At 59.0% G+C, this 230,686-nt stretch carries 185 protein-coding genes, 1 other RNA gene, 1 pseudogene and 2 riboswitches (2 of these 189 cut by a window edge); of the genes and pseudogenes, 66 read left to right on the top strand and 121 right to left on the bottom strand.

What is annotated here, in order from left to right:
* The 10 genes from L0U79_RS12635 to L0U79_RS12590 form a co-directional block, all read right to left on the bottom strand.
* Nucleotides 1-557: the 5' portion of a polysaccharide deacetylase family protein gene (locus tag L0U79_RS12635; RefSeq protein ID WP_233842629.1), read on the bottom strand. Its footprint begins 85 nt before the window's first position; 557 of the gene's 642 nt are visible here — the first part of the coding sequence; it begins with the start codon at nucleotides 555-557; its stop codon lies off the left edge, out of view.
* Nucleotides 554-1,729, bottom strand: a complete 1,176-nt coding sequence (locus L0U79_RS12630) for a glycosyltransferase (protein WP_233842628.1) — start codon at nucleotides 1,727-1,729, stop codon at nucleotides 554-556. The genes L0U79_RS12635 and L0U79_RS12630 overlap by 4 nt, the downstream gene beginning before the upstream one ends.
* An 8-nt stretch (nucleotides 1,730-1,737) precedes the next feature.
* A complete protein-coding gene (locus L0U79_RS12625) occupies nucleotides 1,738-2,847 on the bottom strand; it encodes a glycosyltransferase (RefSeq protein ID WP_233842627.1) in 1,110 nt (369 codons plus the stop codon).
* Nucleotides 2,844-4,202 carry a phenylacetate--CoA ligase family protein gene (locus L0U79_RS12620; protein ID WP_233842626.1) on the bottom strand — a complete coding sequence of 453 codons (1,359 nt, stop codon included), beginning with the start codon at nucleotides 4,200-4,202 and terminating at the stop codon, nucleotides 2,844-2,846. The genes L0U79_RS12625 and L0U79_RS12620 overlap by 4 nt, the downstream gene beginning before the upstream one ends.
* A 70-nt stretch (nucleotides 4,203-4,272) precedes the next feature.
* Nucleotides 4,273-5,538: an O-antigen ligase family protein gene (locus L0U79_RS12615; protein ID WP_233842625.1), complete on the bottom strand. Its 1,266-nt coding sequence runs from the start codon at nucleotides 5,536-5,538 to the stop codon at nucleotides 4,273-4,275.
* Complete coding sequence (locus tag L0U79_RS12610) at nucleotides 5,538-6,638, bottom strand: polysaccharide deacetylase family protein (protein WP_233842624.1); 1,101 nt, start codon at nucleotides 6,636-6,638, stop codon at nucleotides 5,538-5,540. The genes L0U79_RS12615 and L0U79_RS12610 overlap by 1 nt, the downstream gene beginning before the upstream one ends.
* 154 nt (nucleotides 6,639-6,792) lie before the next feature.
* Nucleotides 6,793-13,218: a non-ribosomal peptide synthetase gene (locus L0U79_RS12605; protein WP_233842623.1), complete on the bottom strand. Its 6,426-nt coding sequence runs from the start codon at nucleotides 13,216-13,218 to the stop codon at nucleotides 6,793-6,795.
* Between the two features lie 10 nt (nucleotides 13,219-13,228).
* A complete protein-coding gene (locus L0U79_RS12600) occupies nucleotides 13,229-20,557 on the bottom strand; it encodes a polyketide synthase (protein ID WP_233842622.1) in 7,329 nt (2,442 codons plus the stop codon).
* A 36-nt stretch (nucleotides 20,558-20,593) separates the two neighbouring features.
* Nucleotides 20,594-21,511: a cupin-like domain-containing protein gene (locus tag L0U79_RS12595; RefSeq protein ID WP_233842621.1), complete on the bottom strand. Its 918-nt coding sequence runs from the start codon at nucleotides 21,509-21,511 to the stop codon at nucleotides 20,594-20,596.
* Between the two features lie 229 nt (nucleotides 21,512-21,740).
* Nucleotides 21,741-22,451, bottom strand: coding sequence for a hypothetical protein (locus L0U79_RS12590; protein WP_233842620.1), 711 nt, complete (start codon nucleotides 22,449-22,451; stop codon nucleotides 21,741-21,743).
* Nucleotides 22,452-22,682: 231 nt separating this feature from the next.
* Here L0U79_RS12590 and L0U79_RS12585 point away from each other — a divergent pair, with 231 nt between their 5' ends.
* Entirely contained in the window at nucleotides 22,683-23,378 is a 696-nt protein-coding gene (locus L0U79_RS12585; RefSeq protein WP_233842619.1) for a J domain-containing protein, read from the top strand.
* Nucleotides 23,379-23,419: 41 nt separating this feature from the next.
* Here the strand turns inward: L0U79_RS12585 and L0U79_RS12580 are convergent, their stop codons facing one another.
* From L0U79_RS12580 to L0U79_RS12505, 16 genes are all read right to left on the bottom strand, one after another.
* Nucleotides 23,420-24,820, bottom strand: a complete 1,401-nt coding sequence (locus tag L0U79_RS12580; RefSeq protein ID WP_233842618.1) for a TIGR03013 family XrtA/PEP-CTERM system glycosyltransferase — start codon at nucleotides 24,818-24,820, stop codon at nucleotides 23,420-23,422.
* A gap of 241 nt (nucleotides 24,821-25,061) precedes the next feature.
* Nucleotides 25,062-26,741, bottom strand: a complete 1,680-nt coding sequence (locus L0U79_RS12575) for a GMC oxidoreductase (protein ID WP_233842617.1) — start codon at nucleotides 26,739-26,741, stop codon at nucleotides 25,062-25,064.
* A gap of 54 nt (nucleotides 26,742-26,795) precedes the next feature.
* Nucleotides 26,796-27,806 (bottom strand): NAD-dependent epimerase, encoded by a 1,011-nt coding sequence (locus L0U79_RS12570; RefSeq protein WP_233842616.1) that lies wholly within the window; start codon nucleotides 27,804-27,806, stop codon nucleotides 26,796-26,798.
* 21 nt (nucleotides 27,807-27,827) lie between these two features.
* Nucleotides 27,828-29,105, bottom strand: a complete 1,278-nt coding sequence (gene tviB / locus L0U79_RS12565; RefSeq protein WP_233842615.1) for a Vi polysaccharide biosynthesis UDP-N-acetylglucosamine C-6 dehydrogenase TviB — start codon at nucleotides 29,103-29,105, stop codon at nucleotides 27,828-27,830.
* A 357-nt stretch (nucleotides 29,106-29,462) separates the two neighbouring features.
* Nucleotides 29,463-30,959: a S41 family peptidase gene (locus tag L0U79_RS12560; RefSeq protein ID WP_233842614.1), complete on the bottom strand. Its 1,497-nt coding sequence runs from the start codon at nucleotides 30,957-30,959 to the stop codon at nucleotides 29,463-29,465.
* 73 nt (nucleotides 30,960-31,032) lie between these two features.
* A complete protein-coding gene (locus tag L0U79_RS12555) occupies nucleotides 31,033-31,599 on the bottom strand; it encodes a lipocalin family protein (RefSeq protein WP_233842613.1) in 567 nt (188 codons plus the stop codon).
* Between the two features lie 19 nt (nucleotides 31,600-31,618).
* Nucleotides 31,619-32,710, bottom strand: coding sequence for a cyclopropane-fatty-acyl-phospholipid synthase family protein (locus tag L0U79_RS12550; RefSeq protein ID WP_233842612.1), 1,092 nt, complete (start codon nucleotides 32,708-32,710; stop codon nucleotides 31,619-31,621).
* A 3-nt stretch (nucleotides 32,711-32,713) separates the two neighbouring features.
* Entirely contained in the window at nucleotides 32,714-33,454 is a 741-nt protein-coding gene (locus tag L0U79_RS12545; protein ID WP_233843900.1) for a DUF1295 domain-containing protein, read from the bottom strand.
* A 47-nt stretch (nucleotides 33,455-33,501) separates the two neighbouring features.
* Nucleotides 33,502-34,038, bottom strand: coding sequence for a DUF2878 domain-containing protein (locus tag L0U79_RS12540; RefSeq protein ID WP_233843899.1), 537 nt, complete (start codon nucleotides 34,036-34,038; stop codon nucleotides 33,502-33,504).
* Nucleotides 34,038-35,309, bottom strand: a complete 1,272-nt coding sequence (locus tag L0U79_RS12535) for a cyclopropane-fatty-acyl-phospholipid synthase family protein (RefSeq protein ID WP_233842611.1) — start codon at nucleotides 35,307-35,309, stop codon at nucleotides 34,038-34,040. The genes L0U79_RS12540 and L0U79_RS12535 overlap by 1 nt, the downstream gene beginning before the upstream one ends.
* Entirely contained in the window at nucleotides 35,293-36,099 is an 807-nt protein-coding gene (locus L0U79_RS12530) for a DUF1365 domain-containing protein (RefSeq protein ID WP_233842610.1), read from the bottom strand. The genes L0U79_RS12535 and L0U79_RS12530 overlap by 17 nt, the downstream gene beginning before the upstream one ends.
* Nucleotides 36,096-37,388 carry an FAD-dependent oxidoreductase gene (locus L0U79_RS12525; RefSeq protein WP_233842609.1) on the bottom strand — a complete coding sequence of 431 codons (1,293 nt, stop codon included), beginning with the start codon at nucleotides 37,386-37,388 and terminating at the stop codon, nucleotides 36,096-36,098. Before L0U79_RS12525 ends, L0U79_RS12530 begins: the two co-directional genes overlap by 4 nt.
* Before the next feature lie 3 nt (nucleotides 37,389-37,391).
* Complete coding sequence (locus L0U79_RS12520) at nucleotides 37,392-38,381, bottom strand: acyl-CoA desaturase (protein WP_233842608.1); 990 nt, start codon at nucleotides 38,379-38,381, stop codon at nucleotides 37,392-37,394.
* Nucleotides 38,382-38,544: 163 nt separating this feature from the next.
* On the bottom strand, nucleotides 38,545-39,207 hold the full coding sequence (locus tag L0U79_RS12515; RefSeq protein WP_233842607.1) for a ChrR family anti-sigma-E factor: 663 nt from the start codon (nucleotides 39,205-39,207) through the stop codon (nucleotides 38,545-38,547).
* Nucleotides 39,204-39,986 carry a sigma-70 family RNA polymerase sigma factor gene (locus L0U79_RS12510; RefSeq protein WP_233842606.1) on the bottom strand — a complete coding sequence of 261 codons (783 nt, stop codon included), beginning with the start codon at nucleotides 39,984-39,986 and terminating at the stop codon, nucleotides 39,204-39,206. Before L0U79_RS12510 ends, L0U79_RS12515 begins: the two co-directional genes overlap by 4 nt.
* 143 nt (nucleotides 39,987-40,129) lie before the next feature.
* On the bottom strand, nucleotides 40,130-40,702 hold the full coding sequence (locus L0U79_RS12505; protein ID WP_233842605.1) for a hypothetical protein: 573 nt from the start codon (nucleotides 40,700-40,702) through the stop codon (nucleotides 40,130-40,132).
* Between the two features lie 494 nt (nucleotides 40,703-41,196).
* Between L0U79_RS12505 and L0U79_RS12500 the strand changes: the two genes are divergently transcribed.
* From L0U79_RS12500 to L0U79_RS12485, 4 genes are all read left to right on the top strand, one after another.
* Nucleotides 41,197-41,625, top strand: coding sequence for a DUF1801 domain-containing protein (locus L0U79_RS12500; protein ID WP_233842604.1), 429 nt, complete (start codon nucleotides 41,197-41,199; stop codon nucleotides 41,623-41,625).
* 248 nt (nucleotides 41,626-41,873) lie between these two features.
* Complete coding sequence (locus L0U79_RS12495; protein WP_233842603.1) at nucleotides 41,874-42,236, top strand: metalloregulator ArsR/SmtB family transcription factor; 363 nt, start codon at nucleotides 41,874-41,876, stop codon at nucleotides 42,234-42,236.
* Nucleotides 42,214-42,714 (top strand): SRPBCC family protein, encoded by a 501-nt coding sequence (locus tag L0U79_RS12490; protein WP_233842602.1) that lies wholly within the window; start codon nucleotides 42,214-42,216, stop codon nucleotides 42,712-42,714. The genes L0U79_RS12495 and L0U79_RS12490 overlap by 23 nt, the downstream gene beginning before the upstream one ends.
* A gap of 30 nt (nucleotides 42,715-42,744) precedes the next feature.
* Nucleotides 42,745-43,689: an alpha/beta hydrolase gene (locus L0U79_RS12485; protein ID WP_233842601.1), complete on the top strand. Its 945-nt coding sequence runs from the start codon at nucleotides 42,745-42,747 to the stop codon at nucleotides 43,687-43,689.
* Between the two features lie 172 nt (nucleotides 43,690-43,861).
* On the opposite strand, the gene L0U79_RS12480 is transcribed toward L0U79_RS12485, so the two are convergent.
* Nucleotides 43,862-46,003, bottom strand: coding sequence for a prolyl oligopeptidase family serine peptidase (locus tag L0U79_RS12480; RefSeq protein ID WP_233842600.1), 2,142 nt, complete (start codon nucleotides 46,001-46,003; stop codon nucleotides 43,862-43,864).
* A 150-nt stretch (nucleotides 46,004-46,153) separates the two neighbouring features.
* Nucleotides 46,154-46,663, bottom strand: a complete 510-nt coding sequence (locus L0U79_RS12475; RefSeq protein ID WP_233842599.1) for a nuclear transport factor 2 family protein — start codon at nucleotides 46,661-46,663, stop codon at nucleotides 46,154-46,156.
* Between the two features lie 482 nt (nucleotides 46,664-47,145).
* On the opposite strand from L0U79_RS12475, the gene L0U79_RS12470 reads away from it, so the two are divergent.
* The 3 genes from L0U79_RS12470 (at nucleotide 47,146) to L0U79_RS12460 (ending at nucleotide 50,506) form a co-directional block, all read left to right on the top strand.
* The gene (locus L0U79_RS12470; protein ID WP_233842598.1) at nucleotides 47,146-48,219 is read left to right on the top strand and encodes an MBL fold metallo-hydrolase; all 1,074 of its coding nucleotides are present in this window, start codon (nucleotides 47,146-47,148) and stop codon (nucleotides 48,217-48,219) included.
* Nucleotides 48,220-48,427: 208 nt separating this feature from the next.
* Nucleotides 48,428-49,756 (top strand): glycoside hydrolase family 2, encoded by a 1,329-nt coding sequence (locus tag L0U79_RS12465; RefSeq protein WP_233842597.1) that lies wholly within the window; start codon nucleotides 48,428-48,430, stop codon nucleotides 49,754-49,756.
* Between the two features lie 153 nt (nucleotides 49,757-49,909).
* Nucleotides 49,910-50,506, top strand: coding sequence for a hypothetical protein (locus tag L0U79_RS12460; RefSeq protein ID WP_233842596.1), 597 nt, complete (start codon nucleotides 49,910-49,912; stop codon nucleotides 50,504-50,506).
* 140 nt (nucleotides 50,507-50,646) lie between these two features.
* Here L0U79_RS12460 and L0U79_RS12455 read toward each other — a convergent pair whose 3' ends face one another.
* Nucleotides 50,647-51,183 (bottom strand): DUF2726 domain-containing protein, encoded by a 537-nt coding sequence (locus L0U79_RS12455; protein ID WP_233842595.1) that lies wholly within the window; start codon nucleotides 51,181-51,183, stop codon nucleotides 50,647-50,649.
* A 381-nt stretch (nucleotides 51,184-51,564) separates the two neighbouring features.
* On the opposite strand from L0U79_RS12455, the gene L0U79_RS12450 reads away from it, so the two are divergent.
* The 3 genes from L0U79_RS12450 (at nucleotide 51,565) to L0U79_RS12440 (ending at nucleotide 54,572) form a co-directional block, all read left to right on the top strand.
* Nucleotides 51,565-51,774, top strand: coding sequence for a hypothetical protein (locus L0U79_RS12450; protein ID WP_233842594.1), 210 nt, complete (start codon nucleotides 51,565-51,567; stop codon nucleotides 51,772-51,774).
* 154 nt (nucleotides 51,775-51,928) lie between these two features.
* Nucleotides 51,929-53,887 carry a hypothetical protein gene (locus L0U79_RS12445; protein WP_233842593.1) on the top strand — a complete coding sequence of 653 codons (1,959 nt, stop codon included), beginning with the start codon at nucleotides 51,929-51,931 and terminating at the stop codon, nucleotides 53,885-53,887.
* 85 nt (nucleotides 53,888-53,972) lie between these two features.
* Nucleotides 53,973-54,572: a lipocalin-like domain-containing protein gene (locus tag L0U79_RS12440; protein ID WP_233842592.1), complete on the top strand. Its 600-nt coding sequence runs from the start codon at nucleotides 53,973-53,975 to the stop codon at nucleotides 54,570-54,572.
* Between the two features lie 17 nt (nucleotides 54,573-54,589).
* Here L0U79_RS12440 and L0U79_RS12435 read toward each other — a convergent pair whose 3' ends face one another.
* The 5 genes from L0U79_RS12435 to L0U79_RS12415 all read right to left on the bottom strand — a co-directional run bounded on the left by L0U79_RS12435 (nucleotide 54,590) and on the right by L0U79_RS12415 (nucleotide 59,044).
* Complete coding sequence (locus L0U79_RS12435; RefSeq protein ID WP_233842591.1) at nucleotides 54,590-55,345, bottom strand: response regulator; 756 nt, start codon at nucleotides 55,343-55,345, stop codon at nucleotides 54,590-54,592.
* Nucleotides 55,346-56,443 (bottom strand): histidine kinase, encoded by a 1,098-nt coding sequence (locus tag L0U79_RS12430; RefSeq protein WP_233842590.1) that lies wholly within the window; start codon nucleotides 56,441-56,443, stop codon nucleotides 55,346-55,348.
* Nucleotides 56,444-56,583: 140 nt separating this feature from the next.
* Nucleotides 56,584-57,600 carry a zinc-dependent alcohol dehydrogenase family protein gene (locus tag L0U79_RS12425; RefSeq protein WP_233842589.1) on the bottom strand — a complete coding sequence of 339 codons (1,017 nt, stop codon included), beginning with the start codon at nucleotides 57,598-57,600 and terminating at the stop codon, nucleotides 56,584-56,586.
* Between the two features lie 76 nt (nucleotides 57,601-57,676).
* Nucleotides 57,677-58,672, bottom strand: a complete 996-nt coding sequence (locus L0U79_RS12420) for an aldo/keto reductase (RefSeq protein ID WP_233842588.1) — start codon at nucleotides 58,670-58,672, stop codon at nucleotides 57,677-57,679.
* Nucleotides 58,673-58,720: 48 nt separating this feature from the next.
* Nucleotides 58,721-59,044 carry a carboxymuconolactone decarboxylase family protein gene (locus L0U79_RS12415; RefSeq protein ID WP_233842587.1) on the bottom strand — a complete coding sequence of 108 codons (324 nt, stop codon included), beginning with the start codon at nucleotides 59,042-59,044 and terminating at the stop codon, nucleotides 58,721-58,723.
* A 159-nt stretch (nucleotides 59,045-59,203) separates the two neighbouring features.
* Here L0U79_RS12415 and L0U79_RS12410 point away from each other — a divergent pair, with 159 nt between their 5' ends.
* Genes L0U79_RS12410 through L0U79_RS12400 form a run of 3 tightly spaced genes read left to right on the top strand, consistent with a single transcriptional unit; the run spans nucleotide 59,204 to nucleotide 62,761 of the window.
* Entirely contained in the window at nucleotides 59,204-60,106 is a 903-nt protein-coding gene (locus tag L0U79_RS12410) for a LysR family transcriptional regulator (RefSeq protein ID WP_233842586.1), read from the top strand.
* Between the two features lie 57 nt (nucleotides 60,107-60,163).
* Complete coding sequence (locus L0U79_RS12405; protein WP_233842585.1) at nucleotides 60,164-62,449, top strand: FdhF/YdeP family oxidoreductase; 2,286 nt, start codon at nucleotides 60,164-60,166, stop codon at nucleotides 62,447-62,449.
* Between the two features lie 36 nt (nucleotides 62,450-62,485).
* The gene (locus L0U79_RS12400) at nucleotides 62,486-62,761 is read left to right on the top strand and encodes a hypothetical protein (protein WP_233842584.1); all 276 of its coding nucleotides are present in this window, start codon (nucleotides 62,486-62,488) and stop codon (nucleotides 62,759-62,761) included.
* A 26-nt stretch (nucleotides 62,762-62,787) separates the two neighbouring features.
* Here L0U79_RS12400 and L0U79_RS12395 read toward each other — a convergent pair whose 3' ends face one another.
* From L0U79_RS12395 to L0U79_RS12325, 15 genes and pseudogenes are all read right to left on the bottom strand, one after another.
* Nucleotides 62,788-64,110: an NAD(P)/FAD-dependent oxidoreductase gene (locus L0U79_RS12395; RefSeq protein ID WP_233842583.1), complete on the bottom strand. Its 1,323-nt coding sequence runs from the start codon at nucleotides 64,108-64,110 to the stop codon at nucleotides 62,788-62,790.
* Between the two features lie 26 nt (nucleotides 64,111-64,136).
* A complete protein-coding gene (locus L0U79_RS12390) occupies nucleotides 64,137-65,063 on the bottom strand; it encodes a Dyp-type peroxidase (protein WP_233842582.1) in 927 nt (308 codons plus the stop codon).
* 138 nt (nucleotides 65,064-65,201) lie between these two features.
* The gene (locus L0U79_RS19270; RefSeq protein WP_304488654.1) at nucleotides 65,202-65,489 is read right to left on the bottom strand and encodes a LysR family transcriptional regulator; all 288 of its coding nucleotides are present in this window, start codon (nucleotides 65,487-65,489) and stop codon (nucleotides 65,202-65,204) included.
* Between the two features lie 15 nt (nucleotides 65,490-65,504).
* Nucleotides 65,505-65,786: pseudogene (locus L0U79_RS12380) on the bottom strand (EAL domain-containing protein); the annotation flags it as partial.
* A 196-nt stretch (nucleotides 65,787-65,982) separates the two neighbouring features.
* Entirely contained in the window at nucleotides 65,983-66,216 is a 234-nt protein-coding gene (locus L0U79_RS12375) for a hypothetical protein (RefSeq protein WP_233842580.1), read from the bottom strand.
* Nucleotides 66,217-66,339: 123 nt separating this feature from the next.
* Nucleotides 66,340-66,978, bottom strand: a complete 639-nt coding sequence (locus L0U79_RS12370; RefSeq protein ID WP_233842579.1) for a MarC family protein — start codon at nucleotides 66,976-66,978, stop codon at nucleotides 66,340-66,342.
* 165 nt (nucleotides 66,979-67,143) lie between these two features.
* A complete protein-coding gene (locus L0U79_RS12365; protein ID WP_233842578.1) occupies nucleotides 67,144-67,803 on the bottom strand; it encodes a dihydrofolate reductase family protein in 660 nt (219 codons plus the stop codon).
* A gap of 147 nt (nucleotides 67,804-67,950) precedes the next feature.
* Complete coding sequence (locus tag L0U79_RS12360) at nucleotides 67,951-69,447, bottom strand: efflux transporter outer membrane subunit (protein WP_233842577.1); 1,497 nt, start codon at nucleotides 69,445-69,447, stop codon at nucleotides 67,951-67,953.
* Nucleotides 69,448-69,458: 11 nt separating this feature from the next.
* On the bottom strand, nucleotides 69,459-71,036 hold the full coding sequence (locus tag L0U79_RS12355) for a DHA2 family efflux MFS transporter permease subunit (RefSeq protein WP_233842576.1): 1,578 nt from the start codon (nucleotides 71,034-71,036) through the stop codon (nucleotides 69,459-69,461).
* Nucleotides 71,033-72,139, bottom strand: a complete 1,107-nt coding sequence (locus L0U79_RS12350) for an HlyD family secretion protein (protein ID WP_233842575.1) — start codon at nucleotides 72,137-72,139, stop codon at nucleotides 71,033-71,035. Before L0U79_RS12350 ends, L0U79_RS12355 begins: the two co-directional genes overlap by 4 nt.
* Before the next feature lie 15 nt (nucleotides 72,140-72,154).
* Nucleotides 72,155-72,682 (bottom strand): helix-turn-helix domain-containing protein, encoded by a 528-nt coding sequence (locus tag L0U79_RS12345; RefSeq protein WP_233842574.1) that lies wholly within the window; start codon nucleotides 72,680-72,682, stop codon nucleotides 72,155-72,157.
* A 175-nt stretch (nucleotides 72,683-72,857) separates the two neighbouring features.
* Nucleotides 72,858-74,429 carry a beta-N-acetylhexosaminidase gene (locus L0U79_RS12340; protein ID WP_233842573.1) on the bottom strand — a complete coding sequence of 524 codons (1,572 nt, stop codon included), beginning with the start codon at nucleotides 74,427-74,429 and terminating at the stop codon, nucleotides 72,858-72,860.
* A 73-nt stretch (nucleotides 74,430-74,502) separates the two neighbouring features.
* Nucleotides 74,503-76,176, bottom strand: coding sequence for a peptide-N4-asparagine amidase (locus L0U79_RS12335; protein WP_233842572.1), 1,674 nt, complete (start codon nucleotides 76,174-76,176; stop codon nucleotides 74,503-74,505).
* Between the two features lie 435 nt (nucleotides 76,177-76,611).
* Nucleotides 76,612-78,030, bottom strand: a complete 1,419-nt coding sequence (locus tag L0U79_RS12330) for a DUF2867 domain-containing protein (RefSeq protein ID WP_233842571.1) — start codon at nucleotides 78,028-78,030, stop codon at nucleotides 76,612-76,614.
* Between the two features lie 27 nt (nucleotides 78,031-78,057).
* Entirely contained in the window at nucleotides 78,058-78,378 is a 321-nt protein-coding gene (locus L0U79_RS12325; protein ID WP_233842570.1) for a metalloregulator ArsR/SmtB family transcription factor, read from the bottom strand.
* 533 nt (nucleotides 78,379-78,911) lie between these two features.
* On the opposite strand from L0U79_RS12325, the gene L0U79_RS12320 reads away from it, so the two are divergent.
* The 7 genes from L0U79_RS12320 (at nucleotide 78,912) to L0U79_RS12290 (ending at nucleotide 94,570) form a co-directional block, all read left to right on the top strand.
* Nucleotides 78,912-84,029 (top strand): HAMP domain-containing protein, encoded by a 5,118-nt coding sequence (locus L0U79_RS12320; RefSeq protein WP_233842569.1) that lies wholly within the window; start codon nucleotides 78,912-78,914, stop codon nucleotides 84,027-84,029.
* Nucleotides 84,026-86,062, top strand: a complete 2,037-nt coding sequence (locus tag L0U79_RS12315; protein WP_233842568.1) for a response regulator — start codon at nucleotides 84,026-84,028, stop codon at nucleotides 86,060-86,062. Before L0U79_RS12320 ends, L0U79_RS12315 begins: the two co-directional genes overlap by 4 nt.
* A 195-nt stretch (nucleotides 86,063-86,257) precedes the next feature.
* Nucleotides 86,258-88,801: a beta-galactosidase GalA gene (gene galA / locus L0U79_RS12310; protein WP_233842567.1), complete on the top strand. Its 2,544-nt coding sequence runs from the start codon at nucleotides 86,258-86,260 to the stop codon at nucleotides 88,799-88,801.
* Nucleotides 88,802-88,890: 89 nt separating this feature from the next.
* Complete coding sequence (locus tag L0U79_RS12305; RefSeq protein ID WP_233842566.1) at nucleotides 88,891-90,366, top strand: hypothetical protein; 1,476 nt, start codon at nucleotides 88,891-88,893, stop codon at nucleotides 90,364-90,366.
* A gap of 13 nt (nucleotides 90,367-90,379) precedes the next feature.
* Entirely contained in the window at nucleotides 90,380-92,230 is a 1,851-nt protein-coding gene (locus L0U79_RS12300) for a right-handed parallel beta-helix repeat-containing protein (protein WP_233842565.1), read from the top strand.
* Between the two features lie 40 nt (nucleotides 92,231-92,270).
* On the top strand, nucleotides 92,271-92,480 hold the full coding sequence (locus L0U79_RS12295) for a DUF2945 domain-containing protein (protein ID WP_233842564.1): 210 nt from the start codon (nucleotides 92,271-92,273) through the stop codon (nucleotides 92,478-92,480).
* A gap of 197 nt (nucleotides 92,481-92,677) precedes the next feature.
* On the top strand, nucleotides 92,678-94,570 hold the full coding sequence (locus tag L0U79_RS12290; RefSeq protein ID WP_233842563.1) for a potassium transporter Kup: 1,893 nt from the start codon (nucleotides 92,678-92,680) through the stop codon (nucleotides 94,568-94,570).
* A 238-nt stretch (nucleotides 94,571-94,808) separates the two neighbouring features.
* On the opposite strand, the gene L0U79_RS12285 is transcribed toward L0U79_RS12290, so the two are convergent.
* Together L0U79_RS12285 and L0U79_RS12280 are read right to left on the bottom strand one after the other, a co-directional pair.
* On the bottom strand, nucleotides 94,809-95,015 hold the full coding sequence (locus L0U79_RS12285; protein ID WP_233842562.1) for a hypothetical protein: 207 nt from the start codon (nucleotides 95,013-95,015) through the stop codon (nucleotides 94,809-94,811).
* Nucleotides 95,016-95,038: 23 nt separating this feature from the next.
* The gene (locus L0U79_RS12280; protein WP_233842561.1) at nucleotides 95,039-95,593 is read right to left on the bottom strand and encodes a DUF4142 domain-containing protein; all 555 of its coding nucleotides are present in this window, start codon (nucleotides 95,591-95,593) and stop codon (nucleotides 95,039-95,041) included.
* Nucleotides 95,594-95,825: 232 nt separating this feature from the next.
* Between L0U79_RS12280 and L0U79_RS12275 the strand changes: the two genes are divergently transcribed.
* The 4 genes from L0U79_RS12275 (at nucleotide 95,826) to L0U79_RS12260 (ending at nucleotide 99,279) form a co-directional block, all read left to right on the top strand.
* Entirely contained in the window at nucleotides 95,826-96,455 is a 630-nt protein-coding gene (locus tag L0U79_RS12275) for a methyltransferase domain-containing protein (protein ID WP_233842560.1), read from the top strand.
* Nucleotides 96,456-96,483: 28 nt separating this feature from the next.
* A complete protein-coding gene (locus L0U79_RS12270) occupies nucleotides 96,484-97,380 on the top strand; it encodes a flavin reductase family protein (protein ID WP_233842559.1) in 897 nt (298 codons plus the stop codon).
* Between the two features lie 500 nt (nucleotides 97,381-97,880).
* On the top strand, nucleotides 97,881-98,186 hold the full coding sequence (locus L0U79_RS12265; RefSeq protein ID WP_233842558.1) for a hypothetical protein: 306 nt from the start codon (nucleotides 97,881-97,883) through the stop codon (nucleotides 98,184-98,186).
* A 169-nt stretch (nucleotides 98,187-98,355) separates the two neighbouring features.
* On the top strand, nucleotides 98,356-99,279 hold the full coding sequence (locus tag L0U79_RS12260; RefSeq protein ID WP_233842557.1) for a GNAT family N-acetyltransferase: 924 nt from the start codon (nucleotides 98,356-98,358) through the stop codon (nucleotides 99,277-99,279).
* A 6-nt stretch (nucleotides 99,280-99,285) separates the two neighbouring features.
* On the opposite strand, the gene L0U79_RS12255 is transcribed toward L0U79_RS12260, so the two are convergent.
* The gene (locus tag L0U79_RS12255) at nucleotides 99,286-99,885 is read right to left on the bottom strand and encodes a DNA-3-methyladenine glycosylase (protein ID WP_233842556.1); all 600 of its coding nucleotides are present in this window, start codon (nucleotides 99,883-99,885) and stop codon (nucleotides 99,286-99,288) included.
* 73 nt (nucleotides 99,886-99,958) lie between these two features.
* Nucleotides 99,959-100,077: riboswitch (TPP riboswitch) on the top strand.
* Between the two features lie 54 nt (nucleotides 100,078-100,131).
* On the opposite strand from L0U79_RS12255, the gene thiM reads away from it, so the two are divergent.
* A complete protein-coding gene (gene thiM, locus L0U79_RS12250) occupies nucleotides 100,132-100,941 on the top strand; it encodes a hydroxyethylthiazole kinase (RefSeq protein WP_233842555.1) in 810 nt (269 codons plus the stop codon).
* On the top strand, nucleotides 100,938-101,582 hold the full coding sequence (gene thiE / locus L0U79_RS12245; RefSeq protein WP_233842554.1) for a thiamine phosphate synthase: 645 nt from the start codon (nucleotides 100,938-100,940) through the stop codon (nucleotides 101,580-101,582). The genes thiM and thiE overlap by 4 nt, the downstream gene beginning before the upstream one ends.
* 185 nt (nucleotides 101,583-101,767) lie before the next feature.
* On the opposite strand, the gene L0U79_RS12240 is transcribed toward thiE, so the two are convergent.
* Complete coding sequence (locus tag L0U79_RS12240; protein WP_233842553.1) at nucleotides 101,768-102,628, bottom strand: alpha/beta hydrolase; 861 nt, start codon at nucleotides 102,626-102,628, stop codon at nucleotides 101,768-101,770.
* Nucleotides 102,629-102,701: 73 nt separating this feature from the next.
* Nucleotides 102,702-105,035, bottom strand: coding sequence for a mechanosensitive ion channel domain-containing protein (locus L0U79_RS12235; RefSeq protein WP_233842552.1), 2,334 nt, complete (start codon nucleotides 105,033-105,035; stop codon nucleotides 102,702-102,704).
* Nucleotides 105,036-105,600: 565 nt separating this feature from the next.
* Here L0U79_RS12235 and glgA point away from each other — a divergent pair.
* The 11 genes from glgA (at nucleotide 105,601) to L0U79_RS12180 (ending at nucleotide 121,337) form a co-directional block, all read left to right on the top strand.
* A complete protein-coding gene (gene glgA, locus L0U79_RS12230) occupies nucleotides 105,601-107,022 on the top strand; it encodes a glycogen synthase GlgA (protein ID WP_233842551.1) in 1,422 nt (473 codons plus the stop codon).
* 59 nt (nucleotides 107,023-107,081) lie between these two features.
* Nucleotides 107,082-109,247, top strand: a complete 2,166-nt coding sequence (gene glgB / locus L0U79_RS12225) for a 1,4-alpha-glucan branching protein GlgB (protein WP_233843898.1) — start codon at nucleotides 107,082-107,084, stop codon at nucleotides 109,245-109,247.
* Nucleotides 109,244-111,046: a malto-oligosyltrehalose trehalohydrolase gene (treZ, locus tag L0U79_RS12220; RefSeq protein WP_233842550.1), complete on the top strand. Its 1,803-nt coding sequence runs from the start codon at nucleotides 109,244-109,246 to the stop codon at nucleotides 111,044-111,046. Before glgB ends, treZ begins: the two co-directional genes overlap by 4 nt.
* Nucleotides 111,027-113,048, top strand: coding sequence for a 4-alpha-glucanotransferase (gene malQ, locus L0U79_RS12215; RefSeq protein ID WP_233842549.1), 2,022 nt, complete (start codon nucleotides 111,027-111,029; stop codon nucleotides 113,046-113,048). Before treZ ends, malQ begins: the two co-directional genes overlap by 20 nt.
* Entirely contained in the window at nucleotides 113,045-115,747 is a 2,703-nt protein-coding gene (gene treY, locus L0U79_RS12210; protein WP_233842548.1) for a malto-oligosyltrehalose synthase, read from the top strand. Before malQ ends, treY begins: the two co-directional genes overlap by 4 nt.
* Nucleotides 115,744-115,947 (top strand): DUF2934 domain-containing protein, encoded by a 204-nt coding sequence (locus L0U79_RS12205; protein WP_233842547.1) that lies wholly within the window; start codon nucleotides 115,744-115,746, stop codon nucleotides 115,945-115,947. Before treY ends, L0U79_RS12205 begins: the two co-directional genes overlap by 4 nt.
* Before the next feature lie 22 nt (nucleotides 115,948-115,969).
* On the top strand, nucleotides 115,970-118,153 hold the full coding sequence (gene glgX, locus L0U79_RS12200) for a glycogen debranching protein GlgX (protein WP_255682797.1): 2,184 nt from the start codon (nucleotides 115,970-115,972) through the stop codon (nucleotides 118,151-118,153).
* Between the two features lie 334 nt (nucleotides 118,154-118,487).
* Nucleotides 118,488-119,921 carry a sensor histidine kinase gene (locus tag L0U79_RS12195; RefSeq protein ID WP_233842546.1) on the top strand — a complete coding sequence of 478 codons (1,434 nt, stop codon included), beginning with the start codon at nucleotides 118,488-118,490 and terminating at the stop codon, nucleotides 119,919-119,921.
* Nucleotides 119,922-120,338: a response regulator gene (locus L0U79_RS12190; protein ID WP_233842545.1), complete on the top strand. Its 417-nt coding sequence runs from the start codon at nucleotides 119,922-119,924 to the stop codon at nucleotides 120,336-120,338.
* A gap of 181 nt (nucleotides 120,339-120,519) precedes the next feature.
* Nucleotides 120,520-120,783 carry a stress-induced protein gene (locus L0U79_RS12185; RefSeq protein WP_233842544.1) on the top strand — a complete coding sequence of 88 codons (264 nt, stop codon included), beginning with the start codon at nucleotides 120,520-120,522 and terminating at the stop codon, nucleotides 120,781-120,783.
* A complete protein-coding gene (locus L0U79_RS12180; protein ID WP_233842543.1) occupies nucleotides 120,774-121,337 on the top strand; it encodes a DUF4142 domain-containing protein in 564 nt (187 codons plus the stop codon). Before L0U79_RS12185 ends, L0U79_RS12180 begins: the two co-directional genes overlap by 10 nt.
* 267 nt (nucleotides 121,338-121,604) lie before the next feature.
* Here the strand turns inward: L0U79_RS12180 and L0U79_RS12175 are convergent, their stop codons facing one another.
* From L0U79_RS12175 to L0U79_RS12160, 4 genes are all read right to left on the bottom strand, one after another.
* Complete coding sequence (locus tag L0U79_RS12175) at nucleotides 121,605-122,252, bottom strand: UdgX family uracil-DNA binding protein (RefSeq protein WP_233842542.1); 648 nt, start codon at nucleotides 122,250-122,252, stop codon at nucleotides 121,605-121,607.
* Nucleotides 122,253-122,393: 141 nt separating this feature from the next.
* A complete protein-coding gene (locus L0U79_RS12170) occupies nucleotides 122,394-122,666 on the bottom strand; it encodes a KGG domain-containing protein (protein ID WP_233842541.1) in 273 nt (90 codons plus the stop codon).
* A 445-nt stretch (nucleotides 122,667-123,111) separates the two neighbouring features.
* Nucleotides 123,112-123,483 carry a YciI family protein gene (locus L0U79_RS12165; RefSeq protein WP_233842540.1) on the bottom strand — a complete coding sequence of 124 codons (372 nt, stop codon included), beginning with the start codon at nucleotides 123,481-123,483 and terminating at the stop codon, nucleotides 123,112-123,114.
* 95 nt (nucleotides 123,484-123,578) lie between these two features.
* A complete protein-coding gene (locus L0U79_RS12160; protein ID WP_233843897.1) occupies nucleotides 123,579-124,478 on the bottom strand; it encodes a LysR family transcriptional regulator in 900 nt (299 codons plus the stop codon).
* A gap of 114 nt (nucleotides 124,479-124,592) precedes the next feature.
* Between L0U79_RS12160 and L0U79_RS12155 the strand changes: the two genes are divergently transcribed.
* Nucleotides 124,593-125,492, top strand: a complete 900-nt coding sequence (locus tag L0U79_RS12155; RefSeq protein ID WP_233842539.1) for an aldo/keto reductase family oxidoreductase — start codon at nucleotides 124,593-124,595, stop codon at nucleotides 125,490-125,492.
* A gap of 104 nt (nucleotides 125,493-125,596) precedes the next feature.
* Here L0U79_RS12155 and L0U79_RS12150 read toward each other — a convergent pair whose 3' ends face one another.
* On the bottom strand, nucleotides 125,597-125,977 hold the full coding sequence (locus L0U79_RS12150; protein WP_233842538.1) for a VOC family protein: 381 nt from the start codon (nucleotides 125,975-125,977) through the stop codon (nucleotides 125,597-125,599).
* A 187-nt stretch (nucleotides 125,978-126,164) separates the two neighbouring features.
* Here L0U79_RS12150 and L0U79_RS12145 point away from each other — a divergent pair, with 187 nt between their 5' ends.
* Entirely contained in the window at nucleotides 126,165-126,608 is a 444-nt protein-coding gene (locus tag L0U79_RS12145; protein ID WP_233842537.1) for a DUF2501 domain-containing protein, read from the top strand.
* A 54-nt stretch (nucleotides 126,609-126,662) separates the two neighbouring features.
* On the opposite strand, the gene L0U79_RS12140 is transcribed toward L0U79_RS12145, so the two are convergent.
* The 10 genes from L0U79_RS12140 to L0U79_RS12095 all read right to left on the bottom strand — a co-directional run bounded on the left by L0U79_RS12140 (nucleotide 126,663) and on the right by L0U79_RS12095 (nucleotide 136,982).
* Nucleotides 126,663-127,109, bottom strand: a complete 447-nt coding sequence (locus tag L0U79_RS12140) for an SRPBCC family protein (protein WP_233842536.1) — start codon at nucleotides 127,107-127,109, stop codon at nucleotides 126,663-126,665.
* Nucleotides 127,110-127,257: 148 nt separating this feature from the next.
* The gene (locus L0U79_RS12135; protein ID WP_233842535.1) at nucleotides 127,258-127,494 is read right to left on the bottom strand and encodes a 4-oxalocrotonate tautomerase family protein; all 237 of its coding nucleotides are present in this window, start codon (nucleotides 127,492-127,494) and stop codon (nucleotides 127,258-127,260) included.
* A gap of 57 nt (nucleotides 127,495-127,551) precedes the next feature.
* Nucleotides 127,552-128,262, bottom strand: a complete 711-nt coding sequence (locus tag L0U79_RS12130; protein WP_233842534.1) for an SDR family oxidoreductase — start codon at nucleotides 128,260-128,262, stop codon at nucleotides 127,552-127,554.
* 141 nt (nucleotides 128,263-128,403) lie between these two features.
* A complete protein-coding gene (locus tag L0U79_RS12125; protein WP_233842533.1) occupies nucleotides 128,404-129,327 on the bottom strand; it encodes a LysR family transcriptional regulator in 924 nt (307 codons plus the stop codon).
* 270 nt (nucleotides 129,328-129,597) lie between these two features.
* Entirely contained in the window at nucleotides 129,598-130,683 is a 1,086-nt protein-coding gene (locus tag L0U79_RS12120) for a nitronate monooxygenase (protein ID WP_233842532.1), read from the bottom strand.
* Between the two features lie 125 nt (nucleotides 130,684-130,808).
* Nucleotides 130,809-130,997: a DUF1737 domain-containing protein gene (locus tag L0U79_RS12115; protein ID WP_233842531.1), complete on the bottom strand. Its 189-nt coding sequence runs from the start codon at nucleotides 130,995-130,997 to the stop codon at nucleotides 130,809-130,811.
* A 43-nt stretch (nucleotides 130,998-131,040) separates the two neighbouring features.
* Entirely contained in the window at nucleotides 131,041-133,248 is a 2,208-nt protein-coding gene (locus tag L0U79_RS12110) for a penicillin acylase family protein (RefSeq protein WP_233842530.1), read from the bottom strand.
* Between the two features lie 96 nt (nucleotides 133,249-133,344).
* Nucleotides 133,345-134,670, bottom strand: a complete 1,326-nt coding sequence (locus L0U79_RS12105) for a GGDEF domain-containing protein (RefSeq protein WP_233842529.1) — start codon at nucleotides 134,668-134,670, stop codon at nucleotides 133,345-133,347.
* A 359-nt stretch (nucleotides 134,671-135,029) separates the two neighbouring features.
* Nucleotides 135,030-135,860, bottom strand: coding sequence for an S-formylglutathione hydrolase (gene fghA, locus L0U79_RS12100; RefSeq protein ID WP_233842528.1), 831 nt, complete (start codon nucleotides 135,858-135,860; stop codon nucleotides 135,030-135,032).
* A gap of 12 nt (nucleotides 135,861-135,872) precedes the next feature.
* Nucleotides 135,873-136,982, bottom strand: coding sequence for an S-(hydroxymethyl)glutathione dehydrogenase/class III alcohol dehydrogenase (locus tag L0U79_RS12095; RefSeq protein WP_233842527.1), 1,110 nt, complete (start codon nucleotides 136,980-136,982; stop codon nucleotides 135,873-135,875).
* Between the two features lie 201 nt (nucleotides 136,983-137,183).
* Between L0U79_RS12095 and L0U79_RS12090 the strand changes: the two genes are divergently transcribed.
* The 7 genes from L0U79_RS12090 (at nucleotide 137,184) to L0U79_RS12060 (ending at nucleotide 145,750) form a co-directional block, all read left to right on the top strand.
* The gene (locus L0U79_RS12090) at nucleotides 137,184-138,551 is read left to right on the top strand and encodes a hypothetical protein (protein WP_233842526.1); all 1,368 of its coding nucleotides are present in this window, start codon (nucleotides 137,184-137,186) and stop codon (nucleotides 138,549-138,551) included.
* Between the two features lie 72 nt (nucleotides 138,552-138,623).
* A complete protein-coding gene (locus L0U79_RS12085) occupies nucleotides 138,624-139,997 on the top strand; it encodes an alkaline phosphatase family protein (protein WP_233842525.1) in 1,374 nt (457 codons plus the stop codon).
* A 202-nt stretch (nucleotides 139,998-140,199) separates the two neighbouring features.
* Nucleotides 140,200-141,213: a glycoside hydrolase family 16 protein gene (locus L0U79_RS12080; RefSeq protein ID WP_233842524.1), complete on the top strand. Its 1,014-nt coding sequence runs from the start codon at nucleotides 140,200-140,202 to the stop codon at nucleotides 141,211-141,213.
* 145 nt (nucleotides 141,214-141,358) lie between these two features.
* Nucleotides 141,359-142,450, top strand: a complete 1,092-nt coding sequence (locus tag L0U79_RS12075; protein WP_233842523.1) for an XdhC/CoxI family protein — start codon at nucleotides 141,359-141,361, stop codon at nucleotides 142,448-142,450.
* Nucleotides 142,450-143,073, top strand: a complete 624-nt coding sequence (locus L0U79_RS12070) for a nucleotidyltransferase family protein (RefSeq protein WP_233842522.1) — start codon at nucleotides 142,450-142,452, stop codon at nucleotides 143,071-143,073. The genes L0U79_RS12075 and L0U79_RS12070 overlap by 1 nt, the downstream gene beginning before the upstream one ends.
* 597 nt (nucleotides 143,074-143,670) lie before the next feature.
* Entirely contained in the window at nucleotides 143,671-144,249 is a 579-nt protein-coding gene (locus L0U79_RS12065) for an acetate uptake transporter (RefSeq protein ID WP_233842521.1), read from the top strand.
* A 55-nt stretch (nucleotides 144,250-144,304) separates the two neighbouring features.
* Nucleotides 144,305-145,750 (top strand): hypothetical protein, encoded by a 1,446-nt coding sequence (locus tag L0U79_RS12060; RefSeq protein ID WP_233842520.1) that lies wholly within the window; start codon nucleotides 144,305-144,307, stop codon nucleotides 145,748-145,750.
* Nucleotides 145,751-145,804: 54 nt separating this feature from the next.
* Here L0U79_RS12060 and L0U79_RS12055 read toward each other — a convergent pair whose 3' ends face one another.
* The 11 genes from L0U79_RS12055 to aqpZ all read right to left on the bottom strand — a co-directional run bounded on the left by L0U79_RS12055 (nucleotide 145,805) and on the right by aqpZ (nucleotide 159,434).
* Complete coding sequence (locus L0U79_RS12055; RefSeq protein ID WP_233842519.1) at nucleotides 145,805-147,268, bottom strand: efflux transporter outer membrane subunit; 1,464 nt, start codon at nucleotides 147,266-147,268, stop codon at nucleotides 145,805-145,807.
* A 7-nt stretch (nucleotides 147,269-147,275) separates the two neighbouring features.
* A complete protein-coding gene (locus L0U79_RS12050) occupies nucleotides 147,276-148,298 on the bottom strand; it encodes an HlyD family secretion protein (RefSeq protein ID WP_233842518.1) in 1,023 nt (340 codons plus the stop codon).
* Nucleotides 148,299-148,328: 30 nt separating this feature from the next.
* Nucleotides 148,329-148,526, bottom strand: coding sequence for a DUF1656 domain-containing protein (locus tag L0U79_RS12045; RefSeq protein ID WP_233842517.1), 198 nt, complete (start codon nucleotides 148,524-148,526; stop codon nucleotides 148,329-148,331).
* Entirely contained in the window at nucleotides 148,516-150,639 is a 2,124-nt protein-coding gene (locus L0U79_RS12040) for an FUSC family protein (RefSeq protein WP_233842516.1), read from the bottom strand. Before L0U79_RS12040 ends, L0U79_RS12045 begins: the two co-directional genes overlap by 11 nt.
* A 7-nt stretch (nucleotides 150,640-150,646) precedes the next feature.
* Nucleotides 150,647-151,138: a MarR family transcriptional regulator gene (locus L0U79_RS12035; protein WP_233842515.1), complete on the bottom strand. Its 492-nt coding sequence runs from the start codon at nucleotides 151,136-151,138 to the stop codon at nucleotides 150,647-150,649.
* A 117-nt stretch (nucleotides 151,139-151,255) separates the two neighbouring features.
* On the bottom strand, nucleotides 151,256-152,248 hold the full coding sequence (locus tag L0U79_RS12030; protein ID WP_233842514.1) for an LLM class flavin-dependent oxidoreductase: 993 nt from the start codon (nucleotides 152,246-152,248) through the stop codon (nucleotides 151,256-151,258).
* A 57-nt stretch (nucleotides 152,249-152,305) separates the two neighbouring features.
* Nucleotides 152,306-153,328, bottom strand: a complete 1,023-nt coding sequence (locus L0U79_RS12025) for a cupin-like domain-containing protein (RefSeq protein WP_233842513.1) — start codon at nucleotides 153,326-153,328, stop codon at nucleotides 152,306-152,308.
* A 242-nt stretch (nucleotides 153,329-153,570) separates the two neighbouring features.
* The gene (pgm, locus tag L0U79_RS12020) at nucleotides 153,571-155,220 is read right to left on the bottom strand and encodes a phosphoglucomutase (alpha-D-glucose-1,6-bisphosphate-dependent) (RefSeq protein ID WP_345778433.1); all 1,650 of its coding nucleotides are present in this window, start codon (nucleotides 155,218-155,220) and stop codon (nucleotides 153,571-153,573) included.
* Between the two features lie 164 nt (nucleotides 155,221-155,384).
* Nucleotides 155,385-157,469, bottom strand: coding sequence for a S46 family peptidase (locus L0U79_RS12015; protein WP_233842512.1), 2,085 nt, complete (start codon nucleotides 157,467-157,469; stop codon nucleotides 155,385-155,387).
* Between the two features lie 97 nt (nucleotides 157,470-157,566).
* On the bottom strand, nucleotides 157,567-158,559 hold the full coding sequence (locus tag L0U79_RS12010) for a DedA family protein/thiosulfate sulfurtransferase GlpE (protein ID WP_233842511.1): 993 nt from the start codon (nucleotides 158,557-158,559) through the stop codon (nucleotides 157,567-157,569).
* Nucleotides 158,560-158,690: 131 nt separating this feature from the next.
* Nucleotides 158,691-159,434, bottom strand: a complete 744-nt coding sequence (gene aqpZ / locus L0U79_RS12005; RefSeq protein ID WP_233842510.1) for an aquaporin Z — start codon at nucleotides 159,432-159,434, stop codon at nucleotides 158,691-158,693.
* A 190-nt stretch (nucleotides 159,435-159,624) separates the two neighbouring features.
* Between aqpZ and L0U79_RS12000 the strand changes: the two genes are divergently transcribed.
* Nucleotides 159,625-160,308 (top strand): methyltransferase domain-containing protein, encoded by a 684-nt coding sequence (locus tag L0U79_RS12000; RefSeq protein ID WP_233842509.1) that lies wholly within the window; start codon nucleotides 159,625-159,627, stop codon nucleotides 160,306-160,308.
* A 99-nt stretch (nucleotides 160,309-160,407) separates the two neighbouring features.
* Here L0U79_RS12000 and L0U79_RS11995 read toward each other — a convergent pair whose 3' ends face one another.
* Together L0U79_RS11995 and L0U79_RS11990 are read right to left on the bottom strand one after the other, a co-directional pair.
* Nucleotides 160,408-160,776, bottom strand: coding sequence for an HU family DNA-binding protein (locus L0U79_RS11995; RefSeq protein WP_233842508.1), 369 nt, complete (start codon nucleotides 160,774-160,776; stop codon nucleotides 160,408-160,410).
* A 139-nt stretch (nucleotides 160,777-160,915) separates the two neighbouring features.
* A complete protein-coding gene (locus L0U79_RS11990) occupies nucleotides 160,916-161,686 on the bottom strand; it encodes a sulfite exporter TauE/SafE family protein (protein WP_233842507.1) in 771 nt (256 codons plus the stop codon).
* 97 nt (nucleotides 161,687-161,783) lie between these two features.
* On the opposite strand from L0U79_RS11990, the gene L0U79_RS11985 reads away from it, so the two are divergent.
* Nucleotides 161,784-162,797 (top strand): MBL fold metallo-hydrolase, encoded by a 1,014-nt coding sequence (locus tag L0U79_RS11985; RefSeq protein WP_233842506.1) that lies wholly within the window; start codon nucleotides 161,784-161,786, stop codon nucleotides 162,795-162,797.
* An 8-nt stretch (nucleotides 162,798-162,805) separates the two neighbouring features.
* Here L0U79_RS11985 and L0U79_RS11980 read toward each other — a convergent pair whose 3' ends face one another.
* The 3 genes from L0U79_RS11980 to L0U79_RS11970 are packed head-to-tail and all read right to left on the bottom strand — an operon-like array spanning nucleotide 162,806 to nucleotide 165,930.
* On the bottom strand, nucleotides 162,806-163,378 hold the full coding sequence (locus L0U79_RS11980) for a cytochrome c (protein WP_345778432.1): 573 nt from the start codon (nucleotides 163,376-163,378) through the stop codon (nucleotides 162,806-162,808).
* 9 nt (nucleotides 163,379-163,387) lie between these two features.
* Nucleotides 163,388-164,185 (bottom strand): copper resistance protein B, encoded by a 798-nt coding sequence (locus L0U79_RS11975; protein WP_233842505.1) that lies wholly within the window; start codon nucleotides 164,183-164,185, stop codon nucleotides 163,388-163,390.
* Complete coding sequence (locus L0U79_RS11970) at nucleotides 164,182-165,930, bottom strand: copper resistance system multicopper oxidase (RefSeq protein ID WP_233842504.1); 1,749 nt, start codon at nucleotides 165,928-165,930, stop codon at nucleotides 164,182-164,184. The genes L0U79_RS11975 and L0U79_RS11970 overlap by 4 nt, the downstream gene beginning before the upstream one ends.
* 306 nt (nucleotides 165,931-166,236) lie before the next feature.
* On the opposite strand from L0U79_RS11970, the gene L0U79_RS11965 reads away from it, so the two are divergent.
* Entirely contained in the window at nucleotides 166,237-166,395 is a 159-nt protein-coding gene (locus tag L0U79_RS11965; RefSeq protein ID WP_233842503.1) for a hypothetical protein, read from the top strand.
* 58 nt (nucleotides 166,396-166,453) lie between these two features.
* Here L0U79_RS11965 and L0U79_RS11960 read toward each other — a convergent pair whose 3' ends face one another.
* From L0U79_RS11960 to L0U79_RS11950, 3 genes are all read right to left on the bottom strand, one after another.
* Nucleotides 166,454-166,783 carry a hypothetical protein gene (locus L0U79_RS11960; protein WP_233842502.1) on the bottom strand — a complete coding sequence of 110 codons (330 nt, stop codon included), beginning with the start codon at nucleotides 166,781-166,783 and terminating at the stop codon, nucleotides 166,454-166,456.
* Nucleotides 166,784-166,952: 169 nt separating this feature from the next.
* A complete protein-coding gene (locus L0U79_RS11955; protein WP_233842501.1) occupies nucleotides 166,953-167,939 on the bottom strand; it encodes a response regulator in 987 nt (328 codons plus the stop codon).
* 337 nt (nucleotides 167,940-168,276) lie between these two features.
* Nucleotides 168,277-170,382, bottom strand: coding sequence for a histidine kinase dimerization/phospho-acceptor domain-containing protein (locus L0U79_RS11950; protein ID WP_233842500.1), 2,106 nt, complete (start codon nucleotides 170,380-170,382; stop codon nucleotides 168,277-168,279).
* A 354-nt stretch (nucleotides 170,383-170,736) separates the two neighbouring features.
* Between L0U79_RS11950 and L0U79_RS11945 the strand changes: the two genes are divergently transcribed.
* Nucleotides 170,737-171,666 carry an MBL fold metallo-hydrolase gene (locus L0U79_RS11945; protein ID WP_233842499.1) on the top strand — a complete coding sequence of 310 codons (930 nt, stop codon included), beginning with the start codon at nucleotides 170,737-170,739 and terminating at the stop codon, nucleotides 171,664-171,666.
* 21 nt (nucleotides 171,667-171,687) lie between these two features.
* Here the strand turns inward: L0U79_RS11945 and L0U79_RS11940 are convergent, their stop codons facing one another.
* From L0U79_RS11940 to cmk, 12 genes are all read right to left on the bottom strand, one after another.
* The gene (locus L0U79_RS11940) at nucleotides 171,688-172,041 is read right to left on the bottom strand and encodes a tRNA-binding protein (RefSeq protein WP_233842498.1); all 354 of its coding nucleotides are present in this window, start codon (nucleotides 172,039-172,041) and stop codon (nucleotides 171,688-171,690) included.
* Nucleotides 172,038-173,327 carry an FAD-binding oxidoreductase gene (locus L0U79_RS11935; protein WP_233842497.1) on the bottom strand — a complete coding sequence of 430 codons (1,290 nt, stop codon included), beginning with the start codon at nucleotides 173,325-173,327 and terminating at the stop codon, nucleotides 172,038-172,040. Before L0U79_RS11935 ends, L0U79_RS11940 begins: the two co-directional genes overlap by 4 nt.
* A 59-nt stretch (nucleotides 173,328-173,386) precedes the next feature.
* A complete protein-coding gene (pbpC, locus tag L0U79_RS11930) occupies nucleotides 173,387-175,765 on the bottom strand; it encodes a penicillin-binding protein 1C (protein WP_233842496.1) in 2,379 nt (792 codons plus the stop codon).
* An 86-nt stretch (nucleotides 175,766-175,851) separates the two neighbouring features.
* Nucleotides 175,852-181,932 (bottom strand): alpha-2-macroglobulin, encoded by a 6,081-nt coding sequence (locus L0U79_RS11925; RefSeq protein ID WP_233842495.1) that lies wholly within the window; start codon nucleotides 181,930-181,932, stop codon nucleotides 175,852-175,854.
* A gap of 329 nt (nucleotides 181,933-182,261) precedes the next feature.
* Complete coding sequence (gene galU / locus L0U79_RS11920; protein ID WP_233842494.1) at nucleotides 182,262-183,134, bottom strand: UTP--glucose-1-phosphate uridylyltransferase GalU; 873 nt, start codon at nucleotides 183,132-183,134, stop codon at nucleotides 182,262-182,264.
* On the bottom strand, nucleotides 183,135-185,030 hold the full coding sequence (locus L0U79_RS11915) for a nucleoside-diphosphate sugar epimerase/dehydratase (protein ID WP_233842493.1): 1,896 nt from the start codon (nucleotides 185,028-185,030) through the stop codon (nucleotides 183,135-183,137). It lies immediately after the preceding gene.
* A complete protein-coding gene (locus L0U79_RS11910) occupies nucleotides 185,017-186,063 on the bottom strand; it encodes a glycosyltransferase family 4 protein (protein ID WP_233842492.1) in 1,047 nt (348 codons plus the stop codon). Before L0U79_RS11910 ends, L0U79_RS11915 begins: the two co-directional genes overlap by 14 nt.
* Nucleotides 186,056-187,231: a lipopolysaccharide assembly protein LapB gene (lapB, locus tag L0U79_RS11905; RefSeq protein WP_233842491.1), complete on the bottom strand. Its 1,176-nt coding sequence runs from the start codon at nucleotides 187,229-187,231 to the stop codon at nucleotides 186,056-186,058. The genes L0U79_RS11910 and lapB overlap by 8 nt, the downstream gene beginning before the upstream one ends.
* Nucleotides 187,228-187,488, bottom strand: coding sequence for a DUF1049 domain-containing protein (locus tag L0U79_RS11900; protein ID WP_233843895.1), 261 nt, complete (start codon nucleotides 187,486-187,488; stop codon nucleotides 187,228-187,230). Before L0U79_RS11900 ends, lapB begins: the two co-directional genes overlap by 4 nt.
* Nucleotides 187,489-187,639: 151 nt before the next feature.
* On the bottom strand, nucleotides 187,640-187,996 hold the full coding sequence (locus tag L0U79_RS11895; protein WP_345778451.1) for an integration host factor subunit beta: 357 nt from the start codon (nucleotides 187,994-187,996) through the stop codon (nucleotides 187,640-187,642).
* 12 nt (nucleotides 187,997-188,008) lie between these two features.
* Nucleotides 188,009-189,682 carry a 30S ribosomal protein S1 gene (gene rpsA / locus L0U79_RS11890; protein WP_233842489.1) on the bottom strand — a complete coding sequence of 558 codons (1,674 nt, stop codon included), beginning with the start codon at nucleotides 189,680-189,682 and terminating at the stop codon, nucleotides 188,009-188,011.
* 159 nt (nucleotides 189,683-189,841) lie between these two features.
* Nucleotides 189,842-190,522: a (d)CMP kinase gene (gene cmk / locus L0U79_RS11885; protein WP_233842488.1), complete on the bottom strand. Its 681-nt coding sequence runs from the start codon at nucleotides 190,520-190,522 to the stop codon at nucleotides 189,842-189,844.
* 108 nt (nucleotides 190,523-190,630) lie between these two features.
* Here cmk and L0U79_RS11880 point away from each other — a divergent pair, with 108 nt between their 5' ends.
* From L0U79_RS11880 to L0U79_RS11860, 5 genes are all read left to right on the top strand, one after another.
* Nucleotides 190,631-190,888, top strand: a complete 258-nt coding sequence (locus tag L0U79_RS11880) for an acyl-CoA-binding protein (RefSeq protein ID WP_233843894.1) — start codon at nucleotides 190,631-190,633, stop codon at nucleotides 190,886-190,888.
* A gap of 83 nt (nucleotides 190,889-190,971) precedes the next feature.
* Nucleotides 190,972-192,993: an NADPH-dependent 2,4-dienoyl-CoA reductase gene (locus tag L0U79_RS11875; RefSeq protein WP_233842487.1), complete on the top strand. Its 2,022-nt coding sequence runs from the start codon at nucleotides 190,972-190,974 to the stop codon at nucleotides 192,991-192,993.
* Between the two features lie 232 nt (nucleotides 192,994-193,225).
* A complete protein-coding gene (locus tag L0U79_RS11870; protein ID WP_233842486.1) occupies nucleotides 193,226-194,137 on the top strand; it encodes a LysR family transcriptional regulator in 912 nt (303 codons plus the stop codon).
* A 63-nt stretch (nucleotides 194,138-194,200) separates the two neighbouring features.
* Nucleotides 194,201-194,326, top strand: coding sequence for a type B 50S ribosomal protein L36 (gene ykgO / locus L0U79_RS11865; protein ID WP_008215056.1), 126 nt, complete (start codon nucleotides 194,201-194,203; stop codon nucleotides 194,324-194,326).
* A gap of 296 nt (nucleotides 194,327-194,622) precedes the next feature.
* Complete coding sequence (locus L0U79_RS11860; protein WP_233842485.1) at nucleotides 194,623-195,969, top strand: PAS domain-containing methyl-accepting chemotaxis protein; 1,347 nt, start codon at nucleotides 194,623-194,625, stop codon at nucleotides 195,967-195,969.
* Nucleotides 195,970-196,037: 68 nt separating this feature from the next.
* On the opposite strand, the gene greA is transcribed toward L0U79_RS11860, so the two are convergent.
* The 3 genes from greA to carA are packed head-to-tail and all read right to left on the bottom strand — an operon-like array spanning nucleotide 196,038 to nucleotide 200,867.
* On the bottom strand, nucleotides 196,038-196,514 hold the full coding sequence (gene greA, locus L0U79_RS11855; RefSeq protein ID WP_233842484.1) for a transcription elongation factor GreA: 477 nt from the start codon (nucleotides 196,512-196,514) through the stop codon (nucleotides 196,038-196,040).
* The gene (gene carB / locus L0U79_RS11850) at nucleotides 196,511-199,738 is read right to left on the bottom strand and encodes a carbamoyl-phosphate synthase large subunit (protein ID WP_233842483.1); all 3,228 of its coding nucleotides are present in this window, start codon (nucleotides 199,736-199,738) and stop codon (nucleotides 196,511-196,513) included. The genes greA and carB overlap by 4 nt, the downstream gene beginning before the upstream one ends.
* Nucleotide 199,739: 1 nt before the next feature.
* The gene (gene carA, locus L0U79_RS11845; protein WP_233842482.1) at nucleotides 199,740-200,867 is read right to left on the bottom strand and encodes a glutamine-hydrolyzing carbamoyl-phosphate synthase small subunit; all 1,128 of its coding nucleotides are present in this window, start codon (nucleotides 200,865-200,867) and stop codon (nucleotides 199,740-199,742) included.
* 220 nt (nucleotides 200,868-201,087) lie between these two features.
* Between carA and L0U79_RS11840 the strand changes: the two genes are divergently transcribed.
* Both L0U79_RS11840 and L0U79_RS11835 read left to right on the top strand, forming a co-directional pair.
* Nucleotides 201,088-201,783, top strand: coding sequence for a 2OG-Fe(II) oxygenase (locus tag L0U79_RS11840; protein ID WP_233842481.1), 696 nt, complete (start codon nucleotides 201,088-201,090; stop codon nucleotides 201,781-201,783).
* 65 nt (nucleotides 201,784-201,848) lie between these two features.
* Nucleotides 201,849-202,604 (top strand): tetratricopeptide repeat protein, encoded by a 756-nt coding sequence (locus L0U79_RS11835; protein ID WP_233842480.1) that lies wholly within the window; start codon nucleotides 201,849-201,851, stop codon nucleotides 202,602-202,604.
* 5 nt (nucleotides 202,605-202,609) lie between these two features.
* Here the strand turns inward: L0U79_RS11835 and L0U79_RS11830 are convergent, their stop codons facing one another.
* The 7 genes from L0U79_RS11830 to hrcA all read right to left on the bottom strand — a co-directional run bounded on the left by L0U79_RS11830 (nucleotide 202,610) and on the right by hrcA (nucleotide 210,243).
* Nucleotides 202,610-203,611, bottom strand: a complete 1,002-nt coding sequence (locus tag L0U79_RS11830) for a sodium:calcium antiporter (RefSeq protein ID WP_233842479.1) — start codon at nucleotides 203,609-203,611, stop codon at nucleotides 202,610-202,612.
* A 92-nt stretch (nucleotides 203,612-203,703) separates the two neighbouring features.
* Nucleotides 203,704-203,843: riboswitch (yybP-ykoY riboswitch) on the bottom strand.
* 45 nt (nucleotides 203,844-203,888) lie between these two features.
* On the bottom strand, nucleotides 203,889-204,689 hold the full coding sequence (dapB, locus tag L0U79_RS11825) for a 4-hydroxy-tetrahydrodipicolinate reductase (RefSeq protein WP_233842478.1): 801 nt from the start codon (nucleotides 204,687-204,689) through the stop codon (nucleotides 203,889-203,891).
* A 72-nt stretch (nucleotides 204,690-204,761) separates the two neighbouring features.
* The gene (gene dnaJ, locus L0U79_RS11820; protein ID WP_233842477.1) at nucleotides 204,762-205,877 is read right to left on the bottom strand and encodes a molecular chaperone DnaJ; all 1,116 of its coding nucleotides are present in this window, start codon (nucleotides 205,875-205,877) and stop codon (nucleotides 204,762-204,764) included.
* On the bottom strand, nucleotides 205,874-206,452 hold the full coding sequence (locus L0U79_RS11815; protein WP_233842476.1) for a TMEM175 family protein: 579 nt from the start codon (nucleotides 206,450-206,452) through the stop codon (nucleotides 205,874-205,876). The genes dnaJ and L0U79_RS11815 overlap by 4 nt, the downstream gene beginning before the upstream one ends.
* Before the next feature lie 65 nt (nucleotides 206,453-206,517).
* A complete protein-coding gene (dnaK, locus tag L0U79_RS11810; protein WP_233842475.1) occupies nucleotides 206,518-208,449 on the bottom strand; it encodes a molecular chaperone DnaK in 1,932 nt (643 codons plus the stop codon).
* 119 nt (nucleotides 208,450-208,568) lie between these two features.
* Complete coding sequence (gene grpE / locus L0U79_RS11805) at nucleotides 208,569-209,105, bottom strand: nucleotide exchange factor GrpE (protein WP_233842474.1); 537 nt, start codon at nucleotides 209,103-209,105, stop codon at nucleotides 208,569-208,571.
* 82 nt (nucleotides 209,106-209,187) lie between these two features.
* A complete protein-coding gene (gene hrcA / locus L0U79_RS11800; RefSeq protein WP_233842473.1) occupies nucleotides 209,188-210,243 on the bottom strand; it encodes a heat-inducible transcriptional repressor HrcA in 1,056 nt (351 codons plus the stop codon).
* Between the two features lie 163 nt (nucleotides 210,244-210,406).
* Here hrcA and recN point away from each other — a divergent pair, with 163 nt between their 5' ends.
* Nucleotides 210,407-212,077, top strand: a complete 1,671-nt coding sequence (recN, locus tag L0U79_RS11795) for a DNA repair protein RecN (RefSeq protein ID WP_233842472.1) — start codon at nucleotides 210,407-210,409, stop codon at nucleotides 212,075-212,077.
* A gap of 152 nt (nucleotides 212,078-212,229) precedes the next feature.
* Here the strand turns inward: recN and L0U79_RS11790 are convergent, their stop codons facing one another.
* Nucleotides 212,230-212,865, bottom strand: coding sequence for a response regulator transcription factor (locus L0U79_RS11790; RefSeq protein ID WP_233842471.1), 636 nt, complete (start codon nucleotides 212,863-212,865; stop codon nucleotides 212,230-212,232).
* A gap of 43 nt (nucleotides 212,866-212,908) precedes the next feature.
* Between L0U79_RS11790 and L0U79_RS11785 the strand changes: the two genes are divergently transcribed.
* Complete coding sequence (locus L0U79_RS11785) at nucleotides 212,909-214,519, top strand: MASE1 domain-containing protein (RefSeq protein ID WP_233842470.1); 1,611 nt, start codon at nucleotides 212,909-212,911, stop codon at nucleotides 214,517-214,519.
* 311 nt (nucleotides 214,520-214,830) lie between these two features.
* Here L0U79_RS11785 and fur read toward each other — a convergent pair whose 3' ends face one another.
* On the bottom strand, nucleotides 214,831-215,244 hold the full coding sequence (gene fur, locus L0U79_RS11780; protein WP_233842469.1) for a ferric iron uptake transcriptional regulator: 414 nt from the start codon (nucleotides 215,242-215,244) through the stop codon (nucleotides 214,831-214,833).
* Nucleotides 215,245-215,319: 75 nt separating this feature from the next.
* Between fur and bamE the strand changes: the two genes are divergently transcribed.
* Nucleotides 215,320-215,781: an outer membrane protein assembly factor BamE gene (gene bamE / locus L0U79_RS11775; RefSeq protein ID WP_233842468.1), complete on the top strand. Its 462-nt coding sequence runs from the start codon at nucleotides 215,320-215,322 to the stop codon at nucleotides 215,779-215,781.
* 15 nt (nucleotides 215,782-215,796) lie between these two features.
* On the opposite strand, the gene L0U79_RS11770 is transcribed toward bamE, so the two are convergent.
* Together L0U79_RS11770 and L0U79_RS11765 are read right to left on the bottom strand one after the other, a co-directional pair.
* Nucleotides 215,797-216,072, bottom strand: a complete 276-nt coding sequence (locus L0U79_RS11770; RefSeq protein WP_233842467.1) for an RnfH family protein — start codon at nucleotides 216,070-216,072, stop codon at nucleotides 215,797-215,799.
* Nucleotides 216,065-216,496, bottom strand: coding sequence for a type II toxin-antitoxin system RatA family toxin (locus L0U79_RS11765; protein WP_233842466.1), 432 nt, complete (start codon nucleotides 216,494-216,496; stop codon nucleotides 216,065-216,067). Before L0U79_RS11765 ends, L0U79_RS11770 begins: the two co-directional genes overlap by 8 nt.
* 81 nt (nucleotides 216,497-216,577) lie before the next feature.
* On the opposite strand from L0U79_RS11765, the gene smpB reads away from it, so the two are divergent.
* Nucleotides 216,578-217,072, top strand: coding sequence for an SsrA-binding protein SmpB (gene smpB / locus L0U79_RS11760; RefSeq protein ID WP_233842465.1), 495 nt, complete (start codon nucleotides 216,578-216,580; stop codon nucleotides 217,070-217,072).
* A 151-nt stretch (nucleotides 217,073-217,223) separates the two neighbouring features.
* Nucleotides 217,224-217,575, top strand: a transfer-messenger RNA (tmRNA) gene (gene ssrA, locus L0U79_RS11755).
* Between the two features lie 157 nt (nucleotides 217,576-217,732).
* Here the strand turns inward: ssrA and L0U79_RS11750 are convergent.
* Nucleotides 217,733-219,160: a PLP-dependent aminotransferase family protein gene (locus L0U79_RS11750; protein ID WP_233842464.1), complete on the bottom strand. Its 1,428-nt coding sequence runs from the start codon at nucleotides 219,158-219,160 to the stop codon at nucleotides 217,733-217,735.
* Nucleotides 219,161-219,573: 413 nt separating this feature from the next.
* On the opposite strand from L0U79_RS11750, the gene L0U79_RS11745 reads away from it, so the two are divergent.
* Both L0U79_RS11745 and L0U79_RS11740 read left to right on the top strand, forming a co-directional pair.
* Nucleotides 219,574-220,173 (top strand): helix-turn-helix domain-containing protein, encoded by a 600-nt coding sequence (locus tag L0U79_RS11745; protein ID WP_233842463.1) that lies wholly within the window; start codon nucleotides 219,574-219,576, stop codon nucleotides 220,171-220,173.
* Between the two features lie 196 nt (nucleotides 220,174-220,369).
* A complete protein-coding gene (locus tag L0U79_RS11740; protein ID WP_233842462.1) occupies nucleotides 220,370-223,459 on the top strand; it encodes a TonB-dependent receptor in 3,090 nt (1,029 codons plus the stop codon).
* A 110-nt stretch (nucleotides 223,460-223,569) separates the two neighbouring features.
* Here the strand turns inward: L0U79_RS11740 and L0U79_RS11735 are convergent, their stop codons facing one another.
* Both L0U79_RS11735 and L0U79_RS11730 read right to left on the bottom strand, forming a co-directional pair.
* On the bottom strand, nucleotides 223,570-223,962 hold the full coding sequence (locus L0U79_RS11735; RefSeq protein WP_233842461.1) for a hypothetical protein: 393 nt from the start codon (nucleotides 223,960-223,962) through the stop codon (nucleotides 223,570-223,572).
* Nucleotides 223,952-224,368: a hypothetical protein gene (locus L0U79_RS11730; RefSeq protein WP_233842460.1), complete on the bottom strand. Its 417-nt coding sequence runs from the start codon at nucleotides 224,366-224,368 to the stop codon at nucleotides 223,952-223,954. The genes L0U79_RS11735 and L0U79_RS11730 overlap by 11 nt, the downstream gene beginning before the upstream one ends.
* 640 nt (nucleotides 224,369-225,008) lie before the next feature.
* Here L0U79_RS11730 and L0U79_RS11725 point away from each other — a divergent pair.
* Nucleotides 225,009-226,886, top strand: coding sequence for a glycoside hydrolase family 76 protein (locus tag L0U79_RS11725; RefSeq protein ID WP_233842459.1), 1,878 nt, complete (start codon nucleotides 225,009-225,011; stop codon nucleotides 226,884-226,886).
* A 100-nt stretch (nucleotides 226,887-226,986) separates the two neighbouring features.
* Here L0U79_RS11725 and L0U79_RS11720 read toward each other — a convergent pair whose 3' ends face one another.
* The 4 genes from L0U79_RS11720 to L0U79_RS11705 form a co-directional block, all read right to left on the bottom strand.
* Entirely contained in the window at nucleotides 226,987-227,514 is a 528-nt protein-coding gene (locus L0U79_RS11720) for a hypothetical protein (protein WP_233842458.1), read from the bottom strand.
* Nucleotides 227,515-227,590: 76 nt separating this feature from the next.
* Nucleotides 227,591-227,929, bottom strand: a complete 339-nt coding sequence (locus L0U79_RS11715) for a DUF6572 domain-containing protein (protein WP_233842457.1) — start codon at nucleotides 227,927-227,929, stop codon at nucleotides 227,591-227,593.
* Between the two features lie 184 nt (nucleotides 227,930-228,113).
* Nucleotides 228,114-228,428 (bottom strand): hypothetical protein, encoded by a 315-nt coding sequence (locus tag L0U79_RS11710; protein ID WP_233842456.1) that lies wholly within the window; start codon nucleotides 228,426-228,428, stop codon nucleotides 228,114-228,116.
* Between the two features lie 88 nt (nucleotides 228,429-228,516).
* Nucleotides 228,517-230,686 carry the 3' portion of a DUF3857 domain-containing protein gene (locus L0U79_RS11705; protein ID WP_233842455.1) on the bottom strand. The gene runs 539 nt beyond the window's last position, so the window shows 2,170 of its 2,709 coding nt (coding positions 540-2,709); the start codon falls outside the window, past its right edge — the gene reads right to left on this strand; it ends in the stop codon at nucleotides 228,517-228,519.

Here is a 230,686-nt window from a genome sequence, read left to right as displayed (position 1 = left end):
CGGTCGCTGTCGTCGTGCATCAATACGATTTCACCGGGAAGCGGTGGATCGGCGCGTAGCCTGTCGACCAATTCACGCGTCGGCTCGATTTGATAATCGAGGGTGTCGTAAGACCAATAGACAAAGGTGCGCCGGCGCATCGCGAAATACGCCAAAATATCTGCGCCGACGTATCCGTGCGGCGGGCGCATACGATGATGAAGCCGTCCGTCGAAGGCGCTCAGCAATGCATCGGTGCGAAGAATTTCATTGAGTTTCTTGCGGGTCGTCATGCGTTTGAACGACCAGTGGCTATAGGAGTGGTTGCCCAGCATGTGGCCCTCGGCCAGGATGCGTTGCACCAGGTCCGGGTATTGCTCGACCTTTTGCCCCACCAGGAAGAAGCTCGCTTTGACGCCATGCTTCGCCAGAAGATCCAATAGCGGCGGCGTGTAAATGGGATCGGGGCCGTCATCGAACGTGAGATAACGAACCGTACCTTCGCGCGCGCCTTTGGTCTGCACCAACGCATCCGGGAACAGATTCAGCCAATGCTGTTTTTTCGGCCTCATGTTCATGCAGAGGCTCCTGCGCCGGCGCTCGCGTGCGATTCGACGGCGGCGTGCAAGATTGCGTCCAGCTCCGCGATATTGTCCTCCCAACGATAGCCGCGCGCGTGCGCGGCGATGTGCTTATGGCTCCAAGGGCGCATGCTGGCTTCGACCAATGCTTCAGATAACGCAGCGCGTTGATGAGGCGGCACCAGCATGCCGGCGTAAAGCGGCACGACTTCCGGTATGCCGCCTACGCGCGTGGCGACGATCGGCGTGCCGCAGGCCATCGCTTCGAGCACGACATTCGGCACGCCTTCGTTGTGGCTGGGCAGACATAGAAGATCGGCGGCGCGAAACCACTCGCCCAGATCCGTGTGCGCGACGGCGCCTGCAAATTCGACATGATCCAGACAGCCGAGCTCTTTGGCGCGCGCAAGCAGGATGTTGCGTGCGGCGCCTGTGCCGACGTAGATCAGGCGCGCATTGGGTTGCGCGGCGAGCAATGCCGGAAAGGCTTCGAGCAAATCGAGACAACCTTTCGAAGCCTTCAGATTGCCGACGAACAAGAGCAGCGGCGAATACGTGGAAAGGCCCAGTCGTGCTCGCGATTCGGCGCGCGATTCAGGAGAAAAAATCGATGAGTCCACGCCGTTGTAGATGACATGGACGTTCGCGGGTCGAGTCCCCAATTCGACCGCCTTGGTCGCGAGTGCGCGGCTGACCGCGACAACGCCTGCGGCGCCGGTCAGCGCCGAACGAATCTGTATACGGCGAAGCGCATGATTGGCCTGCACGTTGAGATCGCTGCCGTGCACTTTGACGACATAAGGAATGCCCAGCCAGCGCGCCAGCCAGCCGACCGCGACGGCGTCGGGATAGGCCCAACTGACCAGCATGCAGTCATAGTGCGCTTTGCGAATTTTCAGGCCGCGTTGCCATAACAACGACAAGAACCAACAGACGGCAAGCAGCGAGCGACCGATAAGAGGTAGGAACAAAAACACGAAATAGTCGGTGCGCACATGGGCGGATTTGACGTCGCCGCGGCGAGCGCCGAGCCGCTCCCGAAAATCGATGGCCGTGATGACGTCCACCTCATGGCGTTGTCCCAGGCGCTCGAACTGCTGGCGATTGAAGGCGCCGCGCAGCGGATCCCAAGGTGTCGGAAACAGGTTGGTCAGGATCAATACTTTCATTGCCTTTGTCAGTCCTTTGAGCCGTCGTAAAGTTGCGCGTAGCGCATCGCCATCGTTTCCAGCGATCCGTAGCGTTCTACCCATGCGCGAGCCGACTGACCCAGCGCTGCTGCGTGTTGCGGGTTTCGCAGGAGCGAAATCATCGCTTCCGCGAGGGCCGTGTGATCGTGCGCAGGCACCAGGCGACCGGTGATCCCATTGCGCACAATTTCGCCGTTGCCGCCCACGTCGGTGGCGACGATCGGAAGCGCGACGGCGCTTGCTTCCAAAAGCGCCATCGAGTAGCCCTCGCTCAGCGACGAAAGCACGAACATATCCAAGCCTTGCAGCAATTCGCGCACATCGCTGCGGTCGCCAAGAAAATGCACGCAATCGGCGATGCCTTCGTCGACCGCGGATTGCTGCAGTGACGCGCGGAGTTCGCCGTCCCCAATCAGCACGAGGGCGGTCCGGACGTCTTGTTCGTGCACAAGTTTGAATGCGCGGATGAGGCTGTGTTGATCCTTGGCCCAGTTCAAGCGCCCGACCGTGCCGATGATGCGGGTCTGTTCCGGCAGATTCAGCAGGCGCGCGACGCGGCCGCGCGCCGACGATGAAGCGGTGTCGAACGCATCGACGCGAATGCCATTTGGCACCACGCACGCCTTAGAGAGCGGAATGATGCCGCGCATAATCGCATCGCTGCGTGCCGCTTCGCAGACGGTGACCACGGTGTCGGTGCGCGCAAGTGCGCCGCGATACAGCCATTCCCTGCGGCGCGCACGACGATTGACGCCCATGCCGTGGCGCGTGTTGATCACCACGCGCACGGGGAGGCCGCAGGTCGCCAGCACGGCCTGGTAATGCGCGACTGCGTTATGGGTGTGCAGCACCTCGGTCTCGTGATTGCTGATCATGCGGCGCGCTTGAGCCAGTGCCGACAGATCCAGACCCTGGCGTTTTCCGCATACCTTTACCGCAATACCGAACTCGTCAAGCTCATGCGCCAATGAGCCAGATGTGTACAGGCAAACCACTTGGCACGAATGACCTTGCCGATGCTGATATTTCACCAACTCCAGCACCATGCGCTCGAGGCCGCCGCGATCCAGGCTTTCGACGAAATGCGTGATATTCACGGTGTCAGCTCCGAGACCGTGACGCGAAGCTTTCCGCTGCGCGTAAGCGGAATATCGTCGACGAAATGGCAATGCAGTTCCACGCTGTCGCCAAGCACTTTGTCGACCTCGCGGTAGATGTATTCCAGCGAGGCCTCGTCGAAGCCGGCGCCGCGCACGATGGAGAGATCGAGGCGGTCGAGGCGTCGTTGCACCAATTGAAAACGCTGCAAGCCTGGGACGTCCTTGAGCATATGCGGAAAGAATTCGCCAGGCAGAACGTGTCCGCTCGGCGTGCGAATCGCGTCGAGCGTGCGACCCTCGACGCGCGTCAGTAACGGCAGGCCGCGCCCGCACGGGCATTGTTCGGAAGACGCCGTGGCGAGATCGCCGTTGGCGTAGCGAATAAACGGCATGCCGTAATTGAAGAGATCGGTGATGACGACGTCGCCGGTCTGGCCGTCGCGCGCGGCGCCATGCGGCGTGCACAGCTCCACCACGAGATGATCGCTATTGATATGCAAACCGTGGCGCTGCTCGCATTCGGCGGCAATCAGCATAAATTCGCGGCAACCATAGGTGTTGAACGCGGGCGCCCCGAACGCTTGCTGGATCGCATTGCGCTGAAATTCGTGCATCGCTTCGGCGCCGCCGATAATGGCTTGCGGTTGCCAGATGGTGCGACCGCTGGCGATCAACCATTGCGCAAGCTGCACCAGCGGTCCAACGTAGGCGACGATGATGTCTGGACGATAGCGGTCGATCGCGTCGGCGTATTCGGCCATGTTCGCTTCGGTCATCTTGAAGCTGTTGAGAATGCGGCGCGAGAAAACGGTGTTGTAGATGCGATCTTTGAGCTGATGCGCACGTGTAGGATCGCCGACCGGTCCGCCCCACAGAAACAGCGTGCGACGCCCCATGCGCGAGCCGGCCCATTCATAGCCGCGCCACATCACCGCTGTGCGTCGGTCGTTGCTCTCGCGTGTAAAGCCGAAGCGCATCGGCTCGCCGGTCGATCCACCCGTCGCTTTGAATAACAGACGATCGCGCCAGGAGTCGGCTTTGAGTTCGTCGAAATGCTCGCGAATATCCGCTTTGGTCAAGGTGGGAAGCTTGGCGTAATCGTCGAGATTGCGAATGTCCTTGGGCGTGATGCCCAGCCCGCGCCACCGCGTGCGGTAATAGGGCACGTCGCGATAGCAATGCTCGAGCAAGCGTTGCAATCGTTCCCATTGCAGCGCTTCGATCTGCTCCCGGGCCAGCCATTGATCGCGCCGGTATGTGTCGAGATAAATCAACGTACGACGCCGCCGCAAGCCCGTCTCATAGGCTGGAAACAATACGCGTCGAAAGGCCGTTTCGTATAACCCACTCATACGATATGCCTCCTGAGCCGCCATCGATGCGAAGCGGCGACTAAACGGTGAGGAGCGGCGCGATAGTTGTTCATGCGGAGACATGCAGCAGAATGGCGACGAGAACGAAAAAGCCGGCGATGCTGCCCACTGATGCCGTAAACCAGCGTCCAAGGCTATCGGTGGCCGTAAACAGGCGCAGGCCAGGAAAGCGTTTCCGCGCGCTGACGTAATAGCCCACCACCATCGCGGCTATCAGATACATCACCACCGTATAGCTGCGGCTGAGGAAAAAGGCGGACGCGAATAAGCCGCATAGCGACAGCAGTAATGTCAGCGCCATGCGCTGCTCGCTCTGCCAGGCTTTGGCGCGTGCAGGGTCTTCGAGGCCCTCGGGTTTGAAGCGAATGACCGTCAGCATCATCCAGAAGCTGTAGCCGACAAACGCCAGCCACAGCATGTAACCGACAAAACCGGTCTCGGCCAGCACCAACACGAAGGAGTTATGCGCGGTGAGGTCGTTGTATTCGGTGAAGTTGCCGGCGCCGACGCCGAATACCGGGTGCGACAAAAACATATGCAAACCCGAATACCACGCATCCACGCGGCCGAATGCGGATTCTTCGTCTGGGTCCAGCTCCTGCATGCGCGACGACATCAGCTTCATGCAGGCGAGGCCGACGACGCCCAGCGTACCGGCGGTGACGAAACCGCGCTTGTACCAAACGTACACGCCCGCCACGACAAGCACGGCCAGCAGGGCGCCGCGCGAATTGGTGAGATACGTTCCGTAGAACAGCATCGCCGCGCATGCCAACCAAAACAGGCGCATTAGAAATCCGCGCGAACCGCTGAGATAGACCGCCATGGGAAGCGTACTGGCGAACAAAAGGCCCAGATCGTTCGGGTCGTTGAAGATGCCGACGTACTGGATGCGCCCGTCTTCGGAAATGGGCACGCCCGTCCAGCCCACGCCGTCTCTGGCCTGTTGAATGCCGTGCGCGACCAAGACCACCGAACACAACACGAAGACAGCCATCGTGATCACGACGCGTCGTTGCGTATTGCACGACGCGGCTAGCACGAAAAACGCGATCATGATCGGACCGAACTTCTCCAGCTGATCCAGCGCACCGCCGAACCAGCCGTTGACGACCACCGAGACCATTAAAATCAGCAGAAACACGGGGAGTATCACGAACTGCGGCGCCGCGAACGTTTTGGCGCTAGAGATCAGCCAGCACAGAAACGCCGAGATCAGGACCACCGGCAATATCGGAATGCCGGTAAACGCCGCCATGTATTCCTGCGGGCGGATGATGGTCAAAATCAAATAGAGAATGATCAGCGGAAACATCAGACGTGGGCCTGCTCGCGCGGAGATTCGTGATGTGCGGTCGGATAACTCACCAGGCTCGGCAAGGTCAGCATGGCGGCGAACCAGCCCGGACTCATCATGCGTTCGACCGGGAGACGTCGAAGGGCGTAACGATGGGACGCCGCCCGCGGATTGGTGCCGCAGATGTAGCAGACAGCCAAATCGAAGCCGGCGTCGCGCGTGGCGTTCATCACGGCATCGTCGAACGCGCGGTCGCCACCGACCGGGTACGACATCAAGGTGGCGGGTGCGTCGAGCTCGCGATCCAGCGTCGCTTTGGATTGCCGTATTTCGTCCACCATCAGATCGTGCTGTAACTTTGCCAGCATGCGGTGGTAGACGCCGTGCGAACCGATTTCAAATCCTGCTGCGTGCATTTCACGCACTTGGTTCCAGGTCATCGGACGGCAATCGTCAGGCCGAACGTTGCTCGGCATGTTCCATTCGTGCTCCAGTCGCCCGATCATTGCTTCCTGCGCCATGGCGTCGATGCTTTTCATGTTCTTCAGCACGGTGCCTGCAAGCGAACGCCGCAGTTCGCGGTCGCGCGGCATGGGCACGTCCATGTCTATTTCCGGCAGCACCAGGCGCGGCGCGTTGGTGAGCAGGATCATGTGTACAAGCCAGTCGTACCCGTATGGCTTGCCAGTGTCGATGTGGCCGGTCGAGACGAAAAACGTCGCAGGAATGTTCAGTTCGCGCAGGATGGGGTAGGCGATGCGGTAGTTGTCGTCGTAGCCATCGTCGAAAGTAATCGCCACGGCATCGGGCGGAAGTGCGGCGCCGGAGTTTATGGCGGCGGCAACGTCGCTCAGGCGGACCGGCACGAAGTGTTGCTTGACGTGCAGCATTTGCGCACGGAATCGTTCGGGCGTCGTGCTGATCAATTCCAGATCGAAGTCGAAACTGGCCGAATCGGGAAGCGGCATAATGCGGTGATACGCCAGAATGCGCAGATCTTTTTGCAGCCACGAGCGCACGCGCTGCAAGGGTTGCAACGCGCCAGTGGTGTAGCACAGCTCCGCCATGCGTCCGCGGATACCGGATGCTCTGCCTTGACCTTCTTCCTGAGTCAACATGGAAAGATCCTCAGTGATCCGCGCGGCGGACCGTTCCGCGCGCGACGACGATGAGAAAGACGTGCCGAGCGCAGCCGTTCGACGGCACGCTCGACGACTTACCGGCAATGGCCAGGTTTTTCATATCGGTTCCCCCCGGACCGACGCGTTCATGTCAGCGCCGCCCGAACAAATTGCGTAGACGCGAGCCGATATTCGCGCGCGGTGTCTCCGCGACCACGCTCTCGGACAATCCTGCCGCCAACGTGCCCAAGGTGCCGTTGGCGATATCCAGCAAGTTCAGCGACATGCCGGTCTGGCGTTGCACGCGTGCAGCCATATCCACCGCCATCAACGAATGACCGCCGATGTCGAAGAAATTGTCGCTGGTGCGAACACGCGCGACGCCAAGCAATTCCTTCCACAAGGCGGCCAGCATTTGTTCGTTGGCGGTTTTCGGCTGCGTCGCAATGTCTTCGACGCCATCGTCCAATGACTCGCCAGGCAGCGGCAACGCAGCGATATCCACGTCACCGTTGGCCGACAACGGCAAGGTATCGAGAAACATCAGGCGCTGCGGCACCTCGTGAGCAGGCAATGCGGCAGCCAATGCGGCGATCAGGTGATTGGCGTCGAGCGCATGTCCGGATGCGGCGACGGCATAGGCGTCGATGTATGCGCTGCCAGCTTGGTTCATCCGCGCTACCGCGACGGCGCGCATCACGCCCAATTGACTGAGCAGTTCGGCTTCGACGGTCGCCAGGTCGATCTCGCGACCGTGAATACGCTCGCGACGATCGGTGCGACCCATTTCCTGGATATGGCCGCTCACCAGCCACCGTCCGCGACGATGCGTGCGTTGCAGACGGTTATCGGTCGAAACGCCCGATGCCGTCGCGACGCTATGGTCTTGCGCCGTGGCGCGCACGCCGAACGGTTGGCTTAGCGATGCACCGCCGACATGAATTTCACCGATGGCGCCGATGGGGCAGGGATGCTGTTGACTATCGAGAATCCAGACGGCGGTATTGCCGAGCGGACGGCCGCTGTGAAGGCTTTCCACCGGCCGTTCGATGCGACCGCAAGACGCGGCGAGCGAGTTGTCGGCAGCGCCCGATACGCTCCAGACGCCGGCGCTGCATTCGGCCAATTTTTGCGCCAGCTCGGGCGTCGGCAGCCCGCCGACACAAACGGCTTTCATTTCCTCGCGCCCTGTCCATGACGCGGAGAACATGGATTGCCATGCATCGGGAGCCGCAAACATCGCGCTCGCATGATGGTTTTGCGTCAATTTGATCAGCGCTTCGCCTTCGCGCGACTCGCGTTGATTGGCGAGAATCAATTCGGCGCCCAGCGCTATCGGTAGCAGCGTTTCGATGATCGCGTCGCTCGTGGCCGGCGAGGCTGTCGCAAGGATGCGATCGTCGGCTGACAAGCCGATGGAGTCCTGGAGTCCCTGTAGCGCATTGGCGATCGCGTGATGCGTAAACCCTGCACCACTGGGGCGACCTTCGTGGTCGGGTACGTAGACGACCATTGCGATGTCGTCGCCGTTTATCTCCACCGTGTGGCGGTCGTTCCCGACGTCGATGATTTCGACCGTGTCCGCATCGAACCACAATGCTTGCGTACGCGGCCATTGAAGCGGATTTTCCAGTGCGCTGTCGCCTACCAGCAGGGTGATTCGCGCGTCGGCGATGATCTCCTTCAAGCGCGGCGCCGGATCGGTGGGGTCGAGCAACACGCATACGCTGCCCGTCTTGAGTATTCCCAGCATGCCGGCCAAACGATTGGCGCCCGGTGCCGCAGCGAGGCCGATGGGTGTGCCTATGCTTGCGCCGCGCGCACGCAAACAATGCGCGATTCGATTGGCCTGTTGCTCGATCTCGTTGTAACGCGTGCTCCAGCTGCCGAATGTCAGTGCGGTCTTTTCGGGCGCGCGGTCGGCTTGCTGCTCGAACATGGCGGTGACGTTGCTCGGCAACGTTATAGCCGTCGAGGTCGCGTTCCAGGTTTGCTCTTGCGTCAATTCGGCCTGGCTGATCGCGGTGAGCGTACCGACGCGTTGGTGCGGATCTTCGCTGACGCGCACCATCATGGCGAGGTAGCGGTCGCGCAGCAGGCGCGCTGTTTCGGCTTGCAAGATGTCGGCGTTATACGTGACGCCGCCAACCATGCCTTTGTTGCTCTCCAGGAACCAAAGTCCCAGGTCTTCCGTGGCGCCGCTCTGGAACAACAAAATCTGTTCGTGCGCCAGGCCACCCCAATCCACGATGCGTTGACGCGCATCCTGGAATGAAAAGAGCGCCTGATAAAGCACCGCGCCGCTGCCCGCACCCACACGCAACTCGCGTTGCAAATATTCGAGCGGCACGTCGGGATGGCCGAAGCTTTCGATAGCTGCACGTTTGACGTAACGAACGAATTCGACAAACGAAAGCGTAGTGTCGACGGTGATATGCAATGGCAGAAGATTATTGAAATAACCCATCACCGATTCGACTTCGGTCTGATTGCGCGCACGCACCGGCGTGCCGACCACCAGATCGCTTTCACTCGCCATGCCGCTGAGCAACACGTAATACAGCGCCAGCAGCGTCATATTGAGCGTGGCGTCGGCGGCGCGTGCGACGTCGTGCATCGCGTCGGTCGCTTCCTTGGTCACGCGGATCCACTCGGTGCGACCGATGCCGGACATGCCCGGACGCCTGGGCTGATCGGTGGGCAACGCGCGAATGTTCGCCATCGTCGCGAGGCGCTCGCGCCAAAACGCGAGCTGCGTCTGAAACTGCGGGCCTTCCAGCCATTGCGTATGCCACGCCGCGAAATCGCCGTACGTGACAGGCAGCGGCGCCAAGGGCGATGGCGCGCCATCGACGAAGGCGCGATAGAGCGACGACAGTTCGGCGTAAAGAATATCGAACGACCACCCATCCCAGATGATGTGATGGGGCATAAAGAAAAAGACGTGGTCGTCCTCGCCCATGCGGAACATGCGTGCGCTGAAAAGCGGCGCCTGGGTGAGATCGAACGGCGTATCGGTGAGTGTTTGAAGGCGCTGCATCAGCGCGGATTCGCGTTCGTTTTCCGGTAAGCCAGAAAGATCTTCGGCGGGGAACAGCGGCACCTCGATATACGGGGTGACGATCTGTTCGACCGTATTGCCTTCGCGGCGGAACGCCGTGCGCAAGATCGGTTGACGCTGGATCAACGCCTGCAACGCCAGATGGAACGCCGCCGCGTCGAGCGGCCCGCGCAACCGATGCGCGGAAGGTGCGTTGTACGTGACGCGGCCCGGTTGCAGTTCTTCCAGCGACCACAAGCGGCTCTGCATCAAGGACAGCGGTGCGCGACTTTGATCAGCCCGCTGCGCTATGGGTTGCGCTGCGGGCGCTGCGCCGCTGGCTTTCTGTGTCTGGATCGCGGCGGCAAGCGCTGCGATCGTGGGCGCATCGAACAAGGTGCGGAACGACAACGTGATGCCGAATTCGCGATTCAGGCGCGCGGTGAGTTGCGCGGCTAACAACGAGTGGCCGCCGAGTGCGAAGAAGTCGTCGCGTACGTCGAGGTCCGGCAACGATAATATGCCTTCCATGGCCGCCGCCACGCGACGCTCGTCGTCGTTGCGTGGCGCGATGCGTGCGGTGTCCGCCGCAACCGAATGGATTTGCGGGGCCGGCAGTTCCTTGCGATCGGTCTTGCCATTTGGCAGCAAAGGGATCGCACTGAGCTGAATAATGTGCTGCGGCACCATGTAGTCTGGTAGTCGCTGCTTGAGCTGATCGCGTAGTTTCGTTTCGTCGAAACCGGCGCCTTCGTGCATCACCACATAGGCAACGAGTCGGACATCGCCCGGGCGATCTTCACGCGCCATCACAACGGCGCGGTCGACGTCGGGCACGTCGACAAGCACGCATTCGATTTCGCCCAATTCGATGCGATAGCCGCGCACTTTCACCTGGAAATCCAGCCGCCCCAGATGCTCGATCATGCCGTTGGCCAGCCAACGGCCGCGATCGCCGGTGCGATACATGCGTGCATCGCTACGCGCCGAGAAAGGATCGGGCAGGAAGCGTTCGGTATCGAGCTCCGGCCGATTCAAATAGCCCAGCGTGACGCCTGCGCCGCCAATATAGATTTCGCCAGGCACGCCGAGCGGGCAGGGCGCACGCTGCTCGTCCAATATATGAATCTGCGTATTGGCGATCGGCCGACCGATAAAAATACCGGAGCGCGGATTCGCAACGCGCCAATAGGTCGAATAAACGGTGGTTTCGGTGGGGCCGTATCCGTTCCACACTTCGGAGCAGCGCTGCATAAGCGCTTCGGCGAGATCGACCGCCAACGGTTCGCCGCCGGATACCGCGCGAAAGCGTTCGCGACCATTCCAGCCCGCCTCGATCAGAATGCGCCAGCCCGAAGGCGTGGCCTGCATCATGGTGGCGTCGCTTTGCTCCACCAGCTTGCGCAAGGCGGCGCCGTCGCGAACATCGTCGCGATCGGCGATGACGATTTCGGCGCCGGCGCTTAGCGGCAACATCACTTCCATAAACGCGATATCGAACGAAAGCGTCGTCACGGCGACCAGCCGGTCGTCTTCGGCGATGCCTGGAACGCGTCGCATGCTGGTCAGAAAATTCGATGTAGTGCGATGAGGAACACGCACCCCCTTGGGGCGGCCCGTCGAGCCGGATGTGAATATCACGTAGGCCACGGATTCGGGCGTTGCCGCTGCATCGTCGCGCGCAAAACGCGCGGGTGACGCTGAGTCGATGGCGGCGGCATCGCCTTTCAACGACAGAACGCGCGATGCGGGAAAATCGAAAGCGGCCGGTACGGCGTCATCGACGATCAACGCGGCCAAGGCGGCATCATCGGCCATAAAGGCCAATCGGTCGGCTGGAAATTGCGGATCGAGCGGTACGTAGCCAGCGCCCGATTTGTGTACGGCTAGTACCGCAGCCACCATATCCGCGCTGCGCGACAGCGCGATGCCCACCAAGTTGCCGCGGCCGACGCCGCGTTCGCGCAGCACGTGAGCGAGCCGATTGGCGCGCGCCTCCAGTTCGGCGTAGCTCAGTCGCGTCGCGCCGCTTCGTACTGAGGCGTTGTTCGGAACGCGGTCGACTTGTTTTTCGAAATATTCGTGTGCGAGCTTTTGCTCCGGATACGGCGTACTTTCGGGTTGCAGCGATGCGATTTCGCGCTGTGCGGCGTTCGAAAGAAGTCCCAGTTCCTGTACCGCCATGTCGGGTGTCGCGACGGCGCTTCGTAACAAGGTTTCGTATGCGTCGAGCCAGCAGCGTACCGTTTCACCATGGAACAAATCGCTGTTGTATTGACACTCCAAGCGCAGGCCGCCGTCGACTTGCACGGCATTGACGAACAGCTCGAAATTCTCGAAGACGCGTGCATTGCCGGAGAATTCGAAGCGTAGGCCGGGAAAGGCGACCGTACGCTCGTCCAGCGCCTGATCGAGGTTGAAGAGTACGCTGACCAGCGGAAGCCGGCTTGGATCGCGCGGCATCGCCAAGCGCGCAAGCAGGCTGCCGAGCGTGTATTGCCGATGCTCGAATGCATCCAGCAAGTCGCTGCGCACATGGCCAAGCAACTTGGCAAACGATGCTTGCGCATCTATTTCCGTGCGCAATGGCAACACATTTACACAGTGACCGACAAGATTGGTTTGTCCATCGACCGCTTGTCCAGCGCTTGGAATGCCGACTACGACGTCGTCCTGGCCAGTCAATCGATGCAGCAGCGTGCTGAAGGCGGTCAAGAGCGTTGCATAGAAGCTCGCGCCGCGTTGTGCGCCAAGGCGCTTGATATCTGCGACGAGGGTCGCGTCCAGCGTGCGATCTTCGCGTTGCGAGGCGAATGTGCGATGACGACGGCGTGGGTTGTCGGTGGGAAGATCCAGCGACGGCAATGCGCCGCAGAATCGGTTCAACCAGTATTGTTCGTCGTCGTGACCGCTATCGGTTTGTGCGCGTGTCGTTTCGGCGATGGCGTAGTCCGTAAACGCATTCGCCGGCGCAGGGCCGTCGCCTTGACCCAGGCTCTGCGCGTACAGCGCGGCAAGATCGTTCACGATCACGCCGAAGGACCAGCCATCGCAAACGATGTGGTGCGCGGTAAAAATCAACAAATGATCTTGCGCCGATAACCTTAGCAAATGGGCGCGCACCAACGGGCCGTGTTCCAGATCGAACGGCGTGCCGACGGCCGACGCCAGCGCTGCGGAAATTTTCTCGCTACGATCGGTTTCATCCAGACTGGACAAATCGTGTACGACGTAGTCCAACTCCACATGGGTGGCGATGCAAAGCTCGTTGCCGTCCGCGCTGAGCGTGGCGCGCAGCGCTTCATGCCGATCGACGACGCTTTGCAATGCCGCTTGCAACGCGGCGACATCGAGCTCGCCGGTGAAGCGTATCGACACCGATTCGTTATAGGCGAGCGAAGCTTCCTGCTCCAGTTTCGCGGCCAGCCAAATCTCGCGTTGTGATGCCGTTGCGGGCACGACGCGCGCGAGTGCGGCGTCGGCGAACGGATCGTAGTCGACGGCCGTAGTGACCACGTTGACGTCATTGGCATTCATGGCTTGATCCTCAAGCGCTCAATTTCATGTACTTGCCCGGAACATCGGGATTGGGCACGAACCACGTCGGTTTGCCTTCCTCGTCCTTGCCCAGGCGTGCGCCGGCGACAGGCGGGTTGGCGGCATCGAGCGGACGCGCTTCGGTCTTGACGCGACGGGGCAAGAACTCGGCTTCCTGCAATTCGAGTACGGATTCCTTGAAAGCCTTGGCGATCGCCACAAAATCTTCTTCGCCATGCGCAGTGGTAAAGAAGCACGGGAAGTTGTCGAGAATATGAATGCCACGGCTGCGCATCATCGCGAACAACAAATCCTGCAGCGGATGATCTTCGAGGAAATTCGTCTTCCACACGGACGCAAAGTGCGTCACCTTGATCGGTGCGCCTACATCGCCGCAGAAGGTATTCAATTCTTTGGCTAGCGAGGTCGTGCGCGCATTGAGGCGCTCCTGCAGGGCGGCGCCCGACGTCTTGAGATGATCGAGCACCGCGTGCGCGGCGGCGAGCGCAAGCGGATGGCGCACAAACGTGCCGGCGAAATACGTAACGCCGACCGTCGGAATCGACGCGTCGCCGAATTGCCAGCCACCGCCGTCGAGCGCATCCATAAATTTGCGTTTGCCCGCGATCACACCAATCGGGAAACCGCCGCCGACGACCTTGCCGTACGAGGCCAGATCGGCATCGATGCCGAGCACCGCTTGCGCACCACGCGGATGCGAGCGGAAACCGGTGACCACTTCATCGAAGATCAATAACGCGCCCGCATCGGCGGTAATCGCGCGCAGTTCCTGTAGGAACTCGCGCGGCTGGAAATCGGGGCGACGGCTTTGCACGGGTTCGACCAGCACGGCGGCAATCGACGAGGCGCGCTCGCGGATGATGGCGAGCGATTCGGGTGTGCCGTAGTCGAGCACAAGCACATGCTCGGACGTGTTGCGCAAAATTCCCGGCGCAGCCGGCACCGAGCGCAATTTCTTCGTGCCGCGCACGATCACTTCATCGAAAATGCCGTGGTACGAGCCGGTAAAAATCACCAACGTGTCGCGACCGGTAACCGTACGCGCCACGCGAACTGTACCCATCACCGCTTCCGATCCGGTGTTGCATAGCGCGGCACGATCGAATCCGGTGATGTCGCAGATTTGTTTGGCGACGACGCCGGCCAGCGGATGTTGTGGTCCGATTTCGTAACCGGTATCGAGTTGTTTGCGTACAGCGTCGAGCACGAAATCGGGTTGCCAGCCGAACAAATTCATGCCGAAGCCGTTTAGCGCGTCGACGTATTCGTTGCCGTCCAGGTCCCATACCTTTGAGCCCTTGGAGCGTTCGACGACGATTTGATAGATGATTTCTTTCAGCAGCGGACGGAATCCGTTGACGACGCGCGGATCGGCCAGATGTGCCCGATTTTCTTCGGTATAGGCTTTCGATTTCCGCGTGCGCTCGATGTATCGGCGCATGAAAGCGTCGAGGCGAACGCGCTGCCGACCCGTCAGTTCGGTCGAGCCTGAGTGAATGCGTGCAATCGCGCCGAACGCTTTTTTGACGTCGTACGTCGTGTGCGCGAGCGCCGCTTCTTCATCGGGCGGTGTGTCGGTAGCCGGTTGCGCGGCGAGTGGCGGCATCGGCGCAGTCGCGACGGGTGTTGGTGCGGGTGGCGCGGCTACTGCTGGTGCAACGACAGCGGGCGCGGCTGCCGGCGCCGCGTTGCCCGCGCTCGCGAGCAACGCCAACTGCTGCTGCATGATCAGCATTTGCTGCTGGATCACGTCCTGTATCAATCCGCCATTGGCTGGTATGGACATAGCAGATACCTGATTTGTCGTAACGACAGGTGCCGCGGGTGCGGCGACGACGGTCGATTCGGCCGCTGCGACGACGGCTTCGGTTTCGGGCGGCAGTAGCCGGTCGATATGCTGGGCCAGGCTGCCGAACGAGGAATGCGATTCCATCAGTTCGCGGAACGTGATCTTCAGCGCGAAGGTCTTCTGCAGCTGCAGCGCTACTTGCGTCAGCGACAGCGAATCGAGACCGAGTTCGACGAAATGCGTGGCCGGGTCCACACCTTCGAATTCGGTGCCGGCGACGTCTTCGAAGAGCGCGCTGAGTTGAGCGATCAGGCGCGTGGCGCGCGAGGACGTAGAGGTCGGAGCAGGGGCCATGGTGGCCTCCGGAATAAGGTTGATAGGTGTGGCGGCCGCTACGGCAGGTTCGGTGCGCACGGGAAGCGTGACGACGTTCGATACGGTTGCCGTCGGCAATGCGTCGGAGGCCGGTGGTGCGTCGATCCAGTGGCGCTTGCGCTCGAACGGATACGTCGGCAGGCGCACGCGGAATTTGCGTTGACGGCGATCCAATCGATCAACCGCAACATCGACGCCCTGCGACCAACTCTGGCCAACCGCATCGAGCCATGTGGCGCGTTCGTTCGATGGGCTGTCGGCCAGCGAGGCGAGCACCACGCGGCCACGGCTTTGTGTGTGTTGGCGCGCCAACAGACTGAGCGTGGTGCGCGGGCCTACTTCGAGGAACGCGTGTTGCGGTTCGGCAAGCAGCGTTTGCAGCGCCATCGAAAAACGTACGGTGCCGCGCAGATGCCGTGTCCAATAAGCCGGCGATGTCGCTTCGTCGTTGCTAAGCATGTTACCCGTCAACGTAGAGGCGATCGGGATGCGCGGCGCCGACAATGCGATATGTTCTACTTCCTGACGGAACGACGGCAGCGCTGGGTCCATCATCGATGAGTGGAACGCGTGCGACGTGTGCAGCAGCCGGCACGCAACGCCGGCTTGTTCGAGTTCCGTCTGAAACGCCTGAACTAGCGGTGTTTCGCCCGAGACAACGCACGCGTTCGGCGCGTTTTCGGCGGCGAGCGACAAGGTGGCCGGCAGGCGACTCGCCAGTTGCGTCGCGTCCATGCGCACGGACAACATCGATCCGGCCGGCAGCGCCTGCATCAGGCGTCCGCGGCGGGCGATCAGGCGTGCGCCGTCGGCAAGATCCATCACACCGGCGATCACGGCCGCGACGAACTCGCCTACGCTGTGGCCGATCATGGCGACGGGCTTCACGCCGTAGCTCATCCACAAGCGCGCGAGCGAATATTCGATGGCAAAGATGGCTGGCTGCGTCAGCGCGGTTGCACGCAGCGCGTCGGCGTCGTCCGCAAACAATCGTTCGCGCAAGTCGAACCCGAGTTCCTCGCGAAGGATCTCTGTGCATTCGTCAAGCGCTTCGCCGAATGCGGGTTCCGATTCGTATAACGCGCGCCCCATGCCGGCGTATTGAGATCCCTGGCCGGGGAACATAAAGACCACGCCCGGTGCAGGATTGAGGGCGGTTTTTCCAGAGGCTGATACGGCCAGCTCCTGCAGTCGCTTCGCAGCGTCTTCGGTGCTTTCTGCGACGACGTAGACGCGATGCGCAAACACCTTGCGACCCTTGCACAGGGTCCAGGCAACATCGGCCAACTGAGCATCTGGTTGCGTTGAGAGGTGTGCGCCCAGTTGCTCTACCGCATGGCCGAGCGCCGCATCGGTACGCGCGGATAGCAACAACAGCTGCGGGCCTTCGGCGGCATCGGAAGGTTCGCGTTGCGGCGGTTCTTCGAGCACGACATGCGCGTTCGTGCCGCCCACGCCAAACGAACTTACGCCGGCGCGCAGCGGGCCGCCGTCGAAACGCCATGCACGCACCGAGTCGTTGACGAAGAACGGCGAGTTGGCGAGATCGAGCTTCGGGTTGTTGGCGCGGAAATGCAGCGACGGTGGCAGTCGGCGTTCGGCCAAGGACAGCGCCGTCTTGATCACGCCGGTTGCGCCGGCCGCCATCACGAGATGGCCGACATTGCTTTTCACCGAACCGATTGCGCAAACGCCGCGCTCGTTCGTGCTTTGACGAAAGACCTGCGCCAATCCTTCGATTTCGATGGGATCGCCCAGGGGTGTCGCGGTGCCGTGCGTTTCCACGTAGGAAATCGAATTGGCCTGCACGCCAGCGTTTTCCAGCGCCATGGTGATCACGGCGGCTTGCCCCGCGCTGCTGGGCGCGGTGAAGCTCGCCTTGGCGCCGCCATCGTTATTGACGGCGCCGCCACGAATCACGGCGTAGATCGGATCACCGTCGCGCAAGGCATCCGAGAGGCGTTTCAACAGCACGACTGCGGCGCCGTCGCTGAACACCGTGCCGCGCGCATCCGCATCGAAACTGCGGGTGTGCCCATCGGGCGACAGCATCGAGCCTTCTTGCGAGAGATAGCCGCTGCGCGGCGGACACGAAATCGACGAGCCGCCGGCAAGCGCCATATCGCAGTGACCGGCGCGCAACGCATCGAACGCTTGGCAAATCGCGACCAGCGACGTCGAGCATGCGGTATTCATGCTGATTGCCGGGCCGGTCAGATTGAGTTTGTGAGCGATGCGTGTGGCGAGGTAATCCTTTTCGTTGGCCAGCATCACCTGGAACGCACCAAACTTGTCGACCAAGTCGGGGCGCATGCTGATATGGCGCTGGAAATAGGTGGCGTTATGCATGCCGCCGAAGACGCCTACGGGCACTTTTTGCTCATCCGGCGTATAACCGCCGCGCTCTAGGCATTCCCAGCACAGCTCGAGGAAGATCCGTTGCTGCGGGTCCATCAGCTCCGCTTCGCGCGGTGAAATGCCGAAAAAAGCTGCATCGAAATTTTCCACGCCGTCGATCACGCCACGCGCCGCGACGTACGCCGGGTCTTTGCGTTGTTCGGTCGGGATGCTCGGGTCGAGTTGGTCCGCGCCGAAAAAGGTGATCGACTCGCGGCCGGCGCAGAGGTTGTCCCAGAACGTCTCGACATCGTTCGCGCCGGGGAAGCGTCCGGCCATCGCGATGATGGCGACGGGTTCGGCATCGGTCGGTGAGCGGTGATGGGAAAGGCGCGATGCGAGTGCGGCGCGCGCGTCGCCTTGATCGATCATCGCGGCGAGCGCGACGGGCGTCGGCGTGCCAAAGAACGCTGCGATCGTCGGTATTTTCGTTGCCAGCTCGGTATGAATGCGCGTTACCGTGCGCACGGCCAGCAGCGAGTTGCCGCCAAGCTCGAAGAAATGATCGTTGCGACCGACGCGATCCAGACCGAGCAAGTCGGCGAACACTTCGCAGAGGCGTTGTTCGGTTTTCCCCGCCGCCGGAACATAGACGCCGGCCAGCTCTGGACGATCGTTGTCCGGTGCGGGCAGGGCGCGACGGTCGAGTTTTCCGTTTGCCGTTACGGGTAGCGACTCCATCGCGATAAAGATGGCTGGCACCATGAATTCCGGTAAGGCATGCGTCAACTGATCGCGCAAGGCGCGCGCGTTGATCGATGCATCCTCGGCAACGTAATACGCTACCAGCTGCTTTTGCCCTGGCCGATCTTCGCGCGCCAGCACCGCGCATGCGCGCACGCCAGGCAAGCGTTGCAGAGCCGCTTCGATTTCACCGATTTCGATCCGGTAGCCGCGAATCTTGATCTGGCCATCGGCTCTGCCGACGAATTCGATTACACCCGTCGACAACCAGCGTACGAGATCGCCGGTGCGATATAGACGCTCACCAGCGGCGCCGAAGGGATGCGCTACGAATCGCTCGGCCGTCAATTCAACGCGCGCCAAATAACCGCGCGCCAGGCCGCCGCCGCCGATAAACAACTCGCCGATGACGCCGACCGGCACCGGTTCGCGGTAGCCGTTCAACACGTACAGCGTGGTGTCGGCAATCGGTGCGCCAATCGGCACCGACCGATCGTGCGCGTCGAGGTCGCGTGGAATGCGATACGTCGCAGCGAAGGTCGTGCACTCGGTCGGGCCGTAGCCGTTGATAATGGTGATATCGGGCAATGCGGCGTAGGCTTTGTGCACATGCGCGACCGATAAGGCTTCGCCCCCGATCAGAAGCTGCTTGAGACCGCGTAAGTTCTGCGCGTCTTCGTCGACGATGGCGTTGAACAGCGCCGCCGTCAGCCAGGCGATGCGGGCGCCGCGGCTCTCGATGGTGTTTTTCAGCCCGGCACCGGTAGGAATTTTTTCGTCGTGCACGATGCACGCGCCGCCGTTGAGCAAGGCTCCCCAAATTTCCAGCGTGGACGCATCGAAACCGAGCGGGGCGGCATGCAGTACGCAGGGCTCACCGCTCAGGTCCACATACGTGACATCGCGCACCAAGCGAATGATGGATCGATGCGTGATCTCAACGCCTTTGGGCGTGCCGGTCGAGCCGGACGTGTACATCACATAGGCGAGCGCGCTACCGTCGACGGTAGGAAGGCCGGTCGTCGTCGCATCGCCTTGCAATTGCTCAAGCTGCACAACGGGTAATTCGACACCGGGAATCGCCGGTGATTGCGCGCCGGCAATGATCAGTGCGGCACGCGCGTCGTTGATCACAAAGGCGAGACGCTCCGCCGGATAACTCGGATCGAGCGGCAGATAGGCGGCGCCGGCTTTGAGGATGCCAAGTACGGCGATCAGCGCTTCCGGTGAGCGTTCGAGCAATAGGGCGACCGGTGCGCCGACATTGACGCCGGCGGCGATCAAGCCTGCCGCCACGCGATTGGCGCGCGCATCGAGTTCGGCGTAGGACAGATGGAGCGTAGGCGATTCGATCGCCAACGAATGCGGATGCTGAAGAGCTTGCGCTGCAAAAAGGTCGTGGACCGAATCGGCCTCGCGGCGCGTTACGGCAGTGGCATTCCATTCGACCAACATGCGATGGCGTTCGTCGGGATCGCACACGTCGAAGGACGACAAGTCGCTATCGCTTGGCGCGCATAACCAGGCCAAGGCGCGCATCACGCCGGCATGGAGCAAGTCGATCGCAGCGGCATTGAGTGGCGCGCGGAAGGTTACTTCGATGCGCGCAGCGGTAGCTTGTATGTTCCAGGAGCTGCTGGCCGATGTGTCGCCCTCATGCTCGACATCGCGCGAATAAATGTCATTGCCAATGGCCCAGGCGGTGCGGCATGCGATGGGCGCTGCATGGTCTAGCGAGATGCAGAACACTTGCAGCCATGCGTCGCGGCTTCCATCACGCGATAGATCGATCGACAGCTGCTTCGATCCGTTCGCATCGACACAACTGACTACGACATTCTGCGCACCGGTGAGTCGCGATTCGGTGAGCGCCAACGCTGCGCAAAAGAGGGTGGATTCGTTACTTCCGCATCGCTGCGAGGTGTCGCGCAATGCTGCAATCATCGATCCTTCGAGCGCGTACTCACGGCGCGTCCAGCCGTTTGCGCTGATGTCGGTTTGGGATGGCAGTACGTCGAAAAGCGTGCTGCCTTCAGCCATTCCGTCCTGGGGCTTGGCGACACTGGCATTCATAATGCTTTCGCGATCTCCGTGCGTGTGGTGACAGCTTTAATCGGCCACCGCATAGGCGCTTGGATGCGCCAGCGATGGACAGGCGGGAGGTCGGCTGCCGACACCATGCGCCGCGACCATGACGGACGCGGTGGCATAGGTCAGCGTGTCGACGAGTTGATGCTTGCCCACCGGCGTCGGCCGGATGCCTTTGCGATAAAGCAGGTCGTTGACGACATGACGCATGGCATTCCGTCGCGTCGCCGCCGTGCTGTACGTGAAGCTGATGGTGATGGAAGGCTCGTCGCCCGTTTCGACCATATGCGGGCTGGTGATGGGCATATAGACGCCCATACCAGGGCCAACGGTGAATACGTGCGCGCGTTCGCGGAAGGCTTCGTTCCACTTCACCAGGCTGAGATCGTGACGGGCATGGAACACATCGCGCGCGTGCTCGCTGCATACCTCGATGTCTTCGGCGTCCCAGACGTACACTTTTTTGGTGCCGCGAATCTGCAGCAAGATGCCGTGATTACGGTCGATATGAAACGGCGTGGTGGTGTGCGGCGACGCCACGAAAATCCATCCCGCGCGGTAATGCATGCCGGGATCCTTGCGCTCGATCAACGGTTGGATCGGGCTCATCGCCATATCCACCAAGCTGCGGTAGGTGGGGTCGTCTTGCACATGACGCAGCAGCATCCACGCCTTGGCGTCGTTGATACCTTGCACCGTATCGGCCGCGGATTTGCGATTGGGATACAGACGACCGACGTCGTCGAAGTTCGCATCGGCGCCGGCTTCGTTGTTGAACGTAAATAGCCGCGTGCTGCCCTGGAAGCGCTTGCCCAGCGCTACAAGTTGATCGGGCTGCAACAACGGATGATCGGACAAACGGTGGCGCACGCCTTGGATGCGCGATGGATCGAAAGTGTCCCAGTCAAGGTCGATAAGTGTCGTCGCACGATTGTTCATGGTTCGAGCCCTCTCGTCGTACCAATGCGTTTGCGCAAGACATAAATGTTGATTGCGCCGACACTTTGAGTACGCCGTCCGTCACGTCGTCGTTACTGGTCGCAACGGTCGATTGATACGCATGCTGACGTGGATACGTCAGTCCTCAACGGATTCCCCGCTGTGATTCCCCTTGCCGTTCAACTTGCCGGTGCGCCGAGCATCGCAAGGCGCATCGCCCCAACACGATCTATTTCGACTGGAACGCCAACAACCACAAAATGGCGCCTTGCGCAGGAACGCCGCGCCAATTGACGTGATAAGTGCCTGCGGCGGCGACTTGCTTGAACGCCACCGCGCATTGCACGCCACTGTTATCGGGAAGCTTCAGGAAGCTATCGATAACCGAGAATCCGTTATCCGGTACGGCCGACATGCGTTTGACGCCGCCATCGCCCCACCACACGGCGATCAGTGTCGCCGGGCCGGTCGTTGTGACGTTGCCGCTGGTCATCACCAGCCCGGTCGGTGCGTAGTTCTGGCTGACGTCCTTGAGAACGCCCGCGTTTTTGATTTCGATAAACGGCACGGAGATTTCGCCTTCCGCGTTGCCGTTTTTAACGAAGCTCACGGTATGGTCGGCGCCGCCTTTGGCGTCGAGCGCCACATAGGCTTTGACGTTGAATCGGTCGCCGTAGCCGTTGCCGAACGGGACATCGTTGCCCAGTTGTTTCCAGCGGTTGCCGTAGCTATCGCCGGGACCGGACGCGTTGCTCAAGTAGCCGCCGTTGAAAACGATCAACGAACTGCCACGAGCCTGTGTTGTGATGGGATCGGTGACGACCGGGCTGGTTCCGAGACCTTCGGACTGGGTCTGCAGGGTATGGGCGCCCAGCGAGGAGGCCGGAACGGGGCCGCCTGGCGCTTCCTGGGCCAACACGGCGCCGGCGGCTGCGGCCAAAAGCACGGCAGCCGGGACACAGCGGCAACAAGCAGCTAAGTACTCGCGACGGCCCTGCATGGGAAATCCCCCCATCCATGTATGCCAGATTTTGAGAACTGGGTCACACCAAGTCAAGTGAAAAATGTGCTTGCGAAAGCCCTAAACCTGCGCGAGGCTAGTGACGTTCCACCGTGACCGCTACAGCGGTCAGGCGTACAGAATCGCCACCATGCAACAGGGGAAAACGGTATGGGTAACGAGGTCGATTTTCTCGACTTGTACCGACAGTTGAGGGTGGGTCCTGATTGCGATTTGAACGAATTCAAGCAGGCCTACCGCCGCTGCGTGTCCAGACTTCATCCCGACCGCAAACCGCCGGGCTATATCGGCTATTCCAGCCCGCGCGGCGCGCAGCGGCTGCAGCAGCTCAATGTCCAGTACGAGGCAGCGATGGCGTTCCAGCGGCTTCATGGGCGCCTGCCTGGCGCGTTGCCGGCCACGTCCACCGCGACGGTCGCGCCGCCGAGGGCCACGCCTTCGCCGCATCCGCCCGTTCGGGAAACCATCAGCGCGGCACGGCGCACTTCCAGCGCGCCACGGCGTACAAACGTCAAATGGTTGATTCCGATTGCGGTAGTCGCGATCGCATTTCTGTTTTGGGGTGCGTCCGCCGTGGCGCCTTCATCGGATGGCGCCAACGACAACCCGACGCACGACGGCGACACGAGCTCCGTCGAGGCGCCGGCGACGCCGACGCTTGCGTTGGGGATGTCGACCGAAAACGTGCGCGCCATCGAGGGCAATCCTGTTGTGATTCGTGATGATGTTTGGGAGTACGGACCATCGTGGGTACGGTTCGACCACGGTTCGGTCGTCGATTGGTACAGCTCGCCGCTGCATTCGTTGAAGGCGGCTCAAACACGGCCATCCGGCGCGCGCAACTGATCGATTTATCCCCTTGCACCAAATAGTCGCGAACGCGTACTTCAACGCGCTCCGCGACTGAACAAAACGACCTCCACGGTTTCGATGAGAATCAGCATGTCGAACAGCAAGTTGTGGTTTTTGACGTAAAAAAGGTCGTATTTGAGCTTTTCGGCGGCATCTTCTTCCGATGCGCCGTACGGATAACTCAATTGCGCCCATCCGGCGAGGCCGGGCTTCAAGCAATGACGCAAGCTATAGAACGGAATTTTCGTCGCCAAATCGGCCACGAATTGCGGGCGTTCCGGACGCGGACCGACAATGCTCATGTCGCTCTTGAGCACATTCCATAGCTGCGGCAGTTCGTCGAAGCGCAATTTGCGACAAATACGGCCGACGCGCGTAACGCGGTCGTCGTGCTTGCTAGCCCAACGTGCGATACCGTCGCGTTCGGCATCGGTGCGCATGCTGCGGAATTTGAGCAACCAAAACGTGTTGCCGTTTTCGCCGACGCGCTCTTGCCGATACAGAATCGGTTGATTGGGGCCGGATTCGAGCCGAATCGCCAGGGCGACAGCCAGCATCAACGGCCAGCACAGCAGCAACAGCACCGCTGCTGCCGCGATGTCGAAGCAACGCTTGGTCAGGCGATGAATCGGCGTAGCCTGAAAACCGCCGGAAAATACCAGCCAGGATGGCTCCAGCCACGACAACTGCACGCGACCGGATTCGCGTTCGAAAAAGGTCGTAAGGTCGGTAATCAGGACGCCGGCCTGCCGGCATTGCAGCAAGCCGTCCATCGGCAACCGGCCGCGGCGATCATCGACGCCGACGACGATTTCGTCGATTTGCTCGCGCTTGACCAGGGCGGGCAGCGGAACGTCGAACCGGATCAATTTATCTTCGGGAATGACGATGTCGTCGCCAGGGCAGGGCACGTATCCCACGACCGTAAAGCCGCGGCGATCCGCGCGGCGGCGCATACGGTTATGGATCTGCGCGGCGCGTTGACCGGTGCCGAGAATCAAGAGACGCGGCTTGAGCGACTCGATGTCGACCACACGCATAAAAAGCAGGCGAAACATCATCACGGCCAGAAAACTCAATGCCAGCGCCATGCTCAGCACGCCGCGGCCTACATACGCTTGCGGCACAACGTAGTAGCCGACGGCCAGTAACAAGCCGCCGATGACAAAGCCGACGGCCTGGCGCGCTACCGCGCCTTGCCAGGTCGTGCGCAAATGGGTGCGGTATTCGCCGAGTGCAGCCATGCCTAGCATGATGACCAACGCGAAGATAAGAGCGCGCAGCATCAAGTGATGCGAAACATCGATCAATTCATCGGCATTGCGCAAATAGCGAAGGTGCATCGCTATGTAAAGCGAAGACGAAAGGAGCAGCAATTCGGTCAAGCCGAATAGCAATAACCAGCGCACCGTCTGGCGTCGCAAAAAGCGAAGCATATGGATTCCCCCACCGCTATGCCCCGAAAGGGAATCTAAAATTACGCTCTTTTTTTATCGGTGTCGATGCCGACCAGATCACTTTTTTGAGGGAAGAATCGAATGCATCCAAGGTGTTACACGGCTGATACATTTGCCTCGTGACAAGCCTGATACAACGATGCGACGTCACCTAAAGACCGTACGGGCGAGCATCGTTTTCGAAATTCGAACGAGGGAAATCGACCCGGCGACCGTTGAACTAAACCGCCTCGGAGAACGCGGCAGTACGCACCATGCCGCGCAGTTGATCGGCAAGGCGTAAGGCGAGGGCGACGACGGTAAAGGTTGGAAACGCCCAGCCGCCGGTTGGAAAAACCGAGCTTCCGGCGACGTGCAGATTGTCGACGCCATGCACCTGGCAGCGTGGGTCGACGACGCCGCGTCGCGGGTCGTCCGACATGCGCGTCGTGCCCAGATGGTGCGCGGTGGTGTGGACTTCGGCGGTGGCTTCGTCGCCTTCGTTCAGCCATCTAGCCGGCTGATAGGTGCCGCCGCATGCCTGGGCAAGCTCGGTGCCGAACAGCGCCGCTGCGGTTCGGTAGGTATGACGGTCCAGCTCGGTAAGCCGCCAGTCGACGCAGACCTTGGGCAAACCCAGGATGTCGCGCTCGTTGGCGAGTGTGATGCGGCTATCCGGGTTGGGCGCCTGCTCGAAATAGCCGACCAATTCGACCCGGTTGCTGCGCACGGTAGGTTTATGCCGCAGCTTTTGCAGCATCGCTTTGACGATATCCCCGGAACCAAGGCCGACGCGCAACGCCAGCATGGCGAGGTTGGTGCTACGCACGCGCATATCGTCATCGTTGGAGGGCGAGTTTTTCAGGGCGGCGCAAAGACGTGCTTCCAGCAGCGTATTTTCGTCTTGCATGGACGGCCGCAACGCGGCGCGGAAATCGCGCAAGGATCGAATGCCTTGTGGCACAGCGCCTTCGACAGCAAATGGATGAACACGTCCATTCAAGATACGGCGCGCACCCTGAAACGCATGCGATAAGCCGATTTCCGGAAACGCCGGCGCGTGTCCTTTGCCAAGATTTCGATCGTAAGGTCGGGTAACGCGCTCCGGCGTATCGGTAATCACCGCACCGATGCTGCCGCAGGGGTGATCCATGAAATAGCGGCCGACGAGATCGTGCTCATTACCTAGGCCATTGGGTGACACGGATTTGGACAGCAGCAGCATGCGCGCATTTTCAATGCCGCCGCAGGCCAGTACGTAATGTTGCGCGCGCACCACGCCTTTGCGTCCTTGGACGGAACCGATATGCGCGTGGCGGACCGACGCGCCGCTCGCCGATGCATGAAGTTCGAGCAGGTTGGCGTGCAACACGACCGTGATGTTCGGTGCTCGTTCCAATTCGGTGCGATACGCCTTGCCGAAAAGTATCGGGCTGCGCGCAAAAACCTGGTTGATCAACTTGTCGGCGTCGAATGCGATGGGCTTATGAGTGACCGGCGCCAAAAACGATCCGTCGTCGAATTCGTGCGCCTCGATCTGGCAATACTCGCGCGCTCGCTCGTAATAAGGTTTCAAATCGTCGTAGGCGATCGGCCAGCCGCTGTGCGGCACCCAATCGCGCTCGGTTAGATCGCGACTGCCGAAAGGAATGCAGCCGCCGCCCCACAAATTGCAGCTGCCGCCAAAGACGCGCATGCGCGATGTGCCGGCATCAAAAGGTACGGTGCCGATGGACATGCCTTCGTACAGCGCTTGGCTCTGCTCTTCGCCGGTGGCGCCGCCGCCTTCGATCAGGCACACGGTGATCGAGGTGCCGATAAAGTGTCGTGCGATCGCAATACCCGCGGCGCCCGCGCCAATAATGCACAAATCGGCGTCAATGTCGGAAACGGCCGAACTATCGAGATAGTCGATGATCACTTCGCCCCCAGGTGCGCATCGTTAATGCGTGCATGCCACTGCGAGCGACACGAACTACTCGCCGTAGTACTCCCTATACCAGCTTACGAAGTTGGCGATGCCTGTGGCTACTGAAATTTTTGGCGCGTAACCAACAGACTGTATCAGTTCTGTTACATCTGCTTCGGTATCGGGTACGTCGCCTGCTTGCAACGGAAGCATTTCCATCTTCGCCTTGCGGCCCAGGCATTCTTCCAGCACCTCGATATAACGAAGCAATTCCACCGGTTGTTCGTTACCGATGTTGTACAGGCGGTAGGGTGCGACACCGCTGCTCGCCGGATCCGGTTCGTTGCTGTTCCATGCGGCATCTTTGCCGGGAACCTTGTCCAGTGTGCGAACGACGCCTTCGACAATATCGTCGATGTAAGTAAAGCTGCGCTTGTGCTTGCCGTGATTGAAAACGCGAATAGGCTCGCCGGCAAGAATCGCTTTGGTGAAGAGAAATAGCGCCATGTCGGGGCGACCCCACGGTCCGTAAACCGTAAAGAACCGCAGGCCAGTGCTTGGAATGCCATACAAATGCGCGTAGCTGTGCGCCATTTGCTCGTTGGCTTTCTTGGTGGCGGCGTAAAGCGTCAGCGGATGTTCGGCGGATTGATGCTCGGAGAAGGGCATGTCGGTGTTGGCGCCGTACACGGAGCTGGTCGAGGCGAACACCAGGTGTTCGACTTGGTGGTGACGGCACCCTTCGAGAATGTGCAAAAAACCGATGACGTTGCTGGTGGCGTAAACATGCGGATTTTCCGCGGCGTAACGCACGCCTGCCTGTGCTGCGAGATTGATGACGCGTTGCGGCTTGTGCAACGCGAACGCTTTTTCCACGGCATCGCGATCGGCAAGATCGCCTTGTATATGCGTGTAGCGCGGATGTTCGACAAGCCGCGCCAGGCGCGCTTTCTTCAAGCGAACATCGTAATAGTCGTTGAGGTTGTCGAAACCAATGACTTCGTCGCCGCGTTCAAGCAACTTGAGCGCGACGTGCGAACCGATAAAGCCGGCCGTGCCGGTAACGAGCACTTTCATGGCATGGCATCCCTAATTTGCTTAAAGGCGTCCGTCGACCGCTTCGCGCGGGAGTACGTATTTCACGTCGTAAATGACCGACGACGGCTTGCCAAAGGCGCGAATGCCTTCCGCGCCCAATGCGACAAATTCCCGATGTCCGACGGCGATGATCACCGCATCGTAGTCGCCATCTTTCGGCTTGCTCACGGGCGTAATCGCGTATTCGTGTTCGGCCTCGGCGACGCTGACCCAGGGATCGTGAACATCGACCTGCGCGTTGTAACCGCAAAGCGCTTTCAGAATGTCCACCACGCGCGTGTTACGCAAATCGGGGCAGTTTTCCTTGAACGCCAAGCCCAGCACCAGAATGCGTGCATTCACCGGGTTGATGCCTTTGCGCACCATCAAGCGGATTACCTCGCTGGCGACATAAGGCCCCATGCTGTCGTTGGTGCGTCGTCCGGCGAGAATGACATCGGGGTGATGCCCAACTTCTTGCGCTTTGTGGGTGAGATAGTAAGGATCGACGCTGATGCAATGGCCGCCGACAAGGCCGGGGCGAAAGGGCAGAAAGTTCCACTTTGTGCCAGCCGCTTGCAAAACTTCCAGCGTATCGATGCCCAGCTTGTTGAACAGGATCGCCAGATCGTTGACTAACGCGATATTGAGATCGCGCTGTGTGTTTTCGATCACCTTGGCCGCTTCGGCGACTTTCAGCGAGGTCACTTTGTGCGTGCCGGCGGTGATGACAGAGCTATACAAGCTATCGACAAAATCCGCCGTCTCCGGCGTCGAGCCGGACGTGACTTTAAGAATGCTGGTGACACGATGCTGTTTATCGCCCGGATTGATGCGCTCGGGACTGTAACCGGCAAAGAAATCGCGGTTGTAAACCAGGCCCGATACTTTTTCGAGTATCGGTATGCAGATTTCTTCGGTACAACCCGGATACACCGTCGATTCGTAAACCACCACATCGCCCGGCGACAACACCTTGCCCAAGGCTTCGCTCGCCTTGATCAACGGCGTGAGGTCGGGGCGCTTGGCGCTGTCGATGGGTGTTGGCACCGTCACGATGTACGTGTTGCGATCAGCCAGATCAGCCAATTCGGCGCTGAACCGCAATCGGGCGGCTTCCGCCAGTTCGGCGGCGCTGACTTCCAGCGTGCTGTCCTGGCCGACACGCAGCTCGTCGATGCGTCCTTTCTTGATGTCAAAGCCGATGGTGTCGTAGTGCTTGCCAAATTCCACGGCCAATGGAAGGCCTACATAGCCCAGTCCAATGATGGCGAGTTTGGTGTTCTCCAGCTTCCGCATACGAATCCCTTGATCCTTGCCAATTCCAATAGGACATGGAGCGACTTGCGTCGACCCGCGCAGTTGACACTAGCAGCGAATCGCCCGCAACTGTTTCAGATTGATACATCACCACGGCCTCGCGCTAGACATCATGGCGCGTGCGAACCGCGATCCTTATGCGCCATAAAATTAGAGCGGGAACGAGCGTGGTCACCGCGTGCCGGTGGAGAGAGTAAATGGGCTGGGCGCTTTATGACGCAGCAATTTTAGGCTTCGGGTGACGCGTCTTTACCATTCAGATAAAAATCAATGGGTTAAATTTGCCTTTTGGCGTGTGAAGCGGCCGTTGGACGCATTGGCATGCGTGCCGCTTCCTTAACGTGCAATGCGTTGGGCGTCGTCCAATACAGCGTCACGCGATTGTGCGATGTCGTCAGCGGTGACTGGAACACGAACATCAGGAGTTATTCCCGCATCGTTTTGCGGGGTCGTCGGAAACGTCCCTATGAGGGGCAAATCCACTTCAAGCCCCGAGCCAGGCAAGCGCAAGAAAAAGAACGCCCCGCCGTTGATGCCTCTCAGGTTGCCACCAGTTTCGCTACCCACCAAGGCGCCCAAGTGCAGCGTCCGGACTTCCTGCGCAAATTGAAAGGTAGCGGAGCTGTTGGTAGGGCCGATCAACACGATCAACCGGCCTTTAAAGACCGGCGCCTCGCTCTTTACCACATGCCCGCGCGCATCGTCGTCATAGCGCGTCAATCGGTAGTAGCGATCATCGTAAGGTACGGCGTTTGCGCCCCAATCGTCGAATGACTTGTCCCACGTGTCGAGATAGGGAAGCAAATCGTCCGGCACTCTCCGGTATCTGACCAATCGAAGATAGCCCGGTAGCACGAGATCGCGGTCGATGAGGTGGCTGAGAATGGCGTCGCCTACATCATCGCCACCTTCATTCGCGCGCAAATCGATAATCAGCGACTCACTATGTTTGTCGCTTATTGTCTCGAACGCCTTTCGAATATAGGCATGCCAATCCACCTTTCGGTTGTACATCACCCAAGTAGGCATGTTGAGCAGCGCGACGTTTTTGTTCGGAAAGCTTAGCGTCCAAGGCAATGTTTCTTTGCCCCCATCTTCAGGGCGCTCAGATAGACGCTCCTGATAACTGACGGCGCGGACGGTGCGCGACCATTGCGAGCCGTCCGGCGAGCGTAGTCGTAAGCGCTGCTCTGTCCTGATCTTGGGGTAGAACAGCGGCAAGAAGATATCGAATGCTTCGTAGGTATCCTGGCCTTGAACCTCGAGATAGGCGACGCGCTTTGCGTCATTGGAGCCATCGGCGCGTGCGATCGTCATGAGCCGCCGCAAGATATCGGAAGTCGGAATGTCGTCGATCGACAGAATCTCCGTGCCTGGTACGATGCGTGTGTCGTCGGAGAAGTTGCGAGTCACAATCATTTTTCCGTCGATCCAGCGAAAGTAGAACGGAACACGATTGGCATTCTTAAACAGGCTGTTTTGGACCGACTGTGTTTGATTGTAGAAATTGGCGTAGGTATGCCCGCACTTTACGGTGGCGGTGAATTGCGAGAGCGCGAGGAATGCCGAAGCGCGCGTCTGATCGTGCGCAAAGGTCCGGCGCAAGTCGTTCAGCGCATCGTCGATTTGCGAAGGCGTGTTGTAACGGTACAGCCCTGGATGAAGATCGCCATAGGCTTTCGCCAATATCGTCACGTCGTTTTGTAACGCTACCGCAGGGATGATGTCGTGTATCGACGAAGGCGCTGATCGATCCGGCTTGGTCGCGATGCACGACGTAAGCACAGCAAGTCCCGCAACAGACAGGCATCGCACGATGCTGGCGACGGTCATATGCCGCTCCCGTTGAATGGAACCAAGTCGACCTGTGTCAGTAAAAAAGTCGGCGTCATGGATGCCGACTCGGTTAATGGTTACATGCAATCCCGCATCCGGACGCTACCGGCCATACTTGTGGCACCTTTCGAATCTCCGAGACGTCGTATCCCAGCGATTTAACGCGAGCGAGCAAGGCGGAGTAATCCGAAGGAGAGACTGTCGGCGTGCGCGCCATCACCCATGTGTAATCGCGTGCATCGCGCGCCACGATGGTTTCGGTGTAGTCGGGGCTCAGGTAGGCCACGATGTATTGCGCCTTGAGCGGCCAAAATACTTGCACGCCCCAAACGGCGTTGCCACTGTTTGGCTGTACGAAGCCCGTGGAATGAATACGCTTCAGGGGCCCATTTTGCGATTCGTTGTTGAAACGGAATGCCGTGTAGACGGTGCCGTCCGGCTTCAGCGTATACGTTTCCACTGCGTTCCACGCATTTCGTTCGTAGCGCGTAGGAATGGTGGCGATCACATACCAATTGCCCATAAACCTCGGCAAGTCCACATGATCCACGGGTTTTATCGGGGGGAGGCTGCCGGCCGATGCGGTAGCCGATGCAAGCCCGAGCGATGCAAAAGCGATTAGATGTTTGATCTTCATCGTACGTCGTCCTCGCAAATCAGCTCGCCTCGGGGCGATTGACGAATCGATAGTGCGCAACCAGCCACTCCCGACCTTGGTCGTAGCCGAATAATTCCGCGCAAGCCATCCAGAACATGCGCCACCGCTGGCACCACAGTTGCGCCGCGGCGCCGTAAACGCTTTGCAATTCGCGCATGACCTCGGCATGGTTCGCGTCTTGCTTTTGAAGCCAGTGATTAGCGGTGCGCTGATAATGTGTGCCATCGACGAGCCAGCGTTGCTCGATGGACAAGTGGTCCTGAAACCACAGCAAGGTGTCGGCGGACGGCATCAGACCCCCGGTAAAGAAGTGACGCCCCATCCAGTTGCTTTCACCGGTGGTCTCGAAGGGGTACATCAATGTTCGGTGCGCAAAGATATGCACGAACAGTTTCCCATCGGTCTTCAACCACTGCGAAATACGGGAAAGCAGCGTCGAGTAATTGCGCATGTGCTCGAACATCTCGACTGAAACGCAACGGTCGTATTGGGCGGAAGGGAGGGAGAGCGTGTTGACGTCGTGTGTCAGCACTTTCACGTTTTCGTATCCGCGCTCCACGCATTGCTGTTCGATATGGCGGCGTTGGCTGTGTGAATTGGACACAGCTGTAATGTGCGCGTTTGGGTACTTTTCGGCCATCCATAGCGTTAACGATCCCCATCCGCAGCCGAGTTCCAGGATATGTTGACCGTCATGCAATTGCGCGCGTTCTCCGTAGAGCGTCAACATGGCCAGCTCGGCCTCGTCCAGTGATTCGTCGCCGCGAGAGTAGTAGCAGCCGGAGTACTTCAGACGCGCGCCAAGGCATTGCTTAAAGAATGCTGGCGGCAGCTCATAGTGTTGCGCATTGGCCGCATCGGTATGGATCGCGACCGGACTCTCTTTCAATGCGCTGATAAGGCGGGCGTAGCGCCAAGACTGCGTGCCAGCGCCGCCGGCGTTTTCTTCGTCCAGACGCTTCTTGCACAACTGTCGAATGCCGATGCGCAGCAGCCGATCAGGAATCATGCGGCGTTCGGCCAAGCCAAGAAAACCGCGAGCGGGTCGATCGACGGCCAGCTCAATGTCAGGGATAACCACCGTGCTCATCATTCAACCTCGACCATCGCGAGAGTGTTTGGGGAACCAAGGAATCAGCATGGACGTGCGGCGCTGGTAATCGCGGTAGTCGTCGCCGCGTGTGCGCAGCGCCTGCGCCTCGGTCCATGGGATGCCGCTGACGAAACGAAGAAACAGGTACATAACGACAGGTCCCATCCACGCCAGCCAAGCGAGTGGCGATCCCACCGCGAAGCAGACATAGGTGAACCAGTGCAACCATTCGAAGAAATAATTCGGATGCCGCGATACACGCCACAAGCCGATCCGGCAGGTTTTCCCGCGGTTAAGGGGATCTTGGCGAAAGCGCGCAAGCTGACGATCGGCGTGGGATTCGCCCAGCACGCTAACGATCCAGACGATCGAACCGAATACGAGCCAGCCATCATGCGTCGTTGCGTTGCTGGCTACGGCAGTAAACGGCAGAGCGAAAAGAACGACCAACAAAGCTTGAAACTGAAAGAACGCCGCCAATTTGCCCTGATTGCCTTTCCAGCGCTCGCGCAGTTGACGGTATCGACCATCTTCGGATTCATGACGCACGCGCGCCCACAAATGAAGCGCCAAGCGCAGACCCCAAATACCTCCGCACACGGCGAGTGCGATACGCGACGCGGCGGCGCCGTGGCCACGCGCCGCGAGTCCTATCGCTCCGATGCCAAGACTGGCAGCCCACAAGACGTCGACGATGCCCGTATTGCTGTGACGTCTCTGCCACAACCAACCCAGAGCCATCAGGCATGCGGCGAAGATCCAAAGCCCTAGCAAACTTATCCAGGCGCTCACGGCACGCTCCGCGCCACGTTAGGGCCGTTGTGCAACCAGTGGCGCGCCAACGTCGCCAGCAGAGGCATCGCCACACCCCAGCCACATGCCAATGCGAGTAGTCCACGCCACATCGGTGTCGCGAATTGCACGACATGCCATCCGCGCGCCGCGCCGAGATACGCCAAAGGGCCGCCAATCGCGCCAAGCGCTGCTGCGAGGTGAGGCCGAGCATGCAGATAACCGAACAACGGTACGATGCTCAGCGCGAAGGCCGCCCACAGGGCGAGTATCCACGCAGGCGCGAACCCAGCGGGCCATGACGCTGCATAGGTTGCCAATCCGCTGCGTACCAGCGCGCCGTCGATAAAAAAACCAAGCAACAATGCGACGGCGACCAAGCGGCATTCCGTCATGACATCCGACGATACCTTTATGCGCCATGCCGCAAACGCCACGGCGCCGACACCCGCCGGCCACCAGGTTCCGTGTGCCGCACCTATCACCGATACAAACCAAACCATTTGATAGAGGGCGAGGTTGACCCAGAACATCACGCAGAACCCTCCGCGACGTCATAGCGATACCCGGGCTTGGCAAAGCGCAGATGCGCGACACCAATCGAACGCTCGCGAAACCCGCCTTCGCAGTAGGCGAGATAAAATTCCCAGAGCCGTATGAACGCTTCATCGAAACCTTGGCGCCGAACGTCGTCCACCGCGGCGAGAAAGCGCAGACGCCAGGCGTGCAGCGTGCGCGCGTAAGAGTCGCCAAAATCCTGCATATCGATCAAAGATAGGTCGCTGGCGCGCGTTTTGGCGCCCAGCATCGCTGTCACTGAAGGAATAAAGCTGCCTGGAAAGACATAGCGCTTGATGAAATCGACGGTATTGATAGCTTGTACATAGCGATGGTCTTCGATGGTGATCGCTTGCACCACAGCGAGCCCGTCCGGTTTGAGGAGGTCACCCAATTGAGCAAAATAGGTCTCGAGATAATCCGCACCGATCGCCTCGATCATCTCGATGGATACAAGCTTGTCGTATTGGCCGGTCAAATCGCGATAGTCGTGGAGCAGAAGTGTGATGCGGTCTTGCAGTCCCGCCGCCGCGACACGTTCGCTGGCAAGCGCGTATTGCTCGCGCGAGATGGTGGTCGTGGTGACATGACAGCCGTAGTGCCTGGCTGCGTACAGCGCAAAGCCGCCCCAGCCGGTGCCGATCTCGATCACGCGATCCGTCGGCTTCAGTGCGAGCTTTCGGCAGATGGTTTCCAGCTTTCGTTCCGAAGCGGCCTCCAGCGTATCGGACTCGCCGTCCCACATCGCCGAGGAGTACATCAGGTCTTTGGAAAGAAAGAGACCGAAGAATGCGTTGCCGAGGTCATAATGAGCCGCGATGTTTCGGCGACTTCCCGCCAGGGTATTGCGCCGTAGCGCATGCCAGCCGCGCATCATTGCGCCTCCCAGTCGCGCCGGCCCCGTTTCCATCGCATCGAGCAGATCGCGGTTGCGCACCAGCAGTCGAATCAAGCCCACGAGGTCATCGCATTCCCATGCGCCATTCATGTACGACACGCCCGCGCCGACGCTGCCATTGGCCGCAACGTCCCGATAAAAGCGCGGATCGCGCACGGTCATATGCACAATCAAATCGGTGGCTTCGATAGGACCCGCGCCAAGTGTCACATGGCCCATCGCATCCGCCAGGACGACTTTCCCGTGACGAAGGTCGCCAAGTTGCGCGATCAGGCGTTGCCGTAGCCATCGGTCCATAGCGCCGAACGAAGCATTTGTGTCAGGCGTGGTATCAGCAATCGCGTTCATGTGTGGTCTCAAAGGTTTTCGGGTGGTCATAAACGGGATTGCGCTTTAGCCAAAGCCGCAATGCCTGCCAGTGGATGGCGCCAATCACTTGCATGGTCATCCACGGATAGCGCAGCAGTACGCGTGCTAGCGAAGCACCGCAAAGCGGTCGGCGATGCAGTGCAAGGCTTGCATCAAATTCGCGCTCGCCATCGCGAAGTACGTCCATATGCACGAATAGATCTTTATTGGGCGCGGTAAAGCGCCATGCGTAATCCCGATTCATCGGCATAAAGGGCGAAACGTGAAAGGTCTTGGCGAAATCCCAATGCAAATTGGGGCCGTTGGCGCGCGCGTGACGTACGGGGAGTACATACGCGTGACGCTCTTTCCATGGCGTATTGGTGATTTCAGCCACGATGGTGTCGAGCGTCTTACCGTCCGCCTCGTAGCAGTAGTAAAAACTCACTGGATTAAAGATCACGCCCGCGTAGCGCAGATGCGTCAGCAGGCGAATCGGGCCGGATGGACGGTAGTGGGTGACTTGCTCGATGCGGCGACGCACCGCTTCGGAGAGAGATATGTCAGCGGGTCCGAGGTAATCGCTACGCCGAAATTCGGCCACATTGCGTTGACGCGTTGACCAAAGCCACCGCTCGTCGAAAATATGCTCGATCTCATCGAGATCCAGATAAAGCTGCGCCATCCGGTAGGTGAACGCGTGCGCGTTCGGAGCATGCCGACGATGCCTCACGACGCCTTCGTAAACGGCGCTCGCCGATAACGCGTTCGTTGCGCGAATCTCACTCATGCAACCGGCTCACGATCAAGCGACCAGGAAAACGCAGGCGCTTGCATCGACCACGAGGCGTCGAGCGCGTCGGCCACTTCCAACGCGCTGCGCATGCCGTCTTCGTGAAATCCCCAACCCCAATAAGCGCCGGCGAACCAGGTGTTACGTTTGCCTTGTATCTCAGCCTTGCGAGATTGCGCGGCAACCGAGGCGTGCGAGTACACCGGGTGGTGGTAGCGCATGCGGCGGATGACTTTGGTCGGATCAATGGCTGCGGCACGATTAAGGGTCACCACGAAGGGTTCCGGCGTTTCGATGCCCTGCAGCACGTTCATGCAATAGCTCACGGTGCAGGCATCGCGCGCATTGCGGGGGACAAAGGCGTTCCAAGCCGCCCATGCCTTGCGTTGCTTGGGCAAGACCGATGCATCGGTGTGCAATACCGTGTCGTTGAGCTGATACGCGATCGCGCCAAGAATGTCGCGTTCGCCTTCGCTGGCGTCGGACAATAGCTTTAAGGCTTGATCGCTGTGACACGCAAGCACTACGTGATCGAATTTATCGATACCATGGTCGCTGAGGATCGTGATGTCGTCGCGATCACGTTCAATTGCTCGCACCGGACAACGCACGCGCTCGGACACGAGCCAGCGTGAGCGCATGGCGCGCACATAATTGGCCGAGCCACCGCGCACCACGCGCCACTCAGGTCGCCCGTTCACCTGCAGCATCTGGTGGTTGGCCATAAACTGCACCAGGTAACGCGCTGGAAACGACAGTATCTGCGCTGGCGGCGATGACCACAGGGCGGAAGCCATCGGCACCAGATGCTCGTCTCGAAACGCGTCCCCATAGCAATGCGTCGTCAGGTAATCGCCAAGCGTCGGGCCTGGTTCATTGCTCGCCAACAGCGAAGGCGCCTCGCGATAAAAGCGCAGCAGATCGCGCACCATGCCATGGAAGCGCGGCGAAAACAGATTGCGGCGCTGGCAGAACAGCGTGTCCAGCGTCGCGGCGTTATATTCCCGACCGCTTGCTTCGTGTTGCACCGAGAAACTCATCGTAGTCGGCTGCGAGTGCACGTCCAATTCCTCGAGCAAGCGCGTCAGCAACGGATAGTGCACCGGGTTATGCACGATAAAACCGCTGTCGATCGCGTAGCGATGCCCTCGCATCATCACGTCGTGCGTATGGGTGTGGCCACCGAGATAATCGTTGGCCTCGAACAAGGTCACTTCGTGGTGACGCGAAAGCATCCAGGCTGACGCCAAACCCGCGATGCCTGCTCCGACGACGGCGACGCGCATGGTTTACTTTCTCTCTCGTGCGAGGACCCAGGCGGGCACGGGTTTCAGGTCGCGAATCAAACCCAGCGCAGCCATCAGGCGAAGGCCGTACCACGTCATATCGATTTCCCACCAGCGAAAACCTTGCCGCGCCGAACCGGGAAAAAAATGGTGGTTGTTGTGCCAGCCCTCGCCAAACGTCAGCAGGGCGAGCCATAGATTGTTTCGACTGTCGTCGCGCGTTTCGAATCGACGACGGCCGTAGCGATGCGCCAGCGAATTGATCGTGACCGTGGCGTGGAACAGCACAATCGTGGAGATAAAGAAGCCCCAAATCACCATTTGGCCGCCACTGGTGTGCCACTGCGGCGCGACGTGGTGCAACCAGGCGCCAAGCGCGTAGAGGGAGCCTGCTAAGGCGATCGGGACTAGCGTGTCGTAGCGGTCAAGCCAGCGTAATTCGGGATAGGTCGCCAAATCCGGTACGCGCGCCATGTCCGTGGCAAAGGCTCGCGTTGTGAGGAACCAGCCCATATGGCTCCAGAGAAAGCCATAGATGCCGGGCGAATGCGGGTCAAGCGCAGTATCGGCGTGACGATGGTGATTGCGATGATGCGCGGCCCACCAGAGCGGGCCGCGCTGCACGCACGATGCGCCGATCAACGCGAACACGCCTTGCACGGCGCGCGATGTGCGGAAGGTGCGGTGTGAGAAGTATCGGTGATAAAAGCCGGTGAGTGCGAACATGCGAATGGCATAAAGCAAAGCCGCGACAACCACCGCGATTGTCGATGCACCTACCCAGATAACGCCGAAACAGGCCAGATGCAACGCGACGAACGGCACGGCGCGCACCCAATCGATCGCATCTTGTTTCTGTGCGCCGTTATCGACGGAAGACCCGGTGTCAACCCAACGACATAGTGCGGTGAGGCTGCGTTTTATTCGGCTCTGATTGGGGAGCAGTTGTTCGCGCGTGAAACGGGGAGTGTCGACTTGCTTCGTCGTAGCCATTAGGCATATCCATCGCTCTTATACGGTATATACGCATGAGCCGAACGATTGGATGCAGTGGCGAGCGAGTTAGGAAGTCATCGACACGCTGACGCGAATGCCATACGCGCTTGCTTTCGCCATGCAAAGTTATCGGCCGCGGGCGGCGGGTATCCGGTAAACCTCAAAGCCCAATCAACGGTTGCAGCACGCGAGCCACCCAACCCTCGAAGCGCAACGGGGCATCCGTGGCGGCGACGCAGATGCAGGGTACGCCGGGCAGCGTCACGGGTTGGTGGGTGATATCGCTGTCGAGGTCCGCCACATCGCCCGGCGCAAAATGCCCCAGCGAATCGGCGTAAGAGCCACGCAGGATCATCGTGAGCTCGTTATTGCCGTGGCTGTGCATGGGTACGCTTTTGCCCGGCGCAATGCGCAGCAACATCAGGTTGCCGCCTGAAACATTCGTGGCGCGGATGAGATGCATGCCCGGGGCCACGGTTTTCCAATGGAGCTCGCTGAAGCGTTGACCAAAATAAGGATGCAAGGGCGTCGGCAGTGTGTCGCCGTCATCCGCGATTTTGACCGTAGGCGGGGCAGGGTGTGGTTCCGACGGCGTCGAGGTCAATTTGGCGAGCATCGCCTCGCGCGTCTCGCTGGATGTCTGCGAGGTCTCTTGTTGCTGGGCTAGCAACAAGCCGCCAATGGCGTCGGCGTCGCGCAAAGTTTGACGACACTCGCTGCAGATCGAAAGATGTGCCGCCACCACAACCGCGAACGCGTCGGATAACGCGCCGGCCGAGTAGCCCATCAGGGTGGATTCGTCGAGATGATGGTGCGGCATCACGATGGTGACCTCATACTGCTTTGCAGCGTGTTAAACGCTCGGCGCAAGTGCGACTTGACAGAGCCCAGCGGCATCTGCAGTTCTGCTGCGATTTCGCTGTGGCTTTTGGCTTCGAAATAGGACATGCGAACCAAGCGCGCTTGCACGGCGGAAAGACCTTCGATCGCCTTCTTGAGGCTCGCCTGGTCGGTAAACGATTCCGGGACGGAATCATGATCACACTGTTCCTGCTCGTCCAACCAATCCATGCCTTCGGCAATCGGCAGCCAAGAAGGTTCGCCGCGCACATGATCGATATAGAGGTTGCGAGCAATACGAAACAGCCAGGTCGAAAGGCTGGCGCGTGCTGGATCGAACAAATCCGCGCGACGCCATACGCGCAGCATCGCTTCTTGCATCAATTCCTGCCCTTGCTCATCGCTCACGCCCAGGCTCATCAAATACCGATGAACACGCGGCGCAAAATAATCGTAGATGCGCATGAAACTGTCGACGTCCCTGCGCTGGGCGACTGAGATCATCTGGTCGGACCAGACGCGTGCGTCGACAACCGGTTGATTTGCAGTTTTTGACACGCGTCGTCGAACCTCGAGAGGCGTTACCTTCATGGCGTTCCCGTTACGTATCATCATAGCCATACTCGAGACGTCAACCGAATGGGGCCTTGCAGCCGACATTTCCGACTGGCGTTCATCGCACGCGCTCCGGCCTTGCTTACCTCTTCTACGGAATGTGGATGAGATTGGATGCACCCGTTTTGAAGGTTTGACGTTCCGCATCCGGCGGCTCGTCTGGATGGGCTTCAGTGGGCCTGGCGAAAAGAACCGCCTCCTGACGATGGCAGGAGGCGGCAGGGAGATTGTCGCGATCCGGCGGGAGGGCGCGATCGCGACGTCCCTAGGGGAGAACGGATTTCCCAGGTCTATCTAAAAATGGTGGGGTTATAGATATCCGCATCGACCGACGCGGTGCCGATAGGAATTCCCGCGGCGAAGGCGGACACATTAAAAGCGTGGTTCAACGCTGCCGCCGCTTGTGCGGTCAGCGTCAAGTTCGCGCCATGAATGGAAAGGCGACCCACGTAGCCGCCGAACTGCACTTGCGGTCCCTCGGTCAGCGCAATATTGAAAAGCGGGACCCGGCCGACGAGGTTACCGTTCGCCAGCACAAGTCCGGTCAGGACAGGCTGCGCTCCGATGGTGTCGATCACAAATTCCGAAAGCGTCACGGTCGTCTTGCCGGCCGTCAGGTTCAGGCCGCCTCCGTGGTCGATTTCCCCGTGAGCATTGGCGAGGTCGATCTGGCCATTTGGAATCGGAAAGCGCGCTGTGCTGCCACTGAGCGACGCTGGGAATTCAGGGCTCGCGCTGACGTGCAATGTTTGCAAGGCGGACAGCAGGGTAGACGACAACGCGACGGTCGTATTGCCGGCAAACGTCGTGACGATATGCGCCGCGGAAACAGGTGCGGCGACGGCGGCGAGTGAAAGCGCCATTGCCAAGGGAATCGCGTACCGAGTTAGTTTCATGTCGAGTCTCCAAGGAAAGGGGTTTAAAAGGGAGATGCTTTCTTATTGGAGCGAATGGCGCGTGTCGCACGGAACTCGCTGAACGCGCGCAGATGGCGTGTTCAAATCGCACACCGTAAAACGGAAGGGCGACCGAAGCCATTGCGAAGATCCAATGCGGCTTCGTCAGATTGGCGAATGCCTTGTGTCTCGCATCGCAGCTCAAAATAAGGCACGAAGTTCGAGCCGATTTGGATCCCTGCGAATCGACGGGAATACGTATTTGTTTGGATCGACGCGCCCTTCACGCGCAGTACGTGTTACGAGCGCGGATAGGCGTGGCACGGTGGCGATAGTATGGATACACAAATAGCGCAAGGCTGCGCTGCGTTTAGTGCGAAACTTCAATAATTAATTGGGGTGATTAAGGCTGATTATTGGGCGTAGGATTGGCTAAGTGGCCACCAGGCAGGGATTTTCATATGAACGTGCAGAGCCAAATCAAGAACTATATCGCGGCTCAGGCAGAGCCAAAGCGTAGTGACATGCAAGAGCTTCACGGCGTCATTCTTGGAATCATGCCGGACTGCAAATTATGGTTTCTCGATGGCCGCGATGAAACCGGCAAGGTGGTTTCCAATCCGAACATCGGTTATGGGGCGCGGACTATAAAGTATGCCGACGGGCAAAGCAGGGAGTTCTATCAGATCGGCTTGAGCGCAAACACAACAGGCATATCCGTCTACGTTATGGGCATAAAAGACAAAAAATACTTGGCCGAGAAATATGGAAAAAAGATCGGCCAAGCAAGCGTTACAGGATATTGCATCAAATTCCGCGCGCTAAAAAATATAGACGTTGATGTTCTCGTCGATGCGATGCGATATGGGGTTGACCACACGCGCGCCTGACAAGTTAAGCGCGCTTTCGAGAAAGTTTCGTGTTTCGAAAATAAGCGCCTGCTTTTATCTAGCCTGTATCCCGTTGGCAGAGGGGTCATCCGGCCTCTTGATCCGGCTTCCACAAAGTTATGGGTCGGAACTTTACCCTCGCTCGGCATGCGCAGTTTGAGTTCAAAGCGGTAGCGGAGCTGCGTGCGATTTGCGCCCGTGGCGCCATCTGGTTGCAAATCCCTCATGCGAGTTTTATAGTGAACCATATGGTTCACTATCAAGCCCGCCTCGATGCAACGTTCGCCGCGCTCTCCGATGTCACCCGGCGTGGCGTGTTGGAGCAGCTTGGGGACTCAGACGCTTCGATCACGGACCTTGCCCAACGGTTTCGCATGACCCTTACGGGCATGAAGAAGCACGTCAGCGTCTTGGAGGAGGCGGGGCTCGTGATCACGGAGAAGGTGGGGCGCGTTCGAACGTGCAAGCTCGGGCAGCGCCGACTAGAAGAAGAGGCCGCCTGGATCGAGCAGCACCGCCAACTCTGGAGCGCACGCTTCGATGAGTTGGACAAACTTGTCGAGCAATTGAAACGCAAGGAGAAGACAAATGCCCAACGCAAAAAAAGATAGTGCCGCCGCCATGAATCGCACCGTCGTGGAGCGCAGGTCCGACCTCGAACTCGTCGTGACGCGAATGTTCGATGCCCCCGCGCACATCGTCTTCGAAGCGTGGAGCAAACCCGAATTGTTCAAGCGTTGGTGGGTTCCCAAATCGGTGGGCATGTCGCTGATTTCGTGCGACATGGATATTCGCACCGGGGGTATGTATCGCCTTGTGTTCAGCCATCCGGACTTCGATCAACCGATGGCGTTCTTCGGTACGTACAAAGAAGTAACGCCGCACAAGCGCCTTGTATGGATGAACGAAGAAAGCGATCAGGGCGCCGTGACCACGGTGACGTTCGAAGAAAAAGACGGCAAGACGCTGGTCACCTTGCACGAACTTTATCCTACAAAAGCGGCCCGCGACGAAGCTCTTGCCGGTTCGGCGGAAGGCCTGCCCGAACAGTTCGCGCAGCTGGATGAGTTGCTCGCTGGCGGATCATGACCACACGGTGGTCACCTGCATAAAGAAGGGATGACGATTCAACACACGATCGCCACCGCGCTAACGAGTTCGACGCCACGTGAGGACGATATGCTCAGACGCGATTTCCTGAAGACTGCAATGGCAACTGCGGTGTTGACCGCGGTTCTTCCCGTCCAAGCCAAAAAGACTCTCGCCGTTTCGAACGAGCACTATGCCGACGTCAACGGCCAGCATCTCTTTTACAGCGTGCACGGCTCCGGCAAGCCGCTCATTCTTCTCCACGGTGGCATCGACCCCGACAGCTTCGGGAGCAATCTCCCTAAGCTCGCAAAGCGCCGGCAAGTGATCGCCGTCCATCTCCAGGCACATGGGCGCACGCCAGATACGGACAGGCCACTGCGCAGTGAAACGATGGGCGACGACATTGCCGCTCTGATCGGCCATCTCAACGTCGGCAAAGCCGACGTCATGGGTTACTCGCTGGGCGCCAGCGTCGCGCTGCAGACTGCTATCCGCCATCCGGATGCGGTCGACCGGCTTGTGCTTGCGTCCGCGACAATGCGGCAGGACGGCTTTTATCCCGAAGGTGTGGAGGCCTTCAAACAGTTGGAGGCCAACGCTGCAACGCTCGGCGCTAGCGTCAAGGATTCACCATTAGGAAAGACCTATCCCAATGTCGACTGGGTCAACCTCTTCAGGAAAGTCGGTGATCTGACTAAACGTCCCTTCGATTGGAGCGCTGACGTTGCCAAGCTTCATGCACGCACGCTGCTGGTCTTTGCCGACGCTGACGCCATTCGACCCGAACACATCGTCGAGTTCTGGAAAGCGTTGGGAGGAGGGCAGCGTGATGCCGGGCTCGATGGCTCACTGCGGCCCGCAAACGCGCTCGCGATCGTGCCGAACGCCACCCATTACACGCTCGCCGTCGATCCGATGCTGCCGGAGATCGTCGAACGCTTTCTCGGCGCTGCATCGAAGGCAAAAGGTTAGGGGTCTGCGAAGTGTTCAAAGGCGTCACCTAAGAGCACGTCAAGGTTATGCTCGCGGCGCATGCACGGTGATCTACGTCAGGCGCTTGCGGTGGTGGCGGATATCGCTACCGCCACCACCAGCGCGGCGCCGACGATGCCGAAGCATTCATTTCGGCGCCGTCCCGACTGATTCAATGGCCCTGCAATTGGTCATCGAAAAACGCATAGATGTCGGCTACTTCAAGCGCGGCCGAATTCATGTTGGTGGCGAAGTGGCCGAATGCTTCCTGCGTGCGAAACCACACCGGCGTGTGCGGCGAAGCCGTCATCACTTGTGCGCCGAACTTGCCGCTGTTCCACGGCGCCACGCGCTGATCCACCGCACCGGTGATTAGCAAAAGCGGCGGGTACGTCACACCATCGCGCACGTGCTGGTAAGGATCCATCGCCAGCAATTGCTTCATGCCGGTGGCGGTGCGTGGATCGCCCATCTCGGCGATCTGGTTGGCGCCGTTCTTCGCCGCGAGCAGACGCACGGGATTGAAGATGCCGGACTGTACGGCCATCGCACCCCAGGATTCCGGCGCAGACGTGTAGGCGCCACCAGCAAGGATGCCGCCCATGCTTCCGCTGAAACCGCCCGTGCGCGAGGCGCTGCTATAGCCGCGCTTGGCAAGTTCCTTGGCACAGGCGGTGAAATCTTCGACGCCGCGCTGTTTGTTCGGCCCAGTGCCGCCAAGTCGCCAGGCGTCACCGTTCTCCCCGCCGCCACGGACGTGGCAGATCGCGACGACGTTATTCGCCTGCGCCCACTCCAAGATCATGGGCGAGAAAGCCGCTTGCATGCTGATGCCGTAGCCGCCGTAACCGCGGACGATGGCGCGTGCATGGCCATCCAACGCAAGATCGCGCCGATGAATCACGCTTAGCGGCACCTTGGTGCCGTCGGCGCTGGTCGCCTCGATTTCCTCGGCGACAAGGTCGGGATACGCTGGCGCGCCCAGCGTGCCAAGGCCCGTGTCCACCAGGGCGTGGCCGTCGTAGCGGTAGACCTTCATCGGCGCCGTCCAACTTTCCAGCGACAACAGCGCGCCGTCTTGACGCGGATCGGTGTTCATCAGACTGATCGTTCCTTCGCCCGGCATCACGACGGATGCAAGCGCGCCGGAGGCGTAGTCCATGCGCTGGACATGATCCAGGCCGTGATGCATCGATTTCACGTATAACCCATCGCGGGCAACGGCAAGTCCGGTCAATACGGAATCGCTGCGCTCAGGAACCACGACCTTGGCTGAGGCCATGGTCGCTTTCGCATCGCGCAAATCCAAGGCCACGATGCGACGGTTGGGCGCGTTCTTTGCCGAGAGCAGGTATAGCGTATTCGCGTGCAGCGCCAGATCTTGCACGTTGTCGTCGTTGTTGACGATGCAGCGCCATGTCGCGTGCGAGGCGATGGCATCGGCAAGCGGCGCGACGCACAGGCTTAGAGCCGCACGCGCGCCGCCCTTGACCAAAATGGCCCAATCGCTCCCGGGTGTCGCGCCGACTGCCGGGAAATCGTTCGCGGCGATTTTCAACACGTCGTCCGCGCCGGCGCGAGCAAGCAATTTGTCGGCGGACTGCGGTTGACCCAGTTTGTGCAGCCACGCGCTCATGCCTTGCAGCGGATCTGTGTCGCCGGGTTTGACGTCACGCATACGGGTATAGAAAAAACCGCTGCCATCGGGCAGCCAGTTCGCCGCGAATTCGTCCCAGACGGGCTTGAGCGTATCCGTCATACGCTTGCCTGTGGCGACGTCGACAACCGCCAATTCGCCAATCTCGTTACCGGCCAGCCCCACCGTGACGCCGACCTTGTCACCCTTGTCCGAGACCGTATAACTGCCGATGCTGGCGCCGCCCTTGATCGTGTTCGGGTCGAACAGCGTGCGCTCGCGGCCATCGGCGTCGCGCACCATCAAAATACCTTCCTTACCGGATGGCGCGCGCAGAAAGAACAGGCGCTTGCCGACCAGCACGTGGTTGCGGTGCAGCGTCGTCGCCGATGCGGCTGCAGCGAGATGCTTGCGCCAGTCGGCCAGCGTCGGCAGCGCATCGAGCTTCGCGCGCGAGGCATCACCCTGCGCTTTCAACCACGCATTGAACTCGGCGTTGTTCTCGCCTTCCATCCAGCGGTAAGGGTCGGGTATGACAAGGCCGAAATCGTGATCGACCACATCCACCTTGTGCACGGGTGGCAACGTTGCGGTGCCGGAACCAGGTGTATCGGCCCATGCCGCCGATGCGACGGTCAGTGCAAGGGCGACAAAAATGCTGCGATGAACGGTGTACATGAATCCTCCTTGGAAGTCTGCCAACGGTTCGCTACATTCGGTGCGGCTTTTTGTTAGTCACTGCGAGCGACTGGGGTGGGTCGTTCGCGTGTAGACGTTACACACGTATCTTCGTCATTCGGATCGTCACATTACGAGCCGGTAAGCGACTTAGAGCTTGTTTACCTTGCCGACTTTGATCGTCTTGATCAGCCACTTGTCTCCCATGCGCTCTAACGTCATATCGGAAAATGAGTGAGAGCCGATGGCATTCTTGTCGATGTCCATCCACAGGCATTCGAAGTAGAGCGTAGCTTTGTCGCCGTCGACAGCGGCTTTGATCCGCATGGCCGGCGTATAACCGATCCAATGATTGTTTGGCTGAAAAGGCGCGGCGACATTCGCGAAATAGGCGCGCACCTGATCCTTGCCTGCATAGGTCTTGTTTCCATGTGCAGTGTCCGTCAGCACCGCATCGTCTGCGTACAGACCCATCATTGAGTCAAGGTCGGGCTTGGGCAGCCAACTGCCTGCTTGATGGAAGGCGATTTCGACATTCCTTACGGCCAAAATATCCGCAGAACTGTCCTTTCCAGTGTCCGCCGCCGCAGCTATCGCCGTTAGGAGTAGAAAAAACAATCCAAGGAATCCAGGCCCGATACTCAATACTTTGGTACGCATGACCCGCCCTCCGGATTGTTAGAGAAGAATATGAATTCGCTAACGAGATGCCGCCCCCGATCCTATGTGAATGCGTTGTCGCACAGGGGCTCCTGGATGCTAGTCCTGAATGGGATGTTCTTCAATTAATGTCCCTCGCAGCTGTATCACTCTTGTTACATCGCATGAAATCGACTTTCGTAGAGCTGTCATAAGCCGCACTAACGTTGCTCATTCACGGCAAGACGTTTTCTTCTGCGTCGGATATCAATGGCATCGCAGTCATTCCACACCATCAAGCCTATTTCCAGAACACCTAAATAAATGGAACGGGTGGAACATCAAATCAATTTTGACGCGTTTGGCATGATCTTTGACCGGCGTTTTCCCCACGTGACGCCTGAAGCTATTAGCCGTTTATACCGCCCCTTGCACAGGCTTTGCGCAAGTGCTTTTATGGCGTATCGCTCGCCAGAGACCGGCACTTTCGAAAGGAGAGGGCGATGCGCCAGATCGCGGTGAAGTTCATAGGCTGGACCGTGTCGCTTGCAGCGATCCTTGTTCTGTGGGTCAGCGCAAGTGCTATCGCTGCTGAAGGATTGAAAAGCTCCGCGCCGTCTTCGTCGGCAGCACGGATCACCATTCTCTATGACGCCTTTGGCAAAGAGGCTTCATTCCAAAAGGATTGGGGTTACTCGGCGCTCATTGAAATTTCCGGCAAGCGGATTTTGTTCGATACCGGTGATGATTCGGACATCCTTGCCCACAATGCCAAGGCGGCCGGCGTCGACTTGTCGAAGCTCGACTTCGTAGTGATGTCCCATCGTCATGGTGACCACATCGGTGGCATGAGCTATCTGCTGAGCGTCAATCCAAAGGTGAAAATCTACGCGCCGGAGGAGTTTGGTGGTGTGTTCGGGTACGACCTGCCGAGCAGGTCGTATCGAAAGGACGACAAGCTGCCCGCTGAGATGCGTTACTTCGGCGGCAATCCGCCGGCAATAATTCGGTTTGGCAAGGCTTGGGCTGGCGCTAATATCGAGCTGATCGACAAGTCCACCGAAATATTGCCGGGCATCACGTTGATCGCCCAGGTTTCCGATGCGCCGAAAACACGCGAGCTCAAGGAATTGTCGTTGGCGATCAATACTCCGAAAGGATTAATCCTGATCGTTGGTTGTGCACATCCAGGTATCGAAAACATCGTCGCCGAAGCGGCCAGGATCAATCCGCGCATCCACGTTATCGCTGGCGGCTTCCATCTGCTGGCGGCAACCGACCCCGACATCGCGCGCATCGTCACGACGCTGCACGACACGTACCACGTCGAATGGATTGCGCCGGGACATTGCACCGGCGAGCCAACCTTCGCGGCGCTAAAACAGGCATTCGGCGAGCACTACCTTTACGCAGGCCTGGGTACGGTGCTTAACGTCGGTGATATCAGGTCGGCCGAGAGCGTCGCCTGGGATCAAACAGACCACGCCAGTTACCGCCGGTTGCTGGAAGGCAGCGACGATTCGCCAGCGGCAGAATCTCAGTCGACCGAGTTCGCTTTGACTGCGCCGTCTCGCTAGAGCCGGTCGGCTGCCTGCAACGTTTGTAAAAGGGTGGACTGCACTCGTCATCGTGGTGCGGTGTCGAGGCGTCGCGCCTGGGAGCTGAGAATGCTTCAGGATGGCCTGAAGGCGCATCTGGACAACACGCACTTATCTGATGGAATCTCCATGCGATTCCCGCCAGCCTCTCGTAGACTTCGAAAAGAACTCATCAAAGAGCGATGTGATGCGACATCTAAAGCTGCTGATTGCATGGTGCATGCTCCTCAATCTTGTGATTGGCAGCGATCTCGCATCAGCCGAGCCAGCCCAGATCGTCCACATCAACCTCGGCCACTCGATTCTTTCCTTGAACGGACCGTGGCGATTTCATGTTGGCGACGATCAGCGTTGGGCATCGCCAGACTTTGATGACAGCATCTGGGAAACCGTCGATCTCACGCCTGCGCCAGGTGCGCATGACGGCGATGTTGGTTTGCCGGGTTATGTGGCGGGCTGGAGCCTACGTGGTCACGCGCAATACATCGGATATGCGTGGTATCGGATGAAAGTAACGGTCGATAGCGATGGCCTCGCGCCGCTTGCCTTGGCAGGGCCGACGTTGGTCGATTCGACTTACGAACTTTACGTTGATGGAAAGCGGCTTGGTGGCTCCGGCGTCTTTTCGGATGCGACGCCCACGGTATTTGGTGTGCGCCCAAGTGTATTTCCGTTGCCATCCTCGTCATCGGCGGGCACGCAGACCTACGTGATCGCATTCCGTGTATGGATGGATCCGATCGATGCGGCCCAAGACAGTGGAGGAATTCACGTTGCGCCGAATATCGGCGATGTAAACGACATCGACTTGTTGCATCAGGCGCAATGGTTGCAGACATTCAAAGGGTATGTCGTCGACGCGATCGAACCGTTCGCCTTTTTCTTGCTTGCGTTGTTGGTCTTCGCATTGATCGCTTGCCGCACGGATGATGATTTTCGCTGGCTGGCTACGGCACTGCTTTTACTGGCGCTCCTGCGCGTCAACCAAGTGTTGTTCTATTGGACGGATTTTCTCAGTTTGCGTGGCTATGACGTCGCGACGGCTGTAATACTAAAACCACTGAATTTGGCGGCATGGACGTTGGCTTGGCGACATTGGTTTCGTGTGAACAAATATCCAAGGCTGCACTACGCGATTGGCGCGCTTACCTTGGCCTATATGCTTTTCGCACTGATGGGTCGCCCCTGGTTCGCGACAGAAGCGGATCACGGGCTCAAGTCTGTGGCTAACACGGCCGTCGAAGCTGCGCGTCTGGCCTTTGCCGCGCTCTATCTCTGGATTATTGGAATCGGCGTGTTTCGGTCGCCAAAGCCGTCGAGCTATCTGGCGGCGCTCGGCGCCGTCTTGGTCGGCGTTGGCATCTTTGCGACAGAAGTTAGCGCGCTAGGCGTTCCGGGTATCTGGTTTCCATATGGAACAGGCGTGTCGCGCGGCCAGTATGCGTATGCCGTCTTTATCCCGCTGCTGTTTTTGCTGATAGCGATGCGATGGGTTGGCTACGCGCGAAGGAAATGAGGAAGAAGCTATCGTTAAAGTATTCCGCTAATTCGGAGCAGGGCGATTAGAAACTGTTATAGGGAATAGGGTGGAATGCTAACGAGCTCACTTGAGCACGAAGAAGAATCAAGCCTAGACTTCTTTATTCAATCGCGCGATCGGAAGTGAGGCATGAAGACACTGACCCTGCTTATCGGCTTTCTATTGGCATCAGCGTGCCCGGCGGCAATAGCCGGCCATGACGGCGGAAAGGACGTCTCTGCCGGGACAAAGGATGCAAGTGCCACGCCTCTGGCGCAGATGTCCCTGCTTTATCCAAGAATTGGCACGTGGCAGGTCACCATCAGAACCATGCCAAGCAAGAGCCTGCCGTCAGGTGGCGTGGACAAGGGCGTTGCGACAATCAAGAAAGGCCCGGGCGGATTTTCGATTGTCCAAGACTTTTGGTCACGCGGTACGGGCGGTTATGCCGTTGGCCAGAGTTACACGTGGTGGGATAGCAACGCGAAGGCATTCAAGAGCGTGTGGTGCGACAACGCACAAGGTTGCATGGAGTTTACGACCGAAATCGATGGCAACTCGTGGACGGTGGAATTGGATGGTGAGACCAACGGCGAAAAGGTCCACACCACGATTCGCGCGACCATGAGTCCGAATCACAATGCCATCCACGAGGAGGTTGCGAATTCTTACAACGGAAGCCCCGCGAAGACGGAAACAATCAGCGAATATAAGCGCGTTGCGAACGGCGCAGCCCAAACACCGTAATAGTTTGGATGGCAACTCATGAAGTGGGCGACGACATCTAAACGCCTGATCACGCTTCATATTTAATTTTACATAATATACATTATGCGCAATTAAGGATATTCGGACCTAGGGCCAAGGCTTGAGCCACCACCGTCCAATCAGGCCTGGTCGCCCTCGTCTGACCGCCTTCTGGAATCGTCCGTCACGACGAGCGACTGAAATTGGCCGGACAACGTTTCGACGTTGTAAGTCGCCGCCGCGGCCACGGTCCACAGCGGCAACCCGATGCTTTGGCAGACGCGAGCCACGAGTTCGTCACGCCGTTGCGCTCGTTGGGTGCTGTGGGAACGATCATTGAGTTCGACTGCGCAAATCACAGCCAGATCGTTTGCACGGCACACGATGAAATCGAAATGCTTTGAGGCGATCTTGTTGAGCGCTGCTTGACGCGTTGAGCGGCTCAATCCCGGTTTGACCAAGGCGACGTCGGCGATCCGCACTTTTCCGAAGATTCGATATTGCTGGCCGACCGCTTTCTCAAGTTGGACCAGGAATTTTCGTTCGGCCGTCGAGAACAACGTCTTGGCGGGTACGTAGGGAAAGCCAACTCCGCCACGTGACCCCAATAGCCTGATTCGAATAACCAGCGCGAACAGGATGATGAAAACCGGGATGAATACGGCGTATCCGTGCATAGAAATGCCATTCCATGGTTTGCGTGACGTTTATTGAAGCGGATATCAATAACGGGGTCCAGCAAATTTAGACGATGCAGCTTAGGTCTCAACACGTGCGACGCGCGGATGTTCTAATCCATGCACGATTCCTGAGATGCATCGATGACTTCCCTGCCAGTCCCTGCCCCACGCGCTATTGCTCTGCTAATTTCCTGCTTCGCTCGCGCCAAGTCATGGGCGATCGTTCTACTTATAAGCTTTAGCTCTACCCTGCTCTCCACGCCCAGTTCTCCGAGCCCGGTTTTTAGAGGAGTTCTCCACGCACGTGGCCCGCATGGTGTTTACACCGAAATTCGGTTCGAGCCGCATCACCTGACGGCGCGCGTACACGGATCGCAGATGTGCGTTCTGCATGCACATCTCGTGCATGGGGATCCGCATACCAGCCGTTACGCCATCGAGCCTCCTCAAGGCGGTCGTTTCTGCGACGAGTTGGTCGATGGGGAAATCGTGATCCATCCGCATTCGCCGAATGACGTGATCGCCGAGTTTCGGTCGCCACGTATGGATTGGTCGGGACGGTTTCGTCGCCACGCTTCGGCTCGCTAATTGCTTATCGGCGCTGCGCTTCCGTAAACGCTCCTGTTCGTGCAGTGAGCGGCAGTCTTACTGCAGCAAGCGGTGTAGGTAGGTCTGGTCCGCGTACTTACACTCTTGTTCGAGACATCACGCCAGTGGGATGCTCGAACGGGAAGCGGACATTATGCGCGTCACATCTACGAAGCGTCGGACGTTCTATGTCTTCATCGCAGCTGCGATTTTCCGTGCGGCTGCGGTCAACGCTCAGCATGCTTCCGATAATCCCGTTTCTTCCGCCGACGACGCTTATGGATTGACGCTCGGACTAGAGTCGGTAGGCATCTACAGCCCCGGACTTGTGCGTGGATTCAATCCGCAATCCGCCGGTAATGTGCGCATCGACGGCCTCTACTTCGATCAACAAGGCGCGTTGTCCAATCGTGTCGTCGAGGGTTCGACGATCAAGGCAGGTGTAAGCGAAATCGGCTACACCTTTCCAGCACCGACGGGGATCGTCGATTACGACCTTCGTCATACCGAAGGCGATGTACCCAGCGGAACGATCATTGCGAACGTCGGCCCCTACGAGGCCCGCGGCGTCAGTATCGACGGCAGCCTGCCCTTGATCGGAAACGAGCTTGTCGTTCCGATGGGTGTGAGCACGCAAGTCAGCACGCAGACAACCTCTTACGGCCCCTACCCAGGATACACGTCCAACGTAACGAGTATCGGTGCGACGCCCCGGTGGTCGCCAAACGACAAGATCACCGTGCGCGCCATTGTCGACTGGCAGCAAACGACCGCTGCAAAAACATTTCCGTTGTTCTTCACGGCGGGCGATTTTCTGCCACCGACCATTTCCAAGAATTACTTTGGCCAGAACTGGGCGCAAGGCCGCAATCTGACGGCGAATCTAGGCGGCATCGTGTCGGCGCAACTGACCAAGACGTGGCTGCTGAAAGCGGGCGTATTTCGTTCGACCAATGATTATCCCGTCAGCTTTGCGGACCTGTACACCGATATCCAGCCGAATGGCCGGTCCGAGCACGTGGTTGTGGGATATCCGGATCAGGACACGACTTCCAATTCCGGTGAAGTGCGCCTGTCGGGTGCGTTCACAACGGGCGATTGGCGTCAGCAACTAACCTTTATGGCTCGCGGCCGCGATACCAAGTCGCGCTACGGTGGCGAGGATGTTGTCGACGAAGGTCCGGCTGATATTGGTTTGCTGGTCCAATTGCCGGAACCGAACTTCACCTATACGGCGCGCACGAATGATCGCACCCAATTGTGGAGCGTGGGCTCTGCGTATCACATCGATTGGCGTCAGCGCGCCGAATTCGAAGTGGGCGTTCAAGACGAAAATTATCGAGAGACGGTCGTCGCTCCTGGCATGCCGGACTCCGATGTGTCTGCGCATACGCCACGCATTTACAGCAACGCCGCGTTTTCCCTTGCGCCAGCCTGGACTGTGTATGCCGGATACACGCAGGGACTCGAGAATTCCGGAGCCGCACCTAACTCCGCCAAAAACAGCGGCGCGGTTCTTCCTGCATCCAAGACGTGGCAAATCGATTCGGGCGTTCGTTATGTCGTGACGCCCAAATTCAAGATCATCGCGGGCGTTTTCGAACTACAAAAACCGTATTTCAATCTTGATACGAATAACGTCGACCGGGAGCTCGGCGTCCAGCGTGCCAAAGGCGTCGAGCTCTCGGTTGCTGGCGAATTGTTTACGTATTTGCATCTGAATATCGGCGTACTCGACGGCAGAGTCAGCATCCTGGGGCCGAATCTGGCAGCTGAGAAGGTAGGCGATGTCGCAATTGGCCAGCCGCTTTTGATGTACGTGGCGAACGTCAACTACACACTCCCATGGGTGCCGGCCGCCTCGTTGGATGCATCGGCTACTCACTTCGGCACAGCGCCAGCAAGCATCGACAACGGCATTTATGCGCCAGCGGTGACGCGCGTGAATCTCGGCGGGCGGTATCAGTTCACCGCTTTCGGCAAGAAAAGCAGCTTTCGCCTGCAGGTTCAGAACGTTTTGGCGACCAACAAGTGGACGACTCAATACGTGCCCGGTTTCTTTCAGTGGCCGTCGCCACGAACCGTATTCGCTTACCTCACCACCGACCTTTAATAAGACAGATCTTTCTGTCTTGTTATTGCTTTGCGCGGTACCGACCGTGCGCGTTTTCTCATCCAAGCATAGCCAGGAGTCACTTATGAAAAACGTAATTTCCACCGTGGTTGCGATGTGTCTGCTTATGGGCGCGAGTGGCGTCTATGCGCAAGACGGCGGCATGACTAGCATGATGCACAAAGACCACACCAGCGATAACGCCATGGCTGGCGGCATGATGAATAAAGAAAGCGCCGGCGATCACGCCATGGTGCCGAAGGCATTGATTGGCGCCTGGATGCTGGTTCGTTGCGATAATGTTTACCCCGATGGTCACCGTGTCGAGTTATACGGCCCCAACCCGGTTGGCATGTGGCTGATCGATGCCGACGGCGATTACATGATGCAGATCGTGCGGGCAAAGCGCATGCCGTTCGCCATGAACGACAAGTCCAAGGGAACGGCAGACGAATACCGTGCTGCGTCTATGGATAGTAACGCCCACTACGGTCATATCAGTGGAGACGCCAGCATGATACATACGCAGATCTCGCACGCGTCGTTCCCGAACTGGGATGGCAAGATGGGCAATTCGGGTTACACCATCAACGGCGATGAATTGACGTATCGTGTAGAAAAACCGTCGAGCGGTGCAGCCGAAGGCGCGCATGGCGAGGTCGTATGGCGACGCGTTCACTCTTGAGCGTTGCTAGCCTGCTCTCAGCGACCGCTTGCTAACTCCGCAAGGCGTTCCTGGATGCACTTGCGATAACGGCGGCTCAATCGAAGTCGTGTGGAGGAATTCAACACGACTTCGTACTCGCCACTGTCTTGCAACTCCAGTCCACGAACCCGATCGAGATTGACGATGATCGAACGATGAATACGTGCGAACGATCGCGAATCCAAATCCTGCTCGAGTTCCTGCAGCGTCCGGCGAAGTATGTGCGTGGCCTCGCCGATATGGATGCATGCGTAGTAGCTTGCCGCTTCGATCCAATCGATGTCCGACACGTTGAGGAACAGAGTCTGGTTTCGACTTTTGACCGCGATTTTGCTGATCGAACGGTGTTGTGTCGGCGCATACCGCGCAAGCTTTTCCTTAGCGCGAGCAAGTGTACGACTGAAGCGCGCATCATCGAAAGGCTTTAAGAGGTAGTCGAGCGCGCCCGCTTCGAAGGCACGCAGCGCATACGTGTCGTAGGCGGTTACGAAGACCACCGTCTCGGGCATGTCGGCGCCGAGGAGCTCAAGCACGTCGAACCCATCGCATTCGGGCATTTGCACATCGAGGAATACGAGATCGGGCCGTGACCGCCTGATCTCTTCGATTGCTTCTTGTCCCGACCCGCATTCGGTCACCGATGCGATGTCGGGATCATTGCGCAACAACAACGTCAAGTTCCGCCGCGCCAACGCTTCGTCGTCGACGACCAGAACGCGAATCGACGGGGAATGCTCGTCAGTCGATGTCATTCACGCCTCCACGAACGGCAGCGTCACGACGACTTCTACGCCGCCGACGTCGAGAGGTCTCAACAATAACTCGGATCGGTCGCCGTGCAGGATCTGCAACCGGGTGCGCAGATTGTCGAGGCCGACGCCAGCGGATGTCGCCTCCTGGTCCTCTTGGCCCCATGGACCGTCGTTGTAGACCGTCAGACGAAGCGTGTCGTCGTGACGCGCGCCCGCGACGCGAATTTCTCCGCCGGCGACACGCTTGGAAACGCCATGTTTGATCGCGTTTTCCACCAATGGCTGCAGCAAGAGATTCGGGACTTGCGCATCCCCCAGTTCCTTGGGGATATCCATGCTCACACGAAGACGGTTTCCGAAACGCACCTTCTGAATGTCGATATAGCGCTGCAGATACTCCACTTCTTCGCTTAGCGTCACTTGCGCGCGATGGGAGTCTTCCGACGCGCGGCGCATAAACTCGCTCAAGCCCACGATCATTCCAACCGCCGCGTCGTTGCGTTGGTCGCGCACGAGACCCACGATCGAATTGAGCGTGTTGAACATGAAATGCGGCTCCATCTGACCGCGTAGCGCAGCGAGTTGCGCCTGCGACAGCTCCTCGTTGAGCCGTGCCGTCTCGGCCCTCTGCCGCTCGATGTTCTGGCGCGAGTCCACGACATACGTGATGGTTGCGATCAGCGCGTAAGCGATCGCGAACGTTAGAATCTGGTCGGTGATCGATGTGAACCACGTATTTGAAAAGACCGGCGGTGGATTGTGGCGCCACGGGTTGAAAACCACTCGAAGCATGGCCGACCACGCACTAGCCACCGTGCTGACAACGGCAAATGCCGCCAGATGTGCGGCCGCCGCTTTCGAAATCGCGCCACGAACGATCGGCCGTCTTCGCGAGAGTTCAACGATAAACGGCGTCAGCAACGCCCAAGGGAGCCAGGACACGAAAGCAATAGCGAATGGCAATGCCCACGATTTTCCCGCGCCGATCGCATGCATCAGGAAAATCGTCTGGCTCGCATCGAACAACGCGCCCGCACACCAAATGGCTGCGATCCAAGTCCAGCGGGTGGAATGCGTGTGCGGGCGAGCGTTGGTCATAGCCGTCACGCTACACCAAAGCGCTTCTGAAAGTCCCTTGCTGCAGCGAATGGTCGGTCCGGTGCAGCAAGTTGTCGAATATGCCCGCTCACTCACCCCGCCCCGCATTGCACGGGACGCGGCAAGATCCATGGATCGCGTTACACGCGCAGCAACACCTTGATCGCCTCGCGTTGATCCATCGCACGATATCCGTGTGCGACATCGGCCAAAGGAAGTTCAAGATCGAAGACTTTGCCAGGATTGATCTTGTTCGAAAGCACCAGGTCCATCAGATGCGGCAGGAAACGGCGCACCGGAGCGGGACCGCCCAGCATGCCTTTCTGAGCGAAGAACAGTTGCTGACCGTCGAATTCCACGCCATGCGGCACGCCTACGTAACCGATCATCGAGCCGGGACGCGCGCAATCCAACGCTTGCCGCATGGACTCTTTCGTTCCGACGCATTCGAGCACCGCATCGGCGCCTACGTTGCGCGTCATCTTCTTGAGCTGAGCAACGCCGGCGTCGCCGCGCTCGGCAATGATGTCCGTCGCACCAAATTCGAGCGCCAGTTCCTGTCGCGATTTATGACGACTCATAGCGACGATTTTGGCGGCGCCCATCTGTTTGGCCGCAAGCACGCCCATCAGGCCGACTGCACCGTCGCCAACCACGACGACCGTAGAGCCGGACTGCACGCGAGCGGCATCCGCGGCATACCAACCTGTGCCGAGCACGTCAGATACGGCCAATAAGCTGGGGATCAAGTTGTCCGCCGGCATGTCGTCGGTGGCGACCAAGGTGCCGTCAGCAAGCGGGACGCGCGCCAGCGGCGCCTGCGCGCCGGTCATAAATTCGCGCTGCTCGCACGAGGACTGAAAACCAAACTGACAATGCGGACACGTGTTGTCCGAAATACAGAACGACCCCACGACAAACTGGCCGGGCTTGACGGACCTCACTTCACTGCCGACTTCCACCACGACACCGCAGTATTCGTGTCCCATCGCGAGCGGTTCGTTAATCGGATTGGAACCGCGATACGGCCACAGATCGGAACCGCAGATGCAACTTGCGGACAGCCGGATAATCGCGTCGGTGGGTTTGAGAATGGTCGGTTCAGGGCGGTCTTCGGCGCGAACGTCCCCTGCCCCGTACATCATGGTCGCTAGCATGTGTGAATCTCCGGCAGACGGTGGTTATTAAAGGAAAGGGCGCGATCTGCAAGATCGACGCGCGATGGCTCGATCATCAACGACCCGTAGTCGCCATAAGATGCGGCGGATAGCGCTCGCCTTCGATGCGAATCACCGCAGCGGCCTTCTCGATAGTGGCGAGGTCGGCCGCAGTCAATTCGACGCCGACCGCACCCAGGTTCTCCTCCAGGCGATGCAGTTTGGTCGTGCCGGGAATGGGGACGATCCAAGGCTCGCGAGCGAGTAGCCATGCCAACGCGATTTGCGCAGGCGTCGCGTGCTTGGCGGCCGCGATCTCTTTCAGCAAGTCGACCATCGCCTGGTTCGCGGCCATCGCTTCGGGCGCGAAACGCGGGATTTTTTTGCGGAAGTCGTCATCGCCAATCTGCGTGTCTTTGCTCATCGCGCCGGTAAGGAAACCTTTCCCGAGCGGACTGTATGCGACGAGACCGATACCCAGTTCCTTGCACGCTTCCAGGATGCCGTTGGTTTCAGGTCCGCGTGTCCACAGCGAGTACTCGTTCTGCAGCGTCGCGACCGGTTGTACCGCGTGAGCGCGACGCACGGTCTGCGCGCCCGGCTCCGATAGGCCGAAATGACGAACCTTGCCTTCCGCAATTAAATCTTTAACTGCGCCAGCGACGTCCTCGATGGGCACATTCGGATCGACGCGATGCTGATAAAGCAGATCGATCGTGCCGATGCCAAGACGCTTGAGCGACGCATCGGTCACAGCGCGAATGTTTTCCGGACGACTGTTGAGTCCTTTGTTCTGTCCGGTCGCGGCATCGATATCGAAGCCGAATTTAGTAGCGATCACGACCTGATCGCGAACGGGCGCCAAGGCCTTGCCGACCAATACTTCGTTCGTAAAGGGACCGTAGACTTCCGCGGTATCGAAGAACGTCACGCCCCGATCGAACGCCTCGCGAATCAGGCGAATGGACTCGTCGTCCGACAGCGCATGGCTGTAGCTGAAATTCAGCCCCATGCAACCAAAGCCTAGGGCGGAGACCTCCAGGCCACTTTTTCCAAGCAAGCGCTTTTTCATATGTACCTCGATCAATATTGAGCGTTGAGCGACACGCAGTCGCGTCGCTCACGAGTTTTCGGCGAACACCTTGCGCGCTATGCCCACGGCCGAACTCGCCGTCGGCCAGCCGGCATAAAAGGCAAGATGCGTAATGACTTCGACCAGTTCGTCGCGCGTAACGCCGTTCTGCAGCGCGAACTTCAGATGAAACGGAAGCTCGTTGATGCGGTATTGCGCGATCAACGTGGCGACGGTGATCAGGCTGCGGTCCCGCTTGGAGAGTTCGTGTCGCTCCCAGACTTCACCGAACAACACCTGCTGCGTAAGCTGATCGAGCGCGGGCGCGACGTCGGCAAAAGGTCCCTGCGTTTTCGGGGCGATGTCGGCCATGGCTGGATTCCTCGAGAAAGTGGCGATTCGCTGGCCGGCTCGTGGTTGAGCGCCCGCCTGCGATGACTGCGCCAGTCTGGCCCTGTCACGCCTATCTGATAAGACGGCAAATATCGAATGGACTTATGATCTGTATCGATTAATCAAATCGACACGGTCATGTCTGGCGAGAACTACAACGACCTGCAGGCGTTTCTTACCGTCGCACGTGAAGGCAATTTCACGCGCGCCGCGGCCAAGCTTGGCCTGTCGCAATCAGCGCTCAGCCATAAAATTCAGGGGCTGGAGGAACGACTCGGCCTGCGCCTGCTCACCCGCACCACCCGCAGCGTTTCACCCACCGAAGCCGGCCAACGGCTGCAGCAAGCGTTGGAACCCAATTTCGAGAATATCGACGCGGCGCTCGCGGGACTCAGCGAACTGCGCGACACGCCCAGCGGCACCATCCGCATCACCAGCAGCGAGCACGCCGCAGCCACCATCTTGTGGCCAGTGCTGGAAACGTTTTTACCGAACTACCCCGATATTCGCGTCGAAGTGATCAGCGACTCCACGCTCACCGATATCGCGGCGGAGCGTTTTGACGCCGGTATCCGCCTGGGAGAACAACTTGCCCAGGACATGATCGCCGTGCCCATCGGGCCGCCCATGCGCTTGGTGGTTGTGGGCAAACCGACTTACCTGGACGCCACGCCATCGATCATCACGCCGCGCGATCTCACCCGACACGACTGCATCAACCTGCGCTTTCTCACGCACGGCGGCCTCTATGCATGGGAATTCGAAAAAGGCAGCGACGCGCTCAACGTGCGCGTGGAGGGCCGACTGACCTTCAATAGTCTCGAACGCATTCTTGCTGCATCGATTGCCGGTTTCGGCCTCGCCTATCTGCCCGAAGATATGGTTCGTCCGCACATCGAGGCGGGTCGTTTGCGCCAGGTGCTGGACGATTGGTGTCCGCTGTTTTCGGGCTATCACTTGTATTACCCAAGCCGGCGTCAGCCGTCCCCGGCGTTTGCGCTGTTGGTCGATGCGCTTCGTTATCGGGCGCATAATCCGTAGTGGTCGCGCGTATCGTCGTACTACGGATGTGAGCGCAGCAGTCAAGAGGAAGGTGTCATGGCTGATAAAGAGATTCCAGGTATTCGTCCCTACAAAGCGCCGGCAGGCGGTTGGGGCGCGCTGCGAGCGACGGCCAAGGCGGTCGAGGAGCAAATGAATGCCTCCGAAGCCGCCATCACATTGCTTCGAACCAACCAACCCGAAGGGTTCGATTGCCCAGGCTGTGCGTGGCCCGATAAGGAGCATAAGTCCACGTTTCGGTTCTGCGAAAACGGCGCCAAAGCCGTCACCTGGGAAGCGACAAACAAACGTGTTCCGCCGACCTTCTTCGCTGCCCACACGGTGTCGTCGCTGATTGGATGGAGCGACTATCAGCTGGAAGATCAAGGCCGATTGACGCACCCGATGGCGTACAACCCGGAAAAGGACATCTACGAAGCCGTCAGTTGGGACGATGCATTCGCACGCATTGCTACGATTCTCCGCAGCCAGGCCAACCCAAACGCGGTTGAGTTCTATACGTCGGGACGCGCGTCCAACGAAGCGGCATTTCTTTATCAAATCTTTGCGCGCGAATACGGCACCAACAACTTTCCCGACTGCTCGAACATGTGCCATGAGGCCACCAGTGTCGGCCTTCCCAAATCCATCGGCATCGGCAAGGGCACGGTATCGCTCGACGACTTCGATCATTGCGAGTTGATCATCGCCATGGGTCACAACCCGGGCACAAACCATCCGCGCATGATGGGCACGCTGCATGAAGTAGCGCGGCGCGGCGCCCCCATCATCGTGTTCAATCCGTTGCGAGAGCGCGCGCTTGAGCGTTTCGCCGATCCGCAAGACCCACTGGAAATGGCGACCTTTGGGGCCACGGAGATCGCTTCCACGTATCTTCAACCCAAGGTGGGAGGTGATGCCGCCGCGCTCAAAGGCGTGATGAAAGCGCTGCTCGACATGGATGACGCGCAAGGGCCGTCGTCCACGGTTTTCGATCGCGCGTTTATCGACGAACACACCAACGGATTCGACGCGCTTGCAACGGATCTGCGCGCAACGTCCTGGCAAGATATCGAAGCGGCGTCAGGCTTGCCGGAAGACGATCTTCGCAAAGTGGCCGAGGCGTATGCCAAGTCGAACGCGACCATCATCACCTACGGCATGGGGATGACCCAGCACAGCACGGGTACGGAGAACGTACAGCAAATCGCCAATCTGCTGCTGCTGCGTGGCAACTTCGGCAAGCCGGGTGCGGGCATTTGTCCGTTGCGCGGACATTCCAATGTGCAAGGCGATCGAACGGTAGGCATCACGGAAAAACCGAGCGCCGATTTGCTTCGCCGAATCGCGCAGACCTTCGGGTTCCAGCCGCCGGCGGACCATGGCCATGATGCTGTGGCGGCGATGCAGGCCATCGTCGCGGGTACGTCGAAAGTTTTGATTTGCCTGGGTGGCAATCTGGCGGTGGCGCTTCCCGATCCGGAGGCGTGTTTCCCAGCGATGCATCGCCTCGAACTTGCGGTGCACATCGCTACCAAGCTCAACCGCTCGCACTTGCTCACCAGCAAGAACACATTTTTGCTTCCTTGCCTGGGTCGCACCGAACGGGATATGCAGGCGACCGGACCGCAATCGGTGACGGTGGAAGATTCCATGTCGATGGTGCACGCATCGCGCGGCAAGCTGGCTCCGGCTTCGGAAGCGTTGAAATCCGAACCTGCCATCGTTGCGGGTATGGCGGCGGCCACATTGCCCGATAGCAAAGTGCCCTGGATGCATCTGATCGAGGACTACGATCGCATTCGCGACGCCATCGAATCGGTGTTCCCCGACTTTGTGCAGTTCAATCAACGCATCCGTGTGCCAGGTGGTTTCAGGTTGCCCTTGCCACCCACCGAACGCATCTGGAATACGCCGTCCGGCAAAGCGGAATTCTTGAACTTTACGGGGTTGCACGAAGACCCCGTCTTTGCAGACCGCACGATCCTGAAACTCACCACTGTGCGCAGCCACGATCAATACAACACGACCATTTACGGACTGGATGATCGTTACCGTGGTGTTTTCGGTCGGCGCGACGTGCTTTTCATGAATGAAGAAGATCTCACCGATAGAGGCATCGAAGAAGGCGATGAACTCGTCGTGGAAACAGCCTTCGGCAAAGGTCAGGAACGCCGTATGACGAGTGTGATCGCGGTGACCTACCCGATCGCAAAAGGCTCCGTTGCAACCTACTACCCCGAAGGCAACTGCTTAGTGCCGTTGGATTACATCGACAAGGCTAGCGGGACGCCAGCTTATAAATCGGTTCCGGTTCGTGTCACGCAAGCCAAACGCGTTTGATGCGGTGATTGGGCGGTTGTTTGAGGAGAATTGGCAATGCTCAAAGGCACTCTCAAACTTGCGGTTCCCATGCCACCTCCTCAGGGCGACAACGACAACGCCGCCTGGGACGACTTCAACTCCACGCCCTACGGCGTAGATTTTACCGGCACAGATTTTCATCCCGTCGCAGGACAACCCAACGTCTTCGTTGCAACGGCGCCTACTCAATACAAGTTGACCGTCACTGCCACGGTGCTTTCCGATGGCAATATCCAACTTGCCTACTCCCGCTTTGTCCAGGAATCTGACAACAACCTGACCGCTGGATAGCGCGCGCGAAAAAGAGGCTTTCGGCGTCAGTGCAATTTCACCTTGGGCGAAAGGGTTCGGTGCAACAGGCTGGACACCATTTCCATCATCGTTCTCCACCATCCGTGGAGCGCGATAGTGTGTAAGCGATAAAGCGACACATACATGATTTTCGCCACGATACCGTCTACGAAAATCCGGCCGCCGATCAATCCGCCCATAAGACTGCCCGTGGCGCCGACCTTGCCTAGCGATACGAGCGATCCGAAGTCTTTGTAATGGAACACAGGTAAGGATGCCGAAGCGTCTGCGCGAAGCCGTTGTTGGATCGAACGCAGCAAGAACGATGCTTCCTGATGCGCTGCCTGCGCGCGTGGGGGTACCCACGTATTGGGTGATTGCCATAGGCATTGCGCGCAATCACCCATGGCAAAGATGTCATCGTCTGACTTGGTTTGCAGTGTGGGTCGTACAAGCAATTGACCCAACCTGCCCACAGTCAGGTGATCCAGACCCCCTAGAAATGCGGGCGCTTTGATGCCCGCCGCCCAAACCATCACATCCGCATCGATGACGTTTCCCGTCCGTGTGCGAAGCGCGCCCTCGGTCACTTCGGCGACTTGCTCACCGCACGCCACCTCGATGCCGTAGTTGGCTAACAGCTCCGTGGCCGCCTTGGATACCCGCTCTGGCAGCGTACTGAGAATGCGTGGCGCGGCCTCGACGACGGTGATGGCAACGTCCTTGACTGGATCGAGCTTGTGAAGTCCGTAAACCGCCAGAACATGCGCGGTTTGTCGAAGCTGAGCGGCCAGCTCGACGCCAGTCGCTCCGCCACCCACGATTGCAATCTTTACGCATCGATGCTCGTTCGTGCTATCTGCATGCTCCGCCTGCGCACACGCGGCAATAAACGCTCGCCGGAATCGATCGGCATCTTGAACGGTGTCCAGCGCAAACGTGTGTTCGCGCGCGCCGGGCACGTCGAAGAAATTGGTGACGCTACCGACCGCAATTACTAAGGTGTCGTAGGAGAGTTTTCGCGCGGGAAAGAGTTGTTGACCATCGGCATCGATCACCGCATCGACGCAAATGGTTCGCGAGGATCGATCAAGCGCGCTGAACGCGCCTTGGCAAAACTCGAAGCCATGCCAGTGCGCTTGCGCTGCGTAGTCCAGTGCGTGGATCGTGGTGTCCAAGGTGCCGGCGGCGACTTCGTGAAGCAGCGGCTTCCACAAATGCGTGGCCTGCCGATCCACCAGCGTGATGCGCATTTCTTTCTCTTGTCGCCATCCACCCTGCCAGTTTCCCAGCCTCGTCACCAGTTCCAGACCGCCTGCTCCACCACCTACGACCACGACTCGGTGCATCGTTTACTCCGGCGCTTTGTATCGCTTCAAGTCACGTTGTCTAAAAAGGTTGTAGTAGGAACAAAGAACAGCGTGCCCGTCACCGCCTTGCTTACGTCGAGCAATCGATCGTAATTTCCGGGCGGCAGACCCACGAACATGTTTTCGAGCATGCGCTCGATGCGGCTGGGCGATCGCGCATAGCCGATGAAATACGTGCCGAACTCATCCTTGCCCAACTCGCCGAACGGCATGTTGTCGCGCAGGATTTGCAGCTGCTGGCCGTTTTCGACAATGTTGGTCAGCACGTTGTGCGCATACGGCGGCTTGGCCTCGTCCGCAAATTCGATGTCGGAAAGTTTCTTGCGGCCAATCACGCCTTCCTGGTATTCCACCGGCAATGCATTCCAGGCACGCATGTCGTGCAGATATTTCTGCGTGATTACATAACTTGAGCCAGCAAATGCCGGGTCTTCATCGCCAATGATCGCTGCGTCGATGGCTTCCTGGTCGACCGGGTTTTCCGTGCCGTCGACAAAGCCCAATAAGTCGCGTTCGTCGAAATACTTAAACCCGTGCACTTCATCGACGATCGTTACGACATCGCGGATGCGATCCAGAATGGCCGTGGCCATTTCGAAACACAGATCCATCTGTGTGGCTCGAATGTGGAACAACAAATCGCCCGGCGTGGCGACGGCATGATGGACGCCGCGAATTTCCCGAAACGGATGCAGTTCGGCAGGCCGTGGTTGACCAAATAGGCGATCCCACGCGTCCGAACCAAACCCCATCACGCACGACAAGCGGCCCTTGAGGTTGCGAAAGCCCACGCCTCGCAACAGCGATGAAAGATCCGCGCAAAGCTCTCGCACCGTCGCATCGTGCTCAGCGCCGGGTTTCAGGGTTGCCACGAGAAAAATGGCGGCCTTGGTAAGTTTTGCAGTCACAGGTTGGGATTTGACGGAAGGCACGATCGAGCATCCTATGTTGTGCGGTGTCGGAAGGAGGTGGACTGTCCACGGATCCACACGTGATTTAACTCCCTTCGATGATGATGTCGTTAGCGGCTTGGGGTCCACTCGCATTCGCAACGACGATGTGGAGGTCCATCACGCGTTCCGCAGAAGCGAGCACATGTCCTCCTCGGAAAGCACTCCTTTCTCCAACAACTTACGCACCAGGGCGCGCAGGATCAGGGCTTCGACCCGGCCGGGGTCGTTATCCGCATATTTTAGCGCCATGACACAGCCTCCGGCGTCAACAAATTCGCGCGCAATTTCCAGCTCCCGCAGACCGGCCGACAGCGCCGGTTGCGTGACCTGGCAGCTCTCCGCCGCCAGCGCAAAGTGCCGATGCTGCGCGAGCGCCACGAGATAATTGAGTTGTCGATTGAACAAGCTGAGCTCCGACGCTTAGGACTTGGTCGCGTAGAACGCCTTGAAATCCGCGGCTGAGATCGCCTTCGAATACAGCCAACCTTGCGCATATTGCACGCTGGCTTCTCTTAGCAGCCGTTCCTGTTCCAGCGTCTCGACGCCTTCCGCCACGACATAATGATTCTCTAGGCGGAGGAACGCGGAAATCTGGCTCAATCCCTTCTCTCCAGATCGGGTCAGGTTTTCGACGAATTCCCAATCCAACTTGATGATCGGAACCGGTTGCCGCGACAGGACGATCAAATTGCTTTCATCCGGATCGACATCGTCGCCAACGCACCAGCGCTTCGCACCCTACGCAGCTTCCATGCTTTTGGAGCGTAATCGTCGGCATATATTCCAAGAACAGTTTGTCTTGGTAGATGGCCTCATGCACTTCACTGGGCGTGATGCTGTTCTGCTCCGCCATAGGCTCCCCGACCATCACCCCGCGCGACGAATGGAATTCAACTCATCAAGGCGAAGTCTGAAACAACGCAAAGCCGTCGTCGACGACCTGCTTCAAGACAGCCTGAACATCCACGCCAGAGAATTCGCCGCTTGAGGCGATGTCGGTTCCCTGAAGATAGAGATGGAGCTCCGCCAGATCGGCCGTGTTCGGCAAGTGTGCGGTTGGCAAGGGGCGTCCGGTCGGAACGGCAACGAATTGCCTCGGGTTAACCCCGCCTCGGTAGATGTCGACGAGCATGGAACCCTCCGAAAGTGATGGACCCCAATCCGGCTTACGTTAGATATCTCGAACGCTACCACGGTACAGCGTGCAGTGGCACTGGCGATCACATTCCCCGCAAAGGCAGGTACAAGGATCGGCTCAAGTGAATAGCTCTTTGAGCCCGGTGACTGCGATTTGCAGTCCTACGCAAAAAATAAAGAACGCGATAAGGCGGTTGAAAATTCGTTCGCCTTGCGAGCCAAGGTAGCGCTCAATGCGCTGCGTATTGAGATAGAACGCGTAGACCAACGCGCACATCACCACGATGGCCAAAAGAATGGCCGCCATGTTGTATGCGAGTTGACGTAAGTCGGCGGACGCGCCATGCGCGCTCAATGTCAGTAGGACGGAAATTGTTCCAGCGCCCGTGGTCAAAGGAAACGTCAGCGGATAAAACAGTTGGTCTTCGATGTCGCGGCGCTTGGTCTGCCCGACATCCTTGCTGCTATCGGCGTTGTCCTCTTTATCGGAAGAGAGAAGTTCCCAGCCCATTTTGCAGATCATGATGCCGCCCGCCAGTCGCACCACAGGGATCGATAATCCGAATAATTTGAGGATCCATGCGCCGGCGATCAGCGTTCCCGTGCATATGCAAAATGCATACAGGGTGATTTTGCGTACTGCGTGTTTCTTTCCGGCCTCATCGAGGTGGGCGAAATAAGGCATAACCACGAATGCGGTGCCGATGGGGTTCACCACCGGAAACAGGGCTACGACGCCGACGAACAGCAAGTGCACGAACGCTTGAAGTTCCAGTGCCATGGTCAGCGGACCTTATAAGAGGGTTAAGCTGCGCATGTCGATGCGCTTTTTACGGGCGCTCGGACGCATCATACGTTATCCCTGGAGCTGGCCTCTAGGATTATCTCCCCCGCATGAATCATCCTGTTCCGCCCATTCGCACTACGCCTCATGCGGCCGATACACGACTCCCACGATGCCCGAACTGTAAGTTTTCGCACTAATCAGCTGCAGATCGGCCTGACTGTGCAGTGACGAGAACAGCGGCTTGCCTTGGCCCAGTACAACCGGATGGATGGCCAATCGATATTCGTCGACAAGGCCGGACGCGACGAGGCTTTGAGCGAAACGCGCGCCGCCGTGAGCAAGCAATAAATTTCCCGGCTGTTGCTTCAATCGCAGAACTTCTTCGACGAGATCGCCATTCGCGACCGTCGGTTCGGCCCAAGACTTCAGCACCGCCGCTGTGGGCGTAACGCTGGGCCGCTTTCCGGTGAGATTCGCGTCCGCGTCCGCAGTTCGATTCACCTGCGTGCCGTCTTTGATCCCCGTTCTTGAAAAAACGATCTTGGGAATATCGTTCATCGCTGCTGTAAACGGCGTGTCCGAATAGGGCCAGAATGCCGCCATGTCGTAATAGCTGCGGCTGCCCATCAGGTGTGCGCCGGCTTCGCTTAGCGTATGGATAACCGATTCCCTGGAATCGGCGCTCGATGACCTAAAGATCCAATCGATCTCGCCGTTACGTCCGGCGACAAAGCAGTCCAGGGAGATGGACATCTTCAAGACGAGCTTTCGTTGCGGTGCCGTTGCGGACGTCATCGTTCCTCCTAACTAGGGTTGACGCCTTGGCTTATTTTGGCGTCTTCATCGTGACGACGAACGGCGCTAGCCGATTTCGACATCCGCAACGTAACTGTCACCGCTTGAAGCGCGACAGATACATTCGCTCCGTCAAGAGAAGTCGAATTAACGGCTTGCCGTGCGTGGATCGGCAACCGGCGTCCAGCCGCCACCAAGCGCGCGGAACGTGGCGACGGCAGCGCGCGCATCGTCGGCGTGTACGCGCGCCAGTTCATCGCGCGAGGAAAGCAATTGGCGATCTTCGTCCAACACTTCGAGCAGGCTGACCGCGCCGCCTTTGTAGGCATCCTCGGCAGCCGCGCGTGCGCGCTCGTGTGCATCGACTTCTTTGGTCAACACGTCGTGCTGCTGTTCGAGTTCGCCCAGTGCGACGATTGCGTTCTCTACATCTTCCGTGGCGCGCAACATCGATTGGCGATACGTTGCAAGCTCTTCCGCATTTTTTCCTTTGGCCTGCGCCACCTCGGCGTCGACGCGACCGAAATCGAACAAGCGCCAATGCAAGCCAAGCGCGGCTTGTGGCTGAAACGCGCCGGAGCTGAACAAGGAGCCGGTGCTCAAACTTTCCAGGCCGAGCAGCGCGCTCAACGAAACTTTCGGGTAGTACTCAGCGGTGGCTTCGCCAATGCGCGCATTCGATGCAGCCAGTTGCCGTTCCGTGGCGATCACGTCCGGGCGACGGCGCAGCAGCATGTCCGGGCCGCCATCGGTGTCGATGGAAGGCACCACGAAGCTTTGTTCGCTATCGACAATCTCATTGCGATAAGCGCCCGGCGCGGCGCCCATCAATACATCGAGACGATTGAGCTGCTGCTCCAATTCGGTCTGCAATGGCGGCAAGGTGGCGCGGGCCTGCAGCACCAAGGCTTCGGCTTGTGCTTCTTCACGCGCGGTGGCGAGTCCGCTTGCAAGACGCACGTGCACTAGATCGAGCAAATGTTGTTCGGTATCGACTTGCTGCTGCGCAAGCGCGATGCGCGACTGCGCGCCACGCACACGGAAATACGCATCGGCGGCTTCCGCCGCGAGCGAGACGCGTACGCCTACGCCGGAGGCTTCCGCCGCCTGCGCTTCGGCTTGCGCGGCTTCCGCGCCACGATGCAATCCGCCGGCCAGATCCAATTCCCAGCTCGCGCCCGCCGCCGCGGTTTCCAGTGTTTGATTACGACGATAGCCGGGCAAGTGGCTACCGATTTCGCCAAGCGGCCCATCGATCGATTGATATTGACGCGCCACCTGCGCATCCAGGCTGCCTTGCGGCAACAGGGCCGCGCCGGCTTCACGTGCCGCTGCGCGCGCTTGATCGACGCGCGCCATCGCTGCGGCAAGATCGAGATTCTGCGCGGTGACGCGGCCGACAATGCGCGACAGTTCCGGATCGTTGAAACCGTTCCACCACGCGTCGAGTGCGGGCGCAGCTTGCGCGACGTTGCGCTGCGCGAGGGTTTGCTGCCCGATGTAGTGCTCGTTGGTGGGCACGGTGGGCTTGGTGTAATTGGGCCCAACCATACAGCCGGCGAGTCCCGTGGCGGTCACCACGAGCAAGGCGGTGCGCGCAAGCGAACGACGCGCGACGGGGATAAGCAGAGAGAGTGAACGCATAACGGCAGTCCTCAATGCGCATCGGCCGAAGGCGCAGGAGGCGGGGTCACCTTGCGCATCAACGGAACGAGCACGGTAGCAACGACAAAACAGATCGCGACGGTGAGAAAGGCGTCCGCATAGGAAAGCGTCTGCGCCTCGCGGAAGGTGAGCTGCCACAGCGCGTGCAACTCGCCGTTAGGATCGCCCACGTCGGTAAAATGCCCGGAGTTCTGCGCGAGCCACTGATTCATCGCCTCGTTGGAGGTGTTCAGGTGCTCGGCCAGCCGGTAGAAATGCAGATTGGTGCGATCGTTGAGGATCGTTGCGCACACGGCGATGCCGATCGCGCCACCCAGATTGCGCATCAAATTGAACAGCCCGGACGCGAGCCGTAAACGCGCTGGCGGCAATCCGCCAAGCGTGAGCGTCACGACCGGCGGCACCGCCAATTGCTGCGCGGCGCCGCGCAATGCTTGCGGTAGCAGAAGTTGGTTCGCGCCCCAGTCGTGCGTGATCGGTGTGAAATCCCACATCGATAGCGCGAAGATCGCCAACCCCGCCATCATGATCCAGCGCAGGTCGAAGCGTTGCGCCAAAAACGTATACACGGGAATGGTGAGAATCTGGAAAATACCGGTGGAAAATACCGCTTCGCCGATTTGCAGCGCGCTATAACCTTCCACACGACCGAGGAAGATAGGCGTGAGGTAGATGGTGGTGAAAATGCCAACGCCGGTGATAAAGGAAAACAGGCAACCCAGTGCGAAGTTGAGATCGCGCAATGCGCGCAGATCTACCAAGGGCTGATCGTAAGTAAGACTACGTATAACAAATCCCACGCCGCATAAGCCCGAAAGCCAGGCGGTGGTCGTGATCGTACTGTCGGTCAGCCAGTTCCAGCGCGGGCCTTCCTCCAGCGTGTATTCCAGGCAACCCAGAAAAACGGCGAGCAGCACCATCCCAAGATAATCCGCGCGACGCAGCAACGACGTGTCGGGCGCATCGACGTTCACCAGCATCGGCACGGCGATAGTGACGAACAGACCCGGCACGAGGTTGATGAAAAACAACCAATGCCACGACCAGTGATCGGTAATCCAGCCGCCCAATGTCGGGCCGAGCGTCGGCGCAAGCGAGGCGATGGCGCCGATCGTCGCCGCCGCCACCACACGCTGCTTGCCGATAAAGAACGCGAACGCGGTCGTAAATACCATCGGTATCATCGACCCGCCGAGAAACCCTTGCAGCGCGCGAAACACGATCATGCTCTGGATATTCCAGGCCACACCGCACAACAAACTGGTGATGGTGAAGCCAGCGGCCGATGCAGCGAACAGCCAGCGCGTGGAGAATACGCGCGATAACCAGCCCGACAACGGAATCACCACGATCTCGGCGATTAGATAGCTCGTCTGCACCCACGCCGTTTCATCCACGCCCGCCGACAGGCCGCCGCCGATATCGCGTAAGGAAGCCGAAACGATCTGGATGTCGAGCAAGGCGATAAACATCCCCACGCACATGCTGGCGAACGCAAAGATTTTCTGCGTGTTGCCGAGCTTGGACGGATCGATCGGCGGCGCGGCGAGGATGGCGCGGATGTTCATGGCGCGCTGCCGCCCGCTGCGCGCGTATTGATATCGGCGACCACCGAAAGACCCGGGCGCAGCAAGCCAAGCGCGTCATCTTTCTTGTCCAACGCGACGCGCACCGGCACGCGCTGCACGATCTTGGTGAAATTGCCGGTCGCATTTTCCGGCGGCAGTACGCTGAACTCGGCGCCCGTGGCGGGCGCAAGACTAGTCACGTGACCATGAAAGACACGACCTGGCAAAACGTCCGCGCGAATTTCGACCGCCTGCCCCGGCTGCATGCGCGCGAGTTGGTCTTCTTTGAAATTGGCGTCGACCCACAAGCCATGCGCAGGCACTACCGAGAGCAGCTGCGTACCCGCCGCCGCATAGGCGCCGACACGAGCACGGCGATTACCGATTACGCCATCTACCGGCGCGCGCAATTCGGTGTAGCCGACATTCAAGGCGGCAAGATCGCGCTCCGCCTTCGCCTGCGCCAATGCCGCGCGCGCCTGTTGTTTCTGCGACGCGATCACGTTGAGCTGGCGTTGCGCGGCAATCCATGCGGCTTGCGCTTTATCGGTATTGGCGCGCGCGGTCTTGTCTTCCGCATCCGCACGCTGAGCGCTTTCCACCGAAACCGCTGCGCGCCCGGCCAGTTCGCGGTAACGCACTTCGTCGTCATGCGCGCGGGTGGCCTCGGCGCTGGCCGCGTGAATGCTGGCCTTCGCTTCGTTGATAACGGCTTGTTGCAGTTGTTCGGTGGCATCAAGATTGGACAGCAACGCTTCTTGTGCAGCGATGGCGCCATCCGCTTTCGCCAAGGCGGCGCGATAGTCGCGGTCGTCGATTTTCACCAGCAGATCGCCGGCGTGCACCCGTTGGTTGTCGGTGACATTCAGGGCGGTGATGTAACCCGATACTTTCGGCCCGATCACCGTGATATCGCCGCCGACATACGCATCGTCTGTGTCTTCGATAAATCGGCCGGCAGTCCACCAATGGACGCCATAAACGACGCCCACCAGTAGCGCGACGCCCATGGCGGCGCGAATCGTCAGCTTGCGCCGCGACCTGGGCGGCGCCTCGGTCACATCGGGAAGATCGAGCCGTTTGTCGGCGAACACGGTGTTCATAACGGTACTCCGCAATTAATGCGATGAAGGGGTGGATGCGTCGCGCTCTTGCGCGCGACGTTCCAAAAATTTTTCGACACGTGCGCGCGTGCGCGCGTCGGCGCCAGGGCCGGGATGCAAGACATGGCGCTCGCGATCGATCGGCACGCCGGTGTTGGCGTCGACCACGACGGGTTGAGCGACGACGCCGGTGACTTCGTCGATCAGTTGCATCGCCGGACCTTCGGTAGCGAAGTGGCGGTTACCCCACGCCATCAATGCCACCAGCACGGGGCGGAAATCGCGACCGCGCGGCGTCAACACGTATTCGTAACGCGGCGGCTTGTCGTTGTAGCGGCGGCGCTCCAGCAGACCGGCTTCGGTCAGTGCGCGCAGCCGGCGCGTAAGCATGTTCGGTGCAATGCCGAGACTGGTCTGGAATTCGTCGAAACGCGTCATGCCGAGAAACGCATCGCGCAGAAGCAGGATGCTCCACCACTCGCCGACGCGTTCGAGGCTGCGCGCGATCGGGCATCGCGCATCACTGAAGCTGGTTCGTTGCATGACGCTTTACCACCCAAGCTGGATTGCTGTGGTGGGTATCATGCGCCAGTAACTATCATAATGCAAGTTACTATGTATTACTTGGCTCGCGTCGGTCGCCTAAATCGTCTCAAGCTATTGAATTAATGGCATTTATTTACTTTCTCGAATTTACTCCACTGAACGACGGGCACGCTCAGAGCGGCGCGTCCTTGAACAACGACACGCCCGGTCCGTATTGAAACTGTTCCACGGATTTACGCAGCACGGGATAGTCCAAGCGCTTACCCGCTGAGTCTTTCGCTTCGCCATTCCAGAACACTTGGCCCGCGGCGGGTATCGCATCTTTCAAAAGACCATTGACGGTCGACGCATAGTCGTAATTCATCGTGCCCTTATCGTTCCACACCGCGATCTGTCCGCCCACGGGGCCATCGCCATGTTCCGGCAGACGTTTATTCCAGCCGTCGTAAAGCGCATCGCCACGCAAACCTTTCGGGTTGTCGTAAGAAGGCCCGAACGGAACGACGTACCAATCGCCGTGCGATTCGATCCAGGTGAAGCCGCGATCGCCCCAGTTGATCTTCGCTTCGTCGCCCCAGTTGATCCAACGTTGGATTACGAATGACTTGTCCAATCCGTTCGCCATATCGGCATTGCCCCAGATTTCAATGCGCTTGCCCTGCTGCTGGACGAATCGCCCGAGCTTGTTGAGGTAATCGATCTGCGCGGCCATGCTGACCTTGCCGCCGTTGACGTTCACTTCGTCGCCGCCGATATGGAACGTTTTGGCATGGAACCAAGGTAGGAATTCGGTGAGAACCGACTCCACGTACCTCAATGTTTCTGGCTTGGTGGGATCCAGCGTTCCGCCGGGAGGCGTGTCGCCCTGATACGCCAAATCCGGACGCGCAAGCACAAACGCTCCGGAATGCCCTGGCGTATCGATCTCCGGCACGATCGTTACGCCGTTAGCGGCCGCGACGTCTTCCAGCGCGTTCCAATCCTGCCGCGTGTAATAGCGTCCATCGGCGGGTATCAATCCTGCAAAGGCGGGGTTGTCGCTTTTTAAGCGAAACGATCGTGCCAGCCACGATTTCTTATCGTCGCTCAGCACCTGATCGTTGAGATGCAAATGCAGCGTATTGAGTTTGTACCATCCCATAAAACGGATGTAGTTCTGCAGGAAATCGACGTCGGCAAATTTTCTTCCGACATCCAGCATCACCGCGCGCTCCCGATAACGCGGAAAATCCACAGCGCGCCCGCGAGGTATCGCGCGCGACATGCCGTCAGTGCGTTTATCCAGCACGAACATCTGCAGTAAGGTGCGCCCGGCGTAAAACAACCCGTCTTTCGTGTTCGCGCACAAGGTCACGTGCGCACCGACATCGAGCGTGTACCCTTCCCTGCCGCTCTGAGACGACGGCGCGTTGCAGTGCGAGAGACGTATGACGATATCCCGGGTCGAGGCTGCGCCGCCTAGGTGCATTGGCGCCTTCAATCCGGTGAGCGATTGAATATCGCTGGAAAGACGCTCGGCGATCGGTTCCAGCGATGCGTCCTCGATAAGCACGCGGGTTTCGCGATCCAGCAACCAGCTTCCGTTACCGCCCTGCCAAGTTTGCAAAGTCGGCACCACCAAAGGTGCTGCATTGCCTTGTTCGGGCACGACATCGACAGCTTTCGGCGCTTCTTTCGTTATGCCTGGCACGGGAAACAAGAAAGCCGCCGCGCACCACGCCATCCAACCGATATTTTTCGACACGAGAAACTAACCTTTGCTTTTGCTAGCGAAAAAGGGGCCGGTAATCCGGCCCCTTTTCACGGTGTAAATCACATCAAGGCAACAACTGCACCGTCGCCCCATACGCCCGAGACGCATAGCGCGAGAATCGATCGCGCCACGACAGATTGTTGGCGCCCGACCAGCAATCCGTGCCATCGACCCATCCGGTCAGCGCGTTGTTCTGTGAGGAAATCGTGCGGCTGTAGCACTCGCCGAACGTATCGCTGTATTTATACGTTTGTTTGCTATACGTATTGGTTACGCCATTGAAGTTGAACGACGGGCTCCAAAGGATGGTGTTGTTGCCATCGAAGGTGTTGTCCAAATTCGCTGACGCCGCAAGCGAGAAACCAGGCAGCACGGAAACCGACTGCTTGTATCCCTGCTCCTTGACGTCGCTGTATTGCTGATAGCTGCCGTCAGACTGCTGGAAAAAGCCCAGATCGAGCTTAAGCGGGAAACTGAGATGCTCGCTGAGAACGATAGCCTTGTGCCCGTCGGTGCGCGTGGTCGTGGAATCGACCGTCGAGGTCTGCACGATATTTTCGCCCTCGCTATTCGCCGGCAAGGTGTAATCCTGCGAATTGGAGAAAGCGATATTCTGTTTGACTTCCGTTTGCACGACGCCATGCGAGGTCTTTACGACGCCGGAGATCGTGAAGTTGCGATTCGAGGTGACCGTGATATTTCCGCCCGTCACGTTGTTGTTCGAATCGGTGGTGAGATTCTCGGCGACATTGGGCGTAGGCGTAGCCGACAACGTATTGGAAATAATCGACCCTGTAACTTGCTTCGAGCCGTGGTCGAGATACAACAACAAATTGCCGGCGACGCTGAAGTATTGATTCGCGTTGAACACGCTCATCGAAATACTGTGCGTCTTGCCGTCATCGAGCTGGCCGGCGAACGGCGTCAGATCGACGCGATACGGCACAAAAGAAAGCGTCTGCACGCCCGGAATAGGCTCCCAAAGCCAGGGATTGCCGGTGCCGCCGGTGTAAATCCACGGATAAACCGGCGCAACGCCGGCGGGCTGCCCATCGATGCTGATTTCGGTTTCGCGAAACGCCGTGTTGTTGCAACCGAAAAAGCTCAGAGTCCCCTGATCGTTCGGATTGCAGGAATACCAGATCTCATCATTGCTTTGGCTTTGCGCGTAAACATCCAGATAAGCGCGTTCGATGTTTTTCGGCAGCGACGTATACGTTGCCGTGTATTGATCGGCCGTCGTATTTAAGGCGTAGGTGCCATTGCCCGGATTCGAATTCATCGACAACACGACATCCGGCCGCGGCGGCAAATTCTGCTCCGCGCCGTGATTTTTCACCGGATAGAAATACAGCGACGCCGAGCCACTGAGTTTGCCGTCGTACGGCCCCTCCACGTAATTGACGAAATCCGAGTGACCGGACTGAGCGCTGTTGAACACGGCGCTGTAATCGGTGACATCTTTTTCGATATGCCAGGTCGTGGCGCCAGGCGGGGCGATGCTGGGTTCTTGCGTGGTGCCGAAATAGAGAATTGCTCCACCCAGCCAAATCGAACCGGTGCGGTCGAATTGATTGGTGCCGACCATGCTCACATCGATACTGAGCACGACCTTTTCCCAAGGACCGGGGCACGCAGCGGGCGGCGTGTAATGGATGGGAGTCGGGCCACTGGGATTATCGAACGACTGGTTCGTATACAGCGGCACCACGCACGGCGTCGTCGGCGGCCGCGGCACCGTGGGATCCGCGACGGCTACGTTATGCGAGCCGATGGTCAGCGTTTGAGCTGACGCTTTAGGCGCCCCCACGCACGCCAGCAGCGTTAAAACACATGAAGCAATGGGAAATCTGAAACTCCGGACAGAATGGAAATAAGTCGACACAGTGGCATCTCCCGTTCACCGTTGCTGTTTCAATCGACAAAACCCCTCAGCAAATGCCGCCTTGCTCGTCAGCAAGGTGACCCCCGGCCATCAATCCCCTCATTAATAGCCGCGCCAGTGTGCGCGCTTGACCACCCTGAAATCAAATATAAAAACCCATTGCATATATGGATTTTCGTTACATATGCCGTTTATTCACATGATCGTGCACGGCTTTGGTGGCCGGCGCCCGTGCGACAGGATGGTTGGCTCACGCCATGAGAGTCGCGCGTTACCGTTGCCGCCGCGTTACGCAGGCGGCTGCGTTCGCCGCAGGTTTTGCACCGCATGCCGCAGTAGCGTCGGCGCCACGTGGCGGCGATGAGCGCTGTCGATCAATCGCATATAGACATGGCCGAAACGATTCGTGCATCGCACGCGCGAGCCGAGGGTAAAGTCGACGCGATCGCCCGTTACGGTAACGCCGACACACGAGCGAAAAACAAGATGTTTGTCGTTCGCGCCTAGAACGACTTCATGCGAGTCGCCGAAACGACCCGCGCACTGCCCCTTCACTGGAAAGCGCCCCGCAAAGACGGACTCGCCGCATGGCGATAGCAGCGAAGACACGGGGCATCCCAGTGGCGATGTACGCAAGCCCATGGGTTTTACGAGCGCGTTACGCAGGGCCATAAGCTGGCTGACGCTATCGGGCGGGCATTCGACGAAGCTTTGGAGCAATGCCGCAAGCAAGGCATGCGAGCCCTGTCGAGCAAGGGCGCCGTCGATTACGCTCAGGCGAAAGGTGTCTTCGTGGTGGATCGGGCCATCGTCGAGTTGCTCGCGCAACAGTGAATTCGGCGGCATATGCGCCAGATGTTCGACGGTCAATCCGCTATCCCAAAAATAACCGATGCTGCGTCGACAACGCGACAGATGCCCGCGCAACCACCCTGCACTCGCGCGTACCGCACTGCACAGCCGCGCATGCACGCTACCCTTCGGCGCATCGAGCGAGAGCACGATCGTCGGCACGCGAGAACGTTCCAGCGACGTACCGCGAAGGAATGCGACGACACGTTCGGGCAATAATTCGGTGAGGCTCGGGATGCTGGCTTCACTGGATACGACCTGGCTACGTTGCGCATCAGAAAGCGCGCCGCCCAGTTCGTTGGTATGACACGACACGGCAAACAGAGCCGGATGCGCGGAACGCTCCTTCAGCGGCGTGAACTGATGCCAGATACCGCCGCCGAAGCGAACTGTAAATAAGCAGTCGGGCGGAATTTCCACACTGCGCATAGCCGCAATAAAGCTCGCCGGATCGCGTTCAAGCTGCTCGTCGGTTGCGCTTGCGAAACGCAGTCGCGCCCCGCCGCTGCCGGAGACCGCGGTGAACACGCGATGTCCCGCATGACGATGAAAGGGATGGCCGTTCTCCCCGACCGAAAACATATATAGCGAGGTCGCATCGCCTTTGGAGAAATTCGCATCGCCGATGCGGGCGGAGGGTTCCTCCAATGCATCGATAAAATGGCGATGCTTGCTTTGGCGCTCCTGTACACCGGCACAGAGTTGATTGCCGGCGCCATGACCAAGCTGAGCGATCAGCGACACCTCCACCGGCAGCTGCGCGTCGTTGAATCGCAGTTGCGCCGAAGGGAAACTCGATTCGACCCGGGAACCGGGACCAAACCACATGCTGTTTTCGGCTTGCGCGAACGACATGGCGATACCCCCGATGGAGCGTGATGTTCAGGCGTTTTTCTTTGCGGTGCGCAATCGGCGCGATTCGCGTTTGAGCGGACCGCCTTTGGGACAAACCTCCAACGCGAAGCCCGTCAACGTATTGACGAGGTTGTCGCGATTGAGCTGGTAGTAAACGTATTGGCCGCGCCGTTCGCTGCTCACCAGGCCGGCCACTTCAAGCACGGACAAGTGGCGGGACACAGCGGGCGCGCTCATCTCGAAACGTCCGGCAATGTCTCCGGCGGTAAGTTCCTGCGCCGATAAATACGCCAGAATTTCTCGGCGAACGGTGGAGGCCAAGGCTTCAAAGATACGGTCGACGGTCATATACAATTAAGCAATTAACGTATTGGTTAAATGATTAATCGGTTTGCCGACGAAGTCAAGCGGTCGGTTTGACGCCCTTGATCGCTGTTGCAATTGGAAATGGCGATCGACGTCGCCGCGATGCCCTGCGCCGACACTTTGTCTCACGCATTGCCGCAACGTCGCTCTAGTGGCGGTCGCGCGATGAACTGGCCTCTTTTTCGGCGTCCGGCTGGCGTTCTTTTGGCCGAATGACGCCGAAAAAATCTAGGGTTTTTAGACAGTCCCCGGAAATCTTCACGCGCCCTCTGCGCGACATGTGAAGAATAAGTATCGACTAAATGAAATTCGCCTTACAAAACCAGAGGGCAAAGGAAACACACGTGCATGTTTCCCTGCGCTTTTGCGATGGCGAGCTTCATTAAGGGGGCATAGCATGGAATGCCGGATGTGCTTGAACCAAAGCGCAGAGATGTGCTGCAAGCAATAATTTGTCGTGCCCACAATTTGAATAATGACCTTGTACTTATAAAGATGTTTATTGCGGAGCTCAAATGAACGCCGACGCCTGGGAAGTTCTCGAACGCCGTCAAGTGATCGCTGCGCTACGCAGTTTTCGACGCGGCGATTTCAATGTGCGTTTGCCTGATGACTTGCCGGGCGAAGATGGCAAGCTCGCGCTACTGTTCAACGAAGTCGTGATTCTCAATCAGCAGATGACGGCGGAGCTCGAACGACTTTCTCAGGTGGTCGGCAAGGAAGGAAAAATCACCCAGCGCGGTCGCGTCAAAGCGGCGACGGGCGGATGGGAAACCGCCATGTTGGCGGTGAACGAATTGATCGAAGACATGGTGCAGCCCACCGCCGAAGTCGCCCGTGTGATCGGCGCCGTGGCGAAAGGCGATCTTTCGCAATCCATGACGGTCGAGATCGACGGTCGCCCTTTGCGCGGTGAATTTCTGCGCATCGGCGAAGTGGTAAACACGATGGTGGACCAGCTCACTTCCTTCGCCTCGGAAGTGACGCGCGTGGCGCGCGAAGTCGGTACCGAAGGAAAGTTGGGTGGTCAGGCGCGCGTGGAAGGCGTCGCCGGCACCTGGAAAGACCTTACCGACAACGTGAACCTGATGGCCGACAACCTTACCGGCCAGGTGCGCAATATCGCCGAAGTGACCACGGCCGTGGCGTTGGGCGATTTGTCCAAAAAGATCACCGTGGACGTAAAAGGCGAAATCCTTGAATTGAAAATCACCATCAACACCATGGTGGATCAGCTCAACGCCTTTGCGTCGGAAGTAACGCGCGTGGCGCGCGAAGTGGGCACCGAAGGCAAGCTCGGCGGTCAGGCGCAGGTGCTGGGTGTGGCAGGCACCTGGAAGGACCTCACCGATAACGTCAACCTGATGGCCGACAACCTTACTGGTCAGGTGCGCAACATCGCTGAAGTGACCACCGCGGTGGCGTCGGGCGATCTTTCCAAAAAGATCACCGTGGACGTGAAAGGCGAAATTTTAGAATTGAAGAACACCATCAACGTGATGGTGGACCAGCTCAACGGCTTTGCGTCGGAAGTAACGCGCGTGGCGCGCGAAGTGGGTACGGAAGGCAACCTCGGCGGTCAGGCGAAAGTGCCTGGTGTAGCGGGCACGTGGAAAGACCTTACCGACAACGTCAACCTGATGGCCGACAACCTGACCGGCCAGGTGCGCAACATTGCCGAAGTAACCACCGCCGTGGCGCGCGGCGATCTTTCCAAGAAGATCACCGTGGACGTGAAAGGCGAAATCCTGGAGTTGAAGAACACCATCAACACCATGGTGGACCAGCTCAACTCCTTCGCCTCGGAAGTAACGCGTGTGGCGCGCGAAGTGGGTTCGGAAGGCAAGCTGGGCGGCCAGGCGCGCGTGGAAGGCGTAGGCGGTACGTGGAAAGACCTTACCGACAACGTCAACCTGATGGCCGGCAATTTGACGGGCCAGGTGCGCAATATCGCGGAGGTGACCACCGCTGTGGCGCGCGGCGATCTTTCCAAAAAGATCACCGTGGACGTCAAGGGCGAAATTCTCGAATTGAAGAACACCATCAATACGATGGTGGATCAGCTCAACGCCTTTGCGTCCGAAGTAACGCGCGTGGCGCGCGAAGTGGGTACCGAAGGTAAGCTCGGCGGTCAGGCGCAAGTGTCTGGCGTGGCAGGTACGTGGAAGGACTTGACCGATAACGTGAACCTGATGGCCGACAATCTCACCGGCCAGGTGCGCAACATCGCGGACGTGACGACAGCGGTGGCATTGGGCGATTTGTCCAAAAAGATCACCGTGGACGTTAAGGGCGAAATCTTGGAATTGAAGAACACCATCAACGTGATGGTGGATCAGCTCAACGGCTTCGCATCGGAAGTGACGCGCGTGGCGCGCGAAGTGGGCACCGAAGGAAAACTCGGCGGCCAGGCGCAAGTGCGCGGCATCGCCGGCACGTGGAAAGACCTTACCGATAACGTGAACCTGATGGCCGACAACCTCACCGGCCAGGTGCGCAACATCGCGGACGTCACCACCGCCGTGGCGCGCGGCGACCTTTCCAAAAAGATTACCGTGGACGTGAAAGGCGAAATTCTGGAGTTGAAGAACACCATCAACACCATGGTGGATCAGCTCAACTCCTTTGCTTCGGAAGTAACGCGCGTGGCGCGCGAAGTGGGCACCGAAGGCAAACTCGGCGGCCAGGCGAAAGTGCCCGGCGTCGGCGGTACCTGGAAGGACCTTACCGACAACGTCAACCTGATGGCCACCAACCTGACCAACCAAGTGCGAAGCATTGCGGACGTGGTGACCGCGGTGGCGCAAGGCAACCTCAAACGCAAACTGGCCGTGGACGCCAAGGGCGAAATCGCCGCGCTCGCCGACACCTTCAACGGCATGATCGAAACGCTCGCCACCTTCGCCGACCAGGTCACCAACATGGCGCGCGAAGTGGGTATCGAAGGCAGGCTTGGTGGCCAAGCGCGCGTACCGAGCGCGGCAGGCCTGTGGCGCGACTTGACCGACAACGTGAACCAGCTGGCGGCGAACCTGACCAACCAGGTGCGTTCGATCGCTGACGTAGCCACGGCCGTGACCAAGGGCGACCTCTCCCGCTCCATCGCGGTGGAAGCGTCCGGCGAAATGGCCTCGCTGAAAGACAACATCAACGAGATGATCCGCAATCTGAAGGATCAAACGTTGAAGAACGCGGAGCAGGACTGGCTGAAAACCAACCTCGCCCGCTTCTCGCGCATGCTGCAGGGCGAACGCGATCTGGCGACCGTTTCCAATCTGATCATGTCGGAACTCGCGCCGCTGGTGAACGCTCAATACGGCGTGTTTTATGTCACGCGTCGCGAAGAAAACGAAACCGTGCTTGATCTCGTCGCCAGCTACGGCGCGGAAAGCAAGGACATGCTCAAGCCCACCTTCAAATTGCGCGAAGGACTAATCGGTCAATGCGCCGCGGATAAACGCGCATTGATGCTGACGGACGTGCCCGGCGATTTCATTCGCATCAGCTCGGGTCTCGGCCAGATGGCGCCGGTCAATATCGCCGTATTGCCCGCGCTGTTCGAAAACGACGTCAAGGCGGTGATCGAGCTTGCCTCCTTCAGTCGTTTCAACGAAACGCACCAGAGCTTCCTGCATCCACTGCTCGAATCGATCGGCATCGTGCTCAACACCATCGCCGCGACCATGCGCACCGAGGGTCTGTTGAAGCAATCTCAGTTGCTGACGCAAGAACTGCAGGCGCGCCAGACCGAACTCACCACCAAGCAGGAAGAGCTGCACACCACCAACGAAGAATTGCAGGAAAAAGCCCAGCTTCTGGAAAACGAAAAGAAGCAGGTGGAAGCCAAGAACTTCGAAATCGAACTCGCCCGCCGCGCGGTGGAAGAAAAAGCGGAACAGTTGGCGCTTACCTCGAAATACAAATCCGAGTTCCTCGCTAATATGAGTCATGAGTTGCGCACGCCGCTCAACTCGCTGCTGATTCTTTCGCGCCTTCTCTCCGGCAACCCGCAAGGCAACCTCAACGAGAAGCAGGTCGAATTCGCACGCACCATTCACTCCGCGGGCTCGGACTTGCTCAGCCTGATCAACGACATTCTCGATCTGTCCAAGATCGAGTCCGGCACGGTGTCGATCGAAATCGGCGATATGTCGATGAGCAGCCTGAAACAACATATGGAGCGTACGTTCCGTCAGCTTGCCTCAGACAAGAACCTGGACTTCAAGGTGAATTTCGGCGCCACGATTCCGGCCTCCATCCGCACCGACGAAAAACGCCTGCAGCAGATCGTGCTGAACCTTTTGTCCAACGCGTTCAAGTTCACCTCGCACGGCAACGTGACCTTGACGGTGGATCTGGTGCGCAGCGGTTGGAGCATCAATCACGCCGTGCTGCGCGATGCTGAAGCCGCCATCGAGATTGCCGTCACCGATACGGGCATCGGCATTCCCAAAGACAAGCAGAAGCTGATTTTCGAAGCCTTCCAACAGGCCGACGGCACCACCAGCCGTAAATACGGCGGCACGGGCCTGGGTTTGTCGATCAGTCGCGAAATCGCGCGCCTGCTGGGCGGCGAACTGCAGGTTCGCTCCGTGCCGGGACAAGGCTCCACCTTCACGCTGTTCTTGCCGATGGAACTGACTTCGAAGTCGGCGCCAACCTTGAACAACGACAACGCGCGCTACGACAACAGCGGCGCCATCGTGCCAAGCGCCCTGCCCGCGCAGATGGAAGTGACCGACGACCGCGACGAGCTGGACGACGCGCCCTTCGTGCTGATCGTCGAAGACGACCCCACCTTCGCATCGATCTTGCTTGATATCGCGCGCGACGCAGGGCTCAAAGGCGTGGTTTCCACGGCCGGCGCGGGTACGTTGGCGTTGGCGCGGAAACTCCGCCCGCACGCCATCACGCTCGATCTTGGCCTGTCGGATATCAACGGCCTGGTGCTGCTGAATTTGCTCAAGCACGACCCCTGCACGGCGCACGTGCCGATCCACATCATCTCCGGCGCCGACAATATGCTGTCGGATCAATCGCTGAGCGAATTCGGCGTGACGGAAAAACCGGCGACGCTGGAACGCCTGACCGCGGTGTTCGCCGAACTTGCCCAATCGATTCGCGAAGTGACAGTCTCGCCCGCTCCGGTGACGGCAGACGGCAACATGGTATCCACCACGGAGTTGATTGCCGCGCCGGAACTTGCGGGAGCGAAAATACTTATCGTCGACGACGACATCCGCAATATCTATTCGCTGACCAGCGTGCTGGAAAACTACAACGCGGAAGTGCTGCACGCCGAGCGCGGCCGCGACGGCATCCTTATTCTCGAACGAACGCCGGGCATCGACGTCGCGCTGATCGACATCATGATGCCGGAGATGGACGGTTACGAAACCATGCAGCAGATTCGCGCCCTTCCCGAAATCGGCAACGTACCGATGATCGCGGTCACTGCCAAGGCGATGAAGGGCGACCGTCAGAAGTGCCTGGATGCGGGCGCTTCCGATTACATCGCAAAACCAGTGGATATTGAATTGTTGCTCGCGTTATTGCGCGTTTGGATACGGCGGTCGCGCGATGGATCCGCGTCGACTAACACGTTGGATCTGGCGCTGGAGAGCCGTCCATGAACTCTCTCCCTCTGGCGTCCTTGGACGCCATCCCAAGCGAGCCGCTGCATATGTCTCAGCGCGCCCGCGTTCTGCTGGTCGACGACGACGAGCGCAATCTGCACGCTATCAAAACCGTGCTGGAAGATATTGCCGAAGTGGTCGTCGCCAGTTCGGGCGAAGAAGCCCTGCGGCATCTGCTCAAGGGCGAGTTTGCGGTGATCCTGCTGGACGTCTACATGCCCGGCATGGATGGTTACGAAACCGCCCAGATGATCCGCGCGCGCGAACAGACCAAACGCATTCCGATTATTTTTCTATCGGCCGTCAATAAAGAAGTCGAACACCTGCTGCGCGGCTACGCGATGGGAGCTGTCGATTATGTGTTCAAGCCGGTCGAACCGGTCGTCTTGCAATCCAAAGTAGCCGTATTCGTCGATCTGTTTCTAATGCGCCGCGAGGTGCAGCTAAAAGCCCTGCAGGAACAACGCCTGCTCGACACCACGCTGCAAGCGAACGCCGAAAAACTGCGGGCCGAACAAGAATTGCGGCGCGCCGAACAGCGGCAGACGGCGATCATCAAATCCTTGCCGATCGTGCTTTATCTGGAAGATCACGATACCTCGCTGCACGATCCGCAAATCGTCAGCGGCAACTTTATGGCGCTCACCGGTTTTTCATACGAGGAACTGGCGTCCGCACCGAAGACTTGGATGGAACGCATCCACCCGGACGATCAGACGCGCGTCGTCGCCGAATTGGCGACACGTAAAGAAGGACGCGGTTACGCCGTGGAATACCGCTGGCTCAATGCGGACGGCCAGTACCGGCATTTTCTGGATCAAGGCGTATTGCTGCGCGATATGCAAGACCAACCTTTGGAGTTTGCGGGGACTCTGCTGGATGTCACCGACCGCAAGGAGTTGGAATCGCAACTCCTGCATTCACGCAAGATGGATGCGTTGGGCCAGATCACCGGCGGCATCGCGCACGATTTCAACAACCTGCTTGCCGCCGTACTCGGTGGCCTTGAAATGTTGGAAAAATCGGTGCCGATGGAAGCGAAACATTCCCGGCTGCTGTCCATTACCCGCCGCGCGACCGAACAAGGCACCGCCTTGGTGGCGCGTTTGCTGGCGTTTGCGCGCAAGCAGAAGCTCGAACCGGCCAGCATCGACATGGACACGCTGTCCACGTCGGTGACGCATTTGCTGGAACACACGCTCGGCGGCATGGTCACGCTGGAATGGCAGCTGCAAAAAGAGCTTTGGCATCCCTACGCCGACGCGGGCCAATTGGAGCTCGCCTTGGTGAATCTCGCCATCAATGCGCGCGATGCGATGCCGGAAGGCGGAACGATCCACATCAGTTGTCGCAATGCGCAGGCCGAGCACAGCGATTTGCCGGATGGCCATTATGTCGTGCTGGTGGTTTCGGATACCGGTGTCGGCATTTCGCCTAAGAACCTCGAACGCGTCACCGAACCTTTCTTCACCACCAAGGAACAAGGCAAAGGCACCGGGCTCGGGCTCAGCATGGTTTACGGTTTTGCGCGGCAATCGGGCGGCAAAGTGCAAATTCGCAGCGAAGTCGGCCAGGGCACCCTGGTTGAAATCTGGTTGCCGCGGGCGACGGAATTGCCGCAGAGCGCCGCCACGTCTCCGGTGCAAGCGGAACCCAAGTACGGTCGCGCGGATGGCATGCAACATGTGCTGTTGATCGACGATCACGACGGCGTACGCCTCACCACCACCACGTTGCTGGAAGAACTCGGTTACCGAGTTACCGCGTTATCCGATGGTGTGCAAGCGGCCGAATTGTCGGACGAAGAACTCCAGGCCACCGACGTATTGATCAGCGATTACGCGATGCCGCTAATGTCGGGCACCGATGTCATTCGCAAGCTTCGCAGTCGAAAACCATCGCTCCCGGCCATCATCATTACCGGCCACGCCGACGCGATTTCCAATATCCCCGAAAACGTGCGCGTATTGACCAAGCCCTTTACGATCATGCGACTGCACGAGGCGATCGTCGTTGCCGAAACAGTGTAGTTCCGCACGGGGCATCCACTCAAAATGAGAAGTCCGCGCTTGGACTTCGCCGTTTCTTTGCTATGGTGCGCATTCGGAAGGCGCAAGCAACGCGCGTCTTCCGTTATCGACAACACCATCACGTGACACCCAACATTGTCATGCGCCGTCCTGGTCATGACATACGCAGGTGTTACCTCAAAGGATGCGGTTTTCATGATCGATATAACGCGCCGTACTTTCGTCATTTCCAGCCTTGGTCTGGTGGGCTCCTCGCTGCTTCCGCGCTTTGTGTGGGCCGCCAACGGCAAACCGATGCCCGCCAAGCCGCTTTGGACGCTGCCGCAAAACACATCGGCGCTTGCGCCGCGCGAGCAACTGCAGTTCGATTTCGGTTGGCAGTTTGCATTTGGCAACGGCGAGGATCCGACCAAGGATTTCGGCTTTGGATTCGGCCAGAGCGATTTCTCGAAGACCGGCACGTTCAAAATCGCCACCACCGAATTCAACGCCGACGGTTGGCGCGCGTTGCATCTTCCGCACGACTGGGCGGTCGAACTGCCTTTCGTGCACGACGACAAGGGCGACGAAGACGACCGCATGACGTCGCACGGCTACAAGCCGCTGGGCAGGCGCTATCCCGCCACTAGCGTGGGTTGGTATCGGCGCGTGTTCGATATCCCGGAGAGCGATCGTGGCCGTCGTATCTGGATCGAATTCGATGGCGTGATGCGCGACATCGTGGTGTTCGTCAACGGCTGTTTTATCGGTCGCCACGACGACGGCTACACCTCGTTCCGCTTCGACCTAACCGATTTCCTCAACTACGGAGGCAAGAACGTCGTGGTCGTCAGAGTCGACGCCAGTTTCGGCGACGGCTGGTTTTACGAAGGCGCCGGCATCTATCGGCATGTCTGGCTGACCAAGATGGACGCGGTGCATGTGCGCCAGTGGGAAAGCGTGGTGCGCCCCACCCTGCACGGCGATGCCGCCACGCTGGAATTGGCGACCGTGGTCGACAACGACAACGCGCATCCGGCCAATGCCTCGCTGGAATGGACCATCGTCGACGCTGGCGGTCACACCGTTGCGCAGGCGACATCGCCCGCGCAGACCATCGCACCGAATGCGTCGTCGGATTATCGGGCCACGGTGACGGTGAATAACCCAACGCTTTGGTCGCTGGAAGAGCCGCATCTGTATACGGCGCACGTCAAAGTGTCGGTAGATGGAAAGTTGCTCGACGGCGAACGCGTTCCGTTCGGCATTCGCACTGCGGTGTTCGATTCGGATCGCGGTTTCTTCTTGAACGGCAAGCCGGTCAAGATTCAAGGCACCTGCAATCACCAGGATCATGCCGGCGTGGGCGCCGCCCTGCCCGACCGGCTGCAAGCATTTCGCATCGGCGTGTTGCAAGGCATGGGCTGCAATGCGGTGCGCACGTCGCACAATATGCCGACGCCGGAATGGGTCGAGGCGTGCGATCGCATGGGCATGCTGATGATGTGCGAAACGCGCCAGATGAGCTCCAACCCGAGCGGCATGCAGCAACTCGACACCATGGTGAAGCGCTATCGCAATTCGCCATCGATCATCATCTGGTCGATCGGCAACGAAGAATTCAAACTGCAAAAAGGCGAATTGGCGCCACAAGGTGCGCGCATCGCGACGGCCATGGTCGAACGCTGTCATGAACTCGATCCTACTCGTGTGGTGTCCGCGGCCGTCAACGGCGACAACGAGCAAGGCGTATCCGATGCGCTGGATATCATCGGTTTCAATTACCACATCGACTATCCCGACGGGTTCCACAAGAAGCATCCGAAGCGCGCTGTCTACGGATCGGAAACATCGAGCGCCATTTCAACGCGCGGCGAATACGCCTCGGATCCGTCGAAGAACACCGTCAACAGTTACGACGGCGTCGTGGAATGGGGCGAAACGCCGGAACAATGGTGGACGTATTACGGCACGCGCGAATGGCTCGCAGGCGGCTTCGCCTGGACGGGCTTCGACTATCGCGGCGAGCCGACGCCGTATGGATGGCCTTCGACGAGTTCGCAATTCGGCATCGTCGATTTATGCGGTTTTCCCAAGGATTATTACTACTACTACAAAGCCTGGTGGCGAAACGAACCCAGCCTGCACGTGTTTCCGCATTGGAATTGGCAAGGCAAAGAAGGCCAGGACATTTCCGTTTGGGCGTACACCAATCTTGATGAAGTGGAGCTGCTGCTCAACGGCAAAAGTTTGGGCGTCAAGAAGGTGCCGCATCTGGGACATGTCGAATGGAAGGTCGCCTACGCGCCCGGCGTGATCGAGGCGCGCGGTCGTCGTAATGGACAAGTCGTGTTGACGGAGCGTCGCGAAACGACGGGCCCCGCGCAAAAGCTGCGCTTGAGCGCCGATCGCGCGGAAATCTCCGCGGACGGACAAGACGTCGCCATCCTCACGGTCGAAGCGCTGGACGATCATGGCCGGCTCGTGCCTACCGCAAACAACAAGCTGGCGTTCCGAATTTCCGGCAAGGGTCAGTTGATCGGCGTCGGCAATGGCAACCCCAATTGCCTGGAAAGCGACAAGGAACCCAAGCGCTCCCTCTTTCACGGCCTGGCTCAGTTGATCGTGCAATCGACGGATGAAACCGGCCAGGTGCTGGTGGAAGCGGTCGAGGAAGACGCCACTGGGCGTCCCCTTCGTTCTGCCTCGCTGGCGATCAAAACCAGTAAACCGGCGTCGAGCGCTGGGCGTGCAGGCTAATTGTTACTTTCGATACATTTCTTTTTCTTTCGTTTATAGGTGAAATGGGGTTAAAGTCCGTGTAAGTCGACGCAAATCGGAGAGGCAGCATGAGCACGTTCGAACCCGGCAGGCGCACGCTGCTGAAAGCTTCCATGTTGCTGCCGGTGGCGGGCGTCTTGAGCAACAGCGCCGTCTTCGCGGGCGAGACGGCGAAATCCGGAGCGGTGCAAGCCAGTTTCGCCATCAAGCCTGATGGCAAAGGGCGCGTCGTCAGCGATTCGCTCGCCAGCCTCAGCTATGAAACAGGACTACTCGCCGACCCCACGTTCTTCTCCCCCGATAATCATTCGCTGATCGCACTGCTGCGCGAATTGAATCCGCACGGTGTGTTGCGCATCGGCGGTAATACAAGCGACGTCACGACGTGGAGCGAATACCACGGCGCATTGCCGGCGGAACAAGCGCATAAGCATGGACCGCAACATCCAGTGACGCTGCACCCCGAATCGCTGCATAACCTCGCCGGCTTTCTTCGCGCCACCGGATGGACCTTGGTGTTCGGCGTGAATTTGCGCGTCGGCGTGCCGGCCATGGCGTTGGATCTGGCGAAAGCGGTGCGCGATGCGGTCGGCGACCGTTTGCTCGCGATCCAGATCGGCAACGAAGCCAACAATTTCGAAAAGAGCTACGCCGATTTCGATGCGGCGTGGGTGCCTTACGCGCAGGCGTTGCGCGCAGCCGGTTTGCCGCTGGCTGGCCCTGACACCGGCGCCAATTCCGATTGGGTGATCGAATACGCGCGCAAACATGCAGCGGACAATCGCTTTCTCAGTCGCCACTACTATCGCGACGCTGCGCCACGCGGCTCGATCGGCGATATCTTGGGTGGCGACCCCGGTTTGCTGGAAGGCATGGATCAACTTATCGGCGTCGCCGACGACGTCCACTTGCCCGTTCGCCTCACCGAAGCCAACTCGTACTACTTCGGCGGCCGCGACGGCGTCAGCAATGTGTTCGCAGCTGCGTTGTGGGGCGCGGATTTTATGCTCGGGCTCGCCACGTCCGGCGTGGCTGGCATTCACTTCCACGGCGGCACCTTGGCGTCGGTAGAAGCGTCGCTGGGCGTCGATGTTCATGCGACAAACGATGCCGGCGAACTCTCCGCAAAACGCAACGCCGTCAGTTCGCGTTATTCGCCGATTGCCGGCAATGTCGCGCTCGGATTCCAGGCACGCCCGCTGTATCACGGCATCGCGCTGGCGCAACGTTTCGCAGGCGCGCGCATGTTGCCGAACACGCTCGATACCGGCGGCGCCAATCTCGCCGCTTATGCGGGAAGACGCGACGACACGATGCTGGTGGCGCTGATCAACAAAGATCTGCTGCTCGATGCGGACGTATCGCTTCAGGCCGAAGGGTTCGCGATTCAACAGCTCGAAGTGCTGCAAGCCGCATCGCCGAACAGCCGCGAAACGGCGGGATTGGTCACCACACCCTGGCAAGGCGATGCCGCGAACGGTTTACGCGTGCATGTGCCGCGCGCAAGCGCTGTGCTGGTGCATATGCAAAAGCGCGCTGGTTGATGTAAGTCGCGCCATGGTGAAGTCGTCTTTCCACTATGTGGTGCTGCTTATGTTTGCTTGGGCGATTTCGTCGCAGACCGCGAGCGCTGAAACGCTTTATGCGTCGCCCGACGGAACGGCAAATACTCACTGCAGCGTTCGATCGCCCTGCTCTCTTTTCGCCGTGCAAGCCGCGGCACGCGCTCGACGCGACGCCGGCGCAACGGCGATCGATATCGCGTTACTCGATGGCGCATATCGCCTATCGCAACCGTTGCGCCTCGACAGCCGCGACAGTGGCGCACCTGGTCATCCCATCCACTGGCATGCCGTTGAAAACGCGCATCCCACACTGATCGGAAGTCGACGCGTCGCGGGACAACGCGAAGGAAACTATTGGGTATTCGCGCTACAGCCCGACGAAGAAGACGCATCGAGCATTTATCTGGATGGGCAGCGCCGCCTGCCCGATCAAACCGCCGCCTGCCCCGCCTGCAAGGTCGATGAAAAAGGTCTGTTCGATATTCCACCTGGCTTAATGCAGCGACTGCAAGCTGGCTCGCTGGTCAACGTGCATGCGCGATGGCGCGACTTCCACTGCCGCATTACTGCGCTTGGCGACGGTCGCGTGACTGTGGCGCGACCTTGTTGGCACAACACCGGCATCGATTCGCGTAACGATTGGAAAGTCGCCAGTCCGTTTGGCAAGCACTACCAAGGTATGGATGGTTTCGATGGCTTGAACGGCATGCCGCGCGAATCCGGCGCGTTTACGGTGGACAGAGCAAATCATCGGCTCTATTACCTGCCACGCGTGGACGAATCGGCCCGAACGCCCGTCATCGAAGTCCCCGTGTTGGAAGCGCTGCTGACGTTGACCGGCACGCACGAAAAGCCGATTCACGATGTGGTGTTTCAAGGTATCGCGTTCGCCAACACCGAATGGCGCCAAGCGCACTCCGACGACGGCTACGTCAGCCTGCAAGCGGGTTATCTGGTCGAAGGTCGCGGGCGACAGTCGCTGCCGGGCAACGGCGAAGGCATGACGCGCATCGACAGCGCCGTCACCATCCAGGCAGGACGCGATATCGTGTTCGATCGCGATGCGTTTGCGCATTTGGCCGCGGCGGGCATTGCCTTTGTCGAGGATTCGCACGGCGTCGCCCTCATGCGTTCGCGATTTACCGATCTTGGCGGCGGAGCGATCTTCGCTGGCGACACCGAAGCACATCCCCACGATCCCGGCACCAAAACATCAAATGTGCTGATCGCCGATAACCAGATCGATCACGTCGCCATCGCTTATCGCGACAACGTGGCGATCATGGCTGGTTTCGTCAACGGACTCGATCTGCTTCACAACACCATCGCCGACCTGCCTTATAGCGGCATTTCCGTCGGCTGGGGATGGAACTACGAAGGCTCGCAACCCGTGCAATCGGCGATCCATATCGTCGGTAACCGCGTCGAACGTGTGATGCTGCAGCTTGCTGACGGCGGCGCCATCTACACGCAGGCCACGTCCACATCGGGCACATCGTGCGTGGTGCGCAACGCCATCGATATGCGCCACAGTGGTGAAGGCAACGGCGTCTATCTCGATGAACACAGCTTCGACTTCAACGTCGAGCGGAATGTCGTGCTCGGATCGTGGATCAGCGCCTGGGCGGATTGGAGCGGCCATCTGCGCATCGTCGACAATTGGACCGACAGCGACGGCGCGCCGCACAATTCCGGCCCTACCAAGATTTGGTCGCCGAATTTCACGCATTTGAAGGCGCTTCCCGACGACGCGATACGCATACAGACGGCTGCAGGCACACGAACAAGCGCCACTTTGCCGACACTGCCGATTCGCATCGCCCCCGCATGTCCTCGCAATTGATTGACTCGACGTCGCCTAGGATGGAAGGCGGAGAGCATCCATGACGTTCAAAGTTGGCGACCATGTAAGTTGGAACTCGGAAGCCGGTCGGGTTCGCGGGCATATCGTGCGCGTGCACACGCACAACGTGGCGTACAAGGGTTACATCCATCACGCCAGCCGTTACGAACCGCAATACGAGATCGAAAGCGACAAAACGTCTCATATCGCGTTACACAAAGGCGGCGCGTTGCGAAAACTTCGTCATTGAACGGATCGCATCGCTATCGTCGCCGGAAAGCGTCGTCGACTTCAATTTCGCCTTTTGTAGACCTTACGCCTACTTGTCGATCGCCTAGCATCGATCCCAATGCAGACAAGGTCTTAGTTATGCGCCGTGACAATGCTTCGACATCGCGTCGACGTTCGCTACATCCCGTGATCTTGTACATCTAGCACGTGGACGCCATGGTCAAACAAGCGCATGCAGGTGCCGATCCGTCGCAACGAACGCTGCCGGCGCTTGCACTGGCGGCCACCGGCGTGGTTTTCGGCGACATTGCCACCAGTCCGTTGTATGCCTTGCAACAAGCATTCGGCGAGCAAGGCGTAAAACCCGATCACGACAACGTGCTTGGGCTTTTGTCGATGTGCCTGTATGCCCTGCTGCTAGTTGTCACCGGCAAATACGTGCTGATTGTGATGCGGGCCGACAACCACGGCGAAGGCGGCATGATGGCGCTCGGTGCGCTCGCGCGCGGCGCCATGCGCGGTCGCGGGGCGATCACCTGGCTGACGATTATGTTGGGGCTCGCCGGCGCGGCGCTATTCTTTGGCGACAGCGTCATTACGCCCGCCATTTCCGTCTTGTCGGCGGTAGAAGGATTGCAGTTGGCGACGCCGGCATTCCAGCCGTGGGTGTTGCCGATTGCGATCGGCATTTTGATTGGCCTCTTTTTATTGCAGCGTGGTGGTAGCTCGCTGTTGGGTCACCTGTTCGGCCCGCTGATGGCCTTTTGGCTGCTCTGCATTGCCGTATTGGGCATCGCCGCGATTTTGGGTCACCCCAGTGTGATCGACGCGGTGAATCCCTATTACGCCGTGCTTTATATGGGTCACAATGGCTTCAAAGGGTTTGCTTCGCTCGGCGCGGTAGTGCTGGTACTGACAGGCGCTGAGGCGCTCTATGCCGATATTGGCCACTTCGGCGCCGCACCCATTCGATGGTCGTGGTTCTGTCTCGCCCTGCCTGCGTTGCTGCTGAATTATTTCGGACAAGGTGCGCTTCTGCTGAAGCACCCTGATGCGAGCGCCACGCCTTTTTATCGGCTGGTTCCGCACGTATTGCTCTACCCCATGATCGCACTGGCGGCCTGCGCCACGATTATCGCTTCCCAGGCCGTCGTCTCCGGCGCTTTCTCGATGGTGCGACAAGGCATCCAGCTCGGCTATCTGCCGCGCGCTCGCATTCTGCACACGTCCAAAGAAATGGAAGGTCAAATCTATTTGCCGGCCGTCAACTTGATGCTGTTCGTTGCGGTCATGGCGAGCGTGCTGATTTTCCGATCGTCGCAACGCCTGGGCGGCGCGTACGGCATCGCCGTCAGCGGAACCATGCTGCTCACGACGATCCTTATGCTGATCGTCGCCAAGCGAAAATGGCAGTGGAACATGCTTCAGCTTGCTGGCTTCGGCGCCGTATTTGGTTTTATCGACACCGCGTTCTTTACCGCCAATATGCTCAAGCTGCGCGAAGGCGGCTGGTTTCCGCTGCTATTGGCCGTATGCGCGCTTTTGGTTATGACGACTTGGCGCCGCGGGCGCGCCATGGTGATACAGCGCCTTCATCGCGAAGGTAAAAAGCTCGACGAACTGATCCGCGAGGTGATGGCGCGCAAGCCGTTACGCGCGAAAGGCACGGCCGTGTTTTTGACGCGAAGCCGCCAATGGGCGCCGCAGGCTTTGTTGCAAAACCTTCGGCATAACGAGGTCTTGCATCGCCGAAACATCTTGCTCCATATCGACGATGACGCGGACACGCCGCGAGTCCGGCGCGGAAAGCATCGCGAAGTAAAGGATCTCGGCGAGGGTTTCTATTGGGTCCGCCTGCGCTTTGGTTTCAGCGAACGTATCGACGTGCCTGCGCAACTTAGAGCGTTGGATTTCGATCCAGGACTCGATCCGAACGAACTCTCGTACTTTATTGGCTCCGATGAAGTGACAGCCGAGCACAAAGACCGCCTGTGGCGCTGGCGCAAAGCGCTTTTCATCTATCTCTATCGTAATGCGGAGCCGGCCGTTCTTTACTACGGCATGCCGGCGCGTCAATTGGTTGAAATCGGCACCAAGATCGACCTTTGATCGTTTGGCGACTTTATGAAGTTCTCAGCCTGGATATTCTTTATCGTCGTGCTATGCCTGTTCTTGCTATGGGGCGCTTACCTTGCGCTTCGGCATAGGGGGGCGCGACCTCGCACGCCGCCCGCATCATCGGCACGCACAACATGGGTGCTGCCGCAGGCGCCGCATAGCGATTTAATTAGCAAAAGATGGCCGGCCCGACGGGCTTGATCGCCCGTCGAACCCATCCGCATTCAAGTCACAAACGATGACCCGCCGCGTGGCCGGTTGTCGCGCCACCGAGCTCTTCTTCTCCGCAACCGTCATGACCGCAATCGCATTCCTCTTCAGTCACGCGAGCGCCGGAGCGGTTGTCGTTATGGCGACAGGACTCGCAGCAATACTCTTTATCGCTGTTGATCATGCATTCGCACGGATCGTACGCACACTTGTGATCGACTTGCATAGCACCTTTCTCCCGAGCGCCATTTACAGCGCCTTAGCCATCTCCAAATGGTGCTGCAGGGCGGGCAGCGTTTGTGTCGCGAACGCCTTCAACTCGGCGTTGGACCCTTTCGTCGATTCGGATGTAAACAGCGCGACGGCGTCCTGATGATCCTTATTCATCATCGCGGTGTAAGCCGTATCGAAATCCTTGCCGTTCAAGTTCTGTAGCTTGGCGAGATCCGGCTGCTGTTCCACCATCGCCGTGCTCGCCAAAGCAAAGCCATTCTTTTGGGCGATGGTCCTTAACTTGTCGTTGGCGGCGGTGTGATCTTGGATCATCGTCGCTGCAAACGCCTTGACTTTCGGCGATTGCGCTTGCGTACTCGCCAATCGGCTGGCGATGATTTCCGTTGCGTTAGCGGTCGACGCAGACGTGACGAATTGCGCATCGCCGCCAACCGCAGCCGCTACCACTGGAACGGGCGCATTCGGATTGTGTGTCGCTGGCGCGGTGGTCTGCGCCGTCGCTATGCCGCAAAATGCGATCGAGCATGCGATCCACAAAGGTGCTACACGTTTGGTTGTCGTAGTGATCATGTCTTTTCGGCCCTTTCGATAATGCCGGCCTCAACCGTATCAACGCAGTCGTAATCATCGCGTCGCCATAAAGCCAACGGGATGCCAATACGCAGCTCCCTTCAGCTTTTCCGCGGAAAGACCGGACTTGGGGCCTTGTAACCTTTTATTGCCCGATCGGCACTCACCTGGACGAGACCTCGACGTCACGGGGTTTGAAGATCGTGTGCGGATTAGCAAGGTTGCCAGCGACATGCATACCGGAGAGCACTACCACGTCTTTATCCAGACATCGCGACGCGATCGTCGGGTGCGCAGCCAGTTTCAGAGCATGGTGCTAAGTCGTCTCGCCAAGGGCGCGGATATTCTCGACTTCGGCGCGGGCACGGGTATCGATGCAAAGACGTATGCCGCCAACGGACATGCGACATTCGTGTACGAGCCTTCGGAAGCGATGCGTGATTATTTGACGCAGCATTGCCGTGAAGAAATCGCCCGCAACACCGTTGTCGAGATTGGATGGCCGCTTGCCTGCAAAGTGCACGCGGTCACCGCCAATTTCGCGGTACTCAATCACATCGACGATCATGTGACGCTGTTCAAGGATCTATCGCGCGTCGTTCGTAAAGACGGTTTTGTACTGGCCAGCATGCTCAATCCGTTCTATCTCGGCGACGCGCGCTACGGCTGGTGGCGAAAAAACCTCGTCAATCTCCTGCGCCACGGACGCTACGCCATTCCAAGCGAAAGCCGTATTCATCGATTTACGCCGCGTGTCGTAGCGCATGCCGCAGCGCCCTATTTTCGCCTTGAACGCGTCACGCCGCGCGGCATGGGGCTCGCGACGAATCTCTACATCTTTTTGCTATTTCGGCGAACCTGAGATGCTCAAGGCATGGATAAGACCGTTTGTGCGCCCTTTGCCGCAATGGTCGACGGTAGCTATCGCGCCGCCGTCGAACGCGGTGACGGCGACGCTGCACTGGCATGGTGATTCGGCCGATGTCACGAAGGACCACACCGTAGCGTCGTTGATGCCATTGGTCATCGCAACGAGCCTCGATGCCGGCAAACGCCCTTTGCTCGAATATCGCGATCGCGCCACGGGAAAACTTCTTGGCGCGCTGCACCTTGCGTATGCCGGATCGATCGCCATCGACACGCGCTCGCTCACCCTCTACCACGTCGCCGCCGGGGAACATCATTGTCTGGGTTGGCCACGACGTCCGTGGAACGCGTGGCTTCAAAACCGACAGATGCAGAAACACCGCGCACCGCATCACCTCGCCATGGAATCGGCTGCGGTGCAGCAACTCATGATCGCCTATCTGTGTCCGCGCCCGGTCATACTCGTTTCGGTGGACGTGCCGGGGCATCGAAATATCTTCCCCATGGATTTGATTGGCCCGCTGGAACGCAGCGGCTTTTTCTCGCTGGCGTTGCGAAGCACCAATATTTCCCAACCCGTAATGCGCGAAGCACGCAGGGTCGCTTTATCCAATATTCCTTCCGACATGAAGGATACGGTTTACAAGTTGGCCGAGCATCACAAGCTTCCCTTGAATGACTGGAAGTCGCTTCCGTTTCCGGTTTGCCCATCGCGCGAATTCGGCATCCCAACGGTTGCTTCGGCATTGCGGGTTCAAGAGCTGGATATCGTTCACAGCCAGGAAATCGGATCGCATATGTTCTTTCTTGGACGCATCGCTTCCGAGGAATCTCTCACGCAAGGCACGCAACTGCATCACACGCCCGGTTTCTACCAAGCGTATCGTCGTCGTGTAGATATGCCGTTTATGGAAATCTAGGCGCTGCGATTTTCATACGCATTGCAAAAGCATTTTCGGATACGTCGCGTAGGATTCACTGACACGCGAAATCCATTGCGCCCGACAGATCGGGCCCGCACCTTGTGCAAAAGTTCAACTGTCGGGCGTGCGCATCCGCCTCGATGAACACGACACGTCCGACATGATGTGAAGTAACGCGGATCGCCGGAGTTAGGCGCTCAGACGATCCGCTGGCCACCACCAACTTGGTTACGGAGTTAACGATGGTTACGCTCGATCATACGGCACCCGCACGATCCCGTGCTCCCGCAGCGGTGCTTTGCGTCAATTACTTCACCGCCACGCCTTCGGCGCGGCGTCGGGCCATAGTGGGTTTCCGACGAAATGGAAGCAGCTGATTCCTACAAGTCGGACAGGTCTTACCTGTAACCCTTCGCGTCGCGTGCAATGCGCGGCGCGATCCCAAGCGTGCGCGGCATATGCCCTGCGCCACCGCTCCCCTGCGCAAAGGATTCCCCATGAAAGAAAAAGCCGATGGCGCCTGGCTAACCCTCAGCGCCAGCTACTTCGCCGCTCCCGTCGTTAATCCGCTTCGCCTGCTCGACGACGCATACACGCTGATCGAAAACGCGCACGGCGTTGTGCAACTTGTGCGCGATGCATTGCGGCTTTCGCCTTACGTCGACGCTCGCGCCCTAACCCAGGCCTTGAGGGCCGTCGAAATACTTATGGAAATGAGCGCCGGATCGACCGAAGCGGCCCATGTGCGCTTTGTGGAAATTGGCGATGGCTGGGTTGCCGCCTATGAAACGATGGACAAATAGCTTCGTGGTCGAACGACCATACAGAATGCCGCCACCCCCGTCGGATCGGAACTCGCCAACCAAACCACACCACTGTAACGACTTCCGTGAGAGACTCATCCAGAACGGCAGTGGCGTATAAGATCGTGTAACGCGTCATCCGATCCATTCAAAGGCCGGTGAATCTCACTTGTTTTCCAATCTCGCATACGACCTTCGCTCGGCCAACACCAGCGCATTAAGCGAAGCGGATTACGCCCATTGCTATGACACGTGGGGCGGTAGCTTTATTGTCCATCCGGATGTCTTGAAATATTTCGAAAATGCGCATGGCATAAAAGTTCGCTATCGCGGCTACTTCGAAAATGGTCAATGCGTAGGCGCCGTTCCCACTTGGGGTGCATTTATTGCGGGCGATCACTCTGCGCTGAGCGCCCAACATCTTATCGACAAGGTCGATTTCGGGTATCCGGCGATCTATTTGCCGATCGACCCGCAGCATCGCTGCACCGTTCTCTACAAGGCGAAGTATTTGCTGAACCAGCAGCGCTCGCAAATCGCCGGGTCGCTTTTCGTCGGGGGCGCCACCAAGAGCATGGCTATTCTCAAGCGAATTCCAGAAGAGCTGCCTACCGGTAAGAAAGAGTATGAAATGAAGGTGCGAAGGTTTGAGCGCCAAGGCGGAATCGTTCGCGACGTTCAGGAGTTCAGCGACGACGACATTGCCGGCATCTACACGGAGCTATTTGCGCAACGCTGGCAACGAAAGCCGCTCGGATCCGACTCGCTCGCCGAAACGTTTTCCGCGCTAAAAAAGTTTCTCTTTGGAAAAGTGCTTTGGCTCGACGAGGCCCCCGTCGCCATTCAAATCAATTTTCGCGCCGACACGCGCAGCACCATCTGCATCGACTATATAAACGGCGGCGTGGACAAGACGCTCAAGCGGCTTAGCCCAGGGGCTTTGCTTTCCTATATCAATGGACGCAATGCTTGGGAAGAAAGCCGGCAAAGCGGCAAATTGTTGATCTATAGCTACGGCAAGTCTAATGCCGAATACAAAAATCAGTGGTGCAACCCTGTTCCGCGCGGATTGAGCGGATACTGGCTTCCTTAGAGGCTCCTATTTCTTCGAAACGTAAGGACTATCCGGCACATACCAACGCCACGGATAGTCCGCCGCCTTGGTGAGTCCGATGCGCGTCGTTTGTACAAGCTGCGATGGCGGCGGCGTTCCATCATCCACCACCGCGTAGTCGTCGCCCGCGATCAGATCGATGCCGTTTTGCAACTTGGTCATGCTCATCGCTTGCGTGAGGCACGCGGGCCCGTTGCACAGTTGCCGATCGTTTTTCGCCAACGGACGCGCTGCGTACATCAAATCCAGGCCGGCGATGGGCTGCAAAGCGCGAATAAGCACGGCGTTGCCCTCGCCTTTCGGGCCGCACACCACGTTTCCGCACCAGTGCATGCCATAGGTAAAGTAGACATACATATGTCCCGGCGGCCCGAACATCACCTCCGTGCGCGGCGTTTTGCCTCGAAACGAATGCGCCGCCGGATCGTCGGCGCCGCGATAGGCCTCCACTTCCACAATCCGCCCAGCTCGCCCGTCCCGGCATATCAGCACCTTATTGAGCAGTTCCGGCGCAACGACGAGCGGGTCGCGGTTGCAGAACGCACGGGTAATCGGGCGGGATTTTTGCGTCTTGGTGGCTGCCATACCAAGAATGGTAAGGCATGCCGCTTCCGCTGGCCCAACGGATTTGACAATACGTACACGGTCGGCGACCCTGTTTATTCACCAGGGGTGCCCTGCCAAGGGGCTGAGATTCTGTTGGCGAGTACGCAGCGCAGTGACCCGTTGAACCTGATCCAGTTCGTGCTGGCGTAGGGATGGTGCAAACACGGGCAACCGTGCGTTCATCGTTCGATGTCGGCTGTCCTGGGTTTCTTACGGAGCCCTATCATGACTGCAGCCACACGCCATTCCTATGGCGAACTTTTTGATCGAATGCGTCAAACCTCGCCGCTCGTGCAGTGCATTACCAACTACGTTGCAATGAACTTCGCCGCGAATGTCTTGCTCGCCGCAGGTGCGTCGCCCGCGATGGTGCACGCACCGGAGGAGGCCGGCGAATTCGCAAAGATCGCCGGCGCGCTCACGATCAATATCGGCACGCTTTCGCCGTACTGGCTGGATGGCATGCGCAAAGCGGCGAATGCTGCGAACGAGAGCGGCAAGCCGTGGGTGCTCGATCCAGTGGCGCATTTCGCGACATCGTTTCGTCGCGAGACGACCGAAGAATTGTTGACGCTGCGGCCGACCGTTATTCGCGGCAACGCCTCGGAAATCATGGCCCTGGTCGGCGCCGCCAGTGCCGGTCGCGGCGTGGACAGTAGCGACACGGTGGAGAGCGCGGAAGCGTCGGCCGCCATGCTGGCCGGACGAACGGGTGCAGTTGTCGCTGTAACGGGGGCAGCGGATTTCGTCACCGATGGACAGCGCGCCGCGCGTATCGAAGGCGGCTCGGAACTTATGCCCAAGATCACCGCCATGGGTTGCGCCCTCACCTGCCTCGTCGGCGCAGTGACGGCCGTGGCGCCGGAGGATCCGCTCACCGCGACGGTCAGCGCGCTAGCCGCATTTGCCGTGGCCGGAACGCAGGCCGCACAGCATGCAGAGGGCCCCGGTTCGTTCGCATGGCGATTTATCGATGCGCTTGCTGCGCTCAATGGAACGATGCTGCGCGCACAGGCTAAAGTCGCGTTCGTATGAAAAAACCGTTCGATCTCTCGCTTTATCTCGTGCTCGATCCCGATCTTTGCCGCGAACACTCCATGGTGGAAACCGCGTGTGCCGCCGTCGCCGGCGGCGCTACCGTCGTGCAAGTGCGCAACAAACAGGCCTCGACCGCGGAGCGGATTGCGCTAGCGCGTGAGGTCAAGGACGCCCTGCGCGGCACGTCGGCGCTCATCGTGATGAATGACGATATCGACGCCGCGGTTGAAGCCGGCGTCGATGCGCTGCATATCGGTCAGCGCGACGTCGCCCCCGCTTTGGCGCGTACGCGTATCGGCCCGGATATGATTCTCGGTCTGTCGGTGAATTCAGAGTTTGCGGCGCAGGCAGTTGACCCCGCCGTGGTCGACTACATCGGCGTTGGGCCCGTGTTCGCCACGCCCACCAAGCCCGACCATGAAAAGCCCATCGGATTCGATGGCTTGGCCCGTATCGTTACGCTATGTCCCGTTCCAGCTGTTGCTATTGGGGGGTTAAAAAAAGCGCATATTCGCCAAGTATTTGCCGCCGGCGCGCAAGGAATGGCGGTTGTCTCCGCCATTTGCGGAACGCCCGATCCGATGCAAGCCGCCGCCGATTTTTGGGCGAGCATGCAAGGCGTGCGTGCAGGCATGTGAAGTTGTCATCAAGGGCCATTGCTCATTGGAACACCTGACATCTACGCCCTGATATGAGATAAAACGTCGGCCGGGAAGTCAGGCGCCGAGGAGGGGCCCCTCCTCAACATGGATGACCGATGCCCGACCGGGCCGCCGCCAAGGCGGCCCGTTTTATTTGGGCATATCGAACGTATCGCCCGACCTTAAAACACCGGCGGCGGCAATGTATGCGTCGGCGGCGAACGCACCAAGCCCAACAAATCATCGCTCAGCGCGGATGCGTGCGTGGCGAACAAGCCATGCGGGGCGCCTTCATACGGCCGGAAAATACTTCCCGGCAAAAGGTCCGCCGTGCGGCGGCCGTTCGACGCCAGCGGCGCAATGCGATCTTCGGTGCCATGGATCACCAGCGACGGCAAGTTGATGGCCGCCGCCATATCGCCGGTGAAATCCGTTTCGGCAAATGCACGCACGCACGACAGCATGGCGATACGCGACGCGGGATCGGCAAGCGATGTCACCCAATCCGCCACCGCCAGAGGAACGTGCGCGCCCTCGAACAGCTGCTCGACGAACTGATCGACATATGCAAAGCGATCGGCGCGAATGCGCGTGCAAACATCTTCGAAACGGTTCTCGTCCGCGCCATCGGGATTGTCTTTGTTTTTGGCGATGGTCGGCGTAAGCGTGCTCACCAACGCGAAGCGCGTGACACGCTGACCGAGATGGCGACTCATATAACGCACCACCTCGCCCGCCCCCATCGAATAGCCGACCAAAGTGACGTCGTGCAAATCCAAGGCGTCGAGCACAGCTTTCAAGTCGTCGACGAAACGATTGAAGTTATAACCGTCGGCGGGTTTGGACGACTGCCCGAAACCGCGGCGGTCGTAGGTGATGACGCGACACCCGTTGCTCGCCAACATAAAGGCTTGCTCTTCCCACATCGCATGATCGAACGGCCATCCGTGCAACAGCACAACCGGCGGCCCGTACCCGATATCTTCGTAAAACAGCTCGATCGACCGACCCAGGCTATCCGTTTCGACCTGCAACATGCTCATGGGATTCTCCTAAACTCCTGCAAATTAACGTCGTCGTCATGAAGGTGACGTCACCAACACCCTGCGACAAAACTCATTTCGCAGAAGATTTCGCCGGTGGATTGGTATTGGATTGCGTAAACAAATAACTGGTGCGGGGGTTGGCAAGCTCGATGCCGACGTCGCGGAAACGTTGCTCGATGCGTCGATTGAACTCGCGTTGCACGCCCCAGCGACCTTTATCGGTGCACTGCATTTGGCCTGCGATGGTGATCTTCGAACCGTCCACGGCATCCACGCCCCAAATTTCCAGATCCTTGAGTATCAGCTTTTGGAATGCTGTATCGCTGCGCATCTCCTTGCCGATGGCAGTGAGTTCGTCGATCGCACGCTCCACGTCTTCACCATAGGCAATGCTCACGCTCATGGCCGCGTTGCCTACGCCGCGATTGACGTTGTTGACCGTTGTCACGGAGCTAAACGGTATGGTGTAGAGCGAACCGTCCCCGCCGCGCAGCCGCACCGTGCGCACAGACAGATACTCCACCGTTCCGGAAACGCCCGCGACCGTCACCCAGTCGCCCACTTGCATGGCGTTTTCCATCATCAAGAAAATGCCGGTGATAAAGTCCTGCACCAGCTTTTGCGAACCGAATCCAAGCGCGACACCGATAATGCTCGCGCCCGCAAGCAGCGGCGTGGTGTTGATGCCGATCTCGTTCAGCGCGGTGAGTCCAACGATCAACACTACGGCGATCAACAGGCACGTACGCATCATGGGCAACAACGTGCGCAGTCGCGCCGCACGCATCAGATCGCCACGCTCGGTCCATTGGTAAATTCGCCGCTCGATACTGAAACTAGCCGCCTCCCATACTGAGATGGCGATAACAGTTGCTACCAGTATCGTGAGCGCAGCAGACGTTAGGCTTCGACCCACGGCGCCATGTGCGAACCAACCGACGGCATCCAGCCCCCACGCCTGAAGCAAGGCGACGATGGTGAGGATGGTGATAAAGAACGATACGAGCCCATGAATAATGGGGTAGTACCGCTGGACGAGACGACCGCGTGCATCGCTGACCTCATCCATTTGAACGACATTTTGCGTGTGGAACAATCTGCCGAGCGCACCTTGCGCAAGGATGGCGGCAAGACGCGCGGCAATCAGAACGGCCGCCGAAACGCCAAGAAAGTGGATGAGCTTCGAGAAACCATCTTCCACGCCTAGCGCCCAGATCACCCAGGCGCCGACCACAAACGCAATGGCGAAAACCGCCCAGGTTTTAGCCAGCCAATTGCGGGACGCCGCGACAATGCCGTGCGCGTCGGGCGCTGCGGAAATCGCGCGCGCAAGCGGATATCGAAGCTTGAGAATCAGCGCGACGGCGGCGGCGTGCACAAACAACGAAACAAGCTTGATAAACGCGAGACGCCCCGCTTCGCCACCGCCAAATGTATCGATGGCGTCGCCCGCCGCCATGCCGAATGCCGCCAGAATCACCATGCAGCGCATCCATGTCAGCGTGGCTTTCGTGGTTCGTTCGGAAGCGCGCAAAACGCATAAGCCCTGCCCCTCCGGCGAAACAAACAGCCGCACGATCGCCATGATGATGCGCGTGCTTACATAAGCATCGATAAAGCTTCCTACAACCGTGCTTACCCGATCGTCATCGCCGCCCAATCCACGCAGCACCAGTCCCGACGCCACGATAAACAGGCACAACGGGATCAGATTCAACAGCATCGCGCCGAAGGCAAACAACAAGTGATGCAGCGTGTTGGCATGTCGGGCGGGTCGTGCGTGAGGGTCACCTTCCGTCGGCGTTTCGGATGAAAGCGCGTCGTTGCTCGCACTTTCAGGCTGCGCTCCGCTCGCCGAGTTTTGCGCCCCCACGCGTACAGGCTCGACGCGATCTACGCCCTGCTCGTTGACGTGAACCAACGCGACGTCGCCGCTGGCAGGTCGCACGCCTGCATCGGTTTTCGTCTGCGCCACCGTGCTCTTCTTCGCCTTCTGTGCGAGATGCGCTTTTGATCTCAATAAGGTTCGCATCGTGCCAGCACGCGTGCGATCGCGCTGCTCGACCGCGTTGGCTTTCGCGATCAATGCCTGCAACGGACGCTTCAATGCCAGATGGCATAGCCACTCCAACAGAAGGCAGGTGATAAACACACCAAGCAAAGCCGTGCCCACTTGCAGCAACAGTTGTCGATCCGTGTCGTTGGCGATATGCCCGCCGGACTTCACCAGCAAGTCGAATATAGCGATAAACGAATGGCGCGCCTGATCGAGTTGATGCCCCAGGTCACCGGCCCATACGCCGATCTGATGCAGGCTGCGTTCGATCAAGCCGTTGGCGCGCAACGTTGGCGCTACGGGCGCTGCGGTCGGCTTGGCGGGCAATGCAGGAGGCGCGGCTGACATCGCTGCACGAACGGGTGACATCGCCGCAATGGACGCGCCCAGGAGAAGATTGCTGAGAATGTTCTGGGTGGCTTTCCTGCATTTCTTTCGAACGATAACGCGCGCTCTGGTCACTTTAATGTGTCATGTCGCCGCCTTTCGCACGCGCTCAACGCGCTTGCCGACCCGCGGAGATCGGCGGCAACACTTACCTTGGAAACAATACCGGGAACCGTGCGCCGTCCGCCGTAAACATTACGTGCACAGACAGTTTCCGCGACATTCAATTCGTACATCAAGGTGGAATTTGCGCGTGCGCGTTCGCATCGATCCATCTCGCTATTTTCACTTTGCTACACCGTTAGCTGTACGCGAGCTTGATGCTTGGAGCTCTAACCTCAACCACAACAACTGCTATGAATTGGCGACTTCTCGCCATGCAGGGACTGTTGAGACCGCTCGGATGACTTCCGCAAAAATTGCACATAGAGCTTATACGTCGCATGCCCCACTGAAACACGGACCCACGTCCGAACGACGCGGGCGTAAAGCCGAACCTCCACTACCTGCGCCGCGTATCGAGCACGTGGAAAAAGTGTTATTCGTCACCACCGAAATGGCGGACTTCGTAAAAGCCGGCGGCTTGGGCGACGTTTCCGCCGCGCTGCCGCGCGCGTTGGCCAAGTACGACGATATTCGCGTTTTGATTCCCGGCTATCCGAACGTGATCAATTCTGGCAGGCCGATGCGCATGATTGGCAGGACCCGCAGCTATCACAAACTGCCGGCGTGCAATATCGCGGAAATGGAAACCGACGACGGTTTGAAAGTGCTCGTGCTTTGCAATGCCGATCTGTACGAGCGCGAAGGCTCCCCGTATACCGATGCGAACGGTCACGGTTGGCCCGACAACGACGTTCGATTCGCCACCCTTTCCCGCGCCGCGGCGGATATCGCCCTGCAGCGTGCGCAAATTCAATGGCATCCCGATTTATTGCACTTGAATGACTGGCCGTGCGCGTTGGCCGCGCTCTATCTCGACGGCGAAAGCGACGCCTTTCCCACCGTATTGACCATCCACAACCTGGCCTACCAGGGCGTATTTCCGGCGCCAACGGCGCGCTATGTCGGCGTGCCGGCCGATCATGTCGCGAAAGAACGCCCGGAGCGTGTCTCGTTTCTGCATGAAGGCATCAGCGCCGCGACGTATCTCACGACCGTCAGCGAGTGCTACGCCAAGCAGATCACGGAGCCGACCTACGGCTGCGGACTGGAGGCGATCTTGCGCAAGCGCTCGCAAGAGGGACGCTTGATCGGCATCGTCAATGGCGTCGATCCAAGTTGGAACCCACGCAGCGATCCTGCCTTGGTCAAACCCTTCTCCATCGGCCACTGGGACGACCGCGACGAAAACACCCGGCGGCTTCGCGATGAATTCGGCTTGCACCAACAACAAGGCCCGCTGTTTGCAGTGGTTTCGCGCATGGTTCAGCAAAAAGGCGTGGACCTGATTTGCGAAGCGGCGCCGCAGATCATCGCCGCAGGCGGACAGCTGGTATTGATCGGGCGCGGCGATCCGTCGATCGAGCGCACGATCAAGCGTCTGTCGCGTCGGTTTCACGGTCGCGTCGCGGCGCATATCGGTTTTGAGGAGGGACTTGCGCGCCGCATGTTCGCCGGTTCGGATTTTCTGCTGATGCCGTCGCGTTACGAGCCGTGTGGCCTAAGCCAGATGTACGCCCAGGCGTACGGCTGCCTGCCGATCGCCCACGCCACCGGCGGTTTGATGGACACCATCGAAGACGGCATCACCGGTTTGCTGTTCCGAGATGCGACGGTTGGCGACTTGCGGCGCTGCCTGCAACGCGCGTTCCGTGTGTTCGCGGAGCCGATGTTGCTCAACGCCATGCGCGGTGCAGCGATGTTAGAGAAACGCGGTTGGGACGGCCCAGGCCGAAAATACGCGGCGCTCTATCACCGCATGCTGCCGCAGAAGGTCGCCGCGTGAGAAGCGAAACAGGCACGAACGTGGTGCCAAAGCGACACAAGGAATGCATACCCCCGGATATTGTTCGCGCGTTGAGTCTTGGCACTTGCGGTGAGCCGTTCGATTGGCTTGGGGCCCATCCATTTGGCGATGGTTGGTACGTCGCCGCCGTTGCGCATGGCGCCGAGGGTGTCGACGTCATCTTGGAACCCGAAGGCGACGCACGGCCGGCGCGGGCTTTGGCCGACGGCGTCTTTGCGGCGGAATTTTCGCATCGACCGAACGAGTATCGCCTGCGAATCCGACGGCCTGCCGGCGATACCGTAATTTACGACCCCTACTCGTTCGATGCATTGCTGCCTGAGACCACGTTGCAAGCCTTCCATGGAGGCCAGCTGCATCATCCTGGCGATTTGTTCGGCGCGCATCTGACGCACCTCGATGGCGTCGAAGGCGTGCATTTTTCGGTATGGGCGCCGAACGCGCGTCGCGTTTCGGTGGTTGGCGATTTCAATCAATGGGACGGGCGCCGTCATGTCATGCGTCGACACGTTCGCGAAGGCGTGTGGGAGATTTTTATCCCCGGCCTGAAAGCGGGCGCCGTGTATAAATACGAGCTACTGGACAGCAACGCGCACTTGCTGCCGTTGAAAGCCGACCCGTTCGCGCGCCGCACCGAACTTCCGCCGGCCACCGCGTCCATGGTGGCGGCGCAGCTCAAGATAAATTGGCACGACGCTTCGTGGATCGCACATCGCGAATCGGTCGACCATCAACGCATTCCCATTTCGATCTACGAAGTGCACGTCAGCTCGTGGCAATGGGACGAGCATGGACGGCCGCTCAACTGGGATGCACTTGCTACGCGATTGATCCCATACGTGCAGGCGCACGGCTTTACGCATATCGAATTGATGCCGATCAGCGAATACCCGTTCGGCGGATCATGGGGCTATCAACCGATTGCGATGTATGCACCCACCGCACGCATGGGACGACCGGAAGCGTTCGCGCGATTTGTCGATTCCTGTCACGTGGCGGGCATCGGCGTGATTATCGATTGGGTCAGCGCGCACTTCCCTTCCGATGAACACGGCTTACGCGACTTCGACGGCACCAAGCTTTACGAACACAGCGATCCGCGCGAAGGCGTGCATCAGGATTGGGACACGCTGATCTACAACTACGGGCGGCACGAGGTCCAACAGTATTTGCTCGGCAGCGCCGCGTATTGGGTGCGTCATTTCCATATCGACGGACTACGCGTCGACGCTGTTGCAAGCATGCTCTATCGCGATTACAGCCGCACCCACGATCAATGGATACCTAATAAACACGGTGGGCGCGAGAACCTGGAAGCCATCGCGTTCCTGCAGGCGCTCAACGACATGATCGCGCGCGAACAACCTGGCGTACTGGTGATGGCGGAAGAATCCACCGCATGGCCCGGTGTTACCGGCGGCGTCGCCGACGGCGGACTGGGCTTCAGCTACAAGTGGAATATGGGCTGGATGCACGACAGCCTGAACTATATGAGCCGCGATCCGCTTTATCGCCGCTATCACCATAACGACCTTACGTTCAGTATGGTCTATGCATATACCGAGAAATTCATCCTGCCGCTTTCGCACGACGAAGTCGTGCATGGCAAAGGATCGCTGATTTCGCGCATGCCTGGCGATCGTTGGCGCAAATTCGCCAATTTGCGCGCCTACTTTGGTTTTATGTGGACGCATCCCGGTAAAAAGCTGCTGTTTATGGGTGGCGAGTTTGCGCAGCAGCGCGAATGGCACCACGACCGCCCGCTGGATTGGCATCTGCTCAAAGATCCGATGCATGACGGCGTGCAGAAACTCGTCGGCGATCTCAACAGCTTGCTGGTGCACGAGCCTGCCCTGCATCGCTGCGATCACGATCCGGAAGGCTTCGAGTGGGTCGTCGGCGACGATGCGCACAGCTCGGTTTACGCTTACCTTCGCCATGGCGGCGAAGGCGTTCCGCCAATACTGGTCGTGTGCAATTTTACGCCGCGCGTGCGTCACCACTATCGCATCGGCGTTCCCGAGCAGGGTATCTGGCACGAAATTTGTAATACGGATAGCGCGCACTACGGCGGGTCGAATCTCGGCAATCATGGTCAGTTGCATACCGACAACATCGAATGCCGGGGACATCCGCATTCGTTGAACCTGCTGGTGCCGCCGCTGGCTACGCTGGTTTTTCGCGCCGAAAGGAGCGAGGCGTGAATGACCTGCACACTGAAGCCACCACGTCGTCTTACGCATGCGTCTACGGGGCGCAGATGCTTGAGGACGGGTCGACACGTTTTCGCATCTTGGCGCCACGCGCCAACCATGTCGCGCTGATCATCGGCGAACGCACGCTTCCGATGGAACGGGACGGCGACGGCAACTACACGCTGATCGCCAACGCAAAACCCGGTGCGCGCTATACGTATCGCATCGACGACCGCCTGGTTCCCGACCCAGCGTCACGCGCGCAGCCCGATGGCGTGCTTGGCGCGAGCATGGTTGTCGACGCGGAGGCGCACGACTGGCTATCCAACGATTGGCGCGGCGCCCCGTGGCGTACCGCCATCATCTGCGAAGTACACGTGGGCCTTATGGGAGGATTCGCCGCCCTGCGCAAGGCCCTTCCGCGTCTGGCGGCAGCCGGTTACACCGTCATCGAATTGATGCCGATCGCGTCATTTCAGGGTGCGCGCAATTGGGGTTACGACGGCGTACTCCCCTACGCGCCGGATGCATCGTATGGCGACATCACTTCGCTCAAATCGATGATCGACGAAGCGCACCGGCTTGGTCTCGCCGTGATTCTGGACGTGGTCTACAACCATTTCGGGCCCGTCGGAAACGAACTACCCCGCTACGCGCCGGAATTCTTTCGCACCGACATTTCCACGCCCTGGGGCGCCGCCATCGATTTTCGGCGTGCGCAGGTAGCGCAATACTTTATCGACAACGCCCTGATGTGGCTCAACGAATACCGTTTCGACGGGTTGCGCCTGGATGCCGTGCACGCCATTCAACCGGCGTCGTTTTTGAAAGAACTCGGCGATGCGATACGCAACGCGTGCCGACCATCCGGCCGCTATGTTTGGCTTATTCTGGAAAACGAACACAATACCGCTAGCTTGCTGCGCGACGACTACGACGCGCAATGGAACGACGACGGCCACAATGTGCTACATGTCGCGTTGACCGGCGAACACGAAGGCTACTACGCCGATTTCGCCAAGCACACGACCGAACAACTCGCGACGTTTTTAGCGGACGGTTTTATCTTCCAAGGACAACAAGACCGTCGTGGCACACATCGCGGCGAACCCAGTGGCGATCTCAGCCCCACTTCGTTTGTTCTGTTTCTTCAAAATCACGATCAAATTGGCAATCGCCCATTTGGCGAGCGACTGATTCAATTGACGGATGAAGCCAATCTGCGCGCCGCGATGGTTATCGTGGCGCTGAGCCCGATGATCCCGCTCTTTTTTATGGGCGAAGAATGGGGTTGTCGCACGCCGTTCTATTTCTTTACCGATTACGAGGGTGCGCTCGCCGATGCCGTGCGCGAGGGTCGACGCGCGGAATTTGCGCACTTCTCGGGTTTTACCGATCCCGTTCGGCGCAAAAAGATTCCCGACCCCAACGCGCTCGACACGTACACACGATCCATTCCTCACGCTGACGACGATGAACGTACGCGCGAGTGGAGTCGTTGGTTTAGCGACTTGTTGCAATGTCGTAAACAGCTCCTCGTTCATCGCCTGGAAGGCACGCGATCACTGGGTTGCGAAGTGCTCGACGACAAAGCCGTCTACGCGCGCTGGCGTTTAAAAGATCAACACGACTGGGAGATTGCTTTAAATCTATCCGATCGAGACGTTCCGCTCCCTCGCGATCCGGCTACCAAGGTAGTCTGGATCGAATCGCAAGACGCCATGGATGCGCTCGATCGCGGCGTACTGCAGGCGCGTACCGCTATCGTGTTGGTCAGGGAGGTGACAGGTGACCGACTCCTCGCTTGAACATTTGGCGCGCGCCGCGGGCATCTCGACGCAATGGACGGATGCTTTCGGGGAGACGCATGCCCTGTCCGATAACGCGCTGCATGGGCTGCTCGAAGCCATGCATTTAGCTTCGCACGATCTCGCGAGTCGTCAATTGAGTCTTTTGCGAATCGAAGAACGCAATAACGTCATACCTGCGCTCATTACGGTGGATGTTGGCGATTTGTTCGCGGTACCGCCCATCGGGTCAAGGCCGAGCTTTGTCGTTCTCTACAACGAAAGCGGCGAAGCGCAAACTTTGCAAGTCGACGATCAAAACCGATGCCAGGCGCCTATCCAATACGGCTATTACAAGCTTGCGCTCGGCGTGCATCATTTGACGCTTGCCGTCGCGCCGAAACGATGCTTTGGCGTCGGCAATCGTTTGCGCCATGGAAAAAGCCGAGCGTGGGGACTGGGCGCACAAGTCTATTCGCTCCCGCATCGTCAAGACGGCGGCCTTGGCGATAGTCGTTCCGTCGCCACGCTGGCGCGCGCCATCGGCAAAGCCGGTGGCGATGCCTTGGCGCTCAGCCCGCTGCACGCCATGAGCCCAGGCTGGCGCCACTACAGCCCGTATTCGCCATCGCATCGCTGCTTTCTCAATTGGATGCATGCGGACGCCGCGCAGATTTTCGGCGATACGGCGCTGCGCCACGCCATCACGCAAGCAGGTGTCGAATCGGCGTGGACACATGCGCATGAAGGAAGGCTGGTCGATTGGTCGATTGCCTACGCGTTGCGGCGTAACGTTTTGCGTCATATGCATGCGCATGCCTTGCACGCCGATCCGTCGTTTCGCGACGACCTGGAACACTTCTCGGTCGAGGGCGGCGATGCCTTGCACCGGCACGCATGCATCGCCGCGCGACAGTCGCATGCGGTGCTGCACGCCGAGTCCACGTCGTGGCATCGATGGCGCGACGATTGGCAGCGCGAGCCGGCTGCCCAGCGCTTCGCAGACGATCATCGCGGCGACATCGACTTTGAGGTTTTCCTGCAATGGCTCAGTGCACGTTGCTGGGAAAAGACCTGTGACGAGGCGCACGAAGCGGGACAGCAGATCGGTTTGATCTGGGATCTTGCTGTGGGATTCGAACCGGGCGGCAGCGAAGCATGGGCGCATCGCGGTTGCGTGCTGGACGGTCTTGAACTCGGCGCTCCGCCGGATGCGTTCAACCCTGCAGGGCAGCGCTGGGGCATTACCTCGTACTCGCCTTGGGGACTGAGACGCAGCGGCTTTCAGCCGTTTATCGATCTGTTGCGCGCCAACATGGCCCGAGGCGGCGGGCTTCGCATCGACCATATCATTGGCTTTCGCCATCTTTGGGTGCTGCCGCAAGGCGGCCCTTCGACCGAAGGTGGTTATATCCAGCTTCCGCTGGATGATCTATTGCGTCTGACCGCGCTGGAATCGTGGCGCCACCGCTGCATCGTGATCGGCGAAGATCTCGGCACCGTGCCGGCGGGACTGCGCGATAAGCTCGCCGTACGTGGCGTGCTCGGCATCGACGTGCTGCTTTTTACGCGTGACGAAAACGGCGACTTTTTGCCGCCAAGTCAATGGCGCCCCAACACGATAGCGACGACGACCACGCACGATATGCCGCCGCTTGCCGGATGGCGGCAAGGCATCGATATCGAACAGCTTTCACGTATGCACGCGTTACGCGACGGCGAGCTCGAACGGCGCATGCAAGAACGCCAAGCAGATGTTGCACGACTGGACGACGCCATGGCGGCGCCGGAGTCGGGTCACTACGATGCGAAATCCCATATCGATTTCGTTGCGCGGAGCCGCTCCCCGCTGGTGTTGATTCCCGTCGAAGACATGCTCGGACGCGTGGAGCAACCCAATGTCCCTGGCACGGTGGAAACCTATCCGAACTGGCAACATCGTCTTCCCTTGGATGCGGTTTCACGGCTCGAACCGGTGATGCAATCGCTCGACCGCGCACTGAATGAAGCTGCGCCCGCATGACCGCGTTACGCGCCACGGTTCGATTGCAGCTCAACCGCGACTTCGATTTTTCAGCGGCCGCGGAGCGCGTACCGTATTTCGCGGCGCTTGGGCTGAGCCATGTTTATCTTTCCCCCATCGCCATGGCGCGACCGGGTTCGACGCACGGCTACGACGTCATCAATCCCGCCATTGTCAATCCGGAACTCGGCGGCGAAAGCGGATTGGTCGAGTTCGTTCGCGTTCTGCATCAGCACAACATGGGCGCGATCATCGACATCGTCCCCAATCACATGGCGGCCGATGTCGCCAATCCGTGGTGGGCCGATGTGCTCGCCTTGGGACGGGCGAGTCGTTATGCGCATTATTTCGACATCGACTGGAGTGCGCCGGATACCGAAGGCAAGTTGTGGCTGCCTATTTTAGCCGCGCCGCTCGAGCAGGCGCTCGCGCACGATGAGCTGACACTGGAGCGCCATATCGGCGGAACGACGCTCGCACTGAGCGTGGCGGGCACGAAATTTCCCGTGTCCGAGCAGAGCTTGCGCTTTCTGTTCGACATGGCCGGTTTCGAGCTTCCGCGTTTCAAAACGTCGACGCAGGCCATCGATGCTGTGCGTCGTGTCACGCAGGACAACGCCCGTTGCGCAGCGATCGATCAAGCCATCGAGCGGTTGTACGCCGATGAAGGGCAAATGCGCCATTTTCTCGATCTCCAGCATTATCGACTGGCCTGGTGGCGCAGCGGCAATCAGGTGATCAACTATCGCCGTTTCTTCGACATCGATTCGCTCGCGGCGCTCGCCATGGATCGCGAAGAGGTGTTCGAGGCCGTGCACGCCCTGCCCCTTCGTCTGATCAAAGACGGCTTGATCGATGGTCTTCGCGTCGACCATGTCGACGGTTTGACACAACCGCGCGAATACTTGAGAAAACTTCGTCATCGCGTCAATCGGGTGTTGCATCCCGATCCCTGCCGATCCAGCAGGCAGGTAACGCTGCACATCGAAAAAATTTTGGCGGACGACGAAAAGCTGCGCGCCGACTGGCCGGTGGAAGGGACCACGGGCTACGACTTTATGAATCAAGTCGGCGCCCTGCAGCATGACCCCGGTGGTGAAGCGCCGCTGGCGCACGCGTGGTCGACGGTCACCGGCCGATACGTACATTTCGAGGACGAAGCGCGTGAAGCGCGTCGAACCATCCTGGCCACCAGCCTCGCCGCGGATCTTGGCCGCTGCACGCGTGCATTTCAGCGGTACGCCACCGATACGCCCGAAGGTGGCGACCTCACTCCCTTGGCGCTGCAGCGTACGTTGGCCGAAGTGCTGGAACATATGTCGGTGTATCGCACGTACTCCAGCGCCGGCCTGATCAAGAGCGACGATCGCCGCATTCTGGAACAGGCGTTCGAAGGCGCCGCGAAAGATGGCGATCCCGATCTGGCCGAACAACGCACCTACCTGCATCAATACCTGCTGGAAACCAAGCCGCGATGGCTCGATTCCTTGTCGCAACGCCGGCACTTGCAGACGGCGCGACGCCTGTTCGAGCAGTTGTCGACCAGCTTGAACGCCAAGGCGATCGAGGACACGGCTTTTTACCGTTACGGTGTTTTGCTTTCTCGCAACGAGGTGGGCAGCGATCCGCGCGTCTTCTCGCTCGACGCGAAGCGCTTTCACGAGCAGATGCAAAAGCGTGCTGCGATCTGTCCGCGCTCCTTGCTCGCCACGGCGACACACGATCACAAGCGCGGCGAAGACACCCGCGCGCGCATGGCGATCATCAGCGAGCGTGCACAGTGGTTTGTCGACAACGCCAAGCAATGGCTCGCGGATCTGCACAATTCGAATCGCCCCTCGCGTGGCACGCAGTGGATACTGTTGCAAACGATCCTTGCGGCATGGCCTCTCGGCATGGCGCACGACGACAAGGAGGCTTTGAGCACCTTCGCCGCTCGCATCCAGCAGTGGCTGATTAAAGCCGAGCGTGAGGCGAAACTGCACACGCGCTGGACGACGCCCAACCGCATCTATGAAGAAGCGTGCAAAACCGTCGTTCATGACATTCTCGTTTCTCCGCATTATGAAGCGTTACGAGAATACATTTGTCGTGCGGCACAGAGTCTCGATGCGCCAGGTGCGTTGAATGGCCTGGTCGCGACCACGCTGCGACTTACCGTGCCAGGCGTTCCCGATCTCTATCAGGGCGCCGATTATTGGGATCAATCGCTGGTCGATCCCGACAATCGTCGGCCCGTCGACTACGCGCTGCGTCAAACCACAATTCAAAGCGACGAGCCGGCAACGGATCTGCTCGCCAATTATCGGAACGGCGTCTTGAAGCAGCACATCATCCGGCGTCTTCTAAACGTTAGAAAACGTCATCCAGAACTCTTTATCGACGCCGCTTACGAGCCGCTCGATGTCATCGGTCCGCGCAAGGATCACCTGGTCGTCTTTTTGCGCCGGCGCGGCAAGCAACAAATGTTGGTCGCGGTACCGCGCCTGTGTGCGCAGGAGCTGGATGGCGATCGTCCGATCGTGCGAAAGGATTTTTGGGGCAGCACCGCCATTGCGTATTCCGATCGTGACGGTGCGTGCACCCTCGTTGATTTATTTACTCGTGTAACGCACCGCAGCGGCGCGGGGAGTCTGCCTGTGCAAGCGCTGCTGTCTCATTGGCCTGTGGCCGTGTTGGTTTCCGAGCCCGATTTATGAAATCAAAACACACCAGCGCCGAACGGCAGGCGCGCATTCGCGACATCGCGCACAGCATCTGGGAGTCGGAAGGACGCCCTGTCGGCCAGTCGCTTCGGCATTGGTACATGGCCGAGAGGCTGGTGCTCGCCGAAGAACAGCATGCCGCTCACGCACCGCCCGAAAAGAAGGATGCAAAGCCCGGCAAAAAGAAACGTTGAATATGTCACCAGGATTTAAAAGATGAATGTTTTAGCCAAACCGTCCCGCCTGCATCGCGGTCCGGAGACGACCTCTCACAGTCTGAGCCTGCGCGAAGGACTGCCCCTTCCGCTCGGCGCGACCTGGGACGGGCTTGGCGTAAATTTCGCTCTGTTCTCCGCCAACGCGACGCGCGTGGAGTTGTGCCTGTTCGACGAAGCGGGCAAAGAAACCGAGCGCATCACGCTGCCCGAATACACCGACGAAGTTTGGCATGGCTATCTACCAGATGTGCGTCCGGGCCAGCTTTACGGCTATCGCGTACACGGCCCTTATAAACCGGAGGAAGGTCATCGATTCAATCCCAATAAGCTGCTGCTCGATCCGTACGCAAAACAGATCGTCGGCGAACTGACCTGGGACGATGCGCTATTCGGCTACACCATCGGGCATCCCGACGGCGACCTGAGTTTCGACGAACGCGACAGCGCACCGTTTATGCCCAAATCGCGTGTGATCGATCCGGCGTTTACTTGGGGCACACATTATTGGCGCGGTGTGCCATGGGATCAAACGGTCATCTACGAAACCCACGTGCGCGGTTACACCATGCTGCACCCGCAAGTGTCGGAACAGCTGCGCGGGACGTTTGCGGGACTTTCCGAACAACCGATCGTCGATTACATGCGTTCGCTCGGCGTGACATCGGTCGAGTTGATGCCCATTCACGCGTTTGTCGACGACAAACAGTTGTTGAACGTCGGCCTGCGCAATTATTGGGGCTACAACACCATCGGCTTTTTCGCACCGCATCCGCGCTATATGGCCACCGACACCGTCGCGGAATTCAAGGAAATGGTGGCGCATTTTCACGACGCGGGACTGGAGGTGATTCTCGACGTGGTTTACAACCACACCGCCGAAGGCAATCACCTTGGCCCGACGCTTTCGCTGCGCGGCATCGATAACGCCACGTATTACCGACTTGCGGACGACCGACGTCTTTATATCAACGATACCGGCACCGGAAATACCTTGAACCTCAGCCATTCGCGCGTGCTGCAAATGGTGATGGATTCCTTGCGTTACTGGGCGACAGAAATGCGTGTCGACGGTTTCCGCTTCGATCTGGCGACGATTCTCGGGCGTGAGGCGCACGGCTTCGATCCGAACGGCGGCTTTCTCCATGCGTGCCGGCAAGACCCGATCTTGGGCCACGCCAAACTGATCGCCGAGCCTTGGGATATTGGTCCAGGCGGTTATCAGGTCGGCAAATTCGCACCCGGCTGGGCCGAATGGAACGACCGCTACCGCGATGCGGTGCGGTCCTTCTGGCGAGGCGACGAAGGGCGGCTTCCGGAATTTGCGACGCGCCTTACCGGGTCGGCCGATCTTTTCGACCAGCGCGGGCGCAGACCAAATGCCTCGATCAATTTTGTGACGGCGCACGATGGCTTCACGCTGCACGATCTGGTCAGTTACAACACCAAGCACAATGAGGCCAATCGCGAAAACAACCGCGACGGCACCGATAACAATTTAAGTTGGAATTGCGGCGAAGAGGGTTTTACCGATAATCCGGAAATATTGATCCTTCGCAAACAGCAAATGCGCAACATGCTGGCCACGCTCATATTTTCGCAAGGAACGCCCATGCTTTTGGCGGGCGACGAATTCGCGCGCACGCAAGGCGGCAACAACAACGCCTATTGCCAGGACAACAACGTCACCTGGCTCGACTGGATCTCCTCCAGCGATCAGCGCGATCTCACCGATTTCGTGCGCCGACTCACCCGATTGCGCCGCGATTATCCCTTGCTGCGGCGCACGCGTTTCTTGCGCGGTCCCGTGGACAAGGAATCGGGCATTAAGGATGTTACTTGGCTCACGCATGACGGAAACGAATTCACGGAAGAGCAATGGCACGATCCGAACGAGCGCTGCCTAGCTATGCTTTTGGACGGTCGCGCCAAACCCACCGGCATCAAGCGTCCAGGTGTGGACAACACGCTGCTGCTGCTCATCAATGGTCAATTCCAGGATGTCGAGTTCGTGCTGCCTGACGCCGACGGCACGATGGAATGGCGACTGCTGGTTAACACTGCGAATCAACCACCGGCCGTGAAACGAAATCGGGCAATGCTCCGCGCGCGCTCGTTGGCGCTTTATCGAGCTAGGCCCCCGAAATCGAAGCTTCCGGCACCACGAGACGCCAAGTCGGGTTGACCAGTACACAAAACGTGAAATCGGCACTGACACGATATGTGCACTGCCTTGAGATGTCCGATGTCATAGTGCTGCCCCAATGCGTTAGGCAAGCCGTTCGTCAACGTTTTTTGGGGATTAATAAGAATGAGAAGACGCGCCCCATCCGCTACATCGGTTTTCATCAAGCACATCGCAAGTCGCGCCGCCAGCCAGCGCGCACGCACCATCCTGCGCGATGGCGCCAATCAGTCCTTAGGAATCAGGTTTTATGGCGTCGAGACTCATGCACCGCCCCTCTGACAAGGGGTCGTCCAATCCCGTCGTTGCGTGGCTGAGGAAAACTGCTCGCGTTTTGTCCGACCCTAGCGATGGGCCGCGCTTTTACGATGCGCCGCGTTCGGACCTGAAAAAGCACACATCGTTCGCCGCGTTGCGCACGCGATGGCGTATGGGGCTGAGCAAACCGAGCCTTGTCAACGACATCGACCGTCGCAAACTGCGGTTGAATCGGGAGATTCAGGAGCGCCTGGGCGTTCTACCCAATCTGTTTGCGCTTCCAACCACCACCACGGAGCTCGCGGAAGAACTCTGGCTTCATGCGAAAGCCGCATACCTGGACAATCCGCTTCCCCCGTTGTTCAAAGAGCGACTTGTCGTGCATCTCTCGCGCTTTTGCGAGATGCGTTATTGCGTCGTGCGGCACGCCGGGTTTCTGCTTGGACGAGGAGCGCCCGCCGGCGACCGTTCCGCCACACCCGAAACGCTAGACGCCGTTCTCGCTTTGCTGTCGCGCCCCGTGCCCAACGCGGTGCAACTGGAAGATATCTACGCACGATTGGATGCGCATCCGACGCCCATCGACATTCCCGCCCCGGGCACCAAGGCGGAAGAAGATCTGTTCGACGCCATCACCGCCATCTTTCTGGTTCCCGGCCGATCCTCGCACGCACGCACGGTGGTCTCGCGCGCCGTGGGCGAGGCATGTTTCGAAAACATCATGGGGCTGATGGTTTACATCCATTCGGCCCACTATTGGACGGAATTGCATCCTGAGTTGACGTACGAAGCAGACGTCATCTTGTTGATGGCGCAACATCAAGACCTTGCACGGCGGCTGCTCGATACTGCCGATTCGGAATGGGTGCATGCCGGCGACGCGCTGCGCGAAGCCATTGTCGGACAGCTCAGCGTGATGAATGCCGAGCTGCAGCATCGCACGCGCAACTTGTTGAGCGTCGTTCATGCGATTTTCGCTCGGACGGCCTCAAAGCATACGAATCTTGAAAATTTCTCAGGCGTATTTTTATCCCGCTTGAACGCGATCGGCCGCGTGCAAACGTATTTGTCGCGCCTCGAGCAAGGCGACAAAGTCACGTTCGACGATTTGCTGCGCACTGAACTGGCCGCGCATTCCGTCTCGCTACGGCAAGTCACCCTGGATGGCCCTGCCGGCATCCGATTACGGTCCACGACGTTGCAGACGTTTGCGCTGGCCATTCACGAGCTGATCGTCAACGCTCTGAACTACGGCGCGCTCGCTTCGCCCACCGCGCACCTGACGGTTCGATGGGATGTAGAACAGAGCGACGGTCAGGCGCCGATCCTGCATGTGCATTGGCAGGAAACCGGCGTGGAGTGCATCCAGGTATTTCACACCAATGTCCAACAAGGCTATGGCATGGATTTGATCGAAAAAGCGCTTCCTTACCAGTTGAAAGCCAAGACCAAATACAACTTGACGCCTTCCGGCGTTCAATGCTCCATATCCGTACCGGTGCTCGCCTAAATGGGTCGCATCCGTTCGCAAGATGACCTTATCGCCAAATCACGCGCCATGACTTCCGAATCGCTAAGCGGAAAGTCCATTCTTATGGTGGAGGACGAATATCTCATCGCCGACACGGTGAGGGCCGCCCTCGATATGGAAGGCGCAAGCGTTGTCGGCCCCTTCTCGAACGTCGCCGACGCGCTGCAAGCGCTCGATCAAGGTATTAAGCCGGACGCAGCCCTTCTCGACGTGAATTTGAACGGAGAGCGCGTGTTCCCGCTGGTCGATCGCCTAATGGCCGATCACGTGCCTATGGCGCTGACCACCGGTTACGACGGAAGCGCCATTCCACATATTTACGCGCATATTCATCGCCTGCAAAAACCTGTGCACCTCTACGAGCTGCTCGACTGCATCAACAATTTGCTCCGGTAGCGGCGACTTCGAATCAAATTACGTTCATGCCAAGTGCATTGTCTTGGCGTGACGCGTTTAGCGTTACGTCATCATGATAAATGGCGCAAGCATTCACTCACTCTTGTTCGTATGTTCACGCCATTCCCAGATTGGAGACATGACACTTACGACACCGCTAGTTCGAACAACGAGTATTTCTATGTCCGATCAAGAGAAAGTCGACGCCACCCCTCGGGGTTTTGCCGCCATGGACGAACAGCGCCGGCGTGAAGTGGCGAGCCTGGGCGGCCGCATCGCGCACGCGCGCGGACGCGCACATCGTTTTACGCCGGAGGAAGCGCGTAAAGCCGGTCAAAAAGGCGGCAGCCAAATCAGCCGCAATCGCAAGCAATTGGCCGAGCTCGAACGCAACGCCAATCAGCACGAAGAAGCGCCCGAAATTCCCGACAAGATATGGACCTGACGCAAACCACGTTATTTGTCGGCATTCTCGCCCTGGCGACGTTGGTGCTCTACTATCAATTCAAAGCGCGCTCCGAACATCCGGCGCGCATTTACGGCGATATCAGCAGAGACGATCGGCGCTTTTTGCGGCAAGCCGCAACGGTATCCGCAACCGAAGTCACGCTAAGCCAGCTTGCGTTGAAAATGTCCAATACGGCCTTGGTGCAATACATGGCCAAGCGGATCGTCGACGATCAGACGCAAGTCAATCGCAAGCTCGCCAGCCTGGCTTGGCGATACCGCGTGCATGTATCGGCGGAACCCGGGCCCGAAGCGCAGAAACGCGCGCAACAGCTACGCGCGCTGCAAGGCGGCGCGTTCGATCAAGCGTATGACGACGTCGTTCTGCAGGATCATCGCAAAGCGATCGACCTATTTACGGCGGCGACGGGCAGCGCAAACGCCGAGATCCGGCAACTCGCCGAAGCGACATTGCCCACGCTGGATTTGCATTTGAGAATGGCGGAAGATCTCGACCCGCGCGGCGCGTCTTCGCCGCTCCCGCCGATGTAGGGCCTGTTCGCACTATTTGCGTGGCCCGCGCCGGAAGCTGCTTGCTCGCCAGCCAAGGAAGAGCTAAGGAGTGTACGTCCGTACACGACTGAGCGATGACGCGGGATGGCGAGCAAACAGACCCGGCCCTTCGGGTTGTCGATGAGTGGCCGCCATGCGGTAGCGCGCGGCTTGACTTGGCAGCCAGCCAAGCCTGCGCCACGCACTACCACCTGTCGGCCACTCATCGACAACGCGGGCTACGCAAATAGTGCAAACAGGCCCTAGTTACGGGCCCGCCATAAAAACGCGGAGATCATCGACGAGTTGCTGATAGCGATAATCGCGCGTATCCGCATTGATGGAACGAAGCACCGATGACGGATGCCACGTCGCCATTGCATCGAGCTCGCCGGGAAGCTTGAACCACCGCCCATGGCTCACCGAGAGCTTGAACGCCGTTCCGAAAAACGCCTGCGCCGCCATAGCGCCCAGCGCAAGAATGCGTTGCGGACGCACTTCGCGCAGTTCTGCGGCGAGCCATTGGCGGCAAACCGCCTGCTCGGCGGCGTTTGCGCGCCGGACCGTGCGTTGCTTGCCGCGAAGCTCGCGTTTGATATGTTTCACCGCATAGGTGAGATACACATCGCGCCGCTCCAGGCCGCTTTCTTTGAGCGCGCGATCCAACAGCTCACCCGCCTGCCCGACGAATAGCTGGCCGGTTTCGTCTTCTTGCAGGCTCGGCTGTTCGGCCACCAGCATCATCGCGGCATGCACGGGGCCCGTGCCGAACACGGCGTGCGTGGCGTGTTTCCACAGCGTGCAATCCTGGCAACGCGCCGCCATGTCGCGCAGTCGTTCCAGCGACCCATGCGGCGGCGGCAAGGTCGGAGGCCTCGCTAACGGATATTTCCACGGCACGCGCGTTTGCGGCATGTCGGCGTCCCTCGCACGATTGGATTGCGGCTTCCGCTGCCGCCTGTCGAAGAGGAGCACGAGTTCAGCCGATCAAGTCATTAAACGCCATGCAACGTGTGCCTTGCGTGCGGGCACACGTCGTACGCACAGACGCTTCGATCACCGCGATGAGGAGTGGTGCGCTGCCTTGGCGCGTTCGGCGGACATGCGACTTCGTTGGCCGCCCTTTTTGCCGAGTTCCGCGTAGCCTTCGCGTCCCAATTCCTGTCGACGCGCTTCGCCGCCTTGTTTGCCGAGTACGGAATAGCCTTCCGAACCCAGCTCCTCTTTGCGCGCGGCGCCGCCTTTTTTGCCAAGCGCCGAATATCCTTCCGGCCCTAATTGCTCCTTGCGAGCCTCGCCGCCTTTACGGCCAGCCTCGCGCACAGTCATGGCACCCCGATCCGGGTTACGCTGTTTCCTACTCATGCTTTTACCTCTTGCAGTGCTCTCGCAAACGTCGACGAGAAAAAACAATACGACAATGCGTTGATTCACCATGCCACTGCCAATGTGATGCTTATGTGCTCCTGCCGCTCACATTGCGCTTAAAGTTTGCTGTGCATCACATAACGAATCGCTGCTGCGCATGTAGCAGCGCGCATGATTACGTTGTTGCAACACGCTTTGAACCAAACGAAAACGCTCGCGCTCGATTTTCATCGATCATGGTTTTCGCCAAGGATTATCGATATTTTCCGCATACGGCGAGATGCACGCAAAAACGCATGTGCGACGACGCGTCGCACATGCATCGAAAACTTTTTCTTGCGCGACCGCAATAGCTTTCACACTTGTGAAGACGGAGCCGCGATCGCATGCGCCGCATGCGCGCTGCTTACTGCTGACCTGGACACTGATCGCCGGGCATCATCAATTGGCGCACTTCGCATTCGATATTCCATTCGTCGCCATGCACTTTCAGAAAGCGCTTGGTAAGTTCGATAGCTTCGTCCTGCGACGCGGCTTCGAGCAAAGCGTAGCCGCCGATAACTTCCTTTACCTCGGTAAATGGGCCATCGATGACACTTAACTTGCCCTTCGCCAGTTTGACGCGCACACCGGAAGCGGTCGGCATCAGCCCGGCCGTATTGATGAGCTTCCCTTCCCGGGTAAGCTCTTCCATAAGCTTGCCCATATCCGCCATCAGCTGGGCGCTCGGGATCAGGCCCGAGTTTTCATTGATTCGTACCATCGATAGAAAACGCATCGTCGTAGCTCCGTATTCGGGGTTGACGGAGCGGGGACGTCGCAAGAAATCGACCTAACAGATCCCACTCCTTGCCTAGGCGACGAACCAGGCTTTCACGGATCGACACGCGGCTTTTCGCCAGACGCCTTCACGAAATCGACGAAGGCCCGCAACGGCGCCGGCATCAGCCGGCGGCTGGGAAAATAGAGGAGGGGCCCGCTGAAATGCGGCCACCACGGATCGAGGATGGGTTCGAGCTCGCCGCGTTGGATATACGGGCGCAGCCAATCTTCGAAGAGATAAATGACGCCTGCCCCAGCCACTGCCATATCGACAGCGAGATCCGTCGCCGCGCCGACGCGCACGATCAACGGACCGGAAGGCTCCAGCTTGATCAGCTCTTCGCCCTGTTCGAATTCCCACGCATTGATCATGCCGCTGCTGAAACGGCCACGAATGCATGCATGCGAGAGCAAATCCTGCGGATGCTGTGGGCGACCGCGACGATCCAGATAAGCCGGCGCCGCGGCGCAGGCGAAGCGTTGCACACGCGGTCCGATCGGCACCGCGATCATGTCTTGTTCCAAGCGTTCGTCGTAGCGAATGCCGGCGTCGCATCCCGAGGCGAAAACATCGACAAAACTGTCTTCGGCGACGATTTCCACATCGATCTCGGGATACGCGGCGAGAAAGCCGGGAAGAATCGAAGGAAGCACCAGACGCGCCGCGCTGACCGGCACGTTAAGTCGCAGCGAGCCGATTGGTTTGTCGCGCGCGCTGTTGACGACATCAAGCGCCGATTCCACTTCGGCCAGCGCGGGCCCCAGGCGATCAAGCAAGCGACGTCCCGCGTCGGTCGGCGCAACGCTGCGCGTGGTGCGATTGAGCAAGCGGACGCCGAGCTGGGTTTCCAAACGGCGCACGGCCTCGCTCAAACCGGAAGGGCTCATATCGCCTGCCCGCGCCGCGTCTCGAAATCCGCCCGCCTTGGCGACGGACATAAAGGCATTCAGATCGCTCAGATCGGCATTCATTGTTCGATATCTCGCACAGGTCGTGCGGATTGTGCGCTCTTATCGCGCGGTCCGACAGCGATTACGCTTTGCGGCAGGCCAAAGGAGCACACCATGTCCACCACTCGCACTTCCGACGTTTTCACATTGGGCGACCGCCCGGTAAATCGCCTCGGCTACGGCGCTATGCAGCTTGCCGGCCCCGGCGTATTCGGCCCACCGAAAGATCACGCACAGGCCCTGGCCGTGCTGCGCGCCGCGGTGGCGTCTGGCGTGAACCATATCGACACCAGCGACTTCTACGGCCCGCACGTCACCAATCGACTGATTCGCGAAGCACTCGCGCCGTACTCGAAGGACTTGATCATCGTCACCAAAGTCGGCGCACGGCGCGGCGAGGATAAATCGTGGATGCCCGCGTTTTCGCGCGAAGCGTTGACGAGCGCCGTCCACGACAACTTGCGCAATCTTGGATTGGATGCGCTCGATGTCGTCAATCTGCGCGCCATGTTCGGCGTGCACGGACCTGCGGAAGGGTCGATCGAGGCACCCCTGACCGTACTCGCCGACTTGCAGCGGCAAGGTTTGATCCGGCATGTCGGCCTTAGCAACGTAACGCCAACGCAAATCGCCGAAGGGCGAAAGATATGTTCGATCGTGTGCGTGCAGAACCATTACAACCTGGCGCATCGTGCGGACGATGAACTGATCGATAGCCTGGCGCGCGAAGGTGTCGCGTACGTTCCGTACTTTCCGCTCGGCGGATTCACGCCGTTGCAGTCGTCGACGCTGTCGGACGTCGCGCAGCGCCTCGACGCGACGCCTATGCAAGTTGCGATTGCCTGGTTGCTGCGTCGCTCGCCAAATATGCTGCTTATTCCAGGCACGTCGTCGATCGCGCACTTAAACGAAAATCTGGCTGCAGGCGATCTGCGCCTGCCTGACGATGCAATGATTGCATTGGATGGCATTGCGCAACATCACACCGACAACGCGGCGGCGCATCACGCCTGAGTCGTCGATACGCTCAAAAATCTGGACGGAACGATGTTGCGGTCGTTCCGTTTCAGCTGTCGCGGTAAATTCGACAAACGTCTCTACCGCCCTGCTCGGTCACGTCATTCCCAACGATTGGCGTTTTTCGGAAATCCTGGGCGCTGTACGCGCACCACGCAAAACCGTTGTCCCGAGGGCGCTTGCATCACCACCCAACGCTCAAGGCGATCCACCACCTGGGCGCCCAATTTTTCCAAGCGAGTCACTTCGGCGGGAATGTTGTCGGTCTCGATATCGATATGCACGCGGCTTTCGTGGGCAACGCGTTGAATTTGAACGATGGGCTCGTCCTCGGGCGTCTCCAGCATGCGGTAGTTGCCGCGTGTGCCCGGATGATTCGGGTCGACCGGCCGCCCCAAAGCATCGGCCCAAAAGCTGGCGGCCTTATCGATATCGGGCACGTTGCAATCGATAAGGAGTGCGCAAAGGCGGGAATAATGCATATCGTGTTCATCCCAATTCCATGGAAACAGAGCTGTTTTCTACAGCCTCGCCGCCGACATGAAAAGGGTTCACGTCGCAGACCGACAACAGATAGCGCGGTTTGAAGTGCCTTATAGGGATGCGCCCTGACAAACTTCTAACAAGCTTCGGTATTGAATGCGCATACCCACACGAGGAGGGATGCTCATGAAGACGCGAAAAAACGGTATGACGGCCGCAAAAGTTGTCGCGGCAGCTTTGGTTTTAGGGGTGGTTTGCGGCGCGGCGGCAGCCCAGGATTTGGGCCAGTTGGGCGGAAACCTCGGCGGAATGCTGGGCGGAAAAGGCGGTTCCATGTCATCCGGGAGCATGGGTAACGTGGCCGGTTTGCTGCAGTACTGCGTAAAGAACAATTATCTTGGCGGCGACTCAGGTGCTTCGGGAATCGCCGGCAAGTTGCTCGGTAAAACGCAAGGCGGGTCAAGCAATTCCGATTACACCAGCGGCATGAGCGGCATCCTCAAAGGCAGCAACGGGCAAAGCACCAACCTGTCCGATGTCGGTGGCGGCAACAGCGATCTGAAATCGAAGATCACCACTAAGGCTTGCAACGTCGTGCTCAAGCAAGGCAAGAGCTTTTTGGGTCACTGACCCGACACGGCTCGTGCAAGAGAAAACGCACCGGCTTTCTGGCCGGTGCGTTTTTTATGGCCGGATTTCAGGCTCGACCAGTTGCGTCAACAAACTGAGCGATTCCTGCCAACCGAGGTAACACGCCTCGACCGGTATCACTTCGGGAATGCCTTCCTGGACCACATGCAGCTCCGTTCCGCAGAACACCGCACGCAGGGACACGGTCGTCTGCATTTGTCCGGGCAGATTCGGATCGTCGAAAACACCGGTATATCGAATACGCGAATGCGGCGCCAATTCGAGATATTCGCCGCCGAACGCGTGACTGTTGCCCGTGGTGAAATTGGTGAAGGACATTTTGTATCGCCCACCCACCCGGGCATCCAGCTCGTACACCTTGCCGGTAAAGCCATGCGGCGGTAGCCATTTGGCCATCGCCTGTGCATCCAGAAAGGCGCGATAAACGCGTTCGGGCGGGGCGCGAAGGACACGTTGAAGGCGAACGGTTTGCGTGGACATGCTGGACTCCGAAGTCAGAGGACGACCCTCTCATGGTTATGACGAATGTCCAGCCGACAATTCGACAAGTCGCCATCGTCGAACATGAGACAAGGGGCGCTGCACAGCATACCCCGCAACTCTGCTATGAAACGTCGGCGCCCACGCCTCACTTCTTTTCGGCTTCCCGCTGCTTTCGGAATTCCGGCACGGGCAATCCGCCCCATCCGAAGTTTTCCAGCTCCACTTCATCGATCACCACAAAGGTGGAATCGAGCGGTTTGTTCAAGACATCGCGCAATACTTCGCTGACGCCTTTGATCACGGCCGCTTTTTCTTCCGCTGTAGCCGCGCTCCGTCCGGGGCCCGAACCTTCGCGCGTGATTTGAATATTGACGATAGGCATGTGAATGCTCCTGATTGACCGAATAAGGGGCGAGCGACGGCTCGCCCCAATCTGCGATTAGTGACCGGCGCTCTGGCCGCCATCGACGTGCAGAATTTCGCCCGTCACGAAGCCGGCAGACTCCAAATAGAGAACCGCGTCGACGATGTCGCCGATCTCGCCCATGCGACCGACCGGATGCAGCGAGGCCAGGGCGGCATGCGTTTCCGGCCCGTGCATCGGCGTTTTGATCACACCAGGAGACACTGCATTCACGCGTATGCCGCGCTTGGCGTATTCGATGGCCAACGACTTGGTCGCTGCATTAAGGCCGCCCTTGGTTAGCGACGCCAACACGGACGGCACGCCGTCGATGGCATGATCGACAAGGCTTGTGGTGATATTGACGACATGACCGCTGCGCTGCTTTTCCATCTCGGCGATCGCCAGCTGAGTGATATGGAAGAAACCGTCCAGATTTACCGATAAGGCTTTTGCGTACTCTTCCTGCGTGAAAGCCGTGAACGGCTTGGCGAGAAAGATGCCGGCGTTATTGACCAAGGTGTCGATGCGACCGAAACGCGATAGCGCTTCTTTCACCATCTGTTCGGCGACGGCGCGATCCGAAATATCGCCGGCCACCGTCACGATATCGGCATCGCTGGACGGCTTGATGGAGCGCGAGTTGGCGACGACGCGATAGTCGCGGTCGCGAAAAGCTTTGACCAAACCTGCGCCGATGCCCTGCGATGCGCCAGTAATAACGACGACCTTGCGTGAAGTGTTCATGATGTTTTGCCTCGAAGATTAAGGGGAGTGAGGTCAGACGATTGAATGTCGACAGCCCGTAATCTAGGCGCGCAAAACGCCTGTGCGAATCCCCGTCGTTCGGCAGACACTCTTCCGAAAAACGGTCGAATCGCCAAAGACTCAGTGAGAGGCTTCTTTGCTCCAACATGCAAATTGCGCGCGAAGGCGCGGCAGCGCGAAATCGGCGAACGCACGCACTTTCGGCACGGAAAGTCGCCCGAAAGGCGACACCAAGTGAACTGGAATGGGCGGGTGCTCGGCGTCCGCAAGCACGATGCGCAGTTGCTTTTGTTTGATTTCCGACGCGATGTGATAGGAAAACAGACGCGTAACGCCATGCCCGTCCACCGCCGACGCTGCGGCGGCGCGCACGCTATTGATGATCAGGCGCGGCGTGAATGCGACGGTGCGAGGAACCGACGATCCCTCCAGCGGCGGAAAGCTCCAGGAATCGATGCCGAAGTGCGGCATCGCGATAATCTGATGCTTCGCCAAATCGCCCGGCTCTTCGATGCGCGGATGCATGGAGAGATAACGCGGCGATGCCGCCACCACGCGTCGCACTTCGCCAATCGGCTGCGCGACGAGGGTGGAATCGGCGAGATGAGAAATTCGCAACGCCAGATCGATGCCTTCGTCGATCAAATTCACCGGACGATCCAGCAAATACAACCGAGCACTGACGGTGGGATGCTCTTCCATAAAGGCATCCACGATGGGGCGTAGCAACTCCACGCCCGCAACCACCGGCGCGGTAATCGTCAGCGTGCCGCGCGGAACGGAACGCTCGCCCGCGGCTTGCCTGTCCGCCTCTTCCAGATCCATCAGCAACTTTCTGCACGCCATGGCGTAACGTTCGCCGGCTTCGCTCAATTTGATCGAGCGGGTGGTTCGATGCAGCAACGGAACGCCGACGTGCGCTTCGAGAAACGCCACCGCCCTGCTTACGGCTGCGGCGGATCGGCCGGTGCGGCGACTGGCGCCGGCGAGGCTGCCTTCGTCAAGCGCCGCGATAAAAATCTTCATGGCATCGATACGATCCATAGGACGCGCCTCGGGTGGGAAGGATCGTTGAGAACGTGAAACGGGATGCTACGCCATGAGAGAAGCGCTGGCACTCTTGCCTCACAGTCATTCCGGCGAAGGCCGGAATCCAGTTAAATACATAGTGCGTAGCACTCATTATTATTTTGAGTGCTTCGCACAGCGTATTTGTACTGGATTCCGGCCTTCGCCGGAATGACATCGCGAGAAAGGTGTGGATTTCGAGTGGATTTATATTGGCGCAATCTGCAAATGCAACCAAGCCCTTCACTAGCACACCGACCGCTCGGCCTGAACCAACTCTTCTTTCAACGCCTGCATCAACGCCGCCGACGACAAGGCCCGCGCCAACGGCGCTCCCTGCCCCGCCCACTGCGCACCGTAGCCGCTTTGGTCTGCAGCTTTACCAGCTGCGTGCAACGCTTTGCCAACGTCGTATGCAATCGGGTAATCGGGAATGGCCTCGTTCGGAACGGCGCTTCCCCATTGCGTGAAATCGTTGGCGAGGCTGCGCGCGGGACGGCCGGAGATGACGCGCGTCATCGTGGTGTGATGCGCGGCGGCGCTGAACAATCGCTCGCGATATCCGGCGTCGGCCAGCGATTCGTCCGTGGCGACGAACGCCGTTCCCAATTGCGCCGCTTGTGCACCCAGCGACAAAGCCGATGCGATCCCTGCGCCGTCCATGATGCCGCCCGCCGCAATAATCGGAAGATTGACCGCACGCACAAGCAGGCGCGTCAAGGCGAAAGTACCCAGTTGGCTGTCCTCGATATCTGGATCGAATACACCGCGATGTCCGCCGGCTTCGTAGCCCTGCGCAACGACGGCGTCGATGCCAGCCGCCTCAATTAATTTCGCTTCGTCCTGGTTGGTCGCCGATGCGAGAAGCACGATGCCCGCATCATGCAACGCTTGAATTTGATGCGGATGCGGCACGCCGAAATGAAAGCTCACCGCGCGCGGCTTTTCTTCCACCAACATGGCAAGCATGTCGTTGTCGACGAGAAAAGACGTGTAGATCTCATGCAGCTCTTGCGGAGCTTTCGCGTTCCAACGATCGAACTCCGGTTGCAATCGCGCGAGCCACGCCGACGCCTTCTGTTTATCCGCGTGCGCGGGCCGATGAACGAATACATTCACATTGAGCGGCCCTCCACTCAAACGCCGGAATTCGTGAATGGCCTCCCGTGCCTTGCTAGCGTTCATCGCGCCGACGCCCAAAGAGCCCAAACCACCGCTGGTGCTTACGGCCGCCGCCATGGCGGGCGACGACACGCCGGCCATCGGCGCCTGAACGATCGGTACGTCGATACCGAGCAGATCGAGCAATGCGGAGGGGACTTGGGTCGACATCGCAGACATCTCTTGCGGAATCACGCGGCAACTGTAGCCCTACCGCCTATTTCCGCGAAACAGGGCGCAGTGGGAATCAGTCTTGCGCCAAATGAAAGAATGGCCGACTTCGCAAGCGCGACGCGTCAATCGCTTTCCGGCCAAAGGATCGCTTGCGCCACCACTACGTGCTCGCCATTGAACGTCGCTGCCGGCGAACCGTACAGCTGGTATCCGAGCTCCAACGCTTCGGATACGCGTCGGCAAAACGCCGCATCGTCTTTGCCGGTCAATATCCGATATCGCGGCAGCCCTTCGGGTGGCTTATTCGACATGAAAGGTTTCCTTACGTAATTGTCGGACGGTAATTCGTGGCGATTATGACTCGCCCGGGTGATAAACCCGTTCGATATGCCCTTTCAGTTCGTCCGTCCAGAAATAGACGTTACGCAAATTGCCGGTCGTATAACGTTCCGCTTCATCGTCGAAATGCGGGGAATCCATATGTCCGCTTTCGCCGCCCGCTGTGATGGCGCGGGCGCGCACGCGGTCGCCGAATTCCACTACCGCCACAAAGCTGTTGCCGCTGGTGCCGTAATAGCGTTTTGTGCCTGGCCAGCGATGCGCGCCGAACGACGCAAGCGAACCCCAGCGCGACGATGTAAACGGCACCGGAATACTGGGCTTGGCGTCGTTGAATGGCTGCACGATATCGCTGCTGATACGCTGGAAGCGATTGACCTCGCCCCACGGCGTACCCCAGCTTCCAAAATCCTTCTCCAAGCGGTCGGACGCTTCGACCAGCGCTTGTAGCCGCGCCTTGGCGCCGGCTTTTTCCGCCATCAGGTCGTACACCGACAATCCTTCCGCGTTATCGGCCTTATCCATTTCGTTCCACAACGTATCGCCCCAATACACGGCGAGCGTGGTGGGCATCGAGGCGACACCCCAACGGAAATTCCAATGGCGCAGCATGGCGATTTGGCCGGCCAGCTTTTGTTTGAGTGGATCATTCGTGGGAAGCGCATCGTAGTCGCGCACGAGAATGGGGATCTGACGGGCGAATTCCGGCAAATAGGAATCGAAGGCCAAGGTGATCAACGATTCGAGCGTAAAACCTTGCTGGTCGGTAAGCAGCATGGTGGCGTGGATGCCGCGCGGATTTTCGCCGACGGTATCCATGTAGCGCGGAAAATCGCTGCGTTTAGGGCTATAAGGACCCGCTGCGGAGTACGGCCAATCGTTCGTATTGAAAATCCAGCCATTGGGCGGATTGAGCAGATGCGGCAGATCGTCGAGCGCGGTCAAGCCTTTCCAATCGGTGGCAGGATTGCTGCCGTCGACCGGCTTGGTGTAATCGAATTGATTGTCGCGCTTGGGGATGAACTGCGGATGCAGATAAGCGATTTCGCCCTTGTCGTCCGCGAATAACGTGTTGTTCGACGAATTGGCCTTGAGCTCGGCGACCTTCATATAGCTGGCGTAATCGGTCGCCTTGGTGCGCAGCCAGCTTTGCTCAAGCGCCGCCGTCGGCTTGTTCATCAAAGCAATGGCCAGCCACTTTCCATCCTGCTCTCTTACGATGGGGCCGTGATGGGTTGCATAAACCGTGAAGCTGCGCTCGGCTGCCGTGCCATCGGCGTTGCGATAAGGGATGGAAATTTTCCGCACCGTAACGGGCCGCAAATCGTTGCCGTAACGATAGAAAAGCTTGCCGTCCTTGTGCACGATGGTTTCGGCGAATTCATCCACCGCATCGGCCGTCGTCGAGGTGTGCATCCAACCGATATGCGGGTTGAAACCCTGGTAGATGAAGAACTGCCCCCACGTCACCGCACCGTAGGCATCGAGTCCTTGGTCGCTCGACATCTGCAATTCGGAGCGGAAATAAAACGAGGTGTGTGGATTGATCAGCAATAACGCATGGCCATCGACCGTGAGTTTGGGCGCAATGGCGATGCCGTTGGAACCGGACGGTTCCACCCAGCTCGATGGCGTATCCGCCGCAGCCACCTCGCGATCGCCCGGTCCGTAAAACGCTTGCAGCGATTTCAACGACACGCGTTCGGTATCGCCGCCAATGCTGCCTTCGCTGAAACTCAGCGCCATCCAGGGCTCGAAATGCGTAATCACTCGCGGATGCGTTTGCGGATGCGTGGCGAGGTAATCGTTCAAACCGTCGGCCCATGCGTTCATCAGTGCCTGCAGCCACGCGGGACTTTGCGTGTACTGCTTTTTCAGATCAACGGGATCGATAAACAACCGCATGCGAAGGTCGCTCCAGATCGCCGATTCGCCTTCCGCTTGCGCGAGCCAACCTAGGGAATTCAGGTAATTGGTTTCGACGCGATTGAAGTCGTCTTCCGCTTGCGCATAGGCCATGCCGAACACGGCATCGGCGTCGGTTTTGCCGTGCACGTGGGCAATGCCCCAGTCGTCGCGAGTGATCGTTACCGCCTGAGACTCGCTGCGCCACCGTGTCTGTTCGGGATCGGCCGCGTGCGCGGTGGCGACCAGGCCGAGCGCAAGCCCGAGCGCTGCTGCGCGGAGTACTCGATTGAAACCTTCCCCACCACGATTTCGCATCGCGTCATGACCTATCGGATAAGCATCCGGCGATGGTAACCAATGCCTCCGCTTGCCGTAAGCTGACGATTGGCCCATAGAGGCCCGTACGCGCTGCTAAATGTGCGTATCCTGGAGTTGTCGCGCGACTTGGCTGGGCACCTGTATGCCGATCGGATCGTCGTCGTTGCCGAAAACGCGCTCGACACGCCGACGTTCGCGGCGCACGAGGCCGGCACGCTCGATCAAACCGCGGAATGTTTCGCCCGACGCGGGATCGCTGGTCGCCTCGCCGACGCTGAAGCGAATCCGGTAGGCGCGATTCGCTGCATTCATGTCTTCCATCGCTTCGCCCACGCGCATCAGCGCAATCACGCCGCCGGTGCTTTCGTCATTGGCGATGACGGCGAATTCGTCGCCCTCGGTCCGGGCGACGATATCGGCAGGCGCAAAGCTGGCCCGAAGTATCCCTGCGATGTCGCGCATAATGCGCACGCCAACATCGTTGCCAAAATCTTCGCCGATCTCTTTGATGTTTTCGATATTGAAAATAAGCAAGGTCACGATGACATGGTTTCGCTGCGCTTCGAGAAACGATTGCTCGCCCAGCAGCGCAAACCCGCGGTAATTGAGTACGCCAGTGACATCGTCCGTCAGCGACAGCTCGCGCAGGCCACGTTCCATCGTGTTGATGCGACGGCCCATTAAAGAGACCAGCCCGCACAATGCTGCGGCCAGCACGGCAATCGTCAATCCCACCGCGACCGGCGGAGATAGCCAGCCAGCGCCGGCCATGGCGGAACTGATCAGCATGGCGGCGAAGGGAAGCAGCAATACAAACGGAAATACGCGACGCGCCAAACGGCTGCCAAGCCCCTTCCCGATCAACGCCGAAAAATAGCCGTGTTGCGCCCGCCAACCCGTCAGCGCAACGGCAAGCAACAGCATGCACGCCAAAGTGTGCGGCGAGGTGCGCGTAGACATGCTCTGCCCGAACAGCTGCACGGCGTTGAAGCAATAGCCGGAAAAAACGATCAGCGCCTGCAAGGAAAGCAGGATCGACAACACGAACACCGCAATGCCGAACGACCGACGCGGCACCGTGGCGAGCAGCAGGCTTGCCGCCATCATCAGCAAATACGTGGCCGTTTGGGCCGACATCAATCCCGGTTTATCGCTGGTGGTATCGGCGACGATAAGCGTATCCAAGCCCGTAGGACGACCGCTGAAATGCTCGTATAGCGCCACTACGGCAAGCAGAAGGACCAGCATCGCCGCAACACCACCACCCCACCAACGTGCCGTGCTGTATTTGGCCGATAGCAATCCGAGGCTCAGCGCGCTCAAAAACATGCCCGACGCCGTGTCGAATTTCATCAAATACCAGCCACGGGGAAACCAGGGCCGCACGCCGTGAATAAACCACGCCAGCAGTATGAGCATGGCTATCGAGGCTGCCACCGCCGCGCAAACGCTCTGCGCGATAGCAAGGCGTTTAAGAAAAACGGCGTCGGACTCACTCGTTGTCAAAACGATCGGGTCGTTGGTGTTCATAGGAGCGGAACAGGCGGTGGGCGGTTATCTAGCCGAAACGCTCAAACGGGTGCGATCCATCGAACCCCTACTCGCTGGCACCGGATCGCGGCCTCAGCATACCGCCGCGCCGAAGCGAGGAAGCGTTCGCTGGATCATGGTTTTGCAACGGCGCGAATTACTGCAGTCGCGATGTGAAAACGGCGTGTAGATTCGGACGGCTAGGCGCCGCAGCAAGCAGGCAGGCCCGTACCCGAAGAACAACGACCCTAGTTGCGCAACGCGGCAGCGTGATAGGCCACGTGCTCGCCGATAAAACTCGCCACAAAGTAGTAACTGTGGTCGTAACCGGGGCGCATATGCAGGGTGACCGGCTGGCCGACCGAATCGGCGGCTTGCTTGAGCAGTTCCGGGCGAAGCTGCGTGTGCAGAAATTCGTCGGCGTCGCCCTGATCGATCAACAACGGCAGCTTTTCGTTGGCGTTTTTTACCAATTCGGTCGCGTCGTACGCCCGCCACATTTCACGGTCGTCGCCGAGGTATGCCGTAAACACCTTCTCGCCCCACGGCACTTGCGACGGCGCGACGATGGGCGAGAACGCCGACACGCTGCGATAGCGTCCCGGGTTCTTCAGCGCAATGGTCAACGCGCCATGACCGCCCATGGAATGCCCGCTGATGGCGCGTGCATCCGTCACCGGAAAATTCTCTTCGATTAGCGCCGGCAACTCATGCGCGACGTAATCGTACATGCGGTAGTGCCGCGACCATGGCGCCACCGTCGCGTTGAGATAAAAGCCGGCGCCCTGCCCCAGATCGTAGGCATCGCTGTCCGCGACGTTGTCGCCGCGTGGACTGGTGTCGCAGACCACCAAGGCGAGCCCGTGCTCGGCGGCGTAACGCTGCGCACCGGCTTTGGTGATGAAGTTCTGCTCGGTGCAGGTGAGCCCCGACAGCCAGTACAGCGCTGGCACAGGCCGCTTTTCCGCGTGCGGCGGAAGATAAACGGCCACGCGCATATCGCCATCGAGCGTTAATGAACGATGGCGATAAACATCCTGCCAACCGCCGAAGCATGCCCGATGTTCGATGCGTTCCATTCGCGTAACGCCTTAGAAATGAATGACCGTACGTATCGATTTGCCTTCGTGCATCAGATCGAAGGCTTCGTTGATGCGCTCCAGCGGCAAGGTGTGCGTGATAAACGGATCCAGGCGGATTTCCCCGCGCATGGCCTGCTGCACCATGCCTGGCAATTGCGTGCGCCCTTTGACGCCGCCAAACGCGCTGCCGCGCCACACGCGACCGGTGACCAATTGGAACGGGCGTGTGTGAATTTCTTTGCCGGCGCCCGCCACGCCGATGATGATGCTTTCGCCCCAGCCTTTATGGCAGCACTCCAACGCGGCGCGCATCACATCCACATTGCCGATGCATTCGAAGCTGTAATCGACGCCGCCATCCGTCATCGCAACGATCACGTCCTGAATGGGTTTGTCGTGGTCCTTTGGATTGATGCAATCGGTGGCGCCCATCTCGCGCGCCAGATCGAATTTCGACGGATTCACATCGATGGCGAGAATGCGCGACGCCTTGGCTTGCATCGCGCCTTGAATCACCGCAAGGCCAATGCTACCCAAGCCGAATACGGCAACCGTTGCACCGGCCCCCACCTTGGCGGTGTTGTGCACCGCGCCAATACCAGTGGTGACACCGCAACCGAGCAGACACACCTTTTCCAGCGGCGCCTGCGCATCGATCTTCGCCAGCGAAATCTCCGGCACCACCGTGTATTCGCTAAAGGTGCTGGTGCCCATGTAGTGATAAATCGGCTGGCCCTGATACGAAAAACGCGTGGTGCCATCCGGCATCAGCCCTTTGCCCTGCGTGGCGCGCACGGCCTGGCAGAGGTTGGTCTTGCCGGAAAGGCAAAATTTGCACTTGCCGCACTCGGCCGTATAAAGCGGGATCACGTGATCGCCGGGCTTCAAGCTCGCTACGCCTTCGCCCACTTCCATCACGATGCCGCCACCTTCGTGACCAAGCACTGCCGGGAAAATACCTTCGGGGTCGTCGCCAGAAAGCGTGAAAGCATCCGTGTGGCACACGCCGGTATGGGTGATCTTTACCAGCACCTCGCCAGCCTTGGGCGGCGCCACATCGATTTCGACGATTTCCAGCGGTTTGCCGGGGCCAAAGGCTACTGCGGCGCGTGATTTCATCGGCTTGCTCCTGCATGGTCGAACGGTAGACGCCGATTATCGGCCATGCCCGTCGCCAATCGGAATACACAAAACTCCGCGAGCGCCTCGCGCGACAGGATCGCAAAATGGCCGTACCGAGGAAGGCGAAAATGGTTATTGGGTCGCAGGCCTAGACGAGCGCATGATGGCCTCGACGTTCGGAGATGCCTTCGACAAGCCATGACCGCCCGCCGCACCACGGTCGCATTGATTTCCATGTTGTGGCTCGCAAGCGCCGCAATCGCCGCCGATGCGCAATCGAGCGAAGCCTGGCAGGCCCAACAAGCGGCCGCTGCAACCAAAGCGGATGGCATCATGGCCCAAGCCAATCAGCACAAAGGGCTGCTGGGGCAATATCAGATTCTGCATCGCGCTTATGCGAGCGACGATTCACCCGCGTTCCGACTGATATTCGGCCAATACATCAGTTGGTACCAAAGTTTTCTTGGCGACTATGTCGATGCGGTAAAGAGCTTTTCGATTGGTCAACCGCTGCAACCGGGCGATCGTCCATCGCCGCTGGAGTCGGAGGGATATGTCGCGCATCCAGCTATCGATGCCATTCCAGACATCGCCAAGAACGACCAGATCGTATTACTCAACGAAGCGCACAACGTGGCGATGACGCGCAGCCTGACCGTGCCTTTGCTTAGCCGGCTGTACGCGGAGGGCTTTCGCTACTTTGCGGCCGAAACGCTAGTTCAAAGCGATACGCAACTCGCAACGCGCGGTTATCCCACCAACGACAGCGGCTTCTACACGGAAGAACCCGTGTACGCGGAAATGATCCGCACGGCGTTGAAGCTTGGCTTCAAGGTCGTCGCGTACGAAGCGACATCGTCCGCCACCAGCACCGATGCGCGCGAAGCGGAACAAGCGCGACATTTATACGAAAGTGTCTTTGCACAAGATCCACATGCGCGACTGGTTATCAACGCCGGCTACGAGCACATCGTGACATCGGGGAGCTATCTGGACGGCACCTCCATGGCCGAACATCTGCGCAAACTTACCGGCGCCAGCATGTTGTCGATCGAGCAGACGGCGATGTATCCGCATCCCTTCAGTAAGAGCGATCACCCCTATTACACCCAAGTGATAAAAAAGTTGCAGCCGGACGCGCCGATCGTTTTTGTCGACCCCCATGGCAAGCCCTGGTCGTTGCGCGCAGCCAACGATGTGACGGTATTTTTTCCGCCGGAAAGACTCGATCACGGTCGGCCGACCTGGCTAAGTCTTGGAGGTTTGCGCAGCGCGCATCTGGTCAGCGCGTATCACTGCTTAAACCATTATCCCTGCCTGATCGAAGCGCGTTATGCCAACGAGGGTGACGACGCCATACCCGCCGATCGTGTGTTGATCGATATGCTTCCGCTGACGATGGCCACCACCCAAATGCAAATGCCGATCTACAGCAGCGCCCAGGGCATTCCGTCGAGCGTTCTCTATTTGAGACCAGGCCATTATCAATTGAGCTTTATCGCCGATGGCGACAAGACCATTCATCGAGAGACTATCGAAGTCGCCGAAGCAAAACCCGAACCCTAAATCGAATGGCATTTGGCCATTTTAGAAAAGGCGTCCGGTAGACTCGCACGGTTCATCCGCTCTCGGTGATTCATGCGAAATCGTCTCGCTCTTGCTTTTGCGCTCGCACTCTCGTTGGTTGGCAACGCTTGTAGCCAAACGTCCACGGCTTCCAATGACGGCACGGCGGCCGATCATGGCCCGATCGTCGTTCTTATCACCATCGACGGCTTTCCCGCGCGCGCGCTGAAGGATCCGCGCCTGCCGATGCCGACACTTCGCGCATTGCAAGCGCACGGCGCGTCGGCGGTCGCGATGCAGCCAATCAATCCCTCCGTTACCTGGCCAAATCACACCGCGCTGATCACCGGCGTCAATGCCGCCGAGCATCATGTGATGGCTAACGGCCTGATCACGTTCCCGTCGGATGGCAGCGTGCCGGAAGTAAAACCCTGGACGCCCAAAGACCAGCTCGTCCATGCGCGCACGCTTTACGATGCGCTTGCTGAAAAAGGCATGAGCACGGGGCAAGTGGATTGGGTGGCCATTTACGGCGCCAAAAATGTGCGCTGGGCTTTTGCCGAGCAGCCTGATGCGGACGGGCCGATTGCGCGCGACCTGATCGCGCAGCATCTCGTTACGCGCGACGCCGTGGCGAGTTTTGGCGATGACAGCACGCCTGCCTGGCGCGATCAGATATGGACGGATGCCGCCATCGACATCCTGACGCGACACACGCCCAACTTGCTTTTGTTCCATCTGCTGCAGACGGACACGTTGCAGCACGAATACGGCGCGCTCTCGCCGGCCGCTTACGCGGCGTATGCGTATGCCGATGCGAGCATCGCTCGCTTGATCGATGCTGCGCGCAAAGCGGGCTTGCTCGATCGCATCACGTTTGTCATCGCCTCCGATCACGGTTTCGCCGACTACACGCACATCATTCATCCCAACGTTGCCTTGGTGCGCCAAGGCTTGCTGCACAAGACCGATGGCAAGTATCGCGGCGATGTCTGGATTCAACCCGAAGGCGGCGAAGCATCGCTTTATATTCGCGACAAAACCAAACGCGCATCGCTTGTGCCTCAGCTCAAACATTATTTCGAGACGCTGCCCGGCGTAGCCGCGGTTTATACAGGCGATGACGCTCAACGACTCGGCATTCCCACGCCAGGCTCCACCGATCAAGCGCCGGATTTATATCTGATCGCCAAACCCGATTACGCGTTTATGGATGGGGCCGAGGAACCTCTCATCACAAATGTGAAGCCCGCCCGTGGCGCGCACGGTTATTTAAATACCGAAGCAGACATGCAGGCGCTTTTTATCGCATCGGGTGCGCATATTCGGCCTGGCGTAAATCTCGGCGCAATCAGCAATCTGCGCGTTGCGCCGACGATTGCGCGGCTACTCGATATTTCCTTGCCAGCAGCCACGCAGCCGCCTCTCAACGATATGTTGCAATGAGAACTGCACTGCAGATTTAAGAATGCTATGAGCCTCCTCAAGCATTACAGGTTTGCATCTGAATGCCGAAGACATTAAAAACAGGTGCAGGGGGCGTGCTCCCCCCGTGTTTTTGTTCGCCAACCCGGCCGCTGCCGGGCTGGTAGCCAACGATCGCGTCGACGATTGGAGGCTTCATGTTTCAGTACCGGTTGTTATGCAGATGAAGAAAGTTCCACCTCACATTGCCACCCTCGCCGCTGTTCTCACGATCAGCGCCGGCCTCACCGGATTTGCCCGACCGGCGCAAGCCACCGATCTTCCCGCGCCCGATGGCTGGCAATTGCAGTGGGGCGATACGTTCGCAGGCAATGCAGGTTCGCTTCCGTCGTCTGCGTTCTGGCGTGTCGATACGGGACACTCGTATCCGAGCGGCCCAGTGAATTGGGGTACGTCCGAAACCGAGAGTTACACCTCCGATGCCGCCAATATCCATCTGGATGGCAAGGGTCACCTGCTGATCATTCCGCAACGCGATGCGACCGGTCAGTGGACGTCCGGGCGCGTCGAAACCGTTCGCGACGACTTCAACGCGCCGCAAGGCGGCATGTTGCGCATGGAAGCACGCATCCAGATGCCCGACGTCACCGGCGACCGCGCGCTCGGTTATTGGCCCGCGTTTTGGGCGCTCGGCGCCAACTATCGCACCACGCGCATGTGGCCCACGGCTGGCGAGTTCGACATCATGGAAAGCGTCAACGGCCTAGATGCCGTATGGGGCATTCTCCATTGCGGCGTGAATCCTGGCGGCCCGTGCGGCGAACCGGTGGGCATCGGCAGTCGCCTACCCTGCCCGCACGAAGCATGCACGGCAGGTCCGCATACTTTTACGTTCGAATGGAATCGCAGTGTGACACCGGAGCAATTGCGCTGGTTTGTCGACGGGCAACTCGTCAACCAAGTGGCGGAAAATCAGCTTTCCGCCGACACCTGGCGCCAGCTCACCGATCAGCGCGGTTATTTCTTGCTGCTGGATGTTGCGATGGGCGGCGGCTTCTCGTTCGTCATGGCCGGTTGGAAACCCACGCCCACACCCACGACGGAACCCGGGCATCCGATGATCGTGGATTATGTCGCCGTGTGGACCAAACCCAGTACGGGCAAGAAGGTTCCGGTCGCTTCGGAAATGGCCGCCGATGCCGGCAAGCCTGGCGTGAAGCACGCCAACAAGATCTGACGGGTCCAGCGCCATGCCGATAGAACCGGCGTGGCATTCGAATATGCCTGTTTATGGCCGTTCTATACCGAATGGCGCGCAATGATATATACGTGACACCATCGCGTTAATCGGTTCTGCGCCCTTCGCTCGACGACGGCAAAACATGAACTCGGCACACGAATTAAGTACGCTGTTGACTGCACTGCGCGCCCTGCATAGCGATGCGGAGCCCAAGGCAGCGCTCGCCACGATTACCCGCACACGGGGCTCCACGTTCCGGCGTCCCGGCACGCGCATGCTGGTATTGGGCAACGGAAAGGTGGTGTGCGAACTCTCCGGGGGATGCCCGCAGCGCGATATCGTCGCGCGCGCGCTCGACGTTATCGCCCGCGGCGAAACCAGCCTGGTTCGCTACAACGCCGAATCCGGTCTGGACGTGCTGATGGAAATGGGCTGCGGCGGCGAATTGGAGGTGCTTATCGAACCTCTGCTCGCGATGCACGACACGGACTTTATCGACGCATTGGCGAGCTGCCTCGGCGAACGGCATACCATCCATCTCGCGACGCAATTCGCGGTCGACAATTCGCCCATCATGCCGCGCCGACTGGTGTGGAACGGCCATCGTGTGCTGTACAACGATATCGAAGATGCAATGCTGGTCCAATCTATTTTGGAGAATGCATCGTCGTCGATGTTGCGACGCGCGAATACGCTGCATATGCCATCCATCGAGGGATCGACGGACGTATTAATGGAAGCGATCGAGCCGCCACATGCCTTGATCGTGATTGGCAGCAGCGCCGCGGCGCGCGCATTGCTGCCTTTGTCGAGCGCACTTGGCTGGCGAACCACCTTGGTCGATCACGATCCTGCCCGATTGCGCGCCACCGATCATCCTGCCGCATTGCGCACGGTATGCGCGACGCCTCGAGAACTGATCAACGCCGTTTCGTTGGACATGCATAGTTCGGTCGTGGTGATGACGCACAATCTCGAACAAGACATCGCTTATTTGAGCGTTTTGCGAGAGGCGCCGGTTGCGTATATCGGCGCACTGGGGTCGCGCGATCGCGTCGCGCGCATGCGTCACAGTTCCGCGCTGAACGGCTTGCATCTGCACGCGCCAGCCGGCCTGGATATCGGCTCGGAAACGCCCGAAGAAATCGCGCTTGCTATCGCCGCTGAAATCATGGCCGTGATCAATCGGAAAAACGGCGGCTCCTTGCGCAATAACAACGGCGCCATTCACTGATGCCGTCGCCGCGCCATGCATCCGTTGTGATCCTGTTGCTCGCCGCTGGCGAAGGCCATCGATTCGGCGGCGCCAAACAACTCGCCGACCTTGCCGGCGAACCCATGGCTCGGCGCGTCGCGCGTACGCTGCTCGGCGCCGATATGCCCGTACTCGTGGTGACCGGCGCGTATGCGGACGACGTGGAGGCGATACTGGACGATCTTCCGCTTGGCATCCGTCGCTGCGAAGACTGGCAGCTTGGCATGGGTCAATCGCTAGCGACCGGCGCGCGCGAATTGATGCATGCATTCCCGGAAGCTTCGGCGGCGCTTGTTTATCTGGCCGATCAACCGATGGTCGATATGCCGCTGCTCGATCGCATGATCCAACGTCATCACGAGGCTCCAGATCGTATCCTCGCGACAGCGCAGCACGATGTACAAGGTCCACCCGTTCTTTTTCCTCGCGATTGCTTCGATGCCCTGGCGTCTCTTTCAGGGGCGCACGGTGCACGATCGCTATTGCAGCAGCACGCATCGCGTGTCGAAGTGTTTTCCTCGCAAAACGGCATCGACGTCGACACGCCCGAGGACTTGCGTCGCGTGCACGTTGCGCTGGCCGTGGAATCTCGAAAATCCTGAAAACTGTAACGTTATATTCCAGCCGGCGTATTCAAAAGGAATGGCGGATTCGCTTATTTCGAATTGCTTTGCACGCCCTGATTAACGGAAGGCCTGGTTTTCGTCAGTTTTTCACATGAGAACCCCAAATCCATAAAGAAAACTGCGCCTAAACCATCTATTTTTTTTGTCATATCTGAGTAAAGTTCGCCCTGTCCGCCCAAATCTTGCTTTCGACAGCGATTGCGGCAATGCACCACGATACTTGCCGGCGCGCCACTGATCGCGTTTCGTCACGACATTTCAATGCGAGCATCTCGAGCTTCCAAAGGGAGGGATTCATGCCTAAAGGGGTAAGAGTCACGACCATGGCAGTCATCGCGACACTGCCGTTATCTGCCGATAGTGCCGTACGTCGCTTCTTGCCGACGCGATAACCAAACACTTGCTGCAAACGTTTTGCCCCGGTCGTTCGCGACCGGGCGTTAGCCGTTATCCAAAAAATATGCGCCGAACCAGGGGACACCGTCGATCAAAAGCGCATAGGAGGAAACCATACGTTGTGCGTGGTGCGTAGTCCTGCGTATTCCATTCATTCCGGTCGGGGAGGTTTCTGCAATGAGCAACGAACAGACTGCTGCGCGATTCTCCAATCCAGCGCCGCTGGGCTTGGCGGGATTCGCGTTGACGACGTGGCTGTTGAGCATGATCAATGCCGGTTGGTTTACCGGCGACGCAATGGGGATGGTGCTTGCCGTCGCCATGGCTTACGGCGGAACCGCGCAGATCATCGCCGGCATTATGGAGCTGCCGCGAGGTAATACGTTTGGCGCAACGGCGTTCGTGAGTTACGGCGCATTCTGGTGGTCGTTCGCGGCGTTCGTGCTGTTTTTGCACGACAAAGTACCGGGAGCCTTTGTGGGCTGGTATTTGTTTATGTGGGGCGTTTTTACGTTCTATATGTGGATCGGTACGCTGCGCGCGGCCCTTGCATTGCAGCTTATTTTCCTCGCGCTGTGGATCACGTTTTTCCTACTCGCCGCCGGCGAATGGACCGAGATGAAAAGTTTGCACACGGCTGGCGGTTACATGGGCCTGCTCACGGCGATATTCGCTTTTTATCTCTCAGCCGCCGAAATCATCAATGACGCGCACAAGAGAGTTGTCCTACCGACTGGTGCGCCAGGCGCCGGCTGAGCGTTCGAAATCCATAAGGCATTCAGTACGCCACGATAACGATAAGGAGCACCCCATGAAACGACATGTCCTGTTTCTGGCCCTTGCCGCGCTTGGTCTGACGATGACTGCTCCGGTTAGCGCGCAATCCAATAGCAGCCGGGACAAAGAGATCAAGGCGCTCAAAGCGTTGGTGGAAAAGCAGCAACAACAACTCAATCAGCAACAACAAGATTTGCAGCAAATGCACGAGGCTCTGAGTCAACTGCAAAACCAGCAAACGCAACAGCAAGGTCAGATCCAGCAAACGCAGCAGGCGCAAGCGCAAGTACAAGCAACCGTGGCGGCGGCGCCGAAGGCCGCAACGTTTACCAGCGCGCCGGGCGTCTCGGTCGCGCTACATGGTTTTGTCGACGCGACTGCTTTTTCGCAGAGCAAGGGATTCGTCTACGGCAACGGCCAAAATGCCGAATATCCGACACCGGGAGCGAAAGGCGATCTCAGCGGCGTGGATGTACGCAATACGCGTTTCATGTTCGATTTGACAGGCGCCAAAGTAGCCGGCGATTGGACTGGTGGCGGCCATCTGGAAATGGATTTCTTCGGCGGATACGGACTCGGCGCAGGAACCCCGACATACGGCGCCTATTCCCAACAACAGCCTCTGCCACGCCTGCGTCAAGGCTATATGTTGTTGAGCAATCCGGTAACGGGAAGCTCCATAAAAATCGGCCAGCAATGGGATTTGATGTTCCCGTTGGACGACCTGCCCGATTCGCTCAGCCACATTGCCTTCCCGCTGGGTTATGGCACCGGCATTATCGGCTGGCGTTTTCCGGGCATCGCGTTTTCGCAAGATCTCAATCACGGATCGGAAGGTCCACAGTGGCGATTGGATGTGGGCGCTTACGAGGGAACCTGGAGCAGTCCGGGTAGTCCGACCAATTACACTAGCGCCGGCAATGCCGGTTTCCGTCCGCAGATCGAGGCGAAGCTGCATGTCGAGCAGACGAAGGAATGGATGTTGTTTGCCGCTGCGCACTGGAGTCAGATCAACCTGGCCGGCGTCGGCGATGCGGAGGCGACGCCGATCAAGCGCCAATTCTCCAGCGAAGCGTTCGAACTCGGCGGCCAGTGGACACCCGGTCAATGGGTATTGAAGAGCGTGGTTTACACCGGTCGAGGCATAGGAGAAATCTTCGGCGACCTTTCGCAGTTCGGCGATATCAAAGACACCGGCGGTTACGTGATGGGCGGTTACAAGTTCACGCCCAATTGGAGCTTCAACTTGTTCTACGCCATCAGCAAGCCCAACGCGAACGACGTGATTCGCTGGCTGGGGCACGGCTCGACGGGGTATTTAAAAGATCGCCAAGGTGCCGCGAATGTGCAGTACACGGTGGGCGATTATGCGTTCGCGCTGGAGTGGATTCACGCGATCCTCAATTCCACGACGAATGGAACGAATCGCGAAAGAACCAGCGGCAATCAGATCAACTTGAGTGCTTACTACAAGTTCTGATGACTTAAGCGCGTTCCTCCCTCTGATCGCAGAGGGAGGAACCGACTTTCGCAGTCACCGTGCGGCCGATTGATCTGCGCCGTAACCACCGCCCAGCGCATCGATCAAACGAATAGACAGATCTGCTTGCTGACTTTCCAAGGCGGCAAGACGCTGATCGGCAAGCAGCAATTGCTGGCGGCTCGCCAAGGGCGTCAACGGCCCGCTAACGCCACCCTTGTACGCCGCGAACGCATCGCGCCAACTCTTATCGGCGTCCTGCTTAGCGCGTTGCTCCAATTCGATTTGCGTGCGCACAGACGCCAACGCCGAAACCAAGTCTGACACCTGATTCACGGCGCCGATGAGTAACCCGTTGTAGTGCGCAACTGCTTCGTCATAGCGCGCATCCGTGCCAGCGAGATTCGCGCGCAGGCGGCCACCATCGAAAATTGGCAGCGTCAGCGCAGGCTCGACCGCGTACGTGCGTGCCGGCAACTGAAACACATTGTTGCTGCCGCCGACGGCGACAAAGCCAGCCAAAGCGCTCAGGCTGATATTCGGCAGAAACTGCGTCTTCGCCGCTTTGATATCTTTGGATGCCGCTTCGACCTGCCAACGCGCCGCGACCAAATCGGCGCGTCGACCAATCAGATCGGCCTGCAACTTGTCGGGCATCGCAATCAAACCGGGGTCGAGCATATGCGGACGCTCGATACTCAGGCCGCGATCAGGCCCCTGCCCCAGCAAGACGGAGAGACTGCTGCGCGCCGCATCGATGGCGCGATCGGACTGCGCTTCTTCCTGCTTTGCGCTGGCGACCTGCGAATCCGCCAACGCTTCTTGCTGCGGCGTGCCGAGGCCACCGGCGACCAAGCGCTTTGTCAAGGCAAGCGTCTGGCTTGTACGTTGCAACTCGCCTTCCGCAACGTCTTTCTGCGCGAAGGCGTAACCCAATCCGACATAGGCGCGCGCCACGTTGACCGATAACTGGATGCGCGCCGCATATGCTTCGATTTCCGCGGCACGGCTTCGTCCCAATGCCGCTTCCCACGCGGCGCGCTTGCCGCCCCACAAATCCAGATCCCAGGAAAAATCCGCGGTAACGGACTTGGTCCAGGCAAAGGTACCTAGCGCGTCGATCGGATAACTGAAATCTTTGCTGGAAAGACGGGCGCCGATCGCACTGGCATCCAACTGCGCCTGCGGCATGCGCGCCGCATCAGCGGAATCTGCGACGGCCTGCGCCTGGCGCGCGCGCGCTTCGGCTTCCGCAAGGCTTGGATTGTTCTTCAAAGCCTCGTCGATCAAGGTGGTCAGTTGCGGATCGCGAAATTGAACCCACCAATCCTGCGACGGCCATGCGGTCGCGCTGAGCGGCACGTTCGCAAAGCTTTGTGAGCTCTTGAGGCTGTCCGGATCGATGGTCTTTCCGGTCGGGTGCAATCCGCCCGATGTCACGCATCCAGCCAACATCAGGCTCGCCACGCAGGCGGTAACCAAGGGGCCGTGAACGGAAGTTTTCAGCAATCGGCGCATGACTGGTTCACCGCGCCGTCGCTGTGTCATCGCCGCTTTCGCGGGGATGCACGATCAATGTCGCGGTCTGCCCCGCCACCAGCACGGTGCCCGCAGGCATGTGATCGGTATCGATACGCACGCGAACCGGAACGCGCTGCGCCAATCGAACCCAATTGAATGTGGGGTTGATATTGGCAAGCAGATCCGTACCCGTGGGATCGACCGCACCGGCGATACCCCGCGCAATGCCTTCCACCGTACCGTTCAAATGCGCACCGCCGCTCATCAACCGGATATCGACCGGATCGCCGACACGCACATGCGGCAATTTGGTTTCCTCGAAATAACCGTCGACCCAAAAGGTCTCGCTGTCGATCAGCGCCAGGCGCGGTGCTCCGGCGCTTGCGTAGTCGCCGACACGCACCAACAAGTTCGTGATGTAACCGTCATTGGGAGCGCGCACTTCGGTACGCTGAAGATTGAGCTCCGCGGTTGCCAGCGCAGCTCGCGCCTGCTTTACCGCTGCCATAGCTTGCTGTTGTGCCGCGAGAGCTTGCTCCTCACCCGCACGCGACTTGTCCCACGTGGCGCGCGCGGCATCAGCGGTGGCGCGCGAGTTCGTCAGATCTTCGTTGGAGACAACGTCTTTTAAATCCTGCCGCCGTTTGGATTGCGCGGCATACATGGCGAAGTTGGTCTTGCTTTGCGTCGTCGTCGCCTTGGCCGCATCGATATTGGCTTGCGCTGCAACTGTTGCCGCTTGCGCCGCGGCCAGATTCGCCTTGGCTTGTTCGACCGCATCGGCATAGCGGGCGTGATCGATCACAAACAACACGTCGCCCTTTTTGACCTGCTGGTTGTCGACGACGTTGACGGCTGTCACCAGGCCGGATACATCCGGCGCGATGCGCACCACATTGGCGCGGATACGTCCGTCGCGCGTCCAGGGCGAATACATGTAGTGCCGCCATAAGCCGTATCCGATCAACACGGCGAGAAGGACGAGAACGGCAGTAATGGCAAAGCGAATGTATTGAGTATTTTTCATGGGATTAAGGACCGAAAAGTTCGCCTTCCATCAATAAGCCAACAAGGCAATGCCGCCGAAAACGCAGACGAAAAAAGCAAGCCGAAACAGCGCCGGATGCCATACGTAGCGATAAAGCCCGTACCGTCCCACGATCCAGTCGAACAGAAATAACAACACGATTGATATGACAAACCACACCAGCAGGCCGGGAACGAGCGCGTCGCCGATGGCGATTTCACGTGGCATGAGCGACTCCTTCGGTCGTGGTTCGAGCAGGCATGTAAGCGGCCAGTACGGATTGATCGTCCAGCAACGCCAGACGCAACAGGTGCAGGTGATCCAGCAAGGGGCGCGTCGCTTCGTCGCTATCCAACATCACGGTCGCGGCGATGATGGCCGCGCGCGCCTGCTGATACGTATTTGCGTCTGGATGATCGAAAAGTTGTGCGATGGCGTCGATGGCCCGGTTGATCGCTTCGCGCATATCTTCCGGCAACGGGCGATTCGCCATATCGCTGCGCAACTCGATCAGCGTTCGCCCCACTTCATGCACGGACAAAGTCCAGGCCGTCAAGCTGCGCGAGGCCTGACTGCCCCGCTCCGTCTGCGCCACGATTTGCGCAAACAGATCGTGATTGACGCTTTCAAAGCGGCTGCGAAGACCAGGCAACGGCGCCGTCGCTGCCAGGCCAACTTGCCGACGCAATTGCTCCAGCTGACGACGGCGCAACCACAAGCTGCCCACCGCCGGAGGCACGAGCGCAAACGCCGCCGCCGCCGAACCGAGCGCCACGAGTTGCGCGAGCGCGTCATTCAAAAAATGGACGGCGTCGAAACTCATTTCGTTCTTGGCGGCCAGAATATACGTAAATCCAATGCAGTAACCCACGCCAACAAGCGTGGTTGTCGGCCACGCCATCAGCGCCACGCCTATCATGATGAACGGTGCGGTGCCGGCAATCAGCAGTCCGTATCCATCCATTTGCGTCAACACGACGAATAAACAAATGAAGCTTGCCATCATGCCGAGCAAAAAGCCGAAAAACGTTTTTCCGACTGCTTGCGTGGGGTTTGGCGCCGCCGCGAACAAACCGGCGAAGATCGTCGCCAGAATCATCGCCGAAGCGCCGAATGGCCAGGCCGAATTGATCCAGAACAAACTCAGGACCGCCAACGTGATGGCGGTGCGCATCGTCGCCAAACCGGCGCCCAGATAATCGTTGCCGCGCTCGAAACGAACGCGTTCCGCGGCGCCGGTAAGGCGCGGCGCTTGCAATGCGGAGGCGGTGTCGACGTAAGCGGTAAGTTCGTCGACGAAGCGATCGATCAGCGTGGCGCCCGTCTCGAAATCGAGCGCATCCGCATCGGACGCCATACCTGCGTACAAGGCGGTTTTGCTCTTGCACATAATTTGATGGGCATGCGCCAACCGAGGCAGCAGCACGCGTGCCGCGGCGCCCGCCTCAATAGGCGCATCGAGCGCCTCACCCAGCGGCTGATAGAGCTGGATCAATGCATTAGCTGCGACGTCGTGCCCATTCTGCTTTAAACGATTGATCAGATGATGCAGAGTCTGCAGGCTGGTGGATGCCGCCATGAAGCGCTGATTCAGCAGCAACATATGGCCGCTGCGTGCACGCGCCTCGGGATCTTCGAAAATCACTGCGCTTCGCAAATCTTCCAACGTCACCGCATCGCGCACGAAACGCAGGTGTGCATTTTCCAGGTCGCCACGCGCTACTTTGCCTGCCACGGCCTTTTGCACGAATTCGATAAAGTTTGCGAATTGCGCGCGACAGGCGCGGCGCAAGTCGTCGCGGATGCGACTTGGAAAAATCAGGTCGCTTACGGCGCCGGAAACGGCAATACCTAGGAGCACTTCGCTCACGCGCCACACAGCCGAGTCGAATGCGCCAAGCGGATTGTCGATAACGGGAACCGCGACGATCGCCGCCGTATAGCCGGCCAGCACAAAGGCATAGGAGGTGAAATTGCGATACAGCGTGGCGCCGCCGGAACACGCTCCGACCCACAGCGAAAGCGCCGACAGAAACAGCACGCGTTGCTGCGGAAAAAGCGCAACGATCAACAAACCTGCCCCTGCGCCGACCAAGGTGCCGACCGCGCGATAGAAGCTTTTGGCCAGCACCATGCCCGTCTGGCGGTTGGCGACGATAATGGTGGTAAGCATCGCCGTCGACGGTTGCGGGAGCGCCAGGCGCATGGCGAGCCAGCCAGTAATGTAATACGCAAGCAGCGACTTGAACACGAACAGCCAGACTGGCGATTCCGCGCGCAGACTTGCGGCGATGATGTCGCGAAGGCGGGGCGTTGTCGCTGGAATGTCGGTTACGGACATGACGACCTCAGTCTGCCAATCCGCTCAAAAATTTCTTCAACAGCTTTTCGAGCTGAATTTGTTCGGAAACGGTTAGGTGGCGTCCTTGCCGAGCCAACAACGCACAAATATCCGGAAGAAACCCTTCGATGGCCGCCTGCCCCTGCGGCGTCAAACTCAATTCGACCTTGCGGCGATCATCGGCGCTGCCGCTGCGGGCGATCAAGCCTTTTTCGCTTAGTTCGTTGGTGAGTCGCGTGATGTTGGCCGACTTCTCGCCCGCCGCATCCGCCAGCTCCGACGGCGACATCGTACCGCTGGCGGTGCCGTACAGCATCATCAGCAGGTTGTACTCGGGATGATTGATGCCGTAAGGCTTGAGGCGCAGATTGGCCTCGTCGTGCAACAACTTGTGAATATGCTTGATCAGCCGCACCAGCACACCCGGGCGGCGTGGAAAGGCGGGATAACGGCGGCATGTAACCGCCAGGCGCTGCTCAGTGGACGCAAAATCGGACATGGTCGCGCCTCGGTAAATAATACACTTATAGATATTATATAAATGTACTATTTACTTGTAAAGATGCCGCCGCTTTCCGACGTCGGCGGCATCAGCTTGTGGGCGCTGTAGATTCCCCTAAGCGACTAATGCTTCGCGCGCTTGCATGGCCAGCTCGAACGAGCGCTTGCGCAGCGCGTGATCGAATATGTTGGCGGTCAACATCAACTCGTCCGGACGATGGCGCTCGATAAAGGCCGCCAAACCTTCTTGCACCGTACCCGGCGCGCCTACGATCGCGCACGCCAAGGCCTGTTCGACCATGATTTTTTCCGCCGGCGACCAATACGAATCGATATCGTCGATCGGCGGCGGAATCAGACCGGGACGTCCGCGACGCAGATTCACGAAGCTTTGCTGCTGGGTCGTAAACAGCTTTCGCGCTTCGCTGTCGCTTTTAGCCGCCACGACATTCGCGCTCAAGATGGCGTAAGGCTTATCGAGTCGCGCAGATGGCTTGAAATCTCGCCGATAAAGCATCAACGCCTCATCCATGGCATCGGGTGCGAAATGCGATGCGAACGCAAACGGCAAACCCAGCGCCGCCGCAAGTTGCGCGCTAAATAAACTCGACCCGAGCAACCACACGGGAACATCGATCCCAGCGCCAGGCACGGCCCGCACGGCCTGCCCCGCGCTAGCTGGCTCGAAGAACGCGAGGAGCTCTTGTACGTCGTTGGGAAATGTCTCGGCGCCTTCGTAGTAACGACGCAGCGCGCGGGCCGTAGCTTGATCGGTACCGGGCGCGCGTCCAAGACCCAGATCGATGCGCCCCGGATAAAGCGACGCCAGCGTGCCGAACTGCTCGGCCACCTGTAGCGGCGCATGATTAGGCAGCATGATGCCGCCCGCACCCACTCGGATACGCGACGTACCGCCGGCGACGTGGCCGATCAACACCGCCGTCGCGGCGCTGGCGATGCCCGGCATATTGTGATGCTCGGCCAGCCAGTAACGCTTGTAACCAAGCTGTTCCGTCCAGCGCGCCAAGTCCAACGTATTGGCAAAAGCCTGCGTCGGCGTATTGCCCTCAATGACGGGAGCAAGATCGAGTACGGAAAACGGAATCATGCGAAGGCCTCGGTAGCGAAGCCTTCAATCTGGGGTCGATTGTTCGTAATGCCAGCGCTAGAACGCCTGAAGCTTCGGATATTCGGTCGTGAAATCGTTATCCCACAAGAAGTTGGTGAACGACACCGTTACCGAGATATCCAGGCCTTCCACGAAATGCCAGCATCCCACCGGCAAAAACAGTACTTCGCCAGGATTCAAGGTACAGGAAAGCACCTGCACATCCGCCATGCGCGGATAGCGCTGCAAGTCGATCTGTCGCCCGTCGACATGCGTAAAGCAGTGCTCGTGGTTATAGACATGCGCGACCTCGCACGCGGGCATCAACAGAATACGTTTGCGCCCGATCACCTGCGCCATAAAGTTGTTGGTCAGATCGTGATGGAATGGCGTGATGGTGCCGGGAGGACCAAACCATAGAAAACCTTGCGTGGAGCCCTCGCCGTTTAAGTACTCGGGAATCTGCACGATGTCCCGCCACAACTCGGCCAACGCCGTGCGATTTTTGCCTTCGTTGTACGCGGTCATGTAGAAGTCGTTGCTGCAACCGGCGTTGCGCACCATCTCGACGTAATCGCCGAACAACATCGTTTTGCGATGCGCCGTTTTGCGTAGTTCGTATTGCGTATCCGAATCGCGCCCGAACTGAATTTCAACTTCGCGATCGCCGCAGCGTTGCTTGAAATAATCCAAGCCCCATGTCGTCATGGCGGGCCAGTCTTCCATCATCCCGGTGATGATGACTGGGCGGCCGGCGGTGTAATACGCATCGAGAAATTCTTCGCGCGACAGCTTGTGTCGACGCGGGACTTCGGTGCTGCGCAAGCGATTCATATGGCGCTGCGTTTCGAGCACCCAATCGTGTTTCGCAAGACGACTGCGCAAGCGTTGCGCACCGTTGAGATACGGACTGGCCATCGCCTGCTGCAGCTCCTGCACGGCTTCTTCGTGCGGGATGCCGGCGCGCATCATCTGCTCGTAGATGACTTGCGGCAGCCCGTCCAACAGCAAATTCTCGGCGATCCATCGACGCCATTCGTTATCGACGTGGACAACCGGCTTTAACTCGACAGGGGCCATGACATTCCCTCGCTCATCGCCTGGCAGTAGTCGGAAGGAGCTTAGCGCAGCGTCCATTCCCGTGAAGCTGACTTTGTCGACGGAATGGCCATCCCGACGGTCTTACGCAATATCGCATTTCACTTTATATAGTAGGTTTAATCTATTGATTTATAGTAATTTATAGAACGGAAAATTAGGGCGACGCGAAGCACGGACCTCACGCCGCCCTACTTTGTTTTCCGCGCAACACGGCTGACGAATCAGCCCGCCAGCGCTGCATCCACAATGCCCTGAGCCTCGCTCAGGATGGCCTGGAGGTGCGCTTCGCTGCTGAAGCTTTCGCCATAGATTTTGTAAATCTCTTCGGTGCCCGAAGGACGCGCCGCAAACCATCCGTTTGCCGCCATCACCTTGATGCCGCCGATGGGCGCCTGATTGCCGGGTGCGCGATCGAGCACCTGCTCGATCTTTTCGCCCGCGAGCTCCTTGCTCTGCAACTGCTGCGGCGAAAGCTTCGAAAGTCTCGCTTTTTGCTGCGTGTTGGCGGCGGCATCCACGCGACTGGAATACGGTTTTCCCAGCGCATCGGTCAGCTCGGTATAGAGCTGGCCGGGGTCCTTGCCCGTTCGCGCCGTCATTTCCGCGGCGAGCAGCGACGGCACCATGCCGTCCTTGTCGGTGCTCCACACGCCGCCATCGTGACGCAGCATGGACGCGCCCGCGCTTTCTTCGCAGCCGAAACCCAGCGAACCATCGAACAGGCCGTCGGCGAACCATTTGAAACCGACCGGCACCTCGAGCAGATTGCGACCCAATCGCTTGGCGACGCGATCAATCAACGAACTGCTAACCACCGTCTTGCCGACGCTCGCCTGTGCGCTCCACTGCGGACGGTGACGGAACAGATAATCCACCATCACCGAAAGGTAGTGATTGGGCTGCATCAGTCCTGTGCTATGCGATACGACGCCGTGGCGGTCGTGATCGGTATCGCACGCAAACGCGACGTCGTATTTGTCTTTCAGGCCGATTAAGCGCTGCATGGCATAAGGCGAAGAAGGATCCATGCGGATCTTGCCGTCCCAGTCCACCGTCATAAAACGGAAGGTGGGATCGACCGTTTCGCTGACCACGGTCAAATCGATGCCGTAGCGTTCTGCGATCGGTCGCCAGTAATGCACGCCGGCGCCGCCCAGCGGGTCGGCCGCCATGCGCACGCCCGCGTTGCGGATCACATCGAAATCGATAATGTTTTTCAGTCCATCGATATATTGCGTTACGTAGTCGTGTTCTTTAACGAGACGCGAGCGCCGCGCTTGCGCATAGCCGATGCGCTTCACGCCATCGAGTTTGCTTTCGAGCAAATCATTGGCGCGCTTCTGAATCCAACTGGTGACGTCGGTATCGGCCGGACCACCGTTGGGCGGGTTGTATTTAAACCCGCCATCGCGCGGCGGATTGTGCGAAGGCGTGACAACGATACCGTCGGCAATGCCAACTGTCCGGTGACGGTTATGCATCAGAATCGCATGCGACACGGCGGGCGTTGGCGTGTATTCGTCCCCAGCGGATATCGCGACCGTTACATCGTTCGCCACCAGCACTTCCAGCGCACTTTCAAACGCGGGCCGCGAAAGTGCGTGCGAATCGATACCGATAAACAATGGACCGTCGATGCCTTTATGGCGGCGGTAGTCGCAAATGGCTTGCGTGATAGCGAGCACATGCCATTCGTTGAAACTGCGATCGAAGGACGAGCCGCGATGACCGGACGTGCCGAAACTCACGCGTTGCGTGGGCTCGCCTGCGTCAGGACGAAGCGCGCCATAGGCACCCAGCAACTTCGGCACATCCACCAACATGTCTTCCAGCGCGGGCTTTCCGGCGTGCGCATCAACCCTGGCATTCACGTGCAAGCGTTCCTTTGTGATGGGATCAAGGCACCGACAACCGGGCCGAAAGACCCAGTTGCCGGAGGCATTTGCCGATTATCCGCGAGCGGACATCAAACGTTCGTAAGCACGGGCTTCACGGTGGCGTGATAGTCGCCGACCGTTCAGTTCGGCTACCCCATTCAAAGGTGTCCTTGCGTCAGCTCGTCGGCCAGACGCGGCAGGTTATAGACCTTGCGCACCGCTTCGACCAGGGCGGCCGTGTCTACGGCCACAGCGCGGTTAATGCTGCCGTCGTAGACAAAATCCCCGCCCAGCGAATGAATATTGCCGTCGAAAATCAGGCCCACCGCGTGGCCCTCTCGGTCGATCACGGGGCTGCCGGAGTTGCCGCCGATGATGTCGTTGTCTGTAACGAAATTCATCGGCGTGGAAAGATCGAGCTGGCTCTGCGCTTTCAACCAGCTATCGGGCAGTTTGAACGGATCGGCGCCGGTAGCGCGCTTGTAGAGTCCGCCGAAGTTCGTAAACGGCGGCACCGGCGCATCATTCTCGTTCCAGCCCACGACTTTGCCGTAGGACAAGCGCAAGGTGAAAGTGGCGTCCGGATAGTTGGATATGCCGTCGCGGTCGAAACGCGCCTTGGCGATCGTTTCGTCCGCTTTGTCGGTGGGGGCTATCACTTCGTCCTCGTACGCCTTGCGAATCTTGCGCGATTCCGGATCAATCTTGCGCGCCAACGCGATCATGGGATCGTTGGATGCTTCGATCGCTTTTTCGCCGCCATCCCACAATTGTTTGCGTGCCGAAGCATCGGCCAGTTTGGTGCCGTTGACGAGTTGCTGCGCCAGCTGGTCTGGCGATTGCTTGCCTAACACTTCGTGCACGGTGGGATCATCGGCGCCCAGCGATTGCCTAAGTTTTTCTAACGACCAGGAGTCCATGGTCTGTTCGAATTTCGGATAGACGGGCACTTCCGATTCTAACGTGTGCTGTACCGCCGGCAGATTCGCTTCGCGGTAATCGGGCAGCCGTTCGCCATCGGGTTTGGCGCGCTCAGCGGCCGCGCGTACCAAGGTGCGCGCGTAATCGAACAGCTGCGTAAATCTTCCTCCGAATCCCGCTCCGTTTTCGAGCATGTCGAACCGTGTGCGCAGATCCTTGCTGCGCAGTTGCGCATGTTCGAGATCCGCCCAGGGATCTCCATATTTGGCGCGGCGCGCGGGTGTGGCGGCCATCCACGATTTCAGCGATGCATCTTGTTGTTTCTTGCGCTCGACAAAGTTTTCGTCGGCCAGCGTCTGCAGCCATCCATTGAAAACCTTGATGGAGTTCTCCAAGCCAAAGCGCAGCTCTTGCGCTTCCTTGGTTTGCTCGGCGCTTTCGCGGCTGTATTGCCATAACAAGCCGCGCATTTCCGAAAGCATGGCGTAGAAAGGCACGAGACGGTAATCGCGCATGGCGGCCAACTGAACCCACGGCACGCCGCGTTGCGTAGAACCCGGATTACCGACGACAAAGGTCAGCTCGCCAGCCTTGGGGCCTTGTGTCGAGAACTTGAAGAACTGCGGCGTGCTAGCCGGCTTGTTGTCGATATACGCACGGAAAAACGCCACATCCAAATCGTAGCGCGGGAAATTGAAGTTATCCGGATCGCCGCCGAAAAACGCGATGTCCTGTTCAGGCGCAAATACCAGTCGCACATCTTGATAACGACGATATTTGTACAACGCGTATCGACCACCGTTGTAGAGCGTGATGACATCGCAACGCCAGGTCTTGGCATCGCCGCTCACGCAGGACTGTTCCAATTTGCTATCGATGGCGCGTTCGGCTTTGACGCGCTCGGCGCCGGTCTTGCCCTCAGTCGCGGCATTCACTTGAGCGGTAACGTCGGTGATGGACTGAAGCTGATTGAGCTCAACGTCAGGACACTTCGGCTCGTCGTCCTGTTTAGCGGCCGTGTAGCCGTTGGACATGTAATCTTCATGCCCTTTCGAAAGTTGCGAAAGGCACATGTTCGCGCAATGGTGATTGGTCATCACCAGGCCGTTGGCGGAAACGAACGAACCGGAGCATCCTTCGGCAAGACGTAGCGCAGCGTGTTGCACCAGATCGATCCATGCTTGGCTTGGCGTAAAGCCGTAGCGCTGCTGCATCTGCTTGACCGGCAAGTGATCCAAGGTCCACATGCCCTCGTCCGCGATCGCCGCACCGGAACCGGCGACGAACAACCCGAACAACGCCATACCGAGCACACGCTTCATAGCCATCTCCCGTTAGAGCGCCATGACCCCGTGGCGCGAGTATGAGACCGACGCTAGAGCAAAGCCTTATTACGGCTACAATGTGAAGCGAGAAAACTCAACGTGCGTGGCTCGACATCAACGACGCTTCGTCGAGCGGAAGCGGTTGCGCAGAGACCGTTATTTCGATGTCGTATCCGGCGTCCGCCCACGCGTCCAGACCGCCCAACAAAGGACGCACGCGGCGATACCCTTGCATCATCAGCCCTTTCGCCGCCTTGGCTGCGGATATCTCATTCGGGCAACTGCAGTAAATCACCACGTCCTGATCGATGGAGACCTGATTGAGATCCTGATCGATCCCGCGCAGGCCCGCCATCAACGCGCCTGGAATGATGCGGTTATCCGCCAAACGCGAAGCTTCCGAACGCACATCCACAACCACGGGCGCCTTGCCGTCTTCGATTAGCTTGTGCAACTCGTCCACGGTGATGCGCGCCAATCGCAGCGAAAGCAACAAGCGCTTGCGCTGCCACCATTTGACCAACACGTAAGCAATCAAAAGTGCAACGACAAATTCCACCGTCACCGTTCCGGCGCTGGCGAGCACGAACAGCACATGATCGATCTGCTGCGAAAACGCGTAACCCAGTCCCACCACAACGCCGATCCAGATCAGCGAACCGAGTCCATCGAGCAGCACGAAAATCGGCGGCCTCAATTTCATCGCGCCCATCAACGGCGGCGCAATCGTGGAAAGACCTGGCACGAATTTGGCGATCAGCAAAATCTGCCCACGCCAACGCTGAAAGCGCAATTCTGATTGTTTAACGCACGAATCGGGAGACAGCGAAATGCGACAGAGCGTGCGCATCACGGTACCGCCATAACGACGTCCCGCCCAGTACCACGCGACATCGCTGATCAAGCATGCCAGCAGCGCCACCAACACGATTGACACCAAAGGCAGCCGGCCCGTCGACGACAACGCCCCGGCCACGACAAGCGTCGGCACGGCCGGCAACGGTAGCCCGGCTTGCTCCACCAAGACATTGATGAAGACCAGCAGCAATCCGTATTCGGCAATCAGTTCGATGATCGCGTGCGTCACGGGAACACCCTCGGTCGGGACTCTGCATCGTTGGGGCAAGCAGGCTCATTTGCAAGGTAATAACCGGGGGCATTGCGGCCAAAAAAGGCCGCCCTGCCCCGGTATTTCAAACCGACATCGACCGAGAGCTATCAGCCGCCGGCCAGACCGGATTTTATCTCCGGCGCGATGGCAGGTTTGCTGGCCTGTTCGTCGAGCAGGGTGCGGAAAATAAGCCCGCCCACCGCACCGCCAAGCAAGGGAACCACCCAGAACATCCACAGTTCCTGCAGCGCCCATGTGCCCTGGAACAACGCCACACCCGTACTGCGCGCCGGGTTTACCGAGGTGTTGGTGACGGGGATGCTGATCAGATGAATCAGCGTCAGCGCCAAACCGATGGCCAATGGACCGAAACCGGCCGGCGCTCGTTTGTCGGTCGCGCCGTGAATAACGATCACGAACATCGCCGTCAGCACGAATTCGCTGACCATGCAGGCGTGTAGCGAATACCCCCCGGGCGAGTGGTCGCCGTAGCCGTTGGATGCGAAACCGCCGGTTGTGGCGTCGAATCCGGGCTTGCCGCTGGCGATCACGTAAAGCACCGCCGCCGCGACCATGGCGCCGATCACCTGCGCCACGATGTACGGCACCACGTCCTTGCCGCTAAACCGACCACCGGCAAAAAGACCCACCGTCACGGCCGGATTGAAATGCGCCCCGGAAATGCCTGCAAACGCATAGGCCCCCGTCACCACCGTTAGACCGAACGCCAGCGCCACACCCGCAAAACCGATACCGAGCGACGGAAATGCCGCTGCCAGCACCGCGCTGCCGCAACCGCCGAGTACCAGCCAAAAAGTTCCGAAAAACTCTGCACAGAGTCGCTTGAACATAATCGTCTCCGATCAAAGAAAGGATTAGCGATACCGCTACATCGTTTGCTCTTGCGAAACGTTACGCCCCTAGAAAGTCAGCCGTGTTTCCCCTACTCGGCGACGCGTTCCTAATACCATGAGGCGAATCGTTCGCGCCAGCCGACCAAGTCTGCACACGGGCGGCCTATTCGTGATCCAAGGAGATTCCATGCAAGCGCCCGACACCGACGACATGGAATCAGGCATCGTGCCAAGTTGGCTACGCAATGCCGATGCGTGGACGAACACCGTCCGCAACGGCCTTATCGAAAGCCGGCGACAGGTCACCGACAACGCCATCCTGAAGGCCGTGCTCGACGCACAACCGCGTTCCGTACTCGATGTGGGGTGCGGTGAAGGTTGGCTGGTGCGCGCCCTTGCAGCGCACGGCATCGACGCGACAGGTGTGGACGCGGTGCCGACGCTGGTGGAACGCGCACGCGAAGCGGGAGGAACCTTTCAGGTGGCCTCGTACGACGACGTCGTCGAAGGCCGATTGCGGCAACGCATCAATACGGCCGTCTGCAATTTCTCGTTGCTCGGCAAAACCTCGGTCGAACGATTCTTCGAAGCGCTGCCGTTGCAAATGAACGAGGACGGGCGATTCATCGTTCAAACCGTGCACCCCGTCGTCGCCTGCGGCGAGCACGCTTATGTCGACGGTTGGCGGAATGAAACGTGGGCCGGATTCGGCGGAGGATTTTCGACGCCCGCACCGTGGTATTTCCGCACGATGGCGAACTGGATTTCGCTGTTTTCCGCGGCGGGATGGCGCGTTTGCGAGATGCGCGAGCCTCTGCATCCGAAAACCATGCAGCCGGCTTCCCTGATTTTTATCGCATGCCCTCGGTAGCTGTTTTGCGCGACCTAAAACAGATCGGGATGCGTCACCTCGCGGCGACGCATCCCGACGTTGCAAGCCAGCGCGTAAGCGACCAGCCTCAAGCTAAGATCAAACCGCAGCGTCCTTGAGCTTCTTCAGCGGACGGATCTTGACCTTCACGGTGGCGGGCTTAGCAGCGAACCACTGCTCTTCCTTCGTGAAGGGATTGATGCCCTTGCGCTTCGGCTTGGCCGGCACATTGACAGCGGTGATCTTCAGCAGGCCAGGCAGGGTGAACGTGCCAGCGCCTTTCTTATGAACCGAGGCGTGCACAACACCTTCCAGCGCGGAGAGAACGCCACGCACATCCTTGGATGCAAGACCCGTGGTTTCCGCCAGATGCGCAACCAAACCGGACTTGCTCAGTGCTTCCTTGATCGGCTTCGGAGCTGCGGCGGCCTTGGATGCCGTCTTGCCTTTTGCTGCCTTCTTTGCCATGGACTACCCCATCGTTATTTGGATTGTTGAATTGCCTTACGGCGAGCAGAAATGTAGGGGAAATTTGTGCTCACGCCAACTAGCAAACGCAAAAAAACCGGAAAAAAAGCGTTCGGACCTGCCTCAAGCTGGAAAAAACCTATGGAAGCAAGCTTTTTGCCAACATAAAAAGCGCCACCACGACGATCACCGCCGCATAAAGAACCGTCAGCGCACCGCGCGTTCCCGACAGTTTTCGCGCACCCCAGGCGCCCAGCCAACCGCCGACAATGCCGCCTGCAATGAACTCCCATGCGATAGGCCACGCCACCCATCCGGATGCTGCGTAATTCAATGCCGCAGTAAAGCCGAATACGCCTACGCAAAATAACGCCGTACCGATGGCGTCGATCATGGCCATGCCGCTCGCAAGCACAAGTCCGGGCACGATCAGAAAACCGCCGCCGATACCGAAAAAACCGGCCAAACCACCCGCCGCCAAACCCACTGCGCCAAGACGAGGGAACATGTTGCGCCGCGGATAACCGGTGCCGTCATGTCCATGCCTGCCACGCAGCATGAGAGCCGCGACAACGAGCATCAGCAACGCAAACAGGATCAACAACCGCTGGCCGTCCATCATCTTGCCCAGCGTCGAACCGACGTACGCGCCCACCATGCCTGCGGCTGCAAACGCAAACGCCGCTGGCCACTGCACATGCTTCGCTTTCGCGTGCGGAACCAGATTGGCAAATGCGTTCACCGCGACCGCCAGCGCGCTGGTGCCGATAGCTCGATGCGGATCGTGCAGGCCTACAACATAGAGCAGCAAAGGCGTGGCGAGAATGGAACCGCCACCGCCAATCAACGCGAGCGAAAAACCGACCAGCGAACCGCACAGAACGGCCAATAAGTCATGCCATGGAAACACCGACTTGCCTCGATGTCGCGAATCTACGAGCCGCTATTAAACCCTAATTCGCAATCGCGCATCTCACTGCGGTCCGCTCTTTTTTGCTGGAGTTCGCATGAAATCGATCGCCGCCATCGCTACCGCGATGTTGCTTGCCTTGGTATGCCTAGGCGTTCGCGCCGACCCGTCTACGGGCTCACTGGATATGCATTGGAGCGACGGCGCAGCAGACTGCAGCAAAGCCTCGCAACCGCCGCTGGAAGTCCACCGCTACGATGCGCAAACCTACATCCTGCGTGAAAGCCCGTGCGCCACGTTCGAGGCGCCATTTATGTATTTGCTGATCGGCGCCAATCGGGCGGTACTTATCGATTCGGGCGATGTCGCCGATCCGAAACAAGCTCCGCTCGCGCAAACGGTGACGGCTTTATTGCCAACGCTGGGGGCATCGAAGATGCCGCTACTTGTCGTGCATACGCACGGTCATTTGGATCATCGCCGTGGCGATGTGCAATTTCAGTCGCTGCCTCACGTACAGATTGTCCCGACCGATCTTGCGCATGTAAAAAACTATTTCGGCTTCGGCGATTGGCCGCGCGGCGTGGCGCAAATCGAATTGGGTGGCCGAACGATCGATGTATTGCCGACACCTGGACACTATCCTTCGCATATCTCCTTTTACGACCGCAATACCGGACTCTTCTTCTCCGGCGACTTCTTTCTGCCAGGGCGTTTGATCATCAACGATGCGACGGAGGATGAAGCAAGCGCGCAGCGCGTGGCCGATTTCATCAGAGATCGTCCGGTAACCGCAGTGCTTGCAGGACATATCGAGATGGATGCGCAAGGCAATCTCTATGACTTCGGCGCGACCTATCACCCCAACGAACGCGCGCTGCCGCTAGAGAAGGACGATCTGCTCGCCCTTCCCGCTCGCATCGCCAAATTCAACGGTTTTTACACGCAAGACGGCGTGTTCGTGATGCTCGATCAAGGTCGCGTGCTTGCCGCTGGATTGGCAGTCATCGTGCTCGCTCTTGGCACCGTCATCACGTTGCTTTGGCGCCACATCAGGCGGCGCAAACGGCGCCGCCTTACGCAGGCGAACGTCGTCGCACCGTCGGTTTAAGAATCACGTCAATGAGGCTTCATGTTGTCTTGCATGGAGCCCTTGTCGTTCCCCATATCCATGTCTTCGTCGGGCGGCGCCTTGGCGACGATCTCTTTATATTGCGCAGGCGTCATACCGTTCAATTTCTGCAAGAAAGCAACCATGCTCCAGATCGTGTCGTCATCGTGCGTCGCACCCCAGGCTGGCATCGCCGTCAGCTTGACGCCGTGCTTGATGGTCCAAAACGCTTCACGCGGATCGATAGGCGCCTGATAAAGCACGGGAGGCTTTGGATAGAGACCTTTGCGCAGCTCCGAATCCTGCATGCCTGGCGCCAGATGACACTCGGTACACATCGCCGCGTATTGACCTGCGCCTTTTAAAATCAGCGATGGGTCGTCCAAGTTGGGCACCGTGATCGATTGGGCGTGATGCTCGATAGACCGCTCCCTGGCCACCGCCAAAACGTGATACGTGACCGACCAATGCGGAACATCGGCTCCCACATTGTAAAAACCCGACCAGACGCCGGCGCACGCCAATACGATGACGATGATACCGACCAGGACGCCGGTGCGATAAATCATGCGCTTTGCCATGAAACCTCCTCAAAACCAAAAACGGATGCCAGCAACGAATTGGCGATCAAAAACAGCCGGATGTGCTTCCGCGGCAAAGCTGCCCGAAGCGCGAAGGCGTCGCGTCCAGACGAACCCTAAATAGGGTGCGATCTGCCGCGTTATTTCATAGCGAAGGCGGAGCCCGAGCTGTGCATTCGATGCCTCATTCTGCACACGCCCAGCGTCGGTCTTGTTGTAGAGATTGATTTCCAATTCCGGCTGAAGGATCAGGCGTTGCGTAAAGCGAACGGTGTATTCGGCGCGAGCGCGCGCCGCGAGGCGCCCCGCATCGCCAACGTAACCGGTTGCCTCCAACTCGACCCAATAGGGCGACAACCCCTCAAGGCCGAACGCCATCCAGTTATGCTGCGCGCCCGCATCCAGATCGTGCCGAATGCCCCATTGCGAATTCCAAAATGCGGACACGGAATGATTCCAGAACGCTTCGACATCGCCTTCGTCAATGCGACCACGGCTTTCCTCGCCTTCCGTTCGCAGCCATAGTTTGTCGTTGTCGTTGCCATACGAGGCTTCGGCTTCCCACATGACACCGTTACCCGTATAGCCGTTGAAATATTCCAATTGGTCGACGAGCAGCATGCCGCGAGAGGTGTTGTCGTTCATTTCCATGCCTTGCATGGATGACGGCGCCTCCGATTGCGGCATCGGCGCCATATCGTGTGCGCTCATCGCGGATGCGTCCTGCGCGATGCTTGCTCGACATATCACCGCGGCCAGACACGCCAACCAAACGGATTGTCGCCGTTTCTTTGCAAGTGCGCTCATGCCACCACCACTTCGCGGAACATGCCCGCTTCCATGTGGAACTGCATATGGCAGTGATACGCCCAGCGCCCAGGATTGTCGGCGGTAACGGCATAACTGATTTGCTGTGCCGGTTGCACGTTGACGGTGTGCTTGCGCACTTGGAATCGACCATTTTCATCCTCAAGCTCGCTCCACATGCCATGCAGATGAATGGGATGGTTCATCATGGTGTCGTTGATAAGCACCATGCGTAAACGTTCGCCGCTGCGGAAACGTATCGGAGGGGCATCGGAGAATTTCACGCCGTCGAACGACCACATGTAGCGCTCCATATTGCCGGTCAAGCGCAACACGACGTCTCTTTCCGGTTCGCGCTTATCGATGGGGCCGCCGATGGTATGCAGATCCGCATACGTAAGCACGCGCCGTCTATTGTTGCGAACGCCAGAGCCGGGATCGTCCAAGTTTTTTCTCGGCTGCGCGACGCGCATGTCGACACCGGGCGCCGTTTTCGGCACCGAAGGAGCCGAGGCTTGGTGATCCATCCTCATGCCGGGCATATCTTGCATGGACGACATCCCGGACATGTCCATCGATGCACCGTGCTGTGCTGACGACATATTCCCCATTACATCCTGCGTGGACAACCATATGCGCGGGTCCATGGTCGGCACAGCGGCCTGCATGCCGTTGCGCGGCGCTAACGTGCCCCGTACGTAGCCGCCGCGGTCGATCGACTGAGCAAACAGCGTGTATGCGCGATCTTCATCAGGCTCGACGACGACATCGTATGTCTCGGCCGGCGTCACTCGAAATTCGTCTACCTGGACCGGCTCAACGTCCTGCCCATCGGCGCTGACCACGGTCATTTTCAAACCGGGGATACGCACGTCGAAGATCGTCATGGCCGAACCATTGATAATGCGGAGACGAATTTTTTCGCCTGGAAGGAACAAACCCGTCCAATTGGACACCGATGTCTGTCCGTTCATGAGATAGGTGTACGTGTAAGCAGAAACGTCGCTCAAATCGGTGGGATTCATGCGCATGGCGTTCCACATCTTGCGCATGGCGAACGCTTCGCGAAGTCCTACGCGGTGCGCATCGCGCATAAAGTCTGCGACGGTAGGCTGCGCAGTATTGTAAAAATCGCTCTGCTTCTTCAGACGGGAGAAAATGCTTGCGGGATTGTCGTCGGTCCAATCATTAAGCATGACGACGTAGTCGCGATCCGCCGCGACTCTTTGCTTGCCTGCCGGCTCTACGATCATCGCGCCGAATAAACCGGTCTGTTCCTGATAACCCGAATGCGCGTGATACCAATAGGTGCCCGATTGCCGCACCTGAAACTGATATTCGAATGTTTCACCAGGTGCGATGCCGCCAAAGCTTATGCCCGGCACGCCATCCATCTGAAACGGCAGGATGATGCCGTGCCAATGGATGGAGGTCGGCACGTTTAGACGATTGGTAACCCGCAGTCGAACATGACTGCCCTCACGCCAACGGAGAATGGGACCTGGCACGCTACCGTTGACCGTGGTCGCGACACTTGGCCTTCCCGTGTAATTGACAGGCATTTGAGAAATCGCCAAAGCGAAATCGGTGCCGGTGAGTGTATTAACGCCGTCGCCAAGATAGGAACCGACAGCGCGTGCGCTTGGCAGAAAACCCAAGGCGCTTACCGCGCCCCCAAGCGCCAAGCCCTGAACGAAGCGCCGCCGCGACAGATCGACCGCGGATAGCGGGTAAAGCGTATTCATGGGCGAACTCCATGCGAAACAGGATGCCCTGGCGTTCCATGCTCAACATGCATGGAGCCAGGCGAACACATCGCTAGACGCAATCAGGCCGCGGGTGGCCGCAATGGAGGCGCAAGACTGGGCGCGGGGGCATCGAGGCGACGCATGGGCACGCGAACCATGGCTAACAGTGTCAGCCAAGATAACGAAGGCACCGAAGGGAGGAGCACGCTGCCGCACATCGCATCGCAATGGCAGGCAGGCTGCGAAGCGCCGCCACAACACTGATTCGCATGCTGGCCACTCGTCCCGACGGCGTGCGCATGCATGGCGTGGACCATCGATACTGCATGCGTGCCATGCGTGGCGTTGTCCATGGAATCGGCAGGCATGGCCGGCAACGAAACAGTCATCAGCATCCATGCCAGCACCATGATCGCCCGCAACGTTCGCGAGCGGGAAAGACGGCGCAGGAAAAAAGGCTGAGACATAAGACGAAAGCTTATCCTCGCCGGGGCATCAGCTCAACCATCGCCAGTGGCATTTACTTCACAACGTCGGCCTGGCTATAGCCCATATAGAGTCCGATCTTGTCGCCAGCCTTCAAGTTCACCATGGATGACGGTGGAAAATGCACCTTCAAGGCCATGCCTTCCGTCATCACATCGACAATGCCGGTTTTCGGATCGGCATCGGTGACCGTCGCCGGCATCGTGTGCATGCCGTGCATATTCACCGCGGAGTTGGTCCTTGGTGTGTGCGTCATATGCACGTTGCCTGCTTGCCCCTGGCTTGGCATAGAGCCGGGCGGCGTTTGGTCCTGCGCGATGGCGGAACCGCTTGCACCGCACGCCATCAGCAAGGCGACTGACATAAAAAAAGAACGCCGAATCGAGCACATGGACATGGCTGTTTCCTCGCGGCAAATAGACACTCGGTGTGGCGGATTATGAGAGCGCCAATGTTCAGGCTATCTGAAATTCAAGTAGTGTTTGAAAGCGAGGACCTGCAAGATCGCGATCAAATCGTGGGTCAGGCCGAACTCAAAGCGTTTCAGCATAACGTCCAAGCAACTCTCTCATCGCCGATTCAAGTCTTTCGATATGCGATCGAGACGCGCCGATACCTTCCGCTTCGATACGCTGCTCCAGCGCAGCACACTGCTCGGCAACTTCTTTTTCGCCCATCATCAATAGCGCTCCTTTCATGGAGTGGACGCGCGAAAGCAATTTCTCTCTATCGCCCGATTGCTTGGCATCAACCAGCAGTTGAACGTCGCGCGTTCCCGAGTCAACAAACACGCGTCGCACTTTTTCGGGATATTTGGCGGCCCATGGAGCCTTGATAACAGGCACTGGGTTCGCGCGAGGCAAATAGTGCGATAACGCTCTGTTCAACTTCTCCAACGAAAGCGGCTTGAGCAAGAGATCGGTAATACCCGCCTCCCGGCAACGAACTTTTTCGCTGGCAAGCGCCGTAGCGGTCACTGCAAGGATCGGCAGCGTGACGCCTTGCGCGCGTAGATGTTGCGCCAACTCGTAACCATTCATATTGGGCATATTGATATCGGTCAGCACGGCGGCGTATCGATCGTCACGCCAAAGACGCAACGCCACATCGCCGTCTTCGGCCACATCGACGCTATAGCCCAAATTCTCCAGCTGTTGTTGGATTAGCTCGCGATTGACGGCATTGTCGTCCGCAAGCAATACCCTGCCGCCGCGAGCGAGCTTCTGCGTCTCGGGCGATCTGGACGCACCCCGCTGGCGGTGCTCTTTGCTATCCGTCGCGTATTGAAGAATGGCGGATCGAAGCGCGCCGCTCGAATAGCATGAAATAGCAACAACCTTGTCCCGCGCTTCAGGAATCAACGGGCCATCGATGGTTGCCTGAATGACCCGAGGAACATGCGACATCAGTTCGTTCTCTTCGTCGCCTGTCCACGCCCGCTCCATGCCGAATATCACGAGAGCATCCGCGCGCCTAACCGCTTCGGGATCCAGTTCGGACGGCTGCGCAGCGACGGACACATTCGCGCCCCATGAAGCGAGCAACGTGGAAATCTCCGAACGCCATTCCGCGACTGCCGAGAGCAGCGCAACGTTTCGACCTTCGAGCGGACGTAGACCCGTCGTCGATGCGTTGCTGCTTTCGGACACAGGCAAATCGAAGGTAAAGACGCTGCCGACACCCGGTGTGCTGCTCGCCTCGATCCGGCCACCCATCAATTCGGCCAACTGATGGCACAGCGTCAGACCAAGCCCGCTTCCGCCAAACCGCCGGGAAATACTCGCATCCGCCTGCGAAAACGGCTCGAACACTTGCTGCAGCTGCCCCTTGTTCATGCCGATTCCAGAGTCGATGACCTCAAATCGCAACCAGAAAGTATCTGGCCGTCGCGTGAGGCGAACGCGCCACCCGCAACACGATGCGGCCCGATTCCGTGAACTTCACGGCGTTGCTGACGAGGTTGTTCAATATCTGGCGGATACGATGCGGGTCGGCGATATATCCACGGGCCAAATTCGAATCGATATTGAAATAGAGCTTCAAACCCTTTCGTTGAGCGGTGGGCGCGTAAAGCAGCACGGTCTGCTCGACCAACGGCCTGAGTTCGAATGCAATCGGATCGATGTCTAGCTGGCCGGCTTCAATGCGTGAAAAGTCCAGCACATCGCTAATGATCGCCAGTAACGTATCGGCGGAAAAGCGAATGCGATCCAGGCGCTCTCGCTGCGCCGGCTCCAATTTTGAGTGGCCCAATAGCTCGAGGTGCCCGAGAATGCCGTTGAGCGGCGTGCGGATTTCATGACTCATGGTAGCCACGAATGCCGTTTTGGCGCGGCTAGCCGATTCGGCGGCCAGCCTCGCTTGTTCTGAATCTTTTCGCGCTCGCCGTAAATTCTCTTCGATTTCCGCGCGAGCCGTCACGTCACGCAACACAAAAAATAGGGCGTCGCGATCTCGGTAGACGATTGGCTTGGCGACTGCCGCCAAGTGACGCCCGTTTTCCTTGCTTGCATCGGCAATGGCAAAGTTGAATTCGCGCACATCCGGCTCGCTAACCGGAGCAGCCGCATCGGCATAGTGGCTAAGCAACTGTCGATAAAACTCAGCCTGACCCTCCTCCATAGCACCCGCGTAACCACGCACAAGGTCGTTCTGCAACAACGGCGCCGCATCGTCGCGCCGAATGACGCACAGACCCACCGGCGAGGTTTCGATCATCGTGCGATTGAGCGCATCGCTTTGATAGACGCGCTTGGCGCGCGCGAGCACGGGCGTGAACACGCTACGATCCTGCCTTGTAAGCAAGGCCCAGAGGATGGCCAGCAACACGACGGCCATCGCGATCTCAATCGCCATCGCGGTGCTTTCGCCGCGAAGGATGTCCGACCAGCGATAGGCGCGCACCAGAACCCAGTTACTGCCGGCAACATGCTCGGCGATAAAGAACTGGCCGCCCTGGTAATGGCGCACAATGCCACCGGCTGCGAGTTGAGCGGCAGGCAAGTCGCGAAACGCCGCTGCGACGTTTTTACTGTCTGCAGCCGGTCCGGTATCGAATGCGACATCTCCGTTATCACTCAAGACGGTCATGTCATGGCGCGTCGCCTTGCGCAATTGATCCACGAACCGAGATACGGGTTCATAGACGACGAACGCACCGATAGGCGTATCGCGATCCATCGCCACGAAGCTGCCTATGACCGAGAGCTCGCCCGTTGCGGGGTTTTTTCCGATCGAGGAAAGAATCTTCGGCAGCTTCTTCCCAAAAAAGCCAAGCGCGTCATTCCCCTCGCGCAATTCGTGCAGCGCCTGAAGATCATTGAAGTCGATCTTCGGTGCGGCGAGCTTGGCGAACAACGCCTCTCGATCGGAGCGATCCGCCGCAAGATGAATGTCTTGAGTGGCGAGCTTATCGCCAAAAATAAATAGCGTTTCGCTGGGTTCGTAGAAATATCCCATCGTCCCTCTTTCACTGCCGCGCGCCGTCAACGACGTACCGACAACGACGGACATCTCATTGGCAAGGCCAAGGTAACGATCGACCTTGTCCTGCGGCCATGCGCCAACGCCGCTTCCCAGCACCAGCATGGGCGCCGACTGATCGGTAGGCTGAATGACCGCCTGATCGTCGTGCTCCGCAAAGGCCGCAAATGCCTCGGCGCCCTTTGTAGCCAACTCGTTGGATCGGTTGTGCCACGCGTACTCGACCATGTTCAGCGTGCGCACGTAACTGGTATCGCGCTGGATAAAGACCGAGTCGAGCGCCAGTTTTGCGTTTCGGAAATCGTCGACCTGTTCGGATCGGTAGGTTCCGACATCCTGCAGGAGAGACATCGCCAGCATCAGCACGATCACCAGCGACAGAAACACGCCGCCACCGAACAGCAACCGGTGATGATGCCGTTCCAACGCGGTAATGTCCTGCTGGCCGGCCAGGGCATCGTGATACACAGGCTCAGGCATCGTCATCTCGTCCGATGATTCAAGAGGGCCACTACGCTCAACGCGTAATGGAACTGCCTTGCGGAAAAGACGGGAAAACCTACTCCAGTACATTCTAGACACAAGGCTCCCTCTGGCGACACTAGGCGACAAGACGCGAAAGTCAGGGCCGGCAAACCGCCCGCCTGTGTCAGAAAACCCCGCAGCGCTCGGACCTCTCAGACGACAACGAGCGAGGGAACACAGGCCTAGGAATCGTAGGGGCAATAAAATCGGAGAGATATCGGACACGCCTTAAACGCAACGATCCCCGCCGAGCTTCACGCGCCAGCCGGTAACCTGCGAAAGCGGCCTCTTTCCATGACAGGTAAATCCATGAATCCCCAAGGCATCCGCACCATCGATACCGGGTTTGTGCGCCCAGGGTTCGATGCGGCCTATTTGATCGTTCAAAACGGGCGCGGCGCCTTTATCGACTGCGGCACCAATCATTCCGTACCGCGATTGTTAAAGGATCTGTCCGACGCGGGCCTGGACGTTTCCCAGGTCGATTGGTTGATACTCACCCACGTTCACCTGGACCACGCCGGGGGCGCCGGCGAACTTCTGGCCAAGCTGCCTCAAGCGCGATTGCTGGTACACCCGCGCGGCGCACGGCACATGATCGATCCGTCCCAGCTTTGGGCAGGCGCCATGGCGGTTTACGGCGAAGACGTGATGATGAAAGCCTACGGCCGCCTTCGCCCTATCCCTGCCGAACGCGTCGTCGAAGCACCGGATAACTACGAGATCGATCTTCAGGGACGGATCTTGCGTTGCATCGATACGCCCGGTCACGCCAAACATCACATGGCCATTTACGACCAACAGTCCAACGCATGTTTTACGGGCGATACGTTTGGCCTGTCCTATCGCGAATTCGACACAGAACAAGGCGCATTTATTCTGCCCACAACTACGCCCGTGCAATTCGATCCGGAAGCGCTTCACGCATCGATCCAACGACTCTTGGCACTGAAACCCGAGGCGATGTATCTCACGCACTATGGTCGCGTCGAAAACGTTGAGCAGCTCGCGAGCAAGCTGCGCGATTCGATCGATGCGATGGTGTCTGTCGCACTGCGTATCGGTGGCTCGCCGGATCGCCATCGCCACTTGGTGGACGCGCTAACCGAGCTGTATATGACGCGCACCGCCGAACACGGATGGCGCGGCGATCGCGATGCGCTTGTTCACTGGTTGGGCACGGATATCGAACTCAACGCTCAAGGACTCGGCGTCTGGCTGGATCGCACGCGCGCTTAGCGAACCGGCTCGCCGCTCATGTCAAGCGAGCCTTGCGCCATTGGGAACGGGGCGCTCAATGGTCGTGATCACCACGCCTTGCTCGGTGTGAAAACCCGTCAGCAGAAATTGAGAACGAAAAGGCCCGATCTGCTTCTCAGGAAAGTTGATGACTCCCACGATCTGGCGACCGACCAGCGACTCGGGCGTATATAGCGCGACGATTTGCGCGCTGGTCTTACGCTCGCCGTAAGGACCGAAATCCGCCCAGACCTTCCATGCGGGATTGCGCGCTTCCGGAAACGCTTCGACGCGCGTAATCGTGCCGGCGACGATCAAAACCTTGTGAAAATCCGCCCAACCAATTTCTTCCACCGTTGCCGCTTGCGTAGTCATCCTTCCAAACTCGTCTTGAACCAATCGTTGAATTCTTGCCACCAGTAGCTGGCCTGCGCCGCAAGCAAGCCAAAGGGTTTGTACGTATGCGCGAGACCGTAATCGGCAAATTGTTTCCAGGCTTCATCGCCTTGTGCGATGGCCGACGCCAGCAGCTCGCCTGCTGCGCACGTCGGTGCGAGGCCATGGCCGCCGAAGGCTTGCGCCCACCATAAACCCCGGCCATCCGTACCGATTTGCGGCATCTGGTGGCGCGCGTAACTCATTAATCCGGACCAGGCGTAATCCACCTTTACATCTTTCAGCGAGGGAAAGACGCGCGCCAAATCGCGTACGAGCACGCGCCGCACCGCTGCCGCCGAACGATTCCGAATCGAAATTCGTCCACCCCACAGCAGTCGTTTGTCGACCAACGGCCGGTAGTAGTCGAAGGCAAAACGTGTGTCGTAAATTGCAGCGCGGGTTTGAAGACATTCATCGAGTCGGTCGCCCAGCGGTTCGGTCACCATGACATACGTGGCGATCGGCAGCACCGCGCGGTCGATCTGTCGACGCAATCCGGCAAGGTAGCCGCCACACGCAAGCACCACGTGTTCGGCTTGCAATTCGCCTTGCGGCGTACTGATCTGCCAATGGCTGCCTTCGCGACGCAGCCGCCATACATCGCTGTTTTCGTGGATGCGTACGCCCTGCTCCGCTGCGGTCGCCGCAAGCCCTATCGCGTAATTCAACGGATGCAAGTGCAAGGCGTTTCGTTCGTAGAGTCCGTCGTAGTAGCGCTCGCTGCGCACCATTTCGCGCAGCTCTTCCTGCGGTAACCAATTCCAATGCACGCCATAATGTTCGTCGAGCATCCGCTGACGCTTGCGCAACACATTCGGATCGCGAAACCAGTTCGCCCAGATCACGCCTTGATCGACCATATCGCAAGGAATGGCGTAACGAGTCACCCGCTCGCGTATGCGTTGCACGGCTGCAGTGGTGAGATCGAAGATGCGTTTGGAGCGCTCCACACCGAGTTGATGATGCAACGCTTCCTCGCCCAGCGAATACCCGCCGAACACAAAGCCGCCGTTTCGTCCGGAGGCGCCAAAGCCTACCTGCTCGCGTTCCAAAACGACGACATCGCGAACACCGCGTTCGGCCAGCCCGAGCGCGGTGTTCAATCCGGCAAAACCGCCTCCGACGATTACAACGCGCGCTTCATGACGCCCCTGCAATGGCGGATATGGTTCGTATGGCGTCGCCGTGACGCGGTAATAGGAAGGAACCGAGGGTTGCTTCATGAATAGGAAAAACCGGGCGGTTTCAGCGGTTGAGCATAACGCAGATTCGCCGGTGGTTCTTACTCGACCAACGTCACATCCAGAAAGCGCTGATCGGAAAGCCCGTGATCGTCGACCACCCGCACTGTGTACCGCCCCGCACTATGGGGTTGCCAGTACAGCAATTCGCCAGGCTCGCTGCGGCCGATATAGGCGTCATCCACAAACCAATATAACGCGTGCACGTTCGCGTCGTTGGTCGCGGTGAAAGGGATACGCTCGTCGGCTATTTGTTTGAGCCGCAAGGTATAGGTGCTGCCGCGCAAGGGCGAGGTAATGCGCGGCGCGGCGCCGCTGATGCGATCGTTATCGTTGCACTCCTCATTGACGGGCGGTTTCCGGCGCGGCATGCCGGCTTGTTCGAACACGCGTTGCAAATCCGAGGGCCAGAACTCGTACACCTCCACATGCGTATGCTTGCCGTCGAAAGGCGGGCATGCACCTTTGCCGCTGGCGTCGTCGATGACCACCGGGCGATAAATGGTATCGACGCGTATCGGCGATTTGCCTGGAATGAACCAAGTCATACCGCGCTGGGGACACCATTCGGTGGGCAGGTTGCCGCTGGCTAGGCATATTTGCACGCGCCGCAAGTTTGCAGGCATGGCGCGGATGGGTTCGCTCAACGGCACATGCTCGGCGCTCAGTGCGTCGATGATCTGGAAAAACAAGGGCGCCGCGGCGTCGACGCCGACGAAGGCCGGATTGCTGCTGCCATCAAAGTTACCGATCCACACCACCAGCACGTAAGGGCCGAAGCTGCCGGCTGTCCACGCATCGCGAAACGCCCAGGACGTGCCGGTTTTCCAGTACACCGGCAGACGGGCTCCCTGCGTGTCGGCCGCATCGTCGGGGCGCGGATTCTGCCTAAGAATGTCCATCGCCATGTAGCTGGCTTCGTCGCTCAGCAAACGCGTTCCTTCGGTTTGCGGATCGTCCGCCCGCAGACGCAAAGGTCGCAGCACGCCACGATTGGCAAGCATAGCGTAAAGATCGCCCAGCTCCTGCATGTTTACCTCCCCGCCGCCGAGCACCAACGAAAGGCCGTAATGCTGCTCGCTAGCCAGGCGGCTAACGCCAGCCTGTTGCAGAAAATCGTACAAACTGGGTTGATGCAACTGCGAAGCAACCCATACGGCGGGAATATTTCGACTGCGAATCAAAGCCTGCGTCGCCGTAATCGGCCCGAGAAAATTGCCGTCGAAATTCTCCGGCGTATACGGCCCGAAAGCGGTTGGGACATCGCGCAAAACGGTTTGCGGATGCAACACGCCCTGATCGAAACCCAGCGCGTAGATGAAAGGTTTCAGCGCAGAGCCCGGCGAGCGTTTCGCCAAGGTACCGTTGACCTGCCCCTGGATCGCGGCATTGCGATAGTCGGCCGACCCCACCATCGCCTTGATGCCCATGTCGCGCGTGTCGATCAGAATCGCCGCCCCGTTGAGGATGCCGCTGGATGCTCGGCGTTTTACGTACAGCGCAACCTGACGCTCCAAGATGTGCTGCATATCGAGGTCGAGCGTGGTGGCGACCACGGCGTTCTGCGTGTTGCCGTTCAACGCCTGCGCTGCGAGAAGCTGCTCGACCGCATGCGGCGCCTCGAACGGCAGACGACTCAGCGGCCTGAGCGTAAGCGGTAACGCGAACAGCGGCTTTAAACCGGCATCTTGTGGATGCGCTGGCAGCCACGCCTGATACAAACGATTGCGTGCATCGGCCAGGCCGCTGCTGATCAATGCGCCATTTGCACCCTGCCCTGCGAGCAGACGGCGCGATGGATTTTGCGGAATCACCGCAAGCGTCAGCGCCTCCGGCAGCGAAAGCTGGTTGGCGGGTTTTCCGAAATACACCAGGCTGGCGGTCGCCACGCCCTGCACGTTGGAACCGTAGGGCGCGAGGTTGAGATACGCCTCCAATATCTCCCGTTTGGAATAGAACAGCTCCAACTGCGTGGCGCGCGCAATCTGATGCAACTTGCCGAACGGTGTGCGCGTATTGAGCCCCCATAACAGCCGGGCCAGCTGCATCGTAATGGTCGAACCACCCTGCGGTGCGCCATGTCGAACATACGTAATCCACGCACCACGCAACAAGCCATACGGATTGATACCGGGATGCCACCGGTACCAGCGATCTTCATGCAGAAGTACGCCATCGACCAGTTGTGGCGAAATGTCTTTTAACGGGACCCACAGGCGATATTGCTGATCGCTGGCGAGTGTCAGGCGCAGCAAGTGTCCCTTGCTGTCGTATACGGCCGTGGACGACGGCGACCAACTACGCAACGACGGGTGCGGCCATAACCTGCAACCCACCAGCAAGCCCAACAACAACCCTGCCGCTACGAGCCAGTTCTGCCAGCGCACGATCCAATCGCGGGCAATAAACAGTAGCTTCATGGATACGGATATCTGCATGCAAACCGGAGAAGGCTCCCTCACCTACTGCACGTAGGTGAGGGGATCGCATTTCGTCTTCCAGGCGTTCAAGGTTTGTCCACGACCTTCAATGACGCACCACCTGCCGAGCGCGCCTGCAAAGTCCGGTCATACATCGACTCGGCATAAGCCGGTGGCACGGCAAACGTACCCGCGTTCGTGGCGCGTATGCGGTACACGAACTCGCGCACATCCGGCGTCGCAACGCCATAGATCACCACGCGGTCCTCACGGATATCCGCGTACTCAGGACGCCAGGTCGATTCCGACAGACCGATCGGCGAACGCCATGCCTGCGGGGCGCTCGTGTTGCTATCGCTCGCGCTGTTGCCGCTGTCCGAATTGCCGCCGGAGGCATCGCTATTTTGCTGAGCGTTCACGACCGGCGGGGGTTCGATCACCGGCTCGAATCCGCCGGGCAGCAGATCCACGATCGAGACATTCCCGACCGCGTCGCTACCCGTGGCGCGAATTTTTACATGAACGTCGATCTCTTCGCCCAATGTCACCGAGTCCAATGATTTGCCTTGCGTATCGGTGTACTCGCGCACAATCTCGATGCCGTTGGCGATGGCCTTATCCGGCTGTATGCGGTCGTAGCCGCTTTGGCTCGCGACGCGCCACGCTGGCAGACTGCTTTGGTTGATGAACCGCAGCTTGGTTGCTGCCGCGTCCCAGCTTCCTGCTTGCAGTAGATCGCTCTGCACGCTTGATATGACCTTGGCGCTGCCATCGCTGTGCACTTCCTGGATGCTGAGCTTGTCCAGCTCGCCGCCCGTCTGGCCGGCATAGCTGTCCAGCGCAAGGATGGTCATCGAAGAAGACAACGTGTTGAAGTTATTGTGCGCCAGCGGCCATGCAATGTTTTCGAACACACGCGCCGGCAACGCTTTGGCGCGCTCAGGAAAATGCTTCGACAACACATAAAGCACGCTCGCATCGCGCACCAGCGGGTCATAGTAGTAGCTGTAAACGTAGGTATCGTCGGGCTTCGACCGCGTCAGCACGCGCTCGGGACCGGCTATCAGGCGATTGGCTTCATCGTCCTGCTTAAGCAGCTTGTAGGAAGCCGCCAGCCACGCTGCGGCCAGATCGTTTTTCCAGACTTGCGGATAGGCATCCTGCAAACGCTTCTGGATCGATGCCAAGGCGTTGGTGGTGACATTGCCCTGCCGCGTCAACAGGTACGCCGCATAGGCGCGCTGACGGAGCTTGTCGAGCGAATCCATACCTTCGTCGGCCGCCAATTGCTGCAGATATTTGTTACCCCCGTCGATCATGTCCTGCGGTACGGCGGTGCCGCGGTCGCGCGCTTCGAGCAGAAAGTTCATGACATAGACCGATACGAAGGGCTCCGAATCGGGCGTAGCCGACCACAAGCCGAATCCGCCTTCGCTGTTCTGACGCGCATGCAGCACGTCCATCAGCTTGGCGATCGCCTCCTGGTTGCTGATCTTCTTGGCGTCTTCCCCGCCAAAGGCGGGTTGCAAGGCATGCGCGAACACCGGCACTTGCGGCCATTTGGCCACGACAAGACGCGGCATCGCCATGCTCACCACTTGCTCGCTGCAGTAGTTTTGATAGTTGATGAGATAACTGGTGATGCCTTGCGCCAGCACGACCGGCAACGGCGAAACCGCGGCGTCGCGCGCGGCGTACGCGTCGAACATCTGCCGCAACGGCGACACTTCCGACTGGCTGCGCGTATACACCTGACCGACGTCGACCTGCGTGCGATACGCCGAGGCCGGACGCACGGATACATCCACCGCTTGATGCGCCGACTTGCCGGCATACGCCGCCGTAAAGGCGAGATGGCCGGAACCGAGCTTTTCCGTAGCCTTGACGCGGAACTTCACCACGCCTTCGCGCATTTCGGCCAAGCTCACGCTTTGCGTGGCCGAACCGACGACTTGCAGCTGCGGCCCCGTTTGCAACGTCACCGCTACCGGCACCTGTTTTCCGCCCAGGCCGGTAAGGTTGTTGGCGACGCCGACGCTCACGTCGGCTTCATCGCCCGGCGCAAGCGTGGTGGGAACATTCGGCGAGAGCACGAAATCGCCACGCACCGTGGTAGCGCCTTCAAACGTGCCGACGCGATCCGGCGAAACGGCAACGGCCATCACACGCAACTTGCCGTTGAAGTAATCGGGCACGGTGTAAGTGAAGTCCTTGTCGCCATCGACATCGACAATACCCGACCAAAACACCACCGGTTTGTCGCGTTTGCGCTTGAATGGATTGAGCTGCCGACCGATCGCCGCGTCCGCATCGCCACCCGGCGCCGCCAGCGCCATCAATTTTTCGAAGTCCGGCAAGATCAGATCGAGTATCTGAGACGTTTGCACTTCGAGCATCTTCTTGCGGAAGAAGAACTGCAGCGGATCGCCCAACTTGTAACGCGCGACTTGCAGAATGCCTTCGTCCACGGCAAACACTACCGCTTTCGTCGGATGCTCCGCGTGCAGTTTGAACGTGACGGTATCGCCGGGCTTCACCACATCGGGCGAGTCGACCTTGATCGCATCGCGGCACGCATCCAGATTCACGGAGAACGGCACCACGCCGTAACTCAGTGGGCTCATGAAGATCTCATCCGACGAAGGATCGCGGATGAACTGCACATTGATGTATCCGTTGCCTTCGAAGTCCTTCGGAATGGTGATCTGTTGCACTGAGCTGGTGGTGTCCGCGTGGAACCACGCATGCGCATACACTTTGTCGCGCTCGATCGTAATCAGACCGCTGCCCGCATAAGGCGCGCGAATGGAAACGTTGACGGTATCGCCAGGCGTGTAGTTCGCCTTCTCCAAGTTGAGCTGCAACTCGGCGTTGCGATCGAGCGAGCGCGAAAGATTCGCATCGCCCGCCACCGAATAGCCGACACGGTTCACTTCCACACGATCGGTGCCGCGCAGGATAGCCAAGGCGTAATTGCCAGGCTTGTCGGTCGGTAGCGTCACATCGAGCCCGCCTGCCGGGATGCTCAATGGCTGCTCGTTGACCTGGATTTCCTTGAGTTTGGATTCGTATTTGTAGACGCCCGAATCCTGCTTCGTGAGCACCGACACGTAACGTCGTTCGATCAGCTCCGCTTTGAGTCCGTCCAATTTGATCGACTTGGCCTGCGGATCGATCGCCACGATATGCACTTTGCGCACGGCATTGCGGCTGACGTAGTCGAGCGGGTCTTCGCTGCGATAGCCGATCAACCAATCGTTGCTCGACACCAGCGTCTGCGTAGCAGCCGCCACGCTGCGGCCACCATCGGGCTCGTGCGCTTTGACGAGGAAATACAGCTGATAGGTCGCATCCGCGTATTTTTTGAGGTCGAGGTCGAATTCGGCATGACCTTTCTCGTCGGTCTTGCCGTCTTGCAGCGCTTCGTCGTAACCGTCTTTCGCACGGTGAACATCGTAGAACTGATAGTCGGGCCAGCTTCGGAACGACGGCCACGCCGGGCGTAACGTCAATGTCGCTTCGACGCGTCGATCCGCGGCCGGTGTACCAAACAAATTCTGCGCGTCGACAAGTCCTTTGAGTCCGGTCGGCTTTACCCACCCTTCGGCAACGATGCTCGAAAGCTTCGCCGATACCTTCATGCGATCGGGTTGAAATTCTTTGACCTGTACCGTGGTGTTGCCGATCTGCGTGTCGGCCTTGCCGTCGCGCACGATATACAAGTTCACCGTCCAGGTGCCCGTGGGTGCGGTTTCTGCTGGGGTATAGGTCAATTCACCGAAGCCGGAGTCGTCCATTTTCAGCGACAGTTGCTTTACGGTAACGCCGCGGGGATCGACGACCTCCGCTTGCAGCGGAATACCGGCGACATTGCGCAGCCAACTGGCGGCACGCACGATCAAACCGATGTGGATGTCGTCGCCAGGACGATAAATGCCCCGATCGGAAAACAGGTACGCAGACAACGTGCCCGGATTGACGGCGCTTGCCTCGCCGCCGATGTCGAATCGCGAGTAATCGAGTTGTCGGTCGCTGCCACCAATCGGCAGGAACGACAGATCGTCTGCCTTCTTGACGACATACATCGCGGGGCGCTTTTCGCGATCCAATCCTTTGAAGGTCGGAAAATGCACGACGCCATCGGCGCTTGTGTCCTGCGCGAACAGTGTCTGCCCATTGACCGCCAGTACCGATACGTTCGCCCCCGAAACCGGCTGGCCAGTACGGATCGATTGCACGAAAACATCCTGGCTGCCGTCCAGTGAGCGCTTCACCAACATACCCAGATCGGTGACGACGATCAGACGACTGTCTTGCGCAGAAGACTCGTCGTCGTTGCCGTCGACGTCATCACCGGATGCCGGCGCAGACGTATCGGTATCCGGATCAGGTTTCGCGCCAGGAGGAGTAGGCGCAATACCTTGCTTTTGATACGCCTTGGCTTTGGCAGCCTGCTCAGCCTGTTTTTTGTCCTGGGCGGGGTCGAAATCGTACAAATGCAGCAGAAATACGCCGCGTTTGCCTGACTGCAGGTATTGCCCAAGGTCGACGCCTTCGTAGTGCGCATGCGCAGGATCGCCCGACGGGAATGCGCGCTTGAGTTCGAACCGGTCGACAATGTGTTCGTCGCTGAAATTGTAAGGAAGCTGCGGATGCTTGTAATCGCCCTGATTAAGGCTGACGAGATGCTGCAGTTGATCCGGCAATACGCGACCGATTTGCAGACGCATGCCGGTCATGTTGCGCGACACCACCGAAACGCGCTTGCTGCCGCTAAGCGAAAGCAACGAACCATCGGCCATGAATCGCAGAAGTTTCGGATAATCGGGTACGGTAACTACCGAATTTACCGACTTGCCCAGCACATATCCGCCAAAAGACTTTAGCCCTTTGTCGACACGCACGTAAATGTGTTGACGAGGATTGGCGTGGAACTTAAAGCTTTGCAGCGCTTGGTAGTCGTTTTCCGTCGGCACGACTTCCAACGGAAGCTTCTGCGATTTGCGCAGAATATCTTCACCGACTTCCTCGGCACCCCACGAATACGTTTCGGGCTCTCCGTCGTTCTCACTATCCTGAGTGCCAACGCTGCCGTTGCTTGCGAATCTTGGATTGCGATCCGGCAGTATCCACGCATGCACAAGCCCAGCCAGATCGCTGTCGCGCACGGCTCCGCTCAGGTTAATCACCATCACCTGTTCGGGCTCGTATTTGTCGTTGTCGACGAGCGTGGGGCTGACGTCGTCGACGGTGAGGCTGTATAGACCGGGCACACGTACGCTGGCATTCAACACACTGTCGGTGCCGTTGCCTCCGCGCACGCTGCGCACGCCACTGTCGAGCGCAAGCATCACCGCGCCATCGTCGCGAGGTAGGTCCAGAGGTTGCGAGTGGACCCATGCGCGTAACTTGTATTGATCGTAGGTAACGCTGTATTTCAGCGTTGTCGCGGATTGATCGCCTTTTCCGGCAAGACTCAGCGCAATACGTTTTTCGAACTGCGCGGGATCGACCGGGTAATTGAAATCGATGGGAATGATGGTTTTCTTGGCGGTGGGGTCCTGTGGGTCCTGATAGAACTCGCCTCGACCCAACACGGCTTTGAAGGCTTGGGTGTCGAATTCGAATTTTTCGTCAGCCATCAGCACGTGATGGGCGAACGCGTGCGCAACGTCGAATCGAACTTTGTAATGCTGCCCGATCGGCCAGTCCGCGGCTGGCGTGAAACGCAATGTTTTATCGTCCACCCATGTCCACTGACCGCTCGTTTGCGGCTGCATGACGATCCCGTCTGCGACGGGTTTGCCGACTAGCTCAATCGGCGCCGCGGATGCCGAAAACTCGATCTCTAACGGATGGATGGCCACCGGCTGCTTGGTGTAGTCGGTGACTTGCGGTGCGTCGACCTTCCATGTGATGCGCACAGGTTCTTCAGGACGCGGCCGATGCTTGTACCAATGCCAGCCCAACCAACCGCAAGCAACGACTAGCAAGCTGGCCGACGCCACGCCGAGCGAACGCTTGGGGTTTTTCCGCACCGCATGGGTCCAGCCGGGCGCGGACCAACTCACCTGCCCAAACAGGGGACTGAGCACCAATCCCAGCGCGGCCATTACGCCGCGCAACAGCCTTACGGGCAGGAGTAGGAGAAAACGCAGCAAATCCATAATGCTTTCCGAAGATCAATCCGTTTAAGTTCCACGGCATCGCCCGCCATGGCGTTCGCACAGCTGTAGGGAAAGGTCACACCGGTGGGTATGAGCGGCTACGAACGGAATTCCCCATGCGCATACTGCCCAGGAATCATGGCAGCCTGCGGTCACGATTCTGGCACGAGTGGAAGCGCCGAGGCAGAAAGATGGCAAGCCCGAAGCAAGGACTTGGTCCGCAAATTAGACTCTCGCCCTTCTATCGCCTAACCGCCTGGGGTTGGTAACTCACCGCAAATAGAAAACGGCCGCCATGTTACTGGCGGCCGTTCGATGATTCGTCGCGCTCAAAGCGTGCTGGCGACTTCGCGTACGACTTTGGCCAGAGAAGGATCTTGCATTGCCATATGCATGGTGGCGCGCACCAGGCCAGCTTTGTTGCCGCAGTCGAAACGCGTGCCTTCGAAGCGGTAGGCGAGCACTTTGCCCTGCTCCATCAACAAAGCCTCGATAGCATCGGTAAGCTGGATTTCACCACCGGCGCCGGGCTTGGTTTGCTCCAGCAACTGAAAGATGCGACCAGGCAATACGTAACGGCCGACCACCGCCAGATTGGACGGCGCATCCGCAGGCTTGGGCTTTTCGACCATAAACCGGATTCGCGCGCTACGCTCGTCGACGGGTTCGGCATCGACGATGCCGTATTTGTCGGTTTGATCGTGGGGCACTTCCTCGACGGCGATGACGCCGGCTTTCTCGGACTCGGACAGATCGGCCATTTGGCGCAACGCGCCCTTGCCTTGGTTCCAGATCAAATCGTCGGGCAGCACGACGCCGAAAGGCTCATCGCCCACAACCGGCTTGGCGCAGAGCACGGCATGGCCGAGACCCAGCGCCTCAGGCTGCGTAACGAAAATGGCGCGCACGTGTCTGGGCAGCGTGCCTTGCACCAACGCAAGCAGCTCGTCCTTGCCCTTTTCCTGCAGCTTGGCTTCGAGCTCGTAGGCCTTGTCGAAGTAATCGGCAATGGCGTGCTTATAGCGATTGGTGACGAAGATCAGGGTGTCGGCGCCGGCGTCGACAGCTTCGTCAACCGCGTACTGAATCAGCGGTTTATCCAGTACCGGCAACATCTCCTTGGCGACGACTTTGGTGGCGGGAAGAAAACGCGTGCCGAGGCCGGCCACGGGAAACACCACCTTGCGTAATGGCTTACTCACTCACTTCTCTCCAATATCGTTACGCCGAAGCGGAATCACATTGTTCGATTGCGCGGTGTCGCTCCAGCTGAAAGACGGAAGCAGGCTGGAAACGCACTGGCGCAGCTCATCCTCGTCGTAGTTGCTGACTGCGCTGCCGGCCTTGGCCATCTGCGCTTGCAGCAGATCCCACGACACGGGCCTGTGCTGCGCTAGAAATATCTTGTTGTGTGTCGTCGCACTGTAGTTTTCGAGTGGATGGAACAATTCTTCGAACAATTTCTCGCCTGAACGCAGTCCCGTGTAGACGATCGGTATCTCGGTGCCTGGTTTTTTGCCGGCAAGGCGGATCATCTGTTCGGCAAGATCGCGGATCTTGACCGGCTCGCCCATATCCAGCGCGAAGATTTCGCCGCCCTGGCCCAGGGCTGCGGCCTGCAAAATAAGCTGCGTCGCTTCGGGAATGGTCATGAAGTAACGGGAGATTTCCGGGTGCGTCACCGTCACCGGGCCGCCGGCCTGAATTTGCTGACGGAACAGGGGCACGACGGAGCCTGCCGAATCCAACACATTGCCGAACCGCACGGTGATGAAGTGCGTCTTCGAATGGGCGTTGAGATTCTGGCACCAGATCTCGGCAATGCGTTTGCACGCGCCCATGACGCTGGTCGGGTTGACGGCCTTGTCGGTGGAAATCAAAACGAAACATTCCACGCCGGTTTCGCTCGACAAATCAGCCACCGTGCGCGTCGACATGACGTTGTTGCGAACCGCGGTACGCAACTGTCCTTGCAGCATGGGCACGTGCTTGTAAGCCGCCGCATGAAAGACGACCTGCGGCTTGGCGTCGGCGAACAAACGGCGCATCGCCGTCGCATCGCCGCAATCGGCAAGCACGCTATTGAGTAACAACTCGGGATACGCCGCGCGCAGTTCCTGCGAAATTTGGTACAGATTGAATTCGCACGATTCGACAATCGTCAAGGCATGCACGCCGAGCCGCGCAACTTGTCGGCAGAGTTCCGATCCGATCGAGCCGCCGCCGCCCGTGATCAGCACGCGGCGACCAGTGAGCGTCTCGCGGATTTTCGTCCAATCCAATTCGACGGCGTCGCGCCCGAGGAGATCCTCGATCGACACTTCTTTGATCTGATTGAATTGCGCGCGTCCCGCGACGACGTCTTCCAGCTTTGGAACCGTGCGGTACGGCAATCCGGTGCGGTCGCATAACTCGACGACCTGACGCATTTGTCGTGCGCTCGCGCCAGGCAACGCGATCAGCAGCATTTGTACTGCGGCTTCTTTCGCGACTTCCGGAAGCTGTTCCAACGTACCCAGTACAGGCTTTCCGTTAATGCGTGCGCCGCGCAACGATCGATGGTCGTCGACGAAACCCACCACCATATAGCGGCTATCGCGATGCAAATCGCGCGCAAGTGCTTCGCCCGCGCGATCCGCGCCGACAACGAGCACGCGCTGGGTCTTGGCGTTCATGAACAGATCGACGCGGCTATCTTTCCAGAAGCGATAAGCCAGTCGTGGCGTACCCAGGAACAACGCCAACACGAAGGGATAGAGCAACAAGATCGAACGCGGCACGCCGTCCAGGCGTCCGTACAAGAACAATGCAACGCCAATCGCGACCATGCCGACGATGGCTGCGCGCAAGATGTTCCACAAATCCGGCAGGCTGGCGAAACGCCATACGCCTTTATAGAGACCGGTCCATGCGTAGACCAAGCCTTGCACGGACAGCACAATCGGAAATTCGTACGGCTCGAACGTGATAATCAGCTTAGGGTCCAATGCGTAACGCAGTTCCTTGGCGACCCACCACGCCAGCGCCGTGACCAGCAAGTCGTGCAAGACGACTGCCGCCCGCGGATGAACTGTGCCGACCCATTTACGTATGGACATAACGAACCTTGTATCGATCCCGCTGGACGAGACGATGTTTGGCAAAGATCCAAACGACCGCTGCGACCGCATAAGTGACGATGCAGGCCATAAGCCCCATCCTTGGTTTTTCGAACGCCAACGCGGCCATCGGCGCCGCGACCAGCACATTCCACCCCAAATACCATGCTGCACTGACTGCGTGCGTATGCCCCCTGCGCACGATCCATTGATACAGATGTTCGCGATGCGCAGTGTACCAGCGACGTCCTCGCACGATTCGGATAAGCAGGGTAAGGCTTGCATCCGTCACGAAAGCTGAACTGAGAATCAGCGCAGGCCATACCGCAAGCCAATCTATCCGCCATACCATCGCGGTCAGTCCGAATATCAATAGGCCGATGGTGCCGCTGCCCACATCCCCCATAAAAATGCGAGCTGGCGGCCGGTTGTAGTACCAAAACCCGACGCAAGATGCTGCGACGCATGCCGACGCCCCGGCGAGTGCAGGCTGGCCAATCGCCCATGCCAGTACGGTTAAACCGGTTGCCACGAAGATGCCCTGTTGGGCCAGCAGTCCGTCGATGCCGTCCATGAAGTTATGCAAGTTGACGCTCCATGTACCGCCGAGAACCCACAGCGGTAACCAGAGCCAGCTTGGGCCACCGGCGATCAAGGAAGCGAAAAACAAGGCCACCGCCAATAATTGCACGCCGAAGCGTGGAAGCGCCGGCAAGGAACGATGATCGTCCCACCAACCGATGGCGGCAATCATCGACGTCGCGAGCATCAACGCGATAACAACGTGAACCGGCCAAGGCGACGATCGTTCGCACAAAGAAACGGGAATCGTGAGCAAAATCGCTACGACAATACCGATACCGCCACCGCGCGGTGTGGGGATCGTATGCGAGCGCCGTTGCCCTGGTTGATCCAGCATGCCGCGACGATGAGCGTACGCAATGGCGATACGCACCACGCTCCACGCGATCAAAAAAGCAAACAACACCGCCAACGCAATCGGGGCAACGTAAGCCGCGAATGCATCACTCATTGGCGACACCGTGGATTGGCCGAATAGTGCTCCAGCCTTTGCAACTCGGGCACTGCCAGTGGTGCGCCTTGGTTCCAAAGCCGCAATGACTGCAGCGATACATCGCCTGCCCTTCGAGCAGCTTGTGCGTGAGGTCGCGCAGGATCAAAAAGTTTTCGCGCGCCTCACCTTCGATCTTATCCATGGTCGCGTCGATCAATGCCATAAGTCCGCGCACCGAAGGACGTTGCCGCAATTGCGAGGTAAGAAATTCGATGGCAGGCTTTTCGCCATCGCGTCGCTGATACAAATGCGTGAGCGCCAATACCGGCGAAATACCGTGATAACGCGCGAGAATATCCCGCAGAAAACGCTCCGCGCGTTCCATTTGCCCGGACCGCGCATAGCTGTCGAGCAAGGGCGGTAGAATTTCCGGTACGAACGCGATATCGGCGCTGACGGCTTGTTCGTAGACGTCGACCGCTTCGGCGTGATGTCCTTCCTCGGCATGCAATCGGCCAGTGAGCATGAAGGCTCGAACGCAATCAGGCTGACTGGAAAACGCTTGCTGCAAGTACTCGCGCGCGTCTGCACGGGCGCCGTGCTGACGCGACTGTTCCGCAAGTTCGCAATAGAACTGCGAGATCGTGGTTGCTTCTTCTTCGCCCGTCATTGCTTCCAGGCGGCGCGCGTGTTCGATGGCTTTGTGCCAATCGCGTTCGTGCTGATAGATCGCAATGAGATGGCGCAGCGCCGATGGCGCATGTGCGTTCATCGCCACGAGATCGGAAAACAAGGCTTCCGCGCGATCGAGGAGGCCGGCGCGCATATAGTCCTCGCCGAGCTCGAGCAAGGCCACGGTCTTCATGCCTTCGGACAAGCCGGGCCTGGAAACCAAGTGTTGATGCAAACGGATAGCTCGATCCACTTCGCCGCGACGCCGAAAAAGATTGCCTAACGCTAAGTGCGTTTCTACGGTGTCGCGGTTGTATTCGGCGAGCTTGAGGAACACTTCGATAGCTTTGTCCTGCTCCTCGTTGAGCAAGTAGTTCAAGCCACGGAAATAGTCCGAGGACAGTTCGCTGACCTGCGCGCCCGAACGGCGCACGCCAGCACGTCGAGCTGTCCACCAGCCACTTAGGAAGGCCGCCGGTATAAGCAAAGCCAGCAGCGGATAAAAGGCGCTCATGGGGTTTTCGACACCTTGGCGCCAGTAGCTTTAACCGAGCGTCGTCGCTCGCGGCGGTGGCGCGTGGTAACGCCCAGCCATGCCGTCAGGCCACCCAAAATCCAGCCCAGCGCCAGCATGGTCAACAGAGCCGCCCCTTTGGGCACTTGGACACGCGCAAACACGAGGTCATAGCCGACGAGGTCCGCGTTGAGCGCCCCCAGCACCACTCCCCCGGCGATGAACAGCAGCAATAACAGCATAACGATCAGTCGCATCATGCGACTTTACCTGATTGCCTGAATGCCTCACAGGGGACTATGTGAAGGAAAATTCAGTCTGAGTCGTTGTTTTCGACAATCAAAAAAAAGAAAAGGCAGGATCGGTTCGAAACCGCCTGCCTGTCGGAATAAGAATGAAGCAACGGCCTTAGCCGGCTTGCTGCTCCAGGTGCAAATTGACGCGTTCGCGCAACTCTTTTCCTGGCTTGAAATGTGGAACGTGCTTACCAGGCAAAGCGACAGCTTCGCCCGTCTTGGGATTGCGGCCCATACGCGGCGGACGGTAATGCAGTGCGAAGCTACCGAAGCCGCGAATCTCGATACGTTCGCCGCTAGATAGCGCCTGGCTCATCTGCTCGATAACGTTTTTGACCGCCAGCTCGACGTCTCCAAACGCAAGATGGGTCTGACGCCTTGCCAGCGCCTCAATCAGCTCGGATTTGGTCATGGGTCCCCAATGTCCGTGACGTGGAACGAATTGGGGCGGCGAGACCGCCGCCCCAATGCAGGCACTATATCAGTCAGCCTTGTTGAGCTGTTCTTTCAACAGCGCACCAAGCTTGGTCGTGCCACCCGACGCGGACGAATACTCGGCCATGGCGTCTTGCAGCTCTTCCTCGTCCTTGGCGCGAATCGACAGCGACAGCTGGCGACCCTTGCGGTCCATACCCGTGAACTTGGCTTCGACCTTGTCGCCCACCTTCAGATGCTGCGTGGCATCTTCGATGCGTTCCTTGGCGATATCGCTGGCGCGGAGGTAACCCTCGACGCCGTCGCCCAGGTCGATCACCGCACCCTTGGCGTCCACTTCCTTCACCGTGCCGTTGACGACGGCGCCACGCGGATGGACCGCCATGAAGTGACCGAACGGATCTTGCTCCATCTGCTTGATGCCGAGGGAGATGCGCTCGCGCTCCGGATCCACGGCCAGCACCACGGCTTCGATCTCGTCGCCCTTCTTGAAGTTGCGCACGAGGTCTTCGCCGGACGCCTGCCAGGAGATGTCGGACAGGTGAACCAGACCGTCGATGCCGCCGTCCAGGCCGATGAAGATGCCGAAGTCGGTGATCGACTTGATCTGACCGGACACCTTGTCGCCCTTCTTGTGGGTGGCCGCAAACGCTTCCCACGGATTGGAACGGGTCTGTTTGATACCCAGCGAGATGCGGCGACGCTCTTCATCCACGTCCAGCACCATCACTTCGGTTTCGTCGCCAACCTGCACCACCTTGGCCGGATTGACGTTCTTGTTGGTCCAATCCATTTCGGACACGTGGACCAGACCTTCCACGCCCGGTTCGATCTCGACGAAGCAACCGTAATCGGTGACGTTGGAGACCTTGCCGAACAGGCGGCTGCCAACCGGATAACGACGCGAAATCGCCACCCACGGATCGTCGCCCAGCTGCTTCAGACCCAGCGACACGCGGTTGCGCTCGCGGTCGTACTTCAGCACGCGAACATCCAGCTCGTCGCCGACGTTGACGACTTCGGACGGATGACGCACGCGCTTCCACGCCATGTCGGTGATGTGCAGCAGGCCGTCGATACCGCCCAGATCCACGAACGCGCCGTAGTCGGTGAGGTTCTTGACCGTGCCCTTCACAACGGCGCCTTCGGTCAGGCGCTCAAGCAGCTTCTCGCGCTCCTCGGAGAACTCGGTCTCGACGACGGCGCGGCGGCTGACAACGACGTTGTTGCGCTTGCGGTCCAGCTTGATGATCTTGAACTCGAGGTCCTTGCCTTCCAGATAAACCGGATCGCGGACCGGGCGCACGTCGACCAACGAACCCGGCAAGAATGCGCGGACGTCCTTGATGTCGACGGTGAAGCCGCCTTTGACCTTGCCGGAGATCTTGCCGACGATGGTCTCTTCCTTGTCGAAAGCCTGTTCCAGATCGTCCCACACCATGGAACGCTTGGCCTTCTCGCGGGAGAGCTTCGTTTCGCCGAAGCCGTCTTCCAGGGCATCGAGGGCTACCTTCACCTCGTCGCCAACGCGCACTTCCAACTCGCCGTTCTCGCTCTTGAACTGCTCGATCGGAACGATGCCTTCGCTCTTGAGGCCCGCGTTGATCACAACGACGTCGTTGCGGATTTCCACAACGATACCGGTGACGATGGCGCCCGGCTTCAGCTTAGAAATGGCCTGTTGGCTCTGTTCAAACAGCTCGGCAAAACTTTCAGTCATGTTGATTCCAGAAATAAGAAAAGGCCCTCACCCACGTGCGCGCCGTCGGATATTTGCGCAATTGGGCAGGCCCACCGGTTATGGGTGGTCGGGACACGCCCTCACACCGTTGACCAAAACTTCATGCCGCGGCATGAAGCACCAATGCCGCCGCAACCTTTACGGTTTCACGACGGCCAATACTTTAGCGACCACATCCTCGATTCCCATGCCGGTGGTATCCACTAGCACCGCATCGCTGGCGGGTTTGAGCGGCGCCACAGCTCGCGATGCATCGCGGGCGTCACGCGCTTCAATTTCGCTCTGAAGAGTAGCAAGTGTAACGCTCAGCCCCTTTTCCTTCAACTGCTTATAGCGCCTTTTGGCTCTTTCGGCCGCGCTGGCGGTCAGGAACACCTTGTAGGGGGCGTCAGGGAAGATCACGGTCCCCATATCCCGTCCGTCGGCCACCAAACCGGGTGACTTGCGGAAGCTCAGCTGCAAGGCAACAAGCGCCTGTCTGACCGTTGGAATCGAGGCGATCGCCGACGCGGCGGCGCCAGCCGTCTCAGTCCGAAGCTCGTCTGTGGCATCGTGTCCATTGACGATTACGCGCGTTTCGGCATCATGTGGCACCGCACGAAACTGGATCTTCGTGGTTTCGGCACAGCGGGTCACGGCTTCGGCATCGGATAAATCCAGCCCAGCCATGCCCGCCGCGTAACCGACTGCTCGGTACAGGGCTCCTGAATCCAGCAATCGCCAGCCGAGGTGCTCCGCCACCAGCCGGCTGATCGTGCCTTTGCCTGATCCGGAGGGTCCGTCGATGGTTAGTACGGGCGCGGACTGGCGTGTTTGCATGGACGAACCTGATGGCACGGGAAGTGCTTAGCTTATCGTGTTTACAGAGGTACTAAGCGCATGCTCAACAGCTCTCGCTCCATCGCCACTGAATACCAGCCGCTCTCCATGAACGAGCTCCATCATCAGTTCACCCAAGCCGCGCAAGATGTGCGGCATGTGCACGAGCGGCCCGACAACGACACGCTGTTGAGCCTTTACGCGCTTTACAAGCAAGGCATGGAGGGCGACGTGCACGGTTGTCAGCCTGGCTTCTTTGACTTTATCGGCACCGCCAAACAGGAAGCCTGGGCGCGTTTGAAGGGCATGTCGCAGGACGAAGCCATGCGTCAATACATCGCCTTGGTACAACAATTGCTCGACTGAAATAGAACGTGCCCCGCCGGGGCCACTTGCGCCCATCGCGATTAGCCGGCACATTCATACGATCGTTTGAACACGGTCGCCGTATGAACTATCCCCATTTGTTCGCCCCGCTCTCGCTGGGACACGTCACCTTGCCTAATCGCATCCTGATGGGTTCGATGCACACCGGGCTGGAGGACAAATCGGCCGATTTCGACAAGTTGGCGGCCTATTTCGCAGAGCGTGCGCGAGGCGGTGTCGGCCTGATGGTCACTGGCGGCATCGCACCTAGCATCGAGGGTTGGCTCAAGCCGTTTGGCGGACGCATGACCCTGCCCTGGCACAAACCCAGGCATCGGAAAATCACCCGCGCCGTGCACGCCGAAGGCGGACGCATCTGCATGCAAATCCTGCATGCCGGTCGTTACGGCTATCACCCGCTTTCCGTGGCGCCGTCGCGTATCAAATCGCCCATCACGCCTTTTACGCCACGAGCGCTGAGCGCACGCGCCGTCGAACGCACCATCAACGACTTCGTCCGCTGCGCGCAACTCGCACGCGATGCGGGATACGACGGCGTGGAAGTCATGGGTTCCGAAGGCTATCTGATCAATCAATTCATCGCCGCCCGCACCAATCAACGCAACGATGCCTGGGGCGGCGATGCCGCGCGACGCATGCGGTTTCCCGTCGAAATCGTGCGACGCATGCGCGAAGCCGTAGGACGCGATTTCATCATCATCTATCGCCTTTCGATGCTCGACCTCGTCGAAGGCGGACAGACATGGGAAGAGATCGTTACCCTCGCCAAGCAGATCGAATCGGCAGGCGCGAGCATTATCAACACAGGCATCGGCTGGCATGAAGCGCGTGTACCAACCATCGTTACCAGCGTGCCGCGCGCAGGTTTTACGTGGGTTACGCAAAAGCTGAAAAGCGAAGTCTCGATTCCACTGATCACCACCAACCGCATCAACATGCCCGATGTCGCCGAACGCATTCTCGCCAGCGGCGAAGCGGACATGGTGTCGATGGCGCGACCGCTGCTGGCTGATCCGGAATGGGCGGCTAAAGCAAAAACAGGTCGCAGCGAACGCATCAACACATGCATCGCCTGCAACCAGGCGTGCCTCGATCACGTATTCGAAAATCAGCGCGCAAGTTGTATGGTCAATCCGCGCGCATGTCACGAAACGGAGCTGCGCATTGCGCCTGCAACGACGCGCAAAAGCGTCGCGGTAGTAGGCGCCGGACCCGCCGGCATGGCGTGCGCGTCGACGTTGGCGGAACGCGGTCACCGCGTCACGTTGATCGATGGCGCGAACGAGATCGGCGGTCAATTCAACTATGCCAAACGCATTCCCGGCAAAGAAGAATTCCACGAGACGCTGCGGTATTTCACACATCGTTTGACCGATACCGGCGTGCAGTTGCAATTGGGCCGAATCGCCGACGCAACCGCGCTCAAGACCGAAAACTACGACGATATTGTGGTCGCGACAGGCATCACGCCGCGGCGCGTAAGTTTCCCTGGAAGCGATGATCCTCGCGTGCTGAGTTATCTCGATGTGCTTGCGCGAAATCATCCCGTTGGGCAACGCGTGGCCATCATCGGCGCGGGCGGTATCGGCTTCGATGTTGCGGAGTTCCTGGTCGAACACGCCCCATCGCCGACCACCGACGTTGCGCGATGGACGCGCGAGTGGGGTGTGGATATGCAGCTTGAACATCAAGGGGGTTTGCTAGCCGCGCGACCTGAACCTGCAGCACGACAAGTTTGGCTGTTGCAACGCACGCAAGGTCGCCCGGGCGCGCGCCTCAACAAAACCACTGGATGGGTTCATCGCGCCACCTTGAAGAACAAGCAGGTCGCGATGCTCGGCGGCGTTACCTACGACCGTTTTAACGACGAGGGACTGCATATCACCATCGATGGCAAATCCCAGGTACTACCGGTCGACAACGTCATCGTGTGCGCGGGCCAAGAGCCAAACCGCGGCCTGGCGGACTCACTCACCGAGCTCGGCCATTTACGGGTGCACGTGATCGGCGGGGCCGACGTTGCCGCGGAATTGGACGCCAAGCGCGCCATTGCCCAGGGCACACGGCTTGCGGCGGAACTCTAAGAAAGTTCCGTAAAGCATTGCCGGGGATCAAGAAAGGAAGCGCCCCGCTAGCGACGCGTCGGTAGTGGCTCTGGGGAGGGAGGCCGAAATACCGCGGGGGTAGCGTCGCTGCGGGGCGAGGGTCAGCACCACTCGGGGGGAGGGGGTCAGTGGTGCGACAGGGCCTATATTATGATCGACCCGATACAGAATCAAATATATATTTAGAGCCCCACTTATTTGAAAATCATATATGTTTGATTTTCGCCAACTTCGCTATTTCGTCGCCGTCGCGGAAGAACTGAGCTTCACCCGCGCCGCGCAGCGCCTGCATCTCTCTCAGCCACCGCTTTCTCAGCAAATCCAGGCGCTGGAGCAGGAGCTGGGCGTCAAGCTGCTGGAACGCGACAAACGCAATGTCGCTCTCACCGCTCCAGGCAGGCTATTTCTTGAGCAGGCTCGCCAGATCCTCGCGATGGCCGACGATGCCCGCGCCCAGGTTGCCGAAGCCGCCGCTGGCTTCAGCGGGCAACTTAAGCTCGCCTACACCGTATCGGTATCATTCCATCCTGCCCTGCCCCAAACGTTGCTCCGGCTCGGCCAAAACGCGCCCAATGTGCGTGTCTGGCTGACCGAGATGTACACCGAGCCACAATTCGTCGCCCTGCGTAACGGGCAGATCGATGTCGGCTTCGTGCGCGATGTGCCCACCCATGAAGACGATGCCTACGCGATCCGCCTCGACGTGATCGATCGCGAACCCCTACTGCTGGCCATGCCCGAAAATCACCGCCTAGCAGGAAGATCAAGCGTGGAGCTCGGCGAAGTAGCGGGCGATCCCTTCGTGATCCAACCCCGCGAATTGGCGGCGACGCTCTACGACCGGCTGGTCCGGCTGGCGTCGAAGGCGGGCTTTCACCCCGTGATTCGGCAACATGCGCAGCAGATCAACGGCCTGGTCGCCCTGGTGTCGGCTGGCATCGGCCTTTCCCTGGTCCCGGCCAGCATGCAGGCGGTGAAGCTGCCCGGCGTGAGCTATGTGCCGCTGGCCGACCCCGATGCCTACCTCTTGCTGGCCGTCGCCAGTCGGGCGGAAAATCCTTCGCCGGTGGTGCTGCAGTTCCTGGAAACGGCGGCCGACGCCAAAGCCGCGCTGGGCTTGTGATAAGTGATTCAAATCGTTATACTTGCGCGCTTTCCGTGATTCATTTCGTTCTAGGAGCCTGCCGTGAAGGTGCTTTCCTCTTTGAAGTCCGCCAAGCAGCGGCACCGTGACTGCAAGGTTGTGCGCCGTCGCGGCAAAGTGTTCGTGATCTGCAAGAGCAACCCGCGTTTCAAAGCGCGCCAGCGTTGATCGTTTTCGCGAATACGTGAAAAAAGCCGCTCCCGTAGCGGCTTTTTTTATCTGCATGACGAGCCGCCGAAAGGCGGTTTTTTCATGTCTGGCGTAGTCGATCCGCCCAAGGTCGATGCTCAGAAAGCCTGGCGAGACGCGGTGACGCCTTAAGTCCACTCTCCGTTGTGCCGATGAAACCCGTAACGACACGGCTGATTCGGAGTCGCAATCGGTGCCATGAAGATCATTCATCTGTACTGAATCGCGCCAGTCGGTACGTTCGATTCGACATCGTCGCCACCGGAACGGGCACCATGAAACGTCTGCGCAGCTTGTTTAGCAAAAGTCGTCGCGTCAACCACTCTCGCTTGGATCTTCAAGCGCAGGTCGATGCGTTGCACAAGGCGCAAGCCATTATCGAGTTCAAGCTCGATGGCACGATTCTCGAAGCGAATGACAACTTCTTGCGCACCATGGGCTATACGCGCGACGAAGTCGTCGGAAAACATCACCGCATGTTCGTCGACCCGGCCGAACGCGAGAGCGCTGGCTATGCAAAATTCTGGGAACGTCTGCGCTCCGGCGAGCAATACACCGGCCAGTACAAGCGCGTCGCCAAAGGCGGCCGCGATGTTTGGATACAAGGCAGCTATAGCCCCATTCTCGATCGAAGCGGTAAACCGTTCAAAGTCGTCAAGCACGCCATCGACGTCACCGGCGAACGTCTGCAGGCCGCCGACATGGAAGGCCGTCTCGCCGCGATCGATCGCGCGCAAGCCGTAATCAGCTTCGACCTTAACGGCATCATCCTCGATGCCAACGACAATTTTCTGCAGACGCTCGGTTACCAGCGCGAAGAAATCGTCGGCCATCATCACCGCATGTTTGTCGACAATGCCACGCGCGAGAGCGACGAGTACCGTCAATTCTGGTCGCGCATGCGCGACGGCGAATACAACGCCGGCTTATATTGCCGAGTGCGCAAGGACGGCTCGGAAGTGTGGATTCAGGCGAGCTACAACCCGATCTTCGACCAGGATGGACGTCCCTTCAAGATCGTCAAATATGCCACCGACGTCACCGAACAAACCCGCGCCGTACAGGCGTTGCAAGCCGCGTTGGGTTCGCTTTCCAGATCGGTTCCGGCTATTGCAGGCGAGGCGCAACGTGCAAGCCGTCTAGCGAACGAGGCAAGCAGCAGCGCGAGCACGGGCGGCACGATGGTGAGCGAATTGGTGGGCACGATCAGCGATATCAACGATCGCGCGCAAAGCATGGCCGAAATCATCGGTGTGATGGATTCGATCGCCTTCCAAACCAATATCCTGGCGCTCAATGCCGCCGTCGAAGCGGCGCATGCGGGCGAACAAGGCAAGGGCTTTGGCGTTGTGGCGCAAGAAGTGCGCGCCCTCTCGCAACGCAGTGCGCAGTCGGCGCGGGATATTCGCGAATTGATCCAGAACGCCATCGATTCGCTGGCTCAAGGCAGCCACCGCGCGCGCCAAGCCGGCGAAGCGATGCGCAACATCGTGACATCAACCATGCAGGTGAACGAACGCGTTGGGCAAATCGCGAATGCAGCCGACTCGCAGACCACGGATATTTCGCACGTCAATGTAGCGATCGAACGTTTGCGCGCAAACAGCGCCGTGACCACATAAAAAAAGGGCTTCCAACAGGAAGCCCGGCATGCATGCTTACAAGCGCCTCGCGATCTGAGGCGCCGTAATTATTGGTAACTGACGCCCGTAATTTCGTAACGTTTCACGCCATTAGGCGCCTTGAACTCAAAACTGTCACCGGCGCTTTTGCCGATCAACGCGCGTGCAATCGGCGAGGACACGGCGATCAAGCGTTGCTTAATATCCGCCTCCAGATCGCCAACGATCTGATACGTCACCGACTCGCCGCTGTCTTCGTCTTCAAGGTCCACCGTGGCCCCGAATACGACCTTGTTGCCGGCGCTCAGGCGCGACACGTCGATCACTTCCGCCGTCGACAAGGCCGCTTCCAACTCGGCAATACGGCCCTCGATAAAGCTTTGCTGTTCGCGCGCCGCGTGGTACTCGGCGTTTTCCTTCAGATCGCCATGCGCGCGCGCTTCGGCGATGGCGGCGATGATCTTGGGACGCTCGACGAACTTCAAGCGCTCCAATTCGCCGCGCAGGCGCTCCGAACCGACCTTGGTAATGGGCGCTCGACTCATGCGCTTAGCTCCTTGTGAAGTTCTTGCAGGCTGTGTACTTCGCCGTTGTCGTGGTAATCCAGCGAATGCACCAGCGCGCGCGCGCCCGCCACCGTCGTGGAATACGTCACGCGATGCTGCAGGGCTTCGCGTCGAATCGAGAACGAGTCGGAAATCGCCTGCTTACCTTCGGTAGTGTTGACGATGTAGACAATCTCGCCGTTCTTGATCAGGTCGACAATATGCGGACGACCTTCAAGCACCTTGTTGATGCGCTCACAGATCACGCCATGCGAAGTGAGATAGCTGGCCGTACCGGACGTCGCGACCAACGTGAACCCACGCGCGGCGATATCCACGGCGACAGGCAACAGGCGATCTTTGTCGGCATCGCGCACCGACACGAACACTTTGCCTTTCGGTGGCGTCTTGATGCCGGCGGCATCGTGACCGCGCGCAAATGCGGCGCCGAAGCTGCGACCTACGCCCATCACTTCGCCAGTGGAACGCATTTCCGGACCGAGGATCGGATCGACGTTCTGGAACTTCAGGAAGGGGAAAATCGCTTCCTTCACTGAGTAATAGCTCGGAATCACTTCGCGCGTCGCGCCCTGCTCCGTCAAGGTGCTTCCGGCCATGCAACGCGCGGCAATTTTCGCGAGCGCCACGCCAGTCGCCTTAGAGACGAACGGCACCGTGCGCGAGGCACGCGGATTCACTTCCAGAATAAACACTGTGTCGCCCTGAATCGCAAACTGCGTATTCATCAGGCCGATCACTTTCAGTTCTTTCGCCATCAAGGCGACCTGACGACGCAGCTCGTTCTGCACAGCTGGTGTCAGCGAATAAGGCGGCAGCGAGCAGGACGAATCGCCCGAGTGAACGCCGGCTTCCTCGATATGCTCCATGATGCCGCCGACCAGCACATTGCCTTCGTGATCGGCGATGACGTCGACGTCCACTTCCACCGCATGATCGAGGAAGCGATCGAGCAGTACCGGCGAATCGTTCGACACCTGCACCGCTTCGCGGATGTAGCGCGACAGATCCGCGTCGTCGTACACCACTTCCATCGCGCGGCCGCCTAGCACGTAGCTCGGACGCACCACCAACGGATAACCGATCTCGCGCGCCAGCGCCAAGGCTTCGTCCGCGTTGCGCGCGGTGCGATTCGGCGGCTGCGTGAGGCCCAGCTTGTTGATCATTTGCTGGAAGCGTTCGCGATCTTCGGCCAGATCGATGGAATCCGGCGTCGTGCCGATAATCGGCGCACCGGCCGCTTCCAACGCGCGCGCAAGCTTCAGCGGCGTCTGGCCGCCGTATTGCACGATCACGCCCTTGGGCTTTTCGAGATCGACGATTTCCAGCACATCTTCCAGCGTCAGCGGCTCGAAGTACAAGCGGTCGGACGTGTCGTAGTCAGTAGAAACGGTTTCCGGGTTGCAATTGACCATGATGGTCTCGAAACCGTCTTCGCGCAGCGCCAAAGCGGCGTGCACGCAGCAGTAATCGAATTCGATGCCTTGACCGATACGATTCGGACCGCCGCCCAGCACCATAATCTTGTTGCGATTGGTGGGGTTGGCTTCGCACTCTTCCTCGTAGGTCGAGTACATGTAGGCCGTCGTTGTAGCGAATTCAGCCGCGCAGGAATCCACGCGCTTGTACACCGGACGCACGCCCATCGTGCGGCGCAGATGACGAATCGCCGCCTCGTCGGTGCCGGCCAGCTCCGCAAGCCGCGCGTCGGAGAAACCGAGGCGCTTCAGATCGCGCATGCGCGACGCATCGAGCGCAGTGAGGCCTTGCTCGCGCACTTCGTTTTCCGTGACGACAATGTCTTCGAACGCCGCCAGGAACCACGGGTCGACACGGCTCAGGTCGTGCACTTCTTCCAGCGTCAAACCAGCGCGGAATGCATCGGCGAGATGGAACACGCGATCCGGACGCGGCTCGCGCAATTCGCGCTTGAGCGTCGCCAGACCGGCTTCCGTGCTGATATCGAGATTGGTGGGATTGAGACCGGTCTTGCCGATCTCCAAACCGCGCAGCGCTTTCTGCAGCGATTCGTGGAAGCTGCGACCGATCGCCATCACCTCGCCCACCGACTTCATCTGCGTGGTGAGACGCGCGTCGGCCTGCGGGAATTTCTCGAACGCGAATCGCGGAATCTTGGTGACGACGTAATCGATGGTCGGTTCGAACGACGCCGGCGTAAGGCCGCCGGTAATGTCGTTCTTCAATTCGTCCAGCGTGTAACCGACGGCGAGCTTCGCGGCGATCTTGGCAATCGGAAAGCCGGTGGCTTTCGACGCCAGCGCCGACGAACGCGACACGCGCGGATTCATCTCGATCACCACCACGCGACCGGTTTCGGCATTCACGCCGAACTGCACGTTGGAGCCGCCGGTATCCACGCCGATCTTGCGCAGCACGGCGATGGATGCATCGCGCAGACGCTGGTATTCCTTGTCGGTGAGCGTCTGCGCCGGCGCGACGGTAATCGAGTCGCCGGTGTGCACACCCATCGGATCGAGGTTTTCGATCGAACACACGATGATGCAGTTGTCCGCTTTGTCGCGGACCACTTCCATCTCGAATTCCTTCCAGCCGAGCACCGATTCTTCCACCAGCACTTCGTGCACCGGCGAAAGTTCGAGACCGCGCTTGACGATCTCTTCGAATTCTTCGCGGTTATAGGCGATACCGCCACCGGAACCGCCAAGCGTGAAGCTGGGTCGGATGATGGTCGGGTAACCGACGGTAGCCTGAATTTCTACGGCTTGTTCGAACGTGCGCGCAACTGCAGCCTTCGGGCATTCCAGTCCGATTTCGGACATCGCCACGCGGAACAACTCGCGGTCTTCGGCCATGCGAATCGCTTCGCGCGATGCGCCAATCAGTTCGACGCCGTACTTCTCAAGCACGCCATGATCGGCGAGATCCAGCGCGCAATTGAGGCCGGTCTGGCCGCCCATCGTCGGCAGCACCGCATCCGGGCGCTCCTTGGCAATGATGCGTTCCACCGTCTGCCAGTTGATCGGCTCGATATAGACCGCGTCCGCCATGTTGGGGTCGGTCATGATGGTGGCGGGGTTGGAGTTCACCAGGATGACCCGGTAACCCTCTTCCTTCAGCGCTTTGCAAGCCTGCGCGCCGGAGTAGTCGAACTCGCAGGCCTGACCGATCACGATCGGGCCGGCGCCGATGATCAGGATGCTCTTGATGTCGTGACGTTTTGGCATCTCAGCGGGACTCCTGCATCAACTTGGCGAAACGTTCGAACAGATAACGGATGTCGTGCGGACCCGGGCTGGCTTCGGGGTGACCCTGGAAGCAGAAGGCCGGACGATCCGTCAGGGCAAAGCCTTGCAGCGATCCGTCGAACAGCGAGGTGTGCGTGATGCGCACGTTGGACGGCAGCGTGGCGGCGTCCACCGCGAATCCGTGATTCTGCGAGGTGATCAGCACGCGACCGTCGTCGTGGTCTTTCACGGGATGGTTCGCGCCGTGATGGCCGAACTTCATCTTCAAGGTTTTCGCACCGACCGCGGCGCCCATGATCTGGTGACCCAGGCAGATGCCGAACAGCGGAATCTCGGCAGCGAGGAATTCGCGCGTCGCGGCGATGGCGTAATCGCACGCGGCCGGATCGCCGGGGCCGTTGGAAAGGAACACACCGTCCGGCTTCATCGCCAGCACGTCGGCAGCAGACGTCTGCGCCGGCACGACCGTGATTTCGCAGCCGCGCTCCGCCAGCAGGCGAAGAATGTTGCGTTTCACGCCGAAGTCGTACGCGACGACGTTGAAGCGCTTGTCTGTCTCGTTGAAGAGCGTGCGATCGAGATCGTAAACGCCCTCGTTCCAGTTGTACGGCTTGGTGACGCTGACCACCTTGGCCAGGTCCATGCCGTTCAAGCCGGGAAAGGCGCGCGCCTTGGCGAGCGCGGCGTCGAGGTTGATCGACTCGCCGGCAACGATGCAGCCATTCTGCGCACCCTTATCGCGCAGGATGCGGGTCAGCCGACGCGTATCGATGCCGGCGACGGCGACGATGCCGTGACGCTTGAGGTAATCGGGCAGGCTTTCGGTGCTGCGCCAGTTACTGGCGAGGCGCGGCACATCGCGAACGATCAGACCGGCCGTATGCACCGCGGAGGACTCGGCGTCCACCTCGTTGCAGCCGGTGTTGCCGATATGGGGATAGGTGAGCGTGACAATCTGGCGGGCGTAGGAGGGATCGGTGAGGATCTCCTGGTAGCCAGTCATTGCCGTATTGAAAACCACCTCGCCAACTGTTTCGCCAGTCGCGCCGACGGCGTAGCCGTGGAACACGCTGCCGTCTTCGAGGGCAAGCAGAGCGGGATGAGGCATGGAGGACCGCCTTTTTAGGTACAGCAAGGTCCGCAAGCCGCATCGAAGCAGGCTTGTGGACCTTAGGTCATGGAAAGTCTCGGGCGGGTTGAAATGATAGGCGTTGAGGGCCTTTCTGTCCACCCGAAAAGCGTGCGCAAGCGCAGGGACTTTCATGAAGCATGGTCAGCCTGCTCGCGCTAGACTGGCGGCAACTTAGCTAGGAAAGCTGCGAAACTTCATGAACGCGACCGTTCTGCTGGATCCCACACGGCTCGATCGTCCTGACACGGATGTCCGTCAGGATCCCTTCCCGTTCATGATTGCCCACGGCCAATTGCCGGACGAAGCACGCAGCGACCTGGAGCGCGATTTCCCCAAGTACAGCAGCGCCGGTTTCTTCCCTTATGACGAAGTCGACTGTGGACCGTCGATCAACGCGCTGGTGCGCCAGTTGACCACGCCGCAATTCGCTAGCGCGGTCGGCCGTTACCTGGGAATCGAAAACCTGGGCCAGTATCCCACGCTCATCACCTTGTGCCGCACGCTCAACAAGCGCCACGGCACCATCCATACCGACAGCCGCTCCAAGGTAGCCACCGCCCTGCTCTACCTCAACACGCAGTGGCCGGACACCAGTGATGGCTGCCTGCGCTTTCTCAAGCGTATCGACGATATCGACGACGTCGTCGCGCCTGAGCTCAAACCTTTGTACGGCGAATTCGCCGTCTTCAAACGCTGCGACAATTCCTTCCACGGTCATTTGCCGTACGAAGGCGAGCGTCGCGTGATTCAAGTTGCGTGGTTGACCAGCGAAGAAGAAAAACTGCGCAAAACCAAGCGCGGCAAGTTTTCGCGCGTGTTCAAAAAAATCTTCGGCGTGTTGGATCGAAAACTCGGCGCGGGACGCGATCGCAACGCGGCGCATCGCGATTAAGGCGTAAACGTCTAAATCCCAGCCATGCCGTAATATCGAACACTTGAATCGCTTCGGGGGAAGCCATGTCTTTCGTGTTCCTGCTGTCGCTGACCCTCCAAGTGGCCTGCGCTATCCATGTGATTCGCAGTGGGCGTCCGCTGTATTGGATTTGGCTGATACTTATCGGCTCCTATTTGGCCGTGCTGGTTTATACGGTGATCGCGATCATCCCCGATCTGCGTCACGATCCGCGCGGCCGCAACGCCGCGAGCAAAGCGACCAACATGATCGATCCGCAACGGCGTCGGCGCGAACTACAGCGGCAGCTTGAACTCAGCAATACGGTGGACAACCGCCGGCATCTAGCAGAGGAATGCCTGCAACAAGGCGACTATGTCAACGCGCAAGAGCTCTATCAGGACCTGTTGAGCGGCAGCATGTACGCCACCGATCCACATTTCATGGAGGGGCTGGCTCAGGCGCAAGTCGGCAATGAAAACTATGCCGATGCGCGCGCGACGCTTGATGCGCTTATCAAGGCCAACCCGAACTACCGATCGAACGATATGCAATTGCTCTATGCGCGTTGCCTCGAAGAACTTGGCGAGACCGAAGCTGCGCTCGAGAAGTACGAAGTGCTGGCGGACAGCTATCCGGGCGAAGAAGGCCGCTTCCGCTATGGCAGCCTGCTCGGCCGTAGCGAGCGTCGCGCAGAAGCGCGCAGCGTATTTCAAAATCAACTCCGTCGCGCCGAACTGATGCCCCGCTACTATCGCCGCAAGGAACAAGCGTGGCTGAAAGCCGCTCGGCTTGAACTATCGCGTCTGGGCGAGTCCTAAAACGCTCATATAAACCGCCAAGCTGCGTACACAGCAAACGCCACATAGAACAATCCCACCGGAATCAACGCACGGCCATCGACGCGGCCGCGTCGGAACAAACGCCACAAATAAACGATGGCAAGCATCGTCATCACGCCGGAAACAACCAGCGTGGAATCGAACAACCACGGTGTTGCGAAGATCGCCAATGCGCTGGGCACGGTCGCTTGAATCATCATTGCGCCGGAGATATTGGCTAACGCCAGACGCTCCTTGCCCTGACGCACCCAGATCAGTGCATTCATGGTTTCCGGCAATTCGGTGGCGACGGGGCTCAAAATCAAGGCGACGAAATGCGGTGGCAGATGCATGGCCAACCCGACGGCCTCGATCTGCGAAACAAAAATATGCGAAGCAACGGCGATCACGGTTAGAGACAGCGCCGCCTGCAACGAGACCGCCAACATCGAAGGCGTCGCAGATCGTGGTTGAAATTTCAGCGGTTCGAGGTCTTCGTGATCTGCAGCATCACCTTCGACTTTCAGTTCGCGCCAGACGTAGATCGCATAGGCGAGCAAAAACAACACACCTAACCATGGCTTGAACGCGAAAGCGATCAAGCCAAGCGCGCACTTCACTACGAAGATGGAAAGAAACCACGCTTGATCGCGCGCCAATCGTGCGTCGTCGACTTGCACGCGTCCATCGGCGCGACGCAGGCGATGTCGATGGCACCACAGCGCGATGCCCACCACGGCGTAAGCGATCGTCGCCAACACCAACGGACCGCCCATGGCCGCACCGACGCCGATGTCGCGCACATCCGCGGTGCGCCCCATCATCACAGCCACGAACGTCACCGCGCTTTCGGGCAATGCCGTGCCGAACGCGGCTAGTACCGTGCCGGTGGCGGTCTCGCCGAGATTGAGCTTTTTACCCAGCCATTCGATGCTGTTGACGAAATACTCGCAGGCCGCATAGATCGCTGCGGCGGAGAGCAGAAACAACAGTGCTGTCATAAGCATGGGCGATTCCGGGCCGGGCAAGCGAAAACCAATGGCGCACGTACGCGGCTCGCCCGGCCTGGGTAAGCGCGTCGTGGCCAAAGGTCTCGCCGGATCATCGCAATCAGAACGTTGCGATAACTATCCGCGCCATGAAGCGCGAAGGCTTCAAGTATGTTGACGCGAATTCCTCGATGCATGGAGCCATGACGGCTCGACACGACGAAGATGGCTACTCCCCAATGACAACGTTTCGGATGCTACAAGCTCAGCAGGTTGCGGACAACCGCCCTTCGCTTTATCCGGGCTTGCGGCCGCGATCCTGCAACATATCGTCGATGCTGTAAGCACCGGGCTTGCGGCCTGCCAGCCATGCGGCGGCTTCGAGCGCGCCGCGCGCAAAAATGGATCGATCCGTGGCGCGATGGCTCAGTTCGACGCGCTCGCCTTGACCCAGCACCAACGCCGTGTGTTCGCCCACGACATCGCCGCCACGCACGACGGCAAAACCGATCGTGCCTTCACGCCGCGCACCGGGTCTGCCTTCGCGCACATACACGCCGTCTTTCGCCAACGTCGTGCCACGTGCATCAGCTGCTGCATGCCCCAACGCCAGCGCAGTGCCGGACGGCGCGTCTTCTTTGCGGTTGTGGTGCGATTCGATAATTTCCAGATCCCAATTCGGCAATGCGGCAGCGGCTTCGCGCAGCAACCGCGTCAACACTGCCACGCCAAGGCTGAAATTGGCGGCTTGCAGCACTGGTATTTGCTTGCTGGCTGCAGCGACTTGCGCTTCCAACGATGATTCGATGCCGGTGGTGCCCGTTACCAGCGCAACCTTGTTCGCGATGCAGTACGTCAACGCGGAAGCCAGTCCATCCGGGCCGCTGAAGTCGATCACGACGTCCGTCGCCAACGCGCCTTCCCAGTTGTGCGTATAAGAAAGACCGCCGAACACCGACGCACCATCTTGCTCCGAACCTTCGGCGACCACGGCGCGCGTCAATGCGAAACGCCGATCTTCTCGCAACAGCGCGAGCAGCGCCCGGCCCATACGACCGGAGGCGCCATTGATGGCAACGCGAATGGCTTGCGTCATGCGGGTATCCCTTTCGTTTCATGCCGGCTTCGTTCTTCGATCGAGGAACGAAGCCATTGCACAGACGTTAGCTTACGAAGTCACGCGCGACCAGAACTGCTTCAGACCATCCGCCCAGGTCTTGGCGCGCGGTGTGTGCTGATCGTCATCGCTGAAGGTGGCTTCGAGTTTTTCGAGCAAGTCGCGTTGTTCGCGTGTGAGGCGAACCGGCGTTTCCACCATCACGCGGCAAATCAGATCGCCGGTGCGGCCGCCGCGCACGGATTTCACGCCGCGCCCGCGCAGCGTGAATTGCTGGCCGGTTTGCGTCTCGGCCGGAATGGTGATGCCCACTTCGCCTTCCAGCGTCGGCACCTGCAATTCGGCGCCAAGTGCGGCCTGCGAAAAACGAATTGGCACTTCGCAATAGAGATTGTTGCCGTCGCGTTGAAAGATGGCATGTTCGCGCACGCGCACTTCCACGTACAGATCGCCGGATTCGGAACCAGCGGGACCGGCCTCACCCTGCCCGGTGAGACGAATGCGATCACCGTTGTCGACACCCGCCGGAATGCGCACGGACAGCGTGCGCGTTTCTTCCAGACGTCCGTCGCCGTGGCAGCGCTTGCACGGCTTTTCGATCGCGCGGCCGCTACCGGCGCAATGCGGGCACGCCTGCTGAATCGAGAAAATGCCGTTCTGCATGCGCACACGACCGTGCCCATTGCAGGTTTTGCATGTCACCGTTTTGCCGTCTTCGGAACCGCTACCGTTGCAGTGATGGCAATTGACTTGCGTGGGGATATCGAACTTCCTCTCGACGCCAAACACGGCTTCTTCGAGATCCAGTTCCATGATGTAGCGCAAATCCGCGCCGCGCCGCTGACGCGCGCGTCCACCGCCGCCGAAAATATCGCCGAAGATGTCGCCGAAAATATCGCCCATATCGCCGAAGCCGGCGCCGCCGCGACCGCCCATGCCACCTTCGAACGCGGCGTGGCCGTACTGGTCGTACATCGAGCGCTTTTCCGGATCGGAAAGCACTTCGTAGGCCTCTTTGGCCTCTTTGAATTTTTCTTGCGCGTGCGGATCGTCGGGGCAGCGGTCGGGGTGATATTTCATCGCCAACCGGCGGAACGATTTTTTCAGTTCCGCATCGCCGATCGATCGATCGACACCTAGAATTTCGTAATAGTCACGCTTGCTCATTTCAAGATCCGCGATTCGATGCGCCGATCGGGAATGAACCAGATCGCTGCCACCGTGGCGTAAAGAACACACGACACCCACGGCGCCACGAACGCCAGCACGATGCCAATCAGGTATATGGCGATGGCGACCTTGCCTTTCCAGTCGCCGCCCACCGCTTGCGCCAGCAATGAGGATTCTCCGCCGTTAGCGCCGATGAGACTGGCTTGAAACGGCGCCCAGGCGACGGCGCTCATCAATAATACAAAGCCGTAGACCGCCACAGGAAGCTGCGCGAAGTGATTTTCGCCCATCCAGCCGGTGGTGACCGGCGTCAGCGACAACCAGAACAGCAAATGGAGATTGGCCCAAAGCACGCTGCCGTTCACTTTCTCGGCGGCATGCAGGAAGTGATGGTGGTTGTTCCAGTAAATGCCTACGTAAACGAAACTCATCACGTAGCTCACGAACACTGGCCACTGCGGAATCAAGACGTCCCAGCTGTCACCGTGCGGCACCTTCAGTTCCAGCACCATGATGGTAATGATGATGGCCAACACGCCATCACTGAAGGCTTCGAGCCGCCCCTTTTCCATCGCCTCCCCTCCTAAAAACGACGAGCGCCTTGGATAAGGCGCTCGTCTTCATACTGCTTGGTTTATTACGACTTGCCGTCGTTCTTCACCTCGGTGAATTCGGCATCGACCACGTCGTCCGGCTGGGCGGAACCGCCCGGGCCAGGGCCGTGCTGCGGACCGGCATCGGCAGCCGGACCACCCGACTGTGCGGCGGCATACAGCGATTGCGCCACCTGCTCCAACTTCTGGATCTTGGCTTCGATGGCGTCCTTGTCGTCGCCGTCTTTCACCTTTTCCAGATCGGACAGCGCGCCTTCGATCGAGCTCAGCTGTTCGCCCGGCACCTTGCCGCCGTGTTCCTTCAGCGCGCTGCGCGTGGCGTGCACCAGCTGATCGGCCTTGTTGCGCGTGCCCACGAGCTCGTGGAACTTGCGGTCATCTTCCTTGTGGGTTTCGGCGTCGGCAACCATGCGCTGGATTTCTTCATCCGACAGACCGGAACCGGCCTTGATCTCGATGCGCTGTTCTTTGCCGGTCTTTTTGTCCTTGGCCGACACGTGCAGGATGCCGTTTGCGTCGATGTCGAAGGTCACTTCGATCTGCGGCATGCCGCGCGGTGCGGCCTCGATGCCGGCCAGATCGAACTTGCCCAGCGACTTGTTGCCGCTGGCGCGATCGCGTTCGCCCTGCAGCACGTGCACGGTCACGGCGGTCTGATTGTCGTCGGCGGTGGAGAACACCTGCGAGGCCTTGGTCGGCACCGTGGTGTTCTTTTCGATCAGCTTGGTCATCACGCCGCCCATCGTTTCGATACCCAGCGACAGCGGGGTCACGTCGAGCAGCAGCACGTCCTTCACCGAACCGCCCAGCACGCCGCCCTGAATCGCGGCGCCCACCGCGACGGCTTCATCCGGGTTCACGTCTTTGCGTGGCTCTTTGCCGAAGAAATCCTTCACGGATTCCTGCACCTTCGGCATGCGGGTCTGACCGCCAACCAGGATCACTTCGCTGATGTCCGAAACGCGCAGACCGGCATCGTTCAACGCCGTGCGGCACGGTTCGATGGTGCGCTTGACCAGGTCTTCCACCAGCGCTTCGAGCTTCGCGCGGGTCAGCTTGATGTTGAGATGCTTCGGACCCGACGCATCCGCCGTCACGTACGGCAGGTTCACTTCGGTCTGATGCGAGGACGACAGCTCGATCTTGGCGCGTTCGGCGGCGTCCTTCAGACGCTGCAGCGCGAGCGGATCTTTGCTCAGATCAATGCCCTGGTCTTTCTTGAATTCCTCGATGAGGTAATCGATGACGCGCTTGTCGAAGTCTTCGCCGCCCAGGAACGTATCGCCGTTGGTGGCCAGCACTTCGAACTGCTTCTCGCCGTCGACTTCGGCGATCTCGATGATCGACACGTCGAACGTGCCACCGCCAAGGTCGTACACCGCGATCTTGCGGTCGCCGCCTTTCTTGTCCAGGCCGTAAGCGAGGGCCGCCGCGGTCGGCTCGTTGATGATGCGCTTGACGTCGAGGCCCGCGATGCGGCCGGCGTCTTTCGTCGCCTGGCGCTGGCTGTCGTTGAAGTACGCCGGCACGGTAATCACGGCTTCCGTCACCGGTTCGCCAAGGTAATCCTCGGCGGTCTTCTTCATCTTCATCAGCACTTTTGCGGAGACTTCCGGCGGCGCCATCTTTTTGCCGTCGGAGGTTTCCACCCAGGCGTCGCCGTTGTCGTGCGCAACGATGGCGTACGGCACGATATGCAAATCTTTCTGCACTTCCGCGTCGGTGAACTTGCGGCCGATCAGGCGCTTCACCGCGTAGAAGGTGTTCTTAGGATTGGTAACGCCCTGGCGCTTGGCAGGCGCACCCACCATCACTTCGCCATCCTTCGTAAAGGCCACGATGGACGGGGTCGTGCGGTCACCCTCGGAATTCTCGATGACCCTGGTGGTGCTGCCATCCATGATGGCGACGCACGAGTTGGTCGTGCCCAGGTCGATGCCAATGATCTTGCCCATGATGTGTGCTCCGGAATCTCGTGTGCGGCTCCCTGGCCGCGAATGGTTGTCAGATGGGGTTCGTGTAAAAGGTGTTCAATACCAGTTGAACCCTGCAGTACTGAAATTACAGGCGCCGTTCAGTCGTCCTTGGCGACGGTCACGAGAGCCGGGCGCAGCAAACGATCATTGAGTACATAGCCCTTTTGCAGCACCGTCACGACGGTGCCGGGAGCTTTGCCGGGCGCTTCCACCATGCTCACGGCATGATGGCGCTCGGGATCGAGCGGCTGATCAACGGGATCGACCTGCACCAGACCATTGTTGCCGGCAATGCGCAGCAGCTCTTTCAGCGTAAGGTTCAAGCCTTCACGCACCGCCGACAAGTCGCCGCTTTCCACCGCCAGGCCGCGCTCGAGGCCGTCATAGATGGGCAGCAGATCGTTCAGCAGTTTTTCGTTGGCGAAGCGGCGCGCCTGCTCCAGATCGCGATGCAGACGACGGCGCTGGTTTTCCAGCTCGGCCTTTTCACGCAGCACGGTTTCGCGCAGTTCGTTGTTGCTCGTTTCCAGCTCGGCGACCTTGGTTTTCAGGGCCTCAAGCTGCGCATCGAGCGCAGGGTTCTGTGCGCCCGCTTCGGGCGTCGCGTTCGGCGACTGCGAATCGCTGGTGTGCATGAAATAACTCCAAACATCGTCTAGGGCCGGCATGTGCTGCCGACCGTCAAATATAACGCGGATTTCCCGCCTCCCGAGCGATTTATGAGGTCTTGGCGGCGCGATTCAAGGCGTCGCTGAGCAAAGCCGCCGTAGCCTGCACCACGGGGATCACACGCTCATACGCCATTCGGGTTGGACCGATCACACCAACCGCCCCCAACAGCCGCCCCTGCGCGCCATAGCTCGCGGTGACCACGCTGCAACCGTCGAGGGCGGCGAAACCCGATTCCTCGCCGATAAACAACCGCACGCCCTGCGCTTTGGCGCAGGTCTCCATCAATTGCAGCAGCTCGTTCTTCTTTTGAAAAGCGTCGAACAGCTCGCGCAGGCGATCCAGATTCGCGAGCTCGGCGTACGCCATCAGGTTGGTCTGGCCGCTGACCAGCACGTCTTCGTCTTGCGGCGCGAACGAGGATGCCGCCAGCTCCACCGCCTGAGCCAGCATCTGATGCAATTCGCTGCTCGCCTCGCGCAATTCGCGCAGCAAACGCGCGCGGATTTCGTCGACGCGCAGGCCGACAAAATGTTCGTTGATGTAGTTGGCCGCCTGCTCCAGCTCCCGCACATCCAACGGCTTGGAGAGCTGGATGACGCGGTTCTGCACCTGATTGTCCGAGAACACCAGAATCACCAGGATGCGCGCATCGGGCAGCGGCACGAAATCGATATGGCGCAGCGGGAAGTCCGTTTGCCTGGGCACGGTCACCACGCCGGCGAAATGGGTCATCGCCGAAAGCAGCATCGATGCATTGCCCACCAGATCGCGCGCCGTCGTCGGACCGGGCGGCAGCTCGCGCTGCAAGCGCACCATCTCGTCGCGCGGCAGCGGTTGCAGTTCGATCAGGCTGTCGACGAACAGTCGCAAACCGCGCGGCGTGGGAATACGCCCGGCCGAGGTATGCGGCGACGCGATCAAGCCGGCGTCTTCCAGGTCGGACATGATGTTGCGGATGGTGGCCGGACTCACGTCCAGCCCTGACGACCGCGCCAAGGTGCGCGAGCCCACAGGTTCGCCGTCCGCCAAATACTGCGCGATCAAGGTGCGCAGCAGACGTCGTGCGCGAATATCGAGTTCTTGACCAGGGTGGCGGTTCATGCGCTGTGGCAATCCGTGAGACAGCTAAGAAATAAGGTTTGCCGGGCGAGAATGCAAGAAAGCCGTAACAACGGGAACGGGGACCTGGGAACGCCCGCTTCGCGGCAAGCCAAATGTTCCCTATTCCCCTTTACAATCGCGCCGATCACCAACACGCCGCCCCATGCTCACCTCCCTCTACGTCCGCCATCTCGCCGTCGTTGAAGAAGCCGACATCACCTTCGGCCCGGGTTTGACCGTGGTCAGCGGGGAAACCGGCGCCGGCAAATCCTTGCTAGTAGATGCCCTGATGCTTTTGGCCGGCTCACGCGCCGACAGCAGCATCGTGCGCGCCGGCAGCGATCGCGCCGAGCTGACCGCCGAGTTCGATCTCACCGACCTGCCCGAGGCGCACGACTGGCTGAAGCGCGAGGAACTGGACGAAGACGGCGCCTGCCAGCTCCGCCGCGTGATTCGCGCCGAAGGCAGCTCGCGCGCCTGGATCAACGGACGCCCCGCCACCATCGGCCAGATGGGCGAATTGGCCGCATTGCTGGTTGAAATTCACGGCCAGCACGAGCATCAAGCACTGCTCGAACGCAGTCATCAAATGAACCTGCTCGATGCCTACGCCGAAAACGAAGCGCGCGTGGCGCAGGTGCGCGATCTCGCCCAGCAATGGCGCGAGCTTGGCGCGCGCATCCGCAAACTGAGCGGCGGCGACGATCGCGAACACCGCCTCGAATTGCTGCGGCACGAACTGACCGAACTCGAAAAATGGGCGCTGCCCGCTGCCGAGCTGGCGGATCTGGAAAACAGCCATAAGCGTTTGGCGAACGCGAGCAAGCTGACGGAAGGCATCACCAACGTCGTCGATCTGCTCGATGGCGACAGCGAATTTGCGCTGCGCTCCTCGCTTGGCCGCGCCCATGCTGAATTGGGCCGCCTTGCCGCACTGGACGATCGCCTTGCGCCAATGCTCGAACTGCTCGACAACGCGCAGATCCAACTCAACGAAGCCGCCGACAGCCTCGGCCGCTATGCGCAAGATGTCGACCTCGACCCTGAGCGCTACGCCGAAGTGGACGCGCACCTGACGCGCCTGCACGAACTGTCGCGCAAACATCGCCTGCCCGCGGCCGAACTCGACGACAAACGCATCGCGCTGCAGGCCGAACTGACGGAGTTGGAAAACGCCGGCGACGCGCTCGAACGCCTTGGCACTCAGCGCGCGCAACTGCAACGCGACTACGACAAAGCCGCGGAAGATTTGAGCAAGGCGAGACAAATTGCCGCCAAGCGACTGGGCAAAGAAGTTAGCGCGCTGATGTCCGAACTCGGTATGGCCGGCGGCGTGTTGCAAGTTACGCTGGAACACTCCGACAACAATGAACCCGACCCGCAAGGTCGCGAGCGTTGCGAATTGCTGGTCAGCGCCAACCCCGGACAACCGCCGCGCGCCCTGCGCAAAGTCGCCTCCGGTGGTGAACTGGCGCGCATCAGCCTCGCCATCGAAGTGGCAACGCTCGGTAAAGACACCATCGGCTGCATGGTGTTCGACGAAGTGGACACTGGCATCGGCGGCGCGGTCGCCGAAGTGGTCGGTCAGAAATTGCGCGCGCTTGGCTCGCGTTGCCAAGTGTTGTGCGTGACGCATTTGCCGCAGGTCGCGGCGCAGGGCCATGCGCATCTGCGCGTCAGCAAACATAGCGACGGCGCGTCCACGCAAACGCGTATCGAGACCTTGAACACCGAAGGGCGGCGCGATGAATTGGCGCGCATGCTTGGTGGCGTTGAAATTACGCGCGAAACGCGTGCGCACGCCAAAAAAATGTTGGAGCAAGCCCAGCTCTAACTCCCTCTCCCCTCCGGGGAGAGGGCTGGGGTGAGGGGCCAACCTCGCGCGATGTTGGCGAGTGCGCAACATCAAAAAATCAATTCGTGCAGTTCCCGGCAAGCCCCGCCCCTCACCCTAACCCTCTCCCCGGAGGGGAGAGGGGACTAAAGTCAGGTGCGCGTTTGCAACAACCCTCGTTCGCTGGCGATGCGATAAAGATCGAGTTCCGATCCCGCCCCCAGCTTGCCCATCAAACTTGCGCGATGGATGTACACGGTTTTCTGTCCGATCCCCAATTCGGCGGCGACTTGCTTCGGCGCGCGCCCGGCGGCCAACAGCAAAAACACTTCATGCTCGCGAGCGGTGAGCCGATCAATCGGATCGAGCGTGTCGTTGGGTCGCTCCGCGCGCCGCTGACGCAGGTCGGAACTAAGAAACTGTTCGCCACGCATCACGGCGCGCAAGCCCGCCACCAATTCTTCCGGCGCGACGCCTTTGGTGACGTAACCACTTGCGCCACGCCGCAGCGCTTCGGATACATAAGGCTCGCCGTCATGCATGCTCAGCACCACGATGCGCGTGCCAGCAGCGACACTGCGCAAATGTTCGATCAGCGGCAACCCGCTGCCGTCCGGCAACGACAGATCCAGCGCTACCAGATCGGGCTGGCGCTGGCTGATGGCTTCCACCGCGTCGTCGGCATTGCGGCATTCGGCCACGACCTCCAGGTCCGGCTCCATTTCAATGAGCCGTTTAAACCCTTCGCGGACAATGGCGTGATCGTCGACCAGAACAATACTGTGCATGGCCGCACTGTATCAGTCTGGACGACGGACGGAAGCGGTCCGCATGTACCATCCGCGCATGCGACTCAAATCACCATTGCCCTATCTCCCTTCTGGCCCACTTGTGGGTCTTGCCTATGGCCTGCTTTGGGCATTGCTCTGGCCGACCTCGCAGCCCGACTGGACACTTCAATTCGGCCTGCGCTTCGGCATTCTGTTGTTGTCGCCGTTGCGGTATTGGCCGTGGTTGATTGGCGGTGAGCTGGCCGCCGCGGGGCTTATCGATTATTTGCACGGCTACGCGCTGGGTTGGCGCGAGTTTGTTTACGGCGACCTTCCGCAACCGCTGGTCGTCGCGCTATGCCTTGGGCTGATGCGCCGCGCGAATCTGCGCGCAAGCATGCGCGATCCCGAAGAAGTCTCGCGCCTCTTGCTCGCGGCCGGCTTTACCGGCGTCGCCGCCACCGCCACCGACGCCCTGATGATGGCGGTAGTTCACGAGCTGCCACCCGCTGGTCTGCTGCAAGCACTGGGCGACGAAATGCTCGGCAACTACGTCGGCCTGCTGTTGCTGGTGCCGCCCTTGATCATGCTGTGGCGCGCGCGCCCGTCGAAGCAGGAGATTTCCGAGCTGTTGATGGACGGCTTGCTGGTGATGCTGCCGGCGCTGGTCATCTTGTTGATCCTTACGGAACAGGCCGCACCGCAACGCGAATTCGCCCGCATTCTGTCGTTGGCGCCGGTGTTGTTCTTCGCGTTTCGACATGGATGGCGCGGCGCGAGTTTGTCGATGCTTATCTCGAGTCTCGGCATGACCTTGGTCGACCGCGTATTTACGCACGTAACGCCTACCGCTTCCTCGCATATGTTTTTTGCCGTCGCCGGCACCGGCGCGCTGATGCTCGGCTCCGCAACCGACGCGCTTCGTCGCAGCAGCGCTCGCGTGGCGGAACAAAATGTGTATCTCGCCGCGGTAAATAGACGTCTGGATCATCTCGCGCGCCAGCTGCGCGATGCCGCGCGCGGCAATATGCAGGCGGAAGAAAACCAACGCCGACATATGGCCGCGGAATTGCACGATGAACTCGGCCAAAACCTCACCGCCATCCAAACGCACGTCAAGCTCGCGCAGAGTCGATTGCAGAAAGCCGGCATGGAAGATATCGGCACCGCCATCAACAGCATCCTCGGCCATATGCGCCGCGCACTGCATCGCTTGCTCGACGATCTGCGTCCCGCCGTGCTCGACGAATTCGGCTTGATGCGCGCCCTCGACGAAGGTCCGATCCGCGACCTGCTCGCCACCGCTGGCATGGGCTATCACACCGAATTGCACGGCGATCCGCGCCTGCTCGAAGAGGACATCCGCACCGCCATCTATCGACTGGCGCAGGAAAGCGCCACCAACGCGGTGAAGCACGCCCAGGCCACGGATTTTCGTCTACGCCTGCGTATTGGCGAGCGCGCCGGATCGGCGCTGGCGCTTCTGGATATCCGCGACAACGGCATCGGCCTGCCCGAGCGCGTTCCGCGTGGCGGCCGAGGTCTGCAGGGCATGCGCGACCGCGTTACCTCCCTGGGTGGATTGTTCCGCCTGAGGCCCGATCAACAGGGCGTTCACCTACGCATTTTGTTGCGAAGCAGCATAACTCGTAGAGAAACCAGTGACTTGTGACACTGTAACTAGGAAATTTTCCAATACCAGCTTCGTAAAGGCTTCGTTAGGATCAGTCCCATCGATGTGGGGGAGCCACCGTCGCAAGACGGTGAGCACGAGTCAGCCGTGGGGACGGCGGGCTCGAAGAATGGCAAGGAAGCCATTCCGCCGGAGTCTGGACAAAGAGCGGGTATTGCGAGCAACTCCAATACCTTGCGCGTCGAGAGACAACGGTAAGCCGTAGGGCGGACAGGAGTCCTCCCGCGGCTTTTTTTATGGGCGAACGAAAAGTCGGACCGAAGGCGCGTTAACGCCCCGTCCTCATGGTGTTACTTCTGCTTGAGGGGCCGCACGTACAGCACCAGGCTGTGGTCCTGGATCTCGTAGCCGTACTTGCCGGCAATTTCACGCTGCAAGCGCTCGATCTCTTCGCTGACGAACTCGATCACTTTTCCGCTGTCAACGTCGATCATGTGGTCGTGATGTTGGCCACGGTCCAGTTCGTAAACCGCCTGCCCGCCCTCAAAGTTGTGCTTACTGAGGATGCCGGCGGCCTCGAATTGGGTAAGGACCCGGTACACCGTGGCGAGGCCGATGTCCTCCTGGTGCGCAAGCAGCTTCTTATAGACGTCTTCGGCAGTCAGGTGCCGAACCCCGTCTTCTTCGAAGATCTGGAGAATGCGCATCCGGGGGTGTGTCACCTTCAACCCGGCTTTACGGAGTTCTTGAGTTTCCTGCTCCATCGCAAGCTCCCGATACACGGAGGAATCAAGCCTTTAGTGTATCATCCAACCCTTCACGATCCGGATTTCATACGAATGCAAAAGCTGATTCGCACGCTGGGCTACGCCACGCTGGCCATTTCGCTGGCCGGCTGCCATCTGGTGTATACCCCCGATATCGCCCAGGGCAATTTGTTCGACAAGACCATCGACAAAAATCTGAGCGAACAGCTGAAGCCGGGTCTCACCAAGCGTCAGGTACTGGTGCTGCTGGGCACCCCATCGGTCTCCACGCCCTTCAATCAAAACCGCTGGGATTACGTCTCCACCTATTCGCATCGTGGCGAAAAGATGAAGACCCAGTCCATGAGCCTGTTCTTCAACAACGATGTTCTCGTTCGCACCGAAGGCACGCTCTACTTCCAAGATGCGCAGAAGCTCGTCCAGCAGAGCAGCAAGTACAAGACCAACTACAACGTCAACGATACCTCTGGCGACAAGAGCGGCGGTGGTGACAGCGGCGGTGACAATGGTGGCGACAACAACGGCGGCAACTGATCGCCCTCGCCTCGCCTAACTTGCGCGGCGACGTCGCGCGTCTTTCGGATCTAATGTAAGCGGCCGGTAGATTTCCACCCGGTCGCCATCGTGCAGCGTTTCATCGGCCGATACGCGTCTGGAAAAAATGCCCAGACGCGATGCATCGAACGGCACCTCGGGCATCTCGTTCAAAATGCCCGATTGCTCTATCGCTTCAAGCGCCGAGCTTCCGGCCGGTAACGTCACAGTGCGCAGCAGTTGACGTTCGGCCGTGGCGCAAACCACCTCCACGGTGATGCGCTCAGCCATACACCTTCTCCGCCTCGCGGCAGAAATCGTCGACCATGCGGCTGGCCAAACCCTGAAAACCCAGCTTCAGCGCCGCGCCGCCCAGGCGGCCGGCATAATCGAAATCCAACTCCAGTGCGACCTTGCAGCCGTCCGCACCCAACGGGATGAAATCCCACAAACCATCCAGGCTGCGAAAAGGCCCGTTGACCAGGCTAACCTGCAAGCGCTTAGGCCGATCGATTACGTTGCGTGTCGTGAAACTGTGGTGGAAACCGGCGAACTTGAGATCGAGCCGCGCCACCAGCATGTTATCCCCACGCTCGATCACTTCGGCGCTCGCACACCAAGGGAAGCGCTTTGGGTATGCTTCGACCTCATTCACCAGGTCGAACATCTGCGCCGGCGAGTATTTCACCAGGGCGCTGCGGCGGATTTCGATCACAGTAGCCTCTTTATCAAGAATCCAGGTTTCGCCCGACGACCGGCAACCTACATGGGGCGATAGACCCGAAGTTTAACGGACATGGCAAAAGCGAAGGACAAGAACAAAAAAGAGACCGGCGGCACGATCGCCCTCAACAAGCGTGCCCGGCATGAATACCACATCGACCAGCGCTTTGAAGCGGGCGTCGCCCTGCTCGGCTGGGAGCTGAAGGCACTGCGCGCCGGCCGCATCAACTTCGGCGACGGCTATGCCGTGGTCTTGAAGGGCGAAATCTTCCTCGTCGGCACCTCCATTCCGCCGCTGATCAGCGCGTCCACGCACGTGGTGCCGGTGGACCGGCGTACGCGCAAGCTGTTGCTGCATCGCCAGGAGATCGATCAATTGATCGGCGCGGTCGAACGCAAAGGCTACACCTTGGTGCCCATCGCTATGTACTGGAAAGGCAACAAGGTCAAAGTGGAAATCGGCTTGGCGCGCGGCAAGCAAGAACACGACAAACGCAGCACCGAAAAAGAGCGCGACTGGCAGCGCGAAAAACAGCGCACCATGCGTTCGCATAATCGCGCGGCTTAAAAAACAACGCGCGCATTTCGTCACCCATCAAACATCGTCGCCCCGGCCAAAGCCAGGGCCCAGCGACTTCAATCATTCAACGCAACACCGCTCCAAATCCCAACAACGCAAGCGTGTATACTTACCAACGCTTAAGCGATCTTTTTTCCCCGGGGGTGTCCTGGCTTCGACGGGGGTAGTGAGATAGCTTGGTGCATGCCGAGGGGGCAGCTTTCCTCGTTAATCCAGCCGCAAACTTATAGTTGCCAACGACGACAACTACGCTCTGGCCGCTTAAGGCCTAGCCCCGAACCCACTTGTGCCTGTGCTCGTGGATGTAGGGTCATTATCACGGGATCGCCCAGATCTGCCGCCTGTCGGTGAGGGTTAAATCAAGCAGGCTGGTCCTTCGATGCGCCTCGCACTCTGTGCTGTCGCGGGACGAGATCTAACAGTGAGCTAAGCATGTAGTACCGGGCGTCAAGCGCCTTCGGACGCGGGTTCGACTCCCGCCACCTCCACCACTAAAACAAAACGCCCGGCGAGAAATCGTCGGGCGTTTTGTTTTACATCTCGAAAATCGTTCTGCGTTGCAAGCCTTCAAAGCCCTCACGCTGAAGTGTGGTGAACGCTATCCAAGAACAAGTTGATGCGCAACGAACCTGCAAATCGGCTTTCGCCTCAGACCGCATCCAGACATTCGCCCAGCAACTGCATCGCCTCGCGCAACTCCGCGACCGACAAGTTGCAATAACCGAGCAGCAAGCCGGGACGTTCCGGTGGGTTGAGATAATGCGGCGCCATGGAATAGATGCCCAGCCCGCGATCGTGGGCGTACGAGATCAGCGCTTCAGCGCGGGCGTGATCATAGCCGTTCAACCACGCAACGACGTGCATACCCGCCGGCGAATGGACGATCTCCACGCGGTCACCGGCGTGACGCTTCAAACCTTCGATCACGGCTTCGCGTCGCGCCCGCAACGCTTTGCTGGCGCGACGAAGATGACGCTCGAACCCGCCGTTTTCCATAAAATGTGCGAGCGCAGCCTGCTCGATGCCAGGCGACGACATGTCGCTCAGATACTTGGCGGTGATGATGTCCTCGCGCAACGCCGCGGGCAGTACGAGATAACCTAAGCGCAACGCGCCAAAGAGCGTCTTGGAAAACGTCCCCGCGTAAATCACCCGATCGCCGTCGTCGAGCGAACGCAACGCGGCGAGTGGGCGCGCGTCGTAACGAAATTCGCCGTCGTAGTCGTCTTCAACGATCCAGCAGCGTTTTTCGGCGGCGTATCGCAGCAGTTCGAGGCGACGCTGCAGCGACAGCACCGCGCCGGTCGGGAACTGATGCGAGGGCGTCGTAAAAATGGCCCTCGGCGCAGCCTCGGGCAGCTCGTCGCAGACCAAGCCTTCGTCGTCGGTTCGCACCGGGTGCAACGTTGCGCCGTGCGCAACCAAGATGTGATACGCGCCGAAGTAATGCGGTTCTTCGATGACTGCGGTGTCGCCTTCGTCGAGCAGCACACGCGCGCACAAGGCATATGCCTGCTGCGTACCGGTAACGATCAATATGTCTTCCGGCTTGGCCTGCAAACCGCGTCGCCGCGCGAGATAGTCGCAAATCTGCTGACGCAACGCGGGCAAACCCCATGAACCGGTAATCGTCAGTTGCGAGTACGCGGCGGCGCGCGCCAACTCGCGTCCCCACAATGCGTTGAGCGATGGATTGGTGATCGGGTCGCCGTAACGCAAGTCGTAACGCAAACCGAAATGCAGACGTCCGATATTGCGCTCACGAAACTGACGCGAACGTTCTGCGTAACGCGAAACCGTGATCTCGCTCGACTCCACACTGGGTCGCTGTTGAGGCGTGAGCTTGAGGGTCGCCACAAAGCTGCCAGAGCCGACGCGACCGTCGATAAACCCTTCCGAGCGCAGTTGCTCATACGCAGCCAGCACCGTCGTGCGCGACAACCCAAGCTCCACCGCAAGCTCGCGCGTCGGCGGCAATCGGGAGCCGGCAGCCATGCGGCCCTCAAGAATCGCCGACTTCAACGCACGCATCAGTTGCGCGTAGTGCGGACCCTCACCATCGAGTTCCAGAAACATTCAACGCTCTCATTGTGGACGGGGCAATCCAGGGGATGCCGCCGCGCACCTCGTCCCTGTCGAAGCCTGGCTCGAAGCGTAACGGTAATCGCAACTTATTGCGCGCACGAAAACAAATCCGCGCTTCGTTTGCATGGCATATAACCGCCCTCTTCAGCCCTTTGGCTTTGCCCATAGACGTGGCAGCCAGACGCCAACGGACAAAAGACCAAGCCAATGGCGTTACGTGGCTCAAAAAAATTGGCCGTGTACGGCGCACCAGGCATCGAACGATCTTGCTCCCCGGGCGCTCGTAACGAAAAGTTGATTGTTCCCCCGTCGACTCGTTAACGCAGACGCCCGGTTTGAGGGTGATTTCCCCTAAGCCCTCCTAAGCCATTTTTAACCCGGCCGGAAGCGATCTCGTGTCTGTCATGGAATCCCTACGCAACGAAAATGTGGCCGGCCCTACCGCAGGAACGTCGGATGCGCGCACATCGCCCATCCGGCCGATGGTCGCCACCGGCGCAGACGAAGACTCGCCCTTGGTGTTGGCGGCGCAAGTCGATGCAGAGAATTTTTGCGCGCGCGTCCGCCTTGTGATTCGACGCGCCGGAAGCATGCGCGCACTGGCGGAACGCTGCGGCGTCTCGGAACGCACGGTGCAAAGTTGGCGCAGTAGCCGCAGCGATATTTCGCTCAAGCGTTGCATGGTTTTGGCACGCGTACTCCACGTGTCGCCCGTTTGGCTGATCAGCGGCGAAGGCGACATGACCAACGCCTCGACCGAGCCCACACGCAACGCCAACGGAACAGGCGTTGACTCCGAACGCCTCGCCGCCGCCATGCAATTGCTGCAGTCATACGTCGTTCTAGCAGGCGGTTCCCTCACGCTTGCACAGCGCGCGGAATCGATCGCCGAGCTTTACACCATTCTGTCGTGGCCTGGGCCGAGCGACGCGTTTCGCCTTATCGCGTTTCAACAAACGCTTGCCGCCTACGTACGCAGCAATCGCGGAACGGTGATCGCTTGAACACCCGCGCCGCATTCGTGCTCACCCATGCAATCGCCCGCACGCCACTGCGCGGCGCCATGCACACCAGGTCGCCACCGAAAGGTGGCCGCAAACGGCGTCGGCAACGTCGTCTCTAAAGGCTCTCGCAACGAAGGGGCCGCCTGGCTCCGTTTCCGCGCGACGGTCACCCATAAGCGTTCAAGAGGGGATTTGTATGAATCACCGGCAAGACATTCGCGCCCATGAAACCACCCGAGTTCGGTCGGGTTTAGGCATCGCTATCGCACTCGCACTGTATGGCGTCGTTGCAACGCCCGCGTTTTCGCAAAGCACTACCGGCAGCATCTTCGGTCAGGCGCCCGCAGCCAGCGGCGAAACCGTGATGGTGACCAGCAGTTCGGGCCTCACTCGCGAAGTGCCCGTCGGCGCAGATGGTCGCTACACCATCAAATCGCTGCCTATTGGTGTCTATACCGTCACCTTGCGCAGCGGTGGACAAACCATTTCCACGCGCAACAACGTCATGGTGAATGTTGCAACGGGGACCGATGCTTCCTTCGCAACGGTAGCCAATGCGGCCAACGCCAAGAATCTGAGTTCGATACAAGTCGTCGCGAATGCCCTGCCCGCGATCGACGTATCGAGCGTCAACTCCAGCACCATCATCACCTCGCAAGACTTGGCCAGACTTCCCCTGCAACGCAGCGCCGAATCCATCGCCTTGCTCGCGCCCGGCACGGTTTCGGGCAGCAGCTTTTTTATGGGCCCGGGCAACCACACGCTGGTCGCATTCGGCGGTTCGTCGGTGACGGAGAACTCTTACTACGTCAACGGTTACAACACTGGCGAGCCGTACAAAAACCTCGGCGGCTTTCAATTGCCGTACGGCGCCATCGATCAGCAAGAAACGCTCACCGGCGGCTACAGCGCCAAGTACGGTCGCTCCGATGGCGGTGTGATCAACCAGATCGGCAAACGCGGCACCAACGAATGGCATTTCGGCGCGCAAGTGCTGTGGCAGCCGCGCTTTCTCGAATCCAGTCCGATCAACAACTATTACGGCCACCCGGATATTCCCGCGCCCATCGGCCCGGTCACGTACCAACTGGAAAACCCGGACAAGCCCGGCACGTTGAACCAATACCGCGCCGACAACAAACAGTGGGAAACCGTCTACTCCGCGTACGTCGGCGGCCCGCTGATCAAAGACAAGTTGTACTTGTTCTTGGCGGCAGAGACCACGAAAACCGATTCCACCAACGTGGAATTCGCGGCTAACCAACTCGTCCAATACAACCGCGACAAAGACAACAAGTTCTATGGCAAGTTGGATTGGAACATCACCGACAACAACGTGTTCGAGCTGACCGCGCTCCGAAATAACTCAAGCATCGGCGCCGGCACGACCTACGCGTTCGACACGGATACGCTTACGCGTGGCGCATTCGTTACCGATAACGACGTCACCAAGGACAATGCGCAGTTCTACCTCGGTCACTTCACCAGCTACATCACCGAAGACCTGACGTTGAGCATCCTGTACGGCAAAGCCCGTTTTCAGGACCCCATCATCTACAGCAACACCAGCCCCCTGCCGTTTATTTCACGCCCAGACAACCAGGACCCGCGTTTTTGGCCGCCGGGCACGGGATCGAACGGCATCATCAACAGCCAGACCAACACCAGCTGGACGTCGCCGCAAGCCGCCAACGGCACGCACGGTTTGCGCGTCGACTTGGATTACAAACTCGGCGATCACGACCTATCCGCCGGTATCGACAACATGAACTACCAGGCCAAACATCAAGGGCCCGATCAGCAAAACCCGTTCAATCCATCCATCAACTACTACTGGCACTATTACCCGGGCGACATCGTGCGCAGGTTCGAAATCGGCTGGGCCACCAGCATGACCATGAGCCAGAAGGCGTATTACCTGCAGGATGCCTGGCAAGCTACGCCGAACCTTCTGCTCAACGTTGGCGTGCGCAACGATCACTTCACCAACTACAACGATCTGGGCGTAGCGTTTGTCAATGAAGTGAATCAGTGGGAACCCCGCCTCGGCGTGAGCTGGGACGTATTCGGCGACTCCACGTTCAAGGTATATGGCAATGCAGGCCGCTATTACCTCGCGCTACCCGACAACGCGGCCGAGCGTGCGGCCAATCGTTCGACCTATGTCATCACCACGTACAACTACACCGGTATCAACCCCACCACCGGCGAGCCGACGGGCTTGACGCAAATTGGCAATCCCGTTTCGCCCGATGGCGAATTCGGTCTCCCCAAAGATCCGAAACAAGTCACCGCGCGTAACCTGAAGCCGGAATACGTCGACGAATTTATCGTCGGGTTCGACAAGCAGCTCGGCACCAAATGGAACTACGGCGCCAAAGCCATGTGGCGCGATCTGAAAACGGCCATCGATGACGAATGCTCGCCGAGTCAAATCGCCAGCAAGATGACACGCATGGGATTGAACCCCGGCGATTATTCCGATTCGCTGTACGGCGCATCGTATTGCCGCCTGATCAACCCAGGCCTTACCAACAACATGCTCGTCACCAAGAACGACGGCAGCGGCGGCGTGCTCGTGCCGATGAGCAAGCAAGACTGGGGTTATATCAACGGCGTCAAACGCAAGATCGGCTCGCTGAATTTGTATTTGGAGCATCCGTTCGACGGCAAGTGGATGGGCCGCATCGATTACACCTTCAGCCGTGGCTTCGGCAACACAGAAGGCCAAGTGCGTTCCGACTTCGGCCAGTCCGATGTTTCCAAAACCGAAGACTGGGATTCCTGGCAGCTAATGGACGGCCAGGATGGCGAGCTGAGCAATATCCGCAAACATCAACTCCGTTTCCGCGGCGCGTATCAAATCACGCCGGAATGGTTGGTATCGGCCACCTTGTTAGCCCAATCCGGCTTCCCGAAAGAATGCTTGGGCTATTACGGCCCAAGCGGCACCGGCGACCCCACCGGCTATAACAACGGTGGTAGCGGCAACTATCACTGGTGCCACGGCGTTCGCATTCCACCCGGTTCCATCGGCCATACGCCGTGGACTGAGCAGCTCAACCTCGGCGTGCACTACATGCCCGCGTTCGCCGATCACAAGTTGGGCTTCAATCTCGACGTGCTCAACGCGTTCAATCAACAGAGACCAATACAAACGCAGCCTGTGGGTGAAAGCGCGTACGACAGCGCGACCAACGTCATTTCCATCAATAACAGCTACGGACAGGGCATTTTCTGGACGCCGCCGCGGATGGTGCGGTTGTCGGTGACGTACGACTACTAAGCAAATGCAATGTGCCCGGCCGTGGATCGGTCGGGCACATCGAAACAAATAGAAGCATCGGTCGGAGTGCTTGTCTTCAGGAATGGCACTCCGGCTTTTTTGCGCGCGCCTTAGAGGCGGGCGGAAAGACCCTTGACGATAAACACGTAACTCGCAATGACTGCGAGCATTTTCAAAATAAAGAAAACGGTATGTGGATAGTTGATCCAATTCGGCGAACTATCCACTTCTGTATCTTCATTGGTGCAGGTGTACTTGTGCTCTTGTATGGCATTGAAGATCAGCCATTCAATGCTTCCTGCGATGTATTGCAAAAAGTCGAACGCCAGCGCCAGCACAAGAAAAAAGAGCGGTAAAAGAAAATCGTTAGGAATAATGTTTTTGTCGCCGGAATTTTTAAACACCCAAATCACGGCGATCCCGGCAAAGGCAAGCTGACGGCACAACTCACTGGCTTTGCCCGTGAACGTGTCTACCAGTGCCCTGACTTGTTTAATCTTCATCGCGCTGGATCTTCGGTCCGCCACCATCGCCGGTACCGTCCAGCGGACCTTCGTCAAAGTCCGTGCTTACTTCTGCTGGGACGAGATCGATGGTCGATATATCTAACCGCCGACGCTTTTTGACTTCCCTTTTTGGCGCGCGTCGTTTGACGGACGTTTTCTTGGTCGCTTTTTTGACAACTCGCCGGACCGATTTACGCGCCACTTTTTTGGTCGCAACCGCCTTCTTACGCGACGTCGCTTTTTTCGCGACGCGTCTATTCGTTTTCTTGCTGGCGACTTTCGCCTTCTTTTTGGCGGTTGCTTTGCGAGCGACTACTTTTGTCTTCTTGGCAACTTTTTTGGCTGCAGCCTTTTTAGCAGCCTTCTTTACTGCCTTTTTCGCCGACTTCTTTGCCATGGCCATGGGTAACCCCCGTCAGGTTCCATGGCGCACTGTAGCGCTATTAGTCAAGGCGCTCATCAAGAAACTCAGGCAGCGAAAGGATTTTCGGAGTGAGACGAATTTTCTCTGTAATCGTCTTCTTGCCGTCGACCACTAAAACGCACTTGTGTGATCGCTTTCGACATTTTCGTATCCCATTGATTTACGCAGCACTGTTCTTGACGTACTCGCGACAAACAATGCGCTACAGCTTGCCGCTGGCATTGATCGCTGAGCAGCCTACACACAGGCCATCGCGTTACGGCCTTTTTTTAGATCACAAATTTAGATCGATACAAATCGCAAGTCGCCGCGAGCGGCTCGGGAGTGTGCGGCCCATGAAAACGCCTACGCGGCGCGGGAAATAACGACGAGGGGTTTCGAAACAAGCCAAATGTTCGTGCATGCGGGGCGGATTCAAATCCGCCGATGGGCGCGTGCAGGCACACATAGCAACAGCCGTCTAAACGGCCGCTTGTGTGTTCGGTCCCAAACCGGAGCTCCGCCCACGGTCCGGTCGCGGAATGGTGGAGGTCATCGTGGCCTCCATCCCCTTTGTGGGTATCCAAGAGGAGTGCTTCTGATGAGGTTTCTCGAAGCGACACGTATAAGGATCAGGACCTTGCTGGCTGCGGCCAGTTTGACGGCCATGGCCGCGGTCTTCCCTGCCACCGCGGCGGATCAAACGCCCGCTGCCAACGCATACATCGACGGTCCGACTGCCGTGGCGCGCGCTCGTGTCGCAGCGGACGTCTTGATGAGTTCCTACGACCCGACTAAAGCATGGTTCCCGTCCAGCTGGTGGAATTCGGCTGTTGCGCTGCAAACCATCGGCGACTACATGCAACGCACCGGCGATCGCCGTTATCTCAGCCAGTTGGACAACACCTTCGTCAAAGACCAAGGCGTGTTTCCGGCAGGCGTATTATCGGGCGATCCATTGCTAGGCAACTTCACCAGCCGCGCCATCGACGACACCGAATGGTGGGGCCTCACATGGGTGGAGGCATATGACCTCACCGGCGATCCGAAATACCTCAACATGGCGATCACCATCGCCAATTACGTCGACGGCTACTGGGACACCAGCACGTGCGGCGGCGGCGTTTGGTGGAATGCCGAACGCACCTATAAAAACGCCGTCACCAACGGCTTATGGATTCGACTCACCGCCGAATTGCACAACCGCATTCCCGGCGACATCACGTGGCTCACGCGATCGCAAACCGCGTGGTCGTGGTTTCAAGGCAGCGGCATGATCAATGCCAACGGTCTGGTCAACGACGGCCTCACCAACGCCTGCACCAACAACGGTCAAACCGTGTGGACGTACAACCAAGGCATGGCGATCGGCGCCGGCCTGGAATTGTGGCGCGCCACCAAAGACCCAAGCATTCTCGCAAGCGTGCGTCGCTTGGCCGATGCGGCGATCGGTCCGAACGCGCTAGTCACCAACGGCATCCTCACCGAAAGCTGTGATGCCTCGAACCAAACCTGCGACGACAACGGCAAGCAGTTCAAAGGCATCTTTATGCGCTACTGGACCGACCTTGTCGACACCACGCACGATCCAGGCTACGCGGCATTCCTCGATCAACAAGCCCAATCCATCTGGAACAACGATCGCGACGCCGCCGACCGACTCGGCACGCGTTGGAGCGGCCTCACCAACGATACGAATCCAAACGTCTTCGACTGGCGCACTCAAGCGAGCGCGCTCAGCGCAGTGATCGGCGACGTACCACGCGCGACACCGCAAGAATCGCTCGCCGCAACCATGTCACCCGCGCAACCCGTGGTGATGCCATCCGCCTCCGGCGCAACATCCATCGCCATCAACCTCGGCGTATCGGCAACCGGATTCTTTCCACTGCAAACGCGCGCCGTGATCGATGCGCCTTCCGGTTGGAGCGCCACACCGCAAACCACCATGCTGCGATTGAATCCGCGCGGCAACGCAAATCCCGTTAGCGGCAGCGTTCCGTTAACCATCACCGTGCCAAGCACCGCGACCGATGGAAACAATGCAATTACCGCAAACGTATCGGCAGCCGGCATGCAATTCACCACACAAGCCGACGTGCTGATCGCACACACCATCGACTTCGACACCGGCACCGCCGCCGAACTCCCCTGGCTGTTCGATCCCGACGGCTCGCAAAGCAACGGCGTGCAAAACCGCTTCGCCGACGGCACCGCACACTTCACCTACCTATTCCCCTTCCCCGCAGACACCACATCCGCACAAGTCACGCTGACCATCGACAACGAATTCCTGGTGCAAGTCAGCACAGACAACACAAACTGGACGACCGTGTTGCAAGAAACCCAACCCATCACCGACGGCTCCAACAAAGCCGCGCGCACCATCGACCTGACGCAATATCTCGGCCCTGCCGCCAATGGCGCCAGACCGATTTATTTGAAGGTGTCGGATTCGTTCCCCAATGATGGTTGGGGTGGGCGGGTGTATCACGTTTCGGCAAATATTGCGGAATAGCATTACTGCTGCCCCCGTCCTCGATGATGCGAGGACGGGGGAGTTACCTAATCTGCAATGTCCGCTTCGGGTCGAACGGAGACATTCTGCTTGACGCACATTAGTGGCCGTTTGTTGGGTAGTGAAACACCTGATCAAATGACAAAGCCAGATGATTATCTATCGAGCATTGCGTGTGTGTAGCCCGAATTTCAGAGTCGACATCGTGCACTTCGAATACCACGTACTGCGCTTCGAAACGGTGTCCAGTCGATTTGTCCAAAGGCAACTCGTAGGTAAACTGCTTCGTTCCAGACTTCGAAACGCTTCGAGGGTTACCGAAAGCGGAGGGTAGACCGCTGGTTTCCGTGCAAATCAGCTTGGCCCCAGCTTTAACTCCCTGGTAATCGAATTCAATACCTGTCCACGTACAAGGCACTTCGCGCTTGTCGTAGACACATGTCCCTTGATCCACCACATAGATGTCTTTCACAGGTTGGCAAACCCAACCGCCTTGACCGGATTCAAGATTGGCTTTTCCACATGCAAGACCAACCTTGATGTTGCTAATCTTGAATGTGTGAGCATCGTCGCTCGCGATTACACCCAGGGGCGCCAACGCAACGAGCGCCAACAATAAGTTCTTCATCGTCCCCTCCATGTCCCGCCATCCAAGAATATTCGAAACTGTGGAATGTCTGCTCCGGGTCGAAAGCGGTCGTTCACTAGCTTCCCTCGCCTTCAGCTAGGAGCCTGAACTCAAGCCCAAAACCAGCTTCCAGAATAATTGGCGACATTTTCATGTAGAAAGCGGATGCGTCACCTGAAAGTGGATACTTTCCAACCACTCGAATCTTTGCGGATCGTCCCCGATAGTCGGGATAAGACTCCAAAATTTCATCGCTTTCTAGAAAGACAAGATACCCATTAATTTTTTCCTGAAGCAGCCACATGTGCTTCCTTGGATCATCACTCCAACTGAGATGATCCGAGATTGCTAATATAACGAAGCCTTCAGAATCAGTAAGAATTGCGTCGACGATATTTGATTCTTCGACCGACATATATTTTAAGTTCTGGGGGCGGAGGCGATGTAGGTCGTGTTGGGGTCGTGGTCGGCCTGACCACTCTTACTGTTTGTGGCGGTATTCTGGCACCACCCGGCATCCCAGGCTTACCATTCCCTCCATAGATTCAACCCTAGCTCCATGCAACGCCTGCTCTGGGTCGGAAACGGGCATTGCGTAATTAGCTCGACCACTCTTCGTGCTCGGGCAACATGACCTTCGAGATCCACTCCTGAATGGACTTATAGACATCGGTTCCCGGCCAGGGCAGGCGCTCCTGACTCTTGCTCCATGTCAAATGCACATTGGCGACCCGTCCTGACCCATCCAACAGCTGATAAAGGGCGTCGTCCCCATTGCCACGCGCAAGAAGTTTTGTCGGTACGCCATATAGGGCATGCCCTGGCGGCACTTCAACTGCCAACTGATTTGCCCACGTCAGAGCCACACTTTCTGGCAGTGTAGAGGCCGGAAACCAAGGTTCTAACCACTCCATAAATAAACTCCCTACCTCGACTCCTCCGAGGTCCGCTATGGGTCGAAAGCAGCCATAACGAAATTGCTGCCAATGCCTTATCGAACCGCTAATCTTTTGCCGGCCAAAGTATCGCCTGAGCCTGCGACTCATTGGCTTCCGCAATGTTTTCCAAGTCGAGAGGCGGCGGCTGAGCTGCGTTGGATCGATAGCGCCTTGTGAAGGTAGCTTTCACTCGCTTGGACATAAGCAGATAGGCCGACCAGATCGTCACACCGATCGCCAGATCGATCGACTTCAGGGGCTCGCCCGAAGGGTGCGCGGCAGTGGGAATCAGGTGCAGCAAAGCAAGGTTCACATCGTGCAAAACGAAACCGCTGACGAGCACCACTATGGCCAGGCGCGGGAAATTGCTGCGACGAAGGAATAGCAGTGGCAACAGCAGCACCGAAAACACGAATTGCGCCAGGCCGGTCGCCAGCTCCAGCAGCAACGCAGGTGCCCATAAGGCGTTGTAGTGCGTGCTTCCAAACGTGGTCAGTTTCGACCAGTGATCGATCGACATCACGTCGGCCACGGTGGACAGGTAATGAAAATACATCAGCGGCCGCAACGTCAGCCCTATCGCAAGCACAATCAGCCAGCCGCCGATACCTACCCAGCGAAAGTCAGCCGTGGCGGTCGGAGCGGGATCGTAGCGGTAAGCGACAACGGCCAGCCAAATCCAGAAGGCGAACATCGCCATCGCCAGCAGCACCAAGGGCCAATTCATTCTGTCTAGCATGGAGGCTTTGCCGGTTGTCGACGCCGTCGCAGGCGAAGCGTCATGCCACATGAATTGGTAACCGTCGATGTCCCTGGCACGCTTCAGATCGCTTAGGTAGCGCGGCATCTCCTTCGTCGCCACTTCATCGGTGAGCGCCTGATAGTGTTCAGTAATGAAGAGGTGAGTGCCTTCCAATTTCACAGTTTGCTCGAACTGGAAGGCCGGGTCGTCTACAACGGTGGTGCCAGGCTCGACCTTCCAGTTGCTGGCAGGCAGCAGAACGTCAATGTCCTCGCTAACGTCCTGCGGATAGGTCAATCGCAATGGCGACTTGCGAACCGTCACCGAAGGCTCGAACAACAACTGCTCGATATCGCGCAGTTGAATCGTCAGGTAGTGTTCCTTGCGATCGCTGGAGTACGTCAGGATGTTGGCGATGTCATAGGTTTCCTTGCTAACGATGCGGTTGTTTGGCTCGTCGTCCCGCACTTGCAACGGCGCTGCCACGGTGATGTGTGGGTATCCAGTCGCGTAGAAATTTAAATATTTCTTTTGAATGTCGGCAAGGTTGGTCGACGACACGTATGCGCGCAGCGATTCGGCAGCGCTTCCGGTTGTCGTAGTTTCCAGGCTGTAGTGAACGGGCTTCTCGAGGCCGGCGCTGGCATCGAACACAACGTTCAAATGGTGGTTGGCGGCACTTGGGGATGGCCGCGTCATGGGGGTCAATTCTTTGGTATGCGGATCCACGACAAGCGCAATGCCGTAGTCGGGCTGAACCAGATGCTGCAAGTCTGCATTCTGGGTATCGCGCGTCGGGTCGATCCACCAAACCTTGCCATCGACACGGGCCTGTACCAGCACGTGGTCGAACATGCCCGGCGCCGCGTGCATATCCGCCAGGCCTCGTTGCAACGTGGTGTTGACCAGCGCCGCGTGTGCTTCGACGCCCAGGTGCTTGAGCAGCGTTAAGGTAAGCAGTGTTTTGTCCTTGCAATCGCCGAAGCGACGCGCATACACCAGCGCTGGCGAATTGGGTGCCTGCGAATTCAGTCCGATTTCCACGCCAAGATAGCGGACCTCGCTCTGCACCAACCGCAAGGCCGCGAGCATTCTGCCTGCGGGCGTCGGCTCGGATTTGGCAATGCGATCCACCTGCGCTTGCAACGCCGGGCTGAGGGTGGTGGGCACCTCGTAGAGCGGTTGCGCCCACTGCGCCACGGCCGCCCAATCCGAAAATTCGCTCCAGGACACCTCGGCGTACGGGGAGTACCAGTCCGGTGCATCGTCCTCCACCTTCAGCACCGGCGGGTTGACCACGTCCCACACATGGTCGCTCAGCCCATCGTGCTCGCTCATCGCAGGTTTTATCGCGGTGTTTCGTGCCGTGATAGCGAGGTGCTTTTCCAGCGGCGACAACATCCGTACATGGACGCGCGCGACCGGCACGGCAAACTGCAACGTCGCCGTGCCGAATTCGATCCCCTTGAACACCGGATTGCGGCCGGTCGTG

Source organism: Dyella sp. 2HG41-7 (genome assembly GCF_021390675.1).
Taxonomy (GTDB): Bacteria; Pseudomonadota; Gammaproteobacteria; order Xanthomonadales; family Rhodanobacteraceae; genus Dyella_B.
The sequence above is the reverse complement of the archived record's forward strand: the minus strand, read 5'-3'. Positions and strand labels throughout refer to the sequence as shown.

Excerpts from the sequence above, each read along its gene's own strand:
- L0U79_RS12125 (WP_233842533.1), bottom strand. The coding sequence starts at position 129,327 with ATGGATCGTATCGATGCCATGAAGATTTTTATCGCGGCGCTTGACGAA.
- thiM (WP_233842555.1), top strand. The coding sequence starts at position 100,132 with ATGACTGCAGCCACACGCCATTCCTATGGCGAACTTTTTGATCGAATG.
- L0U79_RS12240 (WP_233842553.1), bottom strand. The coding sequence starts at position 102,628 with ATGAGCATGTTGCAGGTCGAAACGGATAGCCTGGGTCGGTCGATCGAG.
- L0U79_RS12405 (WP_233842585.1), top strand. The coding sequence starts at position 60,164 with ATGGCTGATAAAGAGATTCCAGGTATTCGTCCCTACAAAGCGCCGGCA.
- L0U79_RS12520 (WP_233842608.1), bottom strand. The coding sequence starts at position 38,381 with ATGGCTACGACGAAGCAAGTCGACACTCCCCGTTTCACGCGCGAACAA.
- L0U79_RS12080 (WP_233842524.1), top strand. The coding sequence starts at position 140,200 with ATGAAGAAAGTTCCACCTCACATTGCCACCCTCGCCGCTGTTCTCACG.
- L0U79_RS12185 (WP_233842544.1), top strand. The coding sequence starts at position 120,520 with ATGTCCGATCAAGAGAAAGTCGACGCCACCCCTCGGGGTTTTGCCGCC.
- fghA (WP_233842528.1), bottom strand. The coding sequence starts at position 135,860 with ATGGAACGCATCGAACATCGGGCATGCTTCGGCGGTTGGCAGGATGTT.
- L0U79_RS12460 (WP_233842596.1), top strand. The coding sequence starts at position 49,910 with ATGAAGACACTGACCCTGCTTATCGGCTTTCTATTGGCATCAGCGTGC.
- L0U79_RS12585 (WP_233842619.1), top strand. The coding sequence starts at position 22,683 with ATGGGTAACGAGGTCGATTTTCTCGACTTGTACCGACAGTTGAGGGTG.
- L0U79_RS12095 (WP_233842527.1), bottom strand. The coding sequence starts at position 136,982 with ATGAAATCACGCGCCGCAGTAGCCTTTGGCCCCGGCAAACCGCTGGAA.
- L0U79_RS11830 (WP_233842479.1), bottom strand. The coding sequence starts at position 203,611 with ATGCTTATGACAGCACTGTTGTTTCTGCTCTCCGCCGCAGCGATCTAT.
- carB (WP_233842483.1), bottom strand. The coding sequence starts at position 199,738 with ATGCCAAAACGTCACGACATCAAGAGCATCCTGATCATCGGCGCCGGC.
- L0U79_RS12435 (WP_233842591.1), bottom strand. The coding sequence starts at position 55,345 with ATGACATCGACTGACGAGCATTCCCCGTCGATTCGCGTTCTGGTCGTC.
- L0U79_RS12545 (WP_233843900.1), bottom strand. The coding sequence starts at position 33,454 with ATGGCTCTGGGTTGGTTGTGGCAGAGACGTCACAGCAATACGGGCATC.
- L0U79_RS12395 (WP_233842583.1), bottom strand. The coding sequence starts at position 64,110 with ATGCACCGAGTCGTGGTCGTAGGTGGTGGAGCAGGCGGTCTGGAACTG.
- fur (WP_233842469.1), bottom strand. The coding sequence starts at position 215,244 with ATGGAGCAGGAAACTCAAGAACTCCGTAAAGCCGGGTTGAAGGTGACA.
- L0U79_RS11980 (WP_345778432.1), bottom strand. The coding sequence starts at position 163,378 with ATGGCAAAGCGCATGATTTATCGCACCGGCGTCCTGGTCGGTATCATC.
- L0U79_RS12425 (WP_233842589.1), bottom strand. The coding sequence starts at position 57,600 with ATGCTAGCGACCATGATGTACGGGGCAGGGGACGTTCGCGCCGAAGAC.
- L0U79_RS12305 (WP_233842566.1), top strand. The coding sequence starts at position 88,891 with ATGAGCACGTTCGAACCCGGCAGGCGCACGCTGCTGAAAGCTTCCATG.
- L0U79_RS12165 (WP_233842540.1), bottom strand. The coding sequence starts at position 123,483 with ATGCGTTTTCTATCGATGGTACGAATCAATGAAAACTCGGGCCTGATC.
- L0U79_RS11710 (WP_233842456.1), bottom strand. The coding sequence starts at position 228,428 with ATGGAGTGGTTAGAACCTTGGTTTCCGGCCTCTACACTGCCAGAAAGT.
- L0U79_RS12430 (WP_233842590.1), bottom strand. The coding sequence starts at position 56,443 with ATGACCAACGCTCGCCCGCACACGCATTCCACCCGCTGGACTTGGATC.
- carA (WP_233842482.1), bottom strand. The coding sequence starts at position 200,867 with ATGCCTCATCCCGCTCTGCTTGCCCTCGAAGACGGCAGCGTGTTCCAC.
- L0U79_RS11740 (WP_233842462.1), top strand. The coding sequence starts at position 220,370 with ATGAATCACCGGCAAGACATTCGCGCCCATGAAACCACCCGAGTTCGG.
- L0U79_RS11925 (WP_233842495.1), bottom strand. The coding sequence starts at position 181,932 with ATGGATTTGCTGCGTTTTCTCCTACTCCTGCCCGTAAGGCTGTTGCGC.
- L0U79_RS12170 (WP_233842541.1), bottom strand. The coding sequence starts at position 122,666 with ATGACTGTGCGCGAGGCTGGCCGTAAAGGCGGCGAGGCTCGCAAGGAG.
- L0U79_RS11940 (WP_233842498.1), bottom strand. The coding sequence starts at position 172,041 with ATGACTACGCAAGCGGCAACGGTGGAAGAAATTGGTTGGGCGGATTTT.
- L0U79_RS11970 (WP_233842504.1), bottom strand. The coding sequence starts at position 165,930 with ATGAATACGCTTTACCCGCTATCCGCGGTCGATCTGTCGCGGCGGCGC.
- L0U79_RS12580 (WP_233842618.1), bottom strand. The coding sequence starts at position 24,820 with ATGCTTCGCTTTTTGCGACGCCAGACGGTGCGCTGGTTATTGCTATTC.
- L0U79_RS11860 (WP_233842485.1), top strand. The coding sequence starts at position 194,623 with ATGAAACGTCTGCGCAGCTTGTTTAGCAAAAGTCGTCGCGTCAACCAC.
- L0U79_RS12560 (WP_233842614.1), bottom strand. The coding sequence starts at position 30,959 with ATGACCGTCGCCAGCATCGTGCGATGCCTGTCTGTTGCGGGACTTGCT.
- lapB (WP_233842491.1), bottom strand. The coding sequence starts at position 187,231 with ATGAGCGCCTTTTATCCGCTGCTGGCTTTGCTTATACCGGCGGCCTTC.
- L0U79_RS11945 (WP_233842499.1), top strand. The coding sequence starts at position 170,737 with ATGAATCCCCAAGGCATCCGCACCATCGATACCGGGTTTGTGCGCCCA.
- L0U79_RS12610 (WP_233842624.1), bottom strand. The coding sequence starts at position 6,638 with ATGTTGACTCAGGAAGAAGGTCAAGGCAGAGCATCCGGTATCCGCGGA.
- L0U79_RS12620 (WP_233842626.1), bottom strand. The coding sequence starts at position 4,202 with ATGAGTGGGTTATACGAAACGGCCTTTCGACGCGTATTGTTTCCAGCC.
- L0U79_RS12295 (WP_233842564.1), top strand. The coding sequence starts at position 92,271 with ATGACGTTCAAAGTTGGCGACCATGTAAGTTGGAACTCGGAAGCCGGT.
- L0U79_RS12275 (WP_233842560.1), top strand. The coding sequence starts at position 95,826 with ATGCATACCGGAGAGCACTACCACGTCTTTATCCAGACATCGCGACGC.
- L0U79_RS12570 (WP_233842616.1), bottom strand. The coding sequence starts at position 27,806 with ATGAAAGTGCTCGTTACCGGCACGGCCGGCTTTATCGGTTCGCACGTC.
- L0U79_RS12110 (WP_233842530.1), bottom strand. The coding sequence starts at position 133,248 with ATGCGAAATCGTGGTGGGGAAGGTTTCAATCGAGTACTCCGCGCAGCA.
- L0U79_RS12135 (WP_233842535.1), bottom strand. The coding sequence starts at position 127,494 with ATGCCTATCGTCAATATTCAAATCACGCGCGAAGGTTCGGGCCCCGGA.
- bamE (WP_233842468.1), top strand. The coding sequence starts at position 215,320 with ATGCAAAAGCTGATTCGCACGCTGGGCTACGCCACGCTGGCCATTTCG.
- L0U79_RS12025 (WP_233842513.1), bottom strand. The coding sequence starts at position 153,328 with ATGGCCCCTGTCGAGTTAAAGCCGGTTGTCCACGTCGATAACGAATGG.
- L0U79_RS12440 (WP_233842592.1), top strand. The coding sequence starts at position 53,973 with ATGAAAAACGTAATTTCCACCGTGGTTGCGATGTGTCTGCTTATGGGC.
- L0U79_RS12605 (WP_233842623.1), bottom strand. The coding sequence starts at position 13,218 with ATGAATGCCAATGACGTCAACGTGGTCACTACGGCCGTCGACTACGAT.
- L0U79_RS12475 (WP_233842599.1), bottom strand. The coding sequence starts at position 46,663 with ATGCGTACCAAAGTATTGAGTATCGGGCCTGGATTCCTTGGATTGTTT.
- L0U79_RS12465 (WP_233842597.1), top strand. The coding sequence starts at position 48,428 with ATGCGACATCTAAAGCTGCTGATTGCATGGTGCATGCTCCTCAATCTT.
- L0U79_RS12485 (WP_233842601.1), top strand. The coding sequence starts at position 42,745 with ATGACGATTCAACACACGATCGCCACCGCGCTAACGAGTTCGACGCCA.
- L0U79_RS11715 (WP_233842457.1), bottom strand. The coding sequence starts at position 227,929 with ATGTCGGTCGAAGAATCAAATATCGTCGACGCAATTCTTACTGATTCT.
- L0U79_RS11995 (WP_233842508.1), bottom strand. The coding sequence starts at position 160,776 with ATGGCAAAGAAGGCAGCAAAAGGCAAGACGGCATCCAAGGCCGCCGCA.
- L0U79_RS12015 (WP_233842512.1), bottom strand. The coding sequence starts at position 157,469 with ATGAAGCGTGTGCTCGGTATGGCGTTGTTCGGGTTGTTCGTCGCCGGT.
- L0U79_RS11815 (WP_233842476.1), bottom strand. The coding sequence starts at position 206,452 with ATGGAAAAGGGGCGGCTCGAAGCCTTCAGTGATGGCGTGTTGGCCATC.
- L0U79_RS12065 (WP_233842521.1), top strand. The coding sequence starts at position 143,671 with ATGAGCAACGAACAGACTGCTGCGCGATTCTCCAATCCAGCGCCGCTG.
- L0U79_RS12595 (WP_233842621.1), bottom strand. The coding sequence starts at position 21,511 with ATGAACAATCGTGCGACGACACTTATCGACCTTGACTGGGACACTTTC.
- hrcA (WP_233842473.1), bottom strand. The coding sequence starts at position 210,243 with ATGAACCGCCACCCTGGTCAAGAACTCGATATTCGCGCACGACGTCTG.
- L0U79_RS11915 (WP_233842493.1), bottom strand. The coding sequence starts at position 185,030 with ATGTCCATACGTAAATGGGTCGGCACAGTTCATCCGCGGGCGGCAGTC.
- L0U79_RS11750 (WP_233842464.1), bottom strand. The coding sequence starts at position 219,160 with ATGTTTCTGGAACTCGATGGTGAGGGTCCGCACTACGCGCAACTGATG.
- L0U79_RS12450 (WP_233842594.1), top strand. The coding sequence starts at position 51,565 with ATGTGCGTTCTGCATGCACATCTCGTGCATGGGGATCCGCATACCAGC.
- L0U79_RS12060 (WP_233842520.1), top strand. The coding sequence starts at position 144,305 with ATGAAACGACATGTCCTGTTTCTGGCCCTTGCCGCGCTTGGTCTGACG.
- L0U79_RS11785 (WP_233842470.1), top strand. The coding sequence starts at position 212,909 with ATGTACCATCCGCGCATGCGACTCAAATCACCATTGCCCTATCTCCCT.
- L0U79_RS12120 (WP_233842532.1), bottom strand. The coding sequence starts at position 130,683 with ATGTCGACCCAAGTCCCCTCCGCATTGCTCGATCTGCTCGGTATCGAC.
- L0U79_RS12615 (WP_233842625.1), bottom strand. The coding sequence starts at position 5,538 with ATGTTTCCGCTGATCATTCTCTATTTGATTTTGACCATCATCCGCCCG.
- pbpC (WP_233842496.1), bottom strand. The coding sequence starts at position 175,765 with ATGAAGCTACTGTTTATTGCCCGCGATTGGATCGTGCGCTGGCAGAAC.
- L0U79_RS12480 (WP_233842600.1), bottom strand. The coding sequence starts at position 46,003 with ATGTACACCGTTCATCGCAGCATTTTTGTCGCCCTTGCACTGACCGTC.
- dapB (WP_233842478.1), bottom strand. The coding sequence starts at position 204,689 with ATGACGCAAGCCATTCGCGTTGCCATCAATGGCGCCTCCGGTCGTATG.
- L0U79_RS12415 (WP_233842587.1), bottom strand. The coding sequence starts at position 59,044 with ATGGCCGACATCGCCCCGAAAACGCAGGGACCTTTTGCCGACGTCGCG.
- L0U79_RS12180 (WP_233842543.1), top strand. The coding sequence starts at position 120,774 with ATGGACCTGACGCAAACCACGTTATTTGTCGGCATTCTCGCCCTGGCG.
- aqpZ (WP_233842510.1), bottom strand. The coding sequence starts at position 159,434 with ATGTTCAAGCGACTCTGTGCAGAGTTTTTCGGAACTTTTTGGCTGGTA.
- L0U79_RS12350 (WP_233842575.1), bottom strand. The coding sequence starts at position 72,139 with ATGAACACCGTGTTCGCCGACAAACGGCTCGATCTTCCCGATGTGACC.
- L0U79_RS12400 (WP_233842584.1), top strand. The coding sequence starts at position 62,486 with ATGCTCAAAGGCACTCTCAAACTTGCGGTTCCCATGCCACCTCCTCAG.
- L0U79_RS12040 (WP_233842516.1), bottom strand. The coding sequence starts at position 150,639 with ATGTCCGTAACCGACATTCCAGCGACAACGCCCCGCCTTCGCGACATC.
- dnaJ (WP_233842477.1), bottom strand. The coding sequence starts at position 205,877 with ATGAGCAAGCGTGACTATTACGAAATTCTAGGTGTCGATCGATCGATC.
- L0U79_RS12265 (WP_233842558.1), top strand. The coding sequence starts at position 97,881 with ATGAAAGAAAAAGCCGATGGCGCCTGGCTAACCCTCAGCGCCAGCTAC.
- L0U79_RS11835 (WP_233842480.1), top strand. The coding sequence starts at position 201,849 with ATGTCTTTCGTGTTCCTGCTGTCGCTGACCCTCCAAGTGGCCTGCGCT.
- L0U79_RS11735 (WP_233842461.1), bottom strand. The coding sequence starts at position 223,962 with ATGAAGATTAAACAAGTCAGGGCACTGGTAGACACGTTCACGGGCAAA.
- L0U79_RS12535 (WP_233842611.1), bottom strand. The coding sequence starts at position 35,309 with ATGAACGCGATTGCTGATACCACGCCTGACACAAATGCTTCGTTCGGC.
- cmk (WP_233842488.1), bottom strand. The coding sequence starts at position 190,522 with ATGCAAACACGCCAGTCCGCGCCCGTACTAACCATCGACGGACCCTCC.
- L0U79_RS12410 (WP_233842586.1), top strand. The coding sequence starts at position 59,204 with ATGTCTGGCGAGAACTACAACGACCTGCAGGCGTTTCTTACCGTCGCA.
- L0U79_RS11875 (WP_233842487.1), top strand. The coding sequence starts at position 190,972 with ATGAACTATCCCCATTTGTTCGCCCCGCTCTCGCTGGGACACGTCACC.
- L0U79_RS12330 (WP_233842571.1), bottom strand. The coding sequence starts at position 78,030 with ATGTCGTTCGCGCAAGCCGAAAACAGCATGTGGTTTGGTCCCGGTTCC.
- L0U79_RS12115 (WP_233842531.1), bottom strand. The coding sequence starts at position 130,997 with ATGTCGAATAAGCCACCCGAAGGGCTGCCGCGATATCGGATATTGACC.
- L0U79_RS12630 (WP_233842628.1), bottom strand. The coding sequence starts at position 1,729 with ATGAAAGTATTGATCCTGACCAACCTGTTTCCGACACCTTGGGATCCG.
- L0U79_RS12050 (WP_233842518.1), bottom strand. The coding sequence starts at position 148,298 with ATGAAAAATACTCAATACATTCGCTTTGCCATTACTGCCGTTCTCGTC.
- L0U79_RS12045 (WP_233842517.1), bottom strand. The coding sequence starts at position 148,526 with ATGCCACGTGAAATCGCCATCGGCGACGCGCTCGTTCCCGGCCTGCTG.
- L0U79_RS12150 (WP_233842538.1), bottom strand. The coding sequence starts at position 125,977 with ATGCATTATTCCCGCCTTTGCGCACTCCTTATCGATTGCAACGTGCCC.
- L0U79_RS11840 (WP_233842481.1), top strand. The coding sequence starts at position 201,088 with ATGAACGCGACCGTTCTGCTGGATCCCACACGGCTCGATCGTCCTGAC.
- L0U79_RS12235 (WP_233842552.1), bottom strand. The coding sequence starts at position 105,035 with ATGTCAGCCGCGCCTCCTGCATTGCCCGCCAAGCCGACCGCAGCGCCC.
- L0U79_RS11900 (WP_233843895.1), bottom strand. The coding sequence starts at position 187,488 with ATGCGACTGATCGTTATGCTGTTATTGCTGCTGTTCATCGCCGGGGGA.
- L0U79_RS12375 (WP_233842580.1), bottom strand. The coding sequence starts at position 66,216 with ATGCTCGTCGACATCTACCGAGGCGGGGTTAACCCGAGGCAATTCGTT.
- L0U79_RS11965 (WP_233842503.1), top strand. The coding sequence starts at position 166,237 with ATGGCGTGGACCATCGATACTGCATGCGTGCCATGCGTGGCGTTGTCC.
- smpB (WP_233842465.1), top strand. The coding sequence starts at position 216,578 with ATGGCAAAAGCGAAGGACAAGAACAAAAAAGAGACCGGCGGCACGATC.
- L0U79_RS11870 (WP_233842486.1), top strand. The coding sequence starts at position 193,226 with ATGTTTGATTTTCGCCAACTTCGCTATTTCGTCGCCGTCGCGGAAGAA.
- L0U79_RS12075 (WP_233842523.1), top strand. The coding sequence starts at position 141,359 with ATGAACTCGGCACACGAATTAAGTACGCTGTTGACTGCACTGCGCGCC.
- rpsA (WP_233842489.1), bottom strand. The coding sequence starts at position 189,682 with ATGACTGAAAGTTTTGCCGAGCTGTTTGAACAGAGCCAACAGGCCATT.
- L0U79_RS12315 (WP_233842568.1), top strand. The coding sequence starts at position 84,026 with ATGAACTCTCTCCCTCTGGCGTCCTTGGACGCCATCCCAAGCGAGCCG.
- L0U79_RS12445 (WP_233842593.1), top strand. The coding sequence starts at position 51,929 with ATGCGCGTCACATCTACGAAGCGTCGGACGTTCTATGTCTTCATCGCA.
- L0U79_RS12455 (WP_233842595.1), bottom strand. The coding sequence starts at position 51,183 with ATGCACGGATACGCCGTATTCATCCCGGTTTTCATCATCCTGTTCGCG.
- L0U79_RS12355 (WP_233842576.1), bottom strand. The coding sequence starts at position 71,036 with ATGAACATCCGCGCCATCCTCGCCGCGCCGCCGATCGATCCGTCCAAG.
- L0U79_RS12325 (WP_233842570.1), bottom strand. The coding sequence starts at position 78,378 with ATGACCGTCGACCGTATCTTTGAAGCCTTGGCCTCCACCGTTCGCCGA.
- thiE (WP_233842554.1), top strand. The coding sequence starts at position 100,938 with ATGAAAAAACCGTTCGATCTCTCGCTTTATCTCGTGCTCGATCCCGAT.
- L0U79_RS12130 (WP_233842534.1), bottom strand. The coding sequence starts at position 128,262 with ATGAACACTTCACGCAAGGTCGTCGTTATTACTGGCGCATCGCAGGGC.
- L0U79_RS12145 (WP_233842537.1), top strand. The coding sequence starts at position 126,165 with ATGAAGACGCGAAAAAACGGTATGACGGCCGCAAAAGTTGTCGCGGCA.
- L0U79_RS11935 (WP_233842497.1), bottom strand. The coding sequence starts at position 173,327 with ATGAAGCAACCCTCGGTTCCTTCCTATTACCGCGTCACGGCGACGCCA.
- L0U79_RS12035 (WP_233842515.1), bottom strand. The coding sequence starts at position 151,138 with ATGTCCGATTTTGCGTCCACTGAGCAGCGCCTGGCGGTTACATGCCGC.
- L0U79_RS11770 (WP_233842467.1), bottom strand. The coding sequence starts at position 216,072 with ATGGCTGAGCGCATCACCGTGGAGGTGGTTTGCGCCACGGCCGAACGT.
- L0U79_RS12495 (WP_233842603.1), top strand. The coding sequence starts at position 41,874 with ATGGTTCACTATCAAGCCCGCCTCGATGCAACGTTCGCCGCGCTCTCC.
- L0U79_RS12300 (WP_233842565.1), top strand. The coding sequence starts at position 90,380 with ATGGTGAAGTCGTCTTTCCACTATGTGGTGCTGCTTATGTTTGCTTGG.
- L0U79_RS11745 (WP_233842463.1), top strand. The coding sequence starts at position 219,574 with ATGGAATCCCTACGCAACGAAAATGTGGCCGGCCCTACCGCAGGAACG.
- L0U79_RS12555 (WP_233842613.1), bottom strand. The coding sequence starts at position 31,599 with ATGAAGATCAAACATCTAATCGCTTTTGCATCGCTCGGGCTTGCATCG.
- recN (WP_233842472.1), top strand. The coding sequence starts at position 210,407 with ATGCTCACCTCCCTCTACGTCCGCCATCTCGCCGTCGTTGAAGAAGCC.
- L0U79_RS12155 (WP_233842539.1), top strand. The coding sequence starts at position 124,593 with ATGTCCACCACTCGCACTTCCGACGTTTTCACATTGGGCGACCGCCCG.
- glgX (WP_255682797.1), top strand. The coding sequence starts at position 115,970 with ATGAATGTTTTAGCCAAACCGTCCCGCCTGCATCGCGGTCCGGAGACG.
- L0U79_RS12205 (WP_233842547.1), top strand. The coding sequence starts at position 115,744 with ATGAAATCAAAACACACCAGCGCCGAACGGCAGGCGCGCATTCGCGAC.
- L0U79_RS11975 (WP_233842505.1), bottom strand. The coding sequence starts at position 164,185 with ATGAGCGCACTTGCAAAGAAACGGCGACAATCCGTTTGGTTGGCGTGT.
- L0U79_RS12290 (WP_233842563.1), top strand. The coding sequence starts at position 92,678 with ATGGTCAAACAAGCGCATGCAGGTGCCGATCCGTCGCAACGAACGCTG.
- L0U79_RS11950 (WP_233842500.1), bottom strand. The coding sequence starts at position 170,382 with ATGCCTGAGCCTGTGTATCACGATGCCCTGGCCGGCCAGCAGGACATT.
- grpE (WP_233842474.1), bottom strand. The coding sequence starts at position 209,105 with ATGCACACCAGCGATTCGCAGTCGCCGAACGCGACGCCCGAAGCGGGC.
- L0U79_RS12055 (WP_233842519.1), bottom strand. The coding sequence starts at position 147,268 with ATGCGCCGATTGCTGAAAACTTCCGTTCACGGCCCCTTGGTTACCGCC.
- L0U79_RS12550 (WP_233842612.1), bottom strand. The coding sequence starts at position 32,710 with ATGAGCACGGTGGTTATCCCTGACATTGAGCTGGCCGTCGATCGACCC.
- L0U79_RS11790 (WP_233842471.1), bottom strand. The coding sequence starts at position 212,865 with ATGCACAGTATTGTTCTGGTCGACGATCACGCCATTGTCCGCGAAGGG.
- L0U79_RS11730 (WP_233842460.1), bottom strand. The coding sequence starts at position 224,368 with ATGGCCATGGCAAAGAAGTCGGCGAAAAAGGCAGTAAAGAAGGCTGCT.
- L0U79_RS12345 (WP_233842574.1), bottom strand. The coding sequence starts at position 72,682 with ATGCAACGAACCAGCTTCAGTGATGCGCGATGCCCGATCGCGCGCAGC.
- dnaK (WP_233842475.1), bottom strand. The coding sequence starts at position 208,449 with ATGGGCAAGATCATTGGCATCGACCTGGGCACGACCAACTCGTGCGTC.
- L0U79_RS12525 (WP_233842609.1), bottom strand. The coding sequence starts at position 37,388 with ATGCGCGTCGCCGTCGTCGGAGCAGGCATCGCGGGTTTGGCGTCAGCC.
- L0U79_RS12510 (WP_233842606.1), bottom strand. The coding sequence starts at position 39,986 with ATGCGGAACGTCAAACCTTCAAAACGGGTGCATCCAATCTCATCCACA.
- L0U79_RS12470 (WP_233842598.1), top strand. The coding sequence starts at position 47,146 with ATGCGCCAGATCGCGGTGAAGTTCATAGGCTGGACCGTGTCGCTTGCA.
- L0U79_RS12285 (WP_233842562.1), bottom strand. The coding sequence starts at position 95,015 with ATGCAAGTCGATCACAAGTGTGCGTACGATCCGTGCGAATGCATGATC.
- L0U79_RS12280 (WP_233842561.1), bottom strand. The coding sequence starts at position 95,593 with ATGATCACTACGACAACCAAACGTGTAGCACCTTTGTGGATCGCATGC.
- L0U79_RS12105 (WP_233842529.1), bottom strand. The coding sequence starts at position 134,670 with ATGCTCATACTGCTGGCGTGGTTTATTCACGGCGTGCGGCCCTGGTTT.
- L0U79_RS12530 (WP_233842610.1), bottom strand. The coding sequence starts at position 36,099 with ATGAGTGAGATTCGCGCAACGAACGCGTTATCGGCGAGCGCCGTTTAC.
- L0U79_RS12365 (WP_233842578.1), bottom strand. The coding sequence starts at position 67,803 with ATGACGTCCGCAACGGCACCGCAACGAAAGCTCGTCTTGAAGATGTCC.
- L0U79_RS12505 (WP_233842605.1), bottom strand. The coding sequence starts at position 40,702 with ATGGCGCTTTCACTCGCCGCCGTCGCCGCACCTGTTTCCGCGGCGCAT.
- L0U79_RS12090 (WP_233842526.1), top strand. The coding sequence starts at position 137,184 with ATGACCGCCCGCCGCACCACGGTCGCATTGATTTCCATGTTGTGGCTC.
- L0U79_RS11880 (WP_233843894.1), top strand. The coding sequence starts at position 190,631 with ATGAACGAGCTCCATCATCAGTTCACCCAAGCCGCGCAAGATGTGCGG.
- L0U79_RS12540 (WP_233843899.1), bottom strand. The coding sequence starts at position 34,038 with ATGTTCTGGGTCAACCTCGCCCTCTATCAAATGGTTTGGTTTGTATCG.
- L0U79_RS12255 (WP_233842556.1), bottom strand. The coding sequence starts at position 99,885 with ATGGCAGCCACCAAGACGCAAAAATCCCGCCCGATTACCCGTGCGTTC.
- L0U79_RS12420 (WP_233842588.1), bottom strand. The coding sequence starts at position 58,672 with ATGAAAAAGCGCTTGCTTGGAAAAAGTGGCCTGGAGGTCTCCGCCCTA.
- L0U79_RS12085 (WP_233842525.1), top strand. The coding sequence starts at position 138,624 with ATGCGAAATCGTCTCGCTCTTGCTTTTGCGCTCGCACTCTCGTTGGTT.
- L0U79_RS12190 (WP_233842545.1), top strand. The coding sequence starts at position 119,922 with ATGGGTCGCATCCGTTCGCAAGATGACCTTATCGCCAAATCACGCGCC.
- L0U79_RS12030 (WP_233842514.1), bottom strand. The coding sequence starts at position 152,248 with ATGATTCCGTTTTCCGTACTCGATCTTGCTCCCGTCATTGAGGGCAAT.
- L0U79_RS12490 (WP_233842602.1), top strand. The coding sequence starts at position 42,214 with ATGCCCAACGCAAAAAAAGATAGTGCCGCCGCCATGAATCGCACCGTC.
- L0U79_RS11720 (WP_233842458.1), bottom strand. The coding sequence starts at position 227,514 with ATGAAGAACTTATTGTTGGCGCTCGTTGCGTTGGCGCCCCTGGGTGTA.
- L0U79_RS12600 (WP_233842622.1), bottom strand. The coding sequence starts at position 20,557 with ATGAATGCCAGTGTCGCCAAGCCCCAGGACGGAATGGCTGAAGGCAGC.
- L0U79_RS11910 (WP_233842492.1), bottom strand. The coding sequence starts at position 186,063 with ATGAGTGATGCATTCGCGGCTTACGTTGCCCCGATTGCGTTGGCGGTG.
- L0U79_RS12140 (WP_233842536.1), bottom strand. The coding sequence starts at position 127,109 with ATGTCCACGCAAACCGTTCGCCTTCAACGTGTCCTTCGCGCCCCGCCC.
- L0U79_RS12175 (WP_233842542.1), bottom strand. The coding sequence starts at position 122,252 with ATGCCGCAAACGCGCGTGCCGTGGAAATATCCGTTAGCGAGGCCTCCG.
- L0U79_RS12000 (WP_233842509.1), top strand. The coding sequence starts at position 159,625 with ATGCAAGCGCCCGACACCGACGACATGGAATCAGGCATCGTGCCAAGT.
- L0U79_RS12320 (WP_233842569.1), top strand. The coding sequence starts at position 78,912 with ATGAACGCCGACGCCTGGGAAGTTCTCGAACGCCGTCAAGTGATCGCT.
- L0U79_RS11960 (WP_233842502.1), bottom strand. The coding sequence starts at position 166,783 with ATGTCAGTCGCCTTGCTGATGGCGTGCGGTGCAAGCGGTTCCGCCATC.
- L0U79_RS12070 (WP_233842522.1), top strand. The coding sequence starts at position 142,450 with ATGCCGTCGCCGCGCCATGCATCCGTTGTGATCCTGTTGCTCGCCGCT.
- treY (WP_233842548.1), top strand. The coding sequence starts at position 113,045 with ATGACCGCGTTACGCGCCACGGTTCGATTGCAGCTCAACCGCGACTTC.
- galA (WP_233842567.1), top strand. The coding sequence starts at position 86,258 with ATGATCGATATAACGCGCCGTACTTTCGTCATTTCCAGCCTTGGTCTG.
- tviB (WP_233842615.1), bottom strand. The coding sequence starts at position 29,105 with ATGCGGAAGCTGGAGAACACCAAACTCGCCATCATTGGACTGGGCTAT.
- L0U79_RS12500 (WP_233842604.1), top strand. The coding sequence starts at position 41,197 with ATGAACGTGCAGAGCCAAATCAAGAACTATATCGCGGCTCAGGCAGAG.
- greA (WP_233842484.1), bottom strand. The coding sequence starts at position 196,514 with ATGAGTCGAGCGCCCATTACCAAGGTCGGTTCGGAGCGCCTGCGCGGC.
- L0U79_RS12360 (WP_233842577.1), bottom strand. The coding sequence starts at position 69,447 with ATGCGTTCACTCTCTCTGCTTATCCCCGTCGCGCGTCGTTCGCTTGCG.
- L0U79_RS11985 (WP_233842506.1), top strand. The coding sequence starts at position 161,784 with ATGAAATCGATCGCCGCCATCGCTACCGCGATGTTGCTTGCCTTGGTA.